130 protein-coding genes and 6 pseudogenes are annotated in these 168,699 nt (G+C 71.8%); 70 read left to right on the top strand and 66 right to left on the bottom strand.

All coding sequences use genetic code 11. From position 1 onward, the window contains the following. Window positions 1–174 precede the first annotated feature (174 nt). Window positions 175–822: a TetR/AcrR family transcriptional regulator gene (locus ACZ6D7_RS08295; RefSeq protein WP_469485370.1), complete on the bottom strand. Its 648-nt coding sequence runs from the start codon at window positions 820–822 to the stop codon at window positions 175–177. Window positions 823–991: 169 nt separating this feature from the next. Here ACZ6D7_RS08295 and ACZ6D7_RS08290 point away from each other — a divergent pair, with 169 nt between their 5' ends. Continuing rightward, a complete protein-coding gene (locus ACZ6D7_RS08290; protein ID WP_469485367.1) occupies window positions 992–1,795 on the top strand; it encodes a phosphatase PAP2 family protein in 804 nt (267 codons plus the stop codon). Next, on the top strand, window positions 1,792–2,751 hold the full coding sequence (locus tag ACZ6D7_RS08285) for a DMT family protein (RefSeq protein WP_469485365.1): 960 nt from the start codon (window positions 1,792–1,794) through the stop codon (window positions 2,749–2,751). The genes ACZ6D7_RS08290 and ACZ6D7_RS08285 overlap by 4 nt, the downstream gene beginning before the upstream one ends. A 6-nt stretch (window positions 2,752–2,757) precedes the next feature. On the opposite strand, the gene ACZ6D7_RS08280 is transcribed toward ACZ6D7_RS08285, so the two are convergent. Together ACZ6D7_RS08280 and ACZ6D7_RS08275 are read right to left on the bottom strand one after the other, a co-directional pair. Next, a complete protein-coding gene (locus ACZ6D7_RS08280) occupies window positions 2,758–3,579 on the bottom strand; it encodes an LURP-one-related family protein (RefSeq protein WP_469485362.1) in 822 nt (273 codons plus the stop codon). Window positions 3,580–3,659: 80 nt separating this feature from the next. Then, window positions 3,660–5,705 carry a phosphocholine-specific phospholipase C gene (locus ACZ6D7_RS08275; RefSeq protein WP_469485359.1) on the bottom strand — a complete coding sequence of 682 codons (2,046 nt, stop codon included), beginning with the start codon at window positions 5,703–5,705 and terminating at the stop codon, window positions 3,660–3,662. 483 nt (window positions 5,706–6,188) lie between these two features. On the opposite strand from ACZ6D7_RS08275, the gene ACZ6D7_RS08270 reads away from it, so the two are divergent. The 10 genes from ACZ6D7_RS08270 (at window position 6,189) to ACZ6D7_RS08225 (ending at window position 17,688) form a co-directional block, all read left to right on the top strand. Further along, complete coding sequence (locus ACZ6D7_RS08270; protein WP_469485356.1) at window positions 6,189–6,713, top strand: hypothetical protein; 525 nt, start codon at window positions 6,189–6,191, stop codon at window positions 6,711–6,713. 414 nt (window positions 6,714–7,127) lie between these two features. Further along, the gene (locus tag ACZ6D7_RS08265) at window positions 7,128–9,257 is read left to right on the top strand and encodes a hypothetical protein (RefSeq protein ID WP_469485353.1); all 2,130 of its coding nucleotides are present in this window, start codon (window positions 7,128–7,130) and stop codon (window positions 9,255–9,257) included. 118 nt (window positions 9,258–9,375) lie between these two features. Further along, window positions 9,376–10,887, top strand: a complete 1,512-nt coding sequence (pelF, locus tag ACZ6D7_RS08260) for a GT4 family glycosyltransferase PelF (RefSeq protein ID WP_469485350.1) — start codon at window positions 9,376–9,378, stop codon at window positions 10,885–10,887. Continuing rightward, window positions 10,884–12,302 carry a hypothetical protein gene (locus tag ACZ6D7_RS08255; protein ID WP_469485347.1) on the top strand — a complete coding sequence of 473 codons (1,419 nt, stop codon included), beginning with the start codon at window positions 10,884–10,886 and terminating at the stop codon, window positions 12,300–12,302. Before pelF ends, ACZ6D7_RS08255 begins: the two co-directional genes overlap by 4 nt. Window positions 12,303–12,391: 89 nt before the next feature. Next, the gene (locus tag ACZ6D7_RS08250; protein ID WP_469485344.1) at window positions 12,392–13,393 is read left to right on the top strand and encodes a GDP-mannose 4,6-dehydratase; all 1,002 of its coding nucleotides are present in this window, start codon (window positions 12,392–12,394) and stop codon (window positions 13,391–13,393) included. 45 nt (window positions 13,394–13,438) lie between these two features. Further along, entirely contained in the window at window positions 13,439–14,152 is a 714-nt protein-coding gene (locus tag ACZ6D7_RS08245) for a nucleotidyltransferase family protein (RefSeq protein ID WP_469485341.1), read from the top strand. Between the two features lie 7 nt (window positions 14,153–14,159). Beyond that, on the top strand, window positions 14,160–15,059 hold the full coding sequence (locus ACZ6D7_RS08240; RefSeq protein WP_469485338.1) for an NAD-dependent epimerase/dehydratase family protein: 900 nt from the start codon (window positions 14,160–14,162) through the stop codon (window positions 15,057–15,059). Further along, on the top strand, window positions 15,056–15,718 hold the full coding sequence (locus tag ACZ6D7_RS08235) for a spherulation-specific family 4 protein (protein WP_469485335.1): 663 nt from the start codon (window positions 15,056–15,058) through the stop codon (window positions 15,716–15,718). The genes ACZ6D7_RS08240 and ACZ6D7_RS08235 overlap by 4 nt, the downstream gene beginning before the upstream one ends. After that, on the top strand, window positions 15,715–16,521 hold the full coding sequence (locus tag ACZ6D7_RS08230) for an endo alpha-1,4 polygalactosaminidase (protein ID WP_469485333.1): 807 nt from the start codon (window positions 15,715–15,717) through the stop codon (window positions 16,519–16,521). The genes ACZ6D7_RS08235 and ACZ6D7_RS08230 overlap by 4 nt, the downstream gene beginning before the upstream one ends. 84 nt (window positions 16,522–16,605) lie before the next feature. Beyond that, window positions 16,606–17,688 carry an AraC family transcriptional regulator gene (locus tag ACZ6D7_RS08225; protein ID WP_469485330.1) on the top strand — a complete coding sequence of 361 codons (1,083 nt, stop codon included), beginning with the start codon at window positions 16,606–16,608 and terminating at the stop codon, window positions 17,686–17,688. A gap of 18 nt (window positions 17,689–17,706) precedes the next feature. Here the strand turns inward: ACZ6D7_RS08225 and ACZ6D7_RS08220 are convergent, their stop codons facing one another. From ACZ6D7_RS08220 to ACZ6D7_RS08210, 3 genes are read right to left on the bottom strand one after another with little or no spacing between them, the layout of a single operon-like run. Further along, the gene (locus ACZ6D7_RS08220; RefSeq protein WP_469485328.1) at window positions 17,707–19,134 is read right to left on the bottom strand and encodes an aldehyde dehydrogenase family protein; all 1,428 of its coding nucleotides are present in this window, start codon (window positions 19,132–19,134) and stop codon (window positions 17,707–17,709) included. Continuing rightward, on the bottom strand, window positions 19,131–20,006 hold the full coding sequence (locus tag ACZ6D7_RS08215) for an SDR family NAD(P)-dependent oxidoreductase (protein ID WP_469485325.1): 876 nt from the start codon (window positions 20,004–20,006) through the stop codon (window positions 19,131–19,133). Before ACZ6D7_RS08215 ends, ACZ6D7_RS08220 begins: the two co-directional genes overlap by 4 nt. Continuing rightward, window positions 20,003–21,349 carry a flavin-containing monooxygenase gene (locus ACZ6D7_RS08210; RefSeq protein ID WP_469485322.1) on the bottom strand — a complete coding sequence of 449 codons (1,347 nt, stop codon included), beginning with the start codon at window positions 21,347–21,349 and terminating at the stop codon, window positions 20,003–20,005. Before ACZ6D7_RS08210 ends, ACZ6D7_RS08215 begins: the two co-directional genes overlap by 4 nt. A gap of 265 nt (window positions 21,350–21,614) precedes the next feature. Here ACZ6D7_RS08210 and ACZ6D7_RS08205 point away from each other — a divergent pair, with 265 nt between their 5' ends. Further along, complete coding sequence (locus tag ACZ6D7_RS08205; protein ID WP_469485319.1) at window positions 21,615–22,238, top strand: TetR/AcrR family transcriptional regulator; 624 nt, start codon at window positions 21,615–21,617, stop codon at window positions 22,236–22,238. Window positions 22,239–22,350: 112 nt separating this feature from the next. On the opposite strand, the gene ACZ6D7_RS08200 is transcribed toward ACZ6D7_RS08205, so the two are convergent. Further along, the gene (locus ACZ6D7_RS08200) at window positions 22,351–23,577 is read right to left on the bottom strand and encodes an MFS transporter (protein WP_469485316.1); all 1,227 of its coding nucleotides are present in this window, start codon (window positions 23,575–23,577) and stop codon (window positions 22,351–22,353) included. A 140-nt stretch (window positions 23,578–23,717) separates the two neighbouring features. Further along, a complete protein-coding gene (locus tag ACZ6D7_RS08195) occupies window positions 23,718–26,948 on the bottom strand; it encodes a cytochrome P450 (protein WP_469485313.1) in 3,231 nt (1,076 codons plus the stop codon). 398 nt (window positions 26,949–27,346) lie between these two features. On the opposite strand from ACZ6D7_RS08195, the gene ACZ6D7_RS08190 reads away from it, so the two are divergent. Next, entirely contained in the window at window positions 27,347–28,408 is a 1,062-nt protein-coding gene (locus tag ACZ6D7_RS08190) for a zinc-binding dehydrogenase (RefSeq protein WP_469485310.1), read from the top strand. 86 nt (window positions 28,409–28,494) lie between these two features. On the opposite strand, the gene ACZ6D7_RS08185 is transcribed toward ACZ6D7_RS08190, so the two are convergent. Continuing rightward, a complete protein-coding gene (locus tag ACZ6D7_RS08185; protein WP_469485308.1) occupies window positions 28,495–29,652 on the bottom strand; it encodes an alpha-hydroxy-acid oxidizing protein in 1,158 nt (385 codons plus the stop codon). Between the two features lie 134 nt (window positions 29,653–29,786). Between ACZ6D7_RS08185 and ACZ6D7_RS08180 the strand changes: the two are divergent. Further along, window positions 29,787–30,440, top strand: a pseudogene (locus tag ACZ6D7_RS08180) (AsnC family transcriptional regulator); the annotation flags it as partial. Between the two features lie 66 nt (window positions 30,441–30,506). Here the strand turns inward: ACZ6D7_RS08180 and ACZ6D7_RS08175 are convergent. The 5 genes and pseudogenes from ACZ6D7_RS08175 to ACZ6D7_RS08155 form a co-directional block, all read right to left on the bottom strand. After that, window positions 30,507–30,614, bottom strand: a pseudogene (locus ACZ6D7_RS08175) (recombinase family protein); the annotation flags it as partial. A 248-nt stretch (window positions 30,615–30,862) separates the two neighbouring features. Continuing rightward, window positions 30,863–31,672 carry an SDR family NAD(P)-dependent oxidoreductase gene (locus tag ACZ6D7_RS08170; protein ID WP_469485305.1) on the bottom strand — a complete coding sequence of 270 codons (810 nt, stop codon included), beginning with the start codon at window positions 31,670–31,672 and terminating at the stop codon, window positions 30,863–30,865. 49 nt (window positions 31,673–31,721) lie between these two features. Beyond that, on the bottom strand, window positions 31,722–31,862 hold the full coding sequence (locus ACZ6D7_RS08165) for a hypothetical protein (protein ID WP_469485301.1): 141 nt from the start codon (window positions 31,860–31,862) through the stop codon (window positions 31,722–31,724). A gap of 305 nt (window positions 31,863–32,167) precedes the next feature. Then, entirely contained in the window at window positions 32,168–33,595 is a 1,428-nt protein-coding gene (locus ACZ6D7_RS08160) for a coniferyl aldehyde dehydrogenase (RefSeq protein ID WP_469485299.1), read from the bottom strand. Between the two features lie 11 nt (window positions 33,596–33,606). Next, on the bottom strand, window positions 33,607–34,434 hold the full coding sequence (locus ACZ6D7_RS08155; protein ID WP_469485294.1) for an SDR family NAD(P)-dependent oxidoreductase: 828 nt from the start codon (window positions 34,432–34,434) through the stop codon (window positions 33,607–33,609). A 73-nt stretch (window positions 34,435–34,507) separates the two neighbouring features. On the opposite strand from ACZ6D7_RS08155, the gene ACZ6D7_RS08150 reads away from it, so the two are divergent. Continuing rightward, entirely contained in the window at window positions 34,508–35,098 is a 591-nt protein-coding gene (locus ACZ6D7_RS08150; RefSeq protein WP_469485291.1) for a TetR family transcriptional regulator, read from the top strand. A 105-nt stretch (window positions 35,099–35,203) separates the two neighbouring features. Here the strand turns inward: ACZ6D7_RS08150 and ACZ6D7_RS08145 are convergent. Next, window positions 35,204–35,509, bottom strand: a pseudogene (locus tag ACZ6D7_RS08145) (Tn3 family transposase); the annotation flags it as partial. Between the two features lie 427 nt (window positions 35,510–35,936). On the opposite strand from ACZ6D7_RS08145, the gene ACZ6D7_RS08140 reads away from it, so the two are divergent. From ACZ6D7_RS08140 to ACZ6D7_RS08130, 3 genes are read left to right on the top strand one after another with little or no spacing between them, the layout of a single operon-like run. Continuing rightward, window positions 35,937–37,004, top strand: a complete 1,068-nt coding sequence (locus tag ACZ6D7_RS08140; protein ID WP_469485288.1) for an aromatic ring-hydroxylating dioxygenase subunit alpha — start codon at window positions 35,937–35,939, stop codon at window positions 37,002–37,004. Beyond that, window positions 37,001–37,174, top strand: coding sequence for a hypothetical protein (locus tag ACZ6D7_RS08135; RefSeq protein ID WP_469485285.1), 174 nt, complete (start codon window positions 37,001–37,003; stop codon window positions 37,172–37,174). Before ACZ6D7_RS08140 ends, ACZ6D7_RS08135 begins: the two co-directional genes overlap by 4 nt. Next, window positions 37,171–38,112, top strand: coding sequence for a PDR/VanB family oxidoreductase (locus tag ACZ6D7_RS08130; protein ID WP_469485282.1), 942 nt, complete (start codon window positions 37,171–37,173; stop codon window positions 38,110–38,112). Before ACZ6D7_RS08135 ends, ACZ6D7_RS08130 begins: the two co-directional genes overlap by 4 nt. On the opposite strand, the gene ACZ6D7_RS08125 is transcribed toward ACZ6D7_RS08130, so the two are convergent. Further along, complete coding sequence (locus ACZ6D7_RS08125; RefSeq protein WP_469485279.1) at window positions 38,027–38,878, bottom strand: IclR family transcriptional regulator domain-containing protein; 852 nt, start codon at window positions 38,876–38,878, stop codon at window positions 38,027–38,029. The genes ACZ6D7_RS08130 and ACZ6D7_RS08125 overlap by 86 nt on opposite strands. 168 nt (window positions 38,879–39,046) lie before the next feature. Here ACZ6D7_RS08125 and ACZ6D7_RS08120 point away from each other — a divergent pair, with 168 nt between their 5' ends. The 4 genes from ACZ6D7_RS08120 to ACZ6D7_RS08105 are packed head-to-tail and all read left to right on the top strand — an operon-like array spanning window position 39,047 to window position 42,412. Beyond that, a complete protein-coding gene (locus ACZ6D7_RS08120; protein ID WP_469485276.1) occupies window positions 39,047–40,018 on the top strand; it encodes an ABC transporter substrate-binding protein in 972 nt (323 codons plus the stop codon). After that, window positions 40,015–40,788 (top strand): ABC transporter permease, encoded by a 774-nt coding sequence (locus tag ACZ6D7_RS08115; RefSeq protein WP_469485274.1) that lies wholly within the window; start codon window positions 40,015–40,017, stop codon window positions 40,786–40,788. The genes ACZ6D7_RS08120 and ACZ6D7_RS08115 overlap by 4 nt, the downstream gene beginning before the upstream one ends. Beyond that, the gene (locus ACZ6D7_RS08110) at window positions 40,785–41,564 is read left to right on the top strand and encodes an ABC transporter permease (RefSeq protein ID WP_469485272.1); all 780 of its coding nucleotides are present in this window, start codon (window positions 40,785–40,787) and stop codon (window positions 41,562–41,564) included. Before ACZ6D7_RS08115 ends, ACZ6D7_RS08110 begins: the two co-directional genes overlap by 4 nt. A 29-nt stretch (window positions 41,565–41,593) precedes the next feature. Continuing rightward, window positions 41,594–42,412, top strand: coding sequence for an ABC transporter ATP-binding protein (locus ACZ6D7_RS08105; RefSeq protein ID WP_469485268.1), 819 nt, complete (start codon window positions 41,594–41,596; stop codon window positions 42,410–42,412). Between the two features lie 66 nt (window positions 42,413–42,478). On the opposite strand, the gene ACZ6D7_RS08100 is transcribed toward ACZ6D7_RS08105, so the two are convergent. Beyond that, on the bottom strand, window positions 42,479–43,147 hold the full coding sequence (locus tag ACZ6D7_RS08100) for an MmyB family transcriptional regulator (RefSeq protein ID WP_469485265.1): 669 nt from the start codon (window positions 43,145–43,147) through the stop codon (window positions 42,479–42,481). Between the two features lie 229 nt (window positions 43,148–43,376). On the opposite strand from ACZ6D7_RS08100, the gene ACZ6D7_RS08095 reads away from it, so the two are divergent. Together ACZ6D7_RS08095 and ACZ6D7_RS08090 are read left to right on the top strand one after the other, a co-directional pair. Continuing rightward, window positions 43,377–44,027 (top strand): helix-turn-helix domain-containing protein, encoded by a 651-nt coding sequence (locus tag ACZ6D7_RS08095; protein WP_469485262.1) that lies wholly within the window; start codon window positions 43,377–43,379, stop codon window positions 44,025–44,027. Between the two features lie 32 nt (window positions 44,028–44,059). Then, window positions 44,060–44,587 carry a toxin-antitoxin system, toxin component gene (locus tag ACZ6D7_RS08090; RefSeq protein ID WP_469486025.1) on the top strand — a complete coding sequence of 176 codons (528 nt, stop codon included), beginning with the start codon at window positions 44,060–44,062 and terminating at the stop codon, window positions 44,585–44,587. A gap of 57 nt (window positions 44,588–44,644) precedes the next feature. Here ACZ6D7_RS08090 and ACZ6D7_RS08085 read toward each other — a convergent pair whose 3' ends face one another. Further along, complete coding sequence (locus ACZ6D7_RS08085) at window positions 44,645–45,676, bottom strand: alpha/beta fold hydrolase (RefSeq protein ID WP_469485259.1); 1,032 nt, start codon at window positions 45,674–45,676, stop codon at window positions 44,645–44,647. Window positions 45,677–45,916: 240 nt separating this feature from the next. Here ACZ6D7_RS08085 and ACZ6D7_RS08080 point away from each other — a divergent pair, with 240 nt between their 5' ends. Then, the gene (locus ACZ6D7_RS08080) at window positions 45,917–46,156 is read left to right on the top strand and encodes a hypothetical protein (RefSeq protein WP_469485256.1); all 240 of its coding nucleotides are present in this window, start codon (window positions 45,917–45,919) and stop codon (window positions 46,154–46,156) included. Window positions 46,157–46,206: 50 nt separating this feature from the next. On the opposite strand, the gene ACZ6D7_RS08075 is transcribed toward ACZ6D7_RS08080, so the two are convergent. Then, window positions 46,207–46,896: a 4'-phosphopantetheinyl transferase family protein gene (locus ACZ6D7_RS08075; protein ID WP_469485253.1), complete on the bottom strand. Its 690-nt coding sequence runs from the start codon at window positions 46,894–46,896 to the stop codon at window positions 46,207–46,209. Next, the gene (locus ACZ6D7_RS08070) at window positions 46,893–47,756 is read right to left on the bottom strand and encodes a metallophosphoesterase family protein (protein ID WP_469485250.1); all 864 of its coding nucleotides are present in this window, start codon (window positions 47,754–47,756) and stop codon (window positions 46,893–46,895) included. The genes ACZ6D7_RS08075 and ACZ6D7_RS08070 overlap by 4 nt, the downstream gene beginning before the upstream one ends. A gap of 319 nt (window positions 47,757–48,075) precedes the next feature. On the opposite strand from ACZ6D7_RS08070, the gene ACZ6D7_RS08065 reads away from it, so the two are divergent. Beyond that, window positions 48,076–49,212: an ATP-grasp domain-containing protein gene (locus tag ACZ6D7_RS08065; protein ID WP_469485247.1), complete on the top strand. Its 1,137-nt coding sequence runs from the start codon at window positions 48,076–48,078 to the stop codon at window positions 49,210–49,212. A 177-nt stretch (window positions 49,213–49,389) separates the two neighbouring features. Continuing rightward, window positions 49,390–51,075 carry a carbohydrate binding domain-containing protein gene (locus ACZ6D7_RS08060; RefSeq protein ID WP_469485244.1) on the top strand — a complete coding sequence of 562 codons (1,686 nt, stop codon included), beginning with the start codon at window positions 49,390–49,392 and terminating at the stop codon, window positions 51,073–51,075. A gap of 295 nt (window positions 51,076–51,370) precedes the next feature. Here the strand turns inward: ACZ6D7_RS08060 and ACZ6D7_RS08055 are convergent, their stop codons facing one another. From ACZ6D7_RS08055 to ACZ6D7_RS08035, 5 genes are all read right to left on the bottom strand, one after another. Then, a complete protein-coding gene (locus ACZ6D7_RS08055) occupies window positions 51,371–52,255 on the bottom strand; it encodes a sulfotransferase family protein (RefSeq protein WP_469485241.1) in 885 nt (294 codons plus the stop codon). 186 nt (window positions 52,256–52,441) lie between these two features. After that, a complete protein-coding gene (locus tag ACZ6D7_RS08050) occupies window positions 52,442–53,692 on the bottom strand; it encodes an alpha-L-fucosidase (RefSeq protein WP_469485239.1) in 1,251 nt (416 codons plus the stop codon). Between the two features lie 79 nt (window positions 53,693–53,771). Further along, complete coding sequence (locus ACZ6D7_RS08045) at window positions 53,772–56,822, bottom strand: alpha-mannosidase (RefSeq protein ID WP_469485236.1); 3,051 nt, start codon at window positions 56,820–56,822, stop codon at window positions 53,772–53,774. Between the two features lie 72 nt (window positions 56,823–56,894). Continuing rightward, entirely contained in the window at window positions 56,895–58,232 is a 1,338-nt protein-coding gene (locus ACZ6D7_RS08040; RefSeq protein WP_469485233.1) for a 6-phospho-beta-glucosidase, read from the bottom strand. Beyond that, the gene (locus ACZ6D7_RS08035; protein ID WP_469485230.1) at window positions 58,229–58,993 is read right to left on the bottom strand and encodes a DeoR/GlpR family DNA-binding transcription regulator; all 765 of its coding nucleotides are present in this window, start codon (window positions 58,991–58,993) and stop codon (window positions 58,229–58,231) included. The genes ACZ6D7_RS08040 and ACZ6D7_RS08035 overlap by 4 nt, the downstream gene beginning before the upstream one ends. 158 nt (window positions 58,994–59,151) lie before the next feature. Between ACZ6D7_RS08035 and ACZ6D7_RS08030 the strand changes: the two genes are divergently transcribed. From ACZ6D7_RS08030 to ACZ6D7_RS08000, 7 genes are read left to right on the top strand one after another with little or no spacing between them, the layout of a single operon-like run. Continuing rightward, window positions 59,152–60,171 (top strand): carbohydrate kinase family protein, encoded by a 1,020-nt coding sequence (locus ACZ6D7_RS08030; protein WP_469485228.1) that lies wholly within the window; start codon window positions 59,152–59,154, stop codon window positions 60,169–60,171. 57 nt (window positions 60,172–60,228) lie between these two features. Then, entirely contained in the window at window positions 60,229–61,515 is a 1,287-nt protein-coding gene (locus ACZ6D7_RS08025; RefSeq protein ID WP_469485225.1) for an ABC transporter substrate-binding protein, read from the top strand. Further along, window positions 61,515–62,471 carry a carbohydrate ABC transporter permease gene (locus ACZ6D7_RS08020; RefSeq protein WP_469485222.1) on the top strand — a complete coding sequence of 319 codons (957 nt, stop codon included), beginning with the start codon at window positions 61,515–61,517 and terminating at the stop codon, window positions 62,469–62,471. Before ACZ6D7_RS08025 ends, ACZ6D7_RS08020 begins: the two co-directional genes overlap by 1 nt. A 14-nt stretch (window positions 62,472–62,485) precedes the next feature. Then, window positions 62,486–63,349 carry a carbohydrate ABC transporter permease gene (locus tag ACZ6D7_RS08015; RefSeq protein ID WP_469485219.1) on the top strand — a complete coding sequence of 288 codons (864 nt, stop codon included), beginning with the start codon at window positions 62,486–62,488 and terminating at the stop codon, window positions 63,347–63,349. Beyond that, complete coding sequence (locus ACZ6D7_RS08010) at window positions 63,346–66,267, top strand: glycoside hydrolase family 2 TIM barrel-domain containing protein (protein ID WP_469485216.1); 2,922 nt, start codon at window positions 63,346–63,348, stop codon at window positions 66,265–66,267. Before ACZ6D7_RS08015 ends, ACZ6D7_RS08010 begins: the two co-directional genes overlap by 4 nt. A 46-nt stretch (window positions 66,268–66,313) precedes the next feature. Further along, window positions 66,314–68,146, top strand: a complete 1,833-nt coding sequence (locus ACZ6D7_RS08005; RefSeq protein WP_469485213.1) for a LamG-like jellyroll fold domain-containing protein — start codon at window positions 66,314–66,316, stop codon at window positions 68,144–68,146. A 20-nt stretch (window positions 68,147–68,166) separates the two neighbouring features. Further along, window positions 68,167–69,834 (top strand): histidinol-phosphatase, encoded by a 1,668-nt coding sequence (locus ACZ6D7_RS08000; RefSeq protein ID WP_469485210.1) that lies wholly within the window; start codon window positions 68,167–68,169, stop codon window positions 69,832–69,834. Between the two features lie 67 nt (window positions 69,835–69,901). Here the strand turns inward: ACZ6D7_RS08000 and ACZ6D7_RS07995 are convergent, their stop codons facing one another. The 4 genes from ACZ6D7_RS07995 to ACZ6D7_RS07980 are packed head-to-tail and all read right to left on the bottom strand — an operon-like array spanning window position 69,902 to window position 73,693. Next, a complete protein-coding gene (locus ACZ6D7_RS07995; RefSeq protein WP_469485207.1) occupies window positions 69,902–70,357 on the bottom strand; it encodes a MaoC family dehydratase in 456 nt (151 codons plus the stop codon). A 13-nt stretch (window positions 70,358–70,370) separates the two neighbouring features. Further along, a complete protein-coding gene (locus ACZ6D7_RS07990; protein ID WP_469485204.1) occupies window positions 70,371–71,876 on the bottom strand; it encodes an acyl-CoA synthetase in 1,506 nt (501 codons plus the stop codon). A 12-nt stretch (window positions 71,877–71,888) separates the two neighbouring features. Then, window positions 71,889–72,764 (bottom strand): amidohydrolase family protein, encoded by an 876-nt coding sequence (locus ACZ6D7_RS07985; RefSeq protein ID WP_469486022.1) that lies wholly within the window; start codon window positions 72,762–72,764, stop codon window positions 71,889–71,891. 11 nt (window positions 72,765–72,775) lie between these two features. Then, entirely contained in the window at window positions 72,776–73,693 is a 918-nt protein-coding gene (locus ACZ6D7_RS07980) for an SDR family NAD(P)-dependent oxidoreductase (protein WP_469485201.1), read from the bottom strand. A gap of 215 nt (window positions 73,694–73,908) precedes the next feature. Between ACZ6D7_RS07980 and ACZ6D7_RS07975 the strand changes: the two genes are divergently transcribed. Further along, window positions 73,909–74,334, top strand: a complete 426-nt coding sequence (locus tag ACZ6D7_RS07975; RefSeq protein WP_469486019.1) for a MarR family winged helix-turn-helix transcriptional regulator — start codon at window positions 73,909–73,911, stop codon at window positions 74,332–74,334. 18 nt (window positions 74,335–74,352) lie between these two features. Beyond that, window positions 74,353–75,132: an IclR family transcriptional regulator gene (locus ACZ6D7_RS07970; RefSeq protein WP_469485198.1), complete on the top strand. Its 780-nt coding sequence runs from the start codon at window positions 74,353–74,355 to the stop codon at window positions 75,130–75,132. Between the two features lie 193 nt (window positions 75,133–75,325). Here ACZ6D7_RS07970 and ACZ6D7_RS07965 read toward each other — a convergent pair whose 3' ends face one another. Continuing rightward, on the bottom strand, window positions 75,326–75,532 hold the full coding sequence (locus tag ACZ6D7_RS07965) for a lipase family protein (RefSeq protein WP_469485195.1): 207 nt from the start codon (window positions 75,530–75,532) through the stop codon (window positions 75,326–75,328). An 80-nt stretch (window positions 75,533–75,612) separates the two neighbouring features. Continuing rightward, window positions 75,613–76,065 carry a VOC family protein gene (locus tag ACZ6D7_RS07960; protein ID WP_469485192.1) on the bottom strand — a complete coding sequence of 151 codons (453 nt, stop codon included), beginning with the start codon at window positions 76,063–76,065 and terminating at the stop codon, window positions 75,613–75,615. Window positions 76,066–76,286: 221 nt separating this feature from the next. Between ACZ6D7_RS07960 and ACZ6D7_RS07955 the strand changes: the two genes are divergently transcribed. Together ACZ6D7_RS07955 and ACZ6D7_RS07950 are read left to right on the top strand one after the other, a co-directional pair. Continuing rightward, window positions 76,287–77,546, top strand: a complete 1,260-nt coding sequence (locus ACZ6D7_RS07955; protein ID WP_469485190.1) for a L,D-transpeptidase — start codon at window positions 76,287–76,289, stop codon at window positions 77,544–77,546. Between the two features lie 71 nt (window positions 77,547–77,617). After that, window positions 77,618–77,983, top strand: coding sequence for a hypothetical protein (locus ACZ6D7_RS07950; RefSeq protein WP_469485188.1), 366 nt, complete (start codon window positions 77,618–77,620; stop codon window positions 77,981–77,983). A gap of 34 nt (window positions 77,984–78,017) precedes the next feature. On the opposite strand, the gene ACZ6D7_RS07945 is transcribed toward ACZ6D7_RS07950, so the two are convergent. The 5 genes from ACZ6D7_RS07945 to ACZ6D7_RS07925 are packed head-to-tail and all read right to left on the bottom strand — an operon-like array spanning window position 78,018 to window position 87,005. After that, on the bottom strand, window positions 78,018–78,815 hold the full coding sequence (locus ACZ6D7_RS07945; protein ID WP_469486017.1) for an ABC transporter permease: 798 nt from the start codon (window positions 78,813–78,815) through the stop codon (window positions 78,018–78,020). A gap of 20 nt (window positions 78,816–78,835) precedes the next feature. Continuing rightward, entirely contained in the window at window positions 78,836–79,678 is an 843-nt protein-coding gene (locus ACZ6D7_RS07940) for an ABC transporter permease (protein WP_469485185.1), read from the bottom strand. After that, window positions 79,659–80,729 carry an ABC transporter ATP-binding protein gene (locus tag ACZ6D7_RS07935; protein WP_469485182.1) on the bottom strand — a complete coding sequence of 357 codons (1,071 nt, stop codon included), beginning with the start codon at window positions 80,727–80,729 and terminating at the stop codon, window positions 79,659–79,661. The genes ACZ6D7_RS07940 and ACZ6D7_RS07935 overlap by 20 nt, the downstream gene beginning before the upstream one ends. Beyond that, window positions 80,722–81,528, bottom strand: a complete 807-nt coding sequence (locus ACZ6D7_RS07930) for a thioesterase II family protein (protein WP_469485180.1) — start codon at window positions 81,526–81,528, stop codon at window positions 80,722–80,724. Before ACZ6D7_RS07930 ends, ACZ6D7_RS07935 begins: the two co-directional genes overlap by 8 nt. Next, a complete protein-coding gene (locus ACZ6D7_RS07925; RefSeq protein ID WP_469485177.1) occupies window positions 81,525–87,005 on the bottom strand; it encodes a type I polyketide synthase in 5,481 nt (1,826 codons plus the stop codon). The genes ACZ6D7_RS07930 and ACZ6D7_RS07925 overlap by 4 nt, the downstream gene beginning before the upstream one ends. A 244-nt stretch (window positions 87,006–87,249) precedes the next feature. Between ACZ6D7_RS07925 and ACZ6D7_RS07920 the strand changes: the two genes are divergently transcribed. After that, window positions 87,250–92,838, top strand: coding sequence for a type I polyketide synthase (locus ACZ6D7_RS07920; RefSeq protein WP_469485174.1), 5,589 nt, complete (start codon window positions 87,250–87,252; stop codon window positions 92,836–92,838). 30 nt (window positions 92,839–92,868) lie between these two features. Continuing rightward, window positions 92,869–93,927 carry a helix-turn-helix transcriptional regulator gene (locus ACZ6D7_RS07915; RefSeq protein ID WP_469485171.1) on the top strand — a complete coding sequence of 353 codons (1,059 nt, stop codon included), beginning with the start codon at window positions 92,869–92,871 and terminating at the stop codon, window positions 93,925–93,927. A 32-nt stretch (window positions 93,928–93,959) separates the two neighbouring features. On the opposite strand, the gene ACZ6D7_RS07910 is transcribed toward ACZ6D7_RS07915, so the two are convergent. Together ACZ6D7_RS07910 and ACZ6D7_RS07905 are read right to left on the bottom strand one after the other, a co-directional pair. Beyond that, window positions 93,960–97,769 (bottom strand): SDR family NAD(P)-dependent oxidoreductase, encoded by a 3,810-nt coding sequence (locus ACZ6D7_RS07910; protein WP_469485168.1) that lies wholly within the window; start codon window positions 97,767–97,769, stop codon window positions 93,960–93,962. Then, complete coding sequence (locus ACZ6D7_RS07905) at window positions 97,769–102,493, bottom strand: type I polyketide synthase (RefSeq protein WP_469486014.1); 4,725 nt, start codon at window positions 102,491–102,493, stop codon at window positions 97,769–97,771. Before ACZ6D7_RS07905 ends, ACZ6D7_RS07910 begins: the two co-directional genes overlap by 1 nt. Window positions 102,494–102,738: 245 nt before the next feature. Here ACZ6D7_RS07905 and ACZ6D7_RS07900 point away from each other — a divergent pair, with 245 nt between their 5' ends. From ACZ6D7_RS07900 to ACZ6D7_RS07880, 5 genes are read left to right on the top strand one after another with little or no spacing between them, the layout of a single operon-like run. After that, a complete protein-coding gene (locus ACZ6D7_RS07900) occupies window positions 102,739–103,593 on the top strand; it encodes a 3-hydroxyacyl-CoA dehydrogenase family protein (protein WP_469485165.1) in 855 nt (284 codons plus the stop codon). Window positions 103,594–103,595: 2 nt separating this feature from the next. Next, window positions 103,596–103,865 carry an acyl carrier protein gene (locus tag ACZ6D7_RS07895; protein WP_469485161.1) on the top strand — a complete coding sequence of 90 codons (270 nt, stop codon included), beginning with the start codon at window positions 103,596–103,598 and terminating at the stop codon, window positions 103,863–103,865. Continuing rightward, entirely contained in the window at window positions 103,862–105,031 is a 1,170-nt protein-coding gene (locus tag ACZ6D7_RS07890) for an acyl-CoA dehydrogenase family protein (protein WP_469485158.1), read from the top strand. The genes ACZ6D7_RS07895 and ACZ6D7_RS07890 overlap by 4 nt, the downstream gene beginning before the upstream one ends. 4 nt (window positions 105,032–105,035) lie before the next feature. Beyond that, window positions 105,036–106,139 carry an HAD-IIIC family phosphatase gene (locus ACZ6D7_RS07885; RefSeq protein WP_469485155.1) on the top strand — a complete coding sequence of 368 codons (1,104 nt, stop codon included), beginning with the start codon at window positions 105,036–105,038 and terminating at the stop codon, window positions 106,137–106,139. Between the two features lie 20 nt (window positions 106,140–106,159). Continuing rightward, the gene (locus tag ACZ6D7_RS07880; protein ID WP_469485152.1) at window positions 106,160–107,053 is read left to right on the top strand and encodes an LLM class flavin-dependent oxidoreductase; all 894 of its coding nucleotides are present in this window, start codon (window positions 106,160–106,162) and stop codon (window positions 107,051–107,053) included. A 177-nt stretch (window positions 107,054–107,230) separates the two neighbouring features. Here ACZ6D7_RS07880 and ACZ6D7_RS07875 read toward each other — a convergent pair whose 3' ends face one another. Together ACZ6D7_RS07875 and ACZ6D7_RS07870 are read right to left on the bottom strand one after the other, a co-directional pair. Next, window positions 107,231–112,291, bottom strand: a complete 5,061-nt coding sequence (locus tag ACZ6D7_RS07875; protein ID WP_469485149.1) for an amino acid adenylation domain-containing protein — start codon at window positions 112,289–112,291, stop codon at window positions 107,231–107,233. A gap of 56 nt (window positions 112,292–112,347) precedes the next feature. After that, window positions 112,348–114,606, bottom strand: a complete 2,259-nt coding sequence (locus ACZ6D7_RS07870; RefSeq protein ID WP_469485146.1) for a lantibiotic dehydratase — start codon at window positions 114,604–114,606, stop codon at window positions 112,348–112,350. 192 nt (window positions 114,607–114,798) lie between these two features. Here ACZ6D7_RS07870 and ACZ6D7_RS07865 point away from each other — a divergent pair, with 192 nt between their 5' ends. From ACZ6D7_RS07865 to ACZ6D7_RS07850, 4 genes are all read left to right on the top strand, one after another. After that, window positions 114,799–115,449: a LuxR C-terminal-related transcriptional regulator gene (locus ACZ6D7_RS07865; RefSeq protein ID WP_469485143.1), complete on the top strand. Its 651-nt coding sequence runs from the start codon at window positions 114,799–114,801 to the stop codon at window positions 115,447–115,449. A 259-nt stretch (window positions 115,450–115,708) separates the two neighbouring features. Further along, the gene (locus ACZ6D7_RS07860; RefSeq protein ID WP_469485140.1) at window positions 115,709–117,067 is read left to right on the top strand and encodes a hypothetical protein; all 1,359 of its coding nucleotides are present in this window, start codon (window positions 115,709–115,711) and stop codon (window positions 117,065–117,067) included. Then, the gene (locus ACZ6D7_RS07855) at window positions 117,064–118,449 is read left to right on the top strand and encodes a hypothetical protein (protein ID WP_469485137.1); all 1,386 of its coding nucleotides are present in this window, start codon (window positions 117,064–117,066) and stop codon (window positions 118,447–118,449) included. Before ACZ6D7_RS07860 ends, ACZ6D7_RS07855 begins: the two co-directional genes overlap by 4 nt. Window positions 118,450–118,710: 261 nt before the next feature. Beyond that, window positions 118,711–120,147, top strand: coding sequence for a glycoside hydrolase family 16 protein (locus ACZ6D7_RS07850; protein ID WP_469485134.1), 1,437 nt, complete (start codon window positions 118,711–118,713; stop codon window positions 120,145–120,147). 73 nt (window positions 120,148–120,220) lie between these two features. Here the strand turns inward: ACZ6D7_RS07850 and ACZ6D7_RS07845 are convergent, their stop codons facing one another. Next, complete coding sequence (locus tag ACZ6D7_RS07845; protein ID WP_469485131.1) at window positions 120,221–120,901, bottom strand: SDR family oxidoreductase; 681 nt, start codon at window positions 120,899–120,901, stop codon at window positions 120,221–120,223. After that, window positions 120,898–121,818 carry a helix-turn-helix domain-containing protein gene (locus ACZ6D7_RS07840; protein WP_469485128.1) on the bottom strand — a complete coding sequence of 307 codons (921 nt, stop codon included), beginning with the start codon at window positions 121,816–121,818 and terminating at the stop codon, window positions 120,898–120,900. Before ACZ6D7_RS07840 ends, ACZ6D7_RS07845 begins: the two co-directional genes overlap by 4 nt. A gap of 146 nt (window positions 121,819–121,964) precedes the next feature. On the opposite strand from ACZ6D7_RS07840, the gene tkt reads away from it, so the two are divergent. The 7 genes from tkt to ACZ6D7_RS07805 all read left to right on the top strand — a co-directional run bounded on the left by tkt (window position 121,965) and on the right by ACZ6D7_RS07805 (window position 131,758). Next, window positions 121,965–124,040 (top strand): transketolase, encoded by a 2,076-nt coding sequence (tkt, locus tag ACZ6D7_RS07835; RefSeq protein WP_469485125.1) that lies wholly within the window; start codon window positions 121,965–121,967, stop codon window positions 124,038–124,040. A gap of 19 nt (window positions 124,041–124,059) precedes the next feature. Next, on the top strand, window positions 124,060–125,223 hold the full coding sequence (gene tal, locus ACZ6D7_RS07830; RefSeq protein WP_469485121.1) for a transaldolase: 1,164 nt from the start codon (window positions 124,060–124,062) through the stop codon (window positions 125,221–125,223). Beyond that, complete coding sequence (gene zwf / locus ACZ6D7_RS07825; protein WP_469485118.1) at window positions 125,220–126,755, top strand: glucose-6-phosphate dehydrogenase; 1,536 nt, start codon at window positions 125,220–125,222, stop codon at window positions 126,753–126,755. The genes tal and zwf overlap by 4 nt, the downstream gene beginning before the upstream one ends. Continuing rightward, window positions 126,752–127,687 carry a glucose-6-phosphate dehydrogenase assembly protein OpcA gene (opcA, locus tag ACZ6D7_RS07820; protein WP_469485115.1) on the top strand — a complete coding sequence of 312 codons (936 nt, stop codon included), beginning with the start codon at window positions 126,752–126,754 and terminating at the stop codon, window positions 127,685–127,687. Before zwf ends, opcA begins: the two co-directional genes overlap by 4 nt. Next, the gene (gene pgi, locus ACZ6D7_RS07815) at window positions 127,680–129,320 is read left to right on the top strand and encodes a glucose-6-phosphate isomerase (RefSeq protein ID WP_469485112.1); all 1,641 of its coding nucleotides are present in this window, start codon (window positions 127,680–127,682) and stop codon (window positions 129,318–129,320) included. Before opcA ends, pgi begins: the two co-directional genes overlap by 8 nt. Before the next feature lie 9 nt (window positions 129,321–129,329). Then, the gene (gnd, locus tag ACZ6D7_RS07810) at window positions 129,330–130,208 is read left to right on the top strand and encodes a phosphogluconate dehydrogenase (NAD(+)-dependent, decarboxylating) (RefSeq protein WP_469485110.1); all 879 of its coding nucleotides are present in this window, start codon (window positions 129,330–129,332) and stop codon (window positions 130,206–130,208) included. A gap of 122 nt (window positions 130,209–130,330) precedes the next feature. Further along, window positions 130,331–131,758: a pentapeptide repeat-containing protein gene (locus ACZ6D7_RS07805; protein ID WP_469485108.1), complete on the top strand. Its 1,428-nt coding sequence runs from the start codon at window positions 130,331–130,333 to the stop codon at window positions 131,756–131,758. A gap of 1 nt (window position 131,759) precedes the next feature. On the opposite strand, the gene ACZ6D7_RS07800 is transcribed toward ACZ6D7_RS07805, so the two are convergent. Beyond that, complete coding sequence (locus tag ACZ6D7_RS07800) at window positions 131,760–133,577, bottom strand: bifunctional sugar phosphate isomerase/epimerase/4-hydroxyphenylpyruvate dioxygenase family protein (RefSeq protein WP_469485105.1); 1,818 nt, start codon at window positions 133,575–133,577, stop codon at window positions 131,760–131,762. A gap of 15 nt (window positions 133,578–133,592) precedes the next feature. Next, window positions 133,593–134,492, bottom strand: coding sequence for a shikimate dehydrogenase (locus ACZ6D7_RS07795; RefSeq protein WP_469485103.1), 900 nt, complete (start codon window positions 134,490–134,492; stop codon window positions 133,593–133,595). Between the two features lie 158 nt (window positions 134,493–134,650). On the opposite strand from ACZ6D7_RS07795, the gene ACZ6D7_RS07790 reads away from it, so the two are divergent. Then, a complete protein-coding gene (locus tag ACZ6D7_RS07790; RefSeq protein WP_469485100.1) occupies window positions 134,651–135,328 on the top strand; it encodes a TetR family transcriptional regulator in 678 nt (225 codons plus the stop codon). A gap of 242 nt (window positions 135,329–135,570) precedes the next feature. Next, window positions 135,571–136,911: an MFS transporter gene (locus tag ACZ6D7_RS07785; RefSeq protein ID WP_469485098.1), complete on the top strand. Its 1,341-nt coding sequence runs from the start codon at window positions 135,571–135,573 to the stop codon at window positions 136,909–136,911. A gap of 73 nt (window positions 136,912–136,984) precedes the next feature. Here ACZ6D7_RS07785 and ACZ6D7_RS07780 read toward each other — a convergent pair whose 3' ends face one another. Beyond that, window positions 136,985–137,386: a hypothetical protein gene (locus ACZ6D7_RS07780; RefSeq protein ID WP_469485095.1), complete on the bottom strand. Its 402-nt coding sequence runs from the start codon at window positions 137,384–137,386 to the stop codon at window positions 136,985–136,987. Next, entirely contained in the window at window positions 137,383–137,832 is a 450-nt protein-coding gene (locus tag ACZ6D7_RS07775) for a PPOX class F420-dependent oxidoreductase (protein WP_469485093.1), read from the bottom strand. Before ACZ6D7_RS07775 ends, ACZ6D7_RS07780 begins: the two co-directional genes overlap by 4 nt. A gap of 84 nt (window positions 137,833–137,916) precedes the next feature. Here ACZ6D7_RS07775 and ACZ6D7_RS07770 point away from each other — a divergent pair, with 84 nt between their 5' ends. Genes ACZ6D7_RS07770 through ACZ6D7_RS07760 form a run of 3 tightly spaced genes read left to right on the top strand, consistent with a single transcriptional unit; the run spans window position 137,917 to window position 141,191 of the window. Continuing rightward, window positions 137,917–138,513 carry a TetR/AcrR family transcriptional regulator gene (locus tag ACZ6D7_RS07770; RefSeq protein WP_469485090.1) on the top strand — a complete coding sequence of 199 codons (597 nt, stop codon included), beginning with the start codon at window positions 137,917–137,919 and terminating at the stop codon, window positions 138,511–138,513. Further along, entirely contained in the window at window positions 138,510–139,904 is a 1,395-nt protein-coding gene (locus tag ACZ6D7_RS07765) for an MFS transporter (RefSeq protein ID WP_469485087.1), read from the top strand. Before ACZ6D7_RS07770 ends, ACZ6D7_RS07765 begins: the two co-directional genes overlap by 4 nt. Window positions 139,905–139,961: 57 nt before the next feature. Continuing rightward, window positions 139,962–141,191 (top strand): serine hydrolase domain-containing protein, encoded by a 1,230-nt coding sequence (locus ACZ6D7_RS07760; protein ID WP_469485083.1) that lies wholly within the window; start codon window positions 139,962–139,964, stop codon window positions 141,189–141,191. 22 nt (window positions 141,192–141,213) lie between these two features. Here the strand turns inward: ACZ6D7_RS07760 and ACZ6D7_RS07755 are convergent, their stop codons facing one another. From ACZ6D7_RS07755 to ribA, 4 genes are all read right to left on the bottom strand, one after another. Then, a complete protein-coding gene (locus tag ACZ6D7_RS07755; protein ID WP_469485080.1) occupies window positions 141,214–142,368 on the bottom strand; it encodes a saccharopine dehydrogenase family protein in 1,155 nt (384 codons plus the stop codon). Next, window positions 142,361–143,419, bottom strand: coding sequence for a saccharopine dehydrogenase (locus ACZ6D7_RS07750; RefSeq protein ID WP_469485077.1), 1,059 nt, complete (start codon window positions 143,417–143,419; stop codon window positions 142,361–142,363). Before ACZ6D7_RS07750 ends, ACZ6D7_RS07755 begins: the two co-directional genes overlap by 8 nt. Beyond that, window positions 143,416–144,561: an NAD(P)/FAD-dependent oxidoreductase gene (locus ACZ6D7_RS07745; protein WP_469485075.1), complete on the bottom strand. Its 1,146-nt coding sequence runs from the start codon at window positions 144,559–144,561 to the stop codon at window positions 143,416–143,418. Before ACZ6D7_RS07745 ends, ACZ6D7_RS07750 begins: the two co-directional genes overlap by 4 nt. 131 nt (window positions 144,562–144,692) lie before the next feature. After that, complete coding sequence (gene ribA, locus ACZ6D7_RS07740; protein ID WP_469485072.1) at window positions 144,693–145,352, bottom strand: GTP cyclohydrolase II; 660 nt, start codon at window positions 145,350–145,352, stop codon at window positions 144,693–144,695. Between the two features lie 38 nt (window positions 145,353–145,390). Here ribA and ACZ6D7_RS07735 point away from each other — a divergent pair, with 38 nt between their 5' ends. Further along, on the top strand, window positions 145,391–146,170 hold the full coding sequence (locus ACZ6D7_RS07735; protein ID WP_469485069.1) for a creatininase family protein: 780 nt from the start codon (window positions 145,391–145,393) through the stop codon (window positions 146,168–146,170). Between the two features lie 143 nt (window positions 146,171–146,313). Here the strand turns inward: ACZ6D7_RS07735 and ACZ6D7_RS07730 are convergent. The 5 genes and pseudogenes from ACZ6D7_RS07730 to ACZ6D7_RS07710 all read right to left on the bottom strand — a co-directional run. After that, window positions 146,314–147,057, bottom strand: a pseudogene (locus ACZ6D7_RS07730) (lysylphosphatidylglycerol synthase transmembrane domain-containing protein); the annotation flags it as partial. A gap of 263 nt (window positions 147,058–147,320) precedes the next feature. Beyond that, window positions 147,321–148,313 carry an SAM-dependent methyltransferase gene (locus tag ACZ6D7_RS07725; RefSeq protein WP_469485066.1) on the bottom strand — a complete coding sequence of 331 codons (993 nt, stop codon included), beginning with the start codon at window positions 148,311–148,313 and terminating at the stop codon, window positions 147,321–147,323. Then, a complete protein-coding gene (locus tag ACZ6D7_RS07720) occupies window positions 148,310–149,491 on the bottom strand; it encodes a glycosyltransferase family 4 protein (RefSeq protein ID WP_469485064.1) in 1,182 nt (393 codons plus the stop codon). Before ACZ6D7_RS07720 ends, ACZ6D7_RS07725 begins: the two co-directional genes overlap by 4 nt. Next, window positions 149,488–149,886 (bottom strand): 6-pyruvoyl trahydropterin synthase family protein, encoded by a 399-nt coding sequence (locus ACZ6D7_RS07715; RefSeq protein WP_469486011.1) that lies wholly within the window; start codon window positions 149,884–149,886, stop codon window positions 149,488–149,490. Before ACZ6D7_RS07715 ends, ACZ6D7_RS07720 begins: the two co-directional genes overlap by 4 nt. Window positions 149,887–150,002: 116 nt before the next feature. Then, a complete protein-coding gene (locus ACZ6D7_RS07710) occupies window positions 150,003–150,983 on the bottom strand; it encodes a zinc-dependent alcohol dehydrogenase (protein ID WP_469485061.1) in 981 nt (326 codons plus the stop codon). 107 nt (window positions 150,984–151,090) lie between these two features. Here ACZ6D7_RS07710 and ACZ6D7_RS07705 point away from each other — a divergent pair, with 107 nt between their 5' ends. Next, a complete protein-coding gene (locus ACZ6D7_RS07705) occupies window positions 151,091–151,846 on the top strand; it encodes a CDP-alcohol phosphatidyltransferase family protein (protein ID WP_469485058.1) in 756 nt (251 codons plus the stop codon). Between the two features lie 287 nt (window positions 151,847–152,133). Here ACZ6D7_RS07705 and ACZ6D7_RS07700 read toward each other — a convergent pair whose 3' ends face one another. The 4 genes from ACZ6D7_RS07700 to ACZ6D7_RS07685 are packed head-to-tail and all read right to left on the bottom strand — an operon-like array spanning window position 152,134 to window position 157,234. Then, window positions 152,134–153,360 (bottom strand): MDR family MFS transporter, encoded by a 1,227-nt coding sequence (locus tag ACZ6D7_RS07700; protein WP_469485055.1) that lies wholly within the window; start codon window positions 153,358–153,360, stop codon window positions 152,134–152,136. Further along, window positions 153,357–155,126 carry an ABC transporter permease subunit gene (locus ACZ6D7_RS07695; protein WP_469485050.1) on the bottom strand — a complete coding sequence of 590 codons (1,770 nt, stop codon included), beginning with the start codon at window positions 155,124–155,126 and terminating at the stop codon, window positions 153,357–153,359. Before ACZ6D7_RS07695 ends, ACZ6D7_RS07700 begins: the two co-directional genes overlap by 4 nt. A gap of 3 nt (window positions 155,127–155,129) precedes the next feature. Continuing rightward, the gene (locus ACZ6D7_RS07690) at window positions 155,130–156,641 is read right to left on the bottom strand and encodes an ABC transporter substrate-binding protein (protein ID WP_469485047.1); all 1,512 of its coding nucleotides are present in this window, start codon (window positions 156,639–156,641) and stop codon (window positions 155,130–155,132) included. A gap of 11 nt (window positions 156,642–156,652) precedes the next feature. Continuing rightward, window positions 156,653–157,234, bottom strand: a complete 582-nt coding sequence (locus ACZ6D7_RS07685) for a GNAT family N-acetyltransferase (RefSeq protein WP_469485045.1) — start codon at window positions 157,232–157,234, stop codon at window positions 156,653–156,655. Between the two features lie 163 nt (window positions 157,235–157,397). Between ACZ6D7_RS07685 and ACZ6D7_RS07680 the strand changes: the two genes are divergently transcribed. Further along, window positions 157,398–158,345, top strand: coding sequence for an ATP-binding protein (locus ACZ6D7_RS07680; RefSeq protein ID WP_469485041.1), 948 nt, complete (start codon window positions 157,398–157,400; stop codon window positions 158,343–158,345). 39 nt (window positions 158,346–158,384) lie between these two features. Further along, complete coding sequence (locus tag ACZ6D7_RS07675) at window positions 158,385–158,777, top strand: SCO5389 family protein (RefSeq protein ID WP_469485038.1); 393 nt, start codon at window positions 158,385–158,387, stop codon at window positions 158,775–158,777. A 304-nt stretch (window positions 158,778–159,081) separates the two neighbouring features. Here the strand turns inward: ACZ6D7_RS07675 and ACZ6D7_RS07670 are convergent, their stop codons facing one another. From ACZ6D7_RS07670 to ACZ6D7_RS07660, 3 genes and pseudogenes are all read right to left on the bottom strand, one after another. After that, entirely contained in the window at window positions 159,082–159,648 is a 567-nt protein-coding gene (locus ACZ6D7_RS07670; protein WP_469485035.1) for a hypothetical protein, read from the bottom strand. Between the two features lie 91 nt (window positions 159,649–159,739). Then, a pseudogene (locus ACZ6D7_RS07665) lies at window positions 159,740–159,908 on the bottom strand (WXG100 family type VII secretion target); the annotation flags it as partial. Between the two features lie 89 nt (window positions 159,909–159,997). Next, entirely contained in the window at window positions 159,998–160,537 is a 540-nt protein-coding gene (locus tag ACZ6D7_RS07660) for a hypothetical protein (protein WP_469485033.1), read from the bottom strand. 311 nt (window positions 160,538–160,848) lie between these two features. Here ACZ6D7_RS07660 and ACZ6D7_RS07655 point away from each other — a divergent pair, with 311 nt between their 5' ends. Continuing rightward, window positions 160,849–162,339 carry a hypothetical protein gene (locus ACZ6D7_RS07655; protein ID WP_469485031.1) on the top strand — a complete coding sequence of 497 codons (1,491 nt, stop codon included), beginning with the start codon at window positions 160,849–160,851 and terminating at the stop codon, window positions 162,337–162,339. A gap of 27 nt (window positions 162,340–162,366) precedes the next feature. Further along, window positions 162,367–163,062 (top strand): hypothetical protein, encoded by a 696-nt coding sequence (locus ACZ6D7_RS07650; protein WP_469485028.1) that lies wholly within the window; start codon window positions 162,367–162,369, stop codon window positions 163,060–163,062. A 338-nt stretch (window positions 163,063–163,400) separates the two neighbouring features. Here ACZ6D7_RS07650 and ACZ6D7_RS07645 read toward each other — a convergent pair whose 3' ends face one another. Genes ACZ6D7_RS07645 through ACZ6D7_RS07630 form a run of 4 tightly spaced genes read right to left on the bottom strand, consistent with a single transcriptional unit; the run spans window position 163,401 to window position 167,965 of the window. Then, window positions 163,401–164,759 carry a GH1 family beta-glucosidase gene (locus ACZ6D7_RS07645; RefSeq protein ID WP_469485025.1) on the bottom strand — a complete coding sequence of 453 codons (1,359 nt, stop codon included), beginning with the start codon at window positions 164,757–164,759 and terminating at the stop codon, window positions 163,401–163,403. A 29-nt stretch (window positions 164,760–164,788) separates the two neighbouring features. Beyond that, entirely contained in the window at window positions 164,789–165,628 is an 840-nt protein-coding gene (locus ACZ6D7_RS07640) for a carbohydrate ABC transporter permease (protein WP_469486008.1), read from the bottom strand. A gap of 34 nt (window positions 165,629–165,662) precedes the next feature. After that, window positions 165,663–166,646: a carbohydrate ABC transporter permease gene (locus tag ACZ6D7_RS07635; RefSeq protein ID WP_469485022.1), complete on the bottom strand. Its 984-nt coding sequence runs from the start codon at window positions 166,644–166,646 to the stop codon at window positions 165,663–165,665. Then, a complete protein-coding gene (locus tag ACZ6D7_RS07630; protein ID WP_469485019.1) occupies window positions 166,646–167,965 on the bottom strand; it encodes an ABC transporter substrate-binding protein in 1,320 nt (439 codons plus the stop codon). The genes ACZ6D7_RS07635 and ACZ6D7_RS07630 overlap by 1 nt, the downstream gene beginning before the upstream one ends. A gap of 98 nt (window positions 167,966–168,063) precedes the next feature. Here ACZ6D7_RS07630 and ACZ6D7_RS07625 point away from each other — a divergent pair. Then, window positions 168,064–168,399 (top strand): annotated as a pseudogene (locus tag ACZ6D7_RS07625) (coagulation factor 5/8 type domain-containing protein); the annotation flags it as partial. Window positions 168,400–168,445: 46 nt separating this feature from the next. Next, a complete protein-coding gene (locus ACZ6D7_RS07620) occupies window positions 168,446–168,661 on the top strand; it encodes a hypothetical protein (RefSeq protein WP_469485017.1) in 216 nt (71 codons plus the stop codon). Window positions 168,662–168,699: the final 38 nt, after the last annotated feature.

Here is a 168,699-nt window from a genome sequence, read left to right as displayed (position 1 = left end):
GTGGGGAGGGGGGGCGGAGGGGGAAAGGAGGTCGAAGCCGCGGAAAAAGGCCCGGCCGGGAAGAGGGGGCCGGCCGGGTGGGGCGCCCCCTCCGCTCAAAGGGGAGCCCCACCCGGCCGGGGGGTGCGCGCCGCCCCCGTCCCCACGGTGCGGCGCGGTCAGGTCACCGTCCAGTCATCCCGTGGACGGCGGCCTGGGTCTGTCGCGGTCATGGAGCCCGAGCACCGGAAGTACGGCGGCCTCCACAAAGCGCAGCAAGTAGTCCTGGTCGGCGTATTCCCCGTCCACCACGGGACGGGCGCGGACCACGCCGAACATCTGGGCCGGGACGTACTCCAGCGCGGGATGGTCGGCGGCGATCTCACCGCGTTCGACGCCGCGCCGCAGGATCTCCCGCAGGGCCTCGATCTCGGGGTCGACCAGCGCCTCGCGCAGCGCCAGCGCGAGGTCCTGGTCCCCGGTGACGGCGTGACCGAGGGCCTGGAGCAGCTTGGAGTCGTTCGTCGACCAGCGGCCGGTGGCCCGCGCGGCCTCGCGCAGGTCGTCGGCGAGTGATCCGGTGTCGATGCCGGCCAGCCGCGCGGTGCGGCGCGAGCGCAGGGCGGCGACGACGAACTGGGGCTTGGTCTTCCACTGCCGGTAGAGCGTGGACTTGCTGCACCGGGTGGTGGCGGCGACGCCCTCCATGGTGACCGCTTCGTATCCGCACTCGCGGATCTGTTCGAGGACGGCGTCGAAGAACTCCTGCTCGCGCTGGGGCGTGAGCTTGGAGCGGCGCGTGGCGGTGACCGGCTCCGGTCCGTCCGCGGCCTGCGACGTCATCGTCTCTTCTCCTCCCGGCTCCTCTTCCGAGTCCGAGCCTGATTCCAGTGTGGCGTATGTCAATCGATACGCCAGTGTACCGGTACTCCCGCGTATCGGTACACTGCCGTATCGGTACGACATCGTATCGATCGATCAAACGCACCACCGTCAGTGAAGGGGCCGGGGGATGAATGCCCGCACCGAGCCTGGAGAAGCGGAGCCGGTCACGCCGGCGCGGCCGCCGATAGTCCGCGAGCTCCTGCTCGTCGCTGGACTCTTCCTCGTCTACAAGTTCGGGCGGCAGCTGGCCACGGGCCACACCGCCGAGGCCTTCCGCAACGCCCACGACGTGTGGGACGCCGAGCGGTGGCTGCGTCTGCCCGGCGAGGGCGCCGTGCAGTCCCTGCTGCTGCACGGCGACACCCCGGCCCAGGTCGCGAACACCTACTACGCGACCGTCCACTTCCCGGCCACGCTCGCCTTCCTGGTCTGGCTCTACCTGCGACGCCCGGCGCACTACGTCTGGGCCCGCCGGGTGCTGGCCGCGCTCACCGCGGCCGCCCTGGTGCTGCACCTGGCGTTCCCGCTCGCGCCGCCGCGGATGCTCGCGGTGACCGGGCTGGTCGACACCGCCCGCGTGTACGGCCCGTCGGTGTACGGGCCCCCGCAGACCGACCACCTCTCGAACCAGTTCGCGGCGATGCCCTCGCTGCACTTCGGCTGGGCGCTGATGGTCGCGATCGGCCTGATCGTCGCGACCCGGTCACGATGGCGGTGGCTGTGGCTGCTGCACCCGCTGCTGACCCTGCTGGTGATCGTGGGCACGGCGAACCACTACTGGCTCGACGCGATCGCGGCGGGCGCCCTGCTCGGGGTCGCGCTCGCCCTGATCCACGCGCCCCGCCGCACCGCGACCACCGCGGGGCGCGGGATGCCGCGGCCGGCTCCGGCGAAGGCCGGGGACCAGGTCCTGGTGGGGGCGGGCCGATGAGCGCCACCCTGCTCGCCGTCGTCCTCTCGCTGTTCTCCGCCGTCGCCTACGCGGCCGCGGCCGTCGCCCAGGAACGGCTGGCCTCCCGGTCCCCCGGGGCGGGCCTGGTGCGGCTGCTGGGCAGCGGCGCCTGGTGGTGCTCGGTGGGACTGAACGCCGCGGCCGCGCTGCTGCACGTGGTGGCGTTGCGGTACGGCCCGCTGACCGTGGTGCAGCCGCTGGGCGCGCTGACCCTGGTCGCGGCGGTGCCGTTGGGCGCGCGGGTCGCGGGACGACGGGTCGGCGCGGCCGAGTGGCGGGGCACCGCCTACACGCTGGCCGGTCTGGCCGCCGTCCTGGTCACCGCGTCGGGTCCGGCGCCCGAGGACGTGCTGAGCGCGCCCGAGGCGGTCGCGGTGGCCGGGGCGACGGCGGCGCTGATCGGCCTGCTGGCCCGGCGCGGCACCCGGCCCGGACTGCGGCACGCGACCGCGTCGGGCTTCGCCTCCGGGGTGGCCTCGGCGCTCACCCAGACGGTGACGGTGGCGGCGACGGACGGCTCGGCCCCCGTGCTGAGCGTGCAGGTGATCGGGGTGGCGCTGCTGGTCGCCGCGTTCGCGACGGGCGGGCTGCTGCTGTCGCAGACCGCCTACCGGGACGGCCTGGGCGCCCCGTTGGCCATGGTGACCCTGGCGAACCCGGTGGCCGCCGCGGTGATCGGCCTGGCCCTCCTGGGCGAGCGGCTCCAGGGCGGGCCCGCGGGCGTGCTGCTCGCGCTGGCCGGGGCGGGCCTCGCGGGACGGGGTGTCGTGCTGCTGTCGCGGGCCACACCGGAACCCGCTCCGGTGCTCCTCGCCCCCGTCGACGACGAGCATCCCGTGGCGGCGGTGCTCGCCCTGAAGCCGGGGACGGCGTCGGCCGAACCGGCGCTGCTGCCCCGGCCCGCGACCGGACCGGAGCACCTCACCGCGCTCTGACCGGCGTCAGCCGAGTCCGCGCGAGTCCTGCTTGAGCGCGGTGTCGACGGTCAGGGCCGTGGCGACGACCAGGCTCAGCAGCGGTTCGGGCAGCTGGTAGTGGATCTGGAGGACGTAGTTGTCCGCCGTGGTGAACATCGTCTTGGCGAGGCCCTCCCAGGTCTTGGTGATCCGGGCGACCTCGTTCTCCGCGTGGTCGACGATGGCGAAGTTCCACGCCCGCCAGTTCTCCGCCTTGATCGCGCCGATCTTCTGGCCGCCGGCGGTGATGGCAAAGTTGATCTTCCCGAAGACGTTCTGCTGAGCGATCTCGCCGACCGGCTGTCCGTCGGGACGGGTCACGATCACCCGCGACTTGAGGAACTTCCGGGGCCGGGTCAGCAGCAGCACCGGCTGCCCGTAGGCGTCGCGGATCTCCAGCCGGTGCGTCATGAACTGGTCGAGGCTGGCGACGAAGCGCAGGATCTTCTTCAGCGCGCTCTGCCCGACCTGGACGACCGAGCCGAGCTGATTGCCCTGCTGGTCCATGACCTTGTACTCGTTGGTCAGCTCGATCAGCTTCGCCTTCTGGTTCACCACCAGGACGGGCTCGCTGAACAGTGTGCCGCCGCCGGGGCCGCTCGGGGCGACCCCGGCCTGCTGCTGCACCTGCTGCTGGACGCGCTGGTCGGGGCCGGCCGGCTGGTGCGGCACCTTCGGCGCGGCCTGCGCCTGCTGGTCGGCGTGCGTGTGCTCGGTCCACTGGGCGCCGTCCCAGTAGCGCAGGGTCTGGGCGGCTCCGTGCGGATCCGGGTACCAGCCTGCGGGTGTGTTCGAATGCGTGGTCACCGGGGCACACTATCCCGAGCCCGTAGGGACCTGAACAGACCCCACCATGCGGTGTTCACCCGGCTTTTACCCCGGCACGGCTACTCCGTGACGATCGCCGGATCGCTCACACCCGGGCACCCGTTCTCGACATGTCCGGCGAACCGCCGCAGATAGGACGGGTCGGTGTCCGAGGTGACGGTGAGGTCGTACCAGCGCCGGCTCGCGCCCAGGTCGACGGTGCGCCGCACGACGGCACCCGCGCGCACCCGGACGGTCGTCGTGCGGGAGCGGTAGCCGTCCACCAGCTTCAGCACCGCGGTACCCGAACCCTTGTGGGTGAAGGTGAGTTCGACGTCGTCGCCGACGTGGCGGGCGACCACCTCGACTCCGGCGGCCTTCCCCTTGAAAGCGCGCAGGAAGCCGTTGGGGCCGTGCACGGTCAGGTCGTACGAGCCGCCGGAGTAGGCCGAGTTCCATGTGTCGGAGACGGTCTTGCCGGCGCCGGTCGTGTAGAACCACGGTCCGTCGGTGCGGTTGCCGGAGGTCACATGGAACGCGGCGCCGGCCTTGGCGCCGGAGGCGAAGGTGAGCGTGATCTCACCGGCCGCGCCGTCCGCCGAACCGTCTACGAACGGCGTGTACTTGAGTGGGCGGGTGCGGCGCGAGCCGCGCTCCTGCTTGGGCAGGACGCCCTCGGCGGGCGGGGCCGGCTTGTAGTCGGGGTGGCGCTCGCGGTCCTGGGGCTCGTAGCCGTCGGTGTCGGGGACGGGGACGGGCTCGGTGTCCTTGCGGGAGAAGTCGAAGGCCGCGGTCAGATCGCCGCAGACGGCCCGCCGCCAGGGCGAGATGTTGGGCTCGTGCACCCCGAAGCGGCGCTCCATGAACCGCACGATCGAGGTGTGGTCGAGGGTCTCGGAGCAGACGTAACCGCCCTTGCTCCAGGGGGAGATGACGAGCATCGGCACCCGCGGGCCGAGTCCGTAGGGGCCGGCGACGCGGTTCTTGTCGCCCGGGTAGAGGTCCAGGGTGACGTCGACCGTGGACCTGCCCCGGTCGTCGGAGGCCGGCGGGAGCGGCGGCACGACGTGGTCGAAGAAGCCGTCGTTCTCGTCGTAGGTGACGAACAGGGCCGTCTTCGCCCACACCGCCGGGTTGGAGGTGAGCGCGTCCAGGACCTGGGCGATGTACCAGGCGCCGTAGTTCGAGGGCCAGTTGGAGTGTTCGGAGAAGGCTTCCGGGGCGGCTATCCAGGAGATCTGCGGCAGCCGGCCCACCTTCACGTCGGCCTTCAGCACGTCGAAGTAGCCGTCGCCGTTCTTGACGTCGGTGCCGGTGCGGGCCTTGTCGTGGAACGGATCCCCGGGCTGCGCGTTGCGGTACTTGTTGAAGTACAGCAGCGAGTTGTCGCCGTAGTTGCCGCGGTAGGCGTCCTGGATCCAGCCCCAGGAGCCCTGTGCGTCGAGGCCGTCGCCGATGTCCTGGTAGATCTTCCAGGAGACGCCCGCCTGCTCCAGGCGCTCGGGGTAGGTCGTCCAGTCGTAGCCGAGTTCGTCGTTGCCGAGGACGGGGCCGCCGCCCCGGCCGTCGTTGCCCGTGTGACCCGTCCACATGTAGTAGCGGTTCGGGTCGGTGGAGCCGATGAAGGAGCAGTGGTAGGCGTCGCAGACGGTGAACCGGTCGGCGAGCGCGTAGTGGAACGGGATGTCCTCACGGGTGAGATACGCCATGGTGGTGGTGCCCTTGGCGGGCACCCAGTTGTCGTACTTGCCCCCGTTGTAGGCGGCGTGGCCGTCGGGCCAGCTGTGCGGCAGGCCTTCCAGGAACTGCATGCCGAGGTCGTCGGCGGTGGGGCGGAAGGGCAGCAGTTCGCCGGTGCCGTCCGGCTGGTGCCAGACCGACTTTCCGTTCGCGAGCGTGACCGGGCGCGGGTCGCCGAAGCCGCGCACGCCCCTCAGGGTGCCGAAGTAGTGGTCGAAGGAGCGGTTCTCCTGCATCAGGACGACGATGTGCTCGACGTCCTCGATCGACCCCGTGCGGTGGTTCGCGGGCAGCGCGGCGGCACGCTCGATGCTGCCGTTGAGTGCGGTGAACGCCGTGGTGGCGCCCGCGAGCTGGAGGAAGCGGCGCCGGTTGACTTCGGGCATGGGTGAGGGACCTCTCGACGGAAGGGTGTCTCGTCCGGCCGGTTCATGTCGGAAATGCGCGCGCCAGAAGTGTTCCAAGGGCACCGAACGTCAGGGAAGGGTCGGGTGGCGTCCGTGTGAAAGTCGACCGTACGCGAGGTGTGCACGGATCCGAGGTCAGCCCAAAGATCCCCAAAAGGGTGCCGACAGGTGCCGTGCAGGCCGCAGTTGGGCCGGAATCCGGCGGGATGGCCGAGAAACCGCGGCCCGGGCGCCGGGCGGACGGACGGCCAAGGGGCGGGTACGCGCCAATACCCTCCGAACCGCCCGCCCCGTCGATCCGCTGCGTCACACCCCGACTACAGTGCGCATGCACAGGGTTTCTGACGGCTCCACAGGTTCCCCACACATTCTCCACGGATGGAATATTTCCGGCCGATATGAGCATTCCGGGTGATCCACGGGGACGACGGCGCTCTCGCCGCCTGCCTAGCCTCCCGGGCCATGCGATCACCTCTGATGCGACGCCTCGGCCTCGCCACGTTCCTCGCCGCCGTCCTCGCCGTGTTCGGCCTGGCCCCCAGCGCGAGCGCGGACCCGGCACCGGCCGAGCTGACCTTCGCCACGAACAGCGCGACCGCCACGCCCGGCGGCACGGTGAACCTGTCGATGACGATCACCAACAACAAGACCTACGACATCTGGTTCGTGTACCAGAGCATCGACCCGACCTGGCTGACCACCCAGCGTCCGGACCTCAAGTACAGCTTCACCGGCTGCGCCCTGACCACGGCCGCCGGCAGCACCCCCTGCTCCGGGACCGGCCCGGCCAACCTGGGCGCCAACTACGGCTCCACGATCCCGCCCGGGCAGAGCCGTACGGTCACGCTGACCCTCCAGGTCGCGGCGGACTCCGGCTGCAACGGCAACATCGGGTTCTACTCGTACTTCTACGCCGAGTTCAGCGACCGCACGAGCATCAGCGGCGGGCCGGTCTACACGCCCGAGACGCGCGTGCTCTGCGCCTGATCGCCTGACTCTCCGTCAAAATCGGCCGGTCAGGGCAGGGATGACCTGAAATCGATCTAAAGCCAGACCCGCTCAGTGGTCTGGACCACTGGCAGTGCGCCCGGCGGACCCCGGCGGTCCGCCGGTGCGCCGTTCGGCGCCCGGACCAGCACACAGAGCCCTCACGCCCATCGGGCCCCACTGACCCCCGGACGGAAAATCGCATGATCAGGTTCCGTCATGGACTTGTGGGACACCTGCACTTTTCCGTCATGTTTCGCAGCATGACCACAAAAGCTACACAGACACACCACTATGTTGACGCGACGGATGCGGGACGACTGGCTTCTGAGGGGGACGCCGGCGTCACGCAAGGGGGTGCGTCCGCTCCATGAGAGCCGTGCTCACCCCTGCCCGGGGAGGGGACTTCACCGCATGAAGCGGACCACACGCACCACCGTGCTCACGGTGGGCGCGCTCATCGCCGCACTCGGCCTGCCGGCCGGCACGGCCCACGCCGACGACACCGCACCCCGCGTCGACCTGCGGGTCCTCGTGGTGAGCGACGGCGGTCCGGCCACCGACGCCATCGCGGCGGAACTGGCGGCGGCCGGTACCCCGTACACCGAGATCGACCTCACCGACGCCGGCCGCCCGGTGATCGACGCGGCCTTCCTCGCGGACACGGTGGACGGCCGGCCGCGCGCCAGGTACCAGGCGGTCGTCCTGCCCAACGACAACCCGTTCGCGGCCGGTTCGGCGGAGATGTCGGCGCTCGCCGCCTACGAGCAGACCTACGCGATCCCCCAGGTCGACGCCTACACCTACGCGCGTCCGGAAGCGGGTCTGCAGTACCCGGTCTACGGCGGCTACTCCGGCAGCCTCGACGGCGTCCAGGCCTCGGTGACCGCCGCCGGACAGGCCGGCCCCTTCGGCTACCTGGACGGCGCGGTGCCCTTCGAGGACAACGACGCGGCCGTGGGCGAGAGTTACGCCTATCTGTCGACGCCCGCGGCGGGCGCCGACTTCACCTCCTACGTCGACGCGCCGATCCCCGGGCGCACGACACGGGGCTCGCTGGTGGGCGAGTACCGGCACGACGGACGGCGCGAACTGGTCGTCACGTTCGTCTACAACCAGTACCAGCAGCAGTTCCGGCTGCTGGCCCGCGGCATCGTGGAGTGGATGACCGGCGGGGTCCACCTCGGCGCCTCCCGGAACTACTTCGCGGTGCACGTGGACGACGTGTTCGCCGCCGACGACCGCTGGAACACCACCCTCAACTGCACGCCCGGCGACGTCGACTGCACCGACCCGAACGCCACCCCCGACCCGATCCGGATGACCCCCACGGACGTCACCCACGCCACCGCCTGGCAGAACACCAAGGGCTTCACCCTGGACCTGGCCTACAACGCGGCCGGCACGGTCGACCAGCGCGCGGACAACAACGGCGCCGACCCGCTCGCCGACCAACTGCTCACCGACAAGAACCAGTTCCGCTGGATCAACCACACCTACACCCACGCCTTCCTCGGCTGTGTGCAGGACACCACGGTGGTGCCGTGGAAGTGCGACACCAATGCCGACGGCAGCACCAAGTGGGTCAGCCGCACGGAGATCTCCGACGAGATCGCCAACAACCGCGTCTGGGGCCAGAGCGCCGGACTCCCGCTGGAGAACGACGAGTTGGTCACCGGTGAGCACTCCGGCATGAGGGTGCTCCCGCAGCAGACCGAGGACAACCCCAACCTGGCGCTCGCCCTCGGCGACAACGCCGTCGGCTGGCTCGGCTCGGACAACTCCCGTGAGCCCGCCCAGCGTCAGCTCGGATCGGCCACGACCGTGCCGCGCTACCCGATGAACGTCTTCTACAACGCGGGCCGGGCCGCCGAGCAGGTCGACGAGTACAACTGGATCTACACCAGCCGCGCCCAGGGCGGCAGCGGCATCTGCGAGGACAACCCGGCCACCACCACCTGCCTGGCGGCGCCGCTGGACACCGCCACCGGCTACACCGGCCACATCGTGCCGCTGGAGACCCGCATCGCCCTCGGACACGTCCTCGCCAACGACCCCAGGCCCCACTTCATCCACCAGTCGAACCTGGCCGAGGACCGCATCGCCTACCCGGTGCTCGACGGTGTCCTCGACGGCTACGACGCCCTGTTCGACACGGACACCCCGGTGGTGAACCTGCGGATGAAGGACATCGGCGTCGAGCTGGAGCGCAGGGCCGCCTGGCAGGCCGCCCTGGCGGCCGGCCAGGTCACCGCCTACCGCATCGGTGACGCGGTGACCGTCGAGGCGCCCGACGGCGTGGCCGTCACGGCGTCCCTGCCCACCGGCACCACCCTGGCCGGCGGCGCGTTCGGGACGGCGTACGCGGGCGGGGTGTCCGGCTGGACGCCCGCCGCCGGCACTCCCCTGGCGTTCACCCTGCCGGCCTCCGCCGCGGCCCCGGCCGCCGACACCTCCGCCACCCTCGCGGCCACCCGCCCCGCGCCGGACACCCGTGTCCCCGCGGGCGTGACCGAGCAGGTTCCGCCCACCGCGGGCGACTGAACGGCGCACCGACCCAAGGACCGAACCGGCCGCGACCGCGCGGCCGGAACCCACCGGTGGCCCGCACCCCGGGCCACCGGGCACGAACCACCCCACACCTCGGCCGTGGAGCACATCGATGCACGTTCCCCACGGCGCGCGACGCCCCGGCGCGACGCGCGTCACCCTGCTCACCGAAGGCACCTACCCGCACAGTCACGGCGGCGTGAGCGTCTGGTGCGACCAGCTGGTCCAGGGCATGCCCGACATCGACTTCGACGTCATCGCCGTCACCGGCACCGGACGCGAGGCCGTCGTCTGGGACCTGCCCGCCCAGGTCTCCCAGGTCCTGTCCGTCCCCATGTGGGGCGCGCCGCCCGAGGGCCGCGCGCCGCGGGGCCGCGCCCGGAGCCGGCTCGCCGCCTCCTACGAGGAGTTCCTCACCGCCCTGCTCGACCCGCGCGCCGAGGACGGCTTCGCACCCGCCCTGTACGCGCTGGCACGGGCCGCCGCCGACGGAGCGCTCAGCCCGTTCCTGCGCGGCGACCGGGCGATCACGATCCTCACCTCGGTGTGGAACCGCCCCGGTCTGGCCGTGCGCGAGGCCCGGCCGACCGTGCACGACGCGCTCACCGCGACCGCGCTGCTCGAACACGCCCTGCGCCCGCTGGCCGCGCCGCCCCCGCACACGGGCGTCGCGCACGCGGTGAGCGGCGGCGTCGCCGCCCTCCCGGGCCTGGCCGCGCTCGACCGGTACGGCGTCCCGCTGCTGCTGACCGAGCACGGCGTCTATCTGCGCGAGCGCTACCTCGGCTACCGCACCGCGCCCTACCGCTGGCCGGTGAAGGCGGTCGTCCTCGGCTTCTTCCGGCTGCTGGCCGAGGAGAGCTACCGCCGGGCCGCCCTGATCACGCCCGGCAACCGCTACAACCGGCTCTGGGAGGAGGAGGGCGGTGCCGACCCGGAGTCGATCCGCACGGTCTACAACGGCGTGGACCCGGCCGCGTTCCCGCCCGCCGGGCCCGAGCCGAGCACGCTCACCCTCAGCTGGGCGGGCCGGGTCGACCCGATCAAGGACCTGGAGACCCTGATCCGGGCCTTCGCCCTGGTGCGGGAGCGGCTCCCGGACGCCCGGCTGCGCTTGTTCGGGGGCACCCCGCGCGGCGGGGAGGCGTACCGGGAGCGCTGCGAGGCGCTGGCCGCGGAACTCGGGCACGCGGACGCGGTCACCTTCGAGGGCCGGGTCGACGACATCAAGGACGCCTACGCGGCCGGGAACGTGGTGATGCTCTCCAGCATCAGCGAGGGCTTCCCGTTCACCCTGATCGAGGCCATGTCGTGTGGGCGGGCCACCGTCTCCACCGATGTGGGCGGGGTCCGGGAGGCGGTCGGCGACACCGGGCTCGTGGTGCCGCCGCGCGACCCGGAGGCGATGGCGGCCGCCGCGCTGGAGCTGCTGGGCGACCCGGCACGGCGCCGGGCGATGGGCGAGGCGGCCCGGCTGAGGGTGATCGAGCAGTTCACCCTGCGCCAGACCATCGACACCTTCCGCTCCATCTATCGCGAACTGCCCGCTCTGGAGCGGGCGTCGGCGCCGATACCGGCTCCGCCGGCACCGCTCGTCGCGCCGGTCGGCACGGTGGCCGGATGAGCGGGCCGATCTCCCTGGAACCCGGCGGCGCCGAACAGGACACCCTGGCGCTGCGGCTGGCCGAGACCCGGCCGCCGCGCCGCCGTCCCCGCTGGGCCGCCGACGACAGCACGCTCGCCATCCGGCTGCCCCGGCACGGCCCCGACGAGGAGGCGGTCAGCCGGCTCGCCGCCGAACTCGCCGACCGCGTCGGCCCCGCCGTCCACCCCTACGAGGTGGCCGCGCTGCTGGAGGCGGAGGGCCTGTCCGCCTCGCTGATCAAGGAGCGCTACGGCCATCCCAACCTGTTCTCGCTGGCCGCCGCGCTGTACGAGCAGGTGCCGCGGACCTTCCCGGAGCCCGCGCGGGCACCCGACCCCTGGCGGCCGGACACCGTGCGCTGCCTCCTGCGGGGCGTGCTGTTCGCGCTGCCGGGCCTCGCCTATCTGCTCACCGCGCCCCTGTGGAACGCCGGCCGGCACGCCCCCGCGCTGATCGTGGCGGGGCTGGTCTCCTGGGCCTGGGGGCAGGCGCTCGGCCACCGCGCCCATCTGCGGATGGCGACCGGGCGGCGGGAGGCGGGCCGTACGCTGCTGGTCGGCGCGCCCGTCGGGGCGGCCCTGGCCACGGCGGCCGGTGCGGTGCCCGCCGGGGGCGGCCCGGTGACGCTGGTGGCCGCCGCGCAGTCGCTGTACCTGGCGGCCGCCGGGGTGCTGCTGGTGCTGGCCCGGGAGCGGCTGCTGCTCGCCGCGCTCTCCCCGCTGATCGCCGGTGCCGCCGTACTGCCGTGGTGGGAGCCGGGGGACGTACCGCGGGCCGGGCTGCCGGCGCTGGCCCTGCTCGCCACGCTCGCCGTGACCGGCCGGACGCTGGCGACGGCGCTCGCCGCCCCGGCGGTGCCCGGCGCCGTACGGCCGAGCCCGCTGTGGTCCCTGCCGTACGGCCTGTTCGGGCTGGCGGCCGGGGTGCTCGTGCTGCTGGAGGGCGGCCGGGAGCCGTACGCGGTGATCGTGCTGACCCTCAGCATGGGCCCGGCGGAGTGGCTGCTGTACCGCTACCGGGGCCTGTCGGTCGCCGCGCTGCGGGCCACCGCCACGCCCGCCGGGTTCCTGCTGCGCTCGGCCGGGATCCTCGGGCTCTGTCTGCTCGCCTATCTGCTGCCCCTGTGGCCGGCCGCCCTGCTGACCGGCGCCGAACCGGCCGCGCTGCTGCTGCTCGCGGCCGCCCTGTGGACCGCCCTGCTGCTCCAGGCGTTCGGGGCCGCCTGGCCGTCGGCCCTCATCTGTCTCGCCGCGGCGGGGGGTGCCGGGGCCGTCACACTGCTCGACCTGCCGCCGGGCCCGGCCGCCGCGCTCTCCCTGTGCTGCGGCGCGGCCGCCCTCTGTCTGGCGGCGTGTGCGCTGTGGCAGCTCGGCCGCCCCGCGCCACACGCCTGAGCGACGCGCCCGCCCGGCGCGTCCGCCGCTCCTCCCCACGGCTCGTCACCCAACCCCCCCACATCCAACCGATTGGAAGGACACCGGAGTTGACCTCCACACCGCTCGCCGCCGTCACCGGAGCCGAGGGTTTCATCGGCTCCCATCTCACCGAGGCGCTGGTCGCCTCGGGACACCGGGTCCGCGCCATGGCCCAGTACAACTCCTTCTCCTCGTACGGCTGGCTGGAGACCCTGCATCCGGACGTTCTGGAGCAGGTGGAGATCGTCCTGGGCGACGTCCGGGACCCGGGCTCGGTCCGGGGTCTGCTCGAGGGGGCCGACACCGCCTACCATCTGGCCGCGCTGATCGCGATCCCGTACTCCTACCAGGCGCCGCACAGCTATGTGGACACCAATGTCACCGGCACCCTCAACGTGCTGGAGGCCGTGCGCGCGCTGGGCACGCCCCGGCTGGTGCACACCTCCACCAGTGAGACGTACGGCACCGCGCAGACCGTGCCGATCACCGAGGACCACCCGATCAACACCCAGTCGCCGTACGCCGCTTCGAAGGCGGGCGGGGACCGGCTGGCGGACAGCTACCACGCGAGCTTCGACACCCCGGTGGTGACGCTGCGGCCGTTCAACACCTTCGGGCCGCGCCAGTCGATGCGCGCGGTGATCCCCACCGTGATCGGCCAGGTGGCCGCCGGGGAGCGGACGATCACCCTCGGCGATCTGCGGCCGACCCGGGACTTCACCTTCGTCAAGGACACCGCGCAGGCGTTCCTCGCCGTCGGCTCCGCGCCCGCCGAGCGGGTGGTGGGCCGCACCTTCAACGCCGGGACCGGCGGGGAGATCTCGGTCGGCGACCTGGTCCAGCTGATCGGCAAGGTGATGGACACCACGCTCGACGTGCGTGAGGACACCGCCCGGATCCGGCCCGCGAACTCCGAGGTGATGCGGCTGGTCGCGGACGCCACCCGGCTCGCGGCGGCCACCGGCTGGCAGCCCGCGCACTCCCTGGAGGAGGGCCTCGGGCACACCGTGGAGTTCTTCCGCGACCCCGCCAACCTGGCCCGCTACAAGACCGGCATCTACAACATCTGAGCCCCGTCCGGCACATCGCGAGCACATCCGAGAAGGAGGAGACCCATGCACGCAGTGATCCTGGCGGGAGGCAAGGGCGTCCGGTTGCGGCCCTACACCACCGCGCTGCCCAAGCCGCTCGTCCCCATCGGCGACCAGCACGCCATCCTGGAGATCGTGCTGCGCCAGCTGGCCACGGCCGGCTTCACCCACGTCACCATCGCCATCGGCCACCTCGGCGAGATCATCCGCGCTTACGTCGGCGACGGCTCGGCCTGGGGCATGCAGATCGACTACGCCACCGAGGAGAGCCCGCTGGGCACCATGGGCCCGCTGCTCACCCTGCGCGAGCGGCTGCCCGAGACGTTCCTGGTGATGAACGGCGACATCCTGACCGACCTCGACTACGCGGACGTGCTGCGCACGCACCGGGAGTCGGGGGCGCCGCTGACCATCTCCACGTACGCCCGCAAGGTGCACATCGACTTCGGGGTGCTGACCACCGACTCGACCAAGGTGGTCGCCTTCACCGAGAAGCCCAGCATGGACTACCGGGTCTCCATGGGCGTCTACGGCCTGTCCCGCTCGACCCTGGAGGGCTACACGGCCGGACTCCCGCTGGGCTTCGACGAGTTGGTGCTGGACCTGATAAGGGCTCAGAACCAGCCGCGCGCCTACGATTTCGACGGCTACTGGCTGGACATCGGGCGACCCGACGACTACGACCGGGCCAACGCCGAGTTCACCACCCGCAAGTCCCATCTGCTCAAGGGAGCCTGAGCACCCCATGCGCATTCTCGTCCTGGGCTTCACCGGCTATCTCGGAGCCCATGTCGCCGAGCGGCTGCGGGCCCTGCCGGGCGCGCTCGTCCTCGGGGCCGGCCGCTCCCGCCACGCCGCGTTCGGCGTCGACCTCGCCACGGCCCGTCCGGAGGAGCTGGCGAAGACCCTGGCCTCGGCCGCGCCCGACGCGGTGGTCAACTGCGCGGGTGCGACCGGCGGCGACGCCGTGACCCTCGCCGAGGTCAACGCGCGCGGCCCGGCGGTGCTGTGCGCGGCGCTGCGCGAGGCGGCTCCGGGGGCCCGTCTGGTGCACCTGGGCTCGGCCGCCGAGTACGGCCCCGGTGTCCGGGGCACCCCGGTCACGGAGTCCGCGGCGACCTCTCCGGCCGGCCCGTACGGCGCGACCAAGCTGGCGGGCACGGCCGCGGTGACCGCGTCCGGGCTGGACGCGGTGGTGCTGCGGGTGGGCAACCCGGTGGGCCCGGGGGCGCCGGCCGCCGGGCTGCCCGGCCGGATGGCGGCCCTGCTGCGGGAGGCGGGCCGGGGCCCGGACGCGGTGCTGCGGCTGGGCGATCTGTCCGCGTACCGTGACTTCGTGGACGTACGGGACGTGGCGCGGGCCGCCGAGCTGGCGGTCACGGCCCCGGGTCCGCTGCCGCCGGTTTTGAACATCAGCGCGGGCCGGGCGGTCCCGGTGCGCGAGCTGGTGCTCGGTCTGGCGGCGCGGGCCGGCTTCCGGGGCCGGGTCGAGGAGACGGTGGACGGCGGCCGTTCGGTCCGCTCGGGCGACGTGTCCTGGCAGTGCTCCGACATCGGCGCCGCCGCGCGGGCCCTGGGCTGGCGCCCGGCCCACACCCTCGACGAGGCGCTGGCCGCGCTGTGGGAAGGCGACGGCACGCCGTGAGCCTGCTGATTCCGCTGTATGTGCACCCGGCCGACGATCCGGGCGCGTGGCACCGCCTGATCCAGGCGGCCGGGCGTACGTACGGCGTGATCCTCAACCCGGCGAACGGGCCGGGTGAGCGCCCCGACCCCGCGTTCGCCGCGGCGGCCGGGGCGCTGAGGGAAGCGGGTGCGCGGGTCCTCGGCTACGTCGACACCGACTACGGGGTGCGGGAGCGGGCCGCGGTCGTCGCCGACGTGCTCCGGCACCAGGAGTGGTACGCGGCCGACGGCTGCTTCCTCGACCAGGTGACGGCGACGCCGGACGCCCTGCCCGCCTGCCGGCGGCTGGTGCGGACCGTGCGCAAGCAGGGCGCCGGGACGGTGGTGCTGAACCCGGGGGTCCACCCGGCGCGCGGGTACGCCCGCCTCGCCGACCTGACCGTCACCTTCGAGGGCCACTGGTCGACGTACGTCTCGGCGTTCAGCCGGCCGGAGTGGACCGCCCGGCATCCGCCCGAGCGGCTCTGCCATCTCGTCTACGGCGTCCCTCAGGCGCTGGTCCCGCTCGCGGTGCGCACCGCGGGCGAGCGGGGCGCGGCGGTCTGCGGCCCCGTGACCGGCGAACTGCCCAACCCCTGGGGAGAGTTGACCCCCGCACTGACCGGAACGGAGCCATGAGGCACACGGTACGAGGGATCCTGCTGGCCTGCGCGCTGGCGCTGGCGGGCTGTTCCGGGACGGGTGACGCGGGCGAGGGCGCTACGGCCGCTCCGTCCGACCGGGCGCGCTGGAAGCCCCGCCCGGGGCTGGCCTGGCAGTGGCAGCTGAACAGCCGGGTCGACCCGTCGGTGGACGTGCCCGTCTACGACATCGACGGCTTCGAGAACACGGCCGCGGACGTGGCCCGGCTGCACCGGGACGGCCGCAAGGTCATCTGTTACGTCAACGTCGGCGCCTGGGAGGACTTCCGGCCCGACAAGGACGCCTTCCCCCGGTCGGTCCTCGGCAGGGAGAACGGCTGGGCGGGCGAGCGCTGGCTCGACATCCGGCGGGTCTCCGTGCTGCGGCCGATCATGGAGCGGCGCTTCGACATGTGCGCCGACAAGGGGTTCGACGCGGTGGAGCCCGACCTGGTGGAGGGCTACGGCAACGACACCGGCTTCCCGCTCACCGCCCGCGACCAGCTCCGCTACAACCGCATGATCGCGGACATCGCGCACGAGCGCGGCCTGTCGGTGGGCCTGAAGAACGACCTCCCCCAGATCCCCCAGCTCCTGCCGCACTTCGACTTCGCGGTCAACGAGGAGTGCGCGCAGTTCGACGAGTGCGCGCGGCTGAGCCCGTTCATCGCGGCCGGGAAGGCGGTGTTCCACGTGGAGTACGCGGAGCCGACGAGCAGCTTCTGCGCCGAGTCACGGCGGCTGCGGCTGTCGTCGATGCGGAAGAAGCTGGAGCTGGGGGTGTGGCGCAAGCCGTGCTGACCGCCGGCCGCGCCCCGTGGGACCCGTGCCGGCCGTCTGCCTACTGTGTGGGCAGCGAGCGACGCCCTGGCCACAAGGAACCCCATGCCCCACAGCCCCGCCCCCGCGGTCTCCCCCGGAACCAGCCGCAGCACGTCGGCCACCATCGCGCCGAACATCCTGCGCTACCTCGCCCTGGTCGCCGACGACAGGTACGGCGTCGACCTCCGGCCCGAACTGACCCGGGTGGGGCTGGACGAGACGGTGATGGGTTCGGCCGCGCTGCGGGTGTCCTACCGGCAGGGCAGCGCCGTGATCCGCCGTGCCGTGGAGCTGACGGGTGACGCGGATCTGGGCCTGCGGGTCGGTGCCGCGCAGCATCTGACCGCGTGGGGGCTGCTCGGCTTCGCGCAGCTGGCCGCCGGCACCCTGCGGGACGCCATCGAGACGGGGCTGCGCTTTCAGAACCTGTCCGGGGCCATGGTCGTCTGGTCGGCCACGACGGAGGACTCCGGGTACGTGCTGCGGTCCGAGCTGCCCGACCCCGCCCTCGATCCGGCGGTCGCGGTCTTCCTCGTCGAGGAGGCGTTCGCCAGCGTCGTCACGCTGACCCGGCTGAGCGCCGGCACCGAATTCGTTCCGCGGTCGGTCGAGTTCGCGTTCTCCAGCCCGCGCGACCCGGCACCGTTCCGCGAGCTCTTCCGCTGCCCGGTGCGGTTCGGCACCGCCGAGAACCGCCTGGTGTTCCCCGCCGCCTGGGCCGCGCGGCCGATGCCGGGCCGCGACCCGGTCACCTACGCCTCGGTGCTGGACCTGCTGGAGGAGCAGATGGCGTCCCGCCGCGACCAGCAGGACCTGCTGGAGGTGCTGGAGATCTCGATCGCGCAGGGGCTGCCCGAGGTCCCCTCCTTCGTCGAGCAGGCGCGTCGGCATGCCTCCAGCGAGCGCACACTGCGCCGCCGCCTGGCCGAGTGCGGCACGACGTACGAGGCGGTCGTCGACGGCGTGCGCCGCGAGCGGGTCGAACAGCTGCTGCGCCGACCGGAACTGACCCTGCGCGATGTCGCCCGGCAGGCTGGCTTCTCCGACGTACGCGCCCTGCGGCGGGCGGTGCGCCGCTGGCACGGGGTGGCTCCGGTACTGCTGCGCCGGAGCGTTCTGGACCGGGAGGGGCCCGGCGGTGTCTGAGCCCGGCCCCCGCCGGCCTCAGCGGGTACGGATCCAGACCGTCTTCTCCCTGGTCCACTGCTCGAAGGCGTTCGTGGACTTCTCCGCTCCGCCGAACCCGGACTGCTTCCAGCCGCCGAAGGGGGTCGCGAGGTCGCCCTCGCTGTAGGAGTTGACGGAGACCACGCCGGCCTGGATGCCGCGTGCCAGCCGGAGGGCCAGGTCGAGGTCCCGGGTCCACACGGAGGCGGCGAGCCCGTATTCGGTGGCGTTCGCCAGGCGTACAGCCTCGTCCTCGGCGGTGAAGGTCTGCACGGTGACGACCGGCCCGAACAGCTCCTGGGTGAGGATCGTGCTGTCGGCGGGAGCGTCGGTGACGACGGTGGGCGGATAGTAGGCGCCGTACGGGTGCAGGCCGTCGGGCAGCCCGGCGGTGTGCGACCGTGCGCCGGCGGCGACCGCCTCGTCCACGGCGGCGGCGATCCGATCCCGTGCCGTACGGCTGATCAGCGGGCCGATCCGGGTGTCCGCCTCGGCCGGATCGCCGATGCGCAGCGCCCGGGCCGCGGCGGTGAACCGGGCGAGGACCTCGTCGGCGATGTCCCGGTGGACCAGGATCCGGGAGCCGGCCGTGCAGTTCTGGCCCATGGTCAGGAAGGCGGCCTCGATCATGTGGTCGATGAGTTCGTCGCCGTATGCGAGGGCGTCCGGCATCAGGACCTGGGGGCTCTTGCCGCCCATCTCCAGGGAGACCCGCTTGAAGTTGGTCGCCGCCGCGTCGGCCAGGACGCGGCGCCCGGTGGCGGTGGAACCGGTGAACGACAGCGCGCGCACCAGCGGATCGCGGGCGAGGGCGGAGCCGGTGACGGAGCCGTGGCCGGTGAGCACGGTGAGCACGCCGTCCGGCAGGCCCGCCTCGGCGGCGAGCCCGGCCAGGTGCAGGGTGGACCGCGGGGTCGCCTCGGCGGGCTTGAGGAGCAGGCTGTTGCCCGCCGCCAGTGAGGGACCGACCTTCCAGGCGGCCATGGCCAGCGGGTAGTTCCAGGGCAGGATCGCCGCCGCCACCCCGACCGGCTCCCGGCTCACCAGCCCCAGGCCGTCGTATCCGGTGGGGGCCACGCGCCCGAAGACCTTGTCGGCCGCCTCCGCGAACCAGCGGATCGACTCGACGGCCGACGGCACGTCGCCCGTCCGGCACTCCGTGATCGGCTTGCCCGCGTCCTCGCTGTCCAGCCGCGCCAGGATCTCCGCGTCGCGCTCCATGAGGTCCGCCAGACGCAGCAGCACCGCGGCCCGTTCCCGCGGCGACCGCCCCGACCAGGCGCGGCTCTCGAAGACACGGTGGGCCCGCTCGGCGGCCGCCGCGACCTCGCGCGCGCTCGTGGCGGGCACCGTCGTGAGCAGTTCTCCGGTCGCCGGGCCGACGACGTCGAGCGGGTCGCCCGGGTCGGTACGCGTCCCGCTCATGCCTCCTCCACCAGTTCCCACCGGCCGCCGGTCCGCCGGGCCAGCCCCCTGCGGCGCAGATCCTCCAGATAGCGGGCCATGCCCCGCTCACCGCGCCTGCGGAACAGCGGGAACAGCTTCGGCAGCAGGTTCGGCGCCAGCATCGCGCACCGCACCAGACGGGATTCGCCGGGCCGGGCGTAGGCCTCCAGACGGGGCTTGTCCAGCAGGCTCACGACAGCCCTGACGACAGCGGCCGGCTGCTGCGGCGTGTCCTGGAACTGCATCGAGTTACCGCCGTCCACGGCCTCCTGCCGGAGCATCCGGGTATCGGTCGCGGACGGCAGCACCGAGCCGGCCTTGACGCCCTTGCCCCACAGGTCCAGACCGATGGCGAGCATCGCGCCGCGCAGCCCGAACTTCGACGCGGTGTAGATCGGGGTCTCGCCCAGCGGGAAGATCCCGCCCAGGGACACCGTGGTGACCACCCGCGGATCGCCGGAGGCCCGCAGCAGCGGGAGGGCGAGCCGGGTGGTGACCAGCGGGGAGGTCAGATTGAGGGCGATCTCCCGCTCGATGCTCTCGACGCTGCGCGCGTCGAAGCGCTCGGAGCTGGTCATCCCGACGTTGTTGACCAGGACGTCCAGGCGTCCGTGGACGGCGGCGACCTCGTCGCACATCCGCTCCACGGCGGTACGGTCCAGCAGGTCGCAGCCGAGGCCCAGATGCCCGCCGCCGGGAAGTTCCCCGGCGACCCGTCCCGCCCGGGCCTCGTCGATGTCGACGACGACACAGCGGGCGCCCGCCGAGGCGAACCGGTGGCACAGGGCGCTGCCGATGCCGCCCGCGCCGCCCGTGACGGCGATGACCTTGTCGCGGAAGTCGTACGTCATGACGCCACCGCCTCGCGGCGCACGGACGTCACCCGCGGCGGCAGTCCCTCGGTGCGCCAGCCCAGCGCGGCGGCGACCTTGGCCATGTGCTTCACGATGGCCTCGCTGTGGACGTACCCGGTGTGGCGGGGCGAGTCGACGAACCTCAGTCCGCCGGTCAGGTCCGGACGGTCGCTGCGGATCAGCCGGGCGAACCGCTGTGCGCTCGGCAGCCCGTGCCGGCTGTCGTGGACGAACCCGGCGATCAACTGCGCCTGGGTGTCGAAGAGCCGGTAGGCCCCTGAGTTCGTCTCCACGAAGCCGACGCCGAACAGGCCCTCGTGCTCACGGCTGAACGACGACAGGTACAGGTCCGGGTGCCGCTCGTCGCCGAAGTACCGCTGCGCGACGGGCACTTTGTGCAGGTAGCCGGTCGCCAGCAGGATCAGGTCGAAGTCGTCGCTGGTGCCGTCGGTGAAGTGGACCGTCCGGCCGGCGGTGCGGGCGATGCCGGGCCGGGCCGTGATGTCGCCGTGCTGAAGGTGGTGGATCAGCATCGAGTTGATCGCGGGGTGGGTCTCGAACAGCTTGTGGTCGGGCTTCTGCAGACCGAGTCGGCGCGGATCGCCGTTGACGAGCCGCAGGAGCCCGCCGAAGAGTCTCTGCTGAAGCCACATCGGCAGGTGCGGTCCGCCCGTGGCGATGGTGTCCACCGGCCGCCCGAACAGGTGCTTGGGGATGAACCAGTAGCCGCGGCGCATGCTGATCGCCGCGGAGCCGGCGGCGCGGGCCGCGTCGCAGGCGATGTCGAGGCCGGAGTTGCCCGCACCCACCACCAGCACCCGCTTGCCGCGCAGCTCCTCACTGCTGCGGTACGTGACCGTGTGCCGGACCTCGCCGGTGAAGTCGCCCGGCAGATCGGGGACATCGGGGTGCCACTGCGCCCCCGTGCACACCGCGACCTGCCGGTGCACGCTCGCCCGCCCGTCGGCCCGGGTGACCGTCCAGGTGCCGTCCGGGTTCTTCTCCACCTCCCGGACCTCGGTGCCGAACTCGATCCGCTCCCGCAGCCCGTACGCCTCGGCGAACGACGTCAGATAGGACAGGATCTGCCCGTGCGGGGGATAGTCCGCGAAGTGGTCCGGCATCGGATACCCGCCGAAGCCGGACAGGGTCCTGCTGGAGATGAAGTGGGCCGACTCGTACATCGGGCTGCCGGGACTGTCGATGTCCCACAGCCCGCCCGGCCCCGTGTGGCGCTCGATGTGCGTGTACGGCAGACCCCGCTCCGCCAGCGCTCTCGCGACGGCCAGTCCCGCGGGTCCCGCCCCGATCACGCATGTGTCGCCCTGGTTCTCTGTCACCGGGTGCTCCTTTCCCTGACGCCTCACAAGGTGTTGCCGGGAACCTATGCACCGGACTTTCAGCCGGAACTGACCCGGGCGGCCACACAGGGGACCGCAGCGGCCAGCGCCCGGCCGCCGCGGTCACGGAGGAGGAGGTCGGAGGAGGTCGGAGAAGGTCGGAGGAGGTCGGAGGAGGTCGGAGGAGGTCGGAGGAGGTCGGAGGAGGTCGAGTTCGACTGGATCGAACGACTTGACCAAGGGACTGAGTCGATACAATGAGGGCATGGCTCATGTCCCCGCGGCCGAGCGCCGCCCCCAGCTGATCAAAGCGGCCATCGACCTCATGACCCGGGAGGGCGTCGCGGCCGGGAGCACGCGCGCCATCGCCGCCGAGCTGGGCGTCGCCCAGGCCACCGTCCACTACACGTTCGGCACGAAGGAGGAGCTGTACCGCGCCGTCATGGAGCAGCTCACCGAGGACCTGGTCACCCAGGTCGAGCGGGCGGCGCCCGAGCACGCCGGGTTCGAGGAGGCGGTCGCCACACTGGCCGCCGCGCTGTGGCGCACCGTGCGTGAGCAGCCCACCAGCCACCAGCTGCTGACCGAGCTGACGATGTTCGCGCTGCGCACGCCCCACCTGAGCGAGGCCTTGCAGAGCCACTACCGCGGGGTCACCGAGGTGACGACGAAGCTGGTCACCGAGGCCGCCGCACGCACGGGGCACGAGCTAGCCCAGCCGGCGGAGACCATCGCGCGGTTCTTCCTGGCCGCGTTCGACGGGCTGACGATGCAGCACCTGGCGATGCCGGACGAGGCGACCGAACAGGCCCGGCTCCAGGCGCTGGTCTCCGCGGTCGTGGCCTTGGCCGACGGCAAGCTGGAGCTGGTGGCCGTACCGACGGCCTGAGACGGGGACCAGCGGGGCTCCCGGCCGGCGCCCTGACGCCCGGTGCCGCCGGAGATCTTCTCCAGCGGCACCTGGCGTTCTCGGCGACATCAGCTTCGGCACACTGAAAGGCTCACCCCGTTTCCGCGGCGGACGAGGGGGCGAGTCCGCGCTCGGTCAGGGTCTTCGTGCCGGCCACCGTCATCCGGAGCAGGGGCAGCGAGGCGATGAACGTGCCGAGCGCGAGGGCGACGCCGAGCACACCCGCCCCGGCGGCGTCGAGGACGGCACCGACGGCCAGCGGTCCGACGCCGGTGCCCAGCGCGCCCGCTCCGCTGAGGGAGGCCACCAGGCGTCCGGTCGGGTCGATGAGCGCGGCGGCGGCGAGCATCTGTACCAGGACGGCCAGTTGGCAGGTCTGCCACAGGACGGCCGCGACGACGAAGAGCACGGGGTCGTGGGTGAAGATCAGGACCGCCATCGCGAGGGCCTGCCCCGTGACGAAGACGGCCATCGACCGCATGCGCCCGAAGCGCCGCGCGGCCACGGGACCCACCACCGCGCCGACGAGCGCCACGACGCTGGAGACCGCGAGGACGGCCGACACGGCCGAGTGCGACATCCCGGTGTGCTGCCGGCCCAGGACCGATGCGTACGACCATGCCCCCTGGGTGACGGCCCACAGCAGCGCGGTCCCGAGCAGCAGAACCACCGACGGCTTCGCCGCGGATGTGCCGCCCGTAGCGGCGAATCCCGCTCCCGTAGCGGCGGAGCCCGCTCCCGAGGCCGCGGGGCCCGCGGGGCCGTCCGGGAGCCGGCGCACCAGCGGCCAGGCGAGGAGGCAGCACAGGGCCATGAGCAGGAACCCGGTGCCCTCGCCCAGGTCGTGGTTGGCCGCGGGAACGCCCATGATCAGCAGCGCGGTCGCGCCGACCGTGCCGGAGACGGTGACCGCGGACGCCTTGTCGGCGTCGTCGGTCGCGGCGAGCGCCGCCGTGGCCGCCGCGTAGACCGCGCCGAGCCCCGCCCCGAGGACCAGGTTGGCCAGGATCAGGGTGACCGGATCGATGGCCGCCGTCGCCGCCAGGAAGCCGACTCCGGCGACGGCCAGACCGAGGCGGGTCATCCGCACCCGCCCCGGCCGCGCGGCCCGTTCGGCGAGCAGCAGGGTCACCACCGCGGTCGCCATCAGCTGGGTCGCGGCCACGAGTCCGGCGCCGGAGTCCGACAGCCCGAAGCGGGACGCGAAGTCGTCGACGAAGACGGGCATCACGTTCGCCCCGCCGTTGCCGAGGGTGACGCCGGCGATCAGCGCCGTCGCCACGCCGAAGGTCAGGACGGAGCCGCCGCGCGCGTTCACCGGACGCTCCGCTGCGAGGGGTCGGGGACGACAGCCGTTCCCCGGCGGAGCGCCGAGTGTGCAACAAGCATGAGAACCTCACGAGTCAGGGGGCACGGGGCATGCGGTGCGGTGGCCGTCCGCCACCACGCCATGGGCGGTCAGCCGGCCCAGACGTCCTCCACGTAGCGGCCGGACTCGATCAGGGCGGCCAGCCAGGCGGTGGCCTCGGCGTCGCCTCCGCCCGTGTACCTGCGGTGGATCGCCATGAAGGCCTCCCGCACCGCCGGCGCCATGCGACGGCCGTCCCCGCAGACGTGGACGCGTCCGCCGGCCTCCAGCACGGCCCAGACCTCGTCGCTCTCCTGCGCGATGCGGTCCTGCACGAAGCGGGCGCCGTGCTCGGGGGCGCAGCTGTAGGTGGGGCGCATGCTGACGGCTCCGGCGGCCTCGGCCGCCTCGAACTCCGCGCGGTGCAGATAGTCGACGTCGGGGTGGTCGCAGCCGAAGTAGCACAGCAGCACCCCGGTGGAGCCGGTGTGGTGGCGGTCGAGGACCGCGCCGCGGAAGGGCGCCAGGCCGGTTCCGGCGCTGACCAGGACGACGGGCACGGAGTCGTCCTCGGGCAGACGGAAGGCCTCGCTGCAGGGCAGCACCCTGGCCTGGACGGTGTCGCCCGCCGTCACGGTCCGCAGGTGGTGCGAGGCGATGCCGTGGAAGGTGCCCTCGCCGCCGCGGTGGGGTGCGGCGAGCAGCGACACCATCAGGTCCGCCTCGCCGGGTGCCGCCGCGGCGGACGAGGAGATCGAGTAGTGGCGCGGGCGCAGGACCGGCAGCAGTTCCAGGAAGCGTTCGAAGGGCAGCTCGCAGGCGCGGTGGCGCTCCAGCAGATCCAGGACGCTGCGTCCGGCGGCCGTCACCTGCTCGCGGAAGGCCTCCGCGTCCGCCGCGGCGAGTTCGGCCAGAGGGCGCCGCTCGGGCGGGCAGGCGGTGTGCTCGGCGAGCACGGCGACCTGCTCCTGGGTGGCGGGGTCCTGCAGTTCCACGAAGTCGGTCAGCAGGCGCCGTACAGTCAGCGGGCGGTCGACGGGCAGGGTGTTGCGGCTGCGGCGGCGGGCGCGCAGGCGTACGGTGCGGTCCGGGTCGAGCCCGAAGCGGTCGGCCACCCGCTGGACGAGGGCGGCCGGGTTGCTCGGGAGCACGGCCAGGTGATCGCCGGTGCGGTAGGTGACGCCCTCGGGCAGCCGCAGCCTGACAAATCGCTTGGAGCGGCCGAGTTCATGGTCCAGGTCGACGAGTTCGTACGCGTCGAGCACCTCCATCGGCTGGACGCCGTGCCGTGCCGCGAGGCCACCGGTGACGGAGTCGGTCGCGTCCTCCACCACGTACAGGCCGGTCTCCTCGTCGGCGTCCGGCTCCACCGCGGTCGTTTCGGCCGCGGCGCCGTACCGCTCCAGCAGGGAAGTCCACAGGTCTCCCGTCCACCGGTCCACGGTGCCGGCGAAGTCGCCGGACGCGTCCGCGGCGCCGCGCCCCAGCAGTGAGGTGGCGCCCGCCGCGGCCAGCTTCTCGTCGATGAGGGTGGGGACGCGCTGGTAGGTGGCGGCCCAGTTGCGGTCGCCGACGCCGAGAACGGCGTACTCGACGCCGTCGAGCGAACCCGGCTCCAGACCCTCCAGCCAGGTCACGAACGCCGTGGCGTCGTCGGTGGGCCTGCCGTTGTAGGAGGCGGCCACGATCACCACCGGTCCGTCACCGGCGGTCAGCCTGCCCACGGCGTCGTCGAGGGGGGCGACGGACGGGGCGAAGCCGCGCTCGTCGCCGTCCGCCGCCAGATCGCGGGCGATGCCGGCGCAGGTTCCCAGGTTGGAGCCGTGCAGGAGGGTCAGCGTGGTGCCGGTGGCGCGCCGGGCGGCGGGCCGGTCCCGGCCGGCGGGAGCGCCGCTCGCGACGACGGCCGAGGCGGCGGGCCGACGGGGCGGGCGCCGCTCCCCGCCGGTGCGCCGGGCCAGGTCCAGGGTGAAGTCGTCGGGCTTGAGGGTGAGGGACTGCTTGATCTTCAGCTGGTAGTCGGCGTGGTCGATCAGGCGGTAGCGGTGGATCACCAGCGCGAGGACCAGCGTCGCCTCGTGCAGCGCGAACTGGCGGCCGATGCAGGCGCGTTCGCCGTTGCCGAATGGTTTGAACAGATGGACCGGGCGCTGCTCCTCGCGTTCGGGCAGGAACCGGTCGGGGTCGAACAGCTCGACGTTCTCGCCCCAGGCGGGGTCCCGGTGCAGCCGCGGGATGAGCACCTGGATCGACTCGCCCTTGCGCACGGCGTACTTGCCGCCGATGACGGTGTCCTCCAGCGGCTCGACGGCGTACGCGGGAGCCGTGGGCCACAGCCGCAGCCCCTCGTTGAGCACCTGGCGGATGTACGTCAGCTTCCCGATGTCCCCGTAGTCGGGCTCGGGGGCGTCCGCGTCGCCCCACAGCGCGTCGACCTCCGCCTGGGCGCGGGCGAGGACCTCGGGGTGCTTGGTCAGGTAGTACAGGGCGAAGGACAGCGCCCCGCTGGTGGTCTCGTGGCCGGCGATGAGGAACGTGATCGCCTGGTAGCGGATGTTGACGTCGTCCAGGGGCTCGCCCGTCACCGCGTCGAGGGTGTGGAGCATGCGCCCGAGCAGGTCGTCGGTGCTCCGGTCACCGGAGGCCCGCCGCTCCCGGATCACGTCGTCGACCAGGTCCTTCATCAGGGTCACGTCGGTGCGGAACTGCTCGGCCTGCCGCCACTTGAACAGCTCCGTGCCCGGGATGGACTCCCCCTTGGCCTGGGCGAAGCCGAGCGCCCGCGACAGTGCGGTGACGAAGGGGTGGGTCTCCTCGCGGGCGAACGACTCGAAGTCGTAGCCGAAGCCGCACAGGCCGATGGTGTCGAAGGTCAGCCGGGTCATGTCGGCGGCGACGTCCACGGGTTCCGTCCCGGCCGCCCGGTCCCACTTCCCGATCAGCTCCCGGGCGACCCCCAGCATCGTCGCGTGGTAGCCGCGCATCGCGCCGAGGGAGAACGCCGGCATCAGGACGTCGTGCGCCTTGCGCCAGTTGGGCTCGTCGTTGAAGGCCGTGAACAGACCGTCGCCGCCGATCTCGCGGAGGATGACGAGGTCGGCGTGCACGCTCTTACGGAAGCGGCTGTCGTCCGCCAGCTCGGTGACGAGGTCGAGGCCGGAGGCGAAGTTGATCTCGCTGCCGAAGATTCGGATCTTGAACAACGGCCCCAGCTCCTTCGCCTCCTTCATCACGTGGAGCAGGCCGTCCGCACCGCTGGGGATGTCGAACGCGTGGCCGACCAGGGGCAGGGCGGGGCGCTGGGGGATCGGCTCGGTTCCCCGCAGGGTCATATCGGTCATGAGCATGCCTTTCATTCCGCACACCGGCTGTCGACGGCTGTCGCCTGCGGCCACCATACGGCGGACATTGTCACTCGACAATGTCGACCGATTGTGTTGATCGACACGGTCGACCGAAAGAACCGAAGGGGGGCTGGGTGCGTCAGGGGCGTCGACCGGCGGCGAGCGGCAGGTGGCGGTAGGTGGCAGGCGGCGGTGGCGAGCAGCAGGTGGCGACAGGTGGCAGGTGGCAGATGGCAGGTGGCGAGCAACAGGTGGCAGCAGGTGACAGGTGGCGAGCGAACGGGTGGCGAACTGCGGGCACTTGACTCGATCGACCGACCTGTTTAAATGACCTTGTCGGCCGACAAGGTTGCGTCGGTCGCCTCCATCGAGGTCAGTGAAGCGAGGTTCCCGCCATGAACACGATGCTCGCCGGACGGCTCCACCTGGAGAGCCACACGTTCGCCGTCGAAGAGGTGCCCCTGCCGGTGCCCGGCCCCGGGGAGGTCCTGGTCGAGGTCAGGGCCGCCGGGGTGTGCCTGTCCGACGTCCACCTCATCGACGGCAGCCTCACGCCCGCCTTCCCCGTCGACGCGGTCGCGACGGCAGGCGCCGTCACCCTCGGCCACGAGGTCGCGGGCGTCGTCCACATGCCAGGACCGGGGGTGACGGGGACCTGGACACCGGGCACCCGGGTCGTCCTCCAGGCGGGCCAGGCGTGCGGCGGATGCGCCGACTGCCGGCGTCGCTCGGCGTGCCGGCAGCCGTTGACGCGCGGCGTGGACTACGACGGCGGCTGGGCCCAGTACGCCCTGGCCCGCGAGGACACCCTGCTGCCGATCCCGGACGGCCTGCCCTTCGACCAGGCGGCGATCATCCCCGACGCGGTCTCCACCCCGTACGCGGCCATCGTCGAGACCGGCGCGGTCCGCCCGGCGCAGGCGGTCGGCATCTGGGGCGCCGGCGGTCTGGGGGCGCACGGCATCCGGCTGGCCCGGATGGTCGGCGCGGCCCCCGTCATCGCGGTCGACCCGCTGCCCACGGCTCGTGAGCGCGCCCTCGCCTTCGGCGCGGACTTCGCGTTCGACCCGGGCGCGGACGACTTCACCGAGGCCGTGGCCGAGGCCACGGGCGGACGGGGCATCGACGTCGCGTTCGACTTCGCCGGGGTGGGCGCTGCCCGCGCGCAGGCCACCGCCGCGCTGGCACCCGACGGCGTCCTGGTGCTGGCCGGGCTCACCCCGGAGCCGATCGTCGTCGCCGACAGCACGGGGTTCAGCTTCCTGGGCAACCAGATCCGCGGTCACTACGGATCCGGCCCCGAGCACGTCGAGCAGCTCATCGGCCTGACCTCCGCCGGACGCATCGACCTGGCGCCTTCCATCACCGCCCACATCCCCCTGGCGGAGGCGGCCGACGCCGTGGCGCGACTGGAGAGGAAGATCGGCGACCCGATCCGGTTCGTCCTCACACGCTGAGCCCTGAGCCCTGAGTCCTGAGCCCTCAGCCCTCAGCCCTGAGCCCTGAGTCCTGACCCCGGCCCGATCCCGCACCGTCCCGGCTGTCAGAGGGCCTGAAGCGCTTCCGGAACCAGGTCCGCCAGGGACGGGTATCCGTCCACGGCCATGATCAGATCCGCCTCGGCGAGCAGGGACCGCAGGACGTGGACGATGCCGTCCGTGCCGCCCAGTGCGCATCCGTAGGCGTACGGGCGGCCGATGCCCACCGCCGTCGCGCCCAGGGCGAGGGCCTTGACGACGTCGGCGCCGCTGCGGATGCCGGAGTCGAAGAGGACCGGCAGCCCGCCCGCGGCCTCGACGACGGCGGGCAGGGCGTTCAGGGCCGGGAGGCCGCCGTTGGCCTGCCGGCCGCCGTGGTTGGAGCAGTAGATCGCGTCCACTCCCCCGTCCCGGGCGCGTCGGGCGTCCTCGGGGTGGCAGATGCCCTTGACGATCAGCGGGAGGTCGGTGAGCGAGCGCAGCCAGTCCAGGTCCTTCCAGGTGAGCGGGTTGCCGAAGACCTGGGTCCAGTGGAGGATCGCGGCCTGCGGGTCCTCCTCGGGCGTGCGGTTCAGGCCGGCCCGGAAGGCCGGATCGCTGGTGTAGTTCGCCAGGCAGTGGCCGCGCAGCTGCGGGAAGTTCGAGGTCGCCAGGTCGCGCGGGCGCCACCCGGTGATCCACGTGTCGAGCGTGACGACGATGCCCCGGTAGCCGGCGCGCTCGGCACGGTGCACGAGGCTCTCGGCGACGGCCCGGTCGGTGGGGGTGTAGAGCTGGAAGAAGCCCGGCGTGTCACCGAGTTCGTCCGCCACGCTCTCCAGCGGGTCGACGGACAGCGTGGAGGCGATCATCGGGACTCCGGTGCGGGCGGCGGCACGGGCCGTGGCCAGGTCGCCGTGCCCGTCCTGGGCGCACAGGCCGATCACGCCGACGGGCGCGAGGAACACCGGCGAGGGCAGGGTCGTCCCGAACAGGTCGACGGTCAGATCGCGTCGGGCGGCACCGACGAACATGCGCGGGATCAGGCCCCAGCGGGCGAAGGCGGCGACATTGGCCCGCTGGGTTCCCTCGTCGCCCGCGCCGCCGGCGACGTAGGACCACACCGACGGCGGGAGCGCGGCGCGGGCCCTGGCCTCCAGCTCCGCGAAGTCCATGGGGAACGAGGGCAGCACTCCGCCCAGCCCGTTCAGGTAGATCTCGTTCTGGTAGTCGCCGAACGCCATGCGGACACCCCTTCGCATACGGTGCGGTGCTGTATGGCGTCCAGAGTGCGGCACTGGGCGGCCGGGGGCCGATCGATCGCAGGGTTCGGTCGGACCAGGGCCCGTCCACGCAGGATTCGTACGATCGGTCGCTCATGCTCTCCGAAGTGGACCTGGAGCTGATCCACGCCCTCCAGCTCCGCCCCCGTGCCTCCTGGGCCGAGTTGGGCCGCACGCTGGACGTGGACGCGGTCACCGTGGCGCGCCGCTTCGGCCGGCTCGCCGAGCGGGGTGAGGTGTGGGTCGGTGTGTCGCCGGGGCCCGCCCTTCTGGAGGGCCTCTGCATCGCGTACGTCGAGATCGACTGCGTGTCCGGGGCGGCCGCCGCCGTGGCCGACACGCTGAAGGAGCACCCGCATACGGTGACGATCGAGCGCTCCGCGGACACCCACCGGCTCCTCACGACCGTCGCCACCGCCGATGTGGCGGCCATGGCGCACTACACCCTCGACGTCCTGTCGGCCGTCGCGGGCATCGCCGCCGTGCGTTCGCGGCTCGTCACGCACATGTTCACCGAGGGCGGGAGCTGGCAGATCGACGCCCTGGCCCCGGCGCGGCGGGCGCGGCTCGTCCCGCCGTCCGAGCGGACGGGCGGCGACCAAGTCCGGGGACCGCAGGAGATCACGGCGCGCGATCGTGCCCTGCTGGGTCCGCTGTTCCTCGACGGCCGCGCCTCCTACCAGGCGCTCGCGGAGGCGCTGGGCACCAGCGCGCACTCCGTCCGCAGGCGGCTGGACCGGCTGACACGACTCGGTCTGCTCCGCTTCCGCTTCGAGGGTGCGGTCGCGTATGTATTCGCGCTCCATGCCGGACATCGCGGCGAGCACCGTGAACACGATCCCGGAGGGGTCGTGCGAGCCCTTGAGCTCCCCGGTGAGGAACTCCAGGCCGACGTCGCTCGCCTTCAGCTCCTCAGCGAGCATGGCGAGTTCGATGCCACGGCCGAGTCGTTTGCGTTCGTGGACGACGAGGGTGACGGGACGCCGGAGGAACGGATCTCCCCGGCGAGTTTCACGGCGGCCTCCAGCTCGGGGCGCGTGGTGGCGCGAGCGCCGTGTTCGCGCGGACTGGTGCTCGTGCGCAGATCGGTCGGCGTCGCCTGTGGTCAGGTCGTGGTCTCGCCGACGCGGCAGAAGTCGGGGCCCTCCCATTGACGGTGGTCCGGAGCAGGTCAGTGACCAGGCCTGCTCGAGCGCATCTGCCACTGGGTCAGCGCGCCGAAGGCCAGAACGTTGGCTCGGCGGGTGGTGAAGCGCGAGGTCAGGGTCATCACCCAGTTGAATGTGCCGGAGACGACGCTGGGCGGCGGGTTGCGCCGGTCCAGCGTGCGCAGCGCGGTCGTGACCACCTGACTGGGCGTCTGCAGCCGGACACCGCGGGCCATGTCGTCGGAGCCGGCCGCGTCGAAGAACTCGGTGCGGGTCGGACCCGGGGAGAGAGCGAGCACGCGCAGCCCGGTCCCTCGCGATTCCTGCCACAGCGCCTCGGTGAAACTCAGCACGAAGGCCTTGGTCGCCCCGTAGACGGCGGCGTTCGGCCACGGCTGGTACCCGAGGGAGCTGGCGACGTTGACCAGGACACCGGTCAGCTGGCCGATGAACGCCCTGGTGACGTCGACCAGGCTGGCCACGTTCAGGCCGATCTCCTGCTGGACGCGCTCCGCATCCTCCTGGCGGAACGGGCTGTGGGTGCCGAAGCCGGCGTTGTTGACGAGGCTGGTGACGGTGATCCCGCGCCGGGCCACCTCCTCGGCCAGCGCTTCGCCCGCGGCCGGCACGGTGAGGTCGAACGGCACCACCGTGACGGTGACCTGGTACTTCGCGGACAGCTCGTCGGCCAGGGCCTGAAGCCGGTCCGCACGGCGGGCGACCAGCACGAGGTCCGAGCCGCGCTCGGCGAACTGACGGGCGAACTCCGCGCCGAGGCCGGCACTCGCCCCGGTGATCAAGGTGGTCTGGGTGCGGTAGTCGATCTTGTTCATGGCGGTCGGGGACACGGTGCCCTCGCGGGTACCTCTTCCCCTGCTCCTTTCAATCCTTGCGACGGTCGGCGACCGTCATCTGGTGCTCATCTGCTGCCGAGGCGGGCTCGGAGCCCGCTTGGGCGATGGTCGTGACGTTCGAGGTGTCCCCGGTGACGACCTCGGCGGCCCATGCCCGCACCTCGGCCACGCGGCCGTCCTCGCGGTGGATCCACGCGGACCGGCACGTTCTGGGCGCGCAGCCGCTCGGTGACGAGGCGGCCCATGCCGCCGGTGACAGTGACGAGAACGAGGTCGTGATCAGCCATCGGTGGCCTCCTTGCGGAGGCGTGCGCCTCGGCCAGGCCCTGGTCGCTGCACGGGCGGTAGTGCGTCCTGGTGTTCGACGCCGCTCGGGGTGAACACCCTTTCCGCCGATCCTCTGATCGGTCTCGCCGAACGGGCGGCCGCACTTGTGTGGGGGCTGAGGGGCGGCGGGCGCCGGTGCTGCCTCCTTTACCGGAGCAGGAAGTTGAGGAGGGTTTCGGTGCGCTTGCCGAAGGGGGCGCGCAGCAGGCGGGTGGCGTTGAAGCGTCCTTGTACGTGGATGCCCTTGGGGTGGCTGAGCGTGCGGAAGCCTTCGATGCCGTGGTACTTGCCCATCCCGCTGGCGCCGACGCCGCCGAAGGGGAGGTCGTCCTGCGCGACGTGCATGATGGTGCCGTTGACGGTGACGTTGCCTGAGGTCGTGCGGTCGAGGACCTTGCGCCGGTCGGGGCCGTCGTCGCCGAAGTAGTAGAGCGCCAGCGGCCGCGGCCGTGCGTTGACGTAGTCGATGGCGTCGTCGATGTCGCGGTACCCGAAGATCGGCAGAATGGGGCCGAAGATCTCCTCGTGGGCGATGCGCATGTCGTCCGTGACGCCGAGCACGACGGTCGGTGCGAGGGTGTGCGGGCGGCGGGCCGCGTCGCCCGGCCGGTGTCCGACCTCGATGATCCGCGCCCCGTGGGCGCGGGCGTCGTCGATCAGGTCGGTGAGGATCTTGTGCTGCTTGTCGTCGATGATCGAGGTGTAGTCGTCGCTGGTGGGGCCGTCGGGGTAGGCGGTCTTCACCAGTCTGTCGTAGCCGGCTATGAAGGCGTCGATCTCGGATTCGTGCACCAGGGCGTAGTCGGGGGCGATGCAGGTCTGCCCGCCGCTGAGAAGCTTGCCGAAGACGATGTCGGACACGGCCTGGTCCCGGACGTGTCCCTTGGCCACGATGGTCGGGGACTTGCCGCCGAGTTCCAGCGTGACGGGGACGAGGTGGTCGCTGGCCGCCTTCATCACGGCTCGCCCGACCTCGGTGCTGCCGGTGAAGACGAGATGGTCGAACGGCAGGGAGGAGAACGCGGAACCGTCGCCGCTGACCATCGTGACCTGCTCAGGCGGGAAGAGCTCGCTGAGCATCGACGCGAGCACCGCGTTCGTCGCCGGGGTCAGCTTCGACGGCTTGAGCATCACGCGGTTGCCGGCCGCGATCGCGGTGACCACGGGCATCAGCGACAGATTGACCGGATAGTTCCACGGCGAGATGACGCCCACCACGCCCAGCGGCTGGTACTCGATGCGATTGCTGCCGAAACGCAGCGCCAACTCGATGTGGCGGCGGGTCGGGCGCATGAACCGGCGAAGGTTGCGCCGCAGATAGTCGATGCCCTGCACGACGCCCACGAGTTCCATCATCGCGGTCTCGTGTCGCGAGCGATGTCCGAAGTCGGTGTCGATCGCCTCCTCGATGGCGCCGCGCCGGGCGATCAGCGCCGCCTTGAACCTGGTCAGATCGCTGCGCCGCGCCTCCAGGGAGGGCGCTCCGTCGCGGAGGTAGGCGGCGCGCTGAGTCTGGAGGATGTGATGGAAGCGCTCCGCGTCGGTGGGCTGTGCGGTGATGTCGGTGATGGTCATGACGGTGTTCCTCAGCTGTGGGCGTGGGTAAGGGCGACGGGGTGCTGGGGGCGCTGGCGGCGGTCCATCCAGCCCATGAGCCGGACCATCGAGCGGCGCGGCAGGAGCCTTCCGAGGAAAGCGACTGACCGGCCGTTGGTGACCACCGACGGGGGCGCGGATCGGCGGTCGAGGGTGTCGAGGGCGATCTTCACGACCTGCTCGGGGGTTGCCCGCTTCGTGCCGTAGTCGGCGGAGCTGCCGGCGACGTCGTAGAACTCGGTCCGGGTGGCGCCGGGGCATACGGCCAGGACGCGCAGGCCGGTGCCGTGGGTCTCCTCCCACAGCGATTCGGTGAAGTTGAGGACGAAGGCCTTGGTGGCGCCGTAGGCGCTCATGTAGGGGGTCGGCTGGAAGCCCAGCAGGCTCGCGACGTTGATCAGGACGCCGGTGTCGGCGGAGGTCAGCGGGTCGATGTAGGCGCGGCTGAGGTCGACCAGCGCGCTGATGTTCAGCGCGATCATGCTTTGCAGGCGTTCGGGGTCCTCGTCGGTGAACGCGTCGTGGGTGCCGAAGCCGGCGTTGTTGACCAGTCCGGTGGCGTGGATACCGCGGGACTCGAGTTCGGCGCGCAGCGTGCGGCCGGCGTCGGGCCGGCCGAGGTCGCGGGCGACGGCGGTCACGGTGACGCCGTGGGCGCGGGTGAGTTCGGCGGCCAGGATCTCGAGCCTGTCCGCGCGGCGGGCGACCAGCACGAGGTTGGCGCCGCGGCGGGCCAGCTGGCGGGCGAATTCGGCGCCGAGGCCGGAGCTGGCGCCGGTGACGATGACGGTCTGACGGTGGTAGTCGATGTCGCTCATGGCATTCACTCTACGCACGCTTTTGCACTGAGTGCAAGTAGCTGCGTCGCATGAAACGGCGTACCATCAGTGCATGACTCAGAAACCGGCCCCTATCCGGGAACAGACCCGCTCCGTGGTCCGATCACTGCTGGCCCGGACCGCGATCGAGCTGTTCGCCGCCAAGGGCTTCGACAACACGACCCTTGATGAGGTCGCCGCCGCCGCGGGCGTCTCACGGCGGACCCTGTTCAATTACTTCCGCAACAAGGAAGACCTCGCGCTCAGCGGCCTGGACGAACAGGGCGAACTGATCGCCGCGCGCCTCGCCGAGCGCCCGGCCGACGAGGATGCCTGGGCGGCGCTGCGCGCGGCGTTCCAGGTGCTCGAGGAGATCGACATAACAGCCGAAGGGCGCCTGGAGTTCATCACGCTGCTGTTCGGCAACGACTCCCTACGCGCCGGACACACCGAGAAGCAAGCCCGCTGGCAGGACCTGTTCGCACCGCAGATCGAGCCGCGACTGCCCGACTCCGACCGCCGCACCCTGCAAGCCCGCGCGATCGCAGCCGCAGCGATCGTCTGCCTGCAGGCAGCCAACGAGGAATGGGTACGCCTGGGCGGAAAGGTCGATCTGTTCGACCTCTACGACACCGCCGTACAGGCCATCCACCGCCCCACCTGAAACCGGCCGCATCCAGCACCACCACGCTCGCCGGCGTAGGGACCACGGCCCGAACCGCCTGACCGCGTCAGCAAGACCGAACAATCCGGCCTGGGTGCCGTAAAAGTTGACGTTGGCGTGGCGGCTGGGCCAGATGTGTGCCAGCAGGTCGTCATCAACGGGTCGGCCGGCCCGGCGCAGCGCGGTGACTGCGAGGCCGTAGTACTCGGTGGTCCAGGTGACGATCGCGGTGGTGGCCGGCGTCAGGCACCACATCTGCTCGGTTGCTGCTCGCAGTGCCGGCGCCGGACCCGCACCCTCGCCGACGTAGGCGAGTTCCCGGCGCAGGACGTGCAGGTTCTCGCCCTTGTTCAGCTGCCGGGCGATTCGCCGCCGGTACGACTCGTCGGCCAGATACCGGGCCGCGTCCACGGCAAGACTCCCGCCGCCGCTCAAGAAAGCGGGCCAGCCGACGACGGGTAGTCCTTCATCGTGTTTCCGTGCTCGGTCGGTCGGTGGCGTCCGCCAGGGTGCGGGGTCGAGGCACCGTGAGCCCCAGGTCGAGGCGCTTGTCCATGTCCAAGCGGAAGGTACCGAACGGGTTGACGTTCGACCAGAACAGCGCGGTCAGGCCGCGCTGGTCCTCTTCGACCTCCTCGGGCGTGAACTGACCAACAGCGGCACTCCGTTAGCCGTACCGGTGATCATCAAAAGATTGACCTACGCTCTGACCAGCCCTTTTATCGAATCCCTTCCGCCTGACAGAAGCCGCCTTGCGCAGCGGCCGTCGCCGTCACGACGCTGATCCCAACCACGGCACGCGGGGCGACGGCGCCCCGCTCTCAGGGACGGGAACGCCATGCCTCACACGACCGCCTTCGCCAGGAACCAGTGGTACGTCGCCGCCTACAGCCACGAGGTCGGTCGGGAGGAGCTGCTCGGGCGGACGATCCTCGGTGAGCCGCTCGTCTTCTACCGGACGGAGGAGGACGGGACGCCGGTCGCGCTGCACGACCGGTGTGTGCACCGCAGGTTCCCGCTCTCCGAGAGCCGGCTCGACGGAGACCGGATCGTGTGCGGCTACCACGGCTTCACGTACGACACCACCGGCGCCTGCGTGTACGTGCCGGGGCAGAAACGCGTCCCGCGCACCGCCCGCGTCGCCTCCTACCCGGTGGTCGAGCAGGACTCCCTGGTGTGGGTGTGGATCGGCGACCCGGCGCTCGCCGACCCGCGGTCCGTCCCGCGCGCCCGCCACCTCGACTCCCCGGGCTGGACCACCGTCCGGGGCATGGAGCCGATCGACGCCGACTACGGTCTGCTCGTCGACAACCTCCTCGACCTCTCCCACGAGACATATCTGCATGGCGGTTACATCGGCACCCCGGAGGTCGCGGAGACGCCGATCACGACGGAGGTCGACGAGGGCGCCGGGATCGTCCGGGTGAGCCGGCACATGGACGACGCCGAGTGCCCGCCGTTCTACGCCCGTTCGACCGGGATCGAGGGGCGGATCACCCGCTGGCAGGACATCGAGTACCACGCCCCGTGCCTGTACCTGCTGCACAGCCGGATCGCGCCGGTGGGCGTGCTGCCGGAGGCCGACGGCAGCGACCCGAACGGCTTCCACACCGAGATCACGTACGCGATCACGCCGTCCTCCGACGGCAAGGTGTACGACTTCTGGATGGTCTCCCGGGACTGGGCGACGGACGACGACGAGGTCACCGAGTTCCTGCGGGGCAACAACCACACCGTCGTCATGCAGGACGTCGACGCGCTCAACCTGCTCCAGAAGACCCTCGGCACCGAGCGCACCGGCTACCAGGAGCTGAGCATCAACATCGACACCGGCGGTCTGGCGGCCCGCCGGATCCTCGCCCGGCTGGTCGAGGAGGGCGACAAGCCCGTGGAGAAGGTCCTGTGAGCGGCGGCCCCACCGGCGAGATCTACCGCATCGACTGGCTGCCGGGTACCGATGTGCTGCACGGCACCTGTCACTGCGGCGCCGAGCGGACCGCCCAGGACCCGGTCGAGATGTGGGAGTGGATGCTCGGCCACCCCGAAGGACACGAGCCCCCGGGAAGCACCTCATGAGCGACGACGTGTACGAGGCCGAACTCGTCGTCGAGCGACGGGAGTCGGTCGCCGACGGCGTGCTCGCCCTCACCCTGCGCCACCCACTGGGCGAGCCGCTGCCGGCCTGGGAGCCGGGCGCGCACGTCGACCTGCTCCTCGGGCCGGGGCTGGAGCGCCAGTACTCGCTGTGCGGCGACCCGGCGGACCGTACGGCGTGGCGGGTGGCGGTGCTGCGGGAGCCTGACGGCCGGGGCGGATCGGCCCATGTGCACGAGCAGGTGGGCCAGGGCGACAAGGTGCGGGTGCGCGGCCCGCGCAACCACTTCGCCCTGCGCCCGGCCGCGCGCTACCGCTTCATCGCGGGCGGGATCGGGATCACTCCCGTGCTGCCGATGCTGGCGGCGGCCGAGGCGGCGGGCGCCGAGTGGACCCTGCTGTACGGCGGCCGTACGCGTGACTCCATGGCGTTCACCGGGGAGTTGGCGCGCTACGGCGATCGGGTCACCGTGGCCCCGCAGGACGAGTCGGGTCTGCTCGACCTCGGGTCGGTGCTGGACGCGCTGCCCGAGGGGACCCTGGTCTACTGCTGCGGTCCGGGCCCGCTGCTCGACGCGGTGGAGGAGCGCTGTCCGGCCGGTGCGCTGCACATGGAGCGGTTCCGGCCGAGGGAGCGGCCGGCGGGCGAGGACGGGGAGTTCGAGGTGGAGCTGGAGCGCAGCGGGCTGACGCTGACCGTGGCGCCGGGCGTCTCCGTGCTGGACATCGTGCGGGCCGCCGGGGTCGAGGTGCTGTACTCCTGCGCCGAGGGCACCTGCGGCACCTGTGAGACGGACGTGCTCGACGGCACTCCGGAACACCGGGACTCCGTGCTCAGTCCCGAGGAGCGGGAGGCCGGGGAGACGATGATGATCTGTGTGTCCCGGTGCCGGGGGCGGCGGCTGGTCCTGGATCTGTGATCCGCAGGTCCGCCTCGATCCGGGCCACCGCGGCCAGCAGGGGCGGCAGGAGATCCCGGTGGACCGACTCCACCGACGTACGGCCGGCGTGCACCGCGATGTTCACGCCGGCCACCACCGCGGCGCCCCGGTCCCGCACCGGGGCGGCGACCGAGCGCAGCCCCTCCTCCAGTTCCTGGTCGACCAGGGCGTACCCCTGCCGCCGTACGCGCAGGATTTCCGATCGCACATCCTCGGGCGTGGCCAGGGTCCGGGCGGTGTAGGGGCGCGGCTCGGTCCGGGCGAGCCGGGTGTCGAGTTCCGCGTCCGGGAGGCCGGCGAGCATCACCCGGCCGACCGAGGTGACGTGGGCGGGGAAGCGGGTGCCGACGGTGATCGTGGCGGACATGATGCGCCGGGTCGGCACCCGGGCGACGTACACGATGTCGTCGCCGTCGAGGACACAGAGCGAGGACGACTCCTTCACGTCCGCGACGAGTTGCTCCAGGTGCGGCTGGGCGAGCTGGGGGAGCGTCAGGCCGGCGAGGTAGGCGTAGCCGAGTTCCAGGACGCGCGGGGTGAGGCGGAAGTGACGGCCGTCGGAGTGGACGTATCCGAGGTCGGCGAGGGTGAGCAGCAGCCGGCGGGCGGCGGCGCGGGTGAGGTCGCAGGCGCGGGCGACGTCGCTGAGGGTGCGGGCGGGGTGGTCGGCGTCGAAGCAGCGGATGACCGCGAGCCCCCGTTCGAACGACCTGACGAAGTGCGGTGCGCGGGGTGCGGTGGTCATCGCCGTCTCCTCACTGCCGACCCTGGGAAAACTGTCAACAATTTCGTCAGCCAAACCCATTGACCCCGATACGGGGCCGGTTCTACGTTCCCTGCACGCCAGTTGAGCACTACTGTGCGGTGTGCGCACAGCCTGTCGGAACACCGTTGTTACTGCACAGGAGGAGCCATGCGTCGTCTGCTCGCCGGTCTCGCGGCCGGCACCTTCCTGCTCGCCACGGCGGCCTGTGGCTCGTCCGACGACTCCGGTTCGTCCGGCGGGAGTTCGTCGTCCGGGGGCGTCACGACCGTCAAACTCGGCCTCATCCCCATCGTCGACGTCGCGCCCGTCTATCTCGGAGTGAAGCAGGGCTTCTACGAGAAGCACGGGCTGAAGCTGTCCATCACCACCGCGCAGGGCGGTGCGGCGATCGTGCCGGGTGTGGTCAGCGGCCAGTTCCAGTTCGGCTTCAGCAACATGACCTCCCTGATGGTCGCCCAGTCCAACAAGGTTCCCGTGCAGGCCGTTTCGAACGGCATCGCGTCGACGGGCGTGGCGGGCAAGGACTTCGGGGCGATCACGGTGAAGAAGGGCAGCCCCCTGAAGTCCGCGAAGGACCTGGAGGGCAAGAAGGTCGCCATCAACACCCTGAAGAACATCAACGAGACGGCGGTCCGGGAGTCGGTGCGCAAGGCGGGCGGCGACCCGGACAAGGTGAACTTCGTGGAGCTGGCCTTCGACCAGATGCCGGCCGCGCTCGACAGCGGGCAGATCGACGCCGCGATGGTGGTCGAGCCGGCGCTGGCCACCGTCAAGAGCCAGGGCGGTGCGGAGATCGCCTCCCCGTTGGTGGACGTGGCGCCGAACCTCACCGTCGCCATGTACTTCACCTCGACGCAGTACGCGCAGGCGAACCCGGACGTGGTGAAGAGGTTCCAGGAGGCCACGGCCGAGTCCCTCGCCTACGCCGACTCCCATCCGGACGAGGTCCGGCAGATCGTCACCTCGTACACCAAGATCCCCGTGTCGGTGCTGGACCAGGTGACCCTGCCCAAGTGGCCCGCCGAGGCGAACCGTTCGTCCATCGAGGCGCTGGAGAAGCTCGGTGACCAGGACGGTCTCTTCAAGACGGCCCCGGACCTGGACAAGCTGCTGCCGTGAAGGGCGAGAACATCGCACTCGGAGCGGCCGGGCTCGCGGCCTTCCTCGCCCTGGGCGAGGCGGTGCCGCGGCTCGGCGTGGTCAAGGAGGCCTACTTCCCGCCGAGCAGCCGGATCGCCGGGGCGCTCGGCGACGAACTCGCCGACCCCGCCTTCTGGACGGCGCTCGGCGACACCCTCACCGGCTGGGCGATCGGGCTGGCGATCGCGGTAGGCGCGGGCATCGTGGCGGGCGTCCTCCTCTCGGTCGTCCCCCATCTGCGCGAGGCCACGGCCTCCACGATCGAGTTCCTCCGTCCGATCCCGTCGGTCGCCCTGATCCCCCTGGCCGTCCTGCTCTACGGCACCGAACTGCGCTCGGTCCTCCTGCTCGTCGTCTACGCCTCCTTCTGGCAGGTCCTCATCCAGGTCCTGTACGGCGTCCAGGACGTGGACCCGGTCGCCGAGGAGACGGCGCGGTCGTACGGTCTCGGCACCTGGGCGCGGATCCGGCACGTGCTGTGGCCGACCGCGCTGCCGTACGTCATGACCGGGGTGCGGCTCGCGGCGGCGGTCGCGCTGATCCTCGCCATCACCGCCGAACTCGTCATCGGCGCACCGGGGCTGGGCGCCCGGATCGCGGTCGCGCAGACCTCGCAGGCGGTGCCGGAGATGTACGCGCTGATCGTGGTCACCGGGGTGCTCGGGCTGCTGATCAACGTGGGCGCGCGGACGGTGGAGCGGTGGGCGCTCGCCTGGCACCAGTCGGTGCGCGGGGAGGTGGCGGTGTGAGGCGTCTGCTGCGGCGGCTGCGGTACGCGGTCGCCCTGCCCGCCACCCTGGTCACGCTGTGGTGGCTGGCGTCCGACGGCAGCACCGACGTGTACTGGCCGCCGCTGCGCACCATCCTGGAGGCGTTCCCGGACGTGTGGACGGCCGAGCGGCTGCGCACGGACGTCCGGCCGAGCGTGCTGCGGCTCACGGGCGGCTACGCGGCGGCGGCCGTCGTGGGGATCGCGCTGGGCACGGTCATCGGGTCGTACCGCAGGGTGCGGGCGGTGTGCGAGCCGGTGCTGGAGTTCCTGCGGGCCGTGCCGCCGCCCGTACAGGTCCCGGTGATCATGCTGTTCGCGGGCATCGGCGACACCATGAAGGTCGTGGTCATCGCGAGCGGCTGTGTGTGGCCGATCCTGCTCAACACGGTCGAGGGCGTCCGTGCGGTGGACCCGGTGATGGCGGAGACCGCCCGTTCGTACGGCGTCACGGGCGTCGCCCGGCTGAAGGACCTCGTGCTGCCGGCGGCGAGCCCGCAGATCTTCGCGGGGCTGCGGCAGGCGCTGTCGATCGGGATCATCCTGATGGTCATCAGCGAGATGTTCGCCGCGAGCAACGGGCTGGGCTTCACCATCGTGCAGTTCCAACGGGGTTTCGCCATCCCCGACATGTGGACCGGGATCCTGCTGCTCGGTCTGCTCGGCTTCGTCCTGTCGGTCCTCTTCCAGCTGGTCGAGCGGCGGGTGCTCGGCTGGTACCACGGACTGCGCGCGTCCAGTCGGCGGTCCCCATGACCCCTGTGCCCCTCGCGAAAGGGCGGTCCATGCACGCGCTTCTTGACGTATCCGGCCTGCGGAAGGTCTACGAGGGATCCGGGCGCCGGGTCGAGGCGGTGCGCGACCTGACCTTCACCGTCGACGAGGGGGAACTCGTCTGTCTCGTCGGCCCGTCGGGCTGCGGCAAGACGACCCTGCTGAAGTGCATGGGCGGACTGCTCGCCCCGACCTCCGGCGAAGTGCTCCTGGAGGGACGGCGGGTGACCGGCCCGCCGCCCGGGATGGCGCTGGTGTTCCAGGAGTACGGGCGCAGCCTCTTCCCGTGGAAGCGGGTCGGCGAGAACGTCGAACTGCCGTTGCGGCAGAAGGGGTTGGACCGGGCGCGGCGGCGGGAGCTGGTCGCCGACGCGCTGCGGTCGGTGGGGCTCGCGGATGCGGCGGGCGCCTATCCGTGGCAGCTGTCCGGCGGTATGCAGCAGCGGGTGGCGATCGCCCGGGCGCTCGCCTACGAGCCCCGGGTGCTGCTGATGGACGAGCCGTTCGCGGCCGTGGACGCGCAGACCCGCGCCGATCTGGAGGACCTGGTGCGGGGGCTGTGGCGGGAGCGCGGCATCACGATCCTCTTCGTCACGCACGATATCGACGAGGCCGTCTACCTGGGCGAGCGGGTGCTCGTCCTGTCCGCCTCCCCGACCGTCGTCCAGGAACAGCTGAAGATCGATCTGCCGGACGACCGCGACCAGTTGCACACCCGGGTGGCCCCACGCTTCGCCGAACTGCGCACCCACGTGTACGAGCAGATCCAGGCGGCGAAGCGCGGGACACCCCGGGACGAACAGCGGGACGAACCCCGGGACAAACAGTAGGGACGAACCGAGGGACGAGCCGCCGACCGAGGCGCCGTCGGCGACCTGAACGCCGACGGTGCCCGGTCAGGACCTGGGGGCGGGGACCACGGTCAGATGGCTCGCGGTACGGCGCGCGGTGCGGGTCCTGCGGGGGGCGGGTGCGGGGCGGGGCTCACGGAGGATCATCGTCAGCCGGGTGTAGCCCATGTCCTGGAGGGTCCTCGGGGTGTCGCCCACGATCCGGCACTCGGTGACGCCCCGGCGCGGGTCGGGGTGCAGGAGCGGGCGGATCGCCCCGTCGTGCTCCACGGCGCCCTCGCCGACCGCGCGGATCCAGTGCGGCAGACCCTGCCGGTAGGCGGCCTCCATGAGGGGGTCCTGGGCGATGTCACGGCGGATCGACTGGAGGCCGTGGTCGTGGCCGTGGCGCTCCAGCGCCGCGGCGAAGCAGGCGAGCATCGGCAGGCACCAGCTGGACTCGTGGTCGCCGAGCAGCGTGGACGCGTCGGGGTGGAAGAGGACGAACCGCAGGAAGTTGTCGCCCGGCAGCGCCGTCGGATGCGGACTCACACCCCGGAAAAGTGTCTCGAATGCGGTGTTGGCCAGGACCACGTCCCAGCGGTGGTCCAGCACGACGGACGGGAAGGGCACGGCCTCGAGGTACCCGGCGTAGTCCTGGAGGTAGGCCTGCGCCTCGAGACTCTCGGGGACGGGCCGCGGCGCGGACCGCTGCCCTCCTGCCTGATACGCCATCGGGCGGTCACCCCTCTTGCCTCTGCGGCCTTCACGCGGCGTGCCGATCCTGATGCCCGGACGCGAGTCGTGTCAACTATCGTGGCATTCCATGCTCGTTGACGGCTGAAATTGGCCACAGTTGTGGCGAGACCTGGATGTGAGTTCGAAAGACCCGCTACTCTCCACGCAGTTCACGGCGCCCGTCTGTGCCTGTGAGAGGGACGTGAGAGACGTAGGAGACCTGTCGGTGTCGGATGGCTTCGAGGTTCCGAGCGCCACCGCGACGGTACTGCCGTCGGCCGTCGTCGCCCGTGTCGCCGCACTCGCCGACCGGCTCGGCGTGGCCCATGCGGAGGTCTTCGACACCCGGCGGCTGTCCGTCGCCTCCGGTGTCCCCGAGCCGGTGGTCAAGGCCCTGCTGAGCGGCCGCCCGGCCGGTGAGCCCGATGTCCAGGCCCGGTTCCTCCAGCGCCTGGACCTGCTGCGCCGTACCCGGCTGAAGCCGAACGGACGCAAGTACACGCAGCAGGAGATCGCCGACGGCGCCGGCATGTCCCGGCAGCAGGCGGGCGCCCTCATCAACGGCGACCGCCGCCCCACCATGGAGCACTGCGACGCCATCCAGCGGTTCTTCCGGGTGCACGCCGGTTTCCTCACGGCCGAGGACCCCGAGGCCCTGGCGGGCGCCCTCCAGCACACCGAGCAGGAGCTGCTCCAGAAGCTCGCCGCGCGGGAGGCGGCCGCGGCCGCCGAGGACCCGCTGGAGAGACTGTTGCAGGACCACGGCGTGCGCGGGATCGCCTGGCGGGCCGCGCAACTGCCCACGGACCAGCACCGCGACAAGGTCGCCGAGTGGCTGGACATGCTCCTGGAGAGCGTGAAGCGGCCCGAGTCGTGATCCGGGGGAGAACTGTGGGCATCGCGAAGGAAATGCGCCGCCTGTGCGGCGAACTGGTCTCCGAACTGAACCTCCCGGCCCCCGCGGCGCCGGCCGACCTGTACACCGCGCTGTGCGACGGGATGAGCAGACGCCGGGGCCGCCCCGTCCACTTCCGTATGGCCGCCTTCCCGGCCGACACGGCCAGCGGGCTCTGGCTCGACATGGCCGACCAGGACCTCGTCGTCATCGAGGAACGCACCGCGCCCGACCACCAGCTGGTGATCCTCGGACACGAGCTGTGGCACATGAAGGCCGGGCACTGCAGTCACCACGTGGGGGGCGCGGCCGTCGCGGCCCGGCTCCTCACGGAGGGGGCGGACCTCCAGGCGACGGTCCTGCGGGTCGCCGCGCGCACCCGGTTCGACCAGGCCGAGGAGAAGGAGGCCGAGAGCTTCGGCCTGCTGCTGGCCAGCAAGTGCCGTGCGCTGCTGCCGGGTTCGTCCGCCCGGCGCGGCCAGCGGGACCATCTGGCCGGGCGGATCGAGGCGTCGCTGGGGTACCTGGGGCCGCAGGGCTGACCCTCCGCACCCGTCGTACACATGTCCGGACGGCGCCACACGTGTCCGCTACGGCCCTCAGGTCGCGCTGCGTTCGCTCGCCTCGCGCAGGTCCCGTACGGCCTCCTCCGGCAGGCCTCCGTCCCGCGCCCCGGGGCGGCCCGCGCGCAGGAGTGCGCGCCAGTGGTCGCGGCTCCAGTCGGCCGGGGCCGTGGTGCGGGTGAACTCCTCGACCAGGTCGCGGAACCGGGCGGGGTCGCTGTGGAACGGGAAGTGCCCGGCGCCCTCGAAGATCTCCAGTCGGCTGCCCGGCATCGCCTCGTGGGCGCCGTACGCGTGCCGGACCGGCACCACGCTGTCCCGGTCGCCCCACAGCAGCAGGGTGGGCAGGCCGGCGGTCAGATAGCAGCGGTCGAGCATGGTCACGACCTGGCCGCGCCAGTCGACGACCGCGCGCAGGGTGCGGATGAAGGCGTTGCGGGAGGTGTCGTCGGGGAGGGCGTCGACAAGGGTGAGCAACTCCGGCGCGTCCTGGCCCAGATCGGTGTCGAGGAGCCGCATCAGGCCCACGGCGAGGCCGACGTGCAGCCGCATGCCGGGCAACCGCAGTGCGGACAGGGCGAGATGGGCGCCGGGCAGCGACACGAGCCGCAGTGCCGGGTTGACCTCGCGGCCCACACCGCCGGCGCTGACCAGGACGAGCCGTTCGGTGCGCTCGGGGAACTGGTAGGCGAACTGCATCGCCACTCCCCCGCCGAGCGAGTGTCCGACCAGGGTCGCCGACTCGACGCCGAGCGTGGTGAGCAGATCGCGCAGGCCGTTGGCGTACGCGGCCACCGAGTAGTCGGCGCGGGGTTTGTCGGAGGCGCCGTGGCCGAGCAGGTCGGGGGCGATGACGGTGTGGGTGCGGGCGAGGTCGGGGATCAGCTCGGCCCAGGTGGCCGAGGAGTCCCCGATGCCGTGGATCAGGACCAGTGCGGGGCCCTCGCCGGCCATGCGGTAGGCACGGCGGTAGCCGTGCACGACCCGGTACCGAAGTTCCAGTTCCCCGTCGCCCACCGGGCGCAGCCGTGCGGCGCGCGCGGGGCGCCGGCGCGGGACGTCGACCACTCGCTCGCCTCCCGTGCTCCCTGGCCCCCGGCGGTCGGCCGAGAGCCCTTCACTCCAGCGTAGGGAGGGTTTTCCCCAGGGGATTTCGAGGAGGTTTCACCTCCGCTAAGCGGGCGAACCGATGGGGGGCGCGGCCGGATTGTCAGTGGTGGGCGGCAAGCTGGGAGGTGCGCCGTCGTGTGGCGGCGTACGCGCCGTCCGGGCGCGTGGGAGCGACGCCGACACGGGGAGAGCCGACCGATGCCCACAGCCGTACTGACCGACCGCGAGCGCACCGCCGTCCAGGCCTATCTGCGCCTCCTCCACACGGTCCGGGCCGCCTTCGGCGACGAGACCTCCGGCCCGCCGCACGACCGGCTGCCGCCGATGGTCCCGCCCGCCGTCCTCGCCGAGGCTGACCGCGCCCTGGCGGAGGCGGGCCTCACGGGAAACGAGGAGGAGTTCTTCCGGCTGCTGAACAGCTGGTGCCCGGGGGCGTGACCGGCCGCCGGGGCGAGGGACCCCGGCGGACCTGACGGACGGGGTGCGGGTCAGTAGTGGTGGACGGCGATCGCCGTCGCCACCAGACCGCGCCCCACCGTCCAGTGGCCGTCGAAGTGGTCGACGCGGTGGCCGTCGACCACGGGTCCGGGGACGAGAAGGCGGGCCCGGAAGGTGCCGGAGGACGTGCCGTCGGGGCCGGGGGTGATCTCGATGTCGGCCTCGCTGAAGTCCAGCCACTTCCGGGTGAGGGGGAACCACGCCTTGTAGACGGACTCCTTGGCGCTGAACAGCAGCCGGTCGCCGTGCAGCTCGGGCCGGTCCGCGGCCAGCCGCCGCAGCCGCTCCTGCTCCGCGGGCAGCGCCACGGCCTCCAGCACTCCCTCCGGCAGCGGCGCGTGCGGTTCGGCGTCGATGCCGAGGGAGGCCAGATCGGCGGCGCGCACCAGCGCGGCCGCGCAGTAGCCCTCGCAGTGCGTCATGCTGCCGGTCAGGCCGTCCGGCCAGCCCGGCGCACCGCGCTCGCCGGGCAGCACCGCCTGCGGGGCCACGCCGAGCTTCTCCATCGCCCGCCGGGCGCAGGACCGTACGACGGTGAACTCGCGGCGGCGTTTGGCGACCGCCCGGGCCACCAGCGCCTCCTCCTCGGGGAAGAGCGGCCCGTCCCCGAACTCGCGCACGCCCTCCTCGCCGAAGGCCTCGACGGCCACGACCGTGTCCGGCAGCAGTTCCTCGATCACGGCGCCGTCACCTCCGCCGGCAGGACGCGCCGCAGCCGCCCCGGTGGCTGCGGCCGCTTGCGCCACTCGCGCGGGTAGCCGACCGACACCTCCTCGAAGCGGACGCCGTCGTGCCAGGTGGTCCGCGGGATGTGCAGATGGCCGTAGACCATCGCGGCGACCCGGAAGCGGTGGTGCCAGTCGGCGGTCAGGGAGGTGCCGCACCACATGGCGAACTCCGGGTACCACAGGACGTCCATCGGGTGGCGGTCCGTCGGGTAGTGGTTGACCAGGACGGTCGGCAGGTCGGCGGGCAGCTCGGCGAGCCGGCGCTCGGTCTCGGCGACCCTCGCCCGGCACCAGGCCTCCCGGGTCGGATAGGGGTCGGGGTGCAGCAGGTACTCGTCGTTGCAGACGATCCCGGTGCCCTGCGCGTACTCCAGCCCCTCCTCCTTGGTCGTGCAGCCGGCCGGGAGGAACGAGTAGTCGTACAGGAGGAAGAGCGGTGCGACGGCGACCGGGCCGCCGGGGCCCTCCCACACCGGGTAGGGGTCCTCGGGCGTGGTCACGCCCAGGTCACGGCAGACCTCGACGAGGTGCTCGTAGCGGGCGACCCCGCGCAGGGTGACGGGGTCCGAGGGATGGGTCCACAGCTCGTGGTTGCCGGGGGCCCAGATCACCTTCCGGAAACGGCTCGCGAGGGTCTTGAGCGCCCAGCGGATGTCGGCCACGTTCTCCGAGACGTCCCCGGCCACCAGGAGCCAGTCGTCGTCCGTCTCCGGTGCCATCTCCTCGACCAGGGCCCGGTTCTCGGGATAGCCGATGTGGAGATCACTGATGGCCAGGAGCTGTCCGGCACCATCACCGGCCTTCGACGTCACCTTGCGTCCCCCGTTCCGAACCTCGAAAAGCACCACCACAACATATCCGGGGCCGGCGGACAAGGCGGCACCGACCACGACCCGCCATCGTCCGGTTACCCGCCGGTCAGGTCCCTACCCGACGCCACGACAATCATGAACAAGATCAGCAAATCCGTAACACGCGCGTTGCACGCGGCACCTCTCGGAAGCCGTATGATCGCCCCAACACCACCGCCATGAACGTCCCTTCACGCAGCGCGGTTTGGTGACCCTCCATTCCCCCTGCCCGGGCCGGGCCTGCTTCGCCCTGCCCGCGAACCGTGAAAGGCGGCCTCGCATGGTCTCTCGCGTACGCGTCTGGCTCAACCGCACGTACGCGGAGAACGTGTTCTTCATGGATCAGCTGCGGCGAAATCCCAGTGATCGCGCCGTCGAGATCCACGCGACGCACGGCGACGCCGACTCCCCCGTACTGTCCGCCGCCGACACCGCGGACCTGGAGCCCGAGGGCCTGTCCCCCGCCGCGTACGTGGAGTACGCGCTGGACCAGTGCCGACGCCGCGGCATCGACGTGTTCGTGCCCCGGCTGCACCAGGCGGCGATCGTGGCGCACCGCGCCGACTTCGCGGCGGCCGGTACGGCGCTGCTGGCGCCGACGCCCGAGGCCGTGGCCGTCTTCGAGGACAAGGTGATCGCCTACGAGGCGGTCCAGGCCATCGGCGTGCCCGTGCCGCCGTGGTACCGGGTCCGGACGGCGGACGAACTCGTCGTCGCCGTCGAGGAGTTGGAGGAAGCGGGGCACAAGGCGTGCTTCAAGCCGGCGTCCGGCGCGGGCGGGGTGGGCTTCCGCGTGATCACGCGCACCCCCTTCTCGCTCGTGCACCTGAGCGGCTTCCCGACCCCGTACGTCCAGCTGGACCTGGTCGTGGACGCGCTGCGGCGGGCCGAGGAGACCGTGGACTGGCTGGTGATGCCGCGTCTGGAACAGCCGGAGGTGTCGGTGGACTGCCTCACCGGCCCCGACAACCACCTGCGGATGGCGATCGGCCGCACCAAGAACGGCCGCCGTCGCGGTTTCACGCTGCACGAGCAGTGGCTGGAGCCGGCCCGGCGGATCGCCGAGGGCTTCGGGCTGCACTACCTGTCCAACATCCAGTTCCGGATGTTCGGTGAGCAGCCGGTCCTGATGGACGTCAACACGCGTCCGGCCGGCGGGCTGCACCAGCTGTCCCTGTGCGGGGTCAACGCCCCCTGGGCGGCCGTGCAGTTGGCGCTGGGCGAGGATCCGGGGCAGGTCACGCCGCCGTTCCTGGGGCAGGACTACACCGTGGTGTCGGGGCCGCGGCCGCTGCGGGCGGTGTCGTTGCCGCACCAGCGGGTGGAGGAGACCGCCACCGAGCCGCTGCTGTCTGCCGTGCCCGCGCCCGCCGACTCCGTCGAGGTGAGCCCCGCGGCGGCCGTGCTGCCCCTCTAGAGCTCTCCGGGGAGAACAACTCCTCACCGGTATGGACCAATTCCCGTGCATCACCTTGACAGCGGGATTGGTCCATACCATTTTTGTTTGCGCACCCTCATGCATCCTGATGCACCCTCTTGCACCTCTCTGCACTCCCGAACACTCCCGAACACCCCACATCGTCAGGGAGATCGCGTGCGCACCACATTTCTCCGGCGTTCCAGACGCCGTCTCCTCGCTCTGCTCGGCACCGCCGCTCTCGCCCTCGCCGGAGCGGTCGCCCTCCCCGGCACCGCCCAGGCGGCCAACGTCCTCACCAACCCCGGCTTCGAGTCGGGCGCGCTCTCGCCCTGGTCCTGCTCCGGCGGCCTCGGCTCGATCGTCTCCTCCCCCGTGCACGGCGGCTCCAAGGCCCTCGCGGGGGCGGTGAGTTCGAGCGACATCGCCAAGTGCTCCCAGACCGTCTCCGTACAGCCGAACACGGCGTACACACTGAGCGGCTGGGTCCGGGGCAGCTATGTCTACCTCGGCGTCGACGGCGGTGCCTCGACCTGGACGTCGTCGCCGTCGGCGTACAGCCGGCTGGCGGTGTCCTTCACCACCGGGGCCGCGCAGACCAGTGCCACGATCTATGTGCACGGCTGGTACGCCCAGGGCACCTACCAGGCCGACGACATCAGCCTGGACGGGCCGGGCGGGGGCGGCGGCTCGGACACCCAGGCGCCGAGCACGCCCACCGGACTGACCTCGACCGGCAAGACCTCCTCCAGCGTGTCGCTGTCCTGGAACGCCGCCACGGACAACGTCGGCGTCACCGCGTACGACGTCTACAGCGGCTCCGCGCAGGTGCTGAGCGTGTCCGGCACGTCGGCGACGGTCAGCGGGCTGTCGCCGAGCACGGCGTACACGTTCACCGTGCGGGCCCGGGACGCCGCCGGGAACACCTCCGGCGCCTCCGGCTCCGTGTCCGTCACCACCGACGCGGGCGGTGGCGGGACCGGGTTCAAACAGGCCGCGCCCTATCTGTACGAGGGCTGGGGCGACCCGCCGAACGTGTCCACGGTGATGAGCGCGACCGGGATCAAGTGGTTCACGATGGCGTTCATGCTGGACGGCGGCGGCTGCAACCCGCTGTGGGACAGCAGCCGTCCGCTCACCGGCGGGGTCGACCAGAGCGTCATCAACCAGATCCGCTCGGCGGGCGGCGACATCGTGCCGTCGTTCGGCGGCTGGTCGGGCAGCAAGCTCGGGGCCAACTGCTCCTCGGCGAGCGCGCTCGCGGCCGCGCTGCAGAAGGTGATCGACGCCTACTCGCTCAAGGCGATCGACATGGACATCGAGAACACGGACGAGTTCGAGAACGAGGCCGTGCAGGCGCGGATCCTCACCGCGCTGAAGACCGTCAAGGCCAACAACCCCGGCCTGAAGACGATCGTCACCTTCGGGACCTCGACCACCGGGCCGACGTACTACGGCAACCGGCTGATCGAGCAGGCCAAGTCGCTGAACGCCGGCATCGACGTGTTCACGATCATGCCGTTCGACTTCGGCGGCGGCGCCGACATGTACGGCAACACGGTGAACGCGACGGAGGGGCTGAAGAACAAGCTGAAGTCCACCTTCGGCTGGGACGACGCCACCGCCTACGCGCACATCGGCATCTCCGGCATGAACGGTCTGTCCGACCAGCAGGAGAACACCACGCCGGCGATCTGGACGCAGATCCGTGACTGGGCCAACTCCCACCACCTCGCCCGGCTCGCCTACTGGTCCGTCAACCGGGACCGGCCCTGCCCCGGCGGCGGGGTGACCAGCAACTGCTCCGGCATCAGCCAGAGCACCTGGCAGTTCACCTCCATCACGGCCGGCTTCACCGGCTGACCCACACCCGTACCCACACCCGAAGGTCCCCCGGATTCCGGTCCGGGGGACTTTTTTTCCTGAGGGGTGTATCAGGGGCCCGGGGGCCTGCTCTTAAGGGTGTAACCGTGAAGGCCCGCCGGGGACGTCGGGGGAACGACGGGGGAAGCCCCGGCGGGTCTGCGGGAACACGGTGCTTCAGGGGGAAGCACCACGGGGACGACGGGGGAATCCGGGGATCATGGGGGATCTCCGGGCACGGGGGATCGGGTCGGTCGGCCGCTGTCACGGGGAGCGGCCGCCCGCTCGTCCCACCTCAGCCGGCCGGGTACCCCCAGGCCCGCGCGATCTCCACCAGCCGGGGCGGCAGTTCCCGTCCCGGGTCCGCGGCGCGGGCCGGCTGGATGCGGCCCGACCTGATGGTGCGGGACCAGTCGCCCAGCTGCGGCCGGAAGGCGCCGTGGTCGCGGCTGCCGTACTCCAGCATGCCGGGCTCCCACGGCACCCCGAGGTACTCGCACAGCCCCCGGGTCGTGCGCTCCGGGTCGCCGGTCAGATCCTCGTACGTCACCACGTACGCGTCGAGGCTCTGCCGGGCCTCCTCCAGCTTCTCGGCGTAGCCCAGCACCTCGGCACGGATCGCCGCGTGGTCGGGGTCCTTGCGGCGGTCGGTCAGGGAGGCGATCACCGCGCCGGGGTGGCGCAGCAGCAGGATGTGGCGCGCCTGGGGCCAACATCGGCGCAGCCGGGGCCAGATGAGGGTGTTGGGCGGGGTCTTGTCGACGATGACGTCCTTGCCGCTGCGGACGAGTTCGAGGTGCAGCACCCGGTCCCAGAGCAGGTGTTCCAGCTCGGTCCGGTCGAGTTCCAGCGCCTTCATCGCCTCCCCGGTGAAGTCCCGGCTCAGCCGGACGTGCAGGGTGCGCGGATGCATCTCGTGCGGGGCGCGGATCCGGCTGTGGCTGTTGAGCAGCACCCGCAGCAGGGTCGACCCGGAGCGCACCGACGAGAGCACGAACACCGGGGACTCCACCAGCCGGGGCGTCGGCGGGGCCGTGTACGAGACGGTGCCGGCCCCGGGCTCGGAGCGGGGGGAGGGGATGGCGTCCAGGGTGCGCCGCGGCGGGCTGACGGCCTCCTTCATCAGCCGTCCCCGGCGCTTCAGCCCCCGGCCGATCGCGGATATGCGCGGATCCCTCACGGTGACACCTTTCTCTCGCGCTGTGCGCCCGCATCCCAGGGCCCCGGGCGAACTCCAGGTGTCGCGCAAGGAAACAGCCCTGGTCACGGAACGCCCTATTCCGCCCGTGACCAGGGCTCTTACCTGCTCCTTAATTCTTCATATGAAGTGTCTGGGTTTTCCCTGGGAGCCGCCCGGCCGACGGGCTCAGAAACGGCCCGATCCCCGGTAGAGCTCCAGCTCACCGTCCAGTTCCACGGCCAGCACCGTGGCGTACGGGTCGAGGTCGGACGCGGCCGGCGGATCGATCCAGACCACACCGACCGCCTCGTGCAGCCCGCCGACGACCCGGTGGCCGAGCGGGGTACCGGTGCCGAGCACAGTGACCCGGCGCACCGGGGTGACCAGGCCCCGCAGACCGATCTCGGCGCGCGGGATGTCGAACAGGGTCAGATAGAGCGTGCGGCGGTCGGCGGAGAGCGTGCTGGGCCCGTAGTGGTGCCCGGCCGGCAGCCCGCGCACCGTCCCGTACACCGCGTCGGCGTGCCGGCGGATCCACTCCCCCAGCCCCTCCAGGCGCTCGGCCTGCGGCCGCGGGATGGTGCCGTCCTCCCTGGGGCCGACGTCGAGCAGCAGGTTGCCGCCCCCGCCGATGGTCTCGGTGAAGTAGCGGATCAGCTGGGCGAGCGACTTGTGGTTGTGGTCGTGGTGCTGGTGGCCCCACGAGTCGTTGATGGTGAGACACAGCTCCCAGGGACCGTCCGGCGGTTCGATGGGGGCGCCCTGTTCGGGGGTGGCGTAGTCGCCCTCGCCGAGCATGCGCGCGTTGAAGACGACGTCCGGGGAGTACGAGCGGATCAGCGCCGCGAGTTCGGGGATCCGCCACTGCTCCTCGCTGCGGTCCCACTCGCCGTCGAACCACATCAGGTCGGGCCGGTAGCGGGAGGCCAGCTCACGGATCTGGCCGTCGCGGTAGGCGAGGAACCGCTCCCAGGCGTCGAGGTCCTCGAACTCGGCCGCGACCTCGGAGTAGCGGTTGTCCTCCTGCTCGGGCGGCCGGCCCGGCTTGCGCGTCGAGGCGTAGTCGGGATGGCTCCAGTCGGAGTGCGAGTAGTACAGGCCGACCTTGAGCCCCTGCTCGCGCAGGGCGTCGGCGTACCCGGTCAGGTAGTCGCGGCCCAGGTTGAGCTCGCCGTACTCCGTGTCCCACAGGGCGACGCCGTCATGGTGACGGCTCGTCAGCACGGCGTACCTCGCGCCCGCGCGGGCGAAGAGGTCGGCCCAGGCCTTCGGGTCGTAGCGGGCGCCGGTGAAGCGGTCGAGCTGGGACATGTACCGGTCGTACGGGACGATGTCGTCGTAGAACGACCAGGACTCCTGGACACCGTCCACGGCGTAGATCCCCCAGTGGACGAAGATCCCCAACTTGGCTTCGGTGAACCAGGGTTGCATGGGCACGGCTGAACTCCTCGACGGTAAGAGGGACTTCGGGCGGGGGCGGGCACGAGTGACGTGCCCGCCCCGGTGCGTCGCCGCCCTACCGGCCGCCGCGCCGCAGCCGCAGCGTCAGCACCTGGAAGGGGCGCAGGGCGACGGCGACCGTGCCGTCCCCGGTGATCTCCGCGGCCTCGAGCGGGCGCTCCAGCAGGTCGGTGACCTCGGCGCCGGCCAGCGGGAAGCCGGTGCGCAGGACGCCCCGGGCGCGGCCGCCGCGGGACTCGTACAGCCGGACCACCACGTCGCCGGACGCGTCGTCGGCGAGCTTGACCGCCTCGACGGTCACGCCGTCGCCGGCCACGGAGACGACCGGCTCCGGGGCGCCGGCCGCGTCCGCCACCCGCAGCGGCAGGTTGAGGGCGTAGCCCTCGGCGACCGCGTCCCCGATCGTGGCACCGGGCAGCAGGGAGTACGTGAACCGGTGCCGGCCCTGGTCGGCCTCGGGGTCCGGCACACGCGGGGCCCGGACCAGGCTGAGGGCGACCGTGGTGGTCGTCCCGCCGTCCTCGCGGACCGTGCGGGTGACGTCGTGGCCGTACGTCGAGTCGTTGAGGACCGCGACGCCGTAGCCGGGCTCGGCGATGTGCACCCAGCGGTGGCCGGAGACCTCGAAGCGGGCCGCCTCCCAGCTGGTGTTGGTGTGCGTGGGGCGCTGGACGTGGCCGAACTGGATCTCGGCGGAGGAGTGCGCGGCCCGGACGTCCACCGGGAAGCCGGCCTTGAGGATCTTCTCGGCCTCGTGCCAGTCGATGTCGGTCTCGAAGTCGACGCGCGGGCTGCCGGCCCGGACGGTGATCGTCTGGGTGAGCGTCGAGCCCTTGCCGAAGGAGCGGGTGACGCGGACCGCGCCGACCAGCGGGTCCTCCTCGACGACCGTCACCGCGTCCGGCTCCAGGAGGTCCGTGAAGCGGTTGCGGTAGTGCTTGTCGATGTCCCAGGCGTCCCAGTAGTTGGGCAGGTCGGTGTGCAGGCGCAGCAGGTTGCCGGGGCCGGCCAGGACCTCGCGGCCCGCCCGCAGGTCGTACACCGAGGCCAGGGTGCCGTCCTCGGCGACCTCCACACGGACCAGGCCGTTGTCGAGGGTCCGGCCGGAGACCGTCACCGGGTGCTCGGGCCGTGCCGCGGCCAGGGGCGCGCTGCCGCTCGCGGGCACCTCGACGTACGCCGGCGCGCCGTCGGCCGTACGGACCACCTCGGCGCGGTCGTACGGGCTGGTGTTGAAGACCCGGGCGGAGCCGCCGCCCAGCGCCGCGAGGGCCTCGGCGGTCAGCTCCTCCAGCTCCCCCGCCACCCGGGCGTACTCGGCCTCGGCCTCGCGGTGCACCCAGGCGATCGACGAGCCGGGCAGGATGTCGTGGAACTGGTGCAGCAGCACCGTCTTCCAGAGCCGGTCCAGCTTCTCGTACGGGTAGGCGTAGCCCGGCGCGTGCAGTGCGGCGGTCGTCGCCCACAACTCGGCCTCGCGCAGCTTGTGTTCGCTGCGCCGGTTGCCCTGCTTGGTGCGGGCCTGGGAGGTGTACGTGGCGCGGTGCAGCTCCAGGTACAGCTCGCCGACCCAGACCGGGGCGTCCGGGTACTCCTCGCGGGCCTTGGCGAAGAACGCGTCGGGGTGCTCGACGACGACCTTGGGCGAGCCCTCCAGGTCGGCGAGGCGGCGCGCGCGTTCCATGATCTCGCGGGTGGGTCCGCCACCGCCGTCGCCCCAGCCGAAGGGGGCGAGGGAGCGGGTGCCGCCGCCCTTCTCCGAGTAGTTGCGGACGGCGCGCTCCATCTCCTCGCCGCTGAAGCGGGCGTTGTAGGTGTCGATCGGCGGGAAGTGGGTGAAGATGCGGGTGCCGTCGATGCCCTCCCACCAGAAGGTGTGGTGGGGGAACTTGTTGGTCTGGTTCCAGGAGATCTTCTGGGTGAGGAACCAGTCGTTGCCGGCGAGCTTGGCGAGCTGCGGGTAGGCGGCGGTGTAGCCGAAGGAGTCCGGCAGCCAGACGCCCTTGGTCTCGATGCCGAAGTGCTCGATGAAGAACCGCTTGCCGTGGATCAGCTGGCGGGCGATGGCCTCGCCGCCGGGCAGGTTGCCGTCGGCCTCCACCCACATGCCGCCGACCGGGGCCCACTGGCCCTTCTTCACCGAGTCCTGGATGCGGGCCCACACGTGCGGGTAGTTGTCGCGCACCCACTCGTACTGCTGGGCCTGGGAGCAGGCGAAGATGAAGTCCTCGTACTCGTCGGCCAGGGACGTGACGTTGGAGAAGGTGCGGGAGGTCTTGCGCTTGGTCTCCCGGATCGGCCAGAGCCAGGCGGAGTCGATATGGGCGTGGCCGACGCCGGAGAGGGTGTGGGCGCTGGCGTGGGCGGGGCGGGCCAGGACGGGGGCGAGCACCTCGCGGACGGCGGCGGCGCTGCCGGAGATGTCGTCCAGGTCGAGGGCGTCCATGGCCCGGTCGAGGGCGTGCATGATCTCGTGGCGGCGCGGCTCGTGCTCGCCGAGGTGGACCATCAGCTCGCGCAGCACCTGGAGGTCGAGGTCGAGGTGCCAGACGTTCTCGTCGAGGACGGCGAGGTCGGCGCGCTTGAAGGTGTACAGCGGCTTGTCGCCCGCCGTGAGGACGTCGCCGAGCGGGGTCGGCCCCGCGAAGTCGTTCGCCAGGATGTCCGGGTTGGAGGCCGCCTCGACCAGGTAGTCGACGCGCTCGCCGCCCTGCGCCGGGTTGCCGACCGGCACGTACTGGTTGAGCGGGTTGACCGCCTTCAGCGGGGTCCCGTCCATCAGGTGGACCAGCGCCTCGGCCTGGTTGCCGGGCCAGTCGCCGACGAAGCCGAGGTCGACGACGGCCTCGACGCGCCGCCCCGCCCACTCGGCGGGCACCTCACCGCGCATCCGGAACCAGGTCGTCCCCCAGGGCGGTCCCCAGGGCGTGTCCATCGCGAAGGGCGCGTAGGTCGCGGCGGCGGCCTCCTGGAAGGGGACGGGCTCCCCGGGCGCCTGCCAGGCCTCGACCTCGAAGGGAACGGCGGCCGCGTAGATCGCGGGCTTGATGCGCTGGTTGTGGACGCGCTCGACGCGCTCCTCGATCCGGCGGCGTTCGTCGTGCATGAAGGGTCTCCAGTGCGGGAGAGTGCGAGCTGAGCTGGGAGAAGCAGGGGGAAAGCGCTTTCTGAAACAGCGCTACCTAAGGTACGCCAGCCCGGGGTGGACCTCGGTGTAGCCCTCGACCAGTCGGCGGGCGACGTTCACGGAGTCGACGAGCGGGTGCAGCGCGAAGGCCTTCACCGCGCTCGCCCGGGACCCGGACTCGGCGGCGGCCAGCACCTCGCGCTCCACCGCCTTGACCGCGCACACCAGTCCGGTGGCGTGGTCGGGCAGCGGGGCGACGGCCACCGGGTGCGCGCCGTTGGCGTCGACCAGGCACGGGACCTCGATCACGGCGTCCGTGTCGAGCGTGGAGAGGGTGGAGCGGTTGCGCACGTTGAGGATGAGCGTGGCGCGCTCGTCGCGGGCGATGGCCCGCATCAGGGCGAGGGCCACCTTCTCGTAGCCGCCCGAGAGGTCGTCGGCGTCGCGTTCGCCCGCGCCGGCCGTCTCCCGGTTCTCGGACATGTAGGTGGCCTCGCGCTCGGCGCGGGTGCGGTCCCAGGCGGTCAGGGCCGCCGCGCCGGGGTCGCGCATCTCCTCGTAGAAGCGGGCCTGCTGGTCGGCGAGGAAGGCGCCGCGGGTCTTCTCGGCCTGCTGGTAGGCGCGCACGGCCTCGCGGTTGAAGTAGTAGTAGTGCAGGTACTCGTTGGGGATCGCGCCGAGGGACTTCAGCCAGTCGACGCCGAAGAGCTTGCCCTCCTCGAAGGAGCCGAGCAGGTCGGGGTCGGCCAGCAGGCGGGGCAGTTCGTCGCGGCCGGCGACCCGCAGGCCGCGGACCCAGCCGAGGTGGTTGAGGCCGACGTAGTCGATCCACGCCTCCTTCGGGTCCGCGCCGAGCACCCGGGCGATCCGGCGGCCGAGGCCGACCGGCGAGTCGCAGATGCCGATGACCCGGTCGCCGAGGTGGCGGGACATCGCCTCGGTGACGAGGCCGGCCGGGTTGGTGAAGTTGATCAACCAGGCGTCGGGGGCGAGCCGGGCCACCCGCCGGGCGATCTCCACGGCGACCGGGACGGTGCGCAGTCCGTAGGCGATGCCCCCGGCGCCGACCGTCTCCTGGCCGAGGACGCCCTCCGCCAAGGCCACCCGCTCGTCGTTCGCGCGGCCCTCCAGGCCGCCGACCCGGATCGCGGAGAAGATGAAGTCGGCGCCGCGCAGGGCCTCGTCCAGATCGGTGGTGGCCGTCACGGCGGGGGCGCCCGGGACACCGGCCGCCTGTTCGGCCAGGACCCGGGCGACCGCGTGGAGCCGGCCCTCGTCCAGATCGTGCAGGACGACGTCCGTGACCCGCCCCTCGGCGCGGTCCGTGAGGAGCGCGCCATACACGAGCGGCACCCGGAACCCGCCGCCGCCCAGAATCGTCAGCTTCACGTCTGCACCTTTCCTGCCACGGTCACCTCGACGCCCGCCTCCTCCAGCGAGGAGCGGGTCACCGGGTCGACCGGCGCGTTCGTCACCACCACGTCCAGGTCCTCGGGACCGCAGACCTTCGCCATGCCCGTGCCCGGGAACTTCGCCGCGTCGGCGAGCAGGACGACCCGGTCGCCGGCCTTGATCATGGCCCGCTTCACCGGGACCTCGACGACCGTCGTGTCCATCACCTGCCCGCCCGGGCGCACTCCACTGGTGCCGAGGAAGAGCCAGTCCGCGTGGAGCTGGCGCAGGTTGTCCTCGGTGAGGAAGCCGACCAGGGAGCGGTACTCGCGGCGGACCATGCCGCCGAGCAGCACCAGCTCGATGCCCTCGTCGTCGGCCAGCTCCTCGTAGACCACCAGGTTGCTGGTGATCACGGTGAGCCGGCGCCCGTGCAGCTGGCGGGCCAGCCGGTAGGCGGTGGTGCCGATGTCGAGCAGCACCGACTGGCCGTCCGCGACCATCGCCGCCGCGTGCGCGGCTATGGCGTCCTTCTCGGCCACGCGCATCTCGGCGACCTCGGCGAAGGGCTGGTCGCCCTCGTCGACGACGGCGCCGCCGTGGACCCGGGTCAGCAGGCCGTCCTCCTCGAGTTTGACCAGGTCACGCCTGATCGTGGCCGGGCTCACGCCCAGCTGTTCGGAGAGATCGGTCACGGCCGCGGGACCGCCGGAGCGCAGGGCCCGCAGGATGAGTTGATGTCGTCGTTCTGCCAGCACGCCATGAACACTACTCGTCATCTTCAATCATTTCCATGCTCAGTTCTGCTCGGGTATTGACCAATGGCGGCGAGCAGCGCACGATTCCGGTCACCGAAATGAAGAGTTTTGACGAGCTCCGACTGGAACGGACTCTCCCGACGAGAGGAAGTGCGCACGTGGACGACGACCGGCCCGATGTGCTGCTGACCGGGCTGCTCTTCTACGACCTCGTCCTCACGGGGCTGGGCGGCCCGCCCACGCCGGGCGAGGAGATCTGGACGGCCGGCATGGGCTGCGGCCCCGGCGGGATCGCCAACCTGGCGGTGGCCGCCTCCCGCTTCGGCCTGCGGACCTCGCTGGCGACCGTCTTCGGAGACGATTTCTACGGCGGCTACTGCCGGCAGGTCCTGGCCGGCCAGGAAGGCGTCGACCTCTCGCTCTCCCGGGTCGCGGACGACTGGCCCACCCCGGTCACCGTCGCCCTGGCCCAGGGGCAGGACCGGGCCCTGGTCACCCACGGCCAGGAGCCCCCGTACTCGCAGGACACGCTGATGGGCGACCCTCCCGAGGCGCGCACCGCACTCGTCCACCTGGAGGCCGAGCCGCGGGCCTGGCTCGCCAAGGCCGCCGCGAACGGCACCCGGATCTTCGCGGACGTCGGCTGGGACCCCACCCGGCAGTGGTCCGCCGACCTCCTCGAACAGCTCGCCCTGTGCCATGCCTTCCTCCCCAACGAGACCGAGGCGATGGCCTACACCCGCACCGAGAGCGCGGTCGCGGCCCTCGGCACGCTCTCCGAGCTGGTGCCGGTCGCCGTGGTGACCCGGGGCGGGGACGGCGCCCTCGCCGTCGACCAGATCACCGGGGAGTACGCGGACGTACCGGCCCTTGACATCGATGTCCTGGACGCGACGGGCGCCGGTGACGTCTTCGGCGCGAGCTTCGTCGCGGCCTCGCTCGGCGGCTGGCCGCTGGAGGAACGGCTGCGCTTCGCCGTCCTCGCCGCCGGACTCTCCGTCCGGCACCACGGCGGCGCGCTGGCCGCGCCCGGCTGGTACGGCGTCGACGCCTGGTGGCGCTCGCTCACCGATCCCGGTCTGCGGCGGGCGTACGGCTTCCTCGCGGACCGCCTCCCGGCCGACCCCGGCCCCCCGGTCCGGTACGCGCCGGTCACCCCGCCCGCCCGGCAGCACTGACCTCCCCCCACGCAACCATTGCGAAGTCCCGAACAGATCCGAAAGGCGGTGGGAGCTGTGCGGCTCTCACGAAGAGGCCTGCTGCGCGCGGGCCTGGCCGGTACGGCCGCCACGGCACTCGGCGGCCTGGCGTCCGGCTGTGCCGTTCCGACCGGTTCCACCGGCCGGAACATGGTCCTGTGGTACTGGGACGGCGGCCTGGGCGACACGGTCGTCGAGAAGGCCAGAGCCCGCTACGGCGGCACGGTCGACCTCCGTGCCATCAAGATCGGCGGCTACTACCGCTCGAAGCTGATCACCACCATGGCCGGCCGGGCCCACGTGCCCGACATCGCGGGCCTCAAGGGCGAGGACATGGCGTCCTACCTGCCCAACGCGGACCAGTTCGTGGATCTGCGGACGCTGGGCGCGGAGAAGTACCGCAGCCGGTACCTGTCCTGGAAGTGGGACCAGGGCATCGCCGACGACGGCACGATGGTCGGCTTCCCGATCGACTGCGGTCCGGTCGCGCACTACTACCAGTACGAGATCTTCCGCAAGGCCGGGCTGGCGTACGAGCCCGACGACGTGTCGGCGGAGCTGGACACCTGGGAGAAGTTCTTCGCGGCCGGGGAACAGTTGCGCAAGCGCGTTCCGGGGACCTATCTGCTCACCGACGTCAACGTGGTCTTCGAGAACGTGGTGCAGCAGGGCAGCAGGCGTTACGTCGACAAGGACCGCCACTTCATCGGTGACCAGGAGCATGTGCGCGACGCCTGGGCACTGGCCGTGGAGGCGAAGCGGCGCGGAATCGTCTCCGACCTGGTGAGCGGCACTCCGGACCAGCTCTCCGCCGTCCAGGACGGCAAGCTGCCCAGCCAGCTCAACGCCTCGTGGAACACCGGCGACCTCAAGAACGGCGTACCGAAGACCAAGGGCCGCTGGCGGGTGGCCCAGATGCCGGTTCGGCCCGCCAACAACGGCGGGTCGTTCCTGTCGATCACCAAGGCCTGCCGCGAGCCCGAACAGGCCTTCCGGATCATCACCTGGATCCTCGACGCGGCGAACCAGGCACAGGGTTTCGTGGACGCGGGCCTGTTCCCGTCCACCCCCGCCTCCTACAGCCTCAAGACGCTCCGTGAGCCCGACCCGTTCTTCGGCGGGCAGGTCACGATGGACGTCTTCGGGCCCGCCGCGCAGAAGATCACGGTCGCCTACAACAGCCCGTACGACGTGGCGCTCGGGCAGCCCCTCAAGGACGAGATCAAGAACGTCGGCGTCCTCGGCAAGGACCCGGAGAAGGCCTGGAGTGACGCCATGAGCAAGTGCCGGCGCATCGCGAAGCACCTGGGGGTGAGCTACTGATGGCCACCACGCTGGAGACGCCCCCGGCGGCCACCCGGCAGCCGGCCGCCCCGCAGCCCAGGAAGGGTCTGCGCAGGTACTGGCACCTCTACGCCGCGATCTCGCCCTTCTACCTCCTCTTCCTCTGCTTCGGCCTGATCCCGGTCGGCTTCTCGCTCTACGTCTCCCTGCACCGCTGGGACGGGCTCGGCACCATGGAGTGGGCGGGGCTGTCGCAGTACCAGTACCTGCTGGGCGACAGCGACTTCTGGAGCTCGGTCGGGAACACCATCGTCATCTGGGCGCTGGCCACCTTCCCCATGATCTTCCTGGCGATGGTGACGGCCGTGCTGCTCAACTCGGCGGTCCGCTTCAAGAACGTCTACCGCTTCGCCTACTTCCTGCCGAACGTCACCTCGGTGGTGGCCGTCGCGATCATCTTCGGCTCGGTGTTCTCCACCAACTTCGGCCTGGTGAACGCCCTGTTGCAGGCGGTGGGCATCGACCAGATCGCCTGGCTGAACACGCCGTGGGGCATCAAGGTCGCCATCGCCACGCTGATGACCTGGCAGTGGACCGGCTACAACGCGATCATCTTCCTCGCCGGGCTCCAGACCATCCCGGGCGAGCTGTACGAGGCGGCCCGGATGGACGGTGCCGGTCCCGTGCAGACCTTCTTCCGGATCACGCTGCCGATGATGCGGCCGGTGCTGCTGTTCGTGCTCGTGGTCTCCACGGTCACCGGTCTGCAGAGCTTCTCCGAACCGCAGGTGCTGCTCCAGACGACCGCCAACGACTCGACGTTCTCGGGCGGTCCGGGCCACGCCGGCCGGACGATGGTCCTCTACTTCTTCCAGCAGACCTTCGACAACAACGACTTCGGCTACGGCGCCGCCGTGGCCTGGGGCATCTTCCTCGTCGTCATCCTCTTCTCGATCATCAACTGGCGCCTGGTGCAGCGCCGGGGCGAAGACTAGGGAGGCCGCTCACCATGGCATCCATCCACGGCACACGCCGGCCGAAGGCCATCAAGGGAACGCGCGGCCGGGGCATCGCCCTGCACGCCGTCCTGGTCGTCGGACTGCTGCTCTCGGCCTTCCCGTTCTACTGGGCCGTCATCATGTCGACGCACACGTCGAGCGAGATCTTCTCCTACCCGCCGAAGCTGCTGCCCGGTACGCACTTCCTGCAGAACGCCCGCAGTCTCTTCGACAACATCGACTTCTTCGGCTCGATGGCCAACTCGCTGCTGGTGGCGGGCTCGGTGACCTTCCTGGTCCTGCTCTTCGACTCGCTGGCGGCCTTCGTCTTCGCCAAGTTCGAGTTCCCGGGCAAGAACGCGCTGTTCGCTCTGCTCATGGTCATCTTCATGGTGCCGGCGCAGCTCGCGGCCATCCCGCAGTTCGTGATCATGGCGAAGCTCGGCTGGATCGGCTCGATGACCTCGCTGATCGTGCCGGCGGCGGCCAACGCGTTCGGCATCTTCTGGATGCGCCAGTACATGAAGAGCGCCATCCACGACGAGCTGCTGGACGCCTCGCGGATCGACGGGGCGAACTTCCTGCGCCAGTACTGGCACGTGGCCCTCCCGGTGGTCCGGCCGGGCCTGGCCTTCCTCGGCATCTTCACCTTCATGGGCCAGTGGAACGACTACGCCTGGCCCCTGATCGCCCTCACCGACCCGGACAACGTCACCCTCCAGGTGGCGTTGTCCCAGCTCAACGGCACCCACGGAACGACGGACTACGGAATGGTCATGACCGGCGCACTGCTCGCGCTGATCCCGCTGCTGATCGTGTTCGCGATCGGTGCCCGCCAGATCATCGGGGATCTCGCCAAGGGAGCCATCAAGTGACGGATCCCCTGCTGGCGCTCCGCCCCTGGGAGTCACCGGAGGTGACCTCCTGGGGGCGGTTGCCCATGAACGCCGTCGACCGGCGCGCCGGAGCACACTCCCTGGACGGCGACTGGCGCTTCCGGTTGCTGCCCGCTCCGCACGCGCCGGCCGGCGGTGCGTGGTCGACCGCGGCCGTGCCCGGCGTGTGGACCATGCAGGACACGGACGACCTGCCGCGGTACCTGAACATCCGGATGCCGTTCGCCGAGTTCCCGCCGCACGCACCGGCCGGCCACAACCCGACGGGCGTGTACGAGCGGGAGGTCGACGTCCCCGCCGACTGGGCCGGCCGGCGGATCGTGCTCCAGGTCGGGGCCGCCGAGAGCGTGCTGCTGGTGCACGTGGACGGGCGGCCCGTCGGCGTGTCCAAGGACTCCCATCTGGCCGCCGAGTTCGATCTGACGGCGCTGGTCCACCCCGGCGGGCGGGCCGTGCTGCGGCTGACCGTCGTCAAGTGGTCGGACGCCTCGCACATCGAGGACCAGGACCACTGGTGGCACGGCGGGATCACCCGCCCGGTGCTGCTGTACGCCACCGACCCGCTGCATCTGGCCGACGTGAGCGTGCGGGCCGGGCTCGACGGGGAGCTGCGGGTCGACTGCCTCGTGCGGGACGCGGGCGGGGCGCTGCCCGAGGGGTGGTACCTGAGCGGGGAGCTGGACGGGCTGGCGCTCACCCAGGACGCCGCGTTCGACCTGGCCAACGCCGAGGAGGAACGGGTCTCCGCCTTCCTCGGCGAGGCGCGGCTGCACGCGCGCGTGCCCGAGGTGCGGCCCTGGACCGCGGAGACACCCGAGCTGTACGGGCTGACGGTCCGGCTGCACCGCGCCGACGGCACGGTCGCCGACACCTCGCACCACCGGATCGGCTTCCGGGACGTCGAGGTCGTGGGCCGTGACCTGCTGGTCAACGGGGAGCGCGTCTACATCCGGGGCGTGAACCGGCACGACTTCCATCCGCTGACGGGGCGGACGGTGTCGTACGACGACATGCGCGCGGACCTGGTCCTGCTGAAGCGGTTCGGCTTCAACGCGATCCGCACCGCGCACTATCCGAACGACCCGACGCTGTACGACCTGGCCGACGAGCTGGGCTTCTACGTCGTCGACGAGGCGGATCTCGAGTCGCACGACCACGCCCACGAGATCGCCGACGACCCACGCTATCTGAACGCCTTCGTGGACCGGGTCTCGCGCATGGTGCTGCGGGACAAGAACCATCCGTCGGTCATCATCTGGTCGCTGGGCAACGAGTCGGACTACGGGGCCAACCACGACGCGGCCGCCGGCTGGGTGCGCCGGCACGACCCGACCCGGCCGCTGCAGTACGAGGGGGCGGCCAAGCGCGGCTGGGCGGACCCGGACCTGGCCTCCGACATCGCCTGCCCGATGTACGCGCCGCTGGACGAGTGCGTGGCGCACGCGCTGTCCGGGGAGCAGACCAAGCCGCTGATCCAGTGCGAGTACTCGCACGCGATGGGCAACAGCAACGGCACGCTGGCCGACCACTGGGCTGCCATCGAGGCCACCCCCGGTCTTCAGGGCGGGTTCATCTGGGAGTTCTGGGACCACGGAATCCTCCAGAGCGTGAACGACGGAAGACCGGTCGGGCGTGGGGGTGCCGGGCTCTACGACAACGGTGTCGCCGCACCCGGGTACCGGTGGGCGTACGGCGGCGACTTCGGCGAGAAGGACCACGACGGCGCGTTCATCGCGGACGGCGTGGTCTTCCCCGACCGCACCCCGAAGCCCGTGATGTACGAGCACCGGGAGATCGCGGCGCCGCTGCGGCTGAAGCTGTACCGGCACGAGGGGCTGGTCGTCTCCAACCACCAGCACTTCCGGGGCCTGGACTGGCTCGCGGGCACCTGGGAGCTGGCGCTGGCGGACGGCCGTACGCTGACCGCCGCCGCCGAGATCCCCTCGCTGCTGCCGGGGGAGACAGCCGTGATACCGCTTCCCCTCGCGTTGCCGGAGGACGGCGGCGAGGCGTGGCTGACGCTGCGGGTGACGACCGCGCAGGACCTGGCGTGGGCGCCGCGCGGCACGGAGGTGTGCGCGCCGCAGGTGCTGCTGCGGGCGGCCGTACGGGCGAAGGACCCGGTGGCCGGCGGCCCGGTCGAGGTCGACGCGGACGGACTGCTGGTCCATCCGCTGCTGACCGCCGCTCCCACGCTGTCGCTGTGGCGGGCACCCACCGACAACGACGAACTGGGCGGCATGGCGCCGCGCTGGCGGGCCTGGGGGCTGGACGCGCTCGTGCGCAAGGTCGTGTCGGTCCGGCGCGACGGCCCGTCGGTGACCGTGCTCGCGGAGTACGCGGGCACCACGGGCGTGGTCCGGCACCGGCAGGTCCTCACCCCCGTCGAGGGCGGTGTGCGGATCGACGAACAGGCCGAGCTGCCCGAAGAGTTCGACGACGTGGCCCGGGTCGGGACGGTCTTCGAGACGGTCGCGGGGCTGGACCTGCTGGAGTGGTTCGGGCAGGGGCCCTGGGAGTCGTACCCCGACCGCAGCGGCGGTGCGCCGGTGGGCCATCACGCGCTTGCCGTCGACGAGCTGTTCACCCCGTATCTACGCCCGCAGGAGAGCGGCGGCCGGCACGGCGTACGGCGCTTCACGCTGTCCGCGCCGGACGCCACCGGTCTCGCGGTCGCGCTGGACGAGCCGCGGCAGGTGTCCGTCACGCGGTACCGCGCCGAGGACCTGACCGCCGTCGCCCACCATGACCAACTCGTGCCGCGCGCCGGGTGCGTGGTGCACCTCGACGCGGTCCACCGGGGCCTGGGCACGGCCTCGTGCGGCCCCGACACCTTCCCCTCCTACCTCGTCGCACCGGGCGTCCACCGCTGGAGCTGGACCCTGCGCGTGCTGTGACCGCTTCCCACCCACGGACTTCCCCAGAGCTTCCTACGGAGCACACGTGTGTACTTCGCATGCCCATGAACCGGGCGAGGCCGCGCAGGCCGGTGCCGGACGCCGCGGTTTCCTGCGGGCCACCGCGCTGCTGGGCGCCGCCGCCACGGCCACGGTCGCGCTGCCGGCCACCGCCGAGGCGACCGTGTCCCGGTGGCGTCCCGATCCCGACAGCCGTCGCTTCACGCTCGCCGTGATGCCCGACACGCAGTACCTCTTCGACGGGCCGAGCATCGACAAGGCGCCCGTGGAGGCGTCGCTGCGCCATCTGCTGGAGCATGGGGGCGAGAACGCCGAGAACATCGTGTTCCTGTCCCACCTCGGCGATCTCACGCAGAACGGCGCCGTCGCCGAGTTCGCCGCCATCGGCGAGGCGTTCGAGCTGCTGGACCGGCGCGGGGTGGGCTACAGCGTGCTGGCCGGCAACCACGACGTGAAGTCGTCGACGACCGACCAGCGCGGCGCGTCGGCGTACCTGGACACCTTCGGACCGCGGCGGCTGAAGGGGAAGTCCACCTTCGGCGGGGCCTCCCCGGACGGCTACAACACCTTCCACCTGTTCCGGGCGGCCGGGCGCGACTGGATGGTGCTGGCGCTGGACTGGCGGCTGTCGGCGCAGGGGTACGCCTGGGCGAAGGACGTCCTCGCCGCGCATCCGAGGACCCCGGTCGTCCTCACCACGCACGAACTGGTCGTCGAGGACGACACGTTGTCGGGCTACGGGCAGCAGCTGTGGGACCGGCTGATCGAGGACCACGACCAGATCTTCCTGACCCTCAACGGCCACTACTGGCCGGCCGGGCGGGCGACCCGCAAGAACGCGGCGGGACATGACGTCCATCTGCACCTGACGAACTACCAGAACCGCTACTTCGGCGGTGCGGCGATGATCCGCCTCTACCGCTTCGACCTCGACCGCGGCGTCATCGACATCGAGACGGTCTCGCCGTGGATCCTCGGCCGGGCCGCCAAGGGGATCAACGCGCTGGAGCGGCAGGAGATCGAACTCAGCGGCGACGCCGACCGGTTCTCCGTCGACATCGACTTCGCCGAGCGCTTCTCCGGCTTCGACCCGGTGCCGGCGCGTCCCGCCCGTCCCGCGTCGAAGGTCGTCGTCCCGGGCACGATGGCGTACTGGCGGTTCGACGCGGCCGTCTCCTCCGGCACCGTCCGCGACCTGTCCGGACGGGGCAACGACCTCACCGTCGTCACGGTCGGCGGCGGCGCGCTCGGCTGGTCGCCGGACCACCACCCCGACCAGCCGGGCCACGGCAGCCTGGAGTTCCAGGGGTTCAAGTCGCCGCTGACGGGGGCGTATCTGCGCACGGTCGACGGCGCGCCGCTCAACTCGGCGACATTCGGGGCGGGTTACACCATCGAGGCGTTCTACCGCCTGCCGGCCGACTGGGACCCCGCGCACCACGCCTGGTCGGGACTGGTCAGCCGTACGGGCACGGGTGGCGCCGCGGGCAAGACTGGCGACGACCCCGACGAGCCGCTCGCCACGCTCTCCCTCTCCAACGACCGGGAGCCGCAGTGGGCGATGCGCCCGCTGAACCAGGAGGGCATCGCCACCAACTGGGGCCAGGAGACGCCGCTGGAGACCTGGTGGCACCTCGCCGTCGTCAACGACGGCAGGCACACCACGCTGTACGTCGAGGGCTGCCCGGTCGTGCGCAACCCGAAGGCGGCCTCGGCCGGCATCACCTCCGTCGGGCTGCCGTGGCTGCTCGGCGGCTACGAGTACGGCGGCACGATCGACCAGATCCTGCACGGCCGCCTCGGCGACGTCCGGATCGTCGAACGCGCGCTGCCCGTGACGTCCTTCATGAACCACTGACCACCGTTTCGAGGATCATCGTGACCGAGCAGCAGCTGCCCGCCTGGGCAGATCCGTCCGTCTCCCCCGCCGACCTCGACGACCAGGGCGTGTCCCGGCGCGGACTCCTGCGCCGCGCGGGCCTGTTCGGGGCCGCGTTCGCGCTGGGCGGGGCGGCCACCCCGGCCGTCGCCGCCGCCGGTCGGGACCACGGCGGTGAGGACCCCCGTCTCGCCTACCTGGTCGGCGACCACCACGTCCACTCCGTCTACAGCCACGACGCGAAGTACACCTTCTCCCAGCAGGCCCGGGCCGCCGCCCGGTACGGCCTGGACTGGATGGTGTTCAACGAGCACTCCAACTTCGGGCACGCCCGCCACGGCGCCGCGCTGGAGCACCAGGAGATCCTCGCGGCCCGCGCCGAGAACCCACGCCAGCTGATCTTCCAGGGCCTGGAGTGGTACATCCCGGCGGCCGAGCACTGCACGGTGTTCGCGGCGCCCGGCCCGCACGAGGTCGACCTGCTCACCCGGTTCGAGCTGGCCTACGACGGCAAGCTGCTCGGCTACACCGAGGGCGCCGCCGGCGCGGCCGACACCGCCCGCAACGAGGCGCACGCCGTGCAGGCCGTCAAGTGGCTGGCCGAGCAGCGCCGCACGGGCTATGTCGACGACGTCCTCGTCCTCGCCAACCACCCGCTGCGCCTCGGCATCGACTCACCGCACGAGATGCGCAACTGGCGCGACGCGGCCCCCGAGATCGTGATCGGCATGGAGGGTGCGCCCGGCGCCCAGGGCGCGGCGATCCCCGGCTGGCGCGGCACCACGTCGATCCGGGGCGAGTACGAGAACAAGCCGACCGCCCAGTCGCACGCGGGCTACCCGGCGGACGCCTACCTCACGTACGGCGGCTTCGACTGGGCGACCGCGACGGTCGGCGGGCTGTGGGACTCCATGCTGGCCGAAGGCCGCCTGTTCTCGATCACCACGAACTCCGACAACCACCGGACCGTCTTCGACACGTGGAAGAACGGCGACTGGCCGGCCGGGCAGAACTTCGACACCAACGGCAGGCTGCCGGACCCGGTGAACACCGACACCCCGCAGCCGGGCAGCGACTTCTGGCCGGGCCAGTTCAGCCGCACCCACGTGGGCGTGACCCGCTACGGCTACCGGGCGGTGATGACGGGCCTGCGCGAGGGCCGGGTCTGGGTCGACCACGGGCATCTGGTCGACGGGCTGGAGGTGCGGCTGCGGCGGGAGCACGGCAACGGGCGGGGTGTCACGCTGGGCGGCCGGCTGCGGGTCCGCCGCGGCGAGAGGCTCACGCTGGAGATCACCGTGACCTCCGCGTCCCGCCGCAACCCCCAGGGGATCCTGCCGGAGCTGGCGCACGTGGACGTCATCCGCGGCGCGGTGCGCGGTCCCGTCTCCGACCGGGACACCTGGAAGGCGCCGGACACCAAGGTCGCCTGGTCCAAGGACGTGAGCGGCCGGAAGGGGACGTACACCCTGCGCGTCCCGGTGACGGTCGGCGCGGAGTCCTTCTACGTCCGGCTGCGCGGCAGCGACGGCAACCGTCACGGGACCGGTTACCTCGGCGCGTCGATCGACCCGCACGGCCCGCTCACCCACGCTCCGGGCGACGGCGACCCGTGGGCCGACACGTGGTTCTACTCGAACCCGATCTTCGTGGACGTCGTGCGCTGAAGGCGCCGCTGAAAGGGGCGCGGGGAACTGCGCGACCGGCCACGACGGTCCCGCGGTTCCCCACTCGCTATGCGTAGAAGCGCGACAGGCTCTGCAGTACCGCCGCCGGCTTCGCCCCGCCCTCGATCTCGATCGCCCCGTCGACGGTGATCTGCACCCCGCCCGGCACCTCCTCCACCTCGGTCAGCTTCGCGGCCAGGCGGATGCGGGAGCCGACCTTCACGGGCGAGGGGAAACGGACCTTGTTCAGCCCGTAGTTGACCTTCGTGGTGACGCCCTGGACGTCCAGGAGTTCGGTGAACAGCGGGATGAACAGGGAGAGGGTCAGGTAGCCGTGGGCGATCGGGGCCCCGAAGGGGCCGGTGGCGGCCCGCTCGGGATCCACATGGATCCACTGGTGGTCCCCGGTCGCGTCGGCGAAGGTGTCGATGCGTTCCTGGGTGACCTCGATCCACTCGCTGGTGCCGAGGTCGCTGCCCGCGAGCTTCTTCAGCTCGTCCAGGCCGTTGACGGTGACGCTCATATGGTTGCCTTTGCTACGAGTCGGAGCCGAAGCGCTTGCGCACCCGGGCCTTGAGGAGCTTTCCGGAGGCGGTGCGCGGGAGTTCGTCCGCGACCACCACCGACTTGGGGATCTTGTACTTGGCGAGCCGGCCGGACAGGGACGCCAGCACCTCGTCGGGGTCGAGCACGGCGCCCTCGCGGGGCACGACGACCGCGCGCGGCACCTCGCCCCACTTGTCGTCGGCCACACCGATCACCGCGCACTCGGCGATGTCGGGGTGGGCGAGGAGCAGGTCCTCGATCTCGGCGGGATAGACGTTCTCCCCACCGGAGATGATCATGTCCTTGATGCGGTCGACGATGTACACGTAACCGTCGTCGTCGACACGGGCGGCGTCCCCGCTGCGGAACCAGCCGTCGGCGAAGGAGGCGGCCGTCTCCTCGGGCAGCCCCCAGTAGCCGGGCATGACATGCGGTCCGCGCACCACCACTTCACCGGTCTCGCCCGGCTCGACCGGTGCGAGGTCGGGGCGCAGGACGCGTACGTCGCTGAAGAAGTGCGGGACGCCGGCCGAGCCCGCCTTGCCGATCGCGTGCTCGGCGTCCAGGAACAGGGTGCCGGGGGACGCCTCGGTCATCCCGTAGCCCTGGAGGAAGGTGAGTCCGCGTTCCTGGTAGGCGGCGATCAGCGTGGTGGGGACCGGGGAGCCGCCGCAGGTCAGGATGCGCAGGCTGGACAGGTCGGCGCCGGCCCAGCGCGGATGCCGGGCGATCTGGTCGAACATGGTCGGCACGCCGAACATGAAGGTGATCCGGTGCCGTTCGATCAGGTCGAAAGTGGCCTCCGGGTCGAAGGCCTCGACCAGGACGCAGGTGCCGCCCTTGAGGAACACCGGCAGGGTCAGCATGTTCAGGCCGGCCGTGTGGAACAACGGGGCGGAGACCAGGGCCCGTTCGTCGGCGATCAGGTCGCTGTCGACCAGGACGTTGATCGCGTTCCAGGTGAGGTTGCCGTGCGTGAGCATGGCGCCCTTGGGCCGGCCGGTCGTGCCCGAGGTGTACATGATGACGCAGGTGTCGTCGGGGGTGACGGGCTCGTCGATCGGCTCGTCGGGGGCCGCCGCCAGCGCCGCCTCGTACTCGGCGCCGACCTCGACGTAGGTCCGGACGTCCGTGCTGCCGGGCAGGCCCGCGACCAGGCCCGCGTGGGAGGCGCCGTACAGGAGGGCCTTGGCGCCGGAGTCGGCGAGCTGGTAGGCGATCTCGGGGCCGGCGAGGCGGGTGTTGAGCGGGACGAAGACCGCGCCGAGGGTACCGGCCGCGAACAGGGTCTCCAGGTAGGAGGGGTGGTTCGGGCCGAGGTAGGCGACGCGGTCGCCGCGACGGACGCCCCGGGCGCGGAGCGCGTGGGCCAGCCGCGTGACGCGCGCGTACAGCGTGCCGTAGTCCGTCGACCGCTCGCCGTGGACCAGGGCGGTACGGTGCGGGGTCTTGCGGGCCCGGCGTGCTGGCCAGGACCCCAGTCCCTCGTTGCGCATGGGGTACGCCCCTTACGGTGTGGTCAGCCCGAGCAGACGGGCGGCGTTGTCCTTGAGGATCTTCGGCTTCACCTCGTCCTTGATCGTCAGCTTGTCGAAGTCGGCGAGCCAGCGGTCGGGGGTGAGGACGGGGAAGTCGGAGCCGAAGAGGACCTTGTCCTTCAGCAGCGTGTTGGCGTACTGCACGAGCTGCGGCGGGAAGTACTTCGGCGACCAGCCGGAGAGGTCGATGTGCACGCCCGGCTTGTGGGTGGCGACGGCCAGGGCCTCGTCCTGCCAGGGGAACGACGGATGCGCCAGGATGATCTTCAGGTGTGGGAAGTCGGCGGCGACGTCGTCCACGTGCAGCGGGTTGGAGTACTTCAGGCGGATGCCGCCGCCCCCGGGGACGCCGGCGCCGATGCCCGTCTGGCCCGTGTGGAAGAGGGCGATGGAACCGGTTTCCTCGATGACCTCGTACAGGTCGTAGGCCACCGAGCGGTCGTCGGGGAAGAAGCCCTGGATGCTGGGGTGGAACTTGAAGCCCTTCACCCCGTACTCCTCGACCAGACGGCGGGCCTGCCGCACGCCCGCCTTTCCCCGGAAGGGGTCGATGGAGGCGAAGGGGATGAGGACGTCCGGGTGGGCGGCGGCCGCCTCGGCGACCTCCTCGTTGGGGACGGGTGCCGTGCCGGTGGCGGACTCGGCGTCCACCGTGAAGATCACGGCGGCCATCCTCCGCTCGCGGTAGTAGGCGGCCGTCTCCTCGATCGTGGGCTTCCGCTTGCCCTCCACCTTGAAGTAGGCGGAGGACGCGTCGTGCAGGTCGTCGTCCAGGGAGGAATGCCCCTGGGAGGACACCTCCGCGTGGGTGTGGACGTCGATCGCGACGAGTTCCTCGACGTCGATGGTCGCCATGGTCAGGCCTCCGGGAACGCGGGCGCCGGAATGCCGACCGTCTGCAGCTCGGCTCCGACCGAGGTGGGGAAGGCGTCGGCCAGGGTCGCCGGGGTCCAGCCGCCGTCGGCGTAGGCCGCGCGGATCTCCTGCGGATGCGACCAGAGTGCCACCTTGTCGCCGCCGATGCCGATGGCCTGGCCGGTGATGCCGCGGGCGGCCTCGGAGGCCAGGAAGGGCACGAGCGCGGCGCAGTCCTCGGGGGTGCCGAAACCCTCGCCCTTGCGCAGGAAGTCCGGGAAGGGCTCGCCGTTCTTCAGCGCCTCGACGTACGGGGCGAAGGCGGGGATCGTCTCGGTCATCGCGGTCGCGGCGACCGGGACGATCGCGTTCACGGTGATGTGCGCGCGGCCCAGCTCCATCGACCAGGTGCGGGCGAAGGCGGCGATGCCGGCCTTGGCGGCGGCGTAGTTGGTCTGGCCGAAGTTGCCGCGCTGCCCGGCCGGGGAGCCGACCAGGATCAGGGTGCCGCCCTCGCCCTGCTCGCGCATCCGTACGGCGGCGGCGCGGGCGCAGGTGAAGGTGCCCTTGAGATGGGTGGTGATCACCGCGTCGAAGTCGTCGTCGGTCATCTTCCACAGCACCTTGTCGCGCAGGATGCCGGCGTTGGTGACCAGGATGTCGAGCCGCCCGAACTCCTCGACCGCGCGGCCGACGAGCCGGTCCGCGGCCTCGGTGGTGCCGACCGGGACGACCTCGGCGACGGCGGTGCCGCCGGCCTCGGTGATCGACTTCACGGCCGCCTCGGCCACCGCCTCGTCGACGTCGTTGACCACCACACGGGCGCCGTGGGCGGCCAAAGCCTGGGCGTACGCGAGGCCGAGGCCCCGGCCGCTGCCGGTGACGACGGCGACCTTGCCGGTGAGATCGATGCTGGGCACGAGCGGTCCCTTCGGATGGGTTCACTGCGGGGTGCGGGTACGAGATCGAAGCTAAGAGCAATAATTGTTGTCGTCAATAGTTGTTGGCGACCTACGGGTGCGGCATGCTGAAATCAGGACGCAGCACCGCCCCCGCCGGGGCCGAGACCAGGGAGCCCGCCATCACCCGCCAGCACGCCACGAACCCGAGCCCGATCGACGCGGACGAACCGTGGATGCGCGCGCTGCACGCGGACACGGGTTATCTGCTCTACCGGCTGGGCCTGCGCTCGGGGCAGTTGTTCAACACGTTCCTCCAGGAGTCGGGGGTGCGGCTGCGCCACTACGCGGTGCTGCGGTTCCTGGCCACCGCCGAGGGAGCGCTCCAGCGGGAGCTGAGCGCCCGGCTCGGCTACGACCCCAGCGCGATCGTCGGCCTGGTCGACGACCTGGAGAAGCTGGGCTTCGCCGAGCGCCGTCCGGCGCCGGACGACCGCCGCAGCCGGATCGTCGTCCTCACCGAGGACGGGCGCGCCTTCCTGCGCGGCACCGACGAGGCGGGACTGCGCGTGACGAACGACCTGCTCGCCCCGCTGGACCCGGCCGACCGCGAGACGCTGCACGCGCTGCTGCTGCGGGTCGCGGAGGACGGGCTCGCCTGATGCCCTGAGGAGGACCGTATGGACCGGGGCGCCCTCGCCGTGACCTCCCGTTCCGCGCCCGACCGGCTGCTGGCCGTGCTCGCCGCGTTCGACCACACCCACCCGGCGCTGTCCCTGACCGACATCAGCCGGCGGGCCGGGCTCACCCTCACCACCGCGCACCGACTGGTCGGCGCGCTGACCGGGTGGGGCGCGCTGGAACGGGACGAGTCGGGGGTCTACCACGTGGGACTGCGGCTGTGGGAGATCGCCGCGCTGGCGCCGCGCGGCCTGGCCCTGCGGCAGGTCGCGCTGCCGTATCTGGAGGACCTGTACGAGGCCACGCACGAGAACGTGCAGCTGGCGGTCCGCGACGGGTCCGAGGTCGTCTACACCGAGTGGCTCTCCGGGCGGTCCGCGGTCGGCGTGCACATCCGCGTCGGCGCGCGCTGGCCCCTGCATGTCACCGGCGTCGGGCTGGTGCTCCTCGCCCACGGCGGCCCCGACCTCCAAGAGGCCTACTGCGCCGGTCCGTTGGCGTCCTACACCGCCCACACCCTCACCGATCCGGCCCGGTTGCGCCGGGTCCTGGCCGAAGTGCGCCGCACAGGCGTGGCGGTGAGCAGCCGTCAGGTCACCGACGACGCCCTGTCGGTGGCCGCACCGGTACGCGGGCCCGGCGGCGCGGTGGTCGCCGCGGTGTCGGTCGTCGTCCCTCAGGCCGACGCCCGGGTCCCGGTCCTGGCCCCGGCGATCCGGGTCGCCGCGCGCGGCATCTCCCGAGCCTTGGGGTGGCGGCCGGAGGGGCGGGGGGATTGAGGGGGCACGGCACCCCGCCCCTCACGGACGTCCCCCGCGGAAGCGAAGTCCCCGCGCCGTGGGGCTCCGGCGCGGGGACGTTTCGGTGGGGGCGGCTCGGTGGGGCGGCTCGGCGAGGCGGCTGCCCAGCAGCCGGCGTCACCCGACGGCCTGCGTCACCCGACAGCCGGCGTCACCCGACAGCCCGCGTCGCTCAGCAGTCGTCCGTCGCCGTCCGGCCCTCGAAACGGGCGGTGAGCCAGGTGACCGTGTCGTGCACCGCCATGGCGTCCCCGAGCAGATGGTCGGCGGCGTACGAGGTCCACTCGGTCGGGATCCCCGCCGCGCAGTAGGCCTGCCGGGTGACGCGGGCGGTCTCGGCCGGGATCACCTCGTCGAGCAGCCCGCGGTACTGCAACACGGGGAAACCGATCTCGTAGCGCGCCCCTGAGCCGGGACGGAGGACGACGAACCGGACGCGGGGGCTCTGCGTTCCTGTGACTAGGTGTTTCGACCCGCCGTACCCGTCCCGCCGGGTTCCTCCCGCTCGCCCAGCTCCTCGAAGAGGGTGAGCTGGAGGGCGCCCGGTGCCTCGAGGCGGGCGTTGAGCGAGTTCCACGGGGTGCGGGTCGGCTCGGCGACCACCTCGGCACCGGCGGCGGCGAGCCGGGCGGTGGCGGCGGTGGAGTCGCCCACCTGGAAGGCGACCCTGATGTGCCCGGCCACCCGCCGGCCGACCTCGACGTCGTCGATGAAGGCGGCGTGGTTCGGGTCGGTCAGCTCCAGGGTGGCGCGGCCCGCGTCGAGGATGCTGACCCGGCCGCCGGGCGAGGAGAACGCGGCCTGCTCGGGCAGTCCGAGGACGTCCCGGTAGAAGCGCAGGGCCTCGTCGTAGTCGTCGGCGGTGACCACCAGTCGAAGTTCACGGACCGCGGGCACGTCGGTGTCGGACATAGGGGGCTCCTAGGGGGATCGCCGGTCGGAAACATGCTGTCCGTTCGTGATCAACACCGCCCGCAGCGCCGTTGTTTCCGTCACACGCGCAAGGCCGGCCCCGCCCCCTCCCGGACCGTCCTCACCGAAATCTCAGCCGACGGCCCGGCCATTCAAAGGAACGACCCATCTACGGGGCGCAGGATGCAGGCGCAAAGGTGGACAACTCAGGAAGGCCTGTCGTGGGCGTCTCGCACATATCGAACCGGTCCGAGCAGCAGTCGCGGCCGCAGGGGTGGTCCCGGCGCGGGGTCCTGGCCGTGCTCGGCGCCGCCGTACCGGCCGTCGCGCTGACCGGGTGCAGTTCCGGTTCGGCGGACGCCACGGAGCAAACGGGCGCGCAGGCGTCCGGGGCGGCGAAGGCCTCCGCGGCCGCCCCCCAGCCGGTGATCTCGGTCACCCCCGCCGACGGCACGAAGAAGGCCGCCTTCACCAGCCCGGTCGAGGTCACGGTGACCGACGGCACCCTCGCCTCCGTCCAGGTGACGGGCAACGACGGCTCCACCCTGGAGGGCTCCCTCGACGACGCGAGGACCACCTGGACGTCGACCGGGAACCCGTACTCGGGAACCAAGTACACGGTCACGGCACAGGCCGAGGACGCCGGCGCGGCCCAGCCCACCACCTTCACCACCAAGTCCCCCGGCGAGACCTTCGTCGGCTACTTCACCCCGGAGGCGAACTCCACCTCCGGCGTCGGCATGCCCGTGTCGATCAACTTCACGCACGCCGTGTCCGACCGGGCCGCCGTGGAGAAGGCGATCACGGTGACCGCGGAGCCCGCCGTGGAGGTCGTCGGCCACTGGTTCAGCGACACCCGGCTGGACTTCCGGCCGGAGACGTACTGGGCGGCGGGCACGACGGTCACGCTCGCCCTGCGGCTGAAGGACGTCGAGGGGACGGACGGCGTCTACGGCACCCAGTCGAAGGACGTCACCTTCCACATCGGCCGTGAGCAGATCAGCACCGTCGACCTGTCCGCCAAGCGGATGACGGTGCGGCGGGACGGCGCCACCCTCGCCACCTACCCGGTCTCCGGCGGCGACGCCGAGCACACCACCTGGTCCGGGATCATGGTGATCAGCGAGCGGTTCAAGGAGACCCGGATGGAGTCCTCCACGGTCGGTCTCGGCGACGAGTACGACATCTCCGACGTGCCGCACGCCCAGCGGCTGACCACCTCCGGCACCTTCATCCACGGCAACTACTGGGCCTCGACCTCGGTGTTCGGCAGCCAGAACACCAGTCACGGCTGTGTCGGCCTGCACGACGCCAAGGGCGCGAACGACTCCTCGGTACCGGGCTACACGTTCTACGCCGCCTCGATGCTGGGGGACGTGGTCGTCGTGAAGAACTCGGGCGAGAAGACCGTCGACCCGGCCAACGGCCTCAATGGCTGGAACCTGTCCTGGGCGGACTGGAAGGCGGGCAGCGCGCTCTAGTCGCCTCCGTCTGGGAGGGAAGGTGTGAGGGCGGTACGATTCAATTCGACTGCTGCTTAGGGGGGTTCCGCATGGACGGCTGGCTCTGGCTGCTGATCCCAGCGGTGATCATCGGCGGGGGACGGATCACCGAAGCCGCTCGCAGCGCGCTGAAGACCCGGCACAAGCGCAAGCTGGAACTGATCAAAGCCACCGAGCGGCAACAGCAGGCACTGGTCGCCGCACACCAACCACCAGAGCCCGTGTGCGGCTGCACCCACCACCTTGCCAAGCATGACAAGGCCGGTGTCTGCCATGAGACGGTCGAGGCGCCGACGCTGTGGGACGCCGACCGCAAGCCGCTCCAGTACGAATCCCGGCCGTGCAATTGCCAGCAGTACGTCGGCCCGGAACCGCTCAGCCTGGTGTTCGCCCCGGAGATCACCGACCCGCGCTGAGACGGAGGCCCGGGCCTCCGAGCGCGGCCACCCTTCAGAACTGGGTCAGCGCCCCCGTCGTCTGCACCTTTCGCTCAGCCCGCCGGAAGACCCGACGGCCGAAGAGGAGGAAGCCCAGCGAGGTCACCGACAGCGCGGTCACCTCGTAGGGCATCGGGACCAGGGTCCGTGTGTCCAGGGTCAGACAGCGCATGAGGTCCAGGGACCAGGTCGAGGGCAGCACATACGTCAGCCAGCGCACGGGCTCGGGCAGCACCGTGAGCGGGAAGGCAACCCCGGAGAACGCGGCCACCAGGCCCGTGAGCGGGTCGAGCAGGGGCCCGGGGCGGCGCAGCACCAGCGCGGCGGCAGCCGCGAGATAGCCGAAGCCGCAATTGCCGACCAGCAGCGCCACGGCGACCGGCAGGCTCAGAAGCACACCGGTGGGATCGTAGTCGGCACCGAGCACACAGATGGCGAAGGCGAGCAGCAGCGTGCTCGCCGCCGCCGTGAAGATCGTTCCCGCCCCCACCGCGCCGAGGACGAATGCCTCGCGCGAGGCCGGACTGGCCCAGGAGTGCTCCAGGGCCCCGGTCTGCCGGTCGGCCTGGAGCATCCCCGACACACCTCGCACCGCGCCCGTCAGCACGGAAGCCACCAGGACTCCGAGGCCGACCCATGCCGCGAGATCCTCGGTGCCGACCATGCGGGTGAGGCCGACCGCCGAGCTGTCCACCATGAAGGCCGTCCCCAGAAGCAGGGTGGGGATCGCCATCTCGTAGAGCGGAGTCAGCAGGACCAAGTTGATCATGCTCAGTGGATAGCGCCACTGGACGCGGAGCTCGCGCAGCACCACTGCGCCGGACGCCTGTATCAAAACTGCCCCATCTGTCCGGTGAGCCGTGCGCTCTTCAGCGCCCGGCCGAGCGCGAGGATGGCCACCGCACCGAGCACGGCGCCCACCGCGAGCAGCGCCAGCAGCCGTGTCCCCGTGCCGTCGGGCAGTGAGGGCCGGAGCACGGCGTCCCGCAGCAGGTCCAGTACCTGCGTGGGTGGCAGGCGTTCGCTGACCGGCTGCACCCAGCCGGGGAGTACAGCGATGGGGTAGGTGACACCGCAGACCACCCCGAGCGTCCCCCGCAGGGCCTCCGTGACGCCTTCGGCATCACGGAACCGGAGCGCCACGACTGCCATCAGCCCGCCGAGGGAGAACAGCGCCGGTATCGACGCGAGGACCACGAGGAGTCCCGCCAGGAGCTGCCCGAAGCCGATGGGGACGCCGAACACGAACTTCAGCATCACGCCGATCGCGCTGAACAGCAGTGCGGCCGGGACCATTTCGACGACTGCCGGTCCGAAGAGGACGGTGAAGCGGGAGACGGGCGTGAGGTGCACCATCTCCAGCGATCCCTGCATGCGTTCCGTGCGCAGGGCCGAACCGGGCCCCCAGAGGATCATCGAGATCCACAGGTAGACCGCCCAGCCCAGGTAGATGAAGCCGGCCCACTGCGTCGTACCCGACCGTGCGGCGAAGGCGCTGACCGCGTCGTCGTCGCCGCCCCCGGAAAAACCGCTGGCCTGCGCGACGAAGGAGGCCGGCACGATCACCGCCATCACCACGACCATCACCAGGTTGCTGGGATAGCGGATCAGTACCTGCCACTCCTTGCGTACCGTCGCGGCGAAGGAGACGGCCTCAGTCCGTAGCGGACTCATCGTCCGGCGCTCCTCCCGTCAGGGACAGGAACGCGTCTCTGAGCGTGACCAACTCGTTCTCCATCCGCAGGATCGTTGTCCCGTGACGGGCCGATACCGAGAAGAGCCAGGGCCCCAGGTCCTCCCGATGGGAACTGGACAAGGTCAAGGACACGAGGTCGCCGGGCTGCCCGTCGGGGCGGGCGTTCACCCGTACGGTCGCCTTCTCCTCCAGCTCCGACACCAGGAGTCGCAGCCGGTCCGGGCCGGGATCGCGGAACTGGAGGTGCAGGAGCCGTGCGGCGCCCACCGCGCGCTTCAGTTCCTCGGGCGTTCCGGTGGCCACCAGGCGGCCCTTGTCGATGATCCCCACGCGATCGGAGAGCAGATCGGCCTCGGCCATGTCGTGGGTGGTGACCAGGATGGTGTGGCCTGCTTCGCGCAGCCTGCGTATGTGGTCGTGGAGGTTGTTGGCGGCGTGCGGGTCGAGTCCGCTGGCGGGTTCGTCGAGAAGCAGTACACCGGGCCGGTTCAGTAGTGCTCTGGCGATCACCAGACGCTGGCGCATCCCCGTGGAGTACCGCTCCACGTAGTCGTCGGCGCGGTCGGCGAGGTCCATCTCCTCCAGTACTTCGCCGATACGGCTCCTGGCCCGCCTGCGCGAGGTGCCGTGCAGAGCGGCGAAGTACTCCAGGTTCTGACGCGCCGTGAGCTTCCAGTAGACGCTTCTCTCTCCGCCCAGGGCCACGCCCAGCAGCGATCTCACCCGGCGGCGGTGCCGGCCCGCGTCGAGACCGCAGACTCGGATGGTGCCCGAGGTCGGCTCCAGCAGTGTGGCGATCATCCGGATGAGGGTCGACTTGCCCGCGCCGTTGCGGCCGAGCAGCCCGAAGACCTGTCCCGCGGGTACCCGCAGGTCGATGCCCTGGACCGCCGCCAAGGGGTTGCCCTCCGCGTCCTTGCGGTGGGGGTAGAACTTGGTCAGCTGCTGCAATTCGATGACGTACTCGACGGAGGGCGCCACGCGGTCGGGAAAGGGATCGGCCACGGAATCAGCCGCGGGATCAGCCACGGATGCCGCCGACTCCTTCTTCGCTCCTGTCCGTCTCATGGCAGATCACCTCCATGAGCCTTCGTGCGGCCCGGGAGTCGGGGAAGTGCCCGCCCGGGAGGGTGAGGACTCCGGTCCGGCCGCTCGTCGTCGCGTCCCAGAGCGGCAGGAGCGCCACGGGCACGGTGGCGTCCCGCTCACCGCCCACAGCGGTCAACGGGCAGGTGAACCACGGCATGTCGGGCCAGGAAGCGGTCTCCACGAGGCGGAGGTCCGCCCGGGCGATGTCGACGGCCATCTCCATCAGCTCGGGCGAGGAGCGCAGCAGCGGAGGTATCCCGCCGTAGGTCTCCAACTTCGCGAGCAGTTCCTTGTCGCCCATCAGGTGGATCGGGGCGTCGGGATCCGGGTGCCCGGGGGGACGTGCGGCGCCGGTGACGATGTACCGGGGCCCGGGCAGTCCCCGTTCGGACATACGGAGGGCGAAGGCGCTGCCCACATAGGCGCCGACACTGTGCCCGTAGACGGCGTACGGGACGCCCTTCAGGGGACCGGCCAGAACGTCGGCCAGTTCAGAGGTGAGCTCCGCCAGGTCCGTCGGCTTCGGCTCGCCGATCCGGGTTTCCCTGCCGGGTAGTTGGACGGGCCACACCTCGATGCCTCGGGGTGCGAGGACGCCCGGCCACTCTCTGAACAGCGTGGCGCCTCCGCCCGCGTGGTGGAAGCACAGCAGCCGGAGCCGTGGCGGCCCGGCCGGGCGCGCGGCGAATCTGATCCACGGTTCCAGCGCGGATGCGCCCGCGCGCAGGACGCGGCTCACTTGCCGGCTCCGGACTGGGCGCCCGTGCTCGTGATGTGCGCGGCGAGTTCCCTGAGCGTCGGGTGGTCGAAGAGTCCCGCGATCGGCAGCGTGAGCGACAGGCCGTCGCGCATACGTGCCGCCAGCTGCACCGCGACCAGGGAGTTGCCTCCCAGCTCGAAGAAGTCGTCGTCGAGGCCGATGACGCTGACACCGAGGGTGCCGTTCCACAGCTCCGCGAGCTTCTTCTGGAGTTCGGTCTCCGGCGGTGCGTACGGTGTGTCGAGCGGCCTGTCCTCGGTGGCCGTGAAGCCATCGGCCAGCCGGGTGTCTTCCAGTTCGCGCTGCACCACGTCCAGGCTCAGCGCACCCGAACGCCGCAGTGCGCGCCGGAGGCCCTCGGGGCAGACGACGAGATGCGGTTCGGGGCGTCGCTGGAGTATGCGCCGCAGCACGTCCAGGCCGAGCTCGGCCGAGATCCCGACCTCGGCCAGCGCGTCGCCGTACGTGCCGGTTTCGGTGGCCACCCGCTCGTCGGTCACGTCACTCACGACGGCCCGGATGGCCGCCGGGTCGACGCGGCGCTCCGCGTAGCCGGTGATCTCGACGGCCACGCGGCCGTCGTCGTCGAGGATGGCCACATCCGTGGTGTCCACCTCCACGTCGCTGTCGGAGGTGTGCCGGATGTGGACCCAGAACTCGGACGGGACCGGCTCGTGCACGCGGATGCGCTGGTATCCCAGGGGGAGATAGGCGTCACCGCGCACCCGCCGCGCGGCGTCGTCCTTCGCGTTGACCGCGGTGTCGAGCAGGGCGGGATGCAGACGGTAGAGAGCCGTCTCGGGCCGGTACTCCTCGGCGAGCTCGACACGGGCCAGTTCCTCGCCCGCTCCCACCGAGATGCTCTTGACCGCCCCGGTCCAGTGCGGTCCGAATCGGACCAACCGGCCCGGCTCGGAGAGCATCTCCTGGCTGACGGAGAACTTCTCGCACCGGGCGGCGATCTCTTGCAGGTCCCACCGCGGGACCGGCTCCGCGGCGACCGGCTCCAGGCGGCACTTCATCCGCTCCGTCCAGATCCGCGGCTCGGGCCCCACCGCCGTGACGGCGACGGAGGCCGTGTGAGCGGTGCCGTCCGGGGTCAGGGAGACGCGCAGCTCGGTCGGTTCCTGCACACCGATGGGTCCGAGGAAGACCACGTCGCTGATCGCGGCAGTGCCTCCGACGCCCTCGCGGTAGCCGCCCTCCACCATCTCCAGCAGTGCCGTTCCCACCACCACGTCCGAGCCGCCCATGCGGTGTTCACTGGCGATCCAGTGGCCTCCGGGCTCCAGCACGGTGCGGAACTCGATCACATCCTTCTTGCGCGTCACGCGGTCGAGAAGGGGATGCCGAGCGGCTTCGGACCTGACTCCGGTCTCCAGCCTGCGGAACGCCTGAGGCGCCGCCGTCTCGGTGTCGGCCGCCATGCCGAACTCGCTCCACCCGGCCCAGCCGATGGAGACCACGGGGAGCCCTTGCTGGCAGGACCACGAGGCGAACCGGTCCAGGAAGTTGTTGGCCGCGCAGTAGTCGACCTGGCCGAAGGCGCCGGTGACGGCGATCTCGGAGGAGAACAGCATCATGAAGTCCAGCCCGCCACCGAGCAGCCGGTACAGCCCGAGTGTGCCCGCGACCTTCGGCGCGAGGACACGGGCCGCGTCCTCGTCGCTCCGTACGGCCATCATGCCGCCGCCCGCGATGCCCGCCGAGTGGAAGACCCCGTGGATGGCGCCGTGTTCCGCGTGCACGGCAGCGAGCGCTTCCCCCAGCGCTGCCTCGTCGGACACATCGCACCGTACGGGCACGACGGTGGCTCCGCGCTCCTCGATCGCCAGCAGTTTGAGCAGCTTGGCCCGCAGAGCCTCCTCGGTCTCCGGGGAGTCCGCCAGCCCCTGCCACCGCTCCTTGGGCGGCAGCGACGACCTGCCCATCAGCACGAGCGTGACGGGTCCGGTCCGGGCCAGGTCCTCGGCGACCGCGAGGCCGATCCCGCCGAATCCGCCGGTGATCAGGTACGTGCCGTCGGGCCGGATCGCCGGCGCGTCGGTCCGGGGCTCGTCCAGCTGCACGGTCCGGTAGTCCAGACGCCACCGCTTGCGGCCCCGCCAGGCGACCTGGCGGTCCGCCGTGGGCGTGCCGAACTCCGCGATCAGTCGGCGGGCGAGCACCTCTGCGGACTGGTCGGCCGGCAGGGCGAGGTCGATGCTGCGGGATGTGACGCCCGCGATCTCTCGCTCCATGAGCAGCACGGGGCCGAGGAGTGTCGCCTTGGGCGGCTCCAGACGCTCCGTGCCCGAGACCTCCTGGACGTTGCTGGAGACGACGAACACCTTGACGTCCTTGCCCAGGTCGGCCCTGTCCAGCTGCTGCCCCAGGTGGAGCAGGCTGTAGAAGCCCTTGGCCAGGGCGTCGGCCACCGTTTCGCCGGCCAGCGGATCCGCCTCGGGGTCCGTCAGCGTGAAGGCGTGCACGACAGCTCCCGGCGGGTTCTCCGCGAGCGCCGTCATCAGCAGGTCCAGGTCTTCGGCGGCGTCGGGCCTGAGGGTGTATCGCCCTTCCGCCTGCCGGGCGAATTCCGTCCCGGCGCGCACCACCGTCACGCTCGCTCCCGCGGCCGAGAGCTCCTCGATCACCTGGTGCACGACCGGATGGCCGGAGTCGAACACCAGCCAGTGCCCCTCGGCCGTCGGCGGCCCCTGGTCGGGCAGCGGCGCCTCCTGCCAGTTCTGCGCGAAGGCGCATCGCTCCGCGGGGAGCGTGCCCTGCTCCTCCACGGCCTCGGTCCCGCCCGGGACCACGGGGTCCGGGTCGACCCAGTAGGGGCGCCGTTCGAAGGGGTACGTCGGCAGCGGAAGCCGCTGTCCCTCCCCCGACCAGGCCTGCCAGTCGACGGCCACGCCATTGACCCACAGGGTGCCGACGGCCTCGGCGAACACCGCGTCGTCCGGGCGGTCCCGCCGCGGATGACGCATCGTCGGCACGATCGGTACGGCGTCGTACCCGACGCACTGACGCGCCAGACGCGTCAGTGTGTCTCCGGGACCTGCCTCCACCAGGATGCGGTCGTCGCCTGCGGCGAGCGTCTCGACGCCCGCCGCGAACCGCACGGTGGAGCGCAGATGGGTGGTCCAGTAGGCGGGGTCCTGGGCCTGCTCGGCCGTGATCCAGGTGCCGCTGACGTTGGAGACGAACGGCAGCTGGGGTGCCGCGAGGGGAATCCCGGCCAGCTCGGCCGCGAACTCGTCCAGGCACGGCTCCATCGACGCGGTGTGGAAAGCGTGCGAGGTCTGCAGAGCGGTGACCGTCAGACCGTTCGCCTCACATGACCGGGTCATGGCCTCCAGCGCTTCGAACGGGCCGGCCACGACCGTGCTTCTGGGCCCGTTGGCTGCGGCGATCTCCACCGTCTCGGTCAGCAGCTGCGCGACCTGCGCCTCCGGGGCGGCGACGGCGATCATCCCGCCGGGCGCCATCGCGTTCATCACCCGGCCCCGTGCGGCGACGACACCGAGCGCGTCGGGGAGAGTGAAGACGCCCGCGAGGTGCGCTGCCACGTACTCGCCCACCGAGTGCCCCATCATCGCCGTGGGCCTGACCCCCGCGGCCTCCAGCAGCTTCGCCTGCGCGTAGGAGACGGCGAACAGCGCTGGCTGGCTGAACCGGGTCTCGCGAAGACGCGTCCGGGCCTCCTCCTCGTGCCCGCTCTCCGGGTACAGGAGGTCCCGCAGGTCACACCCCAGATGGGGCCGGAGCAGGTCGGCGCACGTATCGAGCGCCGACCGGAAGACCGGCTCGCTCGTATAGAGGTCACGTCCCATGCCGACGTGCTGCGCCCCCTGTCCGGGAAACATCATCACCGGCTGCCGGGTGGTCGCGGCCGCCGGGGCCGAGATCTGCTTGCTCGAACGGGTGGCCTGCAGAGCCGACGCGGCCGTGGCCGTGGAGTCCGCCACCACCACCCGCCGTTGCGGATGGGCGGTCCTTCCGGTCTGCAGGGTGAACGCCACGTCCGCCACGTCGGTCTCAGGGTGCGTGCCGAGGAACGTGCCGTACCTGCGTGCCGCCTCCTCGGCCGCCGTGCCGGTGCGGGCCGACACGGGCAGCGTGAACCAGCGGCGCCCCCGGGGCATGGGGGCGGGGCGGACCGGGGCTTCCTCGATCACCACATGGGCGTTGGTCCCGCCGATCCCGAAAGAGCTGACGCCCGCGCGCCGGGGGGTCTCCCCCGCCTTCCAGGGGGTGAGCTCGGTGGGGACGTAGAAGGGGCTGGTGTCGAGCTGGAGGCTCGGGTTGGGTGTGTCGAAGTTGATGTTCGGTGGGATGGCCTCGTGCCGCAGGGCCATGCACACCTTGATCAGACCCGCGACACCGGCCGCCGGCCCGAGATGGCCGACGTTCGCCTTGACGGAGCCGATCGGACAGCTCTGGAGGCCGCCGGCTCCTGCGGTGCGGAACGCCTGGGTGAGGCCGGCGACCTCGATCGGGTCACCCACCAGGGTTCCGGTCGCGTGGGCCTCGACGAAGCCGATGGTGTCCGGGTGCACCTCGGCGACCGCCAGTGCCTCGGCGATGAGCTGGACCTGCCCCTGCACGCCCGGGGCTGTGAAGCCCGCACGGTCGCCCCCGTCGTTGTTGACGGCGGACCCCCTGATCACACCGTAGATGTGGTCGTGATCGCGGATCGCGTCGTCGAGGCGCTTCAGCGCGATGGTCCCGGAGCCCGTCCCGAACATGGTCCCGTCGGCATCGGCGTCGAACGGCCGGATGTGGCCGCTGCGGGAGTAGATGTCGCCCTCGGACCATGTGTAGCCGGTGCCGTAGGGCAGTTCCACCTCGACCCCGCCGGCCAGGGCGTAGTCGCATTCGCCGTCGCGCAGTGACTGGGCCGCCAGGTGGACGGCCACCAGAGCGGTGGAACACGCTGTCTGGACATTGATGCTCGGGCCGCGCAGGCCGAGCCGGTAGGAGACAGTGGTGGCGAGGTAGTCGGGGCTGTTGCTGACCTCGATGGCCATGTTGCCCACGGCGGCCTTCATCGCGGCGTTGCGGGCCACGTTCCGCTCGCCGTAGTAGTTGTTCGCCATTCCCCCGAAGACGCCCACCTGGCCCTCCATACGGGAGACGTCGTATCCGCTGTCCTCGATGGCGGCGTGGCAGGTCTCGAGGAAGAGCCGTCCCTGGGGGTCGCGAACCTCGGCCTCTCGTGGCGTGTATCCGAAGAACCGTGCGTCGAACCCCGCCACGTCGTCGATGAGGGGCGCGGCGTTGACGAAGCGCGGGTGCCGGAATTCGCGCGACTCGACCCCCGCCGCGAGCAGGTCGTCCTCCGAAAGACGGGTGATGGACTCGGTGCCGGCGGCGAGATTCGCCCAGAACTCCTCCGGAGTGTTCGCCCCCGGAAAGCGGCAGGCCATCCCCACGATCGCGATGTGGTCCGCTCGCGGCTCTTCCGCCATCTGTTCCCCCTGCACCGCTGTGTCGACTGGCGGCTCAGCCTAGGAACGGCGTTCGGACGGAACAACGTCACATTTATCTGTCCATCAGGCCGTGCACCGCAAAGATCCCCTCTTCCAGCGGCTCGGCGCCGCGACCGGCCGAGCCGATGCGGGTCCTTGCGCCATCACCCAAAACTGACGTGGTTCGCGATCACCTCCAGCCAGTAGGTTCAGCCACCCCAGCCAGCTTTGTAGGGGGAAGTACATGAGTACGGCACACGCAGGCGGGCAATCGGCGGCGCGGCGCATCGCCGTCATCGGACTCGCCGGCCGGTTTCCCGGGGCGCGGGACGTCAAGCAGCTGTGGGCGAACCTGGTGGAGGGCGTGGAGTCCCTCACGGAGCTCACCGATGAGCAACTGCGCCTGAGCGACGTGTCCGAGGAGACCATCGGCAGCCCGCACTACATCCGGCGGCGACCTCTCATGGACGACGTCGAGGGCTTCGACGCCGGCTTCTTCGGCTACCGCCCGCGTGAGGCCGACATCGCCGACCCGCAGCAGCGGGTCTTCCTGGAGGTCTGCCACACGGCGCTCCAACACGCCGGATACGATCCCGCGCGGTACGACGGCGCGATCGGCGTGTACGGCGGCAGCGGCCCGGTGGCGTACCACTTCAGGAACGTCTACGAGAACAGCCGGGTCCGTGCCGCGGTCGGCGACATGGCCATCGAGACCAACAACAACCTCGACTACCTCGCGACCCATGTCGCGCACGCCCTCGGCCTGGAGGGTCCCGCCGTCTCCATGGTCACCGCGTGCTCCACGTCCCTCGTGGCCATCCACTCGGCGTGCCAGGCGCTGGCGAGCGGCGACTGCAGCATGGCGATCGCCGGGGGCGTCAACATCCTTCTCCCCTACTACGCGGGGCAGAAGTGGGCGGAGAACAGCATCTACGCCCTCGACGGCCATGTGCGGGTCTTCGACGCGGACGCGGCCGGCACCAACTTCGGCACCGGCGCGGGCGCGGTCGTCCTCAAGCGGTACGAGGACGCCCTCGCCGACGGCGACCACATCGAAGCCGTACTGATCGGCACCGCCGTCAACAACGACGGCGCGCGCAGGAACGGTTTCGCCGCACCGAGCCACGACGGGCAGGCCGCCGTCATCACCCAGGCGCTCGCCGCCGCCGGCGGCCTCTCCCCCGACACCATCGGCTACGTCGAGGCGCACGGCACGGCGACCGCCGTCGGCGACCCCACCGAGGTGTCGGCACTGTCGACGGCGTACCGCGCAGCGGGAGCGACGCGGAAGCAGGCGTGTCCCATCGGGTCGCTCAAGGCGAACATCGGACACCTGGGCCCCGCGGCCGGGGTCGCGGGGCTGATCAAGACGGTGCTGTCGATGCAGCACGACGTGATTCCGCCCGCCATCAACTTCACGACCCCCAATCCGCGTATCGGCTTCTCCGAAACGCCGTTCTACGTCAATGTCGAGCGCTCCCCCTGGCCCGAACGCGGCGGCCCGAAGCGTGCAGGGGTGAGCTCCTTCGGCATCGGCGGCACCAACGCCCATGTCATCGTGGAGGAAGCACCGAAGCAGGAGCCCCGTGGGGCGGCGGAGCGCGACCTGTCCCACCAGATCCTGCCGCTTTCGGCGAGGACCGGGACGGCGCTGGCCACCCTCTGTTCCGAGCTCGCCGCACATCTGCGCGAGCACCCCGGCCTCGCCCTCGAGGACGTCGCCCACACCCTGCAGATCGGCCGCCGGGAGCTGCCGCACCGGGCGGCCTTCACGTGCCGGGACACCGACGAGGCGATCGCCGCGCTGGAGCGTGAGAACTCCCCCCGTACGGAGGCGGGAAAGGATCCGAAGCCCGCTCTCCTCTTCCCCGGCCAGGGAACCCAGCGGGTCGGCATGGCGGCCGAACTGTACGCCTCGGAGCCCCTGTTCCGCGAGATCGTCGACGAATGCGCCGATGTCCTGCGCGAGTACCTCGGCCTGGACCTGCGCCCGCTGCTGTGCGGGACGGGAGAGGAGCAGGACGCCGACGGTGCGAGCGAGCGCCTGAACCGGACCGATCTCGCCCAACCCGCCCTGTTCGTCACCGAATACGCCCTGGCCCGGCTGTGGATGGATCGGGGCGTCGAACCCGCCGCGATGGTCGGCCACAGCATCGGCGAGTACACCGCGGCCTGCCTCGCGGGCGTCTTCACCCTTCACGACGCGCTGCGCCTCGTCGCCGTCCGCGGCCGACTCACCCAGGCCATGCCGAGCGGCGGCATGCTGGCCGTGCCGCTCTCCGAGAGCGACCTCGCCCCTCTGCTCCCCGACGAGCTGAGTCTGGCCGCGGTCAACAGCCCCAAGAGCTGCGTGGTCTCGGGCCCCGAGTCCGAACTGGAGCTGCTGGGCGACTGGCTGGCCTCGAACGGGATACGCAGCCAGCGGCTCCAGACCTCGCACGCGTTCCACTCCTCCATGCTGGACCCGGTGATGCCGCCGTTCCGCGAGGCGGTGGCCGAGGCGAACCCGCAGCCGCCGCGGCTTCCTTTCGTCTCCACCCTCACCGGTACCTGGATCACCGACGAGCAGGCAACGGACCCCGGCTACTGGGCCGACCAGCTCCGCGGCACCGTCCGCTTCGCGGAAGCCTGTGCCACCGTCGCGGAGAGGGCGACGGTCCTGCTGGAGACGGGACCCGGGCAGAGCCTCACCACCCTGGCGCGCCAGACCCTGTCCCGCGGCACCGCGGTGGTGCCCTCCCTTCGGAGGGCGAACTCCGAGCGCTCGGACAGCCGTTGCCTCGCCGAGGCCGTCGGCGCTCTGTGGTCACACGGCGTCGGCATCGACTGGGCCCGGCTGCACCCGGGCACCCGCCGCCGGGTCGTCCTTCCCACCTATCCGTACGAACGCGTACGGCACTGGATCGAACCGGACCCGGAGGCCGAGGAGCAGCGTCCCGCCGCCGAGCCGCTGGTCCTGCCCGCCGAGGACTCCACGTTCCTGCCGACCTGGCGCAGGCGGCCGCTGGACCCGGCAGCCATCAGGTCCGAGGAGGCCGACGGCGGGCTCTGGCTGGTCCTGGAGGATGCTGCCGGAACCACGAGCGCCCTGGTCCGCGGCCTGGTCGAGCGCGGAGTCCGCATGATTCACGTGGTGGCGGGCGAGACCTTCGCCGACCTGGGCGAGGGGCGTTTCACGATGAACCCCTCGCGACGCTCCGACTACGACGCGCTCTGCACGGCGCTCGACACCGGTCCCGGGCGCCCCGCGCACGTACTCCACGGCTGGAGCGCCGCGCCCGCGGCGGGCGGTGCCGTCGGTACGGCCGAGACCGACCGGGTGCGCGAGACGGGCTTTCTCAGCCTGCTCCACCTCTCCCAGGCGCTGCTGGAGCGGTGGCCGGACAGCCACGCGGACATACGGGTCCTGACGACCGGTTCCTTCGACGTTTCGGGCAGCGACCCCGTGGAACCGGCCAAGGCGCTGCTGATCGGGCCCTGTCTGGTGATCCCCCACGAGTCGCCCGCTCTCACCTTCCAGCTGGTCGACGTCGACCCGGCCGCCCTGACGGACGCCGGAGTCCTCGGGCAACTGGCCGAGGAACTGGGTACGCCGGTCTCCGATCCGCTGGTCGCCTACCGGGCGGGCCGCAGGTGGGTGTCGGACCACGAGCGAGTCGCCCTGCCACAGCGGGCCGAACTTCCGAGGACGCTGCGACGCCGCGGGGTCTACCTCATCACGGGCGGTATGGGGGGCATCGGCCTCGAAACCGCCAAGGAGCTCGCGCGCACGGCCGGCGCCAGGCTCGTCCTGGTGAACCGCAGCGCTCTGCCCGAGCGGGCGGAGTGGGACGCCCACCTGGCCGCGCACGGTCCGGACGACCGGACGAGCAGGCGGATCCTCGGGGTCCGGGAGGTGGAGGAGCTGGGCGGCGAGGTCCTCGTCGTCTGCGCCGACGTCACGGACGAGGCGGCGATGCGGAAGGTCGTCGACACGGCGAAGGAACGCTTCGGCCGCATCCACGGCGTGTTCCACGCGGCCGGCGTGCCGGGCGGCGGTCTCGCCGCACTGCGGACCGAGGAACAGGCACGCGAGGTGCTCGCCCCCAAGGTCGAGGGGACCCTGGTACTCGACCGGCTGCTGGGTGAGGAGCTGGAACTCCTCGTGCTGTTCTCCTCGATCGTCTCGGTGTCCGGTGACTACGGGATGGTCGACTACTGCTCGGCCAACGCCTTCCTGGACGCCTACGCACAGGCGCGGCGCACCCGGAGCCGGTGCCGCACGGTCGCGGTCAACTGGTGCGGCTGGACCGAGGTCGGCATGATCGGTGACACCCGTACCAGCGCGCCCCGGGCCTTCCGCGAGCTGGAACAGGGAATCTCCTACACCCAGGTCCGGCACCCCCTGCTCGGCCGCCGGCTGGAGACCGGGGACGGCGCGGAGGTGACGTATTCCGCCCTGGTCGACGCGGACTTCCACTGGGTGCTCACCGATCACCGCATGGGCGGCTCGGCCGTCTTTCCCGGCACGTCGTTCATCGAGATGATGTGCGCCGCGTACCAGGGCGGTGTCGAGGACGGGCCGGTCGAGGTGCGGGACGTGCTCTTCAGCCGCCCGCTCGCCGTCGACCATCGGCGCGAAGTCCAGGTGCGCGGGCAGCGCACCGGCTCCGGAGCCTACGACTTCACCGTGCGCAGCCGGGCCGTGGACGCTCCCGAGGCACCGTGGAACCACCACGCGCGGGCCACGATCACCCGGTACGCGGGACCCGCCGAGCCGGAGCGGCACGATCTGGGGAGCATCAGGTCCCGCTGCGACGAGCTGACCTGGGCCCCCGAACCGGGCGCCGACGAGCACCTGGTCCAGTTCGGGCCGCACTGGCCCACCATGGAGATCTTCGAGGTCGGCAGGGGCGAGCACCTCGTCACTCTGGGACTGCGGGAAGGCCGGGGCGAGGACCTCGGCGAGTTCGTCGTGCACCCCTCCCTGCTCGACGGGGCCACGTCGCTCAGCCTGTTCATCCCGGATCTCGTGGGCGGCGGCACGAGTTTCCTGCCCATCGGGTTCGACAAGCTGATCGTGCGTGAGGCCCTGCCCGCGCGCCTGCACAGCCACATCAGGTCCTTCGAGGTCGCCGAGGACCGTTCGAGCGCCACCCATGACATCGGCATCCTGGACGAGCGGGGCCGCGAGGTGGCCACCGTCGAAGGCTTCAAGGTGCGCATCCTCGATGTGGCGGCGCTCGGCGACGGACACGGCCCGGCAGACGCGCCCTCCGCCACGGACGGCGCGCCGACCACCTCCGCACCCGCGCCGGGCCGGGACCGGGAAACCCCTCGGGCCGCTCCCGCCGCGGCGTCCGGGGATTCGTCCGTCTCCCCCTCGGGTGAGCTGCTGATCACTCCGGACGAGGGGCTCGCCCTGTTGTGGCGGGTGCTCAACACTCATGGTGAGGCGCAGTACGTCGTCAGCCGTGAGCCCCTGACCGAGCGGGTCCGGCGCATTTCCGGGATGGCCGCGTCCATCGAGGCGGCGGGAAGCGGAGAGCTCGCCGGGGTCGCCAAGCGTACGGAACGCGCCTCCCCGGTCGCCGCGGAGGCCGTGACGACCACGCAGGGGCGTCTCGTCGAGCTGTGGCAGGACGCCTTCGGACTCCCCCGTATCGGCCTCGACGAGGACTTCTTCGACCTCGGCGGGAATTCCCTCGTGGCCGTGCAGCTGGCTGTGCGCATCCGGGACTCCCTCGGCGTCAGCGTGCCGGGGGTCGCCGTTCTGGAGTACCCGACCGTCCGGGACCTCGCGCGCCGTGTCGACGAGGCACTCCAGCAGCCCGACGCGGCTCAGCAGCGGTGACGGAAGGCCAGTCGTATGCAAAGGACACAGATGTCGCTGTCAGACGGATTCGCCGGCCTCGGTACGGCGAGCGGAGACGCGCCCGGCTCCGGGCCGGACCTCGTGTACGCACACGCGCTGCGCCGCGGCAGCCTCGTCGAGGACGACGAGCTGTTCGCGGCGGAGCTCGGGCTGGACACCGCCGGGGTCCGCGCCGCGGTGGCCCAGCTCAAGGAGCTCCACCTGCTGCGCGAGGAGAGGGGAACAGAGGGACCGTCCGTCCTCTTCCCCGTCGATCCGGATGTCGCCCAGGCGTCGCTGATCCTGCCGATCGACGAGGAGGTGTACCGCCGCCGAGCCACGATCAGTCAGCTCCGACGCCGCCTGAACGACTTCCGGCCGCACTATCTGGAGACCCGCAGGATCGAGGGCGACGGCGATCCCTCCCTGGTGGAACTGCGGGACGCCGAAGAGCTCGCCGGGCACCTGTACCAGGCGGCGGAACACTGCTCCGGCGCGTACGTCGCCTTCCTGCCCAACGGACTGCTGTCAACGGGGGACGAGGCTTCCGCCCGCATGGCGGGCGGCGCGCTGGGCCTCCTCGCCCGCAAAGTCCGGGTCCGGCTGCTCCTCCAGCACGCTGTACGCGCCGACATCCGCGCGCGCAAGGTCCTCACCGAGCTCCACGTCAACGGGGCGGAGGTCCGCACCACCGGTGAACTCGGCCGTCAGCTCATGGTGTTCGACGAGGAGGTCGCCTTCCTCCTCAACGAGGGAGGCGGGGCGGACGAGCCCGCGGGCGTGCTGATCCGGAGCCGCTCAGCCGTGGGCCTTCTCCTCGACCTCGTCGAATGTGCCTGGTCCGGCGCGCAGCAGTACTCGGCCGAGGAGAGCGGCTACCGGACGGTGACGGACAGCCTCCACCTCACCATCGTCCAGTTGCTGACCGACGGCCTCACCGACGAGGCGGTGGCGCGCAGGCTCGGCATCTCCGTGCGTACCTGCCGCCGGCACATCGCCGCGGTGCTGCGCGATCTGGATGCCGTCAGCAGGTTCCAGGCCGGTGTGCGGGTGGGGGCGGCGCAGCAGTCCGCGCCGCCCGTCGCCTGACACCCGCTCCCGGCGGTCCCCCCGCTCCGCTGCTACGCCTCGCCCCGCGCCGCGTCGATCTGCCCGGCCAGACCGCGCACCGTGGGGTATCCGAGCAGCGCGGTGGTGGGGACCGGGATGCCCAGCTCCCTACGCACCCGGGCGATCAGCTGGATGGCCACCACCGACGTACCGCCGAGGCGGAAGAAGTCGTCGTCGGCGCCGACCTTGTCCAGCCGCAGGACCGCGGCCCACATGGCCGCCAGCTCCTGTTCGGTTCCCCGTTCGGGAGCCACGTAAGGGATGGAGAGATCGGGACGGGGGTCACGTATGTCCTCGTCCGCCCCGGTGTCCTCGTCGCGGCCGTGGCGCACGACCCACCGGTCGTGGCGTGCCGACAGCGAGCCGGTCGAGATCACCAGGTGGTCGACGCGGTCGAGGGCACCGACGGCGCGCTCGAAGACCTCCACGGCCTCCTGGGGTGCCATGTCGAACTCACCGCTGTGCGTGGGGTCCTGGGCATAGGGACGCCAGGTGTCCCAGTTCACCGTGAGCCATGTCCTGCCGCCGGAGGCCCGCTCGCCCAGGGCGCAGGCGTCCAGCGCCGCGTTGGCCGCGGCGTAGGGGCCGAGCGCCAGGCCGCCGAGCACCGCCGAGAGCGAGGACATCGTGATCCCCGGGACGGGCCTGTCCCCCAGGGCCTGCTGGAGGCTGCGGAAGCCGTCGATCTTCGCGGTGAAGTGGGAACGGCTCCCCGCGGCGTCCACCATGTGCGCGGGACCGAAGGCCGCGGCGTCGGAGACGCCCGCCCCGTGCACCACGAGGTCGAGCCCTCCGAAGTGCTCCTCGGCGTTCTCCACCACCGCGCGCATCTGCGCCGCGTCGGAGGCGTCGGCCGCGGCCACCAGCACGCGGCCGCCGGCCTCCTCGATCTCCACCAGCGCCTTGACACAGCGCTGGATCTTGGACGACGGATCGGCCTCCTGCTCGAGGTAGTCCTTCCACCGCTCCCGCGCGGGCAGGGCCGTACGCCCGGTGAGGACCACCCGGCAGCCGCGCGCCACGGCCAGGTGCCGGGCCAGAATCAGCCCGACATGGCCCAGCCCGCCGGTGATCAGCACGGTCGAGCCCGGTGCGAGCGGGCCGTCCGGCTCGGACACGGCGGCGAGCGGCAGCGGCTCGTGTTCCCGGACCCAGCGCTCGGTACCACGCAGGGCGACCGGACCCTCGTACACGGCACCCGCCTCACCGAGGACGGCGGCCACCTGGGCGGGAACCGAGAGTCCGCCGGCCGCCCGGCCGAGGTCGATGTGCCGGCATGTCCAGCCGGGGTTCTCCTGCGCGAGCACCGGCATGAGCGCGGCCAGCGCGGCCTGCGCGGGATCACGCGGGACCGAGCCCGCGATCTGCACGGACTCCCTGGTCAGGCACAGGACGTCGATCGCCTGAGAGGGGGCGTGCAGCGCCAGCGCGCCCGCCAGCGCACGGGCCGCGTCGAATCCGACGTTCTGCTGTTCCTCGAAGGACCGGCCGAGGCTGCCGAGACCGAGCGCGTACACCACGGTCCGGGGCGGCGTGCCGAGCGCGCCCAGGAGCCGGTGGGTGTCCTCGGAGTCGGCGGGCCTGAAAGTGAAGCCCTGTTCCCGGTCGCCGCCGAAAGCGGGGCCCGGCCGGGCCACGACGACCTCGCCGCCCGCCGACCGCGCCTGCGCGGCGAGCGCCTCACCCCACTCCTCCGAGGCGAGGACCAGCCAGGGCCCCGCGGCGCGGACCAGCTCGGGGAGATCGGCCGGTGCGGCGTGCCGACGGCGCCAGGCGGGTGCGTACGTCCACCGTCCGATGTCGCCCACCCGGCTCTCCTCCTCGGCCGCGCCCAGCAGGTACGGCGTCTCGGGAGGGTTGACCCAGTAGCTGCGACGTTGGAAGGGATACGTGGGCAGGGGGATCCGCCTGGCATCGGCGCGGTCGGTGGCCGTCCACTCCACGGTCGCCCCGCCCGTCCACAGCCGCCCGAGGACGTTCAGCAGCCACTGCTCCGCCGGGACCTCGTCCGAGGGTTCCAGGCATATGCGCGCGGCGTCGGCTTCTTCCGCGCCGTCGGCCGGCGCGACGACCCGGCAGCCGAGGCGAGCCATGCCGCGCACGAACGCCTCGTGTGCCGCCCCGGCCGTCGGGGAGCCCCCGGCCGCCTCCGCCGATCCGCCGTCCCCGAGCAGACGCAGGACCGCCTCACGCAGCTCTTCCCGCCACTGGCCGGACACGGTCCAGGTACCGGCGTCCGCCAGCTCGGCGACCGGTTGGTGCCGCTCCTGTGCGGCCTCGGGCCACTGCGCGGGGTCCGAGAGCACCGCGAGCGCCTGTGCGGTGTCCGTGCAGACGAGGGCGCGTCTGACAGGGAACTGCGCACGCGAGCGCTGGAGCGTGAACGCCACGTCGGCCAGGTCCGCCGCCCGGTGTGCGTCGAGGTACTCGGCCAGGGCGCGGGTCGCCTCGTCCAGGGCGGTGGCGTCCCGCGCGGAGAGGACCAGCAGCTGGGGACCCGCGACCCGCGGTTCGCGCGGGCGGTGCGGAGGTTCTTCGAGTACGACATGGGCGTTGGTGCCGCCGAGCCCGAAGGAGCTGACACCGGCACGCCGGGGCTGCGGTTCCTCGGGCCAGTCCTGGTGTTTGTCCAGGACGGTGAAGCGGTCCCGCTCGGTGGCGAGCACCGGATTGGGGTTCTCGTAGTGCAGGGTGGCGGGGAGCACCCGCCGGGAGAGCGCCATCGCGGCCTTGATCAGGCCTGCGGTGCCGGAGGCCCGGTCCAGGTGCCCGATGCTCGGCTTGAGCGAGCCCAGGACGACCCTGCGGCCCATGTCCTTGGGGAACGCCCGGGCCAACGCGGCCAGTTCGATGGAGTCGCCCAGTGGGGTCCCGGTGGCGTGGCACTCCACGTATCCGATGGTCTCGGGCCGTACGCCGGAGAAGGAGATCGCCTGTTCCATCACCTCGGCCTGCCCGTCGACCCCGGGAGCGGTGTAGCCGGCGCAGGCCCTCCCGTCGTTGTTGACGGCCGAGCCCAGAATCACCGCCTCGATGTGGTCGCCGTCCTCGAGCGCGTCGGCGAGTCGCTTCAGGACGACCACGGAGACCCCGGACCCGATGACGCTGCCGCGAGCGCCCGCTCCGAAGGCATGAACCTGCCCGTCGGGGGAGAGGATCCCGCCCTCCTCGTACACATAGCCCACGTTCTGCGGCAGCGGGATGAAGGCGCCGCCGGCGAGGGCGGCATCGCACTCGAAGTTCAGCAGGCTCTGCGCGGCCATGTGCACGGCCACCAGGGAGGTGGAACAGAAGGTCTGCACCGTGACGCTGGGGCCGGTCAGTCCCAGTTTGTACGAGACCAGGGAGGCGAGCGAGTCGCGTTCGTTGCCGATCGCCATCAGCAGCGCTCCGCCTGGTTCGGCCATCGCCTTCTGCCCCACGTTGTACAGGTAGTCGGGGTGGCCGCATCCCGCGAAGACACCGACCCGCCCCGGCATCGCGGTGGGCTGGTAGCCGGCGTACTCCAGGGCCTCCCAGGAGCACTCCAGGAGAAGCCTGTGCTGCGGGTCCATCAGTTCGGCTTCGTGCCGGCTGAAGCCGAACATGCCCGCGTCGAACAGGTCCGTCCCCTCGAGCGGGGCGCCGGTGCGCACGTACGACGGATTCGCCAGCTGCGCCGGGCCGACACCCGCGGCGACGAGTTCCTCCTCGTCCAGCTCGCGCAGCCCCGGCCGGCCCGCCATCAGGGCGGACCAGAACTCCTCCACGTTCGTGGACCCGGGAAAACGCCCGGACATGCCGATGACGGCAACGGCGGCGTCGTAGTCGACGTCAGTCATTACTCGGAACCTCCCCGCTGTCCGGCGCGCCTGCGAGCCAGACGCTCGTGCCGCTGTAGTGCGCGATCCTTCACGTGCGCCGAGTGGTCGCTCTCCGGCCCGCCCTCCGGCGCGGCGTCGGGGACGGCCAGCGCCGCCAGTGCGGCGACTGTGGGCGCCTGGTAGATGACATGAGCCGGAAGCCTGTCGAGCTCCAGCCCCCTGCGGATGGCCGCCACGATCCCCACCCCGAGGAGCGAATTGCCGCCCAGGTCGAAGAAGTTGTCGTGGATGCCGACCTGCTCCATCCCCAGTGCGTCCGCCCAGACCTCGGCGATCAGGGTCTCGGTCTCCGTGCGTGCCGGAACGTACAGGGTGGACAGCTCCGGCCGCGGATGGCGCTTCTCGCCCCGGCCGCGCCGGGCACCTTCCTGGATGTCCTCCATGGTGTGGCTCCGGCTGCCCCGCACCATCATGGAGAAGTCCTGCGTGGAGACGAACAGATGGGGCTCGGGGCGGGCCAGCGCCCGCAGCAGGTGGCGCCATCCCGCGTCGAAGCCGATACCGAACCGGTCCCGGTGCTGTTCGTAGAACTCGCGCAGCACCGGCTCGTAACCGTCGAGGCCGGACTTCCAGCCGTTCCACTCCCACTCGCCCCAGCCGATCGAGACGATCCTCGCCTGCGGCAGCAGGCCGCTGCTCGCGAAGGCGTCGAGGAAGGCGTTGGCCGCGGAGTAGTCGGCCTGTCCCAGCGCCCCGGTGACCGAGGAGACCGAGGAGAAGAGCGCCAGGAAGTCGAGGGGTACGTCCTTGAGCGCCTGGGCGAGCGCCAGGGTCCCCGCCACCTTGGGGGCGAGCACGCGGTCGACGTCCTCCGCGGACTTGAACTGCATCATGCCCCTGCCGGGCACTCCCGCCGCGTGGAGGACGCCGTGGAGCGCACCGAACCGCTCCGTCGCCGCTGCCACCGCCCGCTCCACCTCGGCAGGGACCGACACATCGGCCTGCACCACCATGAACTCGGCACCCTTGGCGGACAGTTCGCGCAGCGCGTCGATGCGGCGGCGTACCTCGTCGCTCGCCGACGGATCGGAGAGGACCGCGTCCCACTGCTCACGGGGCGGCACCGGAGTGCGCCCGAGCAGTACCACCTTGGCCTTGTACTCGTCGGCCAGCCGTGACGCCATGGCCAGGCCGATGCCGCCCAGACCGCCGGTGATCATGTACACCCCTTCCGGGCGTACCGTGGCGGCGGGCTCGGTGAGGTCCTGTCCCGCGGGAAGTTCGAGCGCCTCGTAGTCGAGCGTCCAGGTCTTTCCGCCCCGCAGCGCCACCACCTGGTTCCCGGGTTCGGAACGCAGTTCCTCGACGACCTCCGCCACCGGCGCGGGAGCGCCGTCCAGCAGGTCGACGGAGCGCAGGGTGACGCCCGGGCACTCCACCGGGATGATCGTGCAGGGACCGAGCACCGTCGCCCGTTCGGGACGGATGACTTCGCTGCCCGTGATCTGGTGGACGCCAGAAGTGACGACGTCGAGCTTCCACGACCCGAAGACCATCTCGTGCGCGGCGCGGGCCAGCGCGATGAGGGTGTGGGTACCGCGGCGCACCGTCTCCTCGGCCTCGGCGTCCCCCAGGTTCCACAGGTGCAGGACGCGGTCGGGCAGCTGCCCGCGCTCGCTCAGGGCGGCGAACAGCTCCAGCGTGTCCTGCGTGTTGCCCGGCCGGATCCGGTAGGTGTCGCCGTCGCGGGCGAAGGCATCGCCGGGGCGCACCTCGACGATCCTGCGCCCGCTCGCCGGACCTCGCCTGCGGAGTTCCTCGACGATCCGGTCGCCTTCACCGCTGTCCGTGAAGACGGTCCACTCGTTGCCCTGATCGCTCAGCGCAGGCTGCGGGAGGCGCTGCCGCCAGACGGGCAGATGCATCCACCGCGACTCGGGGAGCAGGGGCAGCTCCTCGTACCCGCCGGCCTGTTCGGCGCCCTCCGGCAGGCCGCCGACGACCTGCGACGGGGGTGTCCAGCCGGACTCGTACCAGTACTCCTGACGCTGGAACGGATAGGTCGGCAGCTGTACGCGGCCCGGCGCGAAGTCGCGTGCGTTGCGGTGGTAGGCGTCCCAGTCGATGTCGACACCGCACAGCCACAGTTCACCGAGGCACTCGGCGAGAGTGCGGTCGTCCCCCGTGTCCTCGCTCGCGGCGGGCAGTGTGGAGACGATCAGCGGCCAGCGGGAACGGTCGCAGGCCGCGTGGGCCCGCGCCATCGCGCCCAGCGACCTGCCCGGCCCGATCTCGATCAGCGTCATGTCGTCCTGGCCCAGCATCTCGCCGAGGCCTTCCTCGAACCGCACGGGAGAGCACATGTGCCGCGCCCAGTACGCGGGTTCGGTGACCAGGTCCGCGTCCATCTCCCCGCCCGTGACGTTCGACAGGCAGGGCAGGACGGGTGCGGACAGGGTGATGTGCTCGGCGATCCAGCGGGTGAGCTCGTCCGCCTTGGGGGCCAGCATGCGGGAGTGGAAGGCGTGGGTGGTCTGCAGTTCGCGGCACGCGATCTCCTCGTCCCGCAGGAACGCGGCCAGATCGCGTACGGCGTCCACGGGACCCGCCACCACGGCTTGCCCCGGTACGACCGCGCTGAGGTCCAGCCCCCGCGCCTCCAGGTCCGGCACCTTGGCGAACAGTTCCTGCCGGGTGAGCCCCACGGCCAGCATCGCCCCCGCGGGTAGCTCCGCGATCAGTTCGGCCCGGTGGGCCACCAGACGCAGCGCGTCGGGGAGCGAGAGGACCCCCGCGAGGCAGGCCGCCACGTACTCACCGACGCTGTACCCGAGCACGGCGGCCGGCTTCAACCCCCACTCCATCAGCGTCGCCGCGAGCGCGTACTCGGCCAGGAACACCGCCGGCTGCGCGACACGTGTGTCGGCGAACGGATCGTCCGCGGGCCCGGAGTCCCGTCCCATCAGAGCGGCCAGGCCGCCGCCCTGCGCGGAGCGCTCGGCGGTGAGCGGCGTGACGACGTCGATGGAGGTGTACTCGGCGAGGAGCCCCCGGCCGTGGTCCAGGTGCTTACGGAAGACGGGTTCCGTCCTGTACAGCTCGCCGACCATCCCGGTGTAGTGCTCGCCGACGCCCGCGAAGACCAGGCCCACCCGCCGGCTGCGCGCGGGATCGTGCCGGACCAGCAGCGTCGCGTCGGGTGCCTTCTCGCCCGACAGCGCCGCCGCGGCGCCGTCCGTCGAACCGGCGACGCACACCTGGCGGTGCGAGAACAGCGAGCGCCCCATGTGCAGGGTGAAACCGACGTCCCCGAGCGCGGTGTCGGGCTGCGTCCTCAGATGACGAGCCAGATCGGTGCGCTGCTCCTCGCCCGCCTCCTTCACCTGCGCCGACAGCGGCAGGAGATGCCAGCGCCTGGGGTCGGCGGGCCGGTTCCGCGGGGCCGGCGCCTCCTGCACGATCATGTGCACATTGGTGCCGCCCATGCCGAGGCCGTTGAGTCCCGCCAGTCGAGGCCGGCCCGGCTGCCGGCTCCAGCGGACCGGCTTGCCGGCGACGTAGAACGGGCTGCGGGCGAAGTCGATCTCCGGGTTGGGGTTCTCGAAGTGCAGGGACTGCGGAATGTGCTCGTGCCGGAGCGCCTCGACCACCTTGATCATCCCGGTCACCGTGGCAGCGCGGTCGAGGTGGCCGACGTTGGTCTTCACCGAACCGATGGCGCAGTAGCCGCGTTCGTCCAGCTCTTCCCCGGTGCGGCCGCGTTCCGCGGCCTTGAAGGCCCGGGAGAGGGCCGCGACCTCGATCGGGTCCCCCAGCTCGGTGGCGGTGCCGTGCGCCTCGACGTAGGAGATGTCTCTCGGTGAGACGTCGGCGTCCCGCAGCGCGTCCTCCACCGCGCGGGCCTGCCCGACGATGCTCGGCGCGGTGTAACTGAACTTGGAGGCACCGTCGTTGTTCATCGCGCTGCCGCGGATCACCGCGAGCACGGTGTCACGGTCGGCGACCGCCTGCCGCATCGACTTGAGGACGACGACGCCCGCGCCGTCGCCGAAGACGCCCCCGCGCGCTTCGGCGTCGAACGTGCGGATATGGCCGTCGGGCGACTCCATCCCGCCCTCGAAGTGCAGGTGCCCCACCCGGTCGGGAACGCGCACGCAGACGCCACCCGCCAGGGCGATGTCGCTCTCCCCGCGCCTGATGCTCTGGCAGGCGAGGTGCATGGCGGTCGCCGAGGTCGAGCAGAAGGTCTGCACGGAGACCGCTGGGCCGGTCAGGTCGAGGCGGTAGGCGATGACGGTCGCGAGCGCGTCCTTGTCGTTGCCGATCATCAGCTCGTACGGGTCCATGTGCGCGATGCCCGCGGGACCGGCGAACCGATTGATCATGTACATACTGAAGTTGGCGCCCGCGAAGAGACCGACCCGGCCCCGCGTGTCGGCCCTGCCGTACCCCGCGCCCTCCAGAGCCTCCCACACGCATTCCAGAAAGATGCGCTGCTGAGGATCGGCTATCTCGGCCTCGCGGGGGCTGTACCCGAAGAACCGCGCGTCGAAGCCGCGGATGTCGTCGAGTACGGGACGCACCTTGACGTAGTCGGGATGTGCGATGAGTCGCTCGTCGACCAGTGCGGCACGCAATTCATCGTCGGTGAGCTGCGCGAACGATTCCACCCCGTTCGCGAGATTCTCCCAGAAGCCGGCAACATTCGATGCACCAGGAAAACGGCCCGACATGCCGATCACCGCGATGTCATGGTCACGTATCGGTTGTTCCAGCTTCAAGGTTCCCCTCCACCGCACCCCGTCAACAAGCGTGATTGCCCCTCAGTGTGGGTGCGCGGGCCGTGGGACTGTCCAGGCGTTCACAGTGGCAGGTTCCTGCCGTCCACAAGCTGCCACCGCATCCGGAGGCCCCCTGCGTCAAGGGCACTTGACCTCGGCACGACGGCGAGCCAAGGCTGGGCCGCGATGACAGGACGGAGTGGACTATGGCTGTGATCGGTGTCGTGGGTGCAGGGGTCATGGGAGTCGGGGTGGCGCAGTCGGCTGCGCAGTCGGGACACCACGTCGTCCTGAACGACCTGAATGCCACGATTCTCCGGCGAGCAAAGGATCAGATCCGGCAGAACTGCAGAACAAGTCGCCTGCTGGGCGGTCCCGCGGTGGATGCGGATGCCGTCCTGGGGGCCATCTCCTTCGAGACGGACATCAAATCCCTCGCATCTGCCGATTTCCTGGTCGAGAACATCACGGAAAGCTGGGATCTCAAGCGGGCGCTGTATCCGAGACTGGACGCCGTCTGCGATCCGGAATGCGTTTTCATAGCCAACACCTCGGCCATACCGGTCACGCGGATCGCCTCCGCGACGGACCGGCCGGCCCGGGTCGTCGGCGTGCATTTCATGAATCCGGTACCGCTCAAGCACGTGGTGGAGCTCATCCCCGGGCACCACACGTCGGAGGAGACCCTCCGGCGTACCAGGGACCTCCTGGCCACCATGGGCAAGAAGCCCATCCAGGTCAGGGACGCGAGTGGCTTCGTCTCCAACCGTGTCCTCATGCTGACCATCAACGAGGCCGCCTTCCTCGTCCACGAGGGCGTCGCGTCCGCGCAGACGGTGGACGAGGTGTTCCGCGGCTGCTTCGACCACCCCATGGGCCCGCTGGAGACCGCCGATCTCATCGGTGTCGACACCATCCTGCAGAGCATCGAGGTCCTCTACGAGAGCTTCGCCGACAGCAAGTACCGTCCGTGCCCCCTCCTCAAGCAGATGACCGAGGCAGGCCTTCACGGACGGAAGACCGGGCACGGGTTCTACTCCTACGCCCCCACGGAGGTATGACCATGGCGGACGACACCCGCGAGCAGATCCACCGGTTCATCACGAGCCGCTTCCCCGACATCGGCATCACCCACGAGGACGACATCTTCGCCCTCGGGTTCATCAACTCCCTCTTCGCCATGGAGTTGGTGATGTTCATCGAAAAGGCGTTCGCCTTCACCATCCCCAACGAGGAACTCCGGTTCGACAACTTCCGGACCGTCGCCTCCATAGCGGCACTGGTCGACAGGAACCGGCCCGCCTCCGTCACCGCATCGCAGGCGCCCCGATGAGCAGGCAGCCGCAGTCGCCCCCGGACGAGCCCGTGACCGACGCGCCGGCGGCCGTCACCGACCGGGGCTCGGCCAAGCGGTTCACCGACACGTACATCCGGCCCGTCGCCGACGTCTACGACAGCGCGGGGCGCGTGCCCGACGGTCTCCTCAAGGCGGCCTCGGAAGCGGGGCTGTGGGCCCCCTTCCTGCCCGTGGAGGCGGGCGGGGCGGGAGTGTCGTTCACCACGCTGGGCCGGATCCACGAGGAGGTCGGGCGCGGCTGCTCCTCGATGCGCAGCCTGTTGACCGTGCACAGCATGGTCTCCTTCGCGGTGCACCGCTGGGGCACCGCCGAGCAGCGTACGCGCTGGCTGCCCGGGCTCGCCGACGGATCCACGCTGGGCTCCCTCTGCGTCAGCGAACCCGGGAGCGGCAGCAACGCCACCACCGAGCTCACCACGACGGCGGTGCGCGAAGGCACGAGGTGGGTGCTGCGGGGGACCAAGACCTGGATCACCGGAGGGCAGCTCTCCCGGCTCTTCCTCGTCTTCGCCCGCGCCCCGGGCGGTGTGGCGGCCTTCCTCGTACCCGCGGACGCGAACGGTGTCGAGGTGGAACCGATCGAGGGCATGCTGGGCACCAGGGCCGGGATGCTGGCCACCGTCCACCTGCGCGAGGTGGCCCTCGGCTCCGAGGCGCTGCTCGGCCCGGAGGCCTTCGCGCCGGGGATGCTGCTCACCGGAGTGCTCGACATCGGCAGGCTGAGCGTCGCGGCGGGCTCCGTCGGCATTCTGCAGGCCTGCATCGACGCCTGCGCCTCCTACACCACCGAGCGACGGGTGGGCGGCGTTCCGCTGCGTGAACTGCCGCTCATCCGGGCCAGGATCTCCGACATGGTCACGGACACCGCCGCTGCCCGGCTGCTGTACGAGGAAGCCGGCCGGCTCAAGGACGCCAACGACTCGGGGACCATCATGGCGACCATGATCGCGAAGTACTTCGCGTCGACGCGCGCGGCCCGGCACGCCAACGAGGCCGTCCAGATCCACGGGGCGAACGGCTGCGCTCCCGAGAGCTCCGTCGCCCGCTACTACCGCGACGCCAAGGTCATGGAGATCATCGAAGGAAGCTCCGAGATCCAGCAGCTGACCATCGCCGACGCGGCCTACCGGATTGCTGCCTGAGGACATGACGACGACATCCACCGAAGAATCCGCAGCGCGCCGCGGGCGCGTCAAGTGCGTGGTCTGGGACCTCGACAACACACTCTGGGACGGCGTCCTGCTCGAAGAGTCCGGCGCGGTCGTTCCACGCGCCGAGGTCGTCGACCTCATCCGCCGGCTCGACCGCCGGGGCATCCTGCACTCCATCGCCAGCCGCAACGACCGGCAGGCCGCCATGGAACGGCTCGGTGAGCTCGGCCTCGACGACATGTTCGTCTACCCGCAGATCGGCTGGAACCCGAAGTCGAGTTCGCTGCGGGAGGTCGCCCGGTCCCTCAACGTGGGCATCGACGCACTGGCCTTCGTCGACGACGAGCCGTTCGAGCGCGCCGAGGTGGCCCACGCCCTGCCCGGAGTGCTCTGCCTCGCGCCGGAGGACCTGGCCGACGCACCGGACCTGCCCGAGCTCACCCCGCGCTTCGTCACCGACGAGTCGGCCAGGCGCAGAGAGATGTACCGGAGCCAGACTGTCCGGGAGGAGCAGGAACGCACGTTCGCGGGTACCCCCGAGGAGTTCCTCGCCGAGCTGAAGATGGAGTTCACCATCCGCAGGGCCGGACTGGACGACCTCCAGCGCGCCGAGGAACTGACCGTACGCACCAACCAGCTCAACTCCACGGGCCGCACCTACTCCTACGAAGAGCTGGCCGGGCTCAGCACCAGCCCCGACCATGTCCTGCTGGTCGCCGAACTGACAGACCGCTACGGCAGCTACGGCACGATCGGCCTCGCCCTCGCGGAGCGCGGCCGGCCGCACTGGCATCTGCGACTGCTCCTGATGTCCTGCCGCACGATGTCGCGCGGGGTGGGCACCATCCTGCTCAACCACGTGATGCGCACCGCCAAGGAGGCGGGCGCCGAGGCGCTGTGCGCCGACTTCGTGGAGACGGGCCGGAACCGGATGATGCAGATCACCTACGCCTTCGCCGGATTCACCGAAGTGAGCCGGGACGGCACCGCGCTGCTGCTGAAGTCCGATCTCCGGCGCATCCAGGACCCGGCCGACTACATCCGGATCACCATCGGCGACGACGCCGTCCCCACACACGCCACCGGAGTGACGTCATGAAGCGGGCCCAGAGACCTCTGGTGATATCACCTCGCTACCAGAGCACGGACGAACTCGTCAAAAGGGTGCAGCTCGCCGAGCGGCTCGGCGTGGACCAGGTCTGGCTCGAACAGCAGCCGGACCAACGGGACGCACTGATCACCGCGTCGGCCTACCTCCACGCGGCCCCGTCGATCTCGGTCGGCACAGCCGTGCTCCCCGTCTACGCCCGGCATCCCGTGGCCATGGCACAGGCCGCGGCGTCCCTGTCCGAGCTGTCGTCCGGACGCTTCGTGCTGGGCCTCGGCTACAGCCACAAGTTCGTCAACGAGTACGTGCTCGGCCTGCGGCAGGGGCCGCCCATCGGGGTGATGCGCGAGTACGTGGACATCGTCCGGCGCCTGACGGGCACCGGCGAGGTGAACGCCGAGGGCCGGCACTTCACCGCCCACGCCCAGTACACCGACCCGCCGGGCCATGTGCCGATCTACCTCGCAGCGCTCCGGCCCCAGATGATCCGTCTCGCCGTGGAGCTCGGCGAGGGCATCGTGATCTGGTTGTCGTCCCTCCGATACGTCCGCGAGCAGGTGATGCCGGTCGTGCGCGAGGCCTGCGCGAAGTTCGGCAAGGACGAGAAGGACTTCACGGTGCTGACGATCCTGCCCGCGTACACCGGGACGGACGAGGTGGAGCAGCGGTCGCGGTGGGCGAGGTCGGCCGCGTCGTACCGAATGCTGCCCTACTACCGGCACGTGCTGAACGCCTACGGCGATCCGCAGCCGGAGGAGTTCTCCCTGATCGGCCCGGCGTCCCGGGTGCGGGAGCGGCTGGCGGAGTACCGCGAGGCGGGCTGCGTCCCGGTGCCCTCCCCCATGCCGGGAACCGACGAGGACTTCATCAGCACCGTGGAGGCGGCCTACGGGTCGGCGTCCTGAGACGTCCCGAAGGACGGCCTCCGCAGGGCATCGCGACGCTGTCGGTCGAATTCCGGGGTCGTGTGACGTCGGCCTTCAAGACCTGGTTGTGGTCTTGAAGGCCGACGTTGTCGTTCGGGGCGGGTGCGGGTGTCGATGCAGCCGAGTGGGCCGGCCCTCCCGTGCGTCCGTCCCGGCTCACTCCCCGTCCGGCGGGGTGAGCCGGGACCGCAGCGCGCGACGGCGCTCCGCCGCGTCGCCCCGTTGCGCGGCCGGCCGCGCCCTCGGCCGCGCTCGCGGTGCACCGCCCTCCGCCGAGCCGCCGTCGGCGCCCAGGAACCGCGACAGTGCCCGCAGGGTCGGGTGGGCGAAGAGGGCGGACACAGGAATCTCCTGGCCCAGTCGCCTGACCAGCATCCGGTGGAACCGCAGCAGCCCGATCGAATCGAGGCCCTCGTCGAAGAAGTTGCCGTCCGCGTTCATGGGCCGGCCGAGTGCCTCCTCGGCGACCCTGCCCATCCGGTCGAGGACTGGTGACGCCGCCGTCGGCTCCGGGGAGTGGGGGGCGTGCCCGGCCCCGGGCCCGGCCGGGCCCCCGACGGCCTTGTGGTTGTGGTTGGTCCCCAGTCGGCGCACCACGTCGATGCGCGCCGGTACCGCATACCCGGGCAGGAGGGCGGTGAGGTGGGTGCGCACCTCCTGTTCCCCCGGTGGGCGGCCCGCCGCCTCGGGCACCACCCGCAGTGTCAGACGGTCGCCGATCCCGGCCGCCGTCATCTCCGCGCGCGCCTGCCGGATCCGTCCGTGCCGCAACGCGGCGGCCTCCACGTGCTCCAGTGACACCCGAAACCCGTTGACCAGCACCTGACGGTCCCGGCGGCCGTCCAGGAGCACCCCTCCCCAGGGGTCCAGCCGGCCGAGGTCACCGGTACGAAAGGTCCGCGCACCCGACGGTGTCCCGGACCCCGAGAAGGCGCTGTTCCCCCGGTCCGTTCCCAGGTATCCGACGGCGAGATGGTGGCCGCGGACGACGATCTCACCGCGTTGGCCCACGGCGCACGGCTCCCCGCGCTCGTCGACGACCAGGAGTTCGGTGCCGGCCACGCCCCGGCCGAACGGCAGTGTCGCGTCCTGGGGGAGCGCGGGGTCCACCGGCTCGCCGGCCTCCGCGACCACCTGGCAGGACGCGACCTGGGGGGTCTCGGTGGTGCCGTACGCGTTGACGATCCGGGCGTCGCAGAACATACGGACCCGTCGGGCCAGTCCTGCGGTGAGCGGGGCCCCGCCCGACATCACCAGGCGCAGTCGCCCGAGCCGTCGGCCCGGTCTGTCGCCGTGGCCCGCCGCGATCATCTCCAGAAGGGCCGGGGTGGCGTGCAGGAGGGTGATCCCCTCCTCGTGCAGGAAGTCGAACAGCGCGGTCGGCGTACGCAGGACACCGGCCTGCGGGACCACCAAGGTGCCGCCGGCGCCGAGGGGCACCAGCATGTCCCGGAGGACCGGGTCGTGTCCCAGGCCGCCGATGAGTGCGGTCCTGTCCTCGGGAGTGGGCCGGACGTGGCCGTGATACCAGTCCATGGCGTGGTCGAGCGCGGAGTGCGGGGCGAGGACGGCCGCGGGCGCGCCTCCGGTACCGGAGGTGAACAGGATGTGCCCCGGCACAAGCGCTTCGGCGACGGTGCCGACCACGCCGGCCACACCGACCTCGCCGGAGGGGCCGACGGTCACATCGGCGGCCGGACGCACCATGTTCCGGTAGTGGGCCAGCAGTTCGCGTGGCAGCCCCGCGTCCACGAGGGCCGGTACGGCGCCGGCCGACCAGGTGCCGAGCACGGCTCCCACCCACGAGGCCCGGCGACGGCCGTGGACCTGCACGGGGGCGCCCGCCGTCACCCCGGCGGCGGCCAGCTGGGCCGCCACGGTGTCCGCGCCGTCCATCAGCTCCGCGTACGTGAGGCTCCGCCCGGCCTCGCGGACGGCGACGGCCGACGGGGTACGCGCGGCGACGGCTCTGATCCGGTCCAGGACGCCGACGAGCGGGGCGGCCGGGGAGGCGGGGAGCATCGGCGGAGCCGCCGCCTCGGTACCGGGTCCGACCTCGTCCACGGACCGGGACGGGTCGTCGAGGATGCGGCGGATCACGTGCCGTACCTGGTCCAAGAGGTGCGGGGCGGCATCGAACGGCACCCGGTCCGTCGCGACGGTCAGCTGCAACGTGTAGCGCTCTTCCCGGCGCACGTAGAGGTTGACGTCGAAGAGCGCCGCGTGTCCGGTCGTGTGGAAGGCCGTGTCGAGTCCGCGGAATTCCGGGGCCGGGGCGGCGTGGGAGAGGTCGTTCACCCATATCCCGAACACCGGGTTCACGCCCGGCCGGGTGGGCAGGTCCAGCGCCCGGACGATGGACTCGAAGTCCGGTGCGCAGTGGTCCACCGCATCCGCGCACCGCTCGCGGACGTGCCGCAGCACGGTGGCGACGTCGTTGTCCGGGTCCACGTCGACACGGAGGGGCAGCGTGCCCAGCATGAAGCCGGCCATGTCGTCGTGCCCGGCCGTACGGCGCTGGGAGACCGGGACGCCGAGGACCACGGTGTCGCGCCCGAGCCACCTGCGCAGGACGAGGCTCAGGCCGGTGAGGAACAGCGTGAAGGGCGTGACGGCGAGCGCACGGCACACGTCGTCGATGCGTTGCGTCTCCAGGGCGTCGAACCCTGCCAGGACGCTGCGGCCCTCGAAGCTCGGTGCCCCCTGCGCCGAGTACCGGAAGGGCAGCGTGGTCTCCGTCGGCGCGTCGGCGAGCAGACCGGTCCAGTAGCGGAGGTCGTGGCTTCGGCGGGGTGAGCCGTCGGACGCGTTGACCTCCCGGACGTGGTCGAGGAAGTCCGGGGCACGGCCGAGCTCCGGATCGCGTCCCTGGGCCCGTGCCGAGTACGCGGTGGCCAGGTCCGAGAGGACCACGTCCATCGTGTGCTGGTCCGCGATCACATGGTGCAGGGAGACGACCAGGCAGGCCTCGTCGGGTGCCCGGCCACGCAGCAGTGCGGCCGCCGCCAGCGGTGCCTCGGACATCCTGTGCGGTCGCTTCGCGAACTCCCGGACGAACTCCTCGACCCTGCTGTCGGAAAGCTCCTCGTCGGTGACCGGAAGGTCCAGGACGATACGCGCGTCCGGTACCTGCTCGTAGCAGGGCCGGTCGTCGTCCCGCTCCGTGATCCGCAGCCGCAGCGCCTGGTGGCGGCCCACCACGTCGTCGAGCGCCGCAGCGAGCAGCGAAGGCTCCACCCGGCCGCTCAGTCTCAACGCGGCCACCACGTTGTACGCCGCCGCTGCCGGGTCGTGGAGTCGGCTCAGGAGCCACAGCGCACGCTGGCCGGGAGTGAGCGGCACCGGCCCCTCGGGCGCCGGCGCGGCGGGCTGTGCTCCGGGCCGCGACGACGGCGCCGAGGCACGTACGAGCGCACGCACACCGGCCAGCGAGGCGTCGTCCCTGAGGAGCACGGACAGGGGCAGGTCGGCTCCGAGCTCCGCGCGGATGCGGCCGAGCATCCGGACGGCGAGCAGGGAGTGGCCGCCCGCGCTGAGGAATCCCAGGTCCTCGACGCGGCCGCCGGGGGGTGTGGGCAGGGTCCCCCACCAGATGCGCCTCAGCGGGTCGGTGCCGTCGTCCGCCTCATCGGACCGCGTCCTGCCGGCCCACCACGCGGCCGTGATCGCGTGGACGGCGTTCCGGTCGGCCTTGCCGGAGGTGAGTGTGGGCATCGCTGTGAGCCAGTGGTAGCCGCTGGGGGCGTAGGCCGGTGGCAGCAGCGGCCGCAGGTGTGCGCGCAGCGCGCCGTCACCGGGCGGCTCTGCGGAAGCGGCCGGAGTGAGAGCCGCGAGAAGTTCCGTGCTGCCTCGCCCGTCCTCGACGGCGACGACGATCGCCTCCTCGACCGCCGGATGCCGGGTGAGGGCACGCTCCACCTCCGCTGCCTCGATCCGCACACCCCGGACCTTGAACTGATGGTCGGCGCGCCCGTGGAACTCCAGCTCCCCGTCGACGATCCGTACGAGGTCGCCGGTCCGGTAGAAGCGGCGCCCCTCGATCTCCGGGAACGCCTGGGCCGTCAGCTCCGGCCGGCTGACGTACCCCAGGGCGACCTGCACCCCGCCGATCCACAGTTCGCCCATGGCGCCGACGGGCAGGGGCCGCCCCTCGTCGTCCATGACGTGCAGGGTGGTGTTGTCGACCGGACGCCCGATGAGAATCCGGTCCGTCGCCTCGATCGACTTCGGCACCGGCCAGTACGACACCTCGATGGCCGCCTCGGTGGGGCCGTACAGGTTGGTCAGTTCGGCGGAGAAGATCTCGTGGAACGCGACGCAGAGCGGGGCCGGCAGCGCTTCTCCGGTGGTGAACACCAGGCGTACGGACCGGACATCGGCGGCCGTCACCGTACGCAGGAACTCCGTCAGCATCGAGGGCACGAAGTGACAGGCGGTGATCCGATGCCTGCGGACGAACCGTGCCAGCCGGACCGGATCACGGTGATCGCCCTCGGGCAGGAACACGATGCGGGCGCCGACGGTGAGTGGGCAGTAGAACTCCCACCCGGAGACGTCGAAGGTGTAGGGCGTCTTCTGCAGAACGCGGTCCTCGGGCGTCAGTCCGAACCGCTGGTTCTGCCACAGGATGCGATTGACGACTCCGGCGCCGCCCTGAAGGACGCCTTTGGGCTTTCCGCTCGATCCGGAGGTGAAGATCAGATACATCGGCTGGTCCGGTCCGGCCAGGGGAAGCGGCCGGTCGGGCGGGGAGGGCGGCAGGCGGCGGCGGACGGACAACCGGGGGATCCCCGCGAAAGCTTCCCGCACGTGTCCGGGCGCACCGAGCACGGCCAGCGGGCGGGCGACCTCCAGCATCGAACGGAGGCGGTCGTCCGGCTCGTCCAGCGCGATGGGAAGGTACCAGCAGCCTGCCTTGAGCACCCCCAGCATGGCCACCACCATGTCGATGCCACGCGGCAGGACCATGGCGACGACGCCCCGCCTGCCTCCTGTCGCACCCAGGACGTCGTCGGCGAAGGCATCGCTGAGCGCGTCGAGTTGCGCGTACGTGAGCACGCGCCGCTCGCTCTCGCAGGCGATCGCGTCCGGCTGTCGGAGCCGGACGGAGCGCACCAGGCCGGGAAGGCCCCACGGCGCATCGCGGACCACATCGGCACCCGCGAGGTATGCCTGTTCTCCTTCACCGCAGTCCACGCCGGACGAACACACCGCCATATTCCCGATCCCCCTACAGAGCCCGCGCGGGGCCGCTTCATCCGATGCGACGGCGCTCAACCGTCCGAGACAGTGATCCTCAGTTCGCTCGTGTACCGCTTGTCCTCCCCGTCCGGGAGCCAGAGCTCGTCCGGAGTGGGCAGCATCTCCGTGAAGGTGAGGGTTCGTTGGGTCTTGCCCTCTGCCAGGGTGTGGACAAGAACATGAGTGAGCAGGGGACTGTGCAGGTCGAGGTAGAGCGGCTTCTGGGCACGGGCCGTCCTCCAGAAGCAGTGCCGGGGCAGACCGTGCGCGGCGGCCACCGCCTGGACTTGCGCGTACAACTGCTCCGGGGACATGCCCCGGCGCGGCAGGAACTCCTCCACCGGTATGCGCCAGCACTCCCGTGCGATCACGAGGCGGTCCACGGTCACCCGCGGGGTGTGCGGTCGTGCGGGCAGCACACGGAATCCTGTGCCGGTCTGGTAGATGAGGTACTCCCCCAGCACCGTCAGGAGCGGCAGCACCGTGCCGTCGAGAAACCGTGCCACCAGCCCGTCCGCGGTCTCCGCCACCTTGACCGAGGACGCCTCGACCGGGTCCGAGGGCACCTGCCGCGCCCCCGCCCGCTCCCCGAGGGACAGATAGGTGTATCGGGACGAGTAGGTGTCGGGGGGCGGGTAGTCGAAGCCCGTCGCCCCGCCGGCCGCACGGTGGTGGAGGGGCACGAACCGGGGCGGGCCGTCCGCGAGCGCCGCCTCCGCCGGGCGCACCACCACCTCGCGCGGATCGGCGGCGCAGCAGGTCATGCTGTCGCAGTCGAACGTGGTCATACCGGGGTGCAGTTCGCCCATGACCGCCTGGTACTCACCGCGGTTGATCGCCTCGACGCTCTCCGCGGCAATCATCACGTCCGGGCTGTGATGGCGCCCGCCGTACCAGACGGGTGCCGGCCCCGCGAACTTCTCGGCGACCGCGGCGGCCAGCTCGGCCGTGCTGTAGGCGAGGCGCCGGGCCGCCGGGTCGGGAGCCAGGATCTCCTCCCACCGGCTGCTGAGCTCCTCCCGGACGGCAGCGCAGCTCGCCTCGTCCCACAGCCTGGCGTCCACCCGGCCGATCAGCGCGTCGAGCGGTACGTCGTCCTTCCCGTACAGGGTGGCGAGTTCGCGGTGACCCACGGTGAGCCAGCCCGTGGCCTCCTCCCCGATCCGTCGGCAGAACCAGCGCGCACTGTCGAGGAGCAGCCCCAGTGGTGGTGCCAGCTCGTCCAGGAGGCCGGTCCCGACGGTCAGGTCCACGGCGCGGCGCTCGGCGCTGACCAGCAGACCGAAGCCCTTCCCGGTGTCCCGCCGGGAGCGGGCGGCGGGCCGCCGCGCCATCTCGGAGTACAGGCGCTCGGCCTCTTCCAGGGTGCGCGAGAGGGTTTCGGCCGTTGCCGCCCCGGCCACGGCGTCGCGCGCGGCGATCAACTGCCCCAGCCCGGAGAGGGCCGTGTCGACGGCCGGCGTCGGCTCCAGCGCCGCGAGCTGGTTCAGCAGCGCCTTCTCCGGTTCCAGGTCCAGCGGTATGTCGAAGGTCCAGGTGATGTAGCCCTCGTCCTCGAGCACGTCGAGCATGTCGAGCGCGGCCGCCTCGTCCCCCAGCGCCGTGCCGATGTCGGCCGCCGTGCGCCGGCCGTCGACCAGCCCGGCCAGGGCGGCCTCCGCCCGGCTCAGCCGTCTCGGGCGCTCACCGCCGCGCAGGAGCGTCCGGCCCATGCGGGCGACGCCCACGACGAGGGCGGGCGGTAGCCGGCGCCGTATCTCCATGGGCCGGGACAGGCTCAGGCCCAGCTCGTGGACGGCCCAGTCCTCGAACATGACGTGCCGCTGGTCGGTGAGCCCGGGGCCGGCCTTCAGCGTCATCGGGGGCCCGTCCTGGAATGTTCCCCAGGCCACCGGCCCGAAGAAGCCGACGCTCTCGTTCCTGGTGTAGTAGCGCTGGAGGTACTGGCCGAGCATACGCGTCTTGAACCGGCGTCCGCGTTCCGCCCGCCGCGCCGTCCGACCGGTGGCGCCCGCCGTCGACGACTCGCCCCTGGTGTGCCGCAGCAGGGAGCCCACGACTTCATCGAGAGCCCGGGGGTTCTGCCACAGCAGCGCCTTGGTGAAGGCGTCCGCGCGCGCCAAGTCCAGAGCCGGGCCGAGGGTTTCGGGGCCGGGAGGCCCCTTCGCGGGACGCTCCCCGCCGACGGCCTCGGTCAGATCTGCCAGGGGAAACGCGGTGCTGCGGAGGACGAATCCCGGCCACACCTTCCACCCGGTACTGCCGAGCCGCAGTCGATCGTCGTCGGACACGTTCACCTCACGCTCACCAGGCCTATGGCGCAAAGAAGTTGGCGAATATGTGTTCGCCTCAAGAACATCTCACCTACTGTGGAGTCACAAGTCGCACGATGGGCCGCAATGACCACGCCGGCCCCATCGAACAAGCCGAACGGACAACATCCGTTGAGGCCGTGTCGGCAAAACGGGGGGAGAGTCAGGGGGATGACAGTCCATGTCACCGTGGTGGATGACGGATCACTCGCCATGCTGGGGGCGATCGGAATACTTCGAAGCGCCTCCGGCTGCCGGTTCGTCGGCAGCCTTGGGGGAATCGATGAACTGACCGAAAGCCAGGAAGCGTCGGACGGCTGCGTGCTGGTGGTCGATCCCTACCTCGACGGCGCCCCGTTCCCGGACGCGCTCTCCGAGGTGACGAAGAGACATCCGGTCCTGGTGATGTCCGCACACACGGGGCACCAGAACGTCCGCCGCGCCCTGCAGTCCGGGGCCCACGGATACGTCAGCAAGGACATCGACTCCTCGACACTCGTCACCGCCGTACAAGCGGTCGGAATCGGAGGGGTGTACCTCGGGCTCTCGGTCGCCGACGTACTGATGCAGGAGTGGGGCGGAGGGCCGCCGCCCGATTTCGGCGAACCGTTGAAGGGCACCGACCTGACCCCCCGTGAGCAGGACGTGCTCACCATGGTGGCGCGGGGGCTGACGCACAAACAGATCGGCACCCGGCTGACCCTGTCCAAGGCCACGGTGGACACGTATGTGCATCGCATCAGGCAGAAGGTGGGGGCCTTCAACAAGGCGGGGCTCACCAGGGTCGCCATGGACATGGGACTCCTGAGCAACCACAGTTGAGCCTGCCTCCCCGGCTCCCACCACACTCGACGGGCTCACCCTCACTCCCTCTCGCCGTACTGAGGGGACGGCCTGTCGAGTATCGCGCGCCGCACCGGCCCGGGACAGTCGACGAAAGCACGGTCGCTCCGGTGGTGACGGCGGTGTCCGGACTCTGATGGTCAGCCAAAAGCTGACTCACAGAAGGGACGTTGCCCGTCCCCCGCCGTCTGCGTAGCGTCTGCCCCTCAATGACGGGACCCCATCCAGGAGCGTGGCCTTGAGCTCGGTACGGCAGGGTGCGGACACGGTGCTCCGTGACGGTTCGGCACGACAGGCCGCGCTCGGTGACCTGGGCGGGGGCGGTGTGGCGGCCTCCTCGCACTGCCTGACCGCCGCCCTGGAGATCAGTGGCCCGGCGGAGGAGTCCGTGATCCGGGCGCGGCTCCACCGAGTCGCCCTCCGGCGTCCCGCGCTGCGCGCGCGCATCGACGCCGATGGATCGCATCAGCCGGTCGACTGCGCCGAGCCTGAGCTGATCCGGGTCACCGTCGAGGCCCCCACTCCCGAGCGGCGGTGGCAGCGGGCCCATGAACTCGCCCGGCAGGAGGCGCACAAGCCCTTCCCCGAAGAACTGATGCCCCGCATCCGGGGGGTCCTGTTCAGCGCCGCTCCCGATCGCCACCTGCTGGTGGTCGGGATCGACCCGCTCGTCTGCGACGCATGGTCGGCCAACCTGGTGGTGGAGCAGCTCCTGGCCGACGGGGACGAGCCGGAGCCCGACGGCTACGAACGCGTACGGCGGGCCAGGCAGGAGTGGCTCGGTGGCGCCGAGGGAGCGGAGACGACAGCCCGCCGGCGCAACGACGTGGCCGGTGCCCTGCGCCACTGGCCCGTGGCAAGGGGCGCGTCCACCAGGAGTCCCACCGTCGTCGAGCAGGTGATTGACCTGGAGGATGGCGTCGCGACCGCGCTGCGGGACCGTGTCCGCCAAGTGCGCGGCACCATGCTGGCCGTGGGTGCGCAGGCCCTGGCGCTGAGCGCCGTCGCCCGGCCGGACGTCCCACTGGCCCTCACCACGACGCTCGCGGCGCGCCTTCCCGCGGAAGAGGCGGTGGTGGGCCGGTTGTCCAACGACGCGGTGCTCGTCGTGCCGACCCGGATCGGCACCGTCAGGGAACATCTGACGGCGATCCGGGACCAGATCTTCGCAGCCCTTCTCGATCAGCGCGTGCCGTACGAGCGGATCGAGGACGCGCTGGACCGCTCGGCCGCCTCGACGGGCGTCTCCTTCTCCCTGCTCTTCCTGCCCGGCACGCTGAGCGGCGGCTCGCAGCGCGACGCGTATCTGGGCGGTGCGCGGGCGACCAGGGCCGCGGTGTCGATCTGTCCGACGGGGGCTGACGTGGACCTGTTCATGGTCGAGCATCCGCCGCCGCGCGGTGACGGGACCCGGCCGATGCTGCGCGTCGGAGCGATGGCCCGTCGTGGAACGGTGTCGGAGGAGGATGTCGACCGCATCCTCCTCCGGTGGACCCGCACCCTGGAACAGCTGGCCGGGCGGGACTGGCAGTCGACACCGGTCGGGGAGCTGGGGCACGTCCCCGGCGACGCCGAGGGCTCCGGTGCCGCGCCATGAGCGACCGGGTCACGGAGGCCTACGTCCGGGAGTCCGCCTCCCCCGGAAGCAGACTGCCGATGCTCCTGGGTGAAGCCCGGCTGCCCCCTGTCCTGACCGCCGCCTACGGAACACGGTTCCTGCCGCGGCCGCTGTTCGTCCAGGACGATCACATGACGCGCTTCGCCGAAGATCTCGTCCGGTTCTACGACCTGATCACCGCGCTGCCCCGCCGCATGTTCGACGGCGACCTGCACAGGTACTGCGCGGCCCTGGGCATCGGTGAGCGCAAGAGGAGACTGGTCACCCGCCTCGGCGGCGGGACTCCGCCCCTCTACGGACGAGCCGATCTGTCGTACGACGGCCGGCGGTTCCAGTTGCTGGAGTTCAACGTCACCAGTGAGATCGGCGGCGTCGAGCGAGGCGGGGAGATCCCCCGTGTGATGGCGGAGGCGGGATGCTTCGCGCCGTTCGCGGCGGAACACGACCTGCGCTACGTCGACACGGGACGCCGCGTCGCCGAAACGCTGAAGACCTTGGCGGGCACGGTGGCCCGGACAGGGGCCGCCGTCGTGGCCGTCCTCGAGGCTCCCGGTGGCCTCGCCGAGAACGGCCCGGGCTGGCAGGCGGTGGCAGCGGTCCTGCGCCGCCACGGACTCGACTGCCTCGTCGCAGAGGTGCAGGAGATCCGGCAGCGCGGCGATCACCTCGTGCTCGACGGCCGCACCGTCGATGTGGTGCTGCGCGGTTTCACCATCGAGGAGCTGCTCGCCCGGAGCGACGGGGAGATCCTGGCCGAGCCGCTCTTTCGCGCGCATGAGGCCGGCACCGCTGTGCTGTGGACACCCATGGAGTCCGGTCTCATCGACAACAAGGGCTGTCTGGCCATGCTGTGCGACCCGTGGCTGCGCGCAGGTCTCTCGGCCGAGGAACTGGAGCTGATCGACCGGGTGCTCCCGTGGACGAGAGCGCTGCACCGGAATCTCGCGGCCGTGGATTCCGCCCTCCTCGATCAGTGCATGGTCCACAGGACGGAACTGATCCTCAAGCCCAACGCGGAGTACGGCGGCGAAGGGGTCGTCGCGGGGTGGGAGGTCTCGGAGCGGGAATGGCACCGCGCCCTCACCTCGGTGGGCCCCGAGGGCGCCGTCGCCCAGCGGCGCGCGGTGCCCCGGCCGGAGTCCGTCGTCGACCCGTTCACCGGCCGGGCCCGGGACTGGCGGGCCGTCTGGGGTCTGTTCCTGACGCCCGAGGGACCCGCGGGAATGGAAGCCCGGGCCGTACCCGACTCCGACGGCGCCGTCGTCGGCCTGAGGACCAACGCGCGGGCGTGCATCGCCGGGGTCTTCACCTTTCCCGGCGCCGGTGCAGCGCCGGAGTCCACCGCGGCGGTACGCGCCTGAACGCATGAGCGGGCTCGGCATGACGGGAGAACCACCCGCGGTTCGCGGGTCACGGTCCCTCAGTACCGGAAAGCCGCGACCCTGGCTCCTCCTTGTATTCATCGGGTGAACTCACCTGCGCAGCAAGAGATTTACGGGTTACACCTCTTGACGCCCGGGGTGGCCGAGAGCACATTGGGCCCACTTTGAGAGCGCTCTCAAACGCGAGGGCGCTGTCGAAGGCACCCGCTCCCCACTCCCCGTACCGAGAGGCCCCCACCCATGAGTGCACCCTCCGGCACTTCCTCCGGCACCTCCTCCGGCAGCCCGTCCGGCCCGCCCCTCGGACGGCGTTCGCTGCGGCGCACGCTGATCGCCGTCCTCGGCACACTCGGCCTGGCGGCGGCCGCCGCGACCGCCGTCACCCTGCCCGCGAACGCCTCCGCCCCCACACCCCCGTCGGGCTGGACGCAGGTCTTCGTCGACGACTTCAACGGCACCGCGGGCACCGGCGTCAGCACGAGCAACTGGCAGTACAGCACCGGGACTTCCTACCCCGGCGGCCCCGCCAACTGGGGCACCGGCGAGGTCGAGACGATGACGAACAGCACCGCCAACGTCTCGCTCGACGGCAACGGCAACCTGCGCATCACCCCGCTGCGCGACTCCGCCGGCAACTGGACCTCGGGCCGGATCGAGACCGTCCGCACCGACTTCCAGCCCCCGGCCGGGGGCAAGCTGCGCGTCGAGGGCCGTATCCAGATGCCGAACGTCACGGGCACGGCGGCCGAGGGCTACTGGCCGGCGTTCTGGGCGCTGGGCGCGCCCTACCGCGGCAACTACCAGAACTGGCCGGCCGTGGGCGAGCTGGACATCATGGAGAACGTCCAGGGCCGCAACCAGGTGTGGGCCACGATGCACTGCGGCGTCAACCCCGGCGGCCCGTGCAACGAGACCACCGGCCTCGGCAACACCCTCGCCTGCCCGAACACCACCTGTCAGTCGGGCTTCCACACCTACACCATGGAGTGGGACCGCTCGGTGAGCCCGGAGACGATCCGCTTCTTCGTCGACGGCACCCAGTTCCACTCGGTCAACGCGGGCCAGATGGACGCGACGACCTGGGCCAACGCCACCAACCACGGCTTCTTCCTCATCCTCAACGTGGCGATGGGCGGCGCCTTCCCGGACGCGTTCGGCGGCGGCCTGGACAGCGGTACGGCCTCCGGGGTCCCCATGGTCGTCGACTACGTGCAGGTGCTGTCGTCCGCCGGGAGCGGTACCACGACACCGCCGCCGTCCGGCACGCGTGACGCCTACGGCACCATCCAGGCCGAGTCGTACAACGGCCAGGGCGGCACGAGCACCGAGACCACGACGGACACCGGCGGCGGCCAGAACATCGGTTCCCTCGCCAACGGCGACTGGGCGCTCTACCAGAACGTGAACTTCGGCTCCACGGCGGCGACCCAGTTCAGCGCCCGGGTCGCCAGCGGTGCGGCGGGCGGGGTCAGCGGACTGGTCGAGGTGCGCCTGGACAGCCGTACCGCCACACCGGTCGGGAGTTTCGCGCTGGCCAACACCGGGGGCTGGCAGTCCTGGCGGACGGTCCCGGCGAACATCAGCGCGGTCACCGGCACCCACGACGTGTACCTGACCTTCACCAGCGGCCAGCCGGCGGACTTCGTGAACGTCAACTGGTTCACCTTCGGGCACTGATCCCGACGGCGACGCCGGGCGGCCTCCTCCGGTCTCCCGGCGTCGACTCTCCCGCCCGGACCCCGATGGTGCGTCACCAGGGCAGCGGGCGCCCGTCCCTGAAGAAGCCCCCGGTGGGCCCGCCGTCCGGCAGCGTGGCCGCCCAGACGATCCCGGCGGCGCCCTCGGCGACCGGCCGTCCGCCCGCGCCGCCCATGTCGGTGGCGACCCAGCCGGGACAGACCGCGTTGACCAGGACGCCGTCGGCGCGCAGCTCGCCCGCCAGCAGCCGGGTGAGCGCGTTGAGCCCGGCCTTGGACACGGAGTAGGCGGGTGTGCCGCCGCTCATCCCGGCCAGCGAGCCGGCCTCGCTGGAGACGTTCACGATCCGCGGGTGCGCACTCGCCCGCAGCAGCGGCGACAGCGCCTGCGCGAGCCGCCAGGGACCGTACAGATTGGTCTCCATGGCCTCGCGAACGACGTCCAGGTCGGCGCTCACGGCACGCTGCCAGGTGTCGTAGGTGATCGCCGCGTTGTTCACCAGCACGTCCAGGCCGCCGAACCGCTCCCGCAGCACCCGGGCGGCGGCCTCGGCGTCGGCCGGGCTCGTGACGTCCAGCCGCAGCGGGTGCGCGCCGGTGCCGAGCCGGGCGGCCGTCTCCTCGGCGGCCCGCGCCGACCGGGCGGTGACCAGCACCGTGTGTCCCAGGCCGAGGAGTTGACGTGCCACCTCGTGTCCCAGCCCGCGGTTCGCTCCGGTCACCAGTGCGATCACTGCCGTACCTCTCCCTCGCCGAGCCTCAGCTCCGCGCGGAACCCGGCGGGCGTCCGCCCCGTGTGCAGCTGGAAGAACTTGGAGAAGTTCGCCGGGTCGGGGAAGCCCACCGCCGCGCCCACGCGGCCGATCGGCAGCCGGGTGTGGGCCAGCAGCCGCTTCGCCTCCAGCACGACCCGTTTGTCGATGAAGCCCTTGGGCGTCTCACCGGTCGCGGCGCGGACCGCGCGTACCAGGGTACGGCGCGAGTAGCCGAGGGCGTCGGCGTAGGCGCTGACGCTGTGGTTGACGGCGAAGTCCTTCTCCACGGCGTCCCGGAAGCGGGTGAACGTGGACTCGGTGCGCCGTCCGGCCTCCGCCGAGCTGGCCGCGAGGTGCGCGAGGCGCAGCAGGAACACGGTGAGGGAGTGCCGCAGCACCGCCGTGTGCAGGCTCGGCGGCAGGGTCGCCGCGTCCTCGTACTCCTGGCGCAGATGGGTCAGCGCGGCCCGCAGGGCGGCGTGTTGCGCGGGGTCGGGGCGGAGCAGGGGCGGCAGGTCGTAGCGGTACAGGCCGGTGGCCTCGACGGTGGCGCGGGGCAGGAAGCCGGGCTGCATGGTCAGCACGGTTCCGCGGTACGCGCTCGGCTCCGAGAAGCGGTGGACCTGCCCGGGGCGGATCCACAGCAGATCGCCGGCGCTCGCCTCGTACTCCGCGAAGTCGATCATGTGGTGGACGGGGCCGTCGTCGAACAGCATCACCACGTGGAAGTCGATGCGGTGGACGCGGTGCAGCGGTGCGTCGGCGTGCCAGGTACGCCCGGTGCCCATGGGCCCGACCTGCATGCCGACACCGCCGACGCTCAGCTCGACGGGGAAGGGGAAGGTCCTGATGCCGTCCCCGTCCCGGGGGTGCTCTTGAGGGTGTCTGTCCGCCATGTCCTTCTCGTGCCGTCCCGCCGCCGCTGCCGGTGTCCCACTTTCACCACAGGCTGACACAGGAAGACCTTCCCCCGTAAAAGTCAGACTTTTACTTTTGAACGCGTCCGAGCAGCTATCCCCCTCACACCGAGGACTTCTTGAAGATGAGCACGCAGACTCCGAACAGCTTCGAGTGGACCGACCTCGACCGGCGTGCCGTCGACACCGCCCGTCTTCTGGCGGCGGACGCCGTGCAGCAGGTGGGCAACGGCCATCCCGGCACCGCGATGAGCCTGGCCCCGGCCGCGTACACGATCTTTCAGAAGGTGATGCGTCACGATCCGGCGGACCCGGAGTGGACCGGCCGTGACCGCTTCGTCCTCTCCCCCGGCCACACCTCGCTGACCCTGTACACCCAGCTGTTCCTCTCCGGCTACGAGCTGGAGCTGGACGACCTGAAGAGCTTCCGCACCCACGGCTCGAAGACCCCGGGCCACCCCGAGTACGGGCACACCGCCGGCGTCGAGACCACCACCGGACCGCTCGGCCAGGGTGTCGCCAACGCCGTCGGCATGGCGATGGCCGCCCGCTACGAGCGTGGTCTGTTCGACCCCGAGGCCCCGCGGGGAGAGTCCCCGTTCGACCACACGATCTGGGCGATCGTCTCCGACGGCGACCTGGAGGAGGGCGTCTCCGCCGAGGCATCCTCGCTCGCCGGCCACCAGAAGCTCGGCAACCTGGTCTTCCTCTACGACGACAACCACATCTCCATCGAGGGCGACACCGCCACCGCGTTCTCCGAGGACGTGCTGAAGCGGTACGAGGCGTACGGCTGGCACGTGCAGCGCGTGGAACCCGCGGAGAGCGGTGACATCGACGTTTCCGCCCTGTACGCGGCCCTCCGGACGGCACGGGACGAGACCTCCCGCCCCTCGATCATCGCGATGCGCACGATCATCGCCTGGCCCGCGCCCACCGCGCAGAACACCGAGGCCTCCCACGGCTCGGCGCTCGGCGCGGAGGAGATCGCCGCCACCAAGCGCGTCCTGGGCTTCGACCCCGAGCGGTCCTTCCAGGTGGACGCCGACGTCCTCGCCCACACCCGCGCCGCCCTGGACCGGGGCGCCGAGGCCCACGCGGCCTGGGACAAGCGGCTCGCCGAGTGGCGCGGCGCGCGGCCCGAGCGGGCGAGCCTCTTCGACCGGATCGTCGCCGGGCAGCTCCCCGAGGGCTGGCAGGACGCGCTGCCGGTGTTCGAGCCCGGCACGTCGGTCGCCACCCGCGCGGCCTCCGGCAAGGTGCTCCAGTCGCTGGGCGCGGTGATCCCGGAGCTGTGGGGCGGCTCCGCCGACCTGGCCGGCTCCAACAACACCACCATCGACAAGACGTCGTCCTTCCTCCCCGAGGGCAACCCGCTGCCCGAGGCCGACCCCTACGGCCGCACGATCCACTTCGGCATCCGCGAGTTCTCGATGGCCGCAGAGATGAACGGCATCGCCCTGCACGGCAACACCCGTGTCTACGGCGGCACGTTCCTCGTGTTCTCCGACTACATGCGCAACGCGGTGCGCATGTCGGCGCTGATGCAGCTGCCGGTGACGTACGTGTGGACGCACGACTCGATCGGCCTCGGCGAGGACGGCCCGACCCATCAGCCGGTCGAGCACCTGGCCTCGCTGCGCGCCATCCCCGGCCTGAACCTCGTCCGCCCCGCCGACGCCAACGAGACGGCGATCGCCTGGGCCGAGATCCTCGAGCGGCACGCCACCCGCCCGGCCCCGCACGGACTGGCCCTCACCCGCCAGGGCGTCCCGGTCTACGCGCCCAACCCCGATGCGGCGAAGGGCGGTTACGTCCTCGTCGACTCCTCCACCGGGACGCCGGACGTCGTCCTCATCGCCACCGGCTCCGAGGTGCGGCTCGCGGTCGCCGCCCGGGAGGCGCTGGAGGCCGAGGGGATCGGCACGCGCGTGGTGTCGATGCCGTCCGTGGAGTGGTTCGAGGAGCAGCCGCGGGAGTACCGCGAGAGCGTGCTGCCGCCGGCCGTGAAGGCCCGGGTCGCGGTCGAGGCGGGCATCGGCCTGACCTGGCACCGCTTCGTGGGCGACGCCGGACGCATCGTCTCCCTGGAGCACTTCGGTGCCTCCGCCGACGCCGACACCCTGTTCGCCGAGTACGGGTTCACGCCCGAGAACGTCGCCGCGGCGGCGAGGGAATCCCTCGCCGCAGCGCGTGGTTGATCCGAACGCCAGAAAGAAGATGATCACAGTGACCGAAGCAACCGCGCCCGCGGAAGCCCTGAAGCGCCTCTCCGACGAAGGCGTCTCCATCTGGCTGGACGACCTGTCGCGCGAGCGGATCCGGTCCGGCAACCTCGCCGAACTTCTCGCCACGCGCCACGTCGTCGGTGTCACCACCAACCCGTCCATCTTCCAGGCCGCCATCGGCACCGGTGAGGGCTACGAGGACCAGCTCGCCGACCTGGCCGTGCGCGGCGTGACGGTGGACGAGGCCGTCCGGATGATGACGACCGCGGACGTGCGGGCCGCCGCCGACATCCTGGACGCCACCTACACCGCCACGGACGGCCGCGACGGCCGGGTCTCCATCGAGGTCGACCCGCGGCTCGCCCACGACACGGCGGCCACCGTCGCCGAGGCCAAGCAGCTCGCCTGGCTCGTCGACCGCCCCAACGTCATGATCAAGATCCCGGCGACGAAGGCCGGTCTCCCGGCGATCACCGAGGTCATCGGCCTCGGCATCAGCGTCAACGTCACGCTGATCTTCTCGCTGGAGCGCTACCGCGAGGTCATGGCCGCCTACCTGGCGGGGCTCGAGAAGGCCCTGGAGAACGGTGTCGACCTCTCCACCGTCCACTCCGTGGCGTCCTTCTTCGTCTCCCGCGTGGACGCCGAGATCGACGGGCGGCTGACCGCCCTCGGCACCGACCGGGCCCTCGCGCTCAAGGGGAAGGCCGCGCTCGCCAACGCGCGGCTGGCCTACGAGGCCTACGAGGAGGTCTTCGCGGGCGACCGCTGGACCGCCCTGGCCGGCGCGAAGGCCAACCGGCAGCGTCCGCTGTGGGCGTCCACCGGGGTGAAGGACCCCGCCTACAAGGACACGCTGTACGTGGACGAGCTGGTCGCCCCCGGCACCGTCAACACCATGCCCGAGGCCACCCTGAACGCCACCGCCGACCACGGTGACATCACCGGCGACACGGTGACCGGCGGCTATGCCCAGGCCCGCGCCGACCTGGCCGCCGTGGAGGCCCTCGGCATCTCCTACGACGAGGTCGTCACCCGGTTGGAGGACGAGGGTGTCGCCAAGTTCGAGGTGGCGTGGGAGGACTTGCTGAACACGGTCACGAAATCGCTGACGAGCAGGGCAGCCGACGTGAACAAGGGAGCTGACGCGGAATGAGCACCATCCCTGTGTGGGACAACCCGCTGCGCGATGCCCGCGACCGGCGTCTGCCCCCTATCGCCGGCCCGTCCGGCCTGGTCATCTTCGGTGTGACGGGCGACCTGTCCCGCAAGAAGCTGATGCCGGCCGTCTACGACCTCGCCAACCGCGGCCTGCTGCCGCCGGGCTTCTCGCTCGTCGGGTTCGCCCGCCGTGACTGGGAGGACGAGGACTTCGCGCAGATCGTCCACGACGCGGTCCGCGAGCACGCGCGCACGCCGTTTCGCGAGGAGGTCTGGCAGCAGCTCGCCGAGGGCATGCGGTTCATCCCGGGCGACTTCGACGACGACGACGCGTTCAAGCAGCTCAAGACGGCCGTCGAGGAGCTGGACGCCTCCCAGGGCACCGGCGGCAACTTCGCCTTCTACCTCTCCGTGCCGCCCAAGTTCTTCCCGAAGGTCGTCGAACAGCTCAAGAAGCACGGGCTGGCGAAGGCGCCGGAGGGCTCCTGGCGGCGGGCGGTCATCGAGAAGCCGTTCGGGCACGACCTGGCGAGCGCCCGCGAGCTGAACGCGGTCGTGCACGATGTGTTCGAGCCGGACCAGGTGTTCCGTATCGACCACTACCTGGGCAAGGAGACGGTCCAGAACATCCTGGCGCTGCGCTTCGCCAACACGATGTTCGAACCGATCTGGAACCGCTCGTACGTCGACCACGTGCAGATCACGATGGCCGAGGACATCGGCATCGGCGGCCGCGCGGGCTACTACGACGGCATCGGCTCGGCCCGGGACGTCATCCAGAACCATCTGCTCCAGCTCATGGCCCTCACCGCCATGGAGGAGCCGGCCTCCTTCGACGCGGCCTCGCTGCTCACCGAGAAGCTCAAGGTGCTCAAGGCCGTGAAGCTGCCGGAGGACCTGGGCGACCACACGGTGCGGGCGCAGTACGCGGCCGCCTGGCAGGGCGGCGAGAAGGTGCGCGGCTACCTTCAGGAGGACGGCATCGACCCGGCCTCCACGACCGACACGTTCGCCGCCGTGAAGCTGAACGTCGACAACCGCCGCTGGGCGGGCGTCCCGTTCTATCTGCGCACCGGCAAGCGGCTGGGCCGCCGGGTCACCGAGATCGCGGTCGTCTTCCAGCGGGCGCCGCACTCCCCGTTCGACTCCACCGCCACCGAGGAACTGGGCCAGAACGCGATCGTCATCCGCGTCCAGCCCGACGAGGGCATCACCGTGCGCTTCGGCTCCAAGGTGCCGGGCACCTCGATGGAGATCCGGGACGTCACGATGGACTTCGCCTACGGCGAGTCCTTCACGGAGTCCAGCCCGGAGGCGTACGAGCGCCTCATCCTGGACGTGCTGCTCGGCGACGCCAACCTGTTCCCGCGCCACCAGGAAGTGGAAGAGTCCTGGAAGATCCTCGACCCGATCGAGGAGTACTGGGCGACACACGGCAAGCCGGCGCAGTACACGTCGGGAAGCTGGGGACCCGAGGAAGCCGACGAGATGCTCGCACGAGACGGACGGAGCTGGCGCAGGCCATGAAGATCGACCTGACCGACACCACGGCAAGCAAGATCAACAAGGCGCTGGTGCAGGGGCGCCGCGCCATCGGCACCCCCGCCGTGGGCATGGTCCTGACGATGGTGATCGTCACGGACGAGGAGAACGCCTACGACTCGATCAAGGCGGCGGAGGAGGCCTCGCACGAGCACCCCTCGCGCACCCTGGTCGTCATCAAGCGGCACGCCCGCACCCCGCGGGAGCGCACCCAGTCGCGGCTGGACGCCGAGGTCCGGGTGGGTTCCGAGGCCGGCACCGGCGAGACGGTCGTCCTGCGGACCTACGGCGAGGTGTCCGACCACGCCGACTCCGTCGTCCTGCCGCTGCTGCTGCCGGACGCGCCGGTCGTCGTCTGGTGGCCGGTGGACGCGCCGGAGAACCCCTCCAAGGACCCGCTGGGCGCGCTGGCCCAGCGCCGGATCACCGACCTGTACGCCGTCGAGAACCCGCTGGAGGCGCTGCGGAACCGCATCCGCTCCTACGCCCCCGGCGACACCGACCTCGCCTGGACCCGGCTGACCCCGTGGCGCTCGATGCTGGCGGCGGCCCTGGACCAGGCCCGGGTGCCGATCGTGTCGGGCGCGGTGGAGGCCGAGGCGGACAACCCGGCGGCCGAGCTGCTGGCCCGCTGGCTGGAGGCACGGCTGAACGTGACGATCGACCGGGTCGTCACCGCGGGACCGGTGGTCACGGCCGTGCGCCTGGGCACCGCGGACGGCGACATCGTCATCGACCGCCCCGAGGGCCCCCTGGCCACGCTCTCCCTGCCGGGCCAGCCCTCGCGCACCCTCGCGCTGAAGGTCCGCACCACCTCCGAACTCATCGCCGAGGAGCTGCGGCGCCTCGACGCGGACGAGATGTACGCCGTCGCCCTGCGGGGCGAGGGCACCAAGGAGACCTCCTTCCATGTCTGAGTCACCCCTGCTCACGCGGCGGCCCGAGTGGACCGCGCTGGAGGACCACCGCGCCCAGTGGCGGACGCGGCTGCGCGAGCTGTTCGCGGCGGACCCCGGGCGGGCGGAGCGGTACGTGGTGCGCGTCGGTGACCTGCGCATCGACTACTCCAAGAACCTGGTCACCGACGAGACGCTGGCCCTGCTCCGGGAACTCGCCACCGCCACCGACGTGTTCGGGCTGCGGGACGCCATGTTCCGCGGCGAGAAGATCAACATCACCGAGGACCGCGCGGTGCTGCACACCGCGCTGCGCGCCCCGCGCGACGCGGTGATCGAGGTCGACGGCGAGAACGTCGTGCCCCGGGTGCACCAGGTCCTCGACAAGATGAGCGTCTTCGCCGAGGAGGTCCGCTCCGGGCGCTGGACCGGCCACACCGGCAAGCGCATCAGGAACGTCGTCAACATCGGGATCGGCGGCTCCGACCTCGGCCCCGCGATGGCCTACGAGGCGCTGCGGGCGTACACGGACCGCTCGCTGACCTTCCGGTTCGTCTCGAACGTCGACGGCGCCGATCTCCACGAGGCGGTCCGGGACCTGGACCCGGCGGAGACGCTGTTCATCGTCGCGTCCAAGACCTTCACCACCATCGAGACGATCACCAACGCCACCTCCGCCCGCTCCTGGCTGGTCAAGGGCCTGGGCGGGGACGACAAGGCCGTCGCGAAGCACTTCGTCGCGCTGTCGACGAACGAGGAGAAGGTCACCGCGTTCGGCATCGACCCGGCCAACATGTTCGAGTTCTGGGACTGGGTCGGCGGCCGCTATTCGTTCGACTCGGCGATCGGCCTGTCCCTGATGATCGCCATCGGCCCGGCGGACTTCCGGGAGCTGCTGGACGGCTTCCGCATCGTCGACGACCACTTCCGCACCGCGCCCGCCGAGGCCAACGCCCCGCTGCTGCTGGGCCTGTTGGGCATCTGGTACGGCAACTTCTTCGACGCGCAGTCGCACGCGGTGCTGCCGTACTCGCACTACCTGTCGAAGTTCACCGCCTACCTCCAGCAGCTCGACATGGAGTCCAACGGCAAGTCGGTGGACCGCGAGGGCCGGCCCGTGGGGTGGCAGACCGGTCCGGTGGTGTGGGGCACGCCCGGCACCAACGGGCAGCACGCGTACTACCAGTTGATCCACCAGGGCACGAAGCTGATCCCGGCGGACTTCATCGGCTTCGCCCGGCCGGTCGCCGAGCTGAGCGGTGAACTCGCCGCGCAGCACGACCTGTTGATGGCCAACTTCTTCGCCCAGACGCAGGCCCTGGCCTTCGGCAAGACGCCGGAGGAGGTCCGCGCGGAGGGCGTGCCGGAGGAGCTGGTCGCGCACAAGACGTTCAAGGGCGACCACCCCACGACGACCGTTCTCGCCCGTGAGCTGACCCCGTCGGTCCTCGGCCAGCTCATCGCCCTATACGAGCACAAGGTGTTCGTGCAGGGCGCCGTCTGGGGCATCGACTCCTTCGACCAGTGGGGCGTGGAGCTGGGCAAGGTCCTCGCCAAGCGCGTCGAACCCGCCCTGACCGAAGGCGCCCACGTCCCCGGTCTGGACCCCTCCACCGCCGCCCTCGTGGCCGCCTACCGTGAACTCAGGAAGTAGTGAACTGACATGCAGCTCGGTCTGATTGGTCTCGGCAAGATGGGCGGCAACATGCGCGAGCGTGTCCGCCGCGCCGGGCACACCGTCGTCGGCTACGACCGCGACCCCGCCCTCTCCGACGTCAGCGGCCTGCCCGAGCTGGTCGCCCAGCTCGACGCGCCGCGCACCGTCTGGGTGATGGTCCCGGCCGGCGCCCCCACCCAGTCCGTCATCGACGAGCTCGGCGATCTGCTGGAGGCCGGCGACACGGTCGTGGACGGCGGCAACTCCCGCTGGACGGACGACGAGAAGCACGCCGCCGAACTCGGCGCCAAGGGCATCGGCTTCGTCGACGCCGGTGTCTCCGGCGGCGTGTGGGGCCTGGAGAACGGCTACGCCCTGATGGTCGGCGGCGAGAAGGAACACGTCGACCGGCTCCGGCCGATCTTCGACGCGCTCAAGCCGGAGGGCCCGTACGGCTATGTCCACGCGGGCAAGGTGGGCGCCGGGCACTTCTCGAAGATGGTCCACAACGGCATCGAGTACGCCATGATGCAGGCCTACGCCGAGGGCTGGGAGCTGCTGGAGAAGGTCGACTCCGTCACGGACGTGCGCGAGGTCTTCCGCTCCTGGCAGGAAGGGACGGTCATCCGTTCCTGGCTGCTCGACCTCGCGGTCAACGCGCTCGACGAGGACGAGCACCTCGACAAGCTGCGCGGCTGGGCGCAGGACTCCGGCGAGGGACGGTGGACGGTCGAGGCGGCCATCGACAACTCCGTACCGCTGCCCGCCATCACCGCCTCCCTCTTCGCGCGGTTCACGTCCCGTCAGGACGACTCCCCGCAGATGAAGATGATCGCGGCGCTGCGCAACCAGTTCGGCGGCCACGCCGTGGAGTCGAAGGAGTAGTCCGGCCGTGGGGGATCGTCCGCCGGCCTCCCCCACTGCCTCGACCGGCCCGTCGTCGCCGCGTGGAACGTGCGCCCGTGGCCGGTTGACACGGCTCGGAGGGCCCGCCAGAGTCGCGGCTGATGGAGATCAACGATCTGACACCGGCCGAACAGCGCGTCTGGCGGGCCTTCGCCACGGGTACGACCGTCGACTTCCGGGACGGCGGCGAAGGAGCGGTGCGGGCAACGGTGTTGCGGACGCTGCTGCTCAACGGCCCCCGCGAACCGGGCGAAGTGGCGGCCCTGAAGCTGCTGGGTGCCAGGATCACCGGCGTACTGGACCTGCGGTTCGCGAGCTTCGACAGCGTGATCCGTCTGCGGCACTGCCGCTTCGAGGAGACCCCTCGGCTGACCGGCGCCCAGTTCAGCTACGTCAGCCTGCGCGAGTCCGAACTGCCCGGGCTGGAGGCACCGCACATCCGGGTCGACGGTGGTCTGCGGCTGACCCGCTGCCGGATCGCGGGCCTGGTGCACCTCGGCGGAGCGCAGATCTCGGGTGCGCTGCTGCTGGACGGCGCGACGGTCACCGCGACGGACCCCTCGCAGCCGGTGCTCCAGCTCCACCAGATCTCCGTCGACGACGACCTGTGCGCCCGCGGCCTGCGCGCCCAGGGGCTGATCCGGCTGGACGGCGCCACCGTCGCCGGCTCGCTCGATCTGGAGGACGCCGAGCTGTCCCACCCCGGCGGGTTCGTCGTGGCGGCGGAGGCCGTCGAGGTCGGCGCCAATCTGCTCGCCCGCCGGCTGCGCGCCGAGGGCCGGATCGATCTGCGCGGCGCCCGGATACCCGGCCGGGTGGATCTGCTGGACGCACAGCTGTCCAACCCGGGCGGCACCGCGCTGCGGGCCAGCAGCTGTGTGATCGGCGAGTTCTGGCTGCGCCGGGGCCCCCGGGTCGAGGGGCTGCTGAACCTGCGGCGGGCCGAGATCAACCAGCTGGACGTGGAGCCGGAGATGCTGCCCGACCAGGTGCGGCTGCTGGACCTCACGTACACCTTCCTCACCCCGCACGAGCCCGCCGAGCGTCGGCTGCCGATGCTGGAGCGCGACGGCGAGGGCTTCGACCCGCACGCCTACGAGCAGTTGACGGCCGCGTACCGACGGATCGGCGACGACCAGGCCGCCCGGCTGGTCCAGCTCGCCAAGCAGCGCCGCCGCCGCTCCACGCTCCCCTGGTACGGGCGGATGTGGGGCCACCTCCAGGACGCGGCCGTCGGCTACGGCTTCCGCCCGCTGCGGGCCGCCGTCTGGCTGCTGTCGCTGCTGGCCGTCGGTTCGATCGCGTACGCCGGACACCATCCGCCGCCGCTCAAGGCGGCCGAGGCGCCCGAGTTCGACCCGGTCTTCTACACCCTCGACCTGCTGCTGCCGGTGATCTCCTTCGGGCAGGAGAGCGCGTTCGCCCCGACCGGCGGGTACCAGACGCTGGCGTACGTCCTCATCGTCACCGGCTGGATCCTGGCCACGACCGTCGTCGCGGGCGTGACCAGGACGGTCAGCCGGCAGTAGGTCAGCGCACGGCGTGCTGGGCCGCCAGCCGCACCGGCGCGTTGGCGGCGCCGTAGCCCTGGTAGCCGCCGTCGCGCTGGACGAGCTCGAAGAAGACACGGCCGACGGTGTGCGTGTAGCAGTGCCGGAAGACACCGTGCGCGTCCCGGTCGTAGAGGATGCCGAGCGCGCGGTAGGTCTCCAGCTCGCCGTCCTCGAAGGGGAAGCGGGCCGCGAGGTCGTCGTAGTAGTTCGCGGGGATCGGCAGCAGCCGGCCGCCGGCCTCGGTGAAGCGGCGGGCGGCGGCGACCACGTCGTCGGTGGCCAGCGCGATGTGCCGGGCGTGGGCCGTGTCGTCGCCGGGGGCCGCGCCGACGGTGAGCGGGAAGCGGACGCTGCCGTCGGCGTTGGTGACCGCCCGGCTGCGCAGCAGCCCGTAGGGGTCGGCGACGTCGACGCTCTCCTGGGCGTCCAGACCGAGGACGCCGCGGTGGAAGAGGACGGCCTCGTCGAAGTGGTGCCAGGGCTGGGTGAGCGCCACATGGTCGATGCGCAGGTCACGGGGGCCGGCGGGGGTGTGGGGCAGGTCCTCGAAGTCGGCGCGCCAGTCGGGCAGGGGAGGGCGGCGGGTCGCGCAGAGGAAGAGTTCGGTGCCGTCGGGGGCGGCGACCGCGTCGAGCGGGACGTCCTCGGCGGCGCGGCGGCGGGGCAGCACGGGGGCGAGCAGTGCCTCGGCGCGCCGGGCGGCGGCGGCCGGGTCGGGTGACTCCAGGCCGATCGCCGCGAGGGTGGTGCCATCGGTGGGGGTCCCCCCGCGCGGGCGGAGCCGAGTGTGGGGGAGGGCGGCCGGGCCGGTGTTGACCAGGATCCGGGCGTCGCCCTGCTCCCACAGCTCGACGGGCTTGCCGCGGTGCCGGGCGGTCCGGGCGAAGCCGAGCGGGCCGAGCAGCGCGGACACGGGTTCGGCGTCCTGGGTGAGCAGCTCGGTGAAGGCGATCCCGGTCGGCGCGGTGGGCGCGGGCAGGTCCGCGACACCGGCCTCCTCCTGGAGGACGAGCAGGGACCGGCGGGCGTCGACGGCGGTCGGACCGGCCTCGGCCTGCCGGAACACGTCGTTGAAGACCTCCAGGGAGAGGGGCCCCGCGTATCCGGTGCGCAGCACGTGCCGGACGAGTCCGGCGACGTCGAAGCCGCCCTGCCCGGGGAAGCAGCGGTGGTGGCGGCTCCACTGGAGGACGTCCATGCCGAGCAGCGGGGCGTCGGCCAGCTGGAGGAAGAAGATCTTCTCGCCGGGGATGTCCTCGATGCCCTTCGGGTCGGAGCCCCGGGAGAGGATGTGGAAGCTGTCCAGGCAGGTGCCGAGCGCCGGGTGCCCGGCGGACTCGACGATGCGCCAGGCGTGGTCGTACGTGCTGACGTGCCGTCCCCAGGCGAGCGCCTCGTAGGCGACGCGGACGCCGAAGTCCTGGGCCAGATCGGCCAGCCGGCTCAGCTGCTCGGCGGCGAGCGCGTCGTCGTCCTCGGCGAGCGGGGAGACGCTGGAGCAGACCAGGACGGTGTCCGCGCCGAGCCGGCCCATCAGCTCGAACTTGTGCCGGGCGCGGCGCAGGTTGCGGGCGAACTGCTCCTTAGGCACCGCCTCGATGTCCCGCATCGGCTGGTAGAGGTCGACGGTGAGGCCGAGGTCGGCGCAGCGGGCCCGGATCTCCTCGGGGGTGCGGGGGCTGGCGAGCAGGTCGTTCTCGAAGATCTCGACGCCGTCGAACCCGGCGCGGGCGGCGGCGGTGAGCTTCTCGGTGAGGGATCCGCTCAGGGAGACGGTGGCGATGGACGTACGCATCGGGGGGGGACCTCTCTACTTCGGTGCGGGCACGGCCCCGGCCAGTTCGGCGAAGTGCGCGAGCATGGCGGTGCTGTCCGGTTCCCGGCCGGTGAACAGGCGGAACGCGTCCACGGCCTGGAAGACGGCCATGCCGCCGCCGTCGAGCGTGGCGCAGCCCACCGCGCGGGCGGTGCGCAGCAGCTCGGTCTCCAGGGGCCGGTAGACGACCTCGGCGACCCACAGGCCGGGGTGCAGCAGCTCGGCCGGGAAGGGCAGGCCGGGGTGGGCGGCCATGCCGGTGGGGGTGGCGTGCACGATGCCGTCGGTGTGTGCGAGCAGCTCCGGCAGCCGGTCGAGGCCCGCGGCCGCGGCCCGGCCGTCGCCGAAGTGCCGGTTCAGGGAGCCGGCGAGGGCGGCGGCCCGCTCGGGCAGCGCGTCGACGACGGTGACCCGACCGGCGCCGAGGGTGAGCGTGGCGTGCGCGACGGCCGCGCCCGCGCCGCCCGCGCCGAGCTGCACCACCCGCTCCAGCGGGGCGTCGGGCAGACCGCGGGCGAAGGACGCGGCGAAACCGGTGACGTCGGTGTTGTGGCCGACGGCGCGGCCGTCCTCGAAGACGACGGTGTTGACGGCGCCGAGCGCCTCGGCCTGCGGGGCGAGCGCGTCGAGGTGGCGGATGACCAGCTGCTTGCACGGGTGCGTGATGTTGAGCCCGTCGAAGCCGAGGTCGCGTGCGGCGCGCACCAGATCGCCGACCGCCTCGGGGCCGACTCCGAGGACGTCGATGTCGATCAGCCGGTACAGGCAGCGCAGGCCCTGCCGGTCGGCCTCGCGCTCGTGCAGCGCCGGACTGAGCGAGGGTCCGATGCCGGAACCGATCAGTCCGACGAGATACGAGTCCTGGGCGACGTCTGCGGTCACGTCCTTGGTCACGGCGGACCTCCTGAGCGGCTGGCTAATGTACGAACTGGTGAGTTAGTCATAACACCAAGCCGGGCGGCGAGGGAAGCCCTCTCACGGCGCGGGCCGGGGGCGGGCTCCTAGAATCTCTGCACTGCACCCACGCCGCCCACGCCGCCCTAAGGAACCCGATGACCAGCGCCGACGAACCGGCACGACCGAACGGGCGCACCCGTGACGCCGCCCGCACCCAGGCCGAGATCCTCGACGTGGCGACCGAGGAGTTCGCGCGGGCCGGTTACGCCGGGGCCCGGGTCGACGACATCGCGGCCCGCACCAGCACCACGAAGCGGATGATCTACTACTACTTCGGTGGCAAGGAGCAGTTGTTCACCGCCGTCCTGGAACGGGCGTACGGCGTGATCCGCGAGGCCGAGCAGCGGCTGGACGTGGAGCACCTGGACCCGGTGGCGGCCATCCGGCGCCTGGCCGAGGTGACCTTCGACCACCATGAGCAGCACCCGGACTTCATCCGCCTGGTGAGCATCGAGAACATCCACGAGGCCGAGCACATCGCCGCCTCCGAGAAGCTCGGGCGGATCGGCTCCCCGGCGCTCGACGTCATCCGCCGCATCCTCGCCGCCGGCCAGGAGTCCGGCCTGTTCACGGCCGAGGTGGACGCCGTCGACCTGCACGCGATGATCAGCTCGTTCTGCTTCTTCCGGGTGGCCAACCGGCACACCTTCGGCGCCCTGTTCGGCCGTGACCTGGTGGATCCGGGCCGGCGCGAGCACTACCGGACCATGCTCGGCGACATGGTGATCGCGTATCTGACCGCGGAGCGGACGACGGAGCGGACGACGGGCTGAGGGCGGACCGGGGGCACGGGCTGAGGGCCGCGGGAGACCGGCGGCCGCGTCGGCGGCCGTACGGCACGACCTCTTGACACCCGGGAAACCTAGGCGCAACATCCCTTCCCACCGGGACTAACTATCCAGTGGGTTAATTAGCCGCGATCCGGCGCCACACCTTCCTCCCCCCTCTCCCCCCGCACCCCTCCCCTTCCTCCGCTCACTCCACCTACGTTGGAGTTCCCTCGAAGGAGCACGCCGTGTCCGTCCCCGCCGCACCCCCCGGCCAGCCGAAGAAAGCCGCCACGGCGGCGTGGATCGGCAGCGCGCTGGAGTACTACGACTTCTTCATCTACGGCAGCGCCGCCGCACTGATCTTCCCGAAGGTCTTCTTCGACGAGTCGGACCCGGCCACCGCGACCCTGCTGTCGCTGGCCACCTTCGGTGTCGCCTACGCGGCCCGCCCCGTCGGCGCGCTCTTCCTCGGCCACTTCGGCGACCGCGTCGGCCGCAAGAAGATCATGGTCTTCACGCTGATCCTGATGGGCGTCTCGACGTTCCTCATCGGCTGTCTGCCCACCCGCGACCAGGTCGGCACCCTGGCGCCGGTCCTGCTGGTCGCCTGCCGGGTCCTCCAGGGCATCTCCGCGGCCGGCGAGCAGGCCAGCGCCAACTCCATGACCCTCGAACACGCGCCACCGCAGCGGCGCGGCTTCTTCACCAGCTTCACCCTGAGCGGCACCCAGGGCGGACAGCTCCTGGCCACCCTGGTCTTCCTGCCGGTCGCGGCCCTGCCCGAGGACCAGCTGCTGTCGTGGGGCTGGCGGGTGCCGTTCTGGCTGAGCGTCGCGGTCGCCGTCGTCGGCTTCGTGATCCGCCGCAAGTTGGACGAGACCCCGGCCTTCGCCGCGCAGCAGGCCACCGGCGAGGTCGTCAGGCTGCCGCTGGCGGTGCTGCTGCGCGAGCACTGGGCGGACGTCCTGCGGGTGGTGGCCGGTGCGCTGGTCGCCTCGGTCAGCACCATCTTCACGGTGTGGGCGCTGGCGTACGCGACCAGCGACTCGGTCGGGATGAGCCGTTCCTCGATGCTGTGGGTGGGCGCGCTGGCCAACCTGGTCGCGCTGGCGGCCATCCCGGCCTGGGCCACGCTCTCCGACCGCATCGGCCGCCGTCCGGTGTTCCTGATCGGCGCGGCCGGCAGCGCGGTGCTGATGTTCCTCTACCTGTGGGCGATCTCCACCGGCTCCTACCCGCTGATCCTCGTCCTGGGCATCGTCACCTTCGGTGTGGTCTACAGCGCCGCGAACGGCGTGTGGCCCTCCTTCTACGGCGAGATGTTCACGACCCGGGTCCGGCTGTCCGGGATGGCGATCGGCACCCAGATCGGCTTCGCCGTGGCCGGTTTCGCGGTCACCTTCGCCGCCGAGATCGCGGGCCCGAACGGTGACGACTGGTCGTCCGTGGCGCTCTTCACGGCGGCGCTGTGCGTGCCGCCGGTGATCGCGGCCCTGTCCGCCCGGGAGACCGCGAAGGTCCCGACCGAGCGGCTGGGCGAGCGGTCCGCGCCGGAGTCCTCGGCGCGCGAGACGGTCACCGCCTGACCCCGTCCCCCGGGTGCCCGAGCCCCCGGCCGCCCTCGCGGCGCCGGGGGCTCGGGCCTGTCCGGCGGGAGGCTCACTCGACGACGTCGACGGTGTCGGGCCGGGGAAAGGGCAGCATGTCCCAGCCCAGGGGCCACCCCTTCGTGCGGGGCTCCCCCGGTTCGGCCCCCAGGACTCGGGGGATCCGCCACGTCCACCACTGCCCGGTGATCTCCTCGTGCCCCGGCCAGGGAATCGTCGCCGCCCGGAACCGCTCGTCGAGCGCGTCCAGCTCGGGCCGCCGAGCGGCCCGCACCTCCTCCGGCAGCCGGCGCCAGAGCCCGGCCAGGCGGGTCCGGCACCCGAGGTCGTTCGCCAGTTCGGGCGCGCTCCACCCGTAGCCATCCTCCACCTCCTCCACGAGGTCGAGCCAGCGGCCGAGCAGCTCGTGGGCCGTGCGCAGCACGGGGCGCGGGTCGTCCTCGGGCCGGGTCACCCCTCGTTGCTCCCCCGGGGGATGCCGTACGCGCGCTCCACCCGCAGCCGCAGCACCAGACGGCGGTCGCGGACCATGGCGGCGCGGTAGTCCTCCCAGTCGGGGTGCTCGCCCCCGACGTCGCGGTAGAGGCGGACGAGTTCCTCGACGGTGGCGTCGTAGGGGTCCTCGGCGACCGGCGTCAGGTCGGCGGTGGCCTCGACGACCGTGTAGGCGCGGTGGCCGGGGGTGGTGACGTGGTACGACGCGCGCGGATCGCGGCGCAGGTTGCGGGTCTTGGCGCGGTCGTCCGTGACGGAGATCCGGATGACGCCCTCGTCCGGATAGTAGTGGTGGCTGACGTTCGACAGCTGGGGCCGTCCGTCGCGCTTGAGGGTGACCAGCACGCCGGTGCGGCTCTCGGAGAGCAGCGCGAGCAGTGCGTTGCGCGTCGAGTCCTGAGTCATGTCCCGCACAACCGAGCGCCGCCCGGGGCGCATTCCCGCGGCAGATGAGTAGACACTGTCTACTCACCCTGGTAGACAGTGTCTATGAGTGCTCCCGAGAAGCCCGATCCCGACCTTCGGACCCGTCTCGTCGACGTCGGCGTGGACCTGGTGGCCCTGGAGGGGGTCGGCGCGCTGACCCTGCGGGAGATCGCCCGCCGGGCCGGCGTCTCGCACGGGGCGCCCCGCCGCTACTTCCCCACGCACCTGGAGCTGCTGTCGGCGATCGCCCGCCGCGGCTTCACCGAACTGTCCGTACGGGTGACCACGACCCTCGGCGACGGCAGCGCCGGCCCGCGCACCCAGCTCTCCGAACTGGGGCGTACGTACCTGGAGTTCGCGCTGGACAACCCCGGCATGTACGAGCTGATGTTCCGTCACGACCTGCTGGAGAGCGGCCATCTGCGGCTGCGGGACACCAGTCTGCCGCTGTTCGGCGTCCTGGTGGACCTGGTCGGACGGGTCCGCCCGGGTCGCGCCGCCGACGCCCGCGCGGTCGCGGCCGCGCTCTGGGCGAACCTGCACGGCATCGCCCAGCTGTGGGGTTGGGGCAGCCTCCAACTCGCCACGGGAGCCGACGACTTCACCCCGCTGCTGCGCACCGCCCTGGACGCGCACCTCGGCCCGGAGGACGGCCGGTGAACCGCCCCCTGACGCTGGCGAGCAGTGTGGCGGGCGCCGTGATCGTCGCCCTCGACGGCACCGTGCTCACCGTCGCCCAGCCCACCCTGCGGCACGATCTGCACGCCTCGGTCGGGCAGGTCCAGTGGACTGGCACCGGCTATCTCGTCGCCGTGGCCGCCCTGCTGGTGTTCGCGGGACGGCTCGGCGACCGGTTCGGGCACCGCCGGGTCTTCGCCGTCGGCATGCTCGGCTTCGGCGCCGCGTCGGCGGGCATCGCGCTGGCGCCGGACGTGGCCTGGGTGATCGGACTGCGGGTGGTGCAGGGGGTGTTCGGGGCGCTGCTGCAACCCGCCACGCTCGGGATGCTGCGCGCCGCGTTCCCGCCGGAGCGGCTGCGCACCCCGATCGCCGTGCGGACGGCGGCCATCGGGGTGGCGGCGGCCGCCGGTCCGGTGGTGGGCGGGGCCCTCGCCACGGAGTTCGGCTGGCGGTCGGTGTTCCTGCTCAACATCGTGCCCGCCCTGCTCTTCGGGGTGCTCGCCCTCGCCTCCCGGGAGGAACCCCGGCCGGCGGCCGACGGCCCGCTGGACGTCCCCGGCGCCCTGCTGCTCGGAGCGGCGCTGGCCTGCCTGGTGCACACCCTCGTGACCCTCCCGGCCCTGACCTGGTCGGCGCCGGTGGCCCTGCTCACCGGGGCCGCCTTCGTCCGGCACGAGCGCCGCGCCCCCGCGCCGTTGCTGCCGGCGGACGTGATCGGCTCCCCGGGCGTCGGCGCCGCCCTCGCGCTGCTGGTCACGGTGTCGGCCGCGCTCAACGGCGGACTGTTCGCCTGCGTCTACGTCCTCCAGGACGGCCTCGGTCTGACCCCGCTGCACAGCGCCCTGCTCGCGCTGCCGCTGGCGGTGCTGCTGATCGCCGCCGCGCCGGTGTCGGCCGTACTGCTGCGCCGGACCGGTGCCCGCGGCACGGTCGCGGGGGCGACGGCGGTGCTCGCCACCGGCCTCCTCGTCCTGGCCGTCGCCCCCGGCCAGGCCGCGTTCTGCGCCGGGTTCGCGCTGGTCGGCGCCGGGTTCGGGACCGTGATGGTCGCCGCCACCCATGTAGTCGTACGGCAGGCCCCCGTGGCGTCGGCCGGGGTCGCGGGCGGGCTGCAGCAGACGGCGATGAACATCGGCCCGGTGCTGGGCGTGGCCTCGGCGACCGTCCTCATGGGCACCGGCGCGGACCGCTCGCCCCTGGTGCTGCTGGCGGTCGCGGCGGTGGCGGCCCTGCCGGTCTGCCGGGCCCTGCCGGGCCGTTCCCCGCACGTCCCGGCAGGTCGTCCGGCCGAGGGAAGCGACACACCCCACACCCGGCACGGCCGCGAAACGGGTCCGTACGCCCGTTCCCTAGGCAACGATGAGCACTGAGGTCGTCCGGAGTGACCGGCCGGACCGTACCTCGCACGAGCGCACCGGAGGAGAACGATGGCACTGCTGCGACAAGAGGTCGACCCGAGCGAGGTCGGACTGGACGCGAAGGCGCTGGACCGTCTCGACCAGCATGTCGCCCACTTCGTCGACGAGGGACGGCTGCCGGGGTTCCTGCTGGCCGTCTCGCGGGGCGGCCGGGTCGCGCACCTCACCACGCACGGCCGCCGCGACCTCGCCAAGGGGCTCCCGGTCGAGGCCGACACCCTGTACCGGATCTACTCGATGACCAAGCCGGTCACGTCGGTCGCCGCCCTGATACTGATGGAGGAGGGGCGGCTGCGGCTGGACGACCCGGTCGCCGACCACCTCCCGGCCTTCGCCGACCGGCGGGTCCACGTCGGCGGCTCCGGCAGGGATCTGCGGACCCGCCCGGCCGAGCGGCCCCTGCTCGTGCGGCATCTGCTGACCCACACCGCGGGCCTGACCTTCGCCTTCTACCACTGTCACCCCGTCGACGCCCTGTACCGCGAGGCCGGTCTGGAGTCGGCGGTGCTGCCCGGCTCGAACCTCGCCGAGACCGTCGACGCGTACGCGCGGCTGCCGCTCCAGTTCGAGCCGGGCACGCAGTGGAACTACTCGGTGGCCACCAATGTGCTGGGCCGGATCATCGAGGTCGTCTCCGGGCAGCCCCTCGACACGTTCCTCGCCGAGCGGATCTTCCGCCCGCTGGGCATGCCCGACGCCGGCTTCCAGGTCACCGGCGCACAGGCCCCCCGGCTGGCCGAGCTGTACGGCGACACCGACCGCGGCGGTATCGAGCCGATCGCCGGGCTGCCGCTGACCGGCCGCCCCCGCTTCCTGTCGGGCAGCGGCGGCATGGTGGCGACCGCCTACGACATCCACCGCTTCAGCGAACTGCTGCGCCGCCGCGGCGAAGTCGACGGCGTCCGGCTGCTCACCCCGCAGACGGTGGACCTCATGACCCGCAACCACCTGCCGGGCAACGCCGATCTACGGGCCTTCGGCAGCCGCCCCGCCCACGACGAACCCGGCAACGACGGGGTCGGCTTCGGCCTGGGCGTCTCCGTGGTCATCGACCCGGAGCGCACCCAGGCCCCGTCCGGCCTGGGCACCTACGGCTGGAGCGGGGTCGCCACCACCACCTTCTGGATCGACCCGAGCCGTGATCTGAGCGTGCAGTTCCTGACCCAGCTGAGGCCGAGGCGGTCGCTGAAGCTCTACCCCGACCTCAAGCGGCTCGTCCACGAGGCGGTGACGGACTGAGAGGCGGTGCCGGACCGACCGGTCAGCCGTTCTCGCGCAGGGTGAACTCCAGTCCCTCCCGGGCGAGTTCGCCCAGCCACTCGGCGGAGCGCTCCGGGGTCTCGGCCGCCCGGTGCAGGCCCGGCGGCAGACCGCCGTCCAGGATGTGCCGGACGCCGAGCGCGAGGGTGCGGGACACGCACCGCGCCATCGCGCTCTCCTCCTCGTCGCCCACCAGGTCCAGGAGATAGCTCCCGGACCACACCGGGCCGCCTCCCGCGTCGACGTCCAACGACACCGCGAGCACCACCCGGTCCCGGTCGGCGTCCGTCGTCGGGTAGGTGTCCGCCAGTTCACGGGCCAGCGCGGCGATCCGGTCGTCGTCGCCCGCCGTCAGCTCCTCGAACACCGGGCCCCAGGCCCGCAGCCAGCCGTCGAGCCGGAGGGTGCCGCGGACGAAGGTCTCCGGCTTCCAGGCCGCGGGCAGCCCGTACTGCTCGATGAACGGCACGCTGTCCCGGTTGGGGTAGACCTCGAAGGTCTCCCCGTCGACGACGTGCCGGCTCGTCGCCTCCCAGGGCCGCCCGGCGACCGTCTCGGTGCCGTCCTCGACGTAACGGGCGGGCGAGCGCAGGGCGTTCAGCACCCCGAGGGGAGCCCAGCTGAAGCGGTAGCGGAAGTCGTTCGGTACGGCCGGGACGCCCCCGCAGTACGAGGTCAGACGGTACGAGGCCGCCGTGCCGGCGCCGACCGCCGCCCGGGCGCGGGCGACGAGGACGTGCGCGAAGAGATGGTCGATGCCGGGGTCGAGTCCGGCCTCGGTGAGGACGGTGATCCCGGCCCGCTCGGCGGCCGGCACCTGCTCCAGCACCGCGTCCGAGACATAGCTGGAGCACGCGAAGTGGGCCCGCCCGGCCACGCACGCGGCGAGCAGCGGGCCGTGCTCGGGCGCGGGCAGCATCGACACCACGACGTCCCCGGGCGCCAGTTCGGCGGTGAGCGCCTCGAGGGTGTACGCGCGCGGCTCGGCGCGCCCGGTCAGGCCCAGCGCGGCCAGGGCCCCGGCGGCCCGCTCGGCCGTGCGGTGCCACAGCCGTACCCGGCCGGCGCGTGCGCAGAGGTCGGCCAGACCGCTGCCGGTGGACAGTCCGGCGCCGACCCAGTGGACGGTGCCGCTGGCGGGGACGTGATCAGACACGGCCGGACGTCCCTTCCTCGACGCCGAGTCCGGCGCACGCCTGACGGAAGCGTTCCAGACAGCGCTCCCACGGGGCGCCGGCGAAGTCGAGCAGCTGCGGCAGCAAGGCCCGCGAGAAGTCCGTGGCGGCCTCGCGCGGCAGCAGGGACGGCAGGTTGTCGATGGCGATCAGGTCGAGCGGGGGCTCCTTGGCCAGCCGGCGCACCGGGTCCGTCCACTCGGTCGTCCGGTCGTACACCGGCAGCACGTTGAGGGGCGAGCCCACGTCGCAGGTGACGTCGGACAGGGTGCGCAGCCGGCGGGCCGGGTCGTCGAGGTCCTCCTCGCGGACGAACGGCGGCACCGGGGTGGTGGCGAGGACGCAGTTGACCATCACGTCGTGGTCCAGCAGGGCGCGCCGGTCCAGGTCGCGGGTCTCGGCGAGGTCCCAGCAGGTCGGCTCGACGCCGGCCGTGGCGAGGGCGGCCCGGGCACCCCGGCCGCTGCGGCCCAGGGCGCCGACGACGAGGGCGGTGAACTCCTGGTCGCCGGGGAGCGGGCGCAGGATCCGGTCCAGCTCGTCCTTGTCCGTGGGGCGCAGGGGCGCGGTCAGCCGGTCCCGCTGCCGGAGCACCGCGAGGGCCGCGCCGAGGTAGCCCGCCCAGAAGCCGAAGGCGGCGAGGCGCCGGCCCTGGTCGTCGACGAGGTACTCCAGGTCGAGCAGGGCTCCGCCGCCGGCCGCGAAGCGGCGCAGCAGGTCCGCCGCGCCGGGCTGCTGCTTGTAGGCGTGCCCGAAGAAGACATGACTGTGCGTCAAACGGGCGGGTTCGTCGGGGAGTTCCTTCAGGCCGAGGATCACGGCGTCGCGCGGCGCCGACACCCAGGAGCCCGCGGGGGCGATACGGGCGCCGACGGCCTCGTACTCCTCGGCCGGGAAGATCCGCTGGGGGGACTCCTCGACCGTCAGCCGGATCCCGGCCTCGATCAGGCGGCGGGCGTCGTCGGGGACGACCGGGGTGCGGCGTTCGGTGGAACGGACCTCGTGGCGCAGCCACAGATGCAGGTCGGTCATACGCGGTTGGCCTCCGGACGCGGGGCGTCGGCCGCGAACCGGCCGGCGCTCAGGGGGGTGACGTCCACGAAGGGTACGCGGCCGAGGTACAGGTCGCGGACGACCTCGCCGACGGCGGGTCCCTGGAGGAAACCGTGGCCGGAGAAGCCGGTCGCGTACAGGAAGCGGGAGACCGAAGTGGCCTCGCCGATCAGGGCGTTGTGGTCCGGGGTGACCTCGTACAGGCCCGCCCAGCCGCCGGTGCGGCGCAGGTCGAGGAGGGAGGGGGCGCGCCGCTCCATGGCGGCGGCGAGGCGGGGGATCCACCGGTCGTGGGTGTCGGTGGCGAAGCCGGGGCGCTCGTCGGGGTCGGACATGCCGACCAGGAGACCGGGGCCCTCGGCGTGGAAGTACAGGGTGCTGGTGAAGTCGATGGTCATCGGCAGGTCCGGTGGGAGGCCGGGGACGGGCTCGGTGACCGCGATCTGCCGGCGCAGCGGCTGTACCGGCAGGTCCACGCCGGCCATCGCGCCGACGGCCCGGGACCAGGCGCCGGCCGCGCAGATCACCGTGTCGGTGGTGATGCGGCCCAGGGTGGTGGTCACCGCGGTGATGGTGTCGCCGCGCGTCTCGATGCCGGTGACCGCGGTGTGCCGCAGGATACGGGCGCCGCGTCGGCGGGCGGCGGCCGCGTAGCCGTGGACGACCGCCTCGGGGGTGCAGTGGCCGTCGTCGGGTGAGAACGCGGCGGCCAGCAGTCCGTCGGTGCGGATCAGCGGGGAGAGGCGGCGGGCCTCGGCGGGGTCGGTCATGCGGCTGGGCACGCCGAGCGCGTTCTGGAGCCGGACGCCCGCCTCGAAGGAGGCGACCTCCTGCGGCGTGGACAGAAGGAAGAGATAGCCGACGCGGCGCAGTGCGATGTCGGCCCCGATCTCCTCCCCGAACCGTGCGAACGCCTCCAGGCTGCGTGCCCCCAGCTGGATGTTCAGTTCGTCGGAGAACTGGGCGCGCACCCCGCCCGCGGCCTTCGAGGTCGACCCGGCGGCGAGTTCGTCCCGTTCCACCAGCAGGACGTCAGGGACGCCGGCGGCGGCCAGATGGTAGGCGATGCTCGTGCCCATGACTCCGCCGCCGATGACGACGACCGAGGCGTGCGTGTTCACGCGGGCGGCTCCTTTCGGCGGCGGCCCCGGCCCAGGTACCGAGGCCGGGGCTGTCGCGTGCCGTGACCGTCGTGATCCCTACCCGTGCGGGCTGCGATCCGCACACACCGGGACGACGGCTCGAAGCGCGCTCAGGACCAGTGTGCGACCGCGTCCAGGTGCGGCAGCCGGTGGTCCAGGCGCTCCCGCTTGGTGCGCAGGTAGGTGATGTTGTTCTCGCAGGGCTCGATCAGCAGCGGCACCTCCTCGGCGACCTGGATGCCGTTGTCCACCAGCGCCTCGCGCTTGCGCGGGTTGTTCGACATCAGACGGACCGAGCGCACGCCCAGGTCGCGCAGCATGTCGGCGGCCACCTTGTAGTCGCGGGCGTCCACCGGGAAGCCGAGCGCGACGTTCGCCTCGACGGTGTCCAGGCCCTCGGCCTGCAGGGCCATCGCCCGCAGCTTGCCGAGCAGTCCGATGCCCCGGCCCTCGTGCCCGCGCAGGTAGACGATGATCCCGCTGCCCTCGGCGACGACGGACCGCAGCGCGGACGCCAGCTGGTCGCCGCACTCGCAGTGCTGCGAGCCGAAGGCGTCGCCGGTGAGGCACTCGGAGTGCAGCCGGGTCAGGACGTCCTCGCTGCCGATCTCGCCGTAGACCAGGGCCACTTGTTCGTCACCGCGGTCGTGGTCGAGGTATCCCACCGCCTGGAAATTCCCGTACACGGTGGGCAGCGGCGCATTCACGACGCGTTCCACGCCGGTGCGCTGCGAGGTCTTCGTGCCGAGTACGCCTATTTTCTCTGTCATGATCTGATTCCTAAGCGGAGACGAAAGGCCGGGAAAAGATGAGTGGTTCGGAGATTCGGACGGCGGCGTACGGTCTGCTGCCCACGGACACCACGCTGGACGTCCGGGCCCGCGGGGCCGCCGTCGCCACGCAGGTGGCGGTCCTGCCCGTCGGAAGCTTCGAACAGCACGGTCCGTACCTGCCGTTGGCCACCGACACCCTGGTCGCCTGCGCCATCGCGCGGGAGATCGCCGAGGCATACCCGGTGCATCTCCTTCCGCCGGTGACCATCGCCTGCTCGCACGAGCACGCGGCCTGGCCTGGGACCGTCAGCATCTCCTCCGTGACCCTTCACGCGGTGGTACGGGACATCGCGGCGTCGCTGCGCCGCTCGGGCGTCGAGGCCCTGGTGCTGGTCAACGGACACGGCGGGAACTACGTCCTGGGCAACGTGGTCCAGGAGTCCTCCGCCCGCGGTGAGCGGATGGCGCTCTTCCCGGCCCCGGAGGACTGGGAGGCGGCGCGGGAACGGTCCGGGGTGGAGACCTCGCTCCTGACGGACATGCACGCCGGGGAGATCGAGACCTCGATCCTGCTGCACGCCCATCCCGAACTCGTACGGCCCGGTCATGAGTCCGCCGATTTCGTCGCGGACGACCGTCGCCATCTGCTCACACTGGGAATGTCCGCCTATACCGATTCGGGCGTCATCGGCCGTCCCTCCCTGGGGTCCGCGGAAAAGGGGAAGGAACTCCTGGCGAGCCTGGCGGATTCCTTCGGGGCGTATGTCGAATTGCTCACCTCGGACGCCGGGGCTGCTGGCTCCGACTCCGAGTAGGCGGCGTCGGGGCCGGTCGCGCCGGCCCCGGCCGCACCGGCGCGCAGGGCGGCGTACCAGCGGACGACCAGGACGACCAGGCCCGGCAGTGCCGCCACGAAGCTCAGCACCCCGTACACCACGGAGACCGCGAAGCCGGTGCCCGCGCCGAGGCCGGCGGCGCCGAACGCCCAGGCGGTGACGCCCTCGCGGGGGCCCCAGCCGCCGACGTTCAGCGGCAGGCCCATCGCGAGCAGGGCGAGGACCGCGATCGGCAGCAGGGCGAGCACGGAGGCGGTGGAGCCGGCGACCCGGGCGGCCACGACGAACATCCCGAGGTGCCCGGCGAGCACGACCAGGGACGACAGCGCGACACCGGGTCCGTTGCGGCGGGACAGCAGTCCCTCGCGCGCCTCGGCGAGGATCGCCCGCGCCCGGCCGCCCCGGGCGGGCGCCGAGGACCTGTTCATCCGGACCGCGAGGACCACGGCGAGCGCGCCCACCCCGGCGAGCAGGACGAGCGGGGCGAGGTGGCGTACGTCGTCCATGACCGGGGACGGCAACGTGAGCAGGACCGTTACTCCGGCCACGGCCAGCGCGATCTGGCCCGCCGTGCGCTCCAGGACCACGGCCCGGACACCGCGGCCGACGTCACCGGCGCTCTGCCCGTGCCGCACCGCGCGGTGCACATCGCCGAGGATGCCGCCGGGCAGGGCCGCGTTCAGGAACAGCGAGCGGTAGTAGTCGGCGACGGCCGCGCCCAGCGGCAGCCGGATCCGCAGCCCGCGGGCGACCAGCGCCCACCGCCAGGCGCTGAACACGGTGGTGACGGCGCCGATGCCGAGCGCCACCAGCAGCGTCGGGGCGTCGATCCGGCGCAGCCCGTCCAGGAAGACGCCGGTGCCCATGCGCCACAGCAGGACGGCGAGGATGACGACCCCGGCGACGGTCCCGGCGTGGGTGCGCAGGGCACGGGAGGCGAGCAGCCGGCGCAGCGCGGACGGCCCGCCGTGCGACTCGGTCACGATGACGCCGATCCGGGCGTCGGACACGGCGGGTCCGGTGCGGTTCACCGCGGGCGCGCGCGGCGGCAGCCGTACGGCCGGCGCCGCGTCGGCCCACACCACGGGCATCGCCGGCTCCACCCGGGCGCCCACCGTCTCCGCACTCATCACACGCCGCCCGTCGGCCTGGCCAGCGCCAGCAGGTCGCTGTGGTGGACGGTGACCCGCAGCTCACCCGCCGCGCAGGCCGCCAGCCTGGCCTCCAGATACGCCTCGGCGCGCTCGGTCAGTTCGGGGCGCTGCTCGACGGCCGCGCCGACCCAGCCGCGCAGCCACTGGGCGGTCAGGCCGACGTTCTCCGGGCCGAGCCGCCAGGCGCTGGGGTGGACCTTGACGGTGGCGCCGTGCTCGCCGAACGCCTCGACGGCGACGCCCACCGAGTCCGGGCCGAGCAGGCCGCCGCGCCGCTGGTGGTCGTTGAAGGCGGCGGCCAGCTCGTCGTCCAGCGGGTCCGGCGTGCCGAACTCGACGCGTCCGGCGACCGAGAGCGTCAGCAGCGCCGGGCAGCCGGCGCCCGCGCAGGCCGCGGCGAGCGTCTCGACCTCCTCGCGGGTGAGGACGTCGAGCAGCGCCGACGCGGTCACCAGCGAGGCGCCGACCAGGGCGTCCGGGGTGAGCCGGGCGACGTCGCCGCGCCGCGTCTCGACGGTGACCCGGCTGCCGTCGGCGGCCGCCCGGGGGGAGGCGACGGCCGCGAAGTGCAGCAGGTAGGGATCGCGGTCGTGCAGGATCCAGTGCTGGGCGCCGTCCAGGCGCGGGGCCAGCCAGCGGCCCATCGAGCCGGTGCCGCAGCCCAGGTCGTGGATGGCCAGACCGCCGGTGCGGCCGGGCAGGTTGGCGAGCCGGATGCGCAGCGGGTCCAGCAGGTCCAGGGCGCGCGCGGCCGCGTCGGCGGGCTCGCGCAGTTCGAGCCACTCGGGCGCGTAGCGGGGCTGCTCCTCGTCGCCCGTGTCGCGCAGCCGGACGGTGGGCCGCTCGCCGGGGCGGGCCACGGGACCGGCGCCGGCGATCACGCCGTCGGGGTCCTGCGGGCCGGGCTGGGCCGGGATGCGGCCGATCTGACGGGCTACGTCCGCCGGGGTCGCGGTGGTCTTCCTCATGCCGCCCTCCGGGGCTCGCTGGGGAGCCGGCTCAGGACGCCGGCCAGGCTCTGGGCGGTCGACGCCCAGCCGTTCAGGGCTGCCCGGCGGCCGCGCGCGGCGGCCTTGAGCCGCCGTCGGACGTCCGCCTCGCCGAACCAGCCGCGCAGTTCGGCGGCGAGGGCGGCCGGGTCCTCCGGCGGGACGAGGATGCCGGGGACCCCGCCGTCGGGGGCGCGGCCGACGGCCTCGGGGAGCCCGCCGACGTCCGTGGCGAGGACCGGGATGCCCCGGGCGAGCGCCTCGGTGACCGCCATGCCGTAGGTCTCGGCGTAGGAGGTGAGGACCATCAGGTCGGCGGCGGCGTAGCTGGCGTCCAGCTCGGCGCCGGCCTGGGGACCGGCCAGCTCCAGCCGGTCCTGGAGGCCGTACTTCCGGATGAGGCGGCGCAGATGGGCGACGTACTCCGGGTCCTGGCCGAGGCCGCCGACGCAGACACAGCTCCACGGCAGGTCGGTGACCGTGGCCAGCGCCTCCACCAGCCGGTGCTGGCCCTTGCGTGGGGTCACGGCGGCCACGCACAGCAGCCGGGAGACGCCGTCGGTGCCCGAGGCGAGCGGGGCGATGTCGGCGCCGGGGGCGGCGACGTGCACCTTCTCCGGGGCGAGTCCGTGGTGGGAGACGAGGCGGCGCACCGCCCAGTCGCTGGTGGCGATCACGGCCGGGACCGCCCGCAGCACCTCACGCTCCTTGGCGTCCAGCTCGGCCGCCACGTCACGGGCGAGCCCGGTCTCGTCGCCGAGCGGGAGGTGCACGAGGACGGCCAGCCGCAGCCGCTCCGCCTCGGGGACCACGATCTCGGGGACGCCGCAGGCCACGAGCCCGTCCAGCAGGACCGCGGTGCCGTCGGGCAGCTCGCGCAGGGTGCGGGCGAGTTCGGCGCGGGCGTCGGCCTCCGGCCGCGGCCAGTCACCGGCCACCAGGTGCTTGTGGACCTGCCAGCCGAAGCCGGGCAGATCCAGGCAGACGCGGCGGTCGTAGGCGTTGCCGCCGCTGGGGTTCGCCGTGTCGTCGACACCGCCGGGCATCACGAAGTGCACGGAGCGCAAGGACATGGGGATGAGGTCGCCCATCTTGGGAACGGCCGTCTGGGCGGGGACGTACGCCAGCGGCGTCTTCTCCAGGGTCACGTCGGTCACAGCGCACGCTCGTAACTCGCCCAGGCGATGTGCGACTCGTGCAGGGTGACGGAGAGGGCGGAGATGCCCCGGGCGCCCTCGCCGAGCGCGCCCTTGTCGATCCGCTCGGCGAGCCGGTCGGCGATGACCTTCGCCAGGAACTCGGTCGAGGTGTTGACCCCGGCGAAGTCGGGCTCGTTGTCGAGGTTGCGGTAGTTCAGCTCGCTCACGACGGCGCCGAGTTCCTGGGTGGCCAGGCCGATGTCGACGACGATGTTGTCGTCGTCCAGCTGCTCGCGGCGAAACGTGGCGTCCACCAGGAACGTCGCTCCGTGGAGGCGCTGCGCGGGTCCGAAGACCTCGCCGCGGAAGCTGTGGGCGATCATGATGTGATCGCGGACGGTGACACTGAACAACGGACGACCCTCCAGGTGCGGCACGTCTGGTCCTCCGGCACGGGACCGCCGGGGGATGCCGTGTAGTACGGCCCTCCGCCGCTCCGTGTTCAGCCGGATCTCACTCTTTTCTCAGGTCAGGCGCTCGCGCTGTACCTGACCCGGTGACACAGCGCGGGGACCTCCCCCGACGCGAGCCTCGGCATCACCTCCGGCAACTCCTCGAAGGCGCTTTCCCCGGTGACGAGGGCGTCGAGCGCCGGATCGGCGAGCAGCTCCAGGGCGAGGGCGAGCCGGTCGGCGTAGGAGCGGTTCGCGCGGTGTGGGGAGACGGTGCCGACCTGGCTGCTGCGGATGACCAGCCGGCGGGAGTGGAACGCCTCGCCGAGCGGGAGGCTCACCCGCCGGTCGCCGTACCAGCTGAGTTCGAGGACGGTGCCCTCGGCGCTCAGCAGTTCCAGGGAGCGGGCGAGGCCCTGCTCGGTGGCGCTGGCGTGGACGACGAGGTCGCAGCCGCCGAGCGCGTCCGCCGGGGAGGCGAAGCCGACCCCGAGCGCCTCGGCGACCTTCGCCCGCGCCGGATCGGCGTCCACCAACTGGACGCGCACCCCCGGGAAGCGGGCCAGCAGCGCGGCCACCGAGCAGCCGACCATGCCGCCGCCGACCACCGCGATCCGGTCGCCGATCAGCGGCCGCGCGTCCCAGAGCGCGTTGACGGCCGTCTCCACGGTGCCGGCGAGAACGGCGCGCGCGGCGGGCACCGAGTCGGGCACGGGCGTCACGGCGGTGGCGGGCACGACGTACCGCGTCTGGTGCGGGTAGAGACAGAAGACGGTCCGCCCGACGAGGTCGCGCGGCCCCTCCTCCACCAGACCGACGTTGAGGTAGCCGTACTTCACGGGTGCCGGGAAGTCGCCCTCCTGGAAGGGCGCCCGCATCACCGCGTGCTGACTCTCCGGCACCCCGCCGCGGAAGACGAGCGTCTCCGTGCCGCGGCTCACGCCGGAGTACAGCGAACGGACCACGACCTCGCCCTCGGCCGGGTCCGGCAGGACGACGTCCCGTATCTCGCCCCGGCCCGGCGAGCCGAGCCAGAACGCGCGTGCCGCACGGTTCATCGACGTCCTCCTGAACGCTCCGCCAGTGGTGCACGTACCGAGGTGTGCACAGGTCGCGCACAGTACGCGGCCTTGATCGACTCTGTCACCTGGCCGGAGGATGTGCGGTGGCCCTGAACAACACTTACGACGCAAGGCTGGTCCAGCAGGAGACCGCTGTGGGAGCGGGCGTACAGATCCTGGTGCTGGCCCTGCTCGGCTCGGCGATCGGCATGGGGACGGCGGGCTGGATCACCGGCCTCGTCTTCGCCGTCGCCCTGTGGGCATCGCTCTCCCGGGCTCTGCACCGCTCGCAGCTGCGCTCCTTCGGCCCGGCCAACCGGGTCACCCTGGGCCGCGCCACGCTGGTCGGCGGGGTGACCGCGCTGGTCGCCGACTCCTTCGAGAGCACCCCGCCGGTGACCCTGCTGGTCGGTCTGACCGCCGTGGCCCTGCTGCTGGACGGCGTCGACGGCAAGGTCGCCCGGCGCACGGGCACCTCGACGGCCCTCGGCGCGCGGTTCGACATGGAGGTCGACGCGTTCCTGATCCTGGTGCTCAGCGTGTACGTCTCGATGGACCTGGGCCCGTGGGTCCTGCTGATCGGCGGGATGCGCTACGGGTTCGTCGCGGCGGCCCGGGTCGCGCCGTGGCTGAACAACCCGCTCCCGCCGAGCATGGCCCGCAAGACCGTCGCCGCGCTCCAGGGCATCTGCCTCCTGGTGGCGGGTGCCGATCTGCTGCCGTACGCGGGCAACTTCGCCGTCGCTCTGCTGGCCCTGGGATCCCTGCTCTGGTCGTTCGGCCGTGACGTGCTGTGGCTGTGGCGGACCTCGCGGGTCACGGAGACGGTCCCGGCGGAACGGGTGCTGGAACTCGTCTGACCGCACGCCGTCAGGCCGTCAGAACCGTCAGGCCGTCAGGCCGTCAGGCCGTCACGGAGGAAAGGGCCCGCACCGTCAGCGGACGGTACGGGCCCTTCCGCGTGCCGCTACGCCCGCGCCGGCCGCGTCCGTACGACGGCGAAGGCGGCGGCCGCGATCCCGAGGCCGCGGGCGGTGGAGTCACGTGAGTCGGCCGGTGCGGAGGCGCTGTCGGTGTCGCTCGTCGCGGTGAGTTTCAGGAGTTTCAGGAGTTCCAGGACGTTGGCGGGGTTCTGCCGCTCCCCCGTTCACGCCCTCGCGGGGTCCCGGGGCAGCAGGGCGATCGCGGCGGCCGGTACGGCGGCCAGCAGCAGCCAGGGCACGGCGGCGGGCAGCCCGGTGTCGAGGAGGGTGCCGGTGGCCGCGCTGCCGAGCAGCACGACGATCCCGGAGACCGAGGACAGGGCGCCGGTGTAGAGGCCGAGCCGGCCGTCCTCGGCGAGGTCGGGGACCCAGGCGCGGGCGGCGGGCGCGACGAGCATCTGGCCGAGGGTGAGCAGCACGACGAAACCGGCCGCGGGCGCCAGCGCGGCCGTGCCGGTCCGGCCGGCGGGCAGGGCGGCGGCCACGACCGCGAATCCGGCGGCGATCAGCGCCAGCCCGGCCGCCATGGAGCGGCGCGGGCTGAGCCGTTCGCCCACCCGGCGGGTGACGGGCAGCTGCGCGGTCACCACCAGCAGCGAGGACAGCGCGAACAGCCAGGCCAGCGGCGCCTGCGAGCCGACGGCGCGCTCCACCTCGGCGGGCAGGGCGAGATAGAGCTGGTTGTAGGCGAGGAGGTAGGCGCCGTACGCGCAGCACAGGGCGAGGAAGCGGCGGTTGCGCAGCAGCGGGCCGAGGCCGCCGCGGACGCGGACCGGTTCCCGGCCGGGTATGTGCTGCGGCAGCAGCCGGGCGTGCCCGGCGAGGACGAGGACGAAGATCCCGGCTCCGGTGAGGCACACCGCCCGGAAGTCGACCGACAGCAGCACCGCGCCGAGCAGCGGTCCGACGAACGCGCCGGCCTGTCCGGCGACCGTGAACAGCGCCAGCACCCGGGTCCGTGATCCGCCGCCGGACTCCTCCCGCACGACGGCCTGCCGGGCCACCTCGGACTCGACGGCGGGCGAGAACAGCGCGGCCGCGAAGCCGATGAGCAGCACCGCGCCGATCACCGACCAGGCCTGTTCGGCGTACCCGAGCCAGCCGAATCCGGCGACGCGCAGCGCGCAGCCGGCGAGGACGACGGGCCGGATGCCGTACCGGTCGGCCAGCGCCCCGCCGACCACGAACAGCCCCTGCTGGCTGAAGGTGCGCAGCCCCAGCACGAACCCGACGAGCCAGCCCGCGAGGCCGACCGCGCCGCCCAGGTGCTCGGCGAGGAAGGGCAGCACGGCGAAGAAGCCGATGTTGAAGGCGAGCTGAGTGAGGATCAGCAGTCTGAGCAGCGGTGAGAGCCGGGCCTCGGTGGTGCGGCGCGGGGCGAGGGTGGTCATCGGGCGCCCACCGGTTCCGGTGCGGTGACGGGCCGTGGCGCCTGTCCGCGGCTGGGGCGCTTGAGTCCGCCGGCCGCGGTGACCGCGAGGGCGCCGAGCAGGGCGAGGACGGTGGCGGGGGCGAGGACGGCCCAGGGGGCGCGCTCGGCGTAGGGCTGGTTCTCGGCGAGCAGCAGGCCCCATTCGGGGGACGGCGGCTGGGCGCCCAGGCCGAGGAAGCCGAGGGAGGCGAGGGCGAGGGCGATGCCGGGAAGGCGCAGCAGGGCGTGGCGGGCGACGGGCGGCAGGACGGCGGGCAGGAGTTCGCTCCGCAGCAGGTACCAGCGGCCGGCGCCGAGCGCGCGGGTGGCGGTGAGGTGGACGGTGGCCCGCTCCTGGCTCAGCAGTGCGCAGGTGTGCGCGGCGAGCGGCGCCCAGGCGACGACGGACACGGCGACCACGGGTGTCGTGGCCCCGCTGCCCCAGAGCGCGGTGACGAGGAGGGCGGCGAGCACGGGCGGCACCGCGTTGACGGTGTCGACGAGCGGCTCCGACAGCCGTGGCAGCAGCCCCAGCAGGACCCCGGCCGTGAGCGCGATCGCGGTGATGGCCAGGGCGAGGAGGAGGGTGTCGAGGGCGCCGTGGGCGACCCGCGCGAGCATGTCCCGGCCGAGCGCGTCGGTGCCGAACGGGTGGGCGGCGGACGGGCTTTGGAGCCGGGCGCCGGTGTCGAGGGCGAGCGGGTCCCGGGGCAGACCGGCGGCGACGACGGCGAGCAGCAGGGCGCCGTGGACGAGCGGCAGGACCGTGCCGGCGGGCGGGGCCGGGCGGTGCAGGCTCGCGAGGGCTCCGTCGCGCAGGGCGGGGCCGATGAGCAGCCGGGCGGCGAGACGTGCGGCGCCGGTCGCGGCGGCGGCGAGCAGCACGAGGGCGAGGGTGCCGGCCTGGAGGACGGGCAGGTCCTGGGCGAGCGCGGCCTGGAGGGTGGTGCGGCCGAGGCCGGGGATGTCGAAGATCTGTTCCACGGCGACGGATCCGCCGGCCAGGCCGACGACGAACAGCCCGAGGTTGGGCAGGAGTCCGGGCACGCTGCGGCGCAGTGCCTGGCGGGCGATGGTGCGGCCGGGCAGTCCGCGCGCGGCGGCGGCCAGTGCCCAGGGTTCGGTGAAGGCGGCGGGCAGTTGGTCGTCGAGGAGCCGTCCGAGCACCGCTCCGGCGGGCAGGCCGAGGGCGAGCGCGGGCAGGACGGTCCACTGCGGCCCGTACCAGCCGAGGGCGGGCAGCCAGCCGAGCTGCACGCCCACGACGGTGGCGAGGACGGACGCGGTGAGGAACTCGGGCAGCGCGGCGAGCGCGGCGGATCCGCTGCCGCCGGGCGGCCGTCCGTCCAGGCGCCGGTGCGCGCCGAGGTACAGGGTGCGGGCGCAGACCGCGGCGGCCGTGCCGGCGGCCACGACGAGGGCCACCGTCACCAGCAGCAGGGAGACGCCCAGGGCGTGGAGCACGGCGGGCGTGACCTCGGCGCCGGAGATCCACGACCGCCCGGCGTCCCCGCGCGGCAGCCCGCCGAGCCACTGCGCGAGAAGGTGCAAGGGGCCGTCGTCCAGGCCGAGTCCGGCCCGGACGGCGGCGAGCGCCTCGGGGGTGGGATCCCGGTCGGCGGAGCGCGCTTTGAGGACGGTCAGCGCCGGGTCGGTGTGCGAGAGCCAGGGCAGCAGCCCGATCCCGCACACCAGCAGCGCGGCCAGTCCGGCGCGCCACAGCAGCGCGCCCACCCTGTTCCCCATGCGTCAGCGCCTGGTGCCGGTGCCGACGAGGGTGCGCTCGTACGGGTCGAGGAGCGCGCCGCCGACCGTCGCGCCGACGCCGGTGACGACCCTCTGGTGGACCAGCGGGACCACGGCGTCGGTGCCGAGGATCGCCGCCTCGGCGGTCATGGCGGCGTCCTGGCGCCGGTCGGTGTCGGAGACCGACTGTGCCTTGGCCACGGCCCTGTCGACGTCCTTGTCGCAGAGCAGGGCGAGGTTGTAGCCGCCGTCGCAGGTGAAGTCACTGGCGAGGAGGGAGACGGGGTCCCCGGTGTCGAGGAGGCTGTTGCGGGCGCCGACGAAGGCGTCGAACTTCCCGGCCAGGGCGTCGCTCTCCAGCCGCGCGTACTCGCGCACCTCCAGCTTCACCGCGAACCCGGCCTTCTCCAGCTGCTGCTTCAGCACCTGGGCGACCTCCGGGAGTTCGGGCCGGTTGTCGTAGGTCGCGAGGGTGATCGAGGCGCCGTCGGGGTCACCGGCCTTCGCCCGCCCGGCGGGTGCCTTCCGCTTGCCCTCGGCCCAGGTGACGGCGGGGCCGTAGATGCCGGCTCCCGCGTCGGCGTGTCCCTCGTAGACACCCTTGGCGAGGGCGGAGGGGTCGACGGCGGCGCGGGCGGCGGCGCGCAGCGAGGCGTCCTTGAACACGTCCGACTTCGTGTTGAGGAGCAGGCTGGTGGTGCGGGTGGTCGCGGTCTCCCGGCGGGTGTCCGTGTCGAGGGTGGCGGCCTGGGCGACGGGGATCGCCTCGGCGAGGTCGACCTGGCCGGTGCGCAGGGCGTTGGCGCGGGCGGTGCCGTCGGCGATGAAGCGCGCGTCGATCCCGGCGGACTGGGCGCGCCCGCCCCAGTAGTCGTCGAAGCGGTCGAGGCCGGCGGAGGTGGTGCCGGTGACCTTGGTCAGTTCGAAGGGGCCGGTGGCGGTGCCGACCGGGTCGACGGCGTCCTTCTTCGTGTACGCCTTCGGCGCGAGGATCGCCAGGCTCGGGCTGGACAGCCGCAGCGGCAGAACCGGATCGGGGTCGGCGGTGGTGATCCGTACGCCCGTGGTGCCCTCGGCCTCGGCCGTGAGGGTGACGCCGGAGAGGGCGGCGGGGGCGGGCTCGGCCTCGGTGGCCCGGCCGAGGGCGGTGACGACCGCGGCGGGTGTGAGGCCGGTGCCGTCCTGGAAGACCGCCTCGCGCAGGGTGAACAGCCAGGTGCGGTCGTCCTCCCGGCGCCAGGACGCGGCGAGCGCGGGCGCGGCCGCGCCATTGGCGTCCAGGGCCGTCAGCCCCTCGGTGACACCGAGTCGGCTGAGGATCGTGGCGTCGGCGCCGTACGGGGAGAGCTGCTCGGCGGGCGGGAAGGCGAGGGCGACCCGCAGCCGGGAGCCGGCCTTGCCGTCGGACGGCTCACCGCCGTCGCCGCCGGAGGCGAAGCAGCCGGCGAGCAGCGGGGTCAGCAGCGGAGTGAGCAGGAGGGCGGCGAGGAGCCGCGGACGGCGGGGAGTGCGCATGGGGGACCGGCCTAGCGGGTCGGGGACGGGGCGATGGTGAGGGGTGGGGTGGGAGCGAGGGCGTGGAGGGGGACTTCGAAGTGGACGATCCCCTGGCCGCCGCCGGGGTCGGCGCGCTCGTCGTGCACGACCTCGCCGAGCGAGCGCCAGAAGCCCTCGGCTCCTTCGACGGCCGGGTCGGTGTGCAGATAGACGGAGCGGTAGCCGCCGTCCGCCGCGGCGAACGCCAGCAGGTCGGCGACCAGCCGCCGGGCCAGACCGCGCCTGCGGTGCTCGGGGCGGACGTAGACGCGCCGCAGTTGGGCGGTCACCCCGGAGGGGAAGCGCTCGGCGACATGGCGGGGGTTCGGCGGGTGCGCGGGGCCGCGGGAGTCCAGGGCGGCCGTGGCGACCACCTCGCCGTCGGGCCCGTCGAGCGCGACCAGCAGGGTGTGCCGGACCGGGGCGAGGTAGGCGGCGGCCAGGTCGATGATGTCGCCGTGCCAGCGCGGCACATACCCGGTGCCGAAGTCCCGGTAGACGGTGTCGAGCATGACGGCACGGGCGCCGTCGAGGTCGTCTGGCCCCGCGGGCCTCACGCGGTAGTCATGCACTTGCGCATCATATGCATTAAGCGTCAACCATTTGATCATCACGCACTCCACCCCCTCCCGCCCACCCCGCGGCTCAACTTGACAGCGATCATGACCTCCGCCTAAACCTTGCCACATGACATTCATTTTCAACAAGGCGGGCTGCCGAAGGGCGGGCCGATAGATGCGCATCGCGTTCGTCGGCAAGGGCGGCAGCGGCAAGACCACCCTGTCGGCCCTGTTCTGCCGCGGGCTGGCGGCCGACGGCGCCCCCGTGCTGGCCGTCGACGGTGACATCAACCAGCACCTGGCCGAGGCCCTCGACCCCACCGCCGGCCCCTTCACCGCCCCGCCGCTGGCCGCTCACCTGGGCGAGATCAAGGACCTGCTGCGCGGCACCAACCCGCGGATCGCCTCCCGCGAGGCGATGACCAAGACCACCCCGCCGGGCCGGGGCTCACACCTGCTGCGCCTGCTCGGCGACGACGAGCTGCACATCCGCCACGTCCAACGGGTGGGCGGCGTACCGCTGATGGTCACCGGCACGTTCGACGAGAGCGACCTGGGGGTGGCCTGCTACCACTCCAAGCTCGGCGCCGTCGAGCTGTACCTCGGGCACCTGGTGGACGGCCCCGGCGAGTACGTCGTCGTCGACATGACCGCCGGCGCCGACGCCTTTGCCTCCGGGCTGTTCGCCCGCTTCGACATGACGTTCCTGGTGGCCGAACCCACCCGCAAGGGCGTCTCCGTCTACCGCCAGTACCGCGACCACGCCCGCGAGTTCGGCATCCCGCTCGCCGTGGTCGGCAACAAGGTGACCGGCGAGGACGATCTGCTCTTCCTCAAGGAGGAGGTGGGCGACGACCTCCTCACCCACCTCGTCCACTCCCCCTGGGTCCGCTCGGCCGAACAGGGTCGCCCCCAGGGCACGTTGGAGTCGTCCAACCGGCACGCCCTCTCCGTCCTGCGCGAGACCGTGGACGCCCGGACCAAGGACTGGGCGACACTCCACCGCCACGCCGTCGACTTCCACCTCCGCAACGCGCACGCCTGGGCGAACACGGCGACCGGCCAGGACCTGACCACCCAGGTGGACCCGGACTTCGTACCGGGGCCGCAGTCACTGACGTGACCTCACCTCCCCTTCTCTCTCCACAAGAACAGGACATCCATGTCTCTCGACGTCTCCCCGAAGCTCCTCGCCGAGGCCGAAGCCGGTGACATTCGCGAGGCGGACTTCGTGGACACGGTCCGCACGTCCCTCCCGTACGCCTACGAACTCGTCGAGACCCTCGCCACCCGGCTCCACGCCGGAATCGCCGAGTTCGCCGACAACCAGACCCCGCCGCCCTCCGAGCTGGAGCGCGGCCAACTGCTGCGCGCCCTGGCCAGCGACGCCATCCGGGGCAGCCTGGAACGCCACTTCGGCATCGCCCTGGCCTTCCAGAACTGCCACCGCGTGGCCGCCTTCCGCCCGGCCTCCCGGGACGGCGAGACCTACGCCCGGTTCACCTCCCTGCGGGCACAGGTGCTGAACCAGTCGGCGGAGCTGCGGGACTGCTGACGCCCCAGGAGACCGGCTGATCCCCTCCCCGCGCGGCAGCAACCGCTCGTACGCGGACTTCGTCGGGGACCTCACGGGCTGGACCTAACAAAACGGCTCGGGCGGGCCGACCTCCATACCGAGGTCGGGGCCGCCAAGGCGTAGTCCCCCTCGTCCAGGGGAAGGGCGAGCAGCTGCCGATCTCGGACTGGGGCATCCCGGTGTCCGGGATCGCGTAGAACTCGCCCAGCTGGTGACGGATGCGGCCCGGTGGGTTGCGGCTGCACTCGCGCAGCTGGCGCTCCGCCTCCGCGATGCAGCCGGATCAGTAGTCGGAGAAGTTCCAGAACATGCCCACCTCGGTGTCGGAGACGACGATCAGGCCGCAGTCCTCCGAGTAGACGTCGCTCAGCGGGTTGTACCCCCAGTGCGACGTCGTGAAGTCGAGCGTGCCGGGCACAGGGCCGCGCCTGGTGACGTTGGTGTGACAGGTGGCCGCGTCCCCGTACCGCGCGAGGATCGTGCGGGCCATCGCCCGCAATTCCTCCTCGCTCTCCGTGAAGCGCTTCAGGTTGGACAGGGTGCAGCAGTCGTCCGTGAGGGCCAGCAGCAGGTTCTCGGCGCTGGCCCGGTCGATCTCGTAGAGACGCTGGGCGATGTACTCCGGGGGGTGGACGGCGAACGGGTAGGTGGGGGACCCCTCGCGCTCCGGCATCTGCGCCGCGTCGTCGAGACCGGTCCAGCCCCGCGGATCCGGGACGGCCCGGGCCATCAGCACGAGGACGTCGAGGACCCAGTCCTCGTGGCGACGGGGACCCGTGGCGTCGTACGGGTACGCGTCCTCGAACAGGTGGCGTACCGCGGCTTCCCAAGAGACTTGGTCGACGGACATGTGGTGCTGGCCTTTCTCGGCGTGGCGCTAGCCAGGACTTGGAGGGCATCGACGTCATGGCGGTGAACGGCGGGGTGCGGCTGCTGTCGTACCGGATCACTTCGCGGATGCGCACGGCGTCCTCGGCCGCCGCCCGGTGGAACCCGCGGTACGCCGTCGCCGCCGGTCCTCGCCAACCCGCCTCGTTACGGTCGACGATCGCGTCATTCGCCTGACCTGCTTGTCCAGGTGATCCTTATGTCGTCGAGGTCATCGGCCAGTCACCGGGCACCCGAGTCTCGTCCGTGCCGCGCGGCCGGGGTCCGGGGTTCGACCAGGTGGGTACCGATGTCCTCGTGTACCTGGGCCGCTACGCGGCGCCCGCCGCGTCGAGGAGGCGCACCAGGTCCTTCCTCCCGTAGCCGAGGAGGGCCGCACGGTGAGCAGCCGTCAGCATCAGGTGGGCGACGATCTGGGCCTCGTAGCCGTTCCTGTCGTCGCCCAGCCATTCGCCCGGGTCCTCGACGCCCAGGCTGTTCATCACCAGGCCGTGCTCACGGCGGATCTCCGTGACGGTGTCGGACACGGCTTCGAGGAGCGTCCGCCCGGGCCGCTCGCACTTCAGGGCGAAGCCGCCCCAGTCGACCGGTTCGCAGCCGCTGGGCGGTCGCAGGCGCAGGGCCTCGTACCGCTCGTGGCCGAAGGCGCCGTCACCGAACTCGTCGTGCAGTAGGGCGAAACGGTGGAAGCCGGGCGCCGGCGGGGGTGGTGGCGGGGTGTACTCCCACCCGGCGTCCTCGTGCACCAGCCGCCGCACCTCCTCCTCGTCGGCCGAGGTGACGGTGAAGCCCGTCTCCGTGTTGCGACCGGTGAGTGTGCCGTCGTCGTCGCGCTGGAACCTCAGGCTCATCTGGACCCCCGTGGTCGTCGTCGGCGGGAAGCGCCGAAAGCCCCCCGTCACAAGAGCCAACGGACCGCGGCCCACCCGCGTGCCCGCCGACAGCATTGTCATCCGATCGTGTGAGCACGCCGCTCATCCCCGACGGTGCGACCGAGTTCGGGCACCACGGGTCCCACCCGCACGGGACGGCACAATTTCTTCACGCTTTTGTGCAACCTTTTTCACATCGGAGGAGTCCGCGTCTACATGTACGCGGACCTCCCGGACCGGTCGGCCCATCGGGCCGCCTCGTCCCACGATTCGGCCTGAGCGAGACCCACTTGATCGACAGCACCACCGCACACCGGGACGGTCCCACCGACCTCCCGCCCGACCCGGCCGAAATACGCACCGAACGCCGCCGCCTGATCGAGGCCGTCCGCGCCCTGCGTCGCCTCCTCGACAAGCGCCGCGCCTTCGAGGTGGCCGACCGGCGCCGGCTGAACCGCGAGGCGCGGGACCGCCGCCGCGCGGAGGACACCGAGGGCAAGGCTCTGCAACGCATCCACGAGAGGCTGGCCCGCGAGGAGCGTTCCCTCACTCGTCGGCTGAACGGCCTGGACGGCAAGCGCGAGAGCCAGGAACGGCATGCCCTCGCCGTCCTGCGCCGTGAGTCCATCGAGCGCAGCCTCAACAGCACGCGCCTCACCACGAGCGAGGTGAACGGCATCGGCGGCGGGCTGATCCGCGATCTCGGGGCACAAGGCATCAGCACGGCCGCCGACTTCAAACGCGTCAGCTGGGGCAAGGCCCCCAACGGCAAGGGCGGCGAGGTCCTCTACATCCACCGCGTCCGCGGCGGCAAGGTCCACATCAACGGCATCGGCGAACATCGAGGCCGCCCCTTGATGGAGTGGCGCCGGGCGGCCCTCGCCCGGGCCGAGGCCCGCGCCCCGCGCGAGTTGCCCCCGGACGAACGCCACCGTATCGCCGAGATCATCGAGGCCGAGCGCACCCGTCTCCGTGCGGAGCTGGCGCAGGCGCCGCTCACGGCCGAAGGCGCCCGTGCCGAAGCCGTGCGCCTGCACGCCGAGGCCGTCGAGCGTCTCACCGCGGCCGAACAGGAAGCCGCCCGCCTCGCCGCGGAACGCCGAGCCGAGTTCGACGCCATGGCGGAACAACTCCTCGTGCTCCAGGCGGAACTGGCCTCCCACATGGACGGGTACGGCGACGCGGGCCTCCGCCTCCGCCGCGCCCAGACCCGCGCGCTCCGACCGGCCCCCGCCCTGCCCGGCGTCCCCGCTCCCCGCACGCCCCAGGAGCCGCGTACACCGCGTACACCGCGCACGGCGCGCACACCGTACGAGCCGGCCCGCCCGTCCGTCGACAAAGCCGAGAGCAGCGGTTCGACACCCGCGTCCACCGCCGCCCCCGGCTTCCGCGCGCACCTCGGCTGGCTGCTGCCCGTCATCGGCTTCGGCCTGGTGGCCGTCGTCGGCGTGGGCGAGCTGGGGGACGAGACGGCTCCTTTGTGGCTCAGGGTCACCTCACCGCTCCTCGCCCTGGCGGCCACCGCGGACCTGCTGCGTCTGTGGATCCCGCGCAGACGGTGGCGGACCGCCGGAGCGATGCCCCGGGGGACGGGATATCAGGCTTCTGGGGTGTTCCTCTCCCTCATCGCCGCCGGCATGTTCGCGGCCGAGGAGTCCGACGCCATCGTCGCCGCCTGTGTCGCCGCCGTCCTCGCCGTCCTCCTGCTGCTGGCCGGAACCGGCCACCGCCTGAACCCCCCACAGGACGCCCAGGACAAGGGCTCCGCCTCCTCCGTCTGACCGCCCTCCCGACAAAGGAACCGCCGCATGACAGAGAACACGCCCGACAGACCGAACCCGGATGCCGCCCCTCCGGCATCGCCCGCGACACCGACCCCGGTGCCGTCCCCCGAGCCGGCCCCGGCCCCGACCCCTGAGCCGACCCCTGCCCCTGCCCCTGGGCCGCCCGCCGGCTACCAGGCCGCGCCCCACCCCGCGTACCCCGCCGCTCCCCCGCCCCCGTTCCCCGCGGCCGCCGTCCCGCAGCGTCGCTCCCGCAAGGGGGTCCTCATCGCCACCGGCGTCGTCCTGACCCTCCTCGCCGGTGGAGGGGTCGCCTGGTGGGCGCTGGCCGACGGCGACGACGCGATGAGCCATGTCGAGGTGTCGGGCGGCAAGCTCACGGAGAGCGAGAACAGCCTGCTCGACGAGGGCGAGGAGTGCGACGACACCGACGAGTTCACGTACAACGACTGCGACGCCACCACGGCGTACGAGTTCGTCTACAAGATCACGAACAAGGGTGACGAGCCGGCCAACTACGCCGTGATCGTGAACGGCTTCGACGAGGACGGCGACTTCGTCGGCCAGGCGTACGTCAGCGCGACGCACCTGCGCCCCGGCAAGACCGACGCCGACACCGGGGAGTTCGACGAATACGTCGAGCTGGAGGGCGACCACACGCTGTCCGACATCGAGTCCGTGAAGGTCGCCCACGTCGAGCGGGTCGGTCTGGCCAACTGACGGCTCTTCGACACCGTACGGCTCGCAGATGTGCTGAAGGGGCCCGCGGCCGGCGCGGGCCCCTCAGCCGTTCACCCCTTCTGCTCCACCCGAACCCGGCACCGGCCAGCAGGGACAGGGTCGCGAGGGCACTCACCAGGGCGCGGGTGGGCATGCGGCGGGTGGGGTCGGGCATGCGGCTCTCCTTGATCCGAGATGACGTGATCCTGACACTTCAGGGGGTGAACGGGCAGGCTGGCGCCTCCGTGACCGGCGGGCTCCCGCACCCACCGGCCACGGAGGCCGTTTCTCGGGCGGCCGCAGTCGGCCTCGTCACCTCAAGGGCGCTTCCGGCAGCCTCAGGCCACCTTGCGCACCCCCTCCCGATGCCTGCGGACGATGTCCGCGTAGTGCCGCCCGCTTCCCTTGATCGTCCGGGCCTGCGTCGCGTAGTCGACGTGGACGAGCCCGAACCGCTTCTCGTAGCCGTACGCCCACTCGAAGTTGTCCAGCAGCGACCAGGCGAAGTAGCCGGCCAGCGGGGCGCCCTTGCGGGCGGCGGAGGCGCAGGCGGCGAGGTGGGCGGTCAGATAGGCCTGGCGTTCCGGGTCGTCGACCGTGCCGTCGGGGCGTACGGCGTCCGGGTAGGAGGAGCCGTTCTCGGTGACGTACAGCCGGCGCGCGCCGTACTCGTCGGTCAGCCGCAGCAGCAGCGTCTCGATGCCGCTCGCGTCGACCTCCCAGTCCATGCCGGTGCGCGGGACATCGGGCTTGCGGAGGGAACGGGCGTGCGGGACCGGGCCGTCGGGGTCGTCGGCCACCGTCACCGGGAAGTAGTAGTTCAGGCCCAGCCAGTCGAGCGGCTGGGCGATGGTCTCCAGGTCGCCCGGCTTCTCCGGGAGTTCGACGCCGTACAGCTCCCGCATGTCCGCCGGGAAGCCGCGGCCGTGGACCGGGTCGAGCCACCAGCGGTTGGTGTGGCCGTCCATGCGGCGGGCGGCGGCGAGGTCCTCGGGCCGGTCGGTCGCCGCGTGCACGGTCGAGAGGTTGTTGACGATGCCGACCTCCGCGCGCGGGGCCGCCGCACGGATGGCCTGCGCGGCGAGGCCGTGGCCGAGCAGCAGGTGGTAGGAGGCGCGGACCGCCGCCGTGAGGTCGGTCAGGCCGGGTGCCATCAGCCCTTCCAGATGGCCGATCCACGCCGAGCACAGGGGCTCGTTCAGGGTGGCCCAGTGGCCGACCCGGTCGCCGAGCCGCTCGGCGACGGCCGAGGCGTACGCGGCGAAGTGCTCCGCCGTGTCCCGCTCGGGCCAGCCGCCGCGGTCCTGGAGGACCTGCGGCAGGTCCCAGTGGTAGAGGGTGACGGAGGGCGTGATGCCCGCCGCGAGCAGCGCGTCGGTCAACTCGTCGTAGAAGGCGAGGCCCTTGGCGTTGACCGGGCCGTCGCCGCCCGGCACCACCCGGGGCCAGGCCACCGACAACCGGTAGGCGTTCACGCCGAGTTCGCGCATCACGGCGATGTCCTCGCGCCAGCGGTGGTAGTGGTCGCAGGCGAGGTCGCCGTGGTCGCCGCCCGCGGTCTTGCCCGGGGTGTGCGCGAAGGTGTCCCAGATCGACGGGGAACGGCCGTCCTCCGCCACGGCTCCCTCGATCTGGTACGCCGAGGTGGCCGTGCCCCACAGGAAGTCGTGCGGGAGTGCGGCGAGGTCGATGCTCACGTGAGTTCCTTCGTGTTCAAGGGAGTTGGTCACTTGACGGCTCCGGCCGTCAGCCCGGCCACGAGATAGCGCTGGAGCAGCAGGAAGCCGGCCACCACGGGCACGCTGACGACCAGCGAGGCGGCCATGATCTGGTTCCAGTAGACGTCGTTGAGGGTGGAGTAGCCCTGGAGTCCGACGGCGAGCGTGCGGGTGGTCTCGTTGGTCATGACGGAGGCGAACAGCACCTCGCCCCAGGCCGTCATGAAGGCGTAGACGGCGACGGCGACGATCCCGGGGATCGCGGCCGGCACCACGACCCGGAACAGCGCGCCGAGCGGCCCGCAGCCGTCGACCAGCGCCGCCTCGTCCAGGTCGCGCGGCACCGAGTCGAAGTATCCGATCAGCATCCAGATGGAGAAGGGGAGGGAGAACGTCAGATACGTCAGGATCAGCCCGCCGCGCGAGCCGAACAGGGCGATGCCGGTGGCGTTGCCGATGTTGACGTAGAGGAGGAAGAGCGGCAGGAGGAAGAGGATGCCGGGGAACATCTGCGTGGACAGCACGGTCACCGTGAAGACGCGCTTGCCCCGGAAGCTGTAGCGGCTGACGGCGTAGGCGCTGAAGACCGCGATCACCACCGAGCAGACCGTCGCCGCGCCCGCCACGATCAGCGAGTTCACGAAGTACCGGGCGAGCGGGACGGTCGACCAGATGTCGATGTACGGACGGATCGTCAGTTCGCTCGGCAGCCAGCGGAACTTCCCCGTGACGTCCGCCAGGGGCTTCAGCGAGCTGGAGATCATCACGTACACCGGCACCAGGACGAAGCCGGTGAGCAGGGTGAGGAAGATCCGCCGCGACCACAGGAACGAACGCGGGGGCGCCATGGGCGAGTTGCGCGCCACGGGCGCCGTGGAGGTGTCAGGCATCGGCGGGCCTCCGTCCGCGCGAGGTGACCGCGAGGTACACCCCGGTCACGGTCAGCAGGAAGAGCAGCAGCAGGACGGACATCGCGGACCCGGAGCCGAAGTTCCAGGTGACGAAGGACGCCTGGTAGATGTGGACCGAGATGAGGTCCGCCGCCTCGGGCGCCGCCCTGCCGAACAGGACGTACGGCGTGTTGAAGTCGTTGAACGTCCACAGGAACAGCACCAGCACCAGCACCTGGTTGACGGGGCCGAGCGACGGCAGGGTGATGCGGCGGATCTGCTGCCACACCCCGGCGCCGTCCAGGGCCGCCGCCTCGTACAGCTCCCGGGGGATGTTCTGGAGGCCGGCCATCACGATCAAGAAGGCGAACGGCCAGCCCTTCCACACCGACACGGTCAGCAGCGCCCAGAAGCTGTTGTCGCCGATCAGCCAGAAGGACGGCTTGTCGGTGACGCCCAGCTGGTCGTGCAGGACGTGGTTCACCAGGCCGTTGTCGTGCTGGAACATGAACACCCAGGTGATCACGGCCGCGTAGACCGGCAGCGCGTACGGCACCAGGAAGAGGGCCCGCAGCAGTCCGCGGCCGCGGAAGGTGTCCTGCATGAAGATCGCGGCCGCGGTGCCGATCAGCCAGCACAGGGCGACGGAGAGCAGCGTGAAGGCGACCGTGACGAGGAACGAGTGCAGCAGGGCCTCGCCGACGGGGGCGTTGAAGTCCACCGCCAGCGAGTAGTTGTCGAAGCCCGCCCAGGGGGCCGTGCCCCAGTCCCGGATGTAGAACTGGGTGAGCACCTTGAAGCTCATCACGATGCCGATCACCATCGGCACCAGATGGACGAGGAGTTCCAGGACCAGGGCGGGCAGGAGCAGCAGATAGGGCAGTCCGATCCGGCGGATCCGGCCGGGGCGGCGGCGGGGCGGCGCGGCCTTGACCGGGCTCACGCCCGGCCGGCCGCGTTCGATCGTGGTCGTCATCACGCCGCCGGCATCTGCTGCTGGGCCTTCTCGAGGCGGGACTTCACCGACTCCGTGGTCACCGGGCGCCCGGCGGCGGCCTCGGCGAACAGCTCCTTGACGGCCGTACCGACGGCGGTCTCGAACTGTGACTCGTCGGCGACCTGGGGCAGCGCCGCGGCGCTCTTGGCGAGGGTGTCCTTCAGGACGACGGTGGCGGGGGTGTTGAACGCGGCGTCGGACTGGGCGGCCGCGACCGGCGGGATCGAGCTGTAGGCCGTGTTGAGGATCTTCTGCTCCTCGTCGCTGGTCATGAACTTCACGAACTCCGTGGCCCCGTCGAGGTTGTCGGTGTTCTTGAAGACGGCCATGTTGATGCCCGCGACCATGGAGTTGACCTGCTCGCCGGTGCCGGGGACGCCGGACTGCACGGGGACGGGCGCGATCCCGTAGGCGTCGTCGCTCATGCCCTGGGACTTCAGGTTGGCGGAGGCGGACTGCCACAGCAGCATCGCCGTCCTGCCCTTGGCGAAGTCGCTGACGGACTGGTTCTGGGCGTACTCGGCGTTGCCCTGCGGGATCGCCTTGTCCTTCGCCATCAGGTCGACGTACTGCTTGACGGCGGTGACCGCGCCGTCGGAGGTGAAGTCGGGCTTGCCGTCGGCGGTGAAGAAGTCGGCGCCGTGCTGCTTGGCGAAGGTGAAGACGTGGTGGACGTTCTCGGAGACGTTCGCGCCCTCGGCGCCCAGCACCTGCTTGCCCTTGGCCTGGATCTTCTTGCCGTCGGCGACCAGCTCGTCCCAGGTGGCCGGCGGCTTCGCGATGCCGGCGTCCGCGAAGATCTCCTTGTTGTAGTAGAGCGCGTACGCCATCGAGTACAGCGGCACCGCGGCCGGGTCCTTGCCCTCGGCGCCGGTGGAGCCGAGCGCGGAGGCGACGAAGCGGTCCTTGCCGCCGAGCTTGGCGAAGTTCGCCTCGCCCCACGGCAGCAGCGCGCCGGTGGCCTGGAGGGAGGCCGACCAGGTGTTGCCGATGTTCAGCACGTCGGGTCCCTGGCCGGACGTCGTCGCCGTGAGGATCCGGTTGAGCAGGTCGGACCACGGGACGACCTCCAGTTTCACCTCGATCCCGGTCTGCTTCTCGAACTTGTCCAGCTCCGGCTGGAGCACCTTCTTGTCGATCTCTATGCTCGCGCCCTGGTTGGAGGCCCAGTACGTCAGCGTCTTCGGCGAGTTGTTGGAGCCCTCGCCGTCGGTCGAGGTTCCGCCTCCGCAGGCCGTCGCGGCCAGCGCGAGTGACAGGACGACGGCTCCAGCGGCCGCGGCTCGGATGGTGCGCATGGGTCGGCTCCCGGTTGTGTCATCAGGGCTTAATTTAGGACGTGAGTTAAACCTCGGAACGCGACCGCGTCAAGGGTTTCGACGATGCTCGCGCAAGTCGGTCGCCCCTCTTCCAGAACGAGAAGGCGTACGACGCCCCGAACCAGGCCGCGATCCAGAACGGCGCGGTCAAGGGCTACGCCGCCTACCGGGTCGGCGACGGGGTGACCAGCCACGAGGGCTGGGGGCTGGGCAGCTACTGCTACTACAACGTCGACCCGACGATCGTGCAGCACCACGGCTTCGCCGCCCCGAACACGCCGGGCGTGAAGTTCCACGACCTGCTGGTGGTCTCCCTCGGCGGCAACGGCCAGTACGAGGCCGTCATCAACGACACCGGCACCCCTACGTCGGGAACCTCCACGGTGCCGTCGACGGTGGTGTCGTACCCCTGAGCCGACGGGCCGACGCGAGCGCCGGGCCGCGTGGGACCATCTCGGCATGCGCCTGACAGCCGACGGGACCACTCCGCTCTCGCGGTCGGTCCTGGTGGAGGACCTCGAGACCGACGACGGCCACGCCTTCGAACTGGCGAGCCCGCTCTTCCTGGCCGCCGGTGACCGCATCGGCTTCGAGGACGGCGGGCTCGTCGTCGTACGGGCCGGCGGAGAGCGGCTGACGCCGGCGGGCGGCTGGTCCACTCGCTGCCGGACGTGACGCCGGGCGCGCACGGTGCGCCCGGTGCGCCCGGTGCG

Source organism: Streptomyces sp. NPDC041784 (assembly GCF_055591025.1).
The sequence above is the reverse complement of the archived record's forward strand: the minus strand, read 5'-3'. Positions and strand labels throughout refer to the sequence as shown.

What these genes read in the sequence shown, in the direction of transcription:
- ACZ6D7_RS08295 (WP_469485370.1), bottom strand. Translation starts at nt 822, where the DNA reads ATGACGTCGCAGGCCGCGGACGGACCGGAGCCGGTCACCGCCACGCGC.
- ACZ6D7_RS08290 (WP_469485367.1), top strand. Translation starts at nt 992, where the DNA reads ATGAATGCCCGCACCGAGCCTGGAGAAGCGGAGCCGGTCACGCCGGCG.
- ACZ6D7_RS08285 (WP_469485365.1), top strand. Translation starts at nt 1,792, where the DNA reads ATGAGCGCCACCCTGCTCGCCGTCGTCCTCTCGCTGTTCTCCGCCGTC.
- ACZ6D7_RS08275 (WP_469485359.1), bottom strand. Translation starts at nt 5,705, where the DNA reads ATGCCCGAAGTCAACCGGCGCCGCTTCCTCCAGCTCGCGGGCGCCACC.
- ACZ6D7_RS08270 (WP_469485356.1), top strand. Translation starts at nt 6,189, where the DNA reads ATGCGATCACCTCTGATGCGACGCCTCGGCCTCGCCACGTTCCTCGCC.
- ACZ6D7_RS08265 (WP_469485353.1), top strand. Translation starts at nt 7,128, where the DNA reads ATGAAGCGGACCACACGCACCACCGTGCTCACGGTGGGCGCGCTCATC.
- pelF (WP_469485350.1), top strand. Translation starts at nt 9,376, where the DNA reads ATGCACGTTCCCCACGGCGCGCGACGCCCCGGCGCGACGCGCGTCACC.
- ACZ6D7_RS08255 (WP_469485347.1), top strand. Translation starts at nt 10,884, where the DNA reads ATGAGCGGGCCGATCTCCCTGGAACCCGGCGGCGCCGAACAGGACACC.
- ACZ6D7_RS08245 (WP_469485341.1), top strand. Translation starts at nt 13,439, where the DNA reads ATGCACGCAGTGATCCTGGCGGGAGGCAAGGGCGTCCGGTTGCGGCCC.
- ACZ6D7_RS08240 (WP_469485338.1), top strand. Translation starts at nt 14,160, where the DNA reads ATGCGCATTCTCGTCCTGGGCTTCACCGGCTATCTCGGAGCCCATGTC.
- ACZ6D7_RS08230 (WP_469485333.1), top strand. Translation starts at nt 15,715, where the DNA reads ATGAGGCACACGGTACGAGGGATCCTGCTGGCCTGCGCGCTGGCGCTG.
- ACZ6D7_RS08225 (WP_469485330.1), top strand. Translation starts at nt 16,606, where the DNA reads ATGCCCCACAGCCCCGCCCCCGCGGTCTCCCCCGGAACCAGCCGCAGC.
- ACZ6D7_RS08220 (WP_469485328.1), bottom strand. Translation starts at nt 19,134, where the DNA reads ATGAGCGGGACGCGTACCGACCCGGGCGACCCGCTCGACGTCGTCGGC.
- ACZ6D7_RS08215 (WP_469485325.1), bottom strand. Translation starts at nt 20,006, where the DNA reads ATGACGTACGACTTCCGCGACAAGGTCATCGCCGTCACGGGCGGCGCG.
- ACZ6D7_RS08205 (WP_469485319.1), top strand. Translation starts at nt 21,615, where the DNA reads ATGGCTCATGTCCCCGCGGCCGAGCGCCGCCCCCAGCTGATCAAAGCG.
- ACZ6D7_RS08195 (WP_469485313.1), bottom strand. Translation starts at nt 26,948, where the DNA reads ATGACCGATATGACCCTGCGGGGAACCGAGCCGATCCCCCAGCGCCCC.
- ACZ6D7_RS08190 (WP_469485310.1), top strand. Translation starts at nt 27,347, where the DNA reads ATGAACACGATGCTCGCCGGACGGCTCCACCTGGAGAGCCACACGTTC.
- ACZ6D7_RS08185 (WP_469485308.1), bottom strand. Translation starts at nt 29,652, where the DNA reads ATGGCGTTCGGCGACTACCAGAACGAGATCTACCTGAACGGGCTGGGC.
- ACZ6D7_RS08170 (WP_469485305.1), bottom strand. Translation starts at nt 31,672, where the DNA reads ATGAACAAGATCGACTACCGCACCCAGACCACCTTGATCACCGGGGCG.
- ACZ6D7_RS08160 (WP_469485299.1), bottom strand. Translation starts at nt 33,595, where the DNA reads ATGACCATCACCGACATCACCGCACAGCCCACCGACGCGGAGCGCTTC.
- ACZ6D7_RS08155 (WP_469485294.1), bottom strand. Translation starts at nt 34,434, where the DNA reads ATGAGCGACATCGACTACCACCGTCAGACCGTCATCGTCACCGGCGCC.
- ACZ6D7_RS08150 (WP_469485291.1), top strand. Translation starts at nt 34,508, where the DNA reads ATGACTCAGAAACCGGCCCCTATCCGGGAACAGACCCGCTCCGTGGTC.
- ACZ6D7_RS08140 (WP_469485288.1), top strand. Translation starts at nt 35,937, where the DNA reads ATGCCTCACACGACCGCCTTCGCCAGGAACCAGTGGTACGTCGCCGCC.
- ACZ6D7_RS08130 (WP_469485282.1), top strand. Translation starts at nt 37,171, where the DNA reads ATGAGCGACGACGTGTACGAGGCCGAACTCGTCGTCGAGCGACGGGAG.
- ACZ6D7_RS08125 (WP_469485279.1), bottom strand. Translation starts at nt 38,878, where the DNA reads ATGACCACCGCACCCCGCGCACCGCACTTCGTCAGGTCGTTCGAACGG.
- ACZ6D7_RS08120 (WP_469485276.1), top strand. Translation starts at nt 39,047, where the DNA reads ATGCGTCGTCTGCTCGCCGGTCTCGCGGCCGGCACCTTCCTGCTCGCC.
- ACZ6D7_RS08105 (WP_469485268.1), top strand. Translation starts at nt 41,594, where the DNA reads ATGCACGCGCTTCTTGACGTATCCGGCCTGCGGAAGGTCTACGAGGGA.
- ACZ6D7_RS08100 (WP_469485265.1), bottom strand. Translation starts at nt 43,147, where the DNA reads ATGGCGTATCAGGCAGGAGGGCAGCGGTCCGCGCCGCGGCCCGTCCCC.
- ACZ6D7_RS08090 (WP_469486025.1), top strand. Translation starts at nt 44,060, where the DNA reads ATGCGCCGCCTGTGCGGCGAACTGGTCTCCGAACTGAACCTCCCGGCC.
- ACZ6D7_RS08080 (WP_469485256.1), top strand. Translation starts at nt 45,917, where the DNA reads ATGCCCACAGCCGTACTGACCGACCGCGAGCGCACCGCCGTCCAGGCC.
- ACZ6D7_RS08065 (WP_469485247.1), top strand. Translation starts at nt 48,076, where the DNA reads ATGGTCTCTCGCGTACGCGTCTGGCTCAACCGCACGTACGCGGAGAAC.
- ACZ6D7_RS08045 (WP_469485236.1), bottom strand. Translation starts at nt 56,822, where the DNA reads ATGCACGACGAACGCCGCCGGATCGAGGAGCGCGTCGAGCGCGTCCAC.
- ACZ6D7_RS08020 (WP_469485222.1), top strand. Translation starts at nt 61,515, where the DNA reads ATGGCCACCACGCTGGAGACGCCCCCGGCGGCCACCCGGCAGCCGGCC.
- ACZ6D7_RS08015 (WP_469485219.1), top strand. Translation starts at nt 62,486, where the DNA reads ATGGCATCCATCCACGGCACACGCCGGCCGAAGGCCATCAAGGGAACG.
- ACZ6D7_RS07995 (WP_469485207.1), bottom strand. Translation starts at nt 70,357, where the DNA reads ATGAGCGTCACCGTCAACGGCCTGGACGAGCTGAAGAAGCTCGCGGGC.
- ACZ6D7_RS07990 (WP_469485204.1), bottom strand. Translation starts at nt 71,876, where the DNA reads ATGCGCAACGAGGGACTGGGGTCCTGGCCAGCACGCCGGGCCCGCAAG.
- ACZ6D7_RS07975 (WP_469486019.1), top strand. Translation starts at nt 73,909, where the DNA reads ATGCGCGCGCTGCACGCGGACACGGGTTATCTGCTCTACCGGCTGGGC.
- ACZ6D7_RS07970 (WP_469485198.1), top strand. Translation starts at nt 74,353, where the DNA reads ATGGACCGGGGCGCCCTCGCCGTGACCTCCCGTTCCGCGCCCGACCGG.
- ACZ6D7_RS07960 (WP_469485192.1), bottom strand. Translation starts at nt 76,065, where the DNA reads ATGTCCGACACCGACGTGCCCGCGGTCCGTGAACTTCGACTGGTGGTC.
- ACZ6D7_RS07950 (WP_469485188.1), top strand. Translation starts at nt 77,618, where the DNA reads ATGGACGGCTGGCTCTGGCTGCTGATCCCAGCGGTGATCATCGGCGGG.
- ACZ6D7_RS07940 (WP_469485185.1), bottom strand. Translation starts at nt 79,678, where the DNA reads ATGAGTCCGCTACGGACTGAGGCCGTCTCCTTCGCCGCGACGGTACGC.
- ACZ6D7_RS07925 (WP_469485177.1), bottom strand. Translation starts at nt 87,005, where the DNA reads ATGGCGGAAGAGCCGCGAGCGGACCACATCGCGATCGTGGGGATGGCC.
- ACZ6D7_RS07920 (WP_469485174.1), top strand. Translation starts at nt 87,250, where the DNA reads ATGAGTACGGCACACGCAGGCGGGCAATCGGCGGCGCGGCGCATCGCC.
- ACZ6D7_RS07915 (WP_469485171.1), top strand. Translation starts at nt 92,869, where the DNA reads ATGTCGCTGTCAGACGGATTCGCCGGCCTCGGTACGGCGAGCGGAGAC.
- ACZ6D7_RS07910 (WP_469485168.1), bottom strand. Translation starts at nt 97,769, where the DNA reads ATGACTGACGTCGACTACGACGCCGCCGTTGCCGTCATCGGCATGTCC.
- ACZ6D7_RS07900 (WP_469485165.1), top strand. Translation starts at nt 102,739, where the DNA reads ATGGCTGTGATCGGTGTCGTGGGTGCAGGGGTCATGGGAGTCGGGGTG.
- ACZ6D7_RS07895 (WP_469485161.1), top strand. Translation starts at nt 103,596, where the DNA reads ATGGCGGACGACACCCGCGAGCAGATCCACCGGTTCATCACGAGCCGC.
- ACZ6D7_RS07890 (WP_469485158.1), top strand. Translation starts at nt 103,862, where the DNA reads ATGAGCAGGCAGCCGCAGTCGCCCCCGGACGAGCCCGTGACCGACGCG.
- ACZ6D7_RS07885 (WP_469485155.1), top strand. Translation starts at nt 105,036, where the DNA reads ATGACGACGACATCCACCGAAGAATCCGCAGCGCGCCGCGGGCGCGTC.
- ACZ6D7_RS07875 (WP_469485149.1), bottom strand. Translation starts at nt 112,291, where the DNA reads ATGGCGGTGTGTTCGTCCGGCGTGGACTGCGGTGAAGGAGAACAGGCA.
- ACZ6D7_RS07865 (WP_469485143.1), top strand. Translation starts at nt 114,799, where the DNA reads ATGACAGTCCATGTCACCGTGGTGGATGACGGATCACTCGCCATGCTG.
- ACZ6D7_RS07855 (WP_469485137.1), top strand. Translation starts at nt 117,064, where the DNA reads ATGAGCGACCGGGTCACGGAGGCCTACGTCCGGGAGTCCGCCTCCCCC.
- ACZ6D7_RS07850 (WP_469485134.1), top strand. Translation starts at nt 118,711, where the DNA reads ATGAGTGCACCCTCCGGCACTTCCTCCGGCACCTCCTCCGGCAGCCCG.
- ACZ6D7_RS07840 (WP_469485128.1), bottom strand. Translation starts at nt 121,818, where the DNA reads ATGGCGGACAGACACCCTCAAGAGCACCCCCGGGACGGGGACGGCATC.
- tkt (WP_469485125.1), top strand. Translation starts at nt 121,965, where the DNA reads ATGAGCACGCAGACTCCGAACAGCTTCGAGTGGACCGACCTCGACCGG.
- tal (WP_469485121.1), top strand. Translation starts at nt 124,060, where the DNA reads ATGATCACAGTGACCGAAGCAACCGCGCCCGCGGAAGCCCTGAAGCGC.
- zwf (WP_469485118.1), top strand. Translation starts at nt 125,220, where the DNA reads ATGAGCACCATCCCTGTGTGGGACAACCCGCTGCGCGATGCCCGCGAC.
- opcA (WP_469485115.1), top strand. Translation starts at nt 126,752, where the DNA reads ATGAAGATCGACCTGACCGACACCACGGCAAGCAAGATCAACAAGGCG.
- pgi (WP_469485112.1), top strand. Translation starts at nt 127,680, where the DNA reads ATGTCTGAGTCACCCCTGCTCACGCGGCGGCCCGAGTGGACCGCGCTG.
- gnd (WP_469485110.1), top strand. Translation starts at nt 129,330, where the DNA reads ATGCAGCTCGGTCTGATTGGTCTCGGCAAGATGGGCGGCAACATGCGC.
- ACZ6D7_RS07805 (WP_469485108.1), top strand. Translation starts at nt 130,331, where the DNA reads ATGGAGATCAACGATCTGACACCGGCCGAACAGCGCGTCTGGCGGGCC.
- ACZ6D7_RS07800 (WP_469485105.1), bottom strand. Translation starts at nt 133,577, where the DNA reads ATGCGTACGTCCATCGCCACCGTCTCCCTGAGCGGATCCCTCACCGAG.
- ACZ6D7_RS07790 (WP_469485100.1), top strand. Translation starts at nt 134,651, where the DNA reads ATGACCAGCGCCGACGAACCGGCACGACCGAACGGGCGCACCCGTGAC.
- ACZ6D7_RS07775 (WP_469485093.1), bottom strand. Translation starts at nt 137,832, where the DNA reads ATGACTCAGGACTCGACGCGCAACGCACTGCTCGCGCTGCTCTCCGAG.
- ACZ6D7_RS07770 (WP_469485090.1), top strand. Translation starts at nt 137,917, where the DNA reads ATGAGTGCTCCCGAGAAGCCCGATCCCGACCTTCGGACCCGTCTCGTC.
- ACZ6D7_RS07760 (WP_469485083.1), top strand. Translation starts at nt 139,962, where the DNA reads ATGGCACTGCTGCGACAAGAGGTCGACCCGAGCGAGGTCGGACTGGAC.
- ACZ6D7_RS07750 (WP_469485077.1), bottom strand. Translation starts at nt 143,419, where the DNA reads ATGACCGACCTGCATCTGTGGCTGCGCCACGAGGTCCGTTCCACCGAA.
- ribA (WP_469485072.1), bottom strand. Translation starts at nt 145,352, where the DNA reads ATGACAGAGAAAATAGGCGTACTCGGCACGAAGACCTCGCAGCGCACC.
- ACZ6D7_RS07735 (WP_469485069.1), top strand. Translation starts at nt 145,391, where the DNA reads ATGAGTGGTTCGGAGATTCGGACGGCGGCGTACGGTCTGCTGCCCACG.
- ACZ6D7_RS07725 (WP_469485066.1), bottom strand. Translation starts at nt 148,313, where the DNA reads ATGAGGAAGACCACCGCGACCCCGGCGGACGTAGCCCGTCAGATCGGC.
- ACZ6D7_RS07710 (WP_469485061.1), bottom strand. Translation starts at nt 150,983, where the DNA reads ATGAACCGTGCGGCACGCGCGTTCTGGCTCGGCTCGCCGGGCCGGGGC.
- ACZ6D7_RS07700 (WP_469485055.1), bottom strand. Translation starts at nt 153,360, where the DNA reads ATGACCACCCTCGCCCCGCGCCGCACCACCGAGGCCCGGCTCTCACCG.
- ACZ6D7_RS07695 (WP_469485050.1), bottom strand. Translation starts at nt 155,126, where the DNA reads ATGGGGAACAGGGTGGGCGCGCTGCTGTGGCGCGCCGGACTGGCCGCG.
- ACZ6D7_RS07690 (WP_469485047.1), bottom strand. Translation starts at nt 156,641, where the DNA reads ATGCGCACTCCCCGCCGTCCGCGGCTCCTCGCCGCCCTCCTGCTCACT.
- ACZ6D7_RS07680 (WP_469485041.1), top strand. Translation starts at nt 157,398, where the DNA reads ATGCGCATCGCGTTCGTCGGCAAGGGCGGCAGCGGCAAGACCACCCTG.
- ACZ6D7_RS07675 (WP_469485038.1), top strand. Translation starts at nt 158,385, where the DNA reads ATGTCTCTCGACGTCTCCCCGAAGCTCCTCGCCGAGGCCGAAGCCGGT.
- ACZ6D7_RS07670 (WP_469485035.1), bottom strand. Translation starts at nt 159,648, where the DNA reads ATGTCCGTCGACCAAGTCTCTTGGGAAGCCGCGGTACGCCACCTGTTC.
- ACZ6D7_RS07660 (WP_469485033.1), bottom strand. Translation starts at nt 160,537, where the DNA reads ATGAGCCTGAGGTTCCAGCGCGACGACGACGGCACACTCACCGGTCGC.
- ACZ6D7_RS07650 (WP_469485028.1), top strand. Translation starts at nt 162,367, where the DNA reads ATGACAGAGAACACGCCCGACAGACCGAACCCGGATGCCGCCCCTCCG.
- ACZ6D7_RS07640 (WP_469486008.1), bottom strand. Translation starts at nt 165,628, where the DNA reads ATGGCGCCCCCGCGTTCGTTCCTGTGGTCGCGGCGGATCTTCCTCACC.
- ACZ6D7_RS07635 (WP_469485022.1), bottom strand. Translation starts at nt 166,646, where the DNA reads ATGACGACCACGATCGAACGCGGCCGGCCGGGCGTGAGCCCGGTCAAG.
- ACZ6D7_RS07630 (WP_469485019.1), bottom strand. Translation starts at nt 167,965, where the DNA reads ATGCGCACCATCCGAGCCGCGGCCGCTGGAGCCGTCGTCCTGTCACTC.
- ACZ6D7_RS07620 (WP_469485017.1), top strand. Translation starts at nt 168,446, where the DNA reads ATGCGCCTGACAGCCGACGGGACCACTCCGCTCTCGCGGTCGGTCCTG.